At 57.9% G+C, this 176,576-nt stretch carries 159 protein-coding genes, 3 tRNA genes and 4 pseudogenes (2 of these 166 only partly in view); 100 read left to right on the forward strand and 66 right to left on the reverse strand.

Annotated elements, in window-relative coordinates; genetic code table 11:
- Positions 1–605, forward strand: partial view of a deoxyribodipyrimidine photo-lyase gene (locus ABDK74_RS09435; RefSeq protein ID WP_346003601.1) — the end only. It extends 871 nt beyond the left edge of the window; 605 of the gene's 1,476 nt are visible here — the last part of the coding sequence; its start codon lies off the left edge, out of view; it ends in the stop codon at positions 603–605.
- 44 nt (positions 606–649) lie between these two features.
- Here the strand turns inward: ABDK74_RS09435 and ABDK74_RS09440 are convergent, their stop codons facing one another.
- Both ABDK74_RS09440 and ABDK74_RS09445 read right to left on the reverse strand, forming a co-directional pair.
- On the reverse strand, positions 650–1,105 hold the full coding sequence (locus ABDK74_RS09440; protein ID WP_346003602.1) for a hypothetical protein: 456 nt from the start codon (positions 1,103–1,105) through the stop codon (positions 650–652).
- Positions 1,106–1,177: 72 nt separating this feature from the next.
- Positions 1,178–1,774: a helix-turn-helix domain-containing protein gene (locus ABDK74_RS09445; RefSeq protein WP_346004198.1), complete on the reverse strand. Its 597-nt coding sequence runs from the start codon at positions 1,772–1,774 to the stop codon at positions 1,178–1,180.
- Positions 1,775–2,045: 271 nt separating this feature from the next.
- Between ABDK74_RS09445 and ABDK74_RS09450 the strand changes: the two genes are divergently transcribed.
- From ABDK74_RS09450 to ABDK74_RS09465, 4 genes are all read left to right on the forward strand, one after another.
- Entirely contained in the window at positions 2,046–2,837 is a 792-nt protein-coding gene (locus ABDK74_RS09450) for an OmpW family outer membrane protein (RefSeq protein WP_346003603.1), read from the forward strand.
- A gap of 260 nt (positions 2,838–3,097) precedes the next feature.
- Positions 3,098–4,234 (forward strand): efflux RND transporter periplasmic adaptor subunit, encoded by a 1,137-nt coding sequence (locus ABDK74_RS09455; RefSeq protein WP_346003604.1) that lies wholly within the window; start codon positions 3,098–3,100, stop codon positions 4,232–4,234.
- An 18-nt stretch (positions 4,235–4,252) separates the two neighbouring features.
- The gene (locus ABDK74_RS09460) at positions 4,253–7,363 is read left to right on the forward strand and encodes a CusA/CzcA family heavy metal efflux RND transporter (protein WP_346003605.1); all 3,111 of its coding nucleotides are present in this window, start codon (positions 4,253–4,255) and stop codon (positions 7,361–7,363) included.
- Positions 7,360–8,880, forward strand: coding sequence for an efflux transporter outer membrane subunit (locus ABDK74_RS09465; protein ID WP_346003606.1), 1,521 nt, complete (start codon positions 7,360–7,362; stop codon positions 8,878–8,880). Before ABDK74_RS09460 ends, ABDK74_RS09465 begins: the two co-directional genes overlap by 4 nt.
- A gap of 130 nt (positions 8,881–9,010) precedes the next feature.
- On the opposite strand, the gene ABDK74_RS09470 is transcribed toward ABDK74_RS09465, so the two are convergent.
- Positions 9,011–10,951: a peptidase M61 gene (locus tag ABDK74_RS09470; RefSeq protein WP_346003607.1), complete on the reverse strand. Its 1,941-nt coding sequence runs from the start codon at positions 10,949–10,951 to the stop codon at positions 9,011–9,013.
- A 165-nt stretch (positions 10,952–11,116) separates the two neighbouring features.
- Here ABDK74_RS09470 and ABDK74_RS09475 point away from each other — a divergent pair.
- The 3 genes and pseudogenes from ABDK74_RS09475 to ABDK74_RS09485 all read left to right on the forward strand — a co-directional run.
- Positions 11,117–11,235 (forward strand): annotated as a pseudogene (locus ABDK74_RS09475) (IS5/IS1182 family transposase); the annotation flags it as partial.
- A gap of 137 nt (positions 11,236–11,372) precedes the next feature.
- A protein-coding gene (locus tag ABDK74_RS09480; protein ID WP_346002506.1) for an IS5 family transposase occupies positions 11,373–12,136 on the forward strand; the annotation gives its coding sequence in 2 pieces (ribosomal slippage) (positions 11,373–11,706 and positions 11,706–12,136; 765 coding nt in all).
- A gap of 30 nt (positions 12,137–12,166) precedes the next feature.
- Positions 12,167–12,685, forward strand: a pseudogene (locus tag ABDK74_RS09485) (IS5/IS1182 family transposase); the annotation flags it as partial.
- A 304-nt stretch (positions 12,686–12,989) separates the two neighbouring features.
- Here ABDK74_RS09485 and ABDK74_RS09490 read toward each other — a convergent pair.
- From ABDK74_RS09490 to ABDK74_RS09510, 5 genes are all read right to left on the reverse strand, one after another.
- A complete protein-coding gene (locus tag ABDK74_RS09490) occupies positions 12,990–13,577 on the reverse strand; it encodes a histidine phosphatase family protein (protein ID WP_346003608.1) in 588 nt (195 codons plus the stop codon).
- A gap of 50 nt (positions 13,578–13,627) precedes the next feature.
- Positions 13,628–14,560: a ribose-phosphate pyrophosphokinase gene (locus tag ABDK74_RS09495; RefSeq protein ID WP_062027866.1), complete on the reverse strand. Its 933-nt coding sequence runs from the start codon at positions 14,558–14,560 to the stop codon at positions 13,628–13,630.
- Between the two features lie 153 nt (positions 14,561–14,713).
- Positions 14,714–15,601, reverse strand: a complete 888-nt coding sequence (locus ABDK74_RS09500) for a hypothetical protein (protein ID WP_194255496.1) — start codon at positions 15,599–15,601, stop codon at positions 14,714–14,716.
- Positions 15,602–15,698: 97 nt separating this feature from the next.
- Positions 15,699–16,646, reverse strand: coding sequence for a hypothetical protein (locus ABDK74_RS09505; RefSeq protein ID WP_194255497.1), 948 nt, complete (start codon positions 16,644–16,646; stop codon positions 15,699–15,701).
- Positions 16,647–16,738: 92 nt separating this feature from the next.
- The gene (locus tag ABDK74_RS09510; RefSeq protein WP_346003609.1) at positions 16,739–17,857 is read right to left on the reverse strand and encodes a TonB family protein; all 1,119 of its coding nucleotides are present in this window, start codon (positions 17,855–17,857) and stop codon (positions 16,739–16,741) included.
- 237 nt (positions 17,858–18,094) lie between these two features.
- On the opposite strand from ABDK74_RS09510, the gene ABDK74_RS09515 reads away from it, so the two are divergent.
- Positions 18,095–18,742: a DNA-3-methyladenine glycosylase 2 family protein gene (locus ABDK74_RS09515; RefSeq protein WP_346003610.1), complete on the forward strand. Its 648-nt coding sequence runs from the start codon at positions 18,095–18,097 to the stop codon at positions 18,740–18,742.
- 6 nt (positions 18,743–18,748) lie between these two features.
- Here ABDK74_RS09515 and ABDK74_RS09520 read toward each other — a convergent pair whose 3' ends face one another.
- The 3 genes from ABDK74_RS09520 to ABDK74_RS09530 all read right to left on the reverse strand — a co-directional run bounded on the left by ABDK74_RS09520 (position 18,749) and on the right by ABDK74_RS09530 (position 23,040).
- On the reverse strand, positions 18,749–21,112 hold the full coding sequence (locus ABDK74_RS09520; RefSeq protein ID WP_346003611.1) for an EAL domain-containing protein: 2,364 nt from the start codon (positions 21,110–21,112) through the stop codon (positions 18,749–18,751).
- A 209-nt stretch (positions 21,113–21,321) separates the two neighbouring features.
- Complete coding sequence (locus ABDK74_RS09525; RefSeq protein WP_346003612.1) at positions 21,322–22,050, reverse strand: hypothetical protein; 729 nt, start codon at positions 22,048–22,050, stop codon at positions 21,322–21,324.
- Between the two features lie 222 nt (positions 22,051–22,272).
- A complete protein-coding gene (locus tag ABDK74_RS09530; protein ID WP_346003613.1) occupies positions 22,273–23,040 on the reverse strand; it encodes an alpha/beta fold hydrolase in 768 nt (255 codons plus the stop codon).
- A gap of 167 nt (positions 23,041–23,207) precedes the next feature.
- Between ABDK74_RS09530 and ABDK74_RS09535 the strand changes: the two genes are divergently transcribed.
- The 13 genes from ABDK74_RS09535 to aspT all read left to right on the forward strand — a co-directional run bounded on the left by ABDK74_RS09535 (position 23,208) and on the right by aspT (position 40,851).
- The gene (locus ABDK74_RS09535) at positions 23,208–24,986 is read left to right on the forward strand and encodes a chloride channel protein (protein WP_346004199.1); all 1,779 of its coding nucleotides are present in this window, start codon (positions 23,208–23,210) and stop codon (positions 24,984–24,986) included.
- Positions 24,987–25,085: 99 nt separating this feature from the next.
- On the forward strand, positions 25,086–25,553 hold the full coding sequence (locus tag ABDK74_RS09540) for a RidA family protein (RefSeq protein WP_346003614.1): 468 nt from the start codon (positions 25,086–25,088) through the stop codon (positions 25,551–25,553).
- Between the two features lie 15 nt (positions 25,554–25,568).
- Positions 25,569–26,750, forward strand: coding sequence for a GNAT family N-acetyltransferase (locus ABDK74_RS09545; protein WP_346003615.1), 1,182 nt, complete (start codon positions 25,569–25,571; stop codon positions 26,748–26,750).
- A gap of 82 nt (positions 26,751–26,832) precedes the next feature.
- Positions 26,833–27,573, forward strand: coding sequence for a flagellar basal-body rod protein FlgF (flgF, locus tag ABDK74_RS09550; RefSeq protein WP_194255505.1), 741 nt, complete (start codon positions 26,833–26,835; stop codon positions 27,571–27,573).
- Positions 27,574–27,606: 33 nt separating this feature from the next.
- The gene (flgG, locus tag ABDK74_RS09555) at positions 27,607–28,398 is read left to right on the forward strand and encodes a flagellar basal-body rod protein FlgG (RefSeq protein ID WP_099285993.1); all 792 of its coding nucleotides are present in this window, start codon (positions 27,607–27,609) and stop codon (positions 28,396–28,398) included.
- Between the two features lie 3 nt (positions 28,399–28,401).
- Complete coding sequence (flgA, locus tag ABDK74_RS09560) at positions 28,402–29,394, forward strand: flagellar basal body P-ring formation chaperone FlgA (RefSeq protein ID WP_346003616.1); 993 nt, start codon at positions 28,402–28,404, stop codon at positions 29,392–29,394.
- A 1,144-nt stretch (positions 29,395–30,538) separates the two neighbouring features.
- The gene (locus ABDK74_RS09565; RefSeq protein WP_346003617.1) at positions 30,539–31,090 is read left to right on the forward strand and encodes a sorbitol dehydrogenase family protein; all 552 of its coding nucleotides are present in this window, start codon (positions 30,539–30,541) and stop codon (positions 31,088–31,090) included.
- Between the two features lie 52 nt (positions 31,091–31,142).
- Positions 31,143–32,570, forward strand: coding sequence for a cytochrome c (locus ABDK74_RS09570; RefSeq protein WP_346003618.1), 1,428 nt, complete (start codon positions 31,143–31,145; stop codon positions 32,568–32,570).
- Positions 32,571–32,590: 20 nt separating this feature from the next.
- Positions 32,591–34,225 carry a GMC family oxidoreductase gene (locus ABDK74_RS09575; RefSeq protein WP_346004200.1) on the forward strand — a complete coding sequence of 545 codons (1,635 nt, stop codon included), beginning with the start codon at positions 32,591–32,593 and terminating at the stop codon, positions 34,223–34,225.
- Positions 34,226–34,242: 17 nt separating this feature from the next.
- Positions 34,243–34,740 carry a heme-binding protein gene (locus ABDK74_RS09580; RefSeq protein ID WP_346003619.1) on the forward strand — a complete coding sequence of 166 codons (498 nt, stop codon included), beginning with the start codon at positions 34,243–34,245 and terminating at the stop codon, positions 34,738–34,740.
- The gene (locus tag ABDK74_RS09585) at positions 34,737–36,194 is read left to right on the forward strand and encodes a carbohydrate porin (RefSeq protein WP_346003620.1); all 1,458 of its coding nucleotides are present in this window, start codon (positions 34,737–34,739) and stop codon (positions 36,192–36,194) included. The genes ABDK74_RS09580 and ABDK74_RS09585 overlap by 4 nt, the downstream gene beginning before the upstream one ends.
- Before the next feature lie 122 nt (positions 36,195–36,316).
- On the forward strand, positions 36,317–39,097 hold the full coding sequence (locus ABDK74_RS09590; RefSeq protein ID WP_346003621.1) for an ornithine decarboxylase: 2,781 nt from the start codon (positions 36,317–36,319) through the stop codon (positions 39,095–39,097).
- A 62-nt stretch (positions 39,098–39,159) separates the two neighbouring features.
- Positions 39,160–40,851: an aspartate-alanine antiporter gene (aspT, locus tag ABDK74_RS09595; protein WP_346003622.1), complete on the forward strand. Its 1,692-nt coding sequence runs from the start codon at positions 39,160–39,162 to the stop codon at positions 40,849–40,851.
- A 21-nt stretch (positions 40,852–40,872) separates the two neighbouring features.
- Here the strand turns inward: aspT and ABDK74_RS09600 are convergent.
- The 11 genes and pseudogenes from ABDK74_RS09600 to ABDK74_RS09650 form a co-directional block, all read right to left on the reverse strand.
- Positions 40,873–41,469 (reverse strand): annotated as a pseudogene (locus ABDK74_RS09600) (integrase core domain-containing protein); the annotation flags it as partial.
- Between the two features lie 54 nt (positions 41,470–41,523).
- Positions 41,524–41,744: pseudogene (locus ABDK74_RS09605) on the reverse strand (transposase); the annotation flags it as partial.
- A gap of 417 nt (positions 41,745–42,161) precedes the next feature.
- Entirely contained in the window at positions 42,162–43,112 is a 951-nt protein-coding gene (locus ABDK74_RS09610; protein WP_346003623.1) for a WcbI family polysaccharide biosynthesis putative acetyltransferase, read from the reverse strand.
- A 15-nt stretch (positions 43,113–43,127) separates the two neighbouring features.
- Entirely contained in the window at positions 43,128–44,309 is a 1,182-nt protein-coding gene (locus ABDK74_RS09615; protein WP_346003624.1) for a hypothetical protein, read from the reverse strand.
- 9 nt (positions 44,310–44,318) lie between these two features.
- The gene (locus ABDK74_RS09620; protein ID WP_346003625.1) at positions 44,319–45,539 is read right to left on the reverse strand and encodes a glycosyltransferase family 9 protein; all 1,221 of its coding nucleotides are present in this window, start codon (positions 45,537–45,539) and stop codon (positions 44,319–44,321) included.
- Between the two features lie 51 nt (positions 45,540–45,590).
- Complete coding sequence (gene rfaD / locus ABDK74_RS09625) at positions 45,591–46,574, reverse strand: ADP-glyceromanno-heptose 6-epimerase (RefSeq protein ID WP_346003626.1); 984 nt, start codon at positions 46,572–46,574, stop codon at positions 45,591–45,593.
- Between the two features lie 377 nt (positions 46,575–46,951).
- A complete protein-coding gene (locus tag ABDK74_RS09630) occupies positions 46,952–48,130 on the reverse strand; it encodes an AGE family epimerase/isomerase (protein ID WP_346003627.1) in 1,179 nt (392 codons plus the stop codon).
- Between the two features lie 8 nt (positions 48,131–48,138).
- Positions 48,139–49,608, reverse strand: coding sequence for a D-glycero-beta-D-manno-heptose-7-phosphate kinase (rfaE1, locus tag ABDK74_RS09635; protein WP_346003628.1), 1,470 nt, complete (start codon positions 49,606–49,608; stop codon positions 48,139–48,141).
- The gene (locus ABDK74_RS09640; RefSeq protein WP_346003629.1) at positions 49,605–50,156 is read right to left on the reverse strand and encodes an HAD family hydrolase; all 552 of its coding nucleotides are present in this window, start codon (positions 50,154–50,156) and stop codon (positions 49,605–49,607) included. Before ABDK74_RS09640 ends, rfaE1 begins: the two co-directional genes overlap by 4 nt.
- A 111-nt stretch (positions 50,157–50,267) precedes the next feature.
- A protein-coding gene (locus ABDK74_RS09645; RefSeq protein ID WP_346002506.1) for an IS5 family transposase occupies positions 50,268–51,031 on the reverse strand; the annotation gives its coding sequence in 2 pieces (ribosomal slippage) (positions 50,268–50,698 and positions 50,698–51,031; 765 coding nt in all).
- A 907-nt stretch (positions 51,032–51,938) separates the two neighbouring features.
- Complete coding sequence (locus ABDK74_RS09650) at positions 51,939–53,036, reverse strand: hypothetical protein (protein WP_346003630.1); 1,098 nt, start codon at positions 53,034–53,036, stop codon at positions 51,939–51,941.
- Positions 53,037–53,616: 580 nt separating this feature from the next.
- On the opposite strand from ABDK74_RS09650, the gene bfr reads away from it, so the two are divergent.
- A complete protein-coding gene (bfr, locus tag ABDK74_RS09655) occupies positions 53,617–54,105 on the forward strand; it encodes a bacterioferritin (protein WP_194255803.1) in 489 nt (162 codons plus the stop codon).
- A 45-nt stretch (positions 54,106–54,150) separates the two neighbouring features.
- Here the strand turns inward: bfr and ABDK74_RS09660 are convergent, their stop codons facing one another.
- Together ABDK74_RS09660 and ABDK74_RS09665 are read right to left on the reverse strand one after the other, a co-directional pair.
- The gene (locus ABDK74_RS09660; RefSeq protein WP_346003631.1) at positions 54,151–54,351 is read right to left on the reverse strand and encodes a (2Fe-2S)-binding protein; all 201 of its coding nucleotides are present in this window, start codon (positions 54,349–54,351) and stop codon (positions 54,151–54,153) included.
- Between the two features lie 90 nt (positions 54,352–54,441).
- The gene (locus ABDK74_RS09665) at positions 54,442–54,906 is read right to left on the reverse strand and encodes an Lrp/AsnC family transcriptional regulator (protein WP_194255787.1); all 465 of its coding nucleotides are present in this window, start codon (positions 54,904–54,906) and stop codon (positions 54,442–54,444) included.
- A 114-nt stretch (positions 54,907–55,020) separates the two neighbouring features.
- Here ABDK74_RS09665 and alr point away from each other — a divergent pair, with 114 nt between their 5' ends.
- The 5 genes from alr (at position 55,021) to ABDK74_RS09690 (ending at position 59,334) form a co-directional block, all read left to right on the forward strand.
- Entirely contained in the window at positions 55,021–56,172 is a 1,152-nt protein-coding gene (alr, locus tag ABDK74_RS09670; protein ID WP_346003632.1) for an alanine racemase, read from the forward strand.
- A gap of 85 nt (positions 56,173–56,257) precedes the next feature.
- Entirely contained in the window at positions 56,258–56,704 is a 447-nt protein-coding gene (locus ABDK74_RS09675; protein ID WP_194255785.1) for an Rrf2 family transcriptional regulator, read from the forward strand.
- Between the two features lie 209 nt (positions 56,705–56,913).
- Positions 56,914–57,231, forward strand: coding sequence for a DUF2849 domain-containing protein (locus ABDK74_RS09680; RefSeq protein ID WP_346003633.1), 318 nt, complete (start codon positions 56,914–56,916; stop codon positions 57,229–57,231).
- On the forward strand, positions 57,228–58,901 hold the full coding sequence (locus tag ABDK74_RS09685) for a nitrite/sulfite reductase (protein WP_346003634.1): 1,674 nt from the start codon (positions 57,228–57,230) through the stop codon (positions 58,899–58,901). Before ABDK74_RS09680 ends, ABDK74_RS09685 begins: the two co-directional genes overlap by 4 nt.
- The gene (locus ABDK74_RS09690) at positions 58,888–59,334 is read left to right on the forward strand and encodes a DUF934 domain-containing protein (protein WP_346003635.1); all 447 of its coding nucleotides are present in this window, start codon (positions 58,888–58,890) and stop codon (positions 59,332–59,334) included. The genes ABDK74_RS09685 and ABDK74_RS09690 overlap by 14 nt, the downstream gene beginning before the upstream one ends.
- On the opposite strand, the gene corA is transcribed toward ABDK74_RS09690, so the two are convergent.
- Positions 59,331–60,308 carry a magnesium/cobalt transporter CorA gene (gene corA, locus ABDK74_RS09695; RefSeq protein ID WP_346003636.1) on the reverse strand — a complete coding sequence of 326 codons (978 nt, stop codon included), beginning with the start codon at positions 60,306–60,308 and terminating at the stop codon, positions 59,331–59,333. The genes ABDK74_RS09690 and corA overlap by 4 nt on opposite strands.
- Before the next feature lie 182 nt (positions 60,309–60,490).
- Between corA and trpB the strand changes: the two genes are divergently transcribed.
- Together trpB and trpA are read left to right on the forward strand one after the other, a co-directional pair.
- Positions 60,491–61,729 carry a tryptophan synthase subunit beta gene (gene trpB, locus ABDK74_RS09700; protein WP_346003637.1) on the forward strand — a complete coding sequence of 413 codons (1,239 nt, stop codon included), beginning with the start codon at positions 60,491–60,493 and terminating at the stop codon, positions 61,727–61,729.
- Positions 61,726–62,538, forward strand: coding sequence for a tryptophan synthase subunit alpha (trpA, locus tag ABDK74_RS09705; protein ID WP_346003638.1), 813 nt, complete (start codon positions 61,726–61,728; stop codon positions 62,536–62,538). Before trpB ends, trpA begins: the two co-directional genes overlap by 4 nt.
- A gap of 43 nt (positions 62,539–62,581) precedes the next feature.
- On the opposite strand, the gene ABDK74_RS09710 is transcribed toward trpA, so the two are convergent.
- Complete coding sequence (locus ABDK74_RS09710) at positions 62,582–63,145, reverse strand: HdeD family acid-resistance protein (protein ID WP_346003639.1); 564 nt, start codon at positions 63,143–63,145, stop codon at positions 62,582–62,584.
- Positions 63,146–63,416: 271 nt separating this feature from the next.
- On the opposite strand from ABDK74_RS09710, the gene accD reads away from it, so the two are divergent.
- From accD to ABDK74_RS09725, 3 genes are read left to right on the forward strand one after another with little or no spacing between them, the layout of a single operon-like run.
- Positions 63,417–64,286, forward strand: a complete 870-nt coding sequence (accD, locus tag ABDK74_RS09715; protein WP_194255777.1) for an acetyl-CoA carboxylase, carboxyltransferase subunit beta — start codon at positions 63,417–63,419, stop codon at positions 64,284–64,286.
- Positions 64,286–65,608, forward strand: a complete 1,323-nt coding sequence (locus ABDK74_RS09720) for a folylpolyglutamate synthase/dihydrofolate synthase family protein (RefSeq protein WP_346003640.1) — start codon at positions 64,286–64,288, stop codon at positions 65,606–65,608. Before accD ends, ABDK74_RS09720 begins: the two co-directional genes overlap by 1 nt.
- Positions 65,609–65,652: 44 nt before the next feature.
- Positions 65,653–67,167, forward strand: a complete 1,515-nt coding sequence (locus tag ABDK74_RS09725; RefSeq protein ID WP_346003641.1) for a replicative DNA helicase — start codon at positions 65,653–65,655, stop codon at positions 67,165–67,167.
- Positions 67,168–67,718: 551 nt separating this feature from the next.
- Here the strand turns inward: ABDK74_RS09725 and ABDK74_RS09730 are convergent.
- Entirely contained in the window at positions 67,719–68,027 is a 309-nt protein-coding gene (locus ABDK74_RS09730; RefSeq protein ID WP_011252760.1) for a helix-turn-helix domain-containing protein, read from the reverse strand.
- Between the two features lie 72 nt (positions 68,028–68,099).
- On the opposite strand from ABDK74_RS09730, the gene ABDK74_RS09735 reads away from it, so the two are divergent.
- The 24 genes from ABDK74_RS09735 to ABDK74_RS09850 all read left to right on the forward strand — a co-directional run bounded on the left by ABDK74_RS09735 (position 68,100) and on the right by ABDK74_RS09850 (position 87,848).
- Positions 68,100–68,528, forward strand: coding sequence for a hypothetical protein (locus ABDK74_RS09735; protein ID WP_346003642.1), 429 nt, complete (start codon positions 68,100–68,102; stop codon positions 68,526–68,528).
- Positions 68,528–69,094 carry a hypothetical protein gene (locus tag ABDK74_RS09740; RefSeq protein ID WP_346003643.1) on the forward strand — a complete coding sequence of 189 codons (567 nt, stop codon included), beginning with the start codon at positions 68,528–68,530 and terminating at the stop codon, positions 69,092–69,094. Before ABDK74_RS09735 ends, ABDK74_RS09740 begins: the two co-directional genes overlap by 1 nt.
- A 192-nt stretch (positions 69,095–69,286) precedes the next feature.
- The gene (locus tag ABDK74_RS09745) at positions 69,287–69,634 is read left to right on the forward strand and encodes a hypothetical protein (RefSeq protein ID WP_322782932.1); all 348 of its coding nucleotides are present in this window, start codon (positions 69,287–69,289) and stop codon (positions 69,632–69,634) included.
- Between the two features lie 42 nt (positions 69,635–69,676).
- Positions 69,677–70,129 carry a hypothetical protein gene (locus ABDK74_RS09750; protein ID WP_346003644.1) on the forward strand — a complete coding sequence of 151 codons (453 nt, stop codon included), beginning with the start codon at positions 69,677–69,679 and terminating at the stop codon, positions 70,127–70,129.
- Entirely contained in the window at positions 70,113–71,426 is a 1,314-nt protein-coding gene (locus tag ABDK74_RS09755; RefSeq protein ID WP_346003645.1) for a phage terminase large subunit, read from the forward strand. Before ABDK74_RS09750 ends, ABDK74_RS09755 begins: the two co-directional genes overlap by 17 nt.
- A 46-nt stretch (positions 71,427–71,472) precedes the next feature.
- Positions 71,473–72,891 carry a portal protein gene (locus tag ABDK74_RS09760; RefSeq protein ID WP_346003646.1) on the forward strand — a complete coding sequence of 473 codons (1,419 nt, stop codon included), beginning with the start codon at positions 71,473–71,475 and terminating at the stop codon, positions 72,889–72,891.
- The gene (locus tag ABDK74_RS09765; protein ID WP_228121379.1) at positions 72,888–73,403 is read left to right on the forward strand and encodes a phage scaffolding protein; all 516 of its coding nucleotides are present in this window, start codon (positions 72,888–72,890) and stop codon (positions 73,401–73,403) included. The genes ABDK74_RS09760 and ABDK74_RS09765 overlap by 4 nt, the downstream gene beginning before the upstream one ends.
- A gap of 70 nt (positions 73,404–73,473) precedes the next feature.
- Complete coding sequence (locus ABDK74_RS09770; protein WP_346003647.1) at positions 73,474–74,853, forward strand: DUF4043 domain-containing protein; 1,380 nt, start codon at positions 73,474–73,476, stop codon at positions 74,851–74,853.
- A gap of 54 nt (positions 74,854–74,907) precedes the next feature.
- Complete coding sequence (locus tag ABDK74_RS09775) at positions 74,908–75,309, forward strand: hypothetical protein (RefSeq protein WP_194262753.1); 402 nt, start codon at positions 74,908–74,910, stop codon at positions 75,307–75,309.
- Positions 75,310–75,319: 10 nt separating this feature from the next.
- Positions 75,320–75,919 (forward strand): hypothetical protein, encoded by a 600-nt coding sequence (locus ABDK74_RS09780; RefSeq protein WP_211587975.1) that lies wholly within the window; start codon positions 75,320–75,322, stop codon positions 75,917–75,919.
- A gap of 12 nt (positions 75,920–75,931) precedes the next feature.
- On the forward strand, positions 75,932–76,918 hold the full coding sequence (locus ABDK74_RS09785; protein WP_346003648.1) for a hypothetical protein: 987 nt from the start codon (positions 75,932–75,934) through the stop codon (positions 76,916–76,918).
- Positions 76,919–77,013: 95 nt separating this feature from the next.
- Positions 77,014–78,501, forward strand: coding sequence for a phage tail protein (locus ABDK74_RS09790; RefSeq protein WP_346004201.1), 1,488 nt, complete (start codon positions 77,014–77,016; stop codon positions 78,499–78,501).
- Positions 78,502–78,927, forward strand: coding sequence for a hypothetical protein (locus ABDK74_RS09795; RefSeq protein WP_062108428.1), 426 nt, complete (start codon positions 78,502–78,504; stop codon positions 78,925–78,927).
- Positions 78,924–79,241 carry a hypothetical protein gene (locus tag ABDK74_RS09800; protein WP_194268676.1) on the forward strand — a complete coding sequence of 106 codons (318 nt, stop codon included), beginning with the start codon at positions 78,924–78,926 and terminating at the stop codon, positions 79,239–79,241. The genes ABDK74_RS09795 and ABDK74_RS09800 overlap by 4 nt, the downstream gene beginning before the upstream one ends.
- 454 nt (positions 79,242–79,695) lie before the next feature.
- Positions 79,696–80,253 (forward strand): hypothetical protein, encoded by a 558-nt coding sequence (locus tag ABDK74_RS09805; protein ID WP_346003649.1) that lies wholly within the window; start codon positions 79,696–79,698, stop codon positions 80,251–80,253.
- 18 nt (positions 80,254–80,271) lie between these two features.
- Entirely contained in the window at positions 80,272–81,186 is a 915-nt protein-coding gene (locus tag ABDK74_RS09810; RefSeq protein WP_346003650.1) for a hypothetical protein, read from the forward strand.
- A 4-nt stretch (positions 81,187–81,190) separates the two neighbouring features.
- Positions 81,191–81,403 (forward strand): hypothetical protein, encoded by a 213-nt coding sequence (locus tag ABDK74_RS09815; protein ID WP_346003651.1) that lies wholly within the window; start codon positions 81,191–81,193, stop codon positions 81,401–81,403.
- Entirely contained in the window at positions 81,400–82,461 is a 1,062-nt protein-coding gene (locus tag ABDK74_RS09820; protein ID WP_346003652.1) for a hypothetical protein, read from the forward strand. The genes ABDK74_RS09815 and ABDK74_RS09820 overlap by 4 nt, the downstream gene beginning before the upstream one ends.
- Positions 82,458–83,081: a baseplate assembly protein gene (locus tag ABDK74_RS09825; RefSeq protein ID WP_346003653.1), complete on the forward strand. Its 624-nt coding sequence runs from the start codon at positions 82,458–82,460 to the stop codon at positions 83,079–83,081. The genes ABDK74_RS09820 and ABDK74_RS09825 overlap by 4 nt, the downstream gene beginning before the upstream one ends.
- Complete coding sequence (locus ABDK74_RS09830) at positions 83,078–83,437, forward strand: phage tail protein (protein WP_346003654.1); 360 nt, start codon at positions 83,078–83,080, stop codon at positions 83,435–83,437. The genes ABDK74_RS09825 and ABDK74_RS09830 overlap by 4 nt, the downstream gene beginning before the upstream one ends.
- A 158-nt stretch (positions 83,438–83,595) precedes the next feature.
- Complete coding sequence (locus tag ABDK74_RS09835; protein WP_346004202.1) at positions 83,596–84,621, forward strand: baseplate J/gp47 family protein; 1,026 nt, start codon at positions 83,596–83,598, stop codon at positions 84,619–84,621.
- Positions 84,622–84,662: 41 nt separating this feature from the next.
- On the forward strand, positions 84,663–85,925 hold the full coding sequence (locus ABDK74_RS09840; protein ID WP_346003655.1) for a hypothetical protein: 1,263 nt from the start codon (positions 84,663–84,665) through the stop codon (positions 85,923–85,925).
- Entirely contained in the window at positions 85,906–86,592 is a 687-nt protein-coding gene (locus ABDK74_RS09845) for a hypothetical protein (RefSeq protein WP_346003656.1), read from the forward strand. The genes ABDK74_RS09840 and ABDK74_RS09845 overlap by 20 nt, the downstream gene beginning before the upstream one ends.
- Positions 86,592–87,848: a hypothetical protein gene (locus ABDK74_RS09850; protein WP_346003657.1), complete on the forward strand. Its 1,257-nt coding sequence runs from the start codon at positions 86,592–86,594 to the stop codon at positions 87,846–87,848. The genes ABDK74_RS09845 and ABDK74_RS09850 overlap by 1 nt, the downstream gene beginning before the upstream one ends.
- Before the next feature lie 5 nt (positions 87,849–87,853).
- On the opposite strand, the gene ABDK74_RS09855 is transcribed toward ABDK74_RS09850, so the two are convergent.
- The 9 genes from ABDK74_RS09855 to ABDK74_RS09895 all read right to left on the reverse strand — a co-directional run bounded on the left by ABDK74_RS09855 (position 87,854) and on the right by ABDK74_RS09895 (position 98,402).
- Positions 87,854–89,167, reverse strand: coding sequence for a cytochrome c (locus ABDK74_RS09855; protein ID WP_346003658.1), 1,314 nt, complete (start codon positions 89,165–89,167; stop codon positions 87,854–87,856).
- Entirely contained in the window at positions 89,164–90,939 is a 1,776-nt protein-coding gene (locus tag ABDK74_RS09860) for a GMC family oxidoreductase (RefSeq protein WP_408874478.1), read from the reverse strand. Before ABDK74_RS09860 ends, ABDK74_RS09855 begins: the two co-directional genes overlap by 4 nt.
- Positions 90,939–91,649 (reverse strand): gluconate 2-dehydrogenase subunit 3 family protein, encoded by a 711-nt coding sequence (locus tag ABDK74_RS09865; protein WP_346003659.1) that lies wholly within the window; start codon positions 91,647–91,649, stop codon positions 90,939–90,941. The genes ABDK74_RS09860 and ABDK74_RS09865 overlap by 1 nt, the downstream gene beginning before the upstream one ends.
- A 146-nt stretch (positions 91,650–91,795) precedes the next feature.
- Positions 91,796–92,614: a hypothetical protein gene (locus ABDK74_RS09870; RefSeq protein WP_346003660.1), complete on the reverse strand. Its 819-nt coding sequence runs from the start codon at positions 92,612–92,614 to the stop codon at positions 91,796–91,798.
- Between the two features lie 19 nt (positions 92,615–92,633).
- Positions 92,634–93,593, reverse strand: coding sequence for a hypothetical protein (locus ABDK74_RS09875; RefSeq protein WP_346003661.1), 960 nt, complete (start codon positions 93,591–93,593; stop codon positions 92,634–92,636).
- Positions 93,590–94,519, reverse strand: a complete 930-nt coding sequence (locus tag ABDK74_RS09880; protein WP_346003662.1) for an Hsp33 family molecular chaperone HslO — start codon at positions 94,517–94,519, stop codon at positions 93,590–93,592. The genes ABDK74_RS09875 and ABDK74_RS09880 overlap by 4 nt, the downstream gene beginning before the upstream one ends.
- Positions 94,519–95,463, reverse strand: a complete 945-nt coding sequence (argF, locus tag ABDK74_RS09885; protein WP_346003663.1) for an ornithine carbamoyltransferase — start codon at positions 95,461–95,463, stop codon at positions 94,519–94,521. The genes ABDK74_RS09880 and argF overlap by 1 nt, the downstream gene beginning before the upstream one ends.
- Positions 95,460–96,656 carry an aspartate aminotransferase family protein gene (locus tag ABDK74_RS09890; protein WP_346003664.1) on the reverse strand — a complete coding sequence of 399 codons (1,197 nt, stop codon included), beginning with the start codon at positions 96,654–96,656 and terminating at the stop codon, positions 95,460–95,462. The genes argF and ABDK74_RS09890 overlap by 4 nt, the downstream gene beginning before the upstream one ends.
- Positions 96,657–96,824: 168 nt before the next feature.
- Entirely contained in the window at positions 96,825–98,402 is a 1,578-nt protein-coding gene (locus ABDK74_RS09895; RefSeq protein WP_346003665.1) for a D-aminopeptidase, read from the reverse strand.
- Between the two features lie 65 nt (positions 98,403–98,467).
- Between ABDK74_RS09895 and ABDK74_RS09900 the strand changes: the two genes are divergently transcribed.
- From ABDK74_RS09900 to ABDK74_RS09935, 8 genes are all read left to right on the forward strand, one after another.
- Positions 98,468–99,082 (forward strand): RecX family transcriptional regulator, encoded by a 615-nt coding sequence (locus tag ABDK74_RS09900; protein WP_346003666.1) that lies wholly within the window; start codon positions 98,468–98,470, stop codon positions 99,080–99,082.
- Between the two features lie 2 nt (positions 99,083–99,084).
- A complete protein-coding gene (locus ABDK74_RS09905; protein WP_346003667.1) occupies positions 99,085–99,561 on the forward strand; it encodes a CHAP domain-containing protein in 477 nt (158 codons plus the stop codon).
- 81 nt (positions 99,562–99,642) lie between these two features.
- Entirely contained in the window at positions 99,643–99,897 is a 255-nt protein-coding gene (locus tag ABDK74_RS09910) for a twin-arginine translocase TatA/TatE family subunit (RefSeq protein ID WP_194255744.1), read from the forward strand.
- A complete protein-coding gene (locus ABDK74_RS09915; protein ID WP_346003668.1) occupies positions 99,897–100,523 on the forward strand; it encodes a methylthioribulose 1-phosphate dehydratase in 627 nt (208 codons plus the stop codon). The genes ABDK74_RS09910 and ABDK74_RS09915 overlap by 1 nt, the downstream gene beginning before the upstream one ends.
- Before the next feature lie 2 nt (positions 100,524–100,525).
- Entirely contained in the window at positions 100,526–101,071 is a 546-nt protein-coding gene (locus ABDK74_RS09920; protein WP_346003669.1) for a cupin domain-containing protein, read from the forward strand.
- A gap of 9 nt (positions 101,072–101,080) precedes the next feature.
- The gene (gene mtnC, locus ABDK74_RS09925) at positions 101,081–101,764 is read left to right on the forward strand and encodes an acireductone synthase (protein WP_346003670.1); all 684 of its coding nucleotides are present in this window, start codon (positions 101,081–101,083) and stop codon (positions 101,762–101,764) included.
- Positions 101,761–102,684, forward strand: a complete 924-nt coding sequence (locus ABDK74_RS09930; RefSeq protein ID WP_346003671.1) for a bifunctional riboflavin kinase/FAD synthetase — start codon at positions 101,761–101,763, stop codon at positions 102,682–102,684. The genes mtnC and ABDK74_RS09930 overlap by 4 nt, the downstream gene beginning before the upstream one ends.
- 215 nt (positions 102,685–102,899) lie before the next feature.
- Complete coding sequence (locus ABDK74_RS09935; protein ID WP_346003672.1) at positions 102,900–105,296, forward strand: TonB-dependent receptor domain-containing protein; 2,397 nt, start codon at positions 102,900–102,902, stop codon at positions 105,294–105,296.
- On the opposite strand, the gene ABDK74_RS09940 is transcribed toward ABDK74_RS09935, so the two are convergent.
- Together ABDK74_RS09940 and ABDK74_RS09945 are read right to left on the reverse strand one after the other, a co-directional pair.
- Positions 105,290–106,069: a tetratricopeptide repeat protein gene (locus tag ABDK74_RS09940; protein WP_346003673.1), complete on the reverse strand. Its 780-nt coding sequence runs from the start codon at positions 106,067–106,069 to the stop codon at positions 105,290–105,292. The two genes, ABDK74_RS09935 and ABDK74_RS09940, sit on opposite strands and share 7 nt — an antisense overlap.
- Complete coding sequence (locus ABDK74_RS09945) at positions 106,069–107,034, reverse strand: TraB/GumN family protein (RefSeq protein WP_346003674.1); 966 nt, start codon at positions 107,032–107,034, stop codon at positions 106,069–106,071. Before ABDK74_RS09945 ends, ABDK74_RS09940 begins: the two co-directional genes overlap by 1 nt.
- 182 nt (positions 107,035–107,216) lie before the next feature.
- Here ABDK74_RS09945 and ileS point away from each other — a divergent pair, with 182 nt between their 5' ends.
- The 5 genes from ileS to dld all read left to right on the forward strand — a co-directional run bounded on the left by ileS (position 107,217) and on the right by dld (position 115,026).
- Entirely contained in the window at positions 107,217–110,087 is a 2,871-nt protein-coding gene (ileS, locus tag ABDK74_RS09950) for an isoleucine--tRNA ligase (protein ID WP_346004204.1), read from the forward strand.
- Positions 110,087–110,611: a signal peptidase II gene (gene lspA / locus ABDK74_RS09955; protein ID WP_346003675.1), complete on the forward strand. Its 525-nt coding sequence runs from the start codon at positions 110,087–110,089 to the stop codon at positions 110,609–110,611. Before ileS ends, lspA begins: the two co-directional genes overlap by 1 nt.
- Positions 110,612–110,688: 77 nt before the next feature.
- Positions 110,689–111,261, forward strand: a complete 573-nt coding sequence (locus tag ABDK74_RS09960) for a DUF3035 domain-containing protein (protein WP_194255735.1) — start codon at positions 110,689–110,691, stop codon at positions 111,259–111,261.
- Positions 111,262–111,360: 99 nt separating this feature from the next.
- Positions 111,361–113,214 (forward strand): DNA mismatch repair endonuclease MutL, encoded by a 1,854-nt coding sequence (mutL, locus tag ABDK74_RS09965; RefSeq protein ID WP_346003676.1) that lies wholly within the window; start codon positions 111,361–111,363, stop codon positions 113,212–113,214.
- Between the two features lie 81 nt (positions 113,215–113,295).
- Complete coding sequence (dld, locus tag ABDK74_RS09970) at positions 113,296–115,026, forward strand: D-lactate dehydrogenase (protein ID WP_346003677.1); 1,731 nt, start codon at positions 113,296–113,298, stop codon at positions 115,024–115,026.
- A gap of 31 nt (positions 115,027–115,057) precedes the next feature.
- Here the strand turns inward: dld and ABDK74_RS09975 are convergent, their stop codons facing one another.
- The 5 genes from ABDK74_RS09975 to ABDK74_RS09995 all read right to left on the reverse strand — a co-directional run bounded on the left by ABDK74_RS09975 (position 115,058) and on the right by ABDK74_RS09995 (position 121,400).
- Entirely contained in the window at positions 115,058–117,196 is a 2,139-nt protein-coding gene (locus ABDK74_RS09975; RefSeq protein WP_346003678.1) for a TonB-dependent receptor domain-containing protein, read from the reverse strand.
- A 115-nt stretch (positions 117,197–117,311) separates the two neighbouring features.
- Positions 117,312–117,770 carry a DUF2946 family protein gene (locus ABDK74_RS09980; protein ID WP_346003679.1) on the reverse strand — a complete coding sequence of 153 codons (459 nt, stop codon included), beginning with the start codon at positions 117,768–117,770 and terminating at the stop codon, positions 117,312–117,314.
- An 80-nt stretch (positions 117,771–117,850) separates the two neighbouring features.
- Entirely contained in the window at positions 117,851–118,741 is an 891-nt protein-coding gene (locus tag ABDK74_RS09985) for a DMT family transporter (protein WP_194255731.1), read from the reverse strand.
- A 2-nt stretch (positions 118,742–118,743) separates the two neighbouring features.
- Positions 118,744–120,759, reverse strand: coding sequence for a DNA topoisomerase IV subunit B (gene parE / locus ABDK74_RS09990; RefSeq protein ID WP_346003680.1), 2,016 nt, complete (start codon positions 120,757–120,759; stop codon positions 118,744–118,746).
- 80 nt (positions 120,760–120,839) lie between these two features.
- Positions 120,840–121,400 carry a hypothetical protein gene (locus ABDK74_RS09995; protein ID WP_346003681.1) on the reverse strand — a complete coding sequence of 187 codons (561 nt, stop codon included), beginning with the start codon at positions 121,398–121,400 and terminating at the stop codon, positions 120,840–120,842.
- Positions 121,401–121,616: 216 nt separating this feature from the next.
- Between ABDK74_RS09995 and ABDK74_RS10000 the strand changes: the two genes are divergently transcribed.
- Entirely contained in the window at positions 121,617–122,258 is a 642-nt protein-coding gene (locus tag ABDK74_RS10000; RefSeq protein WP_346003682.1) for an Ig-like domain-containing protein, read from the forward strand.
- Positions 122,259–122,395: 137 nt separating this feature from the next.
- Here ABDK74_RS10000 and ABDK74_RS10005 read toward each other — a convergent pair whose 3' ends face one another.
- The 9 genes from ABDK74_RS10005 to gltX all read right to left on the reverse strand — a co-directional run bounded on the left by ABDK74_RS10005 (position 122,396) and on the right by gltX (position 134,228).
- Positions 122,396–123,544 carry an OmpA family protein gene (locus ABDK74_RS10005; RefSeq protein ID WP_346003683.1) on the reverse strand — a complete coding sequence of 383 codons (1,149 nt, stop codon included), beginning with the start codon at positions 123,542–123,544 and terminating at the stop codon, positions 122,396–122,398.
- Between the two features lie 155 nt (positions 123,545–123,699).
- The gene (locus tag ABDK74_RS10010) at positions 123,700–124,041 is read right to left on the reverse strand and encodes a DUF1491 family protein (RefSeq protein WP_194255727.1); all 342 of its coding nucleotides are present in this window, start codon (positions 124,039–124,041) and stop codon (positions 123,700–123,702) included.
- Positions 124,042–124,066: 25 nt separating this feature from the next.
- On the reverse strand, positions 124,067–125,866 hold the full coding sequence (locus tag ABDK74_RS10015) for a S41 family peptidase (protein ID WP_408874479.1): 1,800 nt from the start codon (positions 125,864–125,866) through the stop codon (positions 124,067–124,069).
- Between the two features lie 144 nt (positions 125,867–126,010).
- Positions 126,011–128,707 (reverse strand): type I DNA topoisomerase, encoded by a 2,697-nt coding sequence (topA, locus tag ABDK74_RS10020; RefSeq protein WP_346003684.1) that lies wholly within the window; start codon positions 128,705–128,707, stop codon positions 126,011–126,013.
- A 25-nt stretch (positions 128,708–128,732) separates the two neighbouring features.
- Positions 128,733–129,917: a DNA-processing protein DprA gene (dprA, locus tag ABDK74_RS10025; protein ID WP_346003685.1), complete on the reverse strand. Its 1,185-nt coding sequence runs from the start codon at positions 129,915–129,917 to the stop codon at positions 128,733–128,735.
- Positions 129,918–129,963: 46 nt separating this feature from the next.
- Positions 129,964–130,596, reverse strand: a complete 633-nt coding sequence (plsY, locus tag ABDK74_RS10030) for a glycerol-3-phosphate 1-O-acyltransferase PlsY (RefSeq protein ID WP_346003686.1) — start codon at positions 130,594–130,596, stop codon at positions 129,964–129,966.
- Positions 130,593–131,879: a dihydroorotase gene (locus ABDK74_RS10035; RefSeq protein WP_346003687.1), complete on the reverse strand. Its 1,287-nt coding sequence runs from the start codon at positions 131,877–131,879 to the stop codon at positions 130,593–130,595. The genes plsY and ABDK74_RS10035 overlap by 4 nt, the downstream gene beginning before the upstream one ends.
- Positions 131,876–132,817: an aspartate carbamoyltransferase catalytic subunit gene (locus tag ABDK74_RS10040; RefSeq protein WP_346003688.1), complete on the reverse strand. Its 942-nt coding sequence runs from the start codon at positions 132,815–132,817 to the stop codon at positions 131,876–131,878. Before ABDK74_RS10040 ends, ABDK74_RS10035 begins: the two co-directional genes overlap by 4 nt.
- Positions 132,810–134,228 carry a glutamate--tRNA ligase gene (gene gltX / locus ABDK74_RS10045; protein WP_194268707.1) on the reverse strand — a complete coding sequence of 473 codons (1,419 nt, stop codon included), beginning with the start codon at positions 134,226–134,228 and terminating at the stop codon, positions 132,810–132,812. The genes ABDK74_RS10040 and gltX overlap by 8 nt, the downstream gene beginning before the upstream one ends.
- A 178-nt stretch (positions 134,229–134,406) precedes the next feature.
- On the opposite strand from gltX, the gene ABDK74_RS10050 reads away from it, so the two are divergent.
- The 4 genes from ABDK74_RS10050 to ABDK74_RS10065 all read left to right on the forward strand — a co-directional run bounded on the left by ABDK74_RS10050 (position 134,407) and on the right by ABDK74_RS10065 (position 138,577).
- Positions 134,407–134,994 (forward strand): cupin, encoded by a 588-nt coding sequence (locus ABDK74_RS10050; RefSeq protein WP_346004206.1) that lies wholly within the window; start codon positions 134,407–134,409, stop codon positions 134,992–134,994.
- Positions 134,991–135,716 (forward strand): NADPH-dependent F420 reductase, encoded by a 726-nt coding sequence (locus ABDK74_RS10055; RefSeq protein WP_346003689.1) that lies wholly within the window; start codon positions 134,991–134,993, stop codon positions 135,714–135,716. The genes ABDK74_RS10050 and ABDK74_RS10055 overlap by 4 nt, the downstream gene beginning before the upstream one ends.
- Before the next feature lie 72 nt (positions 135,717–135,788).
- Positions 135,789–137,990, forward strand: coding sequence for a ComEC/Rec2 family competence protein (locus ABDK74_RS10060; protein ID WP_346003690.1), 2,202 nt, complete (start codon positions 135,789–135,791; stop codon positions 137,988–137,990).
- A 65-nt stretch (positions 137,991–138,055) separates the two neighbouring features.
- A complete protein-coding gene (locus tag ABDK74_RS10065; RefSeq protein ID WP_346003691.1) occupies positions 138,056–138,577 on the forward strand; it encodes a hypothetical protein in 522 nt (173 codons plus the stop codon).
- A gap of 8 nt (positions 138,578–138,585) precedes the next feature.
- Here the strand turns inward: ABDK74_RS10065 and nth are convergent, their stop codons facing one another.
- Positions 138,586–139,284: an endonuclease III gene (nth, locus tag ABDK74_RS10070; protein ID WP_346003692.1), complete on the reverse strand. Its 699-nt coding sequence runs from the start codon at positions 139,282–139,284 to the stop codon at positions 138,586–138,588.
- A 177-nt stretch (positions 139,285–139,461) separates the two neighbouring features.
- Here nth and ABDK74_RS10075 point away from each other — a divergent pair, with 177 nt between their 5' ends.
- Positions 139,462–141,300 (forward strand): ABC transporter ATP-binding protein, encoded by a 1,839-nt coding sequence (locus ABDK74_RS10075; protein WP_346004207.1) that lies wholly within the window; start codon positions 139,462–139,464, stop codon positions 141,298–141,300.
- 122 nt (positions 141,301–141,422) lie between these two features.
- Positions 141,423–142,802 carry an amidohydrolase family protein gene (locus tag ABDK74_RS10080; protein WP_346003693.1) on the forward strand — a complete coding sequence of 460 codons (1,380 nt, stop codon included), beginning with the start codon at positions 141,423–141,425 and terminating at the stop codon, positions 142,800–142,802.
- Here the strand turns inward: ABDK74_RS10080 and ABDK74_RS10085 are convergent, their stop codons facing one another.
- The 3 genes from ABDK74_RS10085 to rph all read right to left on the reverse strand — a co-directional run bounded on the left by ABDK74_RS10085 (position 142,803) and on the right by rph (position 145,517).
- Complete coding sequence (locus tag ABDK74_RS10085; RefSeq protein WP_346003694.1) at positions 142,803–144,026, reverse strand: cation:proton antiporter; 1,224 nt, start codon at positions 144,024–144,026, stop codon at positions 142,803–142,805.
- A gap of 172 nt (positions 144,027–144,198) precedes the next feature.
- Positions 144,199–144,795 carry an RdgB/HAM1 family non-canonical purine NTP pyrophosphatase gene (rdgB, locus tag ABDK74_RS10090; RefSeq protein ID WP_346004208.1) on the reverse strand — a complete coding sequence of 199 codons (597 nt, stop codon included), beginning with the start codon at positions 144,793–144,795 and terminating at the stop codon, positions 144,199–144,201.
- Positions 144,795–145,517, reverse strand: a complete 723-nt coding sequence (rph, locus tag ABDK74_RS10095) for a ribonuclease PH (RefSeq protein WP_346003695.1) — start codon at positions 145,515–145,517, stop codon at positions 144,795–144,797. The genes rdgB and rph overlap by 1 nt, the downstream gene beginning before the upstream one ends.
- A gap of 83 nt (positions 145,518–145,600) precedes the next feature.
- Here rph and hrcA point away from each other — a divergent pair, with 83 nt between their 5' ends.
- The 8 genes from hrcA (at position 145,601) to ABDK74_RS10135 (ending at position 155,088) form a co-directional block, all read left to right on the forward strand.
- The gene (gene hrcA / locus ABDK74_RS10100) at positions 145,601–146,671 is read left to right on the forward strand and encodes a heat-inducible transcriptional repressor HrcA (protein WP_346003696.1); all 1,071 of its coding nucleotides are present in this window, start codon (positions 145,601–145,603) and stop codon (positions 146,669–146,671) included.
- 107 nt (positions 146,672–146,778) lie between these two features.
- Positions 146,779–149,439 carry a PBP1A family penicillin-binding protein gene (locus tag ABDK74_RS10105; RefSeq protein ID WP_346003697.1) on the forward strand — a complete coding sequence of 887 codons (2,661 nt, stop codon included), beginning with the start codon at positions 146,779–146,781 and terminating at the stop codon, positions 149,437–149,439.
- Positions 149,440–149,479: 40 nt separating this feature from the next.
- Positions 149,480–150,611, forward strand: a protein-coding gene (gene prfB / locus ABDK74_RS10110) for a peptide chain release factor 2 (RefSeq protein WP_346003698.1) whose coding sequence is annotated in 2 segments (ribosomal slippage) — positions 149,480–149,548 and positions 149,550–150,611 — 1,131 coding nt in all. Because the reading frame shifts where the segments join, the coding sequence is not laid out codon by codon here.
- Between the two features lie 381 nt (positions 150,612–150,992).
- The gene (locus ABDK74_RS10115; protein WP_346003699.1) at positions 150,993–151,661 is read left to right on the forward strand and encodes an energy transducer TonB; all 669 of its coding nucleotides are present in this window, start codon (positions 150,993–150,995) and stop codon (positions 151,659–151,661) included.
- Positions 151,662–151,799: 138 nt separating this feature from the next.
- A complete protein-coding gene (locus ABDK74_RS10120; RefSeq protein ID WP_194255709.1) occupies positions 151,800–152,906 on the forward strand; it encodes a MotA/TolQ/ExbB proton channel family protein in 1,107 nt (368 codons plus the stop codon).
- A 4-nt stretch (positions 152,907–152,910) separates the two neighbouring features.
- A complete protein-coding gene (locus ABDK74_RS10125) occupies positions 152,911–153,336 on the forward strand; it encodes a biopolymer transporter ExbD (RefSeq protein ID WP_062028222.1) in 426 nt (141 codons plus the stop codon).
- Positions 153,337–153,408: 72 nt separating this feature from the next.
- Positions 153,409–153,843 (forward strand): biopolymer transporter ExbD, encoded by a 435-nt coding sequence (locus tag ABDK74_RS10130; RefSeq protein ID WP_194255708.1) that lies wholly within the window; start codon positions 153,409–153,411, stop codon positions 153,841–153,843.
- A 3-nt stretch (positions 153,844–153,846) separates the two neighbouring features.
- The gene (locus ABDK74_RS10135; RefSeq protein WP_346003700.1) at positions 153,847–155,088 is read left to right on the forward strand and encodes a hypothetical protein; all 1,242 of its coding nucleotides are present in this window, start codon (positions 153,847–153,849) and stop codon (positions 155,086–155,088) included.
- Positions 155,089–155,142: 54 nt separating this feature from the next.
- On the opposite strand, the gene flgH is transcribed toward ABDK74_RS10135, so the two are convergent.
- Together flgH and ABDK74_RS10145 are read right to left on the reverse strand one after the other, a co-directional pair.
- Entirely contained in the window at positions 155,143–155,889 is a 747-nt protein-coding gene (flgH, locus tag ABDK74_RS10140; RefSeq protein WP_194255706.1) for a flagellar basal body L-ring protein FlgH, read from the reverse strand.
- Between the two features lie 17 nt (positions 155,890–155,906).
- Complete coding sequence (locus ABDK74_RS10145; RefSeq protein WP_346003701.1) at positions 155,907–156,170, reverse strand: hypothetical protein; 264 nt, start codon at positions 156,168–156,170, stop codon at positions 155,907–155,909.
- 10 nt (positions 156,171–156,180) lie between these two features.
- Here ABDK74_RS10145 and ABDK74_RS10150 point away from each other — a divergent pair, with 10 nt between their 5' ends.
- The 3 genes from ABDK74_RS10150 to ABDK74_RS10160 are packed head-to-tail and all read left to right on the forward strand — an operon-like array spanning position 156,181 to position 158,662.
- Positions 156,181–157,095: an NAD-dependent epimerase/dehydratase family protein gene (locus ABDK74_RS10150; protein WP_346003702.1), complete on the forward strand. Its 915-nt coding sequence runs from the start codon at positions 156,181–156,183 to the stop codon at positions 157,093–157,095.
- 53 nt (positions 157,096–157,148) lie between these two features.
- Complete coding sequence (locus ABDK74_RS10155; protein WP_346003703.1) at positions 157,149–157,331, forward strand: AtzG-like protein; 183 nt, start codon at positions 157,149–157,151, stop codon at positions 157,329–157,331.
- A complete protein-coding gene (locus tag ABDK74_RS10160; RefSeq protein WP_346003704.1) occupies positions 157,328–158,662 on the forward strand; it encodes an AtzE family amidohydrolase in 1,335 nt (444 codons plus the stop codon). Before ABDK74_RS10155 ends, ABDK74_RS10160 begins: the two co-directional genes overlap by 4 nt.
- Position 158,663: 1 nt before the next feature.
- Here the strand turns inward: ABDK74_RS10160 and ABDK74_RS10165 are convergent, their stop codons facing one another.
- Genes ABDK74_RS10165 through ABDK74_RS10175 form a run of 3 tightly spaced genes read right to left on the reverse strand, consistent with a single transcriptional unit; the run spans position 158,664 to position 162,407 of the window.
- Positions 158,664–159,926 carry a cation:dicarboxylate symporter family transporter gene (locus tag ABDK74_RS10165; RefSeq protein ID WP_346003705.1) on the reverse strand — a complete coding sequence of 421 codons (1,263 nt, stop codon included), beginning with the start codon at positions 159,924–159,926 and terminating at the stop codon, positions 158,664–158,666.
- Positions 159,920–161,512, reverse strand: coding sequence for a gamma-glutamyltransferase family protein (locus ABDK74_RS10170; protein ID WP_346003706.1), 1,593 nt, complete (start codon positions 161,510–161,512; stop codon positions 159,920–159,922). Before ABDK74_RS10170 ends, ABDK74_RS10165 begins: the two co-directional genes overlap by 7 nt.
- 10 nt (positions 161,513–161,522) lie before the next feature.
- On the reverse strand, positions 161,523–162,407 hold the full coding sequence (locus tag ABDK74_RS10175) for a LysR family transcriptional regulator (RefSeq protein ID WP_346003707.1): 885 nt from the start codon (positions 162,405–162,407) through the stop codon (positions 161,523–161,525).
- A gap of 102 nt (positions 162,408–162,509) precedes the next feature.
- On the opposite strand from ABDK74_RS10175, the gene ABDK74_RS10180 reads away from it, so the two are divergent.
- Both ABDK74_RS10180 and ABDK74_RS10185 read left to right on the forward strand, forming a co-directional pair.
- Positions 162,510–163,745, forward strand: a complete 1,236-nt coding sequence (locus ABDK74_RS10180) for an allantoate amidohydrolase (protein WP_346003708.1) — start codon at positions 162,510–162,512, stop codon at positions 163,743–163,745.
- Positions 163,742–164,974: an alanine--glyoxylate aminotransferase family protein gene (locus ABDK74_RS10185; RefSeq protein ID WP_346003709.1), complete on the forward strand. Its 1,233-nt coding sequence runs from the start codon at positions 163,742–163,744 to the stop codon at positions 164,972–164,974. Before ABDK74_RS10180 ends, ABDK74_RS10185 begins: the two co-directional genes overlap by 4 nt.
- A gap of 34 nt (positions 164,975–165,008) precedes the next feature.
- Here the strand turns inward: ABDK74_RS10185 and ABDK74_RS10190 are convergent, their stop codons facing one another.
- On the reverse strand, positions 165,009–165,194 hold the full coding sequence (locus ABDK74_RS10190; protein WP_408874513.1) for a hypothetical protein: 186 nt from the start codon (positions 165,192–165,194) through the stop codon (positions 165,009–165,011).
- A gap of 170 nt (positions 165,195–165,364) precedes the next feature.
- Here ABDK74_RS10190 and ABDK74_RS10195 point away from each other — a divergent pair, with 170 nt between their 5' ends.
- The 5 genes from ABDK74_RS10195 to ABDK74_RS10215 all read left to right on the forward strand — a co-directional run bounded on the left by ABDK74_RS10195 (position 165,365) and on the right by ABDK74_RS10215 (position 170,465).
- Complete coding sequence (locus ABDK74_RS10195; protein ID WP_346003710.1) at positions 165,365–166,291, forward strand: glyoxylate/hydroxypyruvate reductase A; 927 nt, start codon at positions 165,365–165,367, stop codon at positions 166,289–166,291.
- Positions 166,292–166,370: 79 nt separating this feature from the next.
- Positions 166,371–166,446, forward strand: a tRNA-Thr gene (locus ABDK74_RS10200).
- A 237-nt stretch (positions 166,447–166,683) separates the two neighbouring features.
- Positions 166,684–168,168, forward strand: a complete 1,485-nt coding sequence (locus ABDK74_RS10205) for a paraquat-inducible protein A (RefSeq protein ID WP_346003711.1) — start codon at positions 166,684–166,686, stop codon at positions 168,166–168,168.
- Positions 168,165–169,847 (forward strand): MlaD family protein, encoded by a 1,683-nt coding sequence (locus ABDK74_RS10210; RefSeq protein WP_194255695.1) that lies wholly within the window; start codon positions 168,165–168,167, stop codon positions 169,845–169,847. The genes ABDK74_RS10205 and ABDK74_RS10210 overlap by 4 nt, the downstream gene beginning before the upstream one ends.
- A gap of 3 nt (positions 169,848–169,850) precedes the next feature.
- Positions 169,851–170,465 (forward strand): PqiC family protein, encoded by a 615-nt coding sequence (locus ABDK74_RS10215; protein WP_346003712.1) that lies wholly within the window; start codon positions 169,851–169,853, stop codon positions 170,463–170,465.
- Positions 170,466–170,551: 86 nt separating this feature from the next.
- On the opposite strand, the gene nusG is transcribed toward ABDK74_RS10215, so the two are convergent.
- The 3 genes from nusG to ABDK74_RS10230 all read right to left on the reverse strand — a co-directional run bounded on the left by nusG (position 170,552) and on the right by ABDK74_RS10230 (position 171,485).
- Complete coding sequence (nusG, locus tag ABDK74_RS10220; protein ID WP_099286087.1) at positions 170,552–171,082, reverse strand: transcription termination/antitermination protein NusG; 531 nt, start codon at positions 171,080–171,082, stop codon at positions 170,552–170,554.
- Between the two features lie 9 nt (positions 171,083–171,091).
- Positions 171,092–171,346 carry a preprotein translocase subunit SecE gene (gene secE / locus ABDK74_RS10225; protein WP_228121365.1) on the reverse strand — a complete coding sequence of 85 codons (255 nt, stop codon included), beginning with the start codon at positions 171,344–171,346 and terminating at the stop codon, positions 171,092–171,094.
- A 62-nt stretch (positions 171,347–171,408) separates the two neighbouring features.
- A tRNA-Trp gene (locus ABDK74_RS10230) sits at positions 171,409–171,485 on the reverse strand.
- Between the two features lie 170 nt (positions 171,486–171,655).
- Between ABDK74_RS10230 and ABDK74_RS10235 the strand changes: the two genes are divergently transcribed.
- Positions 171,656–171,729, forward strand: a tRNA-Gly gene (locus ABDK74_RS10235).
- Positions 171,730–171,756: 27 nt separating this feature from the next.
- Here ABDK74_RS10235 and ABDK74_RS10240 read toward each other — a convergent pair.
- Positions 171,757–172,293 carry a hypothetical protein gene (locus ABDK74_RS10240; protein WP_194255693.1) on the reverse strand — a complete coding sequence of 179 codons (537 nt, stop codon included), beginning with the start codon at positions 172,291–172,293 and terminating at the stop codon, positions 171,757–171,759.
- A 366-nt stretch (positions 172,294–172,659) separates the two neighbouring features.
- Here ABDK74_RS10240 and atpH point away from each other — a divergent pair, with 366 nt between their 5' ends.
- The 4 genes in view from atpH to atpD are tightly spaced (at most 22 nt apart) and all read left to right on the forward strand, a layout consistent with a single transcriptional unit that may run on beyond the window.
- On the forward strand, positions 172,660–173,232 hold the full coding sequence (atpH, locus tag ABDK74_RS10245) for an ATP synthase F1 subunit delta (protein ID WP_346003713.1): 573 nt from the start codon (positions 172,660–172,662) through the stop codon (positions 173,230–173,232).
- Positions 173,232–174,767, forward strand: coding sequence for a F0F1 ATP synthase subunit alpha (gene atpA, locus ABDK74_RS10250; protein ID WP_062028188.1), 1,536 nt, complete (start codon positions 173,232–173,234; stop codon positions 174,765–174,767). Before atpH ends, atpA begins: the two co-directional genes overlap by 1 nt.
- A gap of 9 nt (positions 174,768–174,776) precedes the next feature.
- Entirely contained in the window at positions 174,777–175,667 is an 891-nt protein-coding gene (locus tag ABDK74_RS10255) for a F0F1 ATP synthase subunit gamma (protein ID WP_346003714.1), read from the forward strand.
- Positions 175,668–175,689: 22 nt separating this feature from the next.
- Positions 175,690–176,576: the 5' portion of a F0F1 ATP synthase subunit beta gene (gene atpD / locus ABDK74_RS10260; RefSeq protein ID WP_346003715.1), read on the forward strand. It continues 577 nt past the right edge of the window; the window shows 887 of its 1,464 coding nt (coding positions 1–887); it begins with the start codon at positions 175,690–175,692; its stop codon lies off the right edge, out of view.

Here is a 176,576-nt window from a genome sequence, read left to right on the forward strand (position 1 = left end):
TGTCAGAACTCGGGTGGCGGGAATTTGCCCGCTACACGCTGTATCACCTGCCGCAATTGCCGTTTGAAAACCTCAGTCCGAAGTTTTCCGGGATGCACTGGCGGAACAGTGCCGCAGATCTAAAGGCGTGGCAGCGCGGGCAGACGGGGGTGCCGATCGTGGACGCGGGGATGCGCCAGCTCTGGCAGACCGGCTGGATGCATAACAGGGCGCGCATGATCGTGGGGTCATTTCTGACGAAGCATCTGCTGATCGACTGGAAAGAAGGGGAAGCGTGGTTCCGCGATACGCTGGTGGATGCGGATTTTGCGAGCAATGCCATGAACTGGCAGTGGGTCGCGGGAACGGGCATCGAAGCCACGCCGTTTTTCAGGATTTTCAACCCGACACGGCAGGCTGAAAAATTCGACCCGGAAGGCGATTATATCCGTCAGTGGGTGCCAGAACTGCGCCGTCTGTCAGGAAAGGCGCTGTTAGAGCCCTGGGCCGCGAAGGATGCCGATCTGCGGCAGGGGGGAGTCATTCTGGGCAGAACCTATCCATGCCCCATCGTGGATCTGAAGGAGGGACGTGATCGCGCCCTTCAAGCGTTCAGGGCGCTTTAAGTCCCTGATACTCCGGCCCCGCGGGCGGGGCCGGACTGATAGGATCAGAGACCGCCGTTCAGGAAGTTGCTGACATCACCGCGGGTCTTGTTACCCAGTGCGTTAAGGCGGTTGCGCTGTTCCTGCGGAGCATTCTTGAGGTGTTGCAGACGCTGGTTTTCCTGATCGCGCAGGTTGGTCAGCTTGGACTGTTCGCCAGCGATCTGCTTTTGCAGGCGTGCCTTCTCGTTGGCAGGCGCGTTTGTATATTTGTCCTTCAGGTCCTGAATCCGCTTTTCGCGTGCGGCCTGAGCTTCCTGAGACTGTTTCTGGTAGTTCTGGACCTTGCTGTTCAGGCAGTCTTCCCGCTGGGCCAAGCGTTCGATGACATCATTCTGGCCAGTCTGCTGGCAGGCGCTGGAAGGTGTGGTGTCTGCGGCGTAGGCCTGCGGCGCAAGGGAAACGGCTCCGGCAATCAGTCCGACAGCGAGCATCGTGCGGGGGAAAGGAATGAACGTCATGACATCTCCTGTAAACGATCAGTAAAACATAGAGCGTCCTGATGGCGGGAATGTGGCTTTTTGAAAAGGGGCCTATTCCATGCCTTCCGCAATCGTCGATATCCGTTCAGGCATCAGTAACGTGATGTGGGTAATGCTTCGGATACTGATGAGCTTTTCTTTTTTGAAGGCGCTGAGGATGCGACTGACCGTTTCAATAGTGAGTCCGAGATAATCTGCGATATCGGTACGCGGCATCGGAAGGTCGAGTTCGACGGGATGGGACAGATCGGGTTTTTCCAGATTCTGGCAGCGCTCGATCAGGAATGTGGCTACGCGCTCGCGGGCTGTTTTGCGGCCCAGCAGGGTCATGCGGGCCTGCATCAGGGCCAACTCGCGGGAGGCTTCCTCGCGCAGGCGGTGCTCAAGACTGGGAAAGCGTTCGGTCAGGCGTTGCATGCCGGCATGGGGGAAGCGGCAGAGCGTCGCCCCGCCGAGGGCTTCAGCGCCAAAGGCGTAGCTGGTGGACGCTGCGAGACCGAGAAAGTCTCCGCCTTCCGCAAAACCGGTGATCTGGCGCCGTCCATCAGGGAGAAGAGTGAAGAGCTTGACCCTGCCACCGGTTACGACAAAGAAATCGTTGGCGGGTGCACCCTCTTCTATAAAGGATCGACCGTCAGAAACGGTCATTCGTGAAGACTCGTTTGCAAGAATGGCAAGATCACAGTCGTCAATGCTGCTGCACACACTCAGACGTCGCCCTACGCAATGGGCGCATCGATCATGGACATCCTCTGGAGTATGTGACGCAGACATGATGAATCCTGTTCCCGTTGTGCTGAGCGCAGCCTGAAGACTTTCAGCCACACTACCACATAATTTACCAGACTTGATTCAGGTCAATGTGATGGAGGGGGAGGAGTGCTTTGTGAGGCTCAACGAATGGTGATGGAAATTCCAGATGAAATTTAACGCTTTCGCGCTGGCCGCCGCAGTCGGTACCGTTGCAACTCCCGCGTTTGCACAGGTCACTGCTCCGGCTCCCCAGGTTATGGTCAGTGCGCCCATGACGGCTGCTCCTGTGCCGTCCGTAAACATCCATGCGCCTGCCTCCGGCCATTGCGGCCTGTTCCAGACCTGCGCCAACACGCGCATCGGACTGGGCAAGGGCGACTTCATCGTTCGTTTGTCTGCGCTTGGCGTCATGCCGGAAGATCGTGACAGCAGCCTGAGACTGAACGGTGCGCATCTCGGGGGCCGCGTCAAGACGACGCGTCAGGTTATGCCGGAGCTGACGTTCGAATATTTCTTTACGGACAACGTCTCGGTCGATCTGATCGCCGCCAGTACGCGTCATGAGATCGCTGCTGAAGGCGTTCCGGGTCTGGGCAAGGTTGATGTGGGCAGCGCCTGGGTTCTGCCGCCGACCGTGACGTTTGCCTGGCATTTCCGTCCGCACAAGCGTTTCAACCCGTATGTGGGTGTTGGTGCGACGCTGGCATGGTTCCATAACGTCTCCCCTGCCGGTGGTCCGCTTACGCAGAAGCTCAATGTCGGCGTGACTGGTGGCCCGTCGGTCAATATCGGTTTCGACTATCAGGTCGTCGGCAACTGGTTCTTCAACTTCGACGTGAAGCAGATGTTCATGCGGGTCCATGCCTGGGCGCAGAACAATGCCGAAACCACGAAGATCACGGCACATGACTCCCTTGACCCGACCGTTGTTGGCGCGGGTATTGAATATCGTTTCTGAGCTTCGGGTCAGAAACCGGCTTATCAGGAAAGCGGCCTTTCTCCGAAGGGCCGCTTTTTTGCATTTTTGTGGCAATCACATAAAACTTTTGCAATCCGATCATTCGGTCAGTGCAAAAATCTTTTCGTTTCCGTATGTGACGTCTGGCGTCCTTCCATGGGATATGAAATCGTCCGGACCGTGGCCGATCGGTCATTGTCCAGACGTTTCAGTCAAAACGGGACGTCTGTCCTGACAGAGTTACGGGGTTTTCTATCAGCATGCGCGTTACCCGCGTCGGCGCGTGGGCCATTGGTCTGCTGTGCCTGGCCATCCTTCTCGTCGTCGTCCTGCGATTCCGATCCCCGCATTCGCCTGTTGCAGCGACCGAACCTCCTATGGTGACGCAGTCGAAGGACGGTCTTGTCGTTCGGGAAGGCAGTCCGCTTGAGAAACGTCTGACGGTCCAGGCTGCTGTCAGCGTGTCCCGTGGTCATGGTATTCTGCTTCCGGCGCAGGTCATGACGGAACCGGGTCGGCAGGTGAATGTGTATGCGCCTGTCGCGGGCCGGATTACGGATGTTCTGGTTCATCTGGGCCAGCATGTGCAGCGCGGACAGGTTCTGGCCACGATCGCCGCTGGTGATCTGGATCAGGCGTGGGCCGACGACACACGTGCCCGTGCCGCCCTTGATTTTGCACGCCGTGCCTATGCGCGCGCGCAGGGCGTTCAGGCGATCGGGGGGAATGCCGTCAAGGATATTGAAGCTGCCCGCAACGATCTGACGCAGGCGCAGGCGGAAGCCGAGCGCACGCAGCGCAGGCTTCAGGTTCTGGGGGCGCGACCCGGCTATTCCGCAAAGGGGCAGGCGCCGCTTGTGTCTCCCGTGGATGGTGTCGTTTCCACGACGATCATGGCGCCGGGGCAGAACATTACCGATCCGACCGCTATTCAGATGACGGTTCTGGACCTGTCGCAGGTCTGGATCGCCGCCGCCATTCCGCAGGAAAATCTGGCGCAGATCGCGGATGGTAACGTGCTGTCGGTCAGCTTTGAGGAATTTCCGGGGCGCACCTGTTCGGGTCAGGTCATCAGTTTTGATCCTGCACTCCATATCGATACACGCCGGATCAATGCCTATGTCGCCTGCCCCAACACCGATGGCGCCCTGCGTCCGGGCATGTATGTGAATGCGACACTGAATATCCCGCAGCCCAGCGAGATCATCATTCCCAAGGCCGCCCTTCTGATGAACAACGATCAGGTGTCGGTTTTCATTGAGACTGCGCCCCACACCTTCCAGCGGCGGGATATCGCCATCAGCTATGATGAAGGTGAAAATGTTCGTGTGCTCAAGGGCATTTCCGCAGGAGAACGCGTCGTGACGAGCGGTGCCATTCTTCTGAATGATGACTGATCCGGTGGCCCTGAGCTGATGATCGAGCGTTTCATTTCCTGGTGCTTCAATCACCGGAACATCGTTTTCTTCTCTGCCCTGATTCTGGCGCTTCTTGGCGGTCTTTCATGGAAGATCCTGCCGGTCGAGGCTTATCCGGATCTGGGCTCGGTCAGTGTGTCGATCACGACCCAGCAGGAAGGTCTGGCTGCCGAGGAAATGGAGCAGCAGGTCACGATCCCGCTTGAGCGGACGCTGGCCAGCGTCCCCGGCGTGACGGACAGTCGCTCCACCAGCACGTTCGGCCTGTCGTTGATTACGCTGATTTTCCGTGAAGGCACCAATGTTTATGCGGCGCGTCAGCTCGTCGAGACGCAGCTTGCCAACAACCCGCTGAACAATGGCGCCATGCCGTCGCTGGGGCCGATTTCAGGGCCGAGCGGCGAGATCTATCGCTATACTCTGGAATCCGACGACAAGAACCTGCTGGAGCTGTCTGATCTTCAGCGCTGGACCATCATTCCCGCGATCCAGCGTGTGCCCGGCGTCGTCAATGTAGACAATTTCGGTGGGCTGACGCGCGAATACCAGCTCGTTCTCGATCCTGACTCCCTGCAACGCTACCATGTCGGCCTCGAAGACGTGTTGACTGCCATCCGCACCAGCAACGCCAATGCCGGTGGTGGCCGTGTGAGCCGGGGCGAGCAGTCCTATATCATCCGCGGGATCGGGATGATCCATAATCTGGATGACATGGGGAACATCGTCGTCGCCAGTCATGGCGGCGTGCCGGTTTTTGTGAAAGATCTGGGACGCGTCCAGTTCGGGCATCAGGTCCGTCAGGGCATTCTCGGCAAGGACCGCAATCCCGATACGATTGAGGGTGTGGTGACGATGCTGAGTGGGGAGAACCCCTCGCTCGTACTCGACGGCCTTCACAGTACGGTGGCGAAGCTCCAGCAGCAGCTCGCGCCCAGCCATGTGCGCATTGTGCCGTATATGGACCGTGACCATCTTGTGCTCTCCACGACGCACAAGGTGACGGAAACGATGATCGAGGGCATCGTCCTCGTTTGTGTGATCCTGACGCTGTTTCTCGGCAGTCCGCGCAGTGCCATCGTCACGGCCGTGACGATCCCGCTCGCGCTGTCGGTTGTGTTCGTGCTGATGCACAGTTTTGGGATGTCGGCGAACCTGTTCTCGCTTGGCGCCATTGATTTCGGCGTGATCGTGGATGGTGCGATCGTTATTACCGAGACGATCCTCCGCATCCGCGAGGAACGCCCGACCGAGGCGCTCGATCCTGTCGAGGTCCTGCCGGTTGCGCAGCGTGCGGGGCGGGCAATCTTCTCGTCCACGCTCGTTATCATCGTGGCCTACAGCCCGCTTTTTGCCTTTGAAGGCAGCGAGGGCAAGCTTTTCCGCCCGATGGCCTATACCGTCAGTTTCGCGCTGCTGGGCGCGTTGCTCTGCGCCCTGACGCTCATTCCGGCTTTGACCTATCTGGCACTCCGCAAGCCCAAGCACATCTGGCACAATCGCCCGCTGGAATGGCTGCACGCCCGCTATACCTACTGGCTTGGCCATTTCATCGATCGTCCGCTGATTGCCTATGGTGCGGGTATCGCGGCGATGGTTGCGGTTGTGTTTCTCGGGGCGTCGATCGGGAGGGAGTTCCTGCCGGATCTGGATGAAGGGTCGCTCTGGCTTCAGGTGCAGATGCCCACTGGCATTTCGCTGGAAAAGGGCGAGTCCATCGCCAATGAGCTACGCCACGCGATCCGGGAGTTCCCTGAAACGTCCTATGCCATCACGCAGCTTGGGCGCTCGGACGACGGAACCGACCCATGGACGCCGTCGCATATTGAAATGCCGGTCGGCCTAAAGCCGTATGACCAGTGGCCATCCGGTGAGACCAAGGCGCAGTTCGTCGAGCGTCTGCGCCGACGTCTGTCGCAGATTCCGGGGATCGATTTCGGCATCAGCCAGCCGATTCAGGACAATATGAGCGATCTGGTCGGCGGGGCGCACAGCCCGCTGGTACTGCGCGTCTATGGGAATGATTTTCAGGAACTGCGCCGCATCGGTCAGCAGATCGTGGATATTCTCCATCAGGTTCCGGGGACGGCGGAAGCGTCGATCTTTCAGGAACCGCGTATTCCCCAGATCGAAGTCGAGGCCGATCGTCTGGCTGCTGCGCGCTATGGCATCAGCATTTCGGATATTTCCGACGTTGTGTCGAACGCCATTGGCGATGCGCCCATCACGACCGTCTATGTAGGGGATCGCTTCTATAACGCGACGCTCCATATCCGTCGCAAAGACCTGCAGGATATGCAGTCCCTGTCGCAGATCCCGCTTCTAGATGCGGAAGGTGCCTATATTCCGCTGTCTCAGGTTGCGCATGTCGGGTTGCATATGGGCGAAAGCAATATCGCTCATGAAATGAGCCATCGTCAGGTCACCATTCGCGTGGACAACGGCAAGCGTCCGCTATCGCAGTATCTGGCGGATGCGCAGGGTCGGATCGATCAGCAGCTGCATTTCGACAAGGAAAAATACACCCTCGAATGGGCTGGTTCCTTCCAGCAGGAAGAACGGGCCCAAAAGCGCCTGATGATCGCGCTGGGCGTAATGTTCGCGGTGATGCTGGTTCTGCTGTTTGCCGAATTCCGCAAGATCCGGCAGGCGCTTCTGATCCTCAGCGTCGTGCCGCTGGCGACTCTGGGCGGTCTGATCGCGTTGCATGTGCGGGGCGAGACGCTCAATATTGCGACCGCCGTGGGCTTCATCGCATTGTTCGGTGTGGCTGTGCAGAACGGCATTATCATGATCGCCAGCATCAACCGTCACCGGTTGGAAGGTCTGGGTGTTCGGGATGCCACCATCGCAGGCGCTGCCGAACGCTTCCGTCCGGTGCTCATGACCGCGACAGTGGCGACAGCAGGTATGTTGCCAGCAGCTCTTGCCACAGGTGTGGGCACGGACGTGCAGCGCGGACTGGCGACGGTCGTGGTGGGTGGTCTGGGGATTGCTACGCTGCTGACGCTGTTTGCGCTGCCAGTCTATTTCAGCGAGCTTGAAATGTGGGTTGAACGCCGGGATGCGAAGAAGCGTCCGCAATCTGCTGTCGAGGGAGCCGGATCATGAAGATGCGTTCCATGATGGTTCCTCGTACGTCGCTTCTGCTGTGTGTGACGGCGCTTTCCGCTTGCGCGGTAGGTCCGGATTTTCACCGCCCCGATCTGCCCAGGAATGCAGCTTATCAGGGCCGCCCCCTGACCGCGACCGCCGGGCACGGAGTAGCGGGTGCGACCGTACCGCAGCAGTTCCAGTCGGGCGTGGATATTCCGGGCCAGTGGTGGACGGTGTTCGGCAATCCGTCCCTGAATGCGCTTGTTGATCAGGCGCTGGTGAACAACCAGTCTCTGCGCGCTATGCAGCAGGGACTGAAATCTGCCTGGGAGCAGCGGCGGATTGAGGGTGCGGGTCTGTATCCGACGCTGTCGGCCTCGTTCAACCCGACCCGGAACAAGACGTCACGCGTCTATTCTCCGATTCCGAACTCGAATGTGTGGCTCTATAACGTTCATACCGCGCAGCTGAATATCGGTTATGTGCCGGATCTGTGGGGTGGAACGCGCCGCGCGATCGAGGCCGCCGGAGCACAGGCTGACTTGCAGAAGTTTCAGCTTGAAGCCACTGCGCTGACCATGATTTCCGATCTTGTAAATGCGACGATCGAGGAAGCCACGATCCGTGCCGAGATTGACGCTACGAACGAATTGATCCGTAGCCAGCGCGCCGTGCTGAAGACGGTGACGTCCGAGCAGGGCATCGGCAATGCGTCGCGGCAGGACATGGCGCAGCAGCTGGCGTCTGTGGCACAGCTTGAGGCGACGCTTCCGGGCCTGAGTCTGCAACTGGCCCAGACGCGGGACCAGATGGCGGTTCTGGTGGGGGTGACCCCCAACGCGCCGCTGCCAGAGTTCCGTCTGGAGCAGTTCACACTGCCGAAGGTGCTGCCGGTTTCGCTACCGTCTGACCTGCTGAACCAGCGTCCGGACATACGGGCTGCACAGGCGCAGATCCAGTCTGCCAGCGCGCAGATTGGCATAGCCATCGCCAACCGCCTGCCGAACGTGCAACTCAGCGCCACACCGGCGCAGGCTGTCGGGGTCATGAGTGATTTCTTCAAGCCGGGTTATGGCAACTGGACGATCGCCGCGACCCTTATGCAGCCTATTTTCCAGGGTGGTTCGCTGCTTCATGCCGAGCGTCAGGCGCGGGACAATCTGCTTCAGGCCAACGAGACCTACAAAGCCACCGTCCTGTCCGCCATTCAGGACGTGGCGGACAGTCTGCATGCCGTCACATTCGACGCCGACGCTCTGAAGGCCGACGAGGATCTGCTGAAGGCAACGACCCAGAATATGACGATTGCCCGCGGGCAGTTGCGGCTTGGAGATGTTAGTGAGCTTGTGCTGCTTCAGGCCCAGCAGACAGATGCGCAGGCGCGTCTGGCCTATGTTCAGGCCGAGGGTGCGCGTTTCTCTGACAGCGTGGGGCTGTTCCAGTCGCTTGGCGGTGGCTGGTGGAACCGTAATGACATGGGCATGACACCAGCGGCCCAGAAGGCGCTTGGGAAGTCGTTGCTGCCTTGGTGAGAGTGTTCAGGGCTCTGCCCTGAAACCCGCCAAAGGCCGGGGGCCTTTGGAAACCATTACGTTTGAATCGGGATCAAAGGGACTGGGTCCCTTTGCGGGGTTCCGGGGCAGCGCCCCGGAAGTGTCAGCCTTACTGACGCGCTGAGTAAATCGCGCTCAGACGATCCGGCGTGCCTGCGATACGCTCCAGATGCGGGTAACGCAGCCCGTCGTGATAGGGGATGGAGACCGTGGTGACATGGTCGCCGGACTTCACGATCAGACGGAGATCCTGCTTCGGATCCTTCTGCGCGTCCGTGACGGCGTGAAGCAGACGCTGAGGCGTGAAGCTCATGTCGTTGACGGCCACGATCGTCACACCCGGAACCAGACCTGCCTTGAAGGCCGGGCTCATCCAGTGCTCACGTCCCACACGTCCGGTCGCATTGACCGTCAGGCCGAGCGAGAAGGACAGGTCCGTGGTGTGGCGTGCGGCTTCGCTGGCCTTGATGAAGGAGGTCGGCTTGGACGTATAGACCAGCTTGTAACCACCATTGGTCAGGCCGTTGAGCGGCGCGTGCGGCTGGATCGTGTCCAGACGGTCGTGCAGGAATTTGGCCCAGTCATAAGGCTGCACGCTGTTGAGCGTGGCGACCACATCGTCGAACTGATAGGGGCTGACGACGAAGCTGCCGCTATTGGTGCCGAAGAAGGCTTTTGCGAAATCGTCCAGCGATTTGTGATCGTTGGAGAGCTTGCGGATCAGAGCATCTGCATCCAACCAGACGAGCTGCCCTTCAACGTAATAGTCCTCCGAACGCTGCCAGTCGCGCCATGACAGCGGTGCCCGTTGCGCAATCACCGGATCGTTCGTTGTGTCTTCCAGTGGGCGCCACTGACGGCCCGTCTGGTTGTCATAGGATGCCGCCATATAAGCCAGCGCTTCAAAACCCTGATCCTTCGTCACGAGCCCGGAGCGCGCGGCCAAGACATTGCCCCAGTACTGGGTCTGACCTTCATAGACCCACAGCATGGACCCGCGCTGCGGTGTGTTGAAGTTCGGTGCCCACAGATCGGCCGGACGGCGGTACTTTCCGTTCCAGGAATGGGTGTATTCATGAGCCAACAGGTCACGCTCGGGGAATGTCTTGTCCCATTCCGTGAAATAGCCGGGAGCGGCGCTGTTCTCGCTGGACTGATGATGTTCGAGGCCGATGCCCCCCAGTTCGTCCGTCAGGGCGAGAAGAAAATCGTAATGATCGTAGTGATGTGAGGCGAACAGCGTCGTGGCCTGCCGAATAAGGTTTTGATGGGCCGCGATTTGTGTTGGCGTTGCATCAAGCGAGTCCGGCTCGTCTGCCACAACATCCAGCGAGACCGGGACGTGATCGGGGCCGGTCAGGTCGAACTTTCGGAAATAGCGTCCGGCAAAGACCGGAGAGTCGACGAGGGTGTTGAAGGTTGTGGCGTTGAAATGCGTTTCGTCACCATAAACTCCGGCACGAAGGGCCGAGCCAAGCTGCCAGCCATGCGGAATGCGCAAAGAGGGCTGAACTGTAATACCGCGTGTGAAATATCCGGCCGGGTAGAGCGAAACCTGATCCCATTGCACATTGACGATAGATGGTGTCATGACCACGCGCCCCTGACCCGGGGCAATAGGCGTCAGAAGCTGGAAGTGAAGGTCCAGTGTTGGTGTGGTAGCGGAAACGGGAATGTGGAACGCTGCGACGTTAACCGTATCGCGTTTCCAGTCCAGTGTGCGACCATTGCTTTGCACATGCAGGCTCGCAAGTTGCTCGATCACGCCCGTAGGAGAATGGTCGCCTGGAATCCACATCGGATACAGAAGGATCATCTCTCCCTTTTGTTGTGCTTCTTTCGGTACCGGAACTGTTTCGTGAATCGACATAACGTGGTGAAGCGTATCTGTCGCATCGACTGAGACCGTCAGTGTGCCTGGAAAAGCCCGGTCCTGCGGTTCGGGGATGGCAGTGGGCATGGGCAATGGCATGGGTTGGGTCTGCGCGAGAGCAGGAGAGGTCAGCGCTGTGAACACGGTCAGTGCAAGCAGAGGGCGCAGAAGGGACATCGGTATTTCCGGTTAGCAATCGAGATCCTATCACACGTAACTGTGATGGAGCGGAGAGGCAAGGCGGAGTTACTTCACCACAAGAAGCTGGGGAGGCGAAAAACTCCTCTGGTTATCAGGCTCTGTCTATGATCCCATCGTTTATCTTACGATGAAGGATGGATGGTGAAACAATCCGGTTTCTTCGATGTTGAAGAGCGAATTGCTCGTCCGAGTGGTGTTGGTGACCAGCTTAAAGCCTTTTCCAGACTGTGGATTTTGAGGTGTTCTCCCCTGATCTGGAGTAGGCACTGGCGTATTCAGACAGGAGAAAAGGCGATCGTCCGTCTGTCCTTCATGCACTTCCTAGGCTCAGGACCTATTAAAATATTGAACTGAGCGAGACGTTGTGATTCACAGGCTTACCGATGGAGGTAAGGCTGTGAGTGACGTATTTTTGCTGTCTGAACGCCAGATGGAGCGGATTGAGCCGTTTTTTCCTCTGCCGCATGGAGTGCCCCGTGTGGATGACCGGCGTGTTTTGAGCGGAATCGTTTACGTGATCCGCAACGGGCTTCAGTGGAAAGACGCTCCGAAAGCGTATGGCCCGCACAAGACTTTATACAATCGTTTTATTCGCTGGAGCCGCCTGGGTGTCTTCGACCGGATCTTTGTCGCCCTGACAGAACAGGCTGGCCGTTCAAAGCGCCTGATGATCGATGCAACACACCTCAAGGCACACAGAACGGCGGCGTCTCTACTCAAAAAGGGGCTTTTCCCCGCCATATCGGACGGACAAAAGGCGGCCTGAACTCAAAACTCCATGCCGTGTGCGATAGTCAGGGCAGGCCTGTTCGCCTCTATCTGACAGCAGGACAAGTCAGTGACTTCAAAGGCGCAGACGTGCTGCTGGCAGATCTCCCCGAAGAGACAGAAGAAGTCATCGGGGACAGAGGCTATGACAGCAACCGGATCAGGTTATCGCTTGCAGAACGCAATATCACTGCCTGTATTCCCCCGAAAAAGAACCGGAAATCAAAGCTGCCTTACGACTGGCATCTGTATAAAAAGCGCCACCTCATCGAAAACATGTTCGCGAAACTCAAAGACTGGCGACGTATTGCGACCAGATACGACCGCTGCGCTCATATCTTCATGTCCGCAATCCATATCGCAGCAACCTTCATCTTCTATCTTAAAGAATGAGTCCTGAGCCTAGGTCTGGGGTTTTGAGAGCGCGTGCTTGATGCCACGCTGGTGGCAGCGGTTACTAGGCAGCGCAATAAGAACACGAAGAAGGTGGACCTGCGTGAAGGACGGATCTCGCAAGACTGATAGGAGAAGCCCTCAAAGCTGTCCCATAAAGATCGTCATGCGCGTTTGGACACTGAAGCTTTCCAAAGTGAAGCGGCAAGATGGCGGAACCATGCCGACCAGCGATCTCGTCATTACTTTCTTTGGCTACAAATCGCATATTTCCACAGACCGGAAATTCCGGTTGATCCGAACAGGAAAGACGCGGTTGCCAGTGATGGCGCACGATTGAGGGAGAGGTTGTTGGGCAAAACCAATACGGCCTCAGCAGTTCGGTCAGACCCAGCATACAGCTCAAAAACCTATGAAGACTTCATGGAAAATCAGGGCTTTGTCTTGAAGGTCCATCGTAAAAAGCCGCATCTTAAGCCCATGTTCCGGCATATCCAGAAATTGAATGCTGGAAAGTCGGTTATGCGATTACGTGCCGAGTCCTGTTTTGGGAGCGGATCAATGGATTAGCATGGCAGATCCATCGGATGATCTTCCCAAATCTACTTAAAACGCAGATCAGAAGCCACCACGGCAACCATTAATCAACACACCCAAACCCAGAAATCACAAGCTAATTACATCCATCAACGGTTCTTCGATCTCTCCATGTTGTGTCGCGGAATTGCTCCGAGATGATGCTTATCCCTTCAAAAGGGCAGGGAAGCGGCGCATATTCTAGATTTCGCCCCTTTGATAGTATTGAGAATATGATTTTACTTACATATTTTATTATTTAATGCGCATTTGATTCTCAAAATGTCTGTAAAATCCAGTTTTTACAATCTGGTTGAACTTTGATGGGTACGGCGTTTGCCAAGCGTTCGTTCACATTCAAATTCATACCAGCCCGCAATCCACGGAACAGGGCACCGTGTGCGACAAATAGCGGTGTTCCCTCAGATGCCAGGCCCTGGTTTACAGCTGCTACGGCGCGTTGTGTGAGGGTTTTGAAGCTTTCGCCGTTTTCAAGGGAGGTGCCGGCTTCAATCCAATCACGATACCAGTCACTCATTGCTTCTCCTTCGTGAATGCCAAAGCAGACTTCTGAAAGATCTTCTTCGATCCTTAGCGGTAAGGTGATTCCAGCAAGTCTGTCGATCTCGTCACGAACGTGAATGGCGGTGGCGGTGGCACGGCTGAGAGGCGATGAGATGATATGGTCAAAGGGGCGTTGGTTGTTCTGGAAAAGCACGGCCAGGGCCTGTCCGGCCCGTACGGCCTGTGCGATGCCTGTCTCATTGAGGGGAATGTCTGTTCTTCCCTGCGCCAGTCCTTGGACGTTCCAGTCGGTTTCACCATGACGGAGATACCAGTACGGCTTTGGGATAATCTGGGTCATGGACAAGTCCGTTCACGAAGAGAGTGGCGTGAGGGCGGGCCGGTGGACGCTCAGTCGAACAGTGAGGAAACCGAGCTTTCATCGGCCACGGCGCTCATAGCCCGGGCGAGGAGGTTGGCTGTCGTGATCTGACGGATATTCGGGGTCTCGAGGAGGGCCTCGGTTGCCGGAATGCTGTCCGTCAGCGTCAGCATGTTCAACGGACTGTCTTTCACGCGCTGGCAGGCATTGCCAGTCAGAACGCCGTGAGTGACGTAAGCTTCAACGCCTTCTGCGCCACGGGCCATGAGCGCGTTGGCGGCATTGCACAGCGATCCGCCACTATCGACGATGTCGTCCACCAGCACGCAGTAGCGGCCGGCGACGTCACCGATGACGTTCATGACTTCCGATACACCGGCGCGTTCGCGACGCTTGTCGATAATGGCGAGATCCACGTTCAGGCGTTGTGCGAGCTGACGCGCACGGACCACGCCGCCAACATCCGGAGAGACGATGATGAGTTCCCGATCCGGCAGGCGTGTCTTGAGGTCGCGCACGAACAGCGGCGCGGCGTAAAGGTTGTCGGTCGGGATATCGAAGAAGCCCTGGATCTGCATGGCGTGCAGGTCCATCGTCAGAATACGGTTTGCACCGGCTTCTGTTAGAAGGTTCGCCACGAGCTTGGCGCTGATGGGTGTGCGGGGGCCGGATTTACGGTCCTGCCGGGCATAGCCGAAATATGGCATCACAGCCGTGACACGCTTGGCCGATCCACGGCGCAGCGCATCCAGCATGACCAGCAGTTCCATGAGATGGTCGTTCGTCGGCATGCAGGTGCTCTGCACGACGAAGACATCCTCACCGCGGACGTTTTCCTGAATCTCGACAAAGACTTCGCCATCGGCAAAGCGCTTCACTACGGTCTTGCACAGAGGCATCCGGAGTTCATGGGCGACCGCACGGGCCAGCGGCAGGTTACTGTTGCAGGCTACGATCTTCATGAAAAACGGCCTCGTCCGGTGTCCGACAGGGAAGTTGCTGGCCTTCTAACAGCGCAGCGCCCCCCTGTCATCCGTCCTGTTTCATTCTTTCCGTGCACCAGTTGGCCGGTCACTGCATGCCGTGCCGACCGGATAAGGTCTTTTCAGGTGGGGTCAGAACTGCCAGGCCAGACCTGCATGCAGCTTCAGACCGTTGCTCAGGGCACTTGAAACGCCCGAATAGGAATAGGCTGTTCCAAATTCCGTGCTGGCTTCCACCTGCCGGTCATGGCCGTAGGAAATATAGGAGTAGTCTCCTCCGGCCGTCAGATGGAGGCGCCGGGTCATACGGTAATCCATGCCAAGGCCGCCTTCCCACAGGGGACGTGGCTGGTTGTTGTAGGAAATGCCGGAATTGAGAACTTCCGCCCATCCGAAGCGTCCACGCAGGACGAGGCGGGATGTGAGAGCGTAATCCGCCTTCAGGCCAGCGCCCGCGAAGTAACGGCCAGAGCCGTAGCCGAAATCTCCGTCACTGCCGCTCGTGACATACCCGCCCTGAATGAAAGGCGTCAGCAGCAAGGTATCGGAGAGCAGAAGAAAGCCCTTGCCGATTTCTCCGCGGTTGTCGGTACCGTTGGAGCTGTCGTTTCCGCCTGCGGAGAACCCGTATGGTGCAGAATTGCTGGAATAGCTGCGGTAGTGGGATTTGTAGTTTCTCTGGCCGTCTTCGAGTGAGAAATGGAGCGCGCCGTAAAGGTTCTCGATCCCGAAGGCGTTAAACATGACCGAAGCGTCTGCCTGAAAGCCGGGAGTCCAGCCAACGGTGCGGTAGCGGGAAGAGCTTGCGGAGTCTTCAGTGAAAGCATAGCGGCCGGAACCGCCAGTTTGCGTCATGTGGGAGCTGTTGCCGCTGACGGTGTTGCGGAACGTGCCTGTCATTGAAAGGCCGATCTCGCGGTTTACGGCGATGACCGGAGCCGGGTCTGCAAAAGCGGCGAGAGGGGCAAAGCCTGCACAGAAACTCAGGCTGGACAGCAGCAAACGGCAAGAAAGACGCATCGGACACTCCGGATGAAAGGGCCGGAGTCATGTAACAAAATATGTTACACAAAGATACTTAGAGTTACATTTCAAGGTGGAAATTCTATCTCCTGCATCAGGCCGCTTTTTTCGGACTGTCCTTTGTCTCCGGCAGCGGGGCGTTTTCGCGGCCTGAATAGTTGGTGACGATGGTCCGTACGCCTTGAGCGGCTTCTTCGGCAGCCATATCCGCCGTGTCACCCCATGCGCCATCCAGTGAATGAGGGGCGATGTCGTGCAACTGGGTGGCGGCGCCCGCTTCTTTCCCATCCGGCGTCAGGACATGCCAGACGATTTCGATATGATCGACCGGATGACCGGTGTTGCCGGGAGTGCCCGTCTTGAGATCGACCGTCCCGCGTACGATGAAGTCCGCGCCCTTTTCCGTTGTTGTGACCGTGTTGGTTTTGTCGGGAAAGGACGAATAGAAAGCACGGGCGAGAGATACATTTCCGTCTCCGGGTGCGCCGGTGACGCCTTTGAAACAGATTTTTGCCGCGCGGTTCATGAGGCTGTGCGGGTCCTGTTGCATCATGTTTGCCTGAATACCCGTCAGCAGGGTCGCAAGCTGGGGGGCTTCCTGTATGGCGGTGTTCTGTAGCGTCAACCTGTCTCCTGAACTCCATCCCGCCATATCTACGGCAGGACCGTCCGTTTCTGCGCGGACTTTTCCTTCCGGAGTCATGATGACGTAGTGGGGGACGACCGTATTGCCGTGAGTTGTCGCACTCAGTTTCACCCACCAGTCTCCTTTTTTGCGAGGCTGTGCGATGGCGGGGACGGACTGGTTGACCATGGCCTGCGCCACATCATGGGCCCAGAGCGCGGCGGCATCGTCGGACAGAAGGGCGTTTGGTGGGGTCGGGACGGCGAGGCGTGCGGGAGGAAGATTGGCTGCCGTGAGATATCTTGCCTGTTGGCCGGGGTCGGCGAAGGGCCGGGAAAGGCTGAAGCAGCCTCCCAAAGCCAAGGGGAGGGCCAGCGGAAGGCACAGAGACAGCAGGGGAGAACGGAAACGGCGCATCGGGGCTCCGGTAACAGGGCGGTGACCCGGTGGACTGTATGGGATTGCGGCTCCGATGTCGAAGCCGCGCCCTTTCGCCTCGATCGGCGCTTTTATCGGCGGATCAGGATGTAGTTGATCGTCACGTCGATATCGAAATGGTCGCCCTTCATGTCCGGCGGGACCGGCGGCAGATGCGCGCCTTGGAACATGCCGGTCGTTGCCGCATCCAGCGAATAGGAGCCGGACTGGCTCATGAGCCGGACGGATTTCACATGGCCCGAACGGTCCAGAACGACATGCACCGAGGATGGACCGTCCTCGCCCGCGCGGGCGGCCTCTTCCGGATAATACATATGTGCTCGGATCCAGCGGTCAATTTCTCCGCCGTAATCCTCGCTGACGCCTTTGACGCTTGTGCGGGTCTGATACGGCGCGTTGATGGCGCCGTTCATGCTGAGCGGTCCCAGAGACATGTCGATCGGGCCGCCGGACCCTGCCGCGCGGCCGTGACGGCGACGATAGGGAGATGGCTGTTCGCCAAATGACAGATCCATCGGGTGCGCGAAGGGGTTGTTTCGTTCAGAACGGACGGAACGCTGCGCGTGATGGGCACGTTGCGATGTTTGCTGACTGCGGTGGCTTGGTGCTGCTCCCGGTGTGATGGGAGCAGGCGTGGGCGCGGTTTTGGGCAGTTCGGCGGAGGGTTCCTCGGGCACTTCGGGTGCGGAAGGTGTTTCGGGCGTTGGGACGGCGGGTGTCGGGGCGGACTGCGCCTTCTCCGGTTGTTGCTGGTTTTCCTGTGTTTCCTGCGGACTTTGGGCTGAGGGGGGAGGCGGCTCGCCTCCCTGCTCATGTTCACGCGGGCCGCGCATGCTGCTTTTCGATGGCGGTGTATCGAAAACCATTTCCACCTGCGGTTGCTCCTGCCCGGCAGGCGAGCCATGCATGCCCTGATTCTGCATCAGCAGGAAGGCCAGAAGGGCTGCGTGGAGTCCGGCTGAAAAAATGAACGGAACTGTCGGTCCGTTTTCAACAATGGTCTGCGGCCGCATCATCGGTGTTAGCGCGGGACGGACCGGAAGTACTGGTGGGACGTAATCCCGCAGGCGCTCGCGTCTGCCAGTCGGCGCATGCTGCGCGCGCGCGGGAGCAGTCCGCGCCGAGGGGGCGAAGAGCTGGGGTTCGCGTTTCTGCGGCTTTCCCGACGTGGCGGTGGATGATCCGTTCATATGCGGCTCAGCCTGTCGGGAAAGGATCTGGCAGAAAACAGCCAGTCGGCGAGAAGAGGGTGGCGTCGCATCATCGCCAGACCTTTTGCACCAGGGCGGTCGGGGTTGTCATCCGGCAGGCTGGTTATCCGGGGCTGGGGGTGGGCGTCTGTCTTGGCATATCATGGCAGTAATGCGAGACCCACGAAAGACACAAAGAGTCACCCGAACCTTAACTTCCGGAAAGGCGCATGTCTGATGGCTGATTATGCCACACTTCTTGGGTCTGATCCCGATCTTGCGGCGGCCATGGCGCGTATCGGCCCCTGTACTCTGCGGGGGGACGACGGGCAGGAGCCTTATGATGCCCTTCTGCGCGCCATCGCGGGACAACAGCTTCATGGAGCGGCGGCGCGGAAAATTTTTGGGCGCCTCTGCGCTCTGGGGGAACAGGGCACGGTGGACGGACCGCCGCCAGCGCCCGGAAAGCTTCTGGAACTGTCTGAGGAGAGCCTACGTGCCTGCGGTCTTTCGGGAAACAAGCTTCTGGCCATGCGGGGCGTTGCGCAGGCCCGTCTGGACAGAACCGTTCCCAGCCGCGCCGATGCCCGGAGCATGACGGATGAAGAGCTGATCATGCGCCTTGTAACGCTGCGCGGGATCGGACGTTGGACCGTCGAGATGCTGTTGATGTTCACGCTAAACCGTCCGGACGTGATGCCCGTCGATGATTTTGGCGTTCGGGAAGGCTGGCGTCGTCTGCGGGGACGGGAGCTGCCCCCCAAGCCAAAAGCGTTGAAAGAGGAGACAGCCCGCTTCTCCCCCTATCGTTCGACGCTGGCTTGGTATTGCTGGCGTGTGGCGGAGGAAGGGAAGAAAACGGCTCCCAACCCCCTGACGGCCTGAGGCTGATCAGGACGCTTCCATCACAACCGGCGTTGTCGCCATGAACTGACGGGTATCTTCAGGGGAAAGGGGGCGTGATAGCAGATAGCCCTGAACCTCCGTGCAGCCTAAGCGCTTGAGGTAGGAGAGCTGTTCTTGACTTTCCACGCCCTCCGCTGTCACGGCCACGCCCAGATCGATCGACAGATCGACCACGGCGCGCACGATGGAGGCTGCCCGGGATTCGCGTAGCATGTCCCTGACGAACAGACCGTCCAGCTTGATCTTCGAGAACGGGAAGAAACGCAGATATCCAAGAGACGAGAAGCCCTTGCCGAAATCGTCTAGCGCAATGGAGATTCCGGAGCTCTGAAGGCGACTCAGGAGTGTGAAAGTTGCGGCGTCCGGTTCCATGAAGATGTTTTCGGTCATCTCGATCTGAAGGCAGCGGGCCGGGAAGCCGGTTTTTTCCAGAACCCGAAAGGTGTCTTTAAGGAAGGTCGGGGCTTCAAGCTGCCCGACCGAGACATTGATCGACAGGACCAGCCCGTCTTCCCACTCGCGGGCAAAGAGGCAGGCCCGCTCCATGACATAGATGCCGAGCTTCTGGATCAGCCCGGCTTCTTCGGCAAGCTGGATGATCCGTTCGGGGGGGACGCGGCCATATTCGGGATGGGACCAGCGGATCAGTGCCTCAAACCCGCAGAGTTTCTGGCTCTGGGTGTTGAAGAAAGGCTGATAGACAATCCCCAGATCGCCTTTCTCCAGCGCTTCAGGGAGCGCACGGATCAGATCCCGGTTCCGCTTGGCAACCGTCCGCAACTCCGGATTGTAGAAGCGATGCGTATGGCCTCCGAGGCTCTTGGCCTCGTAAAGCGCCAGGTCACTGGCTTCCAGAAGGCTTCCTACGCGTTCTGATCCGCCAATGGACAACACGATTCCCGCACTGAGACCGACCGCGCAGCGCACGCCTTCGCCAACCCGGATTGGTACGTTCGTCAGCGCATTGATGAGGCCTGAGGCTGTGGCGGAAGCCTGAGCCGGAGTCGTCTGACGTTCGAGCAGCATGAATTCGTCGCCGCCAAAACGGTAGAGTCTGTGGCGTTCGCTCAGGGTGCGGCTCAGGACAACCGTGACTTTGCGGAGCATCTCGTCACCGGCGGAATGGCCGTGTCGGTCGTTGATCTGTTTGAAGCCGTCCAGATCGAGGTTGAGCAGTGCGAATGCTTCTCCTGTGCGCGCGGCCTCGATGAGATAGGTTTCCATGTCGTCGAGGAAGGCGCCGCGGTTGGGCAGACCGGTCAGCAGATCGTGCCGTGCCCTGAAGGAAGCACTTTCCTGCGCCCAGTGCGTCTGGGTCACGTCCGTCCCGACGCCGCGATAGCCGACGAAGGTACGGTCTTGAAAGACCGGGCGACCACTAAGCGACCAGAAGCGCTGCTGGCCCTGCAAAGTGCCGGAGACCACGATGTCCCGGAAGAAAATCCGGTTGTCGAGGCATTGTCGCAGGCGTCCAAGGCCCGTCCGTTCATCGGCGTCAAAAGCGGCCGGACCTGCCAGATCCGAGAGGATGTCAAAGAAAACGCGGGTTTCAAGCCACTCGCGGCTATTGCCAAAGGCGGAGGCCAGGCTGGCTGATACATTGCGCAGACTTCCGGATGCGCAGGTCTCCCACAGCCAGTCTCCGGTATCATCATCAGCATTGCGGAGCAGGAGCTGGACGATGCTGTTACGCTGTTCGAGGGAGTACCGGCTGACCAGAAAAGCCGTGAACAGAGTCCGGACTGCCATAGTCAGGGACAGGACGAAAAACAGATAGATTGCCATTTCCATGGCGACGTAAAAATAGAAAATCCCGTGATCGATTAGCCATGCTTCGAAAAGAGCGCTGCAACAAGACAGGATCAATATGGACGCAATGACTTCTCCAATCCCCGTCAGGGGCAGGAGCGAGATGGTTGTCGCGGTCAGGCCAACCATAAGGCCTGCGACCAAAACCCGGTCATTGGCGTCGCCGTATGGGAACACGACGGGGGGGAGGGTGGCCCAGCAAAGGGCAAAGGCGAAATTAATGCCCTTGAGAATCCAGGCTTGTCTGCTGCCAACCAGTTTTTCGGTTGGGATCATGTAAAAGCAAATGTTGTAGAGCACGAGCAGCAGCAGGACTGCTCCACATAGCATGACGCCGTAAGTCGGATAATTTCTCATCAGGCAGAGGCAGGCGATTGGGCCGCCGCTAACCTGAGGAATGAAATGGAAGAAGTTCAGACCGCGCAGGACCCGGCAGCGCGAAAGGCGGATGTCTTCCTCTGCTCCTGCTGGGATTTCTGCCCGGAAGGGAAAAAGCCGGGCAAACTGCATGTGTTTCAGCAGGGTCAGGACAGCTGTCATTATGTCGCGCATTGCGGGGAGGCGACAACGGAAGCCGGTGAGACAGGCAAAAACATCATGGACCTTCCCAATAGCGGAGGAGGGTGCCACGATGACAGAAATTTATGAAGTTTTTCTTTGCAGAGAACGAATCTGTTGCAGACAATATCTCCGCGCCCCAGGTATGGCAGCCCGGGCACGGAGATAGCCGTTAAAAGGTTAAGGTTTCGTTAATGCGCCATTTCTGGTGTTGTGGCGTAAATCTCGTGACTGGCTTTTTCAAACATCTCAATACATTCGCGCATATTGGCCGTCAGGGCTGTGCGGGTGATGTCGGGGTCGTTGGATGGATAATATCCGCGGGCCAGATCTTCATCGATTTCCAGATGGGACGGGCCGTCATGCTCATGTTCATCATGCGCCAGACCCCAGGTCCAATGCTTCTTCGCGAACATGTCCGTGAATTTCGGAGCATGACAGAGATAGGCGGCCAGCTCTTCGGCGATGTATTCGACAGCAGCAAGCCAGGAGAAGAAGACGACGGGATCTTCGCTGTCGGCATTGGCGATCAGCTTCTGGACCGTGGGAAGCGTATCGTAATGGGTTCCATACAGGTCGAGGCCGAATTCTTTTGCGCCGTCAGCCCAGAGAATGGCGTGTGAGCCTTCTTCTTCCTTCATTTCCCGTACGGCCTCACGGGCTTCTGAAAAGAAGGTTTTGATACGGGCCTGTCCGAAACGCTGGACGAGCGGTTTGATGGGAAGGTGGCCGACGCGTACGTCAATAGCGCGCTCAAAAGCCTGAATAAAAGGCCACCAGCCGATCATCATGGCTTTAATAGTCTCTCTGTCGCCATGGGCTGCGCCCCGGGCCAGCGCGGAAGAATAGATTTTCTCGCGTGTAAAGACACGCATTTCGGCACGATTTACCAAAGGCTCGGAGAACAGTAGAGCGTACATCCGCGTAATCCTGAAGAAGTTTATTACATGCGCCGTTCTGGCAGGGATGTTGTAGGCGGTAATTTACCAGAAAAGTAAGTTTTTTACTTTAATTTTAATTGAGTTTTATTAAATTTGCAAAATATTAATATATTATAATCTGTGAATGTTGCTTTATCGTAATAATTTTTCCAGCACAAAACAGCCATCCCTGAGTCCTGTTTGATGTCGTAACGTCTTTCTTCAGGCCGGAACCTGAAGAAACGCCATCATTTCCTTAAGAAACGCCCGCGGCTGTTCTACGTGAATCCAGTGTCCGGCATCGGGCAAAGACTGAATCACCGCATGTGGGAAGAGCGCCAGGATGTGATCGTGATGTTCGGGCAGGACATAGGGCGAGGCTCCGCCACGCAGAAAAAGCACCGGCCCTTCGTAGGGGGCAATCTGAAGGTCGGGCCAGCTTTCGATGTCATGAATGTCGCGGGAAAGCGCGTCGAAACCGATGCTCCAGCCCGGAGAATCGCCCAGCCGGATGTTTTGCAGCAGGAGTTCGGCGACGGGACGGCTGCCTGTGATGGGCTCCAGAAGGGCCAGACCTTCCCGGCGTTCCAGCGATGGGGGAAATGTGAGGGTTTCGAGCTTCGAGATCATCTCGCGCTGCCCATGTCCCGTTCGCGCCGGGGCGATGTCTGCAACGAGCAGCTTCGTGACGCGCTCCGGGGCGGCGAGGGCGAGCATCATGCCGACCTTGCCGCCCATGGAGTGTCCGACGACTGCAAAGCGCTCGATTCCCAGATCGTCCAGCGTTTCCAGAACGTCCTGTGCCATGAGGGCATAGCTGGCGGGACCATGCGGGCTGTGGCCGTGATTGCGCAGATCCAGCGCCAGTGTCCGGAAGGTCGCGGACGCGCCGCGCTGGAGGAAGCCGAGATTCCGGGCCCGTCCGAACAGTCCGTGCAGGAAAACGACCGTCTCCGGGCCTTCGCCGCGTTCGATGGCATGCAGTTTCATCGGTGATCCTTCCATGACAGCTGTTGATCGGCAGCGCGCTTGCCGTCAAACAGGATCACACCTGCCGCCCGGGAGCCCGCTTGTCTACCAGTCCCGCCCCTTCGCCTGCTTCTCCTGAGGGTTCCGAAAACCGTTTTCAGGGGAGTGTCCGCCTGTTGCGACAGCGGATGAACCGCTTTCAGGCGCGTCTGTTTCCTCACGCTCCTTTGAATCTGCGAACACTGGTTCGTGGTAATGAAATCTGGCTGAGCGTATTGGCGGGATTTGTCGGCGTTCTGTCGGGGCTGTGCGTGGTCGTTATGACCCATCTCACCTTCTGGATGCACAGGCTGCTTTTTGGTGTTTCGGGCGGGGCCGGCGGTCATCTGTCCGGGCTGAGCGCCCTGCCACCTCTCCGGACAGTCGTAGTCCTGAGTAGCGGCGGCCTGGTAATCGGCCTGTTTGGGGTGCTGATCGCAAAAATCATGCCGCGCAGTCCGGTGGACCCCATCGAAGCGAATGCGCTGCATGGCGGGCGCATGTCGGTGTGGGACAGTCTGGTTATTGTCTGCCAGACGGTTCTGTCCAATGGCGTGGGTGGCTCCATCGGGCTTGAAGCCGGGTTTACCCAGATCGCGGCAGCATTTGGCTCCCGGATCGGGCGCTCCTTTCGGGTGCGTCGTGAGGATTTGCGTGTGCTGGTGGGAGCCGGGGCCGGGGCTGCAATCGGAGCCGCGTTCGATGCGCCGGTGGCTGGCGCGTTTTATGCGTTCGAACTGGTGATCGGGTCCTATTCTCTGGGCAGTCTGTCCCCTGTGGCCGTGGCCGCGCTGGCAGGTGTGGGCGTGACGCGCTTTCTCGGCAGTGTGCCGCCGGGCATCGTCATTCCGTCTCCCGGAGACCTGTCGTGGGAAGGAACGGCGGGCGCAGTCCTCATCAGTGTTCTGACGGCGCTGACGGCTATCGGGCTGATGTTCTGCGTCACCCAGACGGAGGGACTGTTCCGGCGCATGCCCGGCCCGGTCTGGCTTCGTCCGGCGGTGGGTGGGCTGATTGTCGGGGGGCTGGCAACACTCCATCCGTCTGTTCTGTCCGCAGGGCATGAAGCGATGCGGACTGTTTTCGCCGGGAATGTTACTGCGCGAATGGCTGTCGTGCTTTTGCTCCTGAAAGCGCTGGCATCGTGCCTGTGTATCGGGTCGGGGTTTCGCGGAGGGCTGTTTTTCGCGTCGCTGTATCTCGGGTCGCTGGCCGGGACGATCTACGGCGCGCTTCTAGCCCCCTTGGGCGTTGCGCCGGATTCCGTTACGGCGTGTGCCCTAATCGGCATGAGCGCGATGGCCGTGGCGGTTATTGGCAGTCCCATGACGATGGTGTGTCTGATGCTGGAACTGACCGGCAGCGTGTCCATGAGCGGTGCCACGCTGGTGGCTGCGGTTCTTTCCCTGCTCACGGTGCGGCGCCTGTTCGGCTACAGCTTTGCGACATGGCGCTTCCATCTACGGGGCGAATCCATCCGCTCCGCCGTCGATATCGGCTGGATGCGCTCTCTGAATGTGCGCCGGATGATGCGAGGACAGGTCCGGACGCTTCCGGCAGAGACGTCCGTGAGCCGGGCACAGACGCTGTTTCCCCTCGGCTCGGCCCAGCGGATCGTTCTGCTTGATGAAGCCGGTCATTATGACGGCATCGTCCACCTGGCGGAACTGCATGCCGCGCCTTCCGACCAGACGTCGATCAGAACGCTGGCTCTGTTCCGTAACGCCATGCTCACGCCGCTCATGAACGTTCGCGAGGCGATCGAACTGTTCGAAAAAGCCGAGGCCGATGCGCTTGTCGTCGTCGAAGATCCACAATCCCGGCAGGTGATCGGAACCTTGACCGAACAGCACGCCCTACGCCGCTATGCTGAGGAACTCGAACGCAGCCGCAGAAGCCTTGCGGGCGATGACAGTCTGCCAACCTGACCCGGTTCCGGCCTTTCCCCCTTGGCATCGGGCCGTTCCCGCTTCAACATATAGGCCTATCAGATGCCCGTTCCGGGCGCCCCAACCGGAGATTTTCCCATGACCGCGACCCCCGAATCCCGCCTCGCCGCCCTCGACATCACGCTGCCGGTCGCAGCTGCTCCGGTTGCGAACTACGTTACGACCGTACGGACGGGAAACCTGCTTGTCGTTTCCGGCCAGCTCCCGTTGGTGGACGGCAAGCTGCTCATCACCGGCAAGCTGGGTGACGAAGTTTCGGCCCATGCCGGTGTGGCCTGTGCTCGCGCCTGCCTCATCAATGTTCTGGCGCAGGCCAAGGCCGCACTGGACGGCGATCTTTCCCGCATCACGCGCGTTGTGCGTCTGGGCGGCTTCATCGCCTGCACGCCCGAATTCACCGACCACGCCACCGTCATGAACGGCGCGTCCGATCTGGCTGTCGAGGTGTTCGGTGACGCTGGCCGTCATGCACGCTCTACGATCGGCGTGCCGAGCCTGCCCGTGAATGCCCCGGTCGAGGTCGAGGCGATGTTCGAAATCGCCTGATACGGGAGAAACCGAATGGGAGAAACGGAGACCCTGCCGTCCCCTGACTGGAGCCTGAGCCTTCATGCCTCGATCCACGAGATCGGGGCCGAAGCTTGGGACGTCTGTGCGGGACCGGACAATCCGTTTGTCTCTTTCGGTTTTCTGTCCGCCCTTGAAGACAGCGGTTCCGTCGCGGACCGCTCCGGCTGGCTGGTTCGTCATGCCGCTTTGCGCGCGCCGGACGGCACCATCGCGGCCCTCGCTCCGCTTTATGGAAAATCCCATTCCTGGGGCGAGTATGTTTTCGATCAAAGCTGGGCCCGCGCCTATGAAGCTGCGGGCGGGCGCTACTATCCCAAATTCGTCTGTGCCGTTCCGTTTTCACCGGTTCCCGGACCCAGACTCCTGCTGCGTCCCGATCTGCCTGATCCGCAAGCCGTGGCGCAGGCCCTCGCGGCCGCACTTATTCAGGCGACGGCGCAGCTTGGCCTGTCGTCTTTACATGCCAATTTCTGCGACGTGGCTTCGCTGAATGCCTTTACCGATGCCGGATATCTGCCGCGCACAGGCCTTCAATATCATTGGCAGAATAACGGCTACACGACGTTCGATGACTTTCTGGCCGCGCTGTCTTCCCGCAAACGTAAGTCTATCCGTAAGGAACGCAATGCCGCCCAGTCCTGTGGTCTGACCTTCAGCACGCTCCGCGGAAGCGACATCACGCCGGAAGACTGGAAAGCGTTCTACGGATTCTATCAGTCCACGATCGACCGCAAATGGGGCAGCGCCTATCTAACGGAGCGTTTCTTTCCCATGCTGTCCGAGCGTCTCGGAGACCGCGTGGTTCTGATGATGGCCCATCATGACGGAAAAGCCGTTGCCGGTGCCCTGAATCTCATGGGGACGGATGCGCTGTTCGGGCGGAACTGGGGCTGTGAGGGAGACTGGCCCTTCCTGCATTTCGAGCTGTGTTATTACCGCGCGATTGTTTTCGCCATCGAACACGGCCTCTCCCGCGTCGAAGCGGGCGCGCAGGGTGAACACAAGATTCAGCGCGGGTATCTCCCGAGCTTCACCCATTCGGCCCATGCCCTTCTCGATCCCGGTCTGCGGCAGGCAGTCGCCGCCTTCGTGGAAGAGGAACGGACGGCCCTGCAGGCAGAGGCGGCGGAACTGCTGACTCTTTCACCATATCGTCATGGCGAGTCGGGTTAAGGGCGTTCGTTTAACGATTGGGAAAGCTTTGTACCGCTACGCTGTGCTCCGAAATCGGGATTGACCGGAGCCTGTAACGCCCATGGAGAACAGTACCTATATCGCGCTTTCGCGTATGGACGCCCAGCAGCGCGCAATGTCCGTGGTTGCGGACAACATGTCGAATGCATCGACCGTGGGCTACAAACGCGAAAATGTCCTCTTCAGTGATTTCCTGTCCCATCAGCATGGCTCTAAACAGGCCGAGGGTGCGGATACAGAATCCTATACGCAGGACCGTGCGACATACCGGGACTTTCAGCAGGGCGACATGCAGTCCACCGGCAATCCTCTGGATCTGGCGCTTGGAGGCGAGGGCTATTTCCAGGTCCGCACCGCCAATGGTGTGCGCCTGACACGGGCAGGACGCTTTGAGGAGCAGCAGGATGGGGCTGTCGTCGATGCAAGCGGGAATGCCCTGCTGGACCGTGACGGTCAGCCGATCGTACTCCCCCAGACCGACCATCGAATCACTATTTCCGCCGATGGTGTGATCTCGACCGAAACCGGCGAACAAGGCCAGATCGGCATCGTGACGGCGCAGGACGACAACAAACTTCAGGCAGAAGGCAGCAGGCTTCTGCGGACGGATCAGCCCACAACCGCTGTGGAGCGGCCCAATATCGTGCAGGGCATGGTGGAAGGCAGCAACGTTCAGATGATGACCGAAGTCACGAAAATGATGGAAATCCAGCGGAATTTCCAGTTCATGGCGCAGTTCGTGGATGCCGAAGCCACGCGTCAGAAAAACGCCATCGACAAGATCGTTCAGGTCTCGGCCTGATTATTTCCCCTGACGGGACAAGGATAATTTTCCATGCGCGCACTCGACATCGCCGGAACGGGCATGCAGGCCCAGCAGACCAATGTGGAAACCATTTCCAACAACATCGCGAATATGAGTACCACGGGATATAAACGCTCTCGTGCCGAGTTTCAGGATCTGATCTACCAGAACCTTCGTCGTGTGGGCGCAAGCTCGTCCGATACCGGGACGACCATTCCGGCTGGCGCACAGGTGGGCCTTGGTGTGAAGACGGCGGCGATTTATCGCATCAACGATCAGGGCAGCCTTGAGCAGACCAGCAACTCCCTGGATATGGCGGTTCAGGGGCGCGGTTATTTTCAGGTCCAGCTTCCCTCGGGGCAGCTTGCCTATACTCGCGACGGTACGTTCTCGATGGACAATAATGGTTCTCTTGTGACCGCAGACGGCTATCTCATCAGCCCGACGATCACGATCCCCAACAATGCACAGAGCATTTCGATCGATCAGTCCGGTCAGGTCAGTGTGCAGGTCGCCGGGCAGAATAATACGACGCTCGTCGGGCAGCTTCAGCTGGGCATTTTCACAAACGAAAACGGTTTGGCTGCGATGGGGCAGAACCTGTTTACGCAGACCACGGCCTCAGGCGATGCCATGATGGGTAACCCTGAAGCTGTTGGCTACGGCAGCATCATGCAGGGTTATGTCGAGAACTCGAACGTCAATGTCGTAACCGAAATCACCGATCTTATTACGGCACAACGTGCCTATGAGATGAACAGCAAGGTCATTACCGCGTCTGATGACATGTTGAAGACTGTTACCAATCTGGGTGGCGCTTAAAACATGAACCGTGCCCTACTGACGGGTAGCATTCTGCTGCTGGCGGGGTGTGGTGATTTTTCTTTCGCATTGGGCGCGACATTGCGCACGAATGTAAATGTCGACCACCCGCGTGTACGTCTGTCCGATCTGTTTGCCGATCTGGGTAAGGGGCAGGACACAGATATCGGCGATGCCCCGGCTCTGGGGACGAGTTATGTGGTTGGTGGCCCGCAGTTGACGGCTATTGCCGCTCAGTTTGGCGTGGACTGGCCTGATGCCTCACCATTGGTGTCCGCGACCGTGACGCATACGGCTCGCATGATTACAGCGGATGATGTCCTTCCTCTCGTCCGTGAAGGGCTGGAACTGCCGTCCGAGGCGCGGGTGGAAGTAGCATTGACCGGTTTCAAACCTGTACCGGTTCCGGTTTCGGATCAGGGCGCACCCGCTATCTTGCATATTGATCGACCACCTCATGGCAGCGAACATTTTACGGCACGGCTTGAGGTACCTTCTACCAAAGGCGGGCAGGGAACGGCTTTCAATGTCAGTGGAACGGCGACAATGGAAGTGCGTGCGGTGACGCTGCGCCATGCCATGCATCTGGGGCAGCCCATCCTGCCGGACGATGTTACCATGACGTTTGTTCGCGTCGGTTTGATTCCGGATGATGCGTTACAGAACCCTGAGGACGCGATTGGTCTGGAGGCACGTGGCGTGCTTGCAGCCGGTCAGGTTCTCAGTGTCTCGGAACTCGCACATCCCCAACTGGTGCATCGCGGATCGCCGGTTGTGGCGACGTTTTCCGGTCAGAGCCTTCATCTGACGGTATCTGGAACCGTTCTGGAAGCAGGAGGAAAAGGCGATACCGTGCATGTTTACAATGCCAGCAGCCATATGGTTCTGACGGGACGTGTTATGGACAGGACGGAAGTAGAAGTTATTCCGGGCATTATGCCGCTTTCTGCTGATAGCAGAATGCATCAACAGACAACGGCTCTCCCTTCTCTTTGACGGGGCAGTTTCTGGTTTTGGTTGATTGAATTTTACGTCCCCAGAAAGCCCTTCCACTAAGATTAGGTCTCCTAGCCAGAAGAGATAATTGCAGCAAAGCAGATGCTTGAGAAGAGGACAGTTGGGCATCTATCGTAGCGTATCGCGTACAAGCTTGTCGCCAGCCTTTGAACATCCCGAACATAATCTCGATCCGGTTATGGCGGTTGTATTTCTGGTTTTCGTATTTAAATGGGGTCCCTGCGGGATCTCTGTTCTTGAGGAGGGAAATCTGATCCCTTTCTTCTCTAACGTATCTCGGAACAAGTAAGCATCTTGGTCATGGCAGGCAGTTTTGTATTGATGCCATTTTTCGTGCGTTCGATCAGGCAACCAGAATTCTCTTTTTTAACCGTCAGCCCGAAGGCGTGTGGGGTGTTTTGGGATAGGTCATATCGATCATGGTGGTCTGGGGCTTTACGTGTCCGGTAACGAGGCTGTCAGTCAGTATAAGCTGTACGTCGTTGCCCTCATTATAGAGACTGGAAAAAGATCCTATTTAAAGATCGATGGATACTGTCGATAATATTCATACAAATTAAAAATAAGCGGGTGCTTCCTGTCCCGAATATCAAAGCCTTGAATTGAATGAACGCAGTTAGTGGACTCCAGAAAGAAGGAATCTGTCCGACACGGTAGGTCACTGGCAGATCAGGCCAATAGGTAGGCTCAGGGGTTCGAAAACTGCTTATGTCATTATTGAGAAATTTGAGGTTGTGCTGTTTTGAGGAATAAGAATGATAAAAATAGGGAATTCTAAATTCATTATTATAATGTAATGTTATTATAAAGCAATATAAAATATTTTATGATTTGCGATGGAATTTTATAATTATTGAAGATGAAATCTATTTATAAGATTAAAAACAGAATTTATAAATAATTAAATGGAAATACAAAAATAGTTTTATTTAATTATTGGAATATTACAAAATATTTATTGGAATTCTTTTTGCAATGATATTTATCTCAAAAACGTTACCAGTAATAAAAAACAAAATCAATATTGTGTTATTGTAAACAAAAAATAGTCATTTCTATTATTGTCGAAAATTCTAGAAGAGGAAGAAACGCATATCGAACTATGTCTCCTAGGAGAGCGCCATTGGAAAAAATATCTGATCCCAGTCCTACTGCAATCGCTCTTTCTCGCAGGCGACTCTTGGCTCTCTCTAGTGTCTGCGTGACGGCTGCTGTTGCCGGGAGGGTAAAAAAAGGATCTGCTCAGAGCATCGTGGCATCCAATCGTGATGGCATTTCAGACTTCATGCAGCTTTCAGTTTTTGCTACCGGACATAAAAATCTGGATCTTGGTATTGGCTCAGCACTCTTTCTGGCATTTGAGGCACAGATACGGGATTTCTCAACTCAGGTAACAGCGCTTCGCGAACGCATTATTAAAAGCGGTTATCAGGATGTTGAGGCATTAGATGCGGGCCTTGAAGGAGACCCTTTACGCCCTACGCTTCTTCGGATTATTCGCGGCTGGTATTCCGGTGTTATTGAAGGCGGAACAAACGCAAAAGTTTATGCCTTCGAAACTGCCCTGATGTATCAACCGTCCCGCGATGTCGTGGTTATTCCGACATATGCTCATAACGGACCAAATTACTGGGTTTCGGAACCCGTATCCGTCGATGTCATGCCGACATTCTAAGGAAATTATCCCAGTGATTATGCGATATTTTCGTCCTCTGTCCGGCACTGCCATGGCAATCGTTTCGCTTCTTGCGGGTACGTCCGTGCTGGCGCAACCGACAGATCCGACACCCGCTTCTGCTCATCGTCCCTCAATCAGTCGCGGTCACTATCTGGCAATTGCTGCCGATTGTGCGGCCTGTCATACCAATGGGAGGACTGGTCAGTTTCTTGCCGGCGGTTATGCAATATCTTCGCCAATGGGAAATATTTATTCGACCAATATTACTCCGTCGAAGACCTATGGTATTGGGAACTATACGCTGGAGCAATTTTCTCAGGCGCTCCGGCACGGCATTCGTGCAGATGGTGCTCAGCTTTATCCAGCTATGCCTTATGATGCTTATAATCGACTGACAGATGAAGACGTCAAATCGCTCTACGTGTACATCATGACTGAAGTAAAACCCGTGGATGCGCCTTCGCCAAGAACGCAACTCCCTTTTCCTTTTTCGGTCCGTGCATCACTTGGTATCTGGAAAATTGCGGCAAGAATTGAAGGCAAACCTTATGTCTTCGATCACACCCATAATGATGATTGGAATCGTGGTCGTTATCTGGTCGATGAGCTCGCGCATTGTGGTGAGTGCCATACTCCTCGTAACTTCCTGCTTGCTCCCAATCAGTCCGCTTATCTTGCTGGAGCGGACATAGGATCATGGCGTGCGCCAAATATTACCAATGATCCTCAAAGTGGCATTGGTGGTTGGTCGGATCGGGATCTTTTTCAGTATCTGAAGACTGGAAAAACCCTACACGCCCGTGCGGCGGGGCCAATGGCAGAGGCAATCGAACATAGTCTGCAATATCTGCCAGACTCTGATATTTCTGCCATGATTACGTATCTGCGCTCAGTCCCAGCAAAAACAGAAGCGGGTCAGACGATCGCTAATTTTGCACATACCGGCCGACCGTCCAGTTATAGCGTCAGTGACGCCAATGCCCGTCGTAGTAACAGTACACTTTCAAACACGGCAGATGGGGCGGTTCTTTACGAAGCTGTATGTTCCAGTTGCCACCAGTCTGATGGCAAAGGATCTTCAGACGGCTATTACCCCTCCCTTATCGGCAATACGACCACTGGGCAGCTCAATCCGAACGATCTGATCGCCAGTATTCTTTACGGCGTGGATCGCACAACGGGTGATCACGAAATTCTAATGCCGGCCTTTGGACCGGACTCTTTGGTGCAACCTCTAACAGATGAACAAATAGCGGCAGTGGCCGATTACGTACTGAGCCATTTTGGCAATGCGCAGGCCACAGTCTCTGTCGATGCCGTCAAGCAGGTGCGCGCAGGTGGAAAACAGGTTCCGATCGCCAAACTTGCCAATCCAGGAATGATGTTCCTTCTCGGGGCTTGTGGCGTCTTGGGAGTTGTTTTGGTGATAGGTGGTCTCTGGTGGTTGATCAGCCGTCGCCAAAAGCGTTCCGCTTAATAGAATTCAAGGATAAAGCCATGTCTAGTGAAACGCTTTCGGCTGATGTTGTCATCGTTGGGGCCGGCATTTGCGGATCTTTACTCGCTCACAAACTTGTTCGGAACGGGCTTTCTGTTCTTCTGCTGGATGCAGGTCCTCGTCGTGATCGCGCACAGATCTTAGAGAATTGGCGGAATATGCCGCCTGACAACAAGTCCCAGTATGATTATGCAACGCCTTATCCAAGCGTACCGTGGGCACCGCATACCAATTATTTTCCGGATAACAATTACCTGATTGTCAAAGGTCCTGATCGGACCGCTTATAAGCAGGGAATTATCAAGGGTGTCGGCGGTACGACCTGGCACTGGGCTGCTTCAAGCTGGCGGTATCTTCCGAACGATTTCAAGTTGCATTCCACTTATGGTGTCGGACGTGATTACGCCATGAGCTATGACGAGCTTGAGCCCTATTATTACGAAGCTGAGTGCGAAATGGGTGTGATGGGACCAAATGGCGAAGAGATTACGCCTTCTGCTCCTCGTAAAAATCCATGGCCGATGACTTCCATGCCTTACGGATACGGAGATCGCACTTTCACGAAGATTGTCAGCAAACTTGGCCTGTCGAATACTCCCGTCCCACAGGCGCGTAATAGTCGGCCTTATGATGGTCGGCCGCAATGCTGTGGGAATAACAACTGCATGCCAATTTGCCCGATTGGTGCAATGTACAACGGCGTATATGCAGCAATAAAAGCAGAGAAGCTGGGGACAAAAATTATCCCCAATGCTGTCGTCTATGCGATGGAAACGGATGCAAAAAACAGGATTACAGCCATCCGATTCTATGATCCTGACAAGCAATCTCACCGCGTTGTCGCAAAAACGTTCGTGATTGCTGCAAATGGGATTGAAACTCCAAAATTGCTGCTTCTTGCTGCCAACGACCGAAATCCTAACGGTATTGCCAACTCTTCCGATCTTGTTGGTAGAAACATGATGGACCATCCAGGTATTGGCATGAGTTTTCAGTCAGCAGAGCCTATCTGGGCTGGTGGAGGTTCAGTCCAGATGAGTTCTATTACCAACTTTCGTGATGGCGATTTTCGTTCGGATTATGCTGCCACACAGATCGGATATAATAATACGGCTCAGAATTCTCGTGCCGGAATGAAGGCGCTGTCCATGGGGTTGGTTGGTCGGAAACTGGACGAAGAAATCCGGCGACGCACAGCCCATGGCGTGGATATTTATGCCAACCATGAAGTCCTTCCAGATCCTAATAACCGTCTTGTGCTTTCCAAGGATCATAAAGATGCTCTCGGCATCCCTCATCCTGAAGTGACGTATGATGTGGGGGAATATGTTCGTAAATCGGCTGCTATTTCGCGGCAACGTCTCATGGATATTGCCAAAGCAATGGGCGGAACCGAGATCGAGATGACTCCCTACTTCACGCCGAATAACCATATTACGGGCGGTACGATCATGGGGAAGGACCCACGTGATTCAGTTGTCGACCAATGGTTGCGCACCCATGACCACGCCAATCTGTTCCTTGCAACAGGTGCCGCAATGGCTGCGTCTGGGACGGTCAACTCAACGTTAACAATGGCTGCGCTGTCATTGCGTGCGGCAGATGCCATCCTCAACGATCTGAAACAGGGATAAGTATTTTGATTAAAAGAATGGGACGCCAGAGCATTGGCGCAATCCTCAGTATTCTCATTGCATCAGCGGGGCTGACAGGATTTGCTTCAGCAAAGGATTTAGCCGTGAACTTAGAAACATCAAATATTCTTATTGAGCAGGCCAAAAAATTGGCTACGGCCAGTCATAACCGTGTCGCTATTGCTATCGTGGATGCGGGGGGAAATCTTGTGGCGTTTCAGAAGATGGACGGCACACAACTTGGAAGTATCGAACTGGCGATCCGTAAAGCCAAGACCTCTCTTTCGTTCGCGCGCCCGACGGTCGAGATGGAACATGCTCTGAACAGTGGGAATTATATGATCAGTACTCTTCCCAATGCTTTGCCTGCAGGGGGGGGATATCCGATTATGGTGAACAATGAGCTTGTAGGAGCCCTTGGGCTCAGTGGGGGTGAAGGCGATACCGATGCTCGCCTTGCCCAGGCCGCTGTCAGCACGTTCCTGAAGCCCTCTAAGGCAAAGAGCTCTGAATGAAAATTCGCCGTCATATTCACAGGAAAAAACTGACGGTCTTTTTCCTGTGTGCGGTTTTCGGGATTATTGGCCCCGGCCGTTATGCGTTCGCACAGAGCGAAACGTCTCAGAACCTGTCGACACCCGAATCCTATAAATCCCGTGCTTTTGCCATGGAAGGTGTCGGCACGTTTACGGTGGGACCATTGGTTCCGTCTCTCTATGGAAATCCTCATCTTTTCGGAGACTGGGGCGGTGCACAGACATGGCTTACCAAACGCGGGCTGTATCTGAATGTCGCTCTTAACGAAGAATATATGGGGAATGTTACTGGTGGGCGCACACGAGACAACGTTCTGGCTGGTCAGGTCGCTGCAGAATTGGATGTGGACTGGCAACAACTTGCGGGTATCAAGGGGCTCTGGACACATCTTCTCGTGATTAACGGTCATGGACGGAGTTTTAGTCATACATTAGGGGATTCTGTAACGAATCCGGAACAAATATATGGTGCGCGTGGTAATGTCGTTGCTCATCTTGTTTCAATGTACATGGATAAATCCTTTTTGAATGATCGTATCATCCTGTCACTTGGAGATATTCCAACAGGAAGTTTTTTTGCTTTTGATTATGTTGCCTGCTCTTTTATGAATGTCTCGGTTTGCAGTAATTTTGCTCCCGGGAAATATGTCCCAGGCGGCCGAGACTGGCCCTCAGGAAATCTGGGTGGCGTATTGCGTCTGCGCCCGACAGAAGAGACTTACATTATGGGGGGCGTTTTCGCGGTTTCTCCCCATAGTTATAATGGTGGAATTTCCGGGTGGGCTATGGCTCAAAGCGGTCTGGGTAAGATCTCGTCGCAAATTGAAATCGGCTGGATGCCGTCTTTTGGTAAAAACAAGCTCCGAGGAAATTACAAAATCGGTGCTTGGTATGACAATTCGCGTTATCCTAATCTCTACGAAGATATTAATGGAAATTCGTTTCAGGCTACGGGTCTAGAGCGTCGCTATGAAGCTGGAATGACATCTGCCTGGTTCATGTTTGATCAGATGATTGTGCGTAACGGACCGGGTATTACAGATGGTCTGATCCTGTTGGGAGGGGTCGGATATGCTCAGGGCAATCTTGTTGCCATGCGTGATCATGAGTGGATAGGCGTCGTTGAGAGTGGAACGCCGTGGCATCGAAGTGGCGATCAGGCAGGTGTCATGTTTCAACATATGGATATGAGCCATACAGTTATGCTTCAGCAGGAATCCTCACGAACTCTTGGTCTTCCTTATCTGGATAATCAGTGGGGCCCTGTTTATGGGGTACAGCACTGGGAAAATGTTTATGAGGCATTTTACAGCACCCACATTATGCGTGGCACGACTTTACAAGCCGATTTTCAGTATCTCCAACGCCCAGGGGCTACTACGACATTTAAAGATGCAGCGGTTATTGGAGGGCAGTTAACATCCAATTTTTAGAGATAATCAATTTCTATAATTTATTAGAAATCCGCATTTTGTACCGCTTTATTCCTATTTAAGAGTCTGCGATTCGATTTAGAAAACAATGAATTATTAATCTGAATTATTGAAAAACCTGAATGTTGATTGGATTTGGGTGGAACTTTTATGAGTCATTCAACGTTATGGGCAAAAAGGGAAATATTTTCATGGCTATTGATATGTCTGAACATCAGAATTCTCATTCAATGATTAGTAGCGCATTAGCTACTCCTGAATTGCGTGCCGATCGTTGGATGGCTGTTCTTTATCTAGCCAGAAAATGGGAAAAAACAAAAAATCCATTAATTAAAGAACAGCTGTTGGTTTCGTTAAAGAATCTTGAAGAGATAGATTTTTATTTTGCTTATCCTGGATCGGTTTCTTTAAGTCGCTTAAATGACTATCTGCAGGAAAATGATGCAAAAGCATTTTTGCGGCTTTCACAGCGAATTTCCACAAATATAATTTCAAAAAAATTCCATCGAGATATTTCTGTTTGGGATACTGAAAACTATGAAGACGAGCCTCTCAACAGGTTACCGCAAGCCATATCGCGTATAAAGACAAAGCCGTATTTTGAAGTTTTAAGTGTTGTCCCACATGCGCGTTCACGTTGGGAGCATATCAAAGAAGAGACACGGGGTGTGCGGCGTCCTGAAGATGAATTTATTTATGAAACTATAGTTGTTGGAACTGCTGCAGATGCTCTTAAGGGAATTTTGTTGAATTCTGATATTGGTTCAGTTGTTTTATATGAAGGGTTTGAAAAAGGTCACAACAATCAAGACGGTTTTTTAAAAGTATTTAAGGAAATAATAGATTTTTCTTATATAGAAGAAGATGAATGCTTGTCTCTGGGATTGGCTCAGGCGATAAAGAAGATTCGACCAGAACTGGATATTTTTCTATTAAGTGATCAAAATGTTGAGGATTTTTCTGGAAAAAAAGAAAGCCTTATTTTTAATCGTATTTTCTACCAGATGGAAGAACCTTTAGAAATTCATCTTTCTATTATGGAGGCAATTCACTGTCGGTATAAAACTCCTTTTTTCGATAATCTTAAGCGATACGCAGAAAGACCAATAGCAACTTTTCATGCGCTGCCGATTGCGCGCGGCAAGTCTGTTTTCACTTCCAATTGGATTAGTGATATGGGCGAATTCTACGGACCAAACCTATTTCTTGCGGAAAGCTCTGCGACAACTGGTGGTTTGGATAGCTTGTTAGAGCCTACGGGTAATATAAAAGATGCCCAAGATATGGCCGCTAAGGCCTTTGGAGCTGATCGAGCATTTTTCGTAACAAATGGAACATCTACAAGTAATAAAATGGTCCTGCAAGCACTTTTAGTGCCTGGGGATATCGTTATTTTAGATAGAAACTGTCATAAATCACACCATTATGGATGTGTTTTGTCTGGAGCTCAGCCTTATTATGTCGAGGCTTTTCCCCTTGTAGAATATTCTATGTATGGAGGTGTTCCTCTCAAGACGATTAAACAAAGCCTATTAAAATTAAGGGGCCAAGGCGAACTTGATCGTGTAAAAATGGTCGATTTGACGAACTGTACATTTGATGGGCATGTTTATGATGTACGTCGCGTTATGGAGGAGTGTCTGGCAATTAAACCAGATTTGATTTTCCTATGGGATGAGGCTTGGTTTGGTTTTGCCCATTGGTCGCCTCTACTACGCCAACGTACTGCTATGGGGGCCGCTGCGGCTATCAGCGAAGCTTTAACTCAACCCGAAGCGTTGGCCGCCTGGGAAGATCAGCAGAAGCTACTTGGTGGAAATCCAAGCGATGAGATACTGCTTGAAACGCGGCTGGTACCTGATCCACGTGCGGTGAGCATCCGCGTTTATCAAACTAACTCCTTACACAAATCCATGTCGGCTTTGCGCCAAGGGTCGATTGTTTTAGTGAAAGATGTCAAATTCCAGCATGTCGAAGCGCAGTTTCATGAAGCTATCTTTACTCATGCGTCAACTAGTCCGAATTTACAAATCATAGCTTCTTTGGATGTTGCACGACGTCAGATGCAGCTAGAGGGATATGGTCTTGTTGCTAATGCGATGAGGGTTTCACTCGAAATTCGGAAGCAGATAAACAATCATCCTGTAATTTCTAAATATTTTAGGGTGTTAAATAATTCAGAAATGATTCCTGAAGAATTTAGGGAATCAGGTCTTTCTGAGTATAATGATCCAAACGTTGATTGGCATAAAGCTATTGAAGCAATAAAAGATGACGAATTCATTATTGATCCTAGTCGTATGACGTTATTTTGTGGAAATGCTGGTTTTGATGGGACTACATTCAAAAATATACTGGCAAGCAAATTCAATATACAACTTAATAAAACCTCAAGAAATAGTGTACTTCTCCAGTCAAATATAAATAATAATAGAAGTGATATTGCGATTCTTTTAAGTGTTTTAAATGAAATTTCAATAGATATTGAGAATAAATATAATGATGGTGGAGAGGAATATCAGAAAAAATTTCAAAATTCTGTTAAAGAATTAATATTTGATCTTCCAGAATTGCCAAATTTCAGCAGATTTGATGATTGCTACCGTAATAATCCGAAATCCGACACACTTCACGGGGATATCCGCCGCGCATTTTACGATGCTTATAATGAAGCGGAGTGTGAATACCTCCTGTTGAATAGTGCTGAAATTGATGAACGACTAAAGTCAGGTCCTATTCTCGTATCAGCTAATTTTGTTATCCCGTATCCTCCAGGATTTCCAATAATGGTTCCTGGACAAGTTATAACTCAAGAAATTGTTGGGTTTATGAGAAAATTAGATGTGAAGGAAATACACGGATTTGATAGAGATTTAGGTTTAAAAATATTGAATAAAAAATAGATTTAATCGGACCTACATTTAATTTTCCTAAACGCATTTTATGAAAGAAGGTACATTTCAGAATGATTTTTCATTGGATTGCAGAAACTCTACGCTCATCACCCGAGCTGGCTATCTTTTTGGCTTTGGCTATTGGCTTCTGGGTCGGTTCCCGAAAATTTGGAAGTTTTAGCCTTGGAGCCGTAACGGGAACATTGCTTGCTGGGGTATTAATTGGACAACTAGGCATCACGATATCACCGCAAATAAAATCAGTATTTTTCATTATGTTCTTATTTGCTGTTGGTTTTGGTGTTGGTCCACAATTTGTTCGAGGAATCGCGAATAATGGCTTACCTCAAGCAATATTCGCAGTTGTTATTGCCTCTCTATGTTTGGTTTGTGTCTATATCGCGGCAGTTTTTTCCGGGTATGGGCCGGGTATGGCAGAAGGTTTGTTGGCAGGATCCCAGACAATTTCGGCATCCATAGGTCTGGCAACGGATGCAATTAATCGTAGCGCTCTTTCAGCCGAACAAATTCAAGAACAATTAAATGCTATACCTGTTGCATATGCTGTAACTTATTTGTTTGGGACTGTTGGTACAGGTTGGATATTAGCATTTCTAGGGCCTAAGATTCTTAGAATTAATTTGGAAGAAGAGTGTCAGCGATATGAACGTGAAATGAATATCAAGCCTGTTAATGAAAATTATGAGACGGGCTGGCATCAACATATTATGCGTGCGTATCGTTTGAAAACTATAGGAAAATTTGCTGGCAAAAGTGTTTTTGCTGCAGAAAAGTCGGCACAAGATAGAATTTTCTTAGAAAATATTCGCCGTGATGGAAAAATAATATCTTTCGATGAAAATACTGTATTAGAGGTGGGAGACTGCGTTGCGGTATCAGGGTCACATGATGCTTTGGTATATTGGTCAAATCATGCTGAAGAGGTTTCCGATAGGGAGTTAATAAATATCCCTATTGAAACAGTAAATGTTGTAATTACAAACAAAAAATTAAATGGTCAGCGTTTAGGAAACTTGGCTGAATCTGATTATTCTCACGGCATATATATAAATAGCATTCATAGGGGGTCTATGGGTGTTGAAGTGCCTTTGTTGTCGGAAACGGATATATTCCGAGGTGATATTGTAAATGTTACTGGAACCAGAAGGAATATAGATAAATTACTTAATGAGGTTGGATATGCGGATCGGCCAACGGAAATAACAAGTATAGTTTTAGTTGGTTGTGGGATATTTATTGGTGGATTATTTGGGTCAATTATTCTTCCTATAGCAGGAGTGCCCATTACGGTTTCTGCTTCTGGAGGAGCTTTGATTGCTGGCCTTGTCTTAGGATGGCTTCGGAGTGTTACACCTAAGATTGGGAATATACCAAACTCTACAGTATGGTTCATGAACACGGTAGGTCTTAATATATTTATTGCTGTGGTTGGAATTTCAGCCGGTCCAACCTTTATTAAAGGTCTTCATGAAGCAGGCGTAAGCGTATTTTTATGGGGGCTTTTTGCTAGCGCAGTACCAATGCTTCTTGCTCCTCTGATAGGGAAATATATTTTTCGATTTGATCCAGCTATAAATCTCGGTTGTTGTGGAGGAGCGAGGACAAGTACAGCGTCTGTTGCTATGGTGGCAGATGTAGCTAAAAGTAACGTTCCGATGTTGGGATATACTGTTCCTTATGCTGTAAGTAATACATTGCTAACTATGTGGGGGTTGGTTATTGTTATTTTACTTTCTAGATAGATTATAATTTAATTTTTCTTCTTAATTGTTTGGTCCCGGGGTTTGATGGTTTAGGTTTCTGATGAATCTTTCTGGCTCTGAAGTCCATATTTTGCAGACATATTCGTAAGGCGTGAGTCCACTCACCGTTTTGAGCCTTCTCCCGAAGATGTAGGCTGCCATGAAGTCGTTGAGGTGGATCTTCAACTGCTCATGGCTGTCATCATGGAAGCGTTTGACGGTTGCTTCCATGATTGTCCGGTTCATCCGCTCAATCTGACCGTTCGTCCATGGATGATTGGGTTTCGTCAGACGATGTTCGATCCCGTTCTCGTCACAGACCCGATCGAAGATGTGGTGAAAAGCGTATTGGTGACGCGCCTAGTTGGTAAACTGGATGCCGTTGTCGGTCAGAGTCGTATGGATGATATAAGGAACGGCTTCGATCAGATTGCGCAGGAATTGCGCGGCAATCATTTTGCCAGCCTCCCGATGCAGTGACGACCAGGTCAAATGCGGGATCGTCGCCTGCAATGCGTAAAGGCAATCGTCCAGTGACAGCAGTGTGTGCCCACGGAACACCACGATGACGGCTTCTTCCTCGATTGACAGCACGGGCGAGGACGGTGAACGTGGCCCATAGTGCTTCCTTCCATTCCGGCGAGAAGAATGCACCATCAAACTCAGGGACTAAACAACTAGGCGGCTCCAGCGAATGAAACGATTATATAAAGTTTTGTGAGGGGGGAGGGGCATACGCTTTCGGGACGTCTTCCCACTGAAGAGCGTTGCAGATCACGTAAACGATTCCGCTCAGAACACGTCGGTTGTCCACACGTGAACCCCATGCGCCAACGGGAAAACGGCTTGATCCGTTCCATCTGGCGTTCAGAAAGTAAAAATAACTCACTCACAGGCCTACCCTTTATCGGTAAATCTGTGAATCACAACACACCGCTTAACTCAACGAATCAACAGGTCCCGAGCCTCGATTTCATAGCGCCTATTATCTATCCATTGCCTCCTATCAAAAAAAATCGTGCAGACGATGAATGAAATTCATACGATCATAATCTGCCATTGACTAAGCCGCGTTGACAAATTTAGTAGTAAACTCGCGTATTCGTGTCGTGACCGGGTCACGACGTGCTGACTTCACCTGTTTAAGGTTAATCCCGAACCAAAGTGGCCAACAACAACGCCGTCAAAATAGTTGCATGAGAGCAACCTGATGTAACTTATCAAGCCTGAAAAACTGTCCGAACCATGGGGTCCACCTCTGTGAATTGTGCACAGAGTCATTCAACAATAAAGATACGGAATTATAAAAGTCACCGTCTCAGACTGGCCCTCATAGGAGGCTGGATAACCGGCGCATCTGGATCTATCAAGAAACGTAGATTACTTTCGGTAGAATAATATTGGGTCAAATCACTTGGGGAGTGGACAACAAGATTTTTGCGTGATGTATTTTTATACGTATCATAAAACTGCGAAATCAAATCAGCACGATTTACAAATCTACGCCCCAACGAATTGATGCGCCAGTAGCCCGACCCACGATAGGGGAGGTTCCGCATTTCGGCCATCAGATTATCGATCGGTGTTGTATCATGCTCTTCTAGGGGATCTTCAATAATAACAGGGTTGATACTTCTGTAGATCACACCAGCATGTAGAAAAACTTTCTCAAGATATTCTGACATTAAGGAGAGAGAAGGGTGATTCATTGTAATGAATGCTGGGTAGCGCAAACAGGCCTGCTCCATGAGGGCCGCACCTGGAACATCGACGCTATTGCTCCCTTCGCGGCGAAACATTTCCGCCATACTGTTCTCCCATGCTTGCACGAGACCAAGTCGATTATAGTTTTCCCTGTTAAAACAACGAGCAGCATTTTCTTCGCTTTCTCCCCGTAGGAAGGCATCCAAAATAACAATGCTGTTAATAGCCGTAGGTTTATCCAGACGATTTCCAAAGCTGCCTATCATACAGCTATCGGGAAAAAGCCCTCGGAAATAGAAATTTGCAATAGTTTTGACTTTCGAACCAAAACGTTCACGCAGAGTTGTTTCGTTTGTGATCGAAAAAGACGCTGTTTGGGTAAAAATATAATCACAGTCTTCCAACTGCTCAACAAACCGCTCACGAACAGCCTCTTCACGGGTTTCGGGTCGTGAATAATCCAGAGCTACAACTTCAGCCCCGGCGACCATAAGGGGCGTTAAAGCACTGTAGGATTGTACCTGACAGTTCCCTAAAAAACCTATGCGACATGTCATGGATACAATTTCCCGTCAGAATCTGAAACAGCCAAGATAGAAGTCTGCACGCCCTTTCTGATTAGGCATGTCGAGAACCTGCGGGAAAAGTTCATCAGTCTCTTCGGATGAATAAAGGTCTTTTCGAGCAAAACTGATCTCAAGAGATTCCGGCAGAATAATATTCTGCACATTTACGAGATTACCGCAGTTATTCCCATGGACATGAAAAACAAAAAACTTCTCTGACAGCTTCTTAAAAACCCTTTCTGCTCGCGCACGGAATTCCGGCTCTGCAAGGTGCTCGCAATGGTGGAATTCTACAACAATCTGAGTGAACCGTTCAAGGATATCCAAGGAGGTTGTATCAAAAACCGACCATTCATCTCCCTCGATATCCATTTTCAGAATGATCGGGGTATTTTGAGGAATAGCGTTATCCGAAATTACATCCTGAAGGAGAATTCCCTCCTCTTCTTCATGGGCTGTAATACGCTGGGAGTAGAAATGAAAACGTTCATGCGACTGCGGTAATGCGCTAATAGTATGGTCGTACTGAAAGACCTCACAACCGCGTTCTGCAACAGCGAGGTCCCAGGAAACATCATCATTGATGCCCAGGGAAATTGCCACGCTTCCCGATGGAAAACTGTCAAGCATGACATAGCCGCCGTCGTAATCACGTCCAACACGGCATTTTTTGGCGTCTTTTGCTTTCCTTGGGGCAAGGAAGCGGAGAACATGGCGTATCTTCTCCGACCCTTCGGGCGTCGCGTTCCAGCTTGGAAAGACTGTTTCTTGGGCGCGCGCCAGACTTTCCAAAACCTCCAGCTTCTGATTTTGAGTTTCAGAAAGACGCGCTAACCTGTCGATCTGTTCCTGAACGATGGACGGTATGCTCTGCTCCATTGCAGGTACAATGATTCTAGCCAAGGCTTCTGTATTGGTGCTTTGCTCCAACAGCTTTTTCTGGGTATTTAGCAAATTGGTAATATCGCGATGCTGCTCGATCAGAAATTGAGTTGTTTCATCGCAGAACTCGTTTACGGAAGACATACCCGAAGTCATTTCACGGATAAGAGACTGCGGTATGATGATTTTCTTTCTCTCAAGAACATCCACTCTGTTTGAGAGTATATCCAATCTATCAAGAATAATTTTAAGAACGCTGAAAACATCGCGTGGAAAACTACGAATATTTTTTGCCATCTGAAACATGTTGAATCCTTATGCCCCTATTACGCCGGTCGTTATGCGGCGTCGATAGGCCGCGATAATCTTGTTTCTAACAGCCGCTCGCACATCTTCCTGAGTGATATCGAGAATACAGCTATGATTGTGGTTACAGTCTTTTAGCTGCAAAATATGGCAACTTGAACAGGGTGTGTGAACTCTCAGAACGGTGACGTCTTCCCCGACAGGTGCCCACATAGCGGTAGGATCAATGCCGGAAAAAATACTGACTGATGAAACTCCCATTCTCGCCGCCATATGGGTTAGGCCCGTGTCGTTGCCGATATACAAGTCAGCGCGAGTCAGCAGGTCCATGGATTCTCTTAAAGTCGTTTGACCAATAAACGACGCAAGAAAAGGTGTTCGGCTGGTTTCCAGAAGATAATCCGAATCTTCTTTCTGATCCGGGCCTCCCAAAAGAAAAACCGCTACTTTCATTTTGTTGCAGAGCCACGAAATCAAAGACTGATAACGACTCAGAGGCCAATTTTTTACTAAACGCCCGGAAGAAGTATTTATAGCGACAAGGATACGCCCCTGAGCAAATCCCAAATCGACAGCAGCAGGTTGCGCAAGGCGTTCCCTCAAGAGTCGACCGATATCTGGAGAGGTCCGAAACAGCCCGATAACACTATCAGCCAGTCTTTTCATCAGAAGGGTCTGGTGCATGCCCAAGTTCATGTCTGTTCCTAGAGGCATGGCATGTGGGAGCCACATGGTCATCATCTGATTTAATTTATGCGAACCTGAATCAAAGCCACATTTATAAGTTGCCTGAAGATGAGGAAACATGACCCGTGTATCGATATCGATACGCACATCCACAATAAGATCGAAAAATTTCTTTTCGAGGCCATTAAGGAGCTTAACGGAGAAAGGCGGCCTAGGTGTGTCTGCACGGGATTCGAAGAAATTTACAACATGGATTTCGTCAAAGAAATCCAGTGCCCGTGCAATTTCTACATTCCAGGGTCCGCAAGCTAATGTCAGATGCGCGTTAGGAAACGCCTGACGCATAGCAAGCATAGCATCAAGCGATAAAATGAAGTCACCTATGGCATCTGCCTTGACCAGCAAGATGCGCTCAAGAGGCACTTTTTTGTTAAATGCCTGATAGGCGGCCAGATCAGACCAACGCTCTGCAATACCGAATAGAGAACGACTGCCATTGCCATACTGCCAGTCATAAAAGTGCAATATATCATCTGAACGCATGGCGAGACAATCCTATTCTGAATTCCGTAGTGAAAAAATAGACAATGTGGCTTAACGATAAGGGTCTTCAGAATTGAGGTACGTCTTGATACAATGACTTACCGCTGTCTCCAAAGAAGTGGACAGCACAGGATAACCTGCCGCTCGCAAACGCTTTTGATCAGCTTTCGTATAATACTGGTAACGCTCACGCATTGCTTCGGGCATTTCAACAAAACGGATCCGTCTTTCCAGCCCCAGCGTATCGAAAATGGCATACATAAGATCTAGAAAGCTCCGCGCTTCGCCGCTCCCAAGATTGTAAAGAGCGACGCCCTGAGCGTGCTGCAGTAGCCATTCGATGGTACGGGTTATATCTAATACATAGACGAAGTCACGAAGCTGCTCCCCATCTTTGTAGTCAGGTTTGTAACTTTTGAACAGATTTACGATTTCACCATTGCGGATCAGAGGAAAATATTTGGAGACCAGACTCATCATTCCACCCTTGAACTGCTCATTGGGTCCAAAGACATTGAAAAATTTCAGCCCGATGCAGACAGGAGGCAATTTTTCTCCGTTCTCAAGACGGGTAGCGATAACCTGATCGAAGAGATGCTTGCTCCAGCCATAAAGGTTGAGAGGGCGTAGTTGGCGCAAATATGAGAGAGAAATATCATCATCGAAGCCATGGCTTCCATCGCCGTAAGTAGCAGCAGATGAGGCATAAATAAGCTTGACTTGATGCTCCGTGCACCAGTCAAGAAGTTTCAAGGAAAACCGAAAATTACTTTTCATGACCTCATCCCCATCCTGAGCCAGGGTGGATGAATTGGCGCCCATGTGAACAATGGCTTCGATGTCTGTGCGGCCCTGCAGCCATGACATTAGTTCGTCCGGAGGAATGACGTCTTGCACGATTCGTCGTCCAAGGGTTTGCCATTTTCCTTCAGATCCAAGTGTATCGCAGACGACAATTTTATTCTGACCAGATTCATTAAGAGATGCAACGATATTAGACCCAATAAACCCTGCGCCTCCGGTAACAACGATCATTTTATATTTCCTGCCCTATTAGAAATTAATCTATGTATAATTTAAGGAACCAAAAGCGGTTTATATACTGAAACCACTATAGCTAACACTCCTTTGATGCACGAATTTTTCTCTATCTTTTAGTACTTTCTGGCTTTGTTGCGAGCGTGTGGTACGGGAATTCCGCGTTTGACCTGAGTTTTTTTAGTCGTGCGCGATAAAAAAACCAAGGGTCACGCGGTATCGAACAACAAACTGGTCCCCTTATTAACGCAGTGTTGAAGAAGCATGACTGTCTGATAAAGAGTCCTTTTCTCTAGAAAAGACTCATTTTTTTACTATTATTTTTAGGATCAATACTATTTCATATAATTTTGTCTTTAAAAAGAATATTATATTCATTCATCTGACTTGAAAAATTCTCTGGAAGCACCATAAATATGATAAAGAGAACTGGCAGGCATATGGTCCACAGCTGCTTTCCCCTGTGCGTTTCGGCGGTCAAGCCATCCCCCCTGTAGGGATTCAGGGGCATAAGATGTAAAAAATGTGTGTGTCATGGTATCGAGTAGGCAGTTTTCTGCTGTGTCTGGGGTATTTGTTGTCGCCAACTTACTACGGCAGGCCAGAAGACGAATTAGTTCCGTCTGTGGCCAGATGCGGGTGCTGATATGTGTGACGGTCCCGTTATCTGTTATGCTGTCGCAAACCACATCGTGTATAATCCCGTGCTGTATACCCACAGCAAACAGACGTTCTGCCGTAGTATGCAGATTCTTATTATAGAATGCTGTTGGGTTCAAACGTATAGCTTCATTTAGGAGCCAAGACCATTCAAATAAATGTCCTGGTTCTACAGTATTATATCCAAATTCTTCACACGGGGTCCAGTTCGAGGCCAAAAACTCCAGCAGCATACCCGAGCGTGGGCTGATAAATTTATCCTGCGCTAGAGTAATAAGCTGCTGTGCCTTATCCATGTAAAATTGGTCTTTGGTTACTTCGAACAAAGCAAGATAAGCTTCCAGCAAATGCATATGTGGATTTTGTCGACGGATATTATCTATTGTTGGGACTGTATCTAGAAACCCTCCATTAGGAGCCTGAAAAATACTTTCTATTTCTGTTATTGTTTCATTTACGGTCTTTAGAAGTTTTGGGTTCCCGCTTAGACGATAGCTCCAAGCATAGGCAAACAAGATAAAAGCATGTGCATATAAGTCTCGTGTTGTTATGGAGGGGTATCCATCTGACCCTAAGGCGAAGACCCATCCGGGTTGGTCGTCGCTACGCCAATAACGCGTTTCTACTTCAGCTAGGCAGGTCAGGGCATCCTGAGAGGCATTAAAAACTCCGTCTAGAGAAGCGCGGCAAAAGGTCGCAATTTGTCTAGCCTGAACCATTAGGCGCAAATCTGATACGGCGATGGGGGTTGCGTCAAACGCTAAACGTTCATGGTACAGTCGTTTGATGCGGTCGTATCCTGCGGTGCTCCAAAGTGGTAGGGCCTTTTGCACCATCCAGTCTGTCCATTGGGTACTCTGTGTGGTGTCAAGAAAATGCTGTTTTTCTACCATAAGGTGTCTCATTTATCGCTCATCATGGTTTTCAGCGAGGCTTGATGTGACTGGATCACTTTTTTGACCAAATTACTGGTTGAACAGTCTTTCACCAAAGCGACTAGTTCTACTCGTCCACCAGCAGCCTTGACTACGTCTCCACCGACCACGGCGTCTTCGGTATAATCTGCACCCTTGACGAGTATGTCGGGTTTGAGTGCTTTGATTAGCTCCAGAGGTGTATCTTCATCAAAGATTACCACCATGTCCACTTCGCGCAGAGCACCAATCACCATGGCCCGTGCCTGTTCGTTTTGAAGCGGGCGGGTTGCTCCTTTGAGACGCCGTACGGAGGCATCGCTATTGATACCAACAACCAGTTTGTCGCCTTTTTGAGCCGCTGCACGCAGGAGAGAGATATGGCCCGGATGCATTAAATCAAAACAGCCATTAGTGAACACCACAGACGCACCATGCTGGCGCCATTTCTGCATCATGCGTAGTGCGTGAGAGAGAGAGGCAACCATGCCGGTATCGGTAATGTCTCCCATTAATTCATTGCTGAGTTCGGTATTGGAGACGACAGCCGTGCCAAGCTTGCTTACAGCAATGGAGGCTGCAACAGTCGCAATGACAACGGCTGTATCAATATCCTGACCGGCAGATAGTACACCAGCAACCGTAGCCAGAACGGTGTCTCCCGCACCGGAAACATCATACACTTCAGATTTACGGGCAGTCTCATGGCGAACATGACCGTTCCGCTGCCACAGGGTCATACCTTCTTCCGAGCGAGTAACCAGAACATCGCCTCCAAATTGCTCTGAAGCGATCTGAGCGGCCTTTTCAACTTCAGCGTTGCTGGTTAGCGGGAGACCTGTCGCCTGTGCCATTTCTGAACGGTTGGGTGTGATCAGGGAGGCGCCGTGATAGGCAGAAAAATTTCTACGTTTTGGATCAACAATGATTGGCACATTTATGGTCCGTGCATAGTCGATAACCGCACGTAAGACAAAATCGGACAGCACACCTTTGGCGTAGTCTGAACAGATCAAGAGATCTGCTGTTGCCAATGCCTTTTTTGTGGCGGCGATAAGACGGTGATTGGTGATTTGGGAAAAATCGATGATCGTTTCTTCATCAATGCGTACAATTTGCTGTTGTCCGCTGAGCACACGCGTTTTAGAAATGGTAGGCCAGCCGGATTCCACCACTAGTCCTTGTACATCAATGCTTGGCCAACTATTTAAGGTCTGACGCAGGACATCAGCTTGTTCATCCTCTCCTACAACTCCGATCAGATTGACCGCACAGCCCAAAGCCGCAGCGTTGACAGCAACATTGGCGGCCCCGCCGGGCACAACATTCAGACGTGTTTTGCGTAGGATCGGTACCGGCGCCTCTGGGGAAATACGCTCAACAGAGCCGAACACATATCTGTCTAACAGAAGGTCACCGATAACGACGATGCGTCCGAATTCAAAGTTTTCAATCATGAAAAATCACACATGCTGATGGGACCGTTGGGAGTAATGCTTTTTAAGAAGGAGAAAAGATTATCTCCTTTGAATAGATACCCTATTATGCCAGCTGCAGCGGCCGCCTGAATATCTGTTTCACGATCTCCAATTAAAAAAGAACGTGTCAGATCAAGGTTAAGCTCGCGCGCAGCGCGTTCAATCATTCCCGGATGAGGTTTGCGCTCATGATGATCTGCACGGTAGCGCTCCACTACAGCATTAGGGTAATACGGACAAAAGTAAAAGGCATCAATTCGAGCCCCAAAAGGGGCAAGGCTCTGGGTAATATGCTGGTTGAACAGCCTAACTGCTTCCTCGGTAAAAAGACCTCTGGCCACGCCAGACTGGTTACTGACAACTATTACCTGATACCCTGCTATATTTAGCGCTTTAATGGCTTCTGGCGCGCCTGGTATGAATCTGAATGTTTTGATGAGATGTGGATAACCAACATCAACATTAATCACGCCATCTCGGTCCAGGAAGGCCGCAGGGCGCTTGAGGGCTAATATAGTCTCGGTCATGCTGCTCCTTATGCCGTCACTCATAACGGCCTGGGCGTGCCGTTCGTTTTATTTCTATAAGTAAGGCTGTATCAGCATTGATAACGCACATACAAATCCTAGGCTCAGGACTCATTCTTTAAGATAGAAGATGAAGGTTGCTGCGATATGGATTGCGGACATGAAGATATGAGCGCAGCGGTCGTATCTGGTCGCAATACGTCGCCAGTCTTTGAGTTTCGCGAACATGTTTTCGATGAGGTGGCGCTTTTTATACAGATGCCAGTCGTAAGGCAGCTTTGATTTCCGGTTCTTTTTCGGGGGAATACAGGCAGTGATATTGCGTTCTGCAAGCGATAACCTGATCCGGTTGCTGTCATAGCCTCTGTCCCCGATGACTTCTTCTGTCTCTTCGGGGAGATCTGCCAGCAGCACGTCTGCGCCTTTGAAGTCACTGACTTGTCCTGCTGTCAGATAGAGGCGAACAGGCCTGCCCTGACTATCGCACACGGCATGGAGTTTTGAGTTCAGGCCGCCTTTTGTCCGTCCGATATGGCGGGGAAAAGCCCCTTTTTGAGTAGAGACGCCGCCGTTCTGTGTGCCTTGAGGTGTGTTGCATCGATCATCAGGCGCTTTGAACGGCCAGCCTGTTCTGTCAGGGCGACAAAGATCCGGTCGAAGACACCCAGGCGGCTCCAGCGAATAAAACGATTGTATAAAGTCTTGTGCGGGCCATACGCTTTCGGAGCGTCTTTCCACTGAAGCCCGTTGCGGATCACGTAAACGATTCCGCTCAAAACACGCCGGTCATCCACACGGGGCACTCCATGCGGCAGAGGAAAAAACGGCTCAATCCGCTCCATCTGGCGTTCAGACAGCAAAAATACGTCACTCACAGCCTTACCTCCATCGGTAAGCCTGTGAATCACAACGTCTCGCTCAGTTCAATATTTTAATAGGTCCTGAGCCTAGATATAGCCGGAAAGACAATGTGTGATATCATTAAACGCAATATTCCAGCTAGACACGCAAAATTTATTTATATCGTTCTAGGTAAAAACTGGTGTTTTCCCAAATATTCTTCAGGAATAAAATACACCTAAGAGCGTACTGACTGATAATTTTAGTAATGGACAGGGAAGGAAGAATATTAATTATCCTAACACTGTTAACAACGCAGGTGAAATATTATTAAATGACGGACCCATTACTTTCCCAAACCAGGTCACGTTGACAAAGGGTTCATACGATCTGCTTGAAATTTGATTCACTTTATGGTTGTGGGATAATAACCGGCACAGAGAACAGGTATGGTACGAGGTGATGTGACGGATCAGGAATGGGCGATGATTGGTCCGCTTCTGGCCGCTTGAGCGCGACCGTTGGGCCCAACAGGGTGTGTGGGATGCCCCGCTGCAAACCCTTGTAAACTTGTTCCTGACTGATGACTAGCAACATATACTAAACAACACCTTGGTTCGTGTTCATTTACAGGCCGCTAGCGCAAAAAAAGGGGGGGGAGGGACTCATGCGGAGGCTTTCGGTCGGTCACGCAGTGGCTTCCGCCAGTTCCTGCTGATCCACGAGATCCTTTCTGGGTATTCCCTCATGAAAAGGTCGCAGCGTTCCACAGAAAACAGACTGGCAACATTATAGGAACCACAACCGCCTCAAGCAGATGCGTCCTATCGCGACCTGCTACGACAGGACCGTCTTGTTCCTCATTAGTTTTCTCAACCTCGCCACCGCAAAATTCTGATTCAGGTCTTTTGTCAACATGGCCTCGGGAGGTTTTTGAGCAGTTTATTTATTTACGGGAATGGTTACAATGGCGCTTGAGGGTTGAGTTGTTTTTGATAGCTCTAAAAGCATTTGAGCGATAGTAAAAGCCAATTTGCTCTTAAAATCTTTTTTATCAATCCAATAATAATAGTTATCGTATATGATTGACACGAATGGATTTTCCGGAATTTTCTTACTATATTTTACATTTATTATAGAATTTTCTGAATTTATAAAATTTTCGCTTTGTTTTTTTTCTGTTCCACCAGAGGACAATTCGTCTTCAGGAATATCTATTTGATAAGCAATTTGTCCCAATATTGATAACATGCTTCGAGATAAGATATTGATCTCACCTGGTTTTGGGTTACCTACACCATAGACTACTTCCATGCGCTTATATTCTGGAGAAAAGTTCAATAATTTTTTGGTTGTTTCTGTGATTTTTTCTAAATTTGGATTTTGTGTTGGATATATGCTTAAAAATACATGGCTTGTCTCGAAAGTTTTTCCTTTAATTTCCGGAGATTGCTGAAGCTGGATTCCGAGCAAACCTGAGGCTTGAAGTAATCTTAAATTGTGTATTAATTCAAAAAATTCTTCAGTATTGTAGTTAGTGCTACTATCCATATCGCCGGAGTTTTTTGAGAATGGTCTATTATTGCTCATAGAATTAATCGATTGAGCTGAAAGCTGTAGAAGGATATCAATAGGCAGCCCTCCCATTGCTAGAGGTAATAAACTCGCAGGAGGAAGGGGGCGCAGAAAGCTGTGAGCGTAAGCGTCTCCCGTTACAGGTTGAAAAGTAAAGGTTGGATTTTGTTGTAACTGCGCAGCTATTCCTCCATTGGGGCGGATAGGGAATGTATCTGAAGCAACTCCCAGAAAAGCGCTTTGCTGGAACTGATACCCTGAAATCAATTGTGTGGTGTCTAAAAGACCGGGAGTGTCAGCGTACCGGAGCCTGACGAGGTTTTGGAGGGTTTGTCTTTTGTTTGATTCTATAATTGATATGGAATATTCGTCCTGATCTTTACCAAGTCTCTGTGATCCTATACTGTAGCATCCACTAAGTATTAAGCTTGAAGAGAGGAAAATAATTTTTCTTATATTTTTCATGATATAATTCCGCAATATTATCAAAAGGTATATTTCATATAATATCATTCTTACTATGAAATACATATGAATATAATTTATTTGTCAAGTAGCGTTTTTTTTTGAATTCGATTGTAAATATTTCACGAGGTTTCTTTGATTTTCTCAGGTCGAAAACTGATAACGCGTGATAGAGAATATTGGTTGGGTTGGTTTTCAAGATTTCATGCTTTTTTCCCGCAATGAAGGCCGATAGTTTTATCCATGACGTCTGATTGAAAAAACATGCTCCGTATAAAATCGAATGATCGATGCTCGTCATTCGGTCGGACAGGGGGTTTTTGTTTTTATGATCCTCTGAATAAGATCCGAAATGTTGTAGGATTAGCAATCCTAGAGAAGGCATTGAAATGGTCTTAGAGCCTAATCAGATGAGAAAGATTTTTCTCAAAAATTCATTTCCTTATGTGAAATTCCCTCTCAATTAAGGCAAAAAAGGCCGATCCCAGAGAACCGTCCTAATTAAGGGGATGTGTGTGGATATGATTTTCTTTTATGCGTTTTCTTCGGTAATCTTCTTTTTTTCAGGAAGGTTTGGAAAATGGCTATTAAAGATCCCGTGGTCATCGAACATCTCAACACGCAGCTTACGAATGAACTGACGGCAATTAATCAATATTTTCTTCATGCCAGAACGCTAAGACATTGGGGCGTGACGCATTTGGGGAAAAAAGAGTATGACGAATCCATTGAAGAAATGCGTCATGCGGACTGGTTGATCGAACGAATTCTATTTTTGGGTGGGCTGCCGAATGTGCAGCGTCTGAACTCGATTCTGATTGGTCAGACGGTTCAGGAAATTCTGGAATGTGATCAGAAGCTTGAAGAAAAGGCCATCCAGGACCTGCGGGAAGGCATTGCTTATTGTGAGAGTGTTCGGGATTACGTCTCGCGTGACCTACTTCTGAAAATTCTCGTTAATGAAGAAGAGCATGAAGATTTCATTGATCGTCAGTTTGATCTGATCAAGCAAATCGGGATTGAACGCTACATCCAGAAAAATTCTGCTGCGGCACCTGACCAGGATTGAGTAAGCACTTTATTTAAAACAGCCCGGCATTGTCCGGGTTGTTTTTTATGCGGCGCTCAGATGTGCTTGTTCAGATTGAGCTTTCTGCATGGCAGATCTTAATAGACAGACAATGCCGGGGACACAGTTACCGCATTTTGCTGTGCACTTTCGTGCTGAGTAGATTTCTGCTGGCCGAGACGCTCCGTTGTGAATTGCGATTTCAATGTCTTGATGGGACAGCGCATTGCATGAGCAGACGATCATGGAAAAACAGACTTTCGTTCACGGAGATCGGTCTGCAAAATCTACCTTAAATGCAAATGGTTCGCAAATGCATTTTATTTTCATTTGATATCAGGGAGAATCCTGACTGATCCAGCGTTGAACGACAGGGCGGATTGCGAAATTACTCTGGATGCGGACGACGCCTGGAAGTCGTGAGAGTTCTTCCTTGTGAATGCGCTCATAGTCGGCAAGGTCCCGGGCCGCTACGTGGAGGAGGTAATCGGCTTCTCCTGTCATGAGATAGCATTCTCTTACATCCGGGCATTCCCGGATACGGGCTTCGAAGCGGCGAAGTGTTTCGTCTGTTAGTCGTTCGAGTGTGATCTGTACGATAACAGTTGTCAGCTTCTGGGCTGAACGTTCGTCGATGACGGCGCGGTAGCCTCGGATAATGCCGCGTTCTTCCAGCAGGCGCACGCGTCTTAGGCAGGCGGATGGAGAAAGTCCGACACGTTGTGCCAGATCGGCGTTGCTGAGGCGTCCATCGTGCTGGAGGATTCGGAGGATGGATTCGGTGGTGCGGTCGAAGATCATGATAGAATTATCGGTCTATTTTCGCATTTTTGATCATGTTTTTTTCGGTAATTGAAAGATTATACGATTATTCGGCAGGATATTCTAAGGTGGAATGGGATATTTTCGTCTCTCATGATGAATGCATGTCCTGATTCTTTGTGGCCTTCTTTTCGCGCCGGAGCCCGCCTGACGGTGGATCTGGGGGCGATCGCGTCCAATTATCGGTATCTTCAAACGCTGGCTTCGGGCGCTTCGTGTGCGGCTGTCGTCAAGGCCGATGCCTACGGACTGGGTATTGAGCGCGTAGCACCGGTTCTTGAGCAGGCGGGGGCACGAGAATTTTTCGTCGCGCATGTCGATGAAGGTATCAGATTGCGTTCTGTGGTTTCAGAAAAAGCCCGGATTACGGTGCTCCATGGCCCAAGACCGGATGCGGCGGCAGAGTGTGTGCAGTATGGGCTGAGGCCAGTTCTGAACAGTCTCGATCAGATTGCGGTATGGCGGTCTGAAGCGCTCAAGGCGGGGAGACCGTTGGAAGCAGCTCTTCAGGTCGACAGCGGGATGTCCCGGTTCGGGCTTTCCAGTGCCGATCTTGATGCACTGCATGAGGACGGAAGGCTTATGGATGGCCTGAAGGTCAGCCTCGTCATGAGTCATCTGGCTTGTGCAGACACACCGGAGAATTCTGCCAATAGCGCTCAGAAACAGCAGATGCTGAAGATGTCTGCGCGGTTGCCGTCTGCACCTTTGAGTCTGTCGGCGTCGTCGGGGATTTTTCTAGGACCAGACTTTCATCTGGATGTCGTTCGTCCGGGAGCAGCATTGTACGGAATTGCACCCAATCAGAACGGTCTGAACCCGTTGGCTCAGGTCGTCAGGCTTCAGGCGCATGTCTTGCAGATTCGTGAAATTTTTCCGGGCGAGGGGGTTGGTTACGGGATGACATATCGTCCTGATCAACCGCGGAAAATTGCGACTGTGGCTGTCGGATATGCGGATGGTTTTTCACGACATGGAGCCGGGCAGGGCTGTGCCTGGTTTGAAGATATCTGTCTGCCGATTCTGGGGCGCGTTTCGATGGATTCCCTGATCGTGGACATTTCGGATGTGCCGGAGGGAAAGCTGCGGGCGGATATGATGGTGGATCTGATTGGTCCCCGGCGCAGTGTGGACGATGTGGCGGAGGCAGCAGGAACAATCGGGTACGAGGTCCTGACGTCTCTCGGGCACCGTTTTTATCGGGAATATGTTGGAAATGGGGAAGCGTTCCAAAAGGACGATTGACATTCCAGCATGGAAAACAAGATAGACGAACTGAAATCGGACTATGTCATGACGGCATGGTCTGTCGTAACAAATCGGAATTCTCATGTATCTCCGCCGTGACAGAGCTTTGACTGCCGTATCCATTATGTTGGACGTCGCTTTCCATGCAGGGCGATCCGGGGTGGTCAGTGGTGCGGATATTGCCCGCCGTGGCGATATGCTGCGACGGGGGATTGAGCCTGTTTTGCAGGGGCTCTCCCGGGCCGGACTGCTGGCAAGTGTGCGTGGGCCGAAGGGTGGGTATCGTCTTGGCCGGCCGCCGCGGACCATTACGTTGAATGAGATTGTCCGGACTGTGACGGAAGATCCGGAAATGCAGGAGGAAGGTACCAATCTTCTGCGGGCCAAGGTGCTTGAGCCTTTCTGGCAACAGATGGATCAGGAGGTATCGGAAAAAATGGCATCCGTTACGTTGGAACATCTGCTTCAGAACGCGGAAGAGGCCGGGATGCAGCGTCCCAGCAGGGCGCCGATTTCCTTTTCCATATAACTCTATAAAAAAGTATTTTGAAAAAACCACAAAATAGGTTTTAGAGGAATGGATATCTTACCATGAGGGATCACGCTTTGATCTGTTATGATAAGTTCCATGTCCTTGATGTTGCCCCTGCTTGCCTTTTTGGAAGCGGGGAAGAGGACGCATTCATGACGGGGCCAGCCTCAGAGTAAGGTCCGGATTCGTCAGGAAGGTGAGCGCTGATGAAACGTCCTGTAAGACTTGAGCCCGGTCAAAAGCTGGTTCTGACGGCCAACCGGCTGCTGGACGGTCGTACCGTATGGTGGCGCGAGGACGGAACCTGGGATCTTCGGATCGGGCATGCGGTTCTGTTGGATGCGGATGTGGCTGAGGCGGCGCTTTCCCGGGCGCTGGAAGAGGCTCAGCGCGCGGGTGTTGTCGGGGTGTATGATACGGCTGTTCTGCCGGTAGTTCCCCCCGAGCCCGTGACTGTTCGTGAAAAAATCCGGGCGCATGGCCCGACCGTACATCCGGAATTTGCAGTGGAGACCGCACAGTGAGTGTTCCTGTTGGTCATTATCAGTATGACCGGATTGACCGGGATTTTCTTCAGGCGCGGATTGCCGAGTTTGAGGGGCAGGTGAAGCGTCGTCTGGATGGGACGCTAAGCGAAGACGAGTTCAAGCCTCTGCGGCTGATGAACGGGCTGTATCTTCAGCTTCACGCTTACATGCTGCGGGTGGCCATTCCTTATGGCATTCTGGACAGTCGGCAGTTGCGCAAGCTGGGTGAGATCGCCCAACGCTATGACCGCGACTATGGGCATTTCACCACGCGGCAGAACATCCAGTTCAACTGGATCCGTCTGGAAGATACGCCGGATATCCTGCGCGAACTGGCTGAAGTGGACATGCATGCCATCCAGACCAGCGGGAACTGCATTCGCAATGTGACGTCGGACGAGTATGCCGGGGCTGCGGCGGACGAACTGGTGGACCCGCGGGTTCATGCGGAAGTGCTGCGACAGTGGTCCACGCTGCATCCCGAGTTCACGTTCCTGCCGCGCAAGTTCAAGATTGCGATTTCGGGCAGTCCGAATGACCGGGTGGCGGCGCGTTTTCATGATATCGGGATTCTGGCGCGTCCGGGTGATGATGGGGCTCCGGTGTTCCGGATTTTCGTGGGCGGGGGACTGGGGCGGACGCCGGTAATCGGCGAAGAGCTGTTTGACAGTGTGCGGGAAGAGCATCTTCTGGCGACGCTTGAGGCGATCCTGCGCGTCTATAATGCGCATGGACGGCGGGACAATATTTACAAGGCTCGGATCAAGATTCTGGTTCAGGCAATCGGGGTTGAGGCCTATCGGGAGGCTGTGGAAGCCGAGCTAGGCCAGATGGAGTTGGACCGGTATCGGCTGACTCCGGAAGCGGTTGCGGCGATCCGGGCGCGTTTTGCCATACCATTGCTTGAGGCGCCGGACGATGCGGATGCCGTGCTGACGCAGCAGCGGCGGGACGATCCGCTGTTTGATCGCTGGGTGCGAAGCAATACGCATGTTCATCGCGATCCGGGACATATTATTGCGACCATTTCGCTGAAGCCTGCGGGAGGGATTCCGGGGGATGCGACGTCGGGACAGATCGGGCGTCTGGCGGATCTGGCGGACGCGTATTCGTTTGGGGAAATCCGGATCACGCATTTGCAGAATGTGGTTCTGGGGCATGTCCGTAAGGACCGGCTGCGGGATCTGTGGCTTGGGCTGTCGGAAGTCGGACTTGCGGAAGCAAATATCGGACTGATCGGCGATATCGTGGCGTGCCCGGGACTGGATTACTGTGCGCTGGCGAATGCGCGGTCCATTCCGATTGCGCAGAAGCTGGGTGCGCGCTTTGCGGATACGGCGCTCCAGGCGGAAATCGGGGCGTTACGGATCAATATTTCAGGCTGCATCAATGCCTGTGGACATCATCACGCCGGGCATATCGGACTTCTGGGCGTGGACAAGCGAGGAGAGGAGTTCTTCCAGTTGACGGTTGGTGGTCGGGCCGAGAATGGTGCGGCGCTTGGGACGATTCTGGGGGCAGCGCTTCCGGAAGACGAGACCGTTGATGCGATTGCGCGGCTTGTGGACTGCTATCTCGGGCTTCGCGAGAGTGGAGAGACGTTTCTTGAGACTTTGACGCGTCTGGGGCATGAGCCTTTCAGGGAGGCGGCATATGAAGCTGTTTGAACTCGGTGAGCGGACTGCGCAGGTTCATGATGTGCTGGTGACGGTTGCGGAACTGGCGGAGCGGGATGATGCGCGGGCTGTTCTGCTGGAAAGTGCTGACGATCCGGCGCTTCTGCGACCTTATCTGAACCGGCTGGATCTTGTGGTGCTGCGGTTTTCGATCTTCAGGGATGGGCGTGGGTTCACGCAGGCCCGGGAATTGCGGGAATATTTGCGGTTTTCTGGTGAAATCCGCGCTGAAGGGCATATTCTGCCGGATCAGGCGGCGTTTCTGCGTCGGTGTGGGGTGGATAGTGTCGTTCTGCCAAAGAATGGCAATGGCGATCCCGACCTGTGGGAGAAGCAGCTTCGGCAGTTTCCGGTGGCGTATCAGCGGTCGGTTCTGCCGGAGCGTGCCATAGGATCGGGGTTCAGGGTTGAAGAGGCGCCTTAACGGGCACCGAACCAGCCGCGTCTCCAGAACCAGAACAGCGGCAGGATAACGGACAGAACCATCAGGATCAGGCTGTAGGGATAGCCGTATTTCCATGCCAGTTCGGGCATGTCGTGGAAGTTCATGCCGTAGATGCCTGCGATCAGGGTTGGCAGGATGCCGATGGCGCTGACGACGGTCAGAACCTTCATGCCGTCATTCTGTTCGATGCTGATGAAGCCGAGTGTGGCGTCGAGGAGGAACTGGACCTTGTTGACCGTCTGGGCGTCGAAGTCGTTGAGGGACGCGATGTCTCGCCCGGCGACCTTGATGCGGGTTTTGAGGGCCTGTGGTTCTTTCTCGGTTCTGTCGCCGATATAGATCAGGACGCGGTCGAGGCCGAGCAGGCTGTCGCGGATCATGGAGGCGAGATCGCCGCTGTGGCCGAGGCGGCGGAGGGTTTCGCGCAGCATTTCGGCAGCTCTGGCTGGGTCGCGGGGGCTGCCGGTACTGAAAACGCGTTTGGAGATGGCGTCGAGGTCCCGACCCAGGCCTTCCAGGATGTCGGCAAGGCGGTTGATGACTTCTTCGATGATTTCTATGAGAATCTCGTTGGCGGAAGGGTTGCCTTTGGCCGGATCACGTTCAGCCTGACGGCGTCCAACGATATCGAAGCCATAATAATCGGTATAGCGGACGGTGATGAGGTGGTTGTCTGTCAGGACAAAGCCGATGGGCAGGGAGAAGGCTGTATTTTCCTCGCGCCGGACGAGCGGAGTCGAAAGATAGAGGACGCCATCCTGTTCATGATGGCGGGAGGAGCTTTCGATTTCCTCAAGTTCGTTCCGGCGTGGGATATGAGTGTTGAGGGCCTTTTCCGCACGGGCGACTTCGTCGAGAGTCGGATTGATGAGGTCGAGCCAGACCGCTTTGGAGATATCGACGTCCGGTCCGGTTTCCCGGGCCGGAGCGCCTGCGGGGCGCACGAGGAACATCAGGCGGATCCTTGAGGGCAATGGAAAGGCTGTAAGGCTCCCTCATGTCTTGCCTGACGCGGGATCGCAAGATGTATGGGGTGGGAATTGTTGCGGAAGATGCCTGAAAACGGCGAGACGGATGGACGGCAGGGGCTGCTCTTGGTATCGCATTGGGGTCCTGAAGTGGAATTGAGTGCGGTATGACGAACACATCCTCCCCCCTATCTTCCTCTCTGGCCAATTCGCTTCGTTCCGGCCCTGACGAACGGGGACGGTTCGGGATTTTTGGTGGTCGCTTCGTTGCGGAAACGCTGATGCCGCTGCTGTTCGAACTGGACGAAGCCTATCGCGCCGCGCAGGCCGATCCGGCGTTTCGCGAGGAGCTGGACTATTACCTGAAGGATTATGTTGGTCGTCCGAGCCCGTTGTGGTTTGCCCGGCATCTGACGGAAGAGCTCGGTGGCGCGAAAGTTTATTTCAAGCGTGAAGAGCTGAACCATACAGGGTCGCACAAGCTCAACAATGTTATGGGGCAGATTCTCGTGGCCCGGCGGATGGGCAAGACCCGGATTGTCGCGGAGACGGGGGCGGGGCAGCACGGTGTGGCGACGGCGACGGTCTGTGCGCTGTTCGGGCTGAAATGCACCATTTATATGGGCGCGACGGACGTTGAGCGGCAGAAGCCCAATGTGTTCCGCATGCATCTGCTGGGTGCGGAAGTGAAGCCCGTGACGGCCGGGGCGGGGACGCTCAAGGACGCGATGAACGAGGCCATGCGCGACTGGGTGGCCAATGTTGCGGATACGTATTTCCTTGTGGGCACGGTGGCCGGGCCGCATCCGTATCCGGAGATGGTTCGGGATTTCCAGTCTGTGATCGGGGTTGAAACCAAGGAGCAGATCACTCAGGCTGAGGGGCGTCTGCCGGATGTGATTGTCGCGGCCATTGGTGGTGGCTCGAACGCGATGGGGATTTTCCATCCGTTTCTGGATGATGCGGATGTGCGGCTGATCGGTGTTGAGGCGGCGGGGCATGGACTGGATTCCGGGAAGACGGCGGCGTCCATCTCCCGTGGTCGTCCGGGTGTGCTGCATGGCAACCGGACCTATCTGCTTCAGGACAAGCACGGTCAGATTGAGGAAGCGCATTCGATCAGCGCGGGGCTGGATTATCCGGGGATCGGGCCGGAGCATTCCTGGCTGAATGATATTGGCCGGGCCGAGTATGTCGGTGTGACGGATGAGGAGGCGCTTGAGGCGTTTCAGGTCTGTACGCGAACGGAAGGCATCATTCCGGCGCTCGAATGTGCGCATGGTCTGGCGCATGTCATGAAAATTGCGCCCACGATGGCGAAGGACCAGATCATCGTTCTGAATGTCTCCGGGCGTGGGGACAAGGATATCTTTACCGTGGCGCATCATCTGGGAGTGAATCTGTGAGTCGGATCCAGGCACGTTTTGCAGCTCTGAAAAAGGAAGGGCGCGGGGCGCTGATTCCGTACCTTCAGGCCTGTGATCCGGATTATGACACCTCGCTGGAACTGCTGCGGGCGATGCCGGCAGCGGGGGCGGATCTGATCGAGATCGGTGTTCCGTTTTCCGATCCGTCTGCGGATGGGCCGACGATTCAGGCGGCGGCCCTGCGTGGGCTGAAGGCCGGGGCGACGCTGGGGCTTGTGCTTCAGATGGTCCGGACATTCCGGGAGACGGACAGTGAGACGCCGATCGTACTGATGGGATATCTGAACCCGATCGACAGTTACGGTCCGGCGGAATTCTGTTTCGATGCGGCTCAGGCCGGGGTGGACGGGATTATTGTTGTCGACATGCCGACCGAAGAAGCGGACCTGCTGGATGCGCATGCGCGAGAGGCGGGGCTGGACATTATTTCGCTCGTGGCGCCGACGACGTCGAACTCCCGTCTGTTCCACGTGCTGCGGGATGCGAGCGGTTTTGTTTATTATGTGAGCATTACCGGGATTACCGGGACGAGCAGTGCGAGTGCTGCGGATCTGGAGAAGGCGCTGCCGCGTATCCGGGAAGCGACCAGTCTGCCTGTGGCGGTCGGGTTTGGGATTTCTACCCCGGAGCAGGCGCGGACGGCATCTCGGATTGGGGATGCGGCTGTTGTGGCCTCTGCCCTGATCAAGACCATGGCGGGTACGCTTGAAGACGGGCGGGCGACGGAGCGAACCGTTCCGACTGTTCTGGCGCAGCTTGAGGAATTGGCTGCGGCTGTTCGGGCTTGATCTTTGACGTTACGGCAGGTTCGACCTGCCGTAACGCGTTTGATCAGGTGTTGTTGCGCAGGGAAAATCCGAACATCATCGTTGCAAAGCCTGCCATTAGCAGTTCTACGGCGATGAACATGCCGATCAGCCAAAGGCCGGACCAGGGCAGTGTCATGTAAAGCAGGATGCCCACGACCAGCGTGATGAGGCCGCTGAGGGCCAGCATGATCCAGCTTTTGTTGGTGCGGTGACCACCGGCCCAGAAGGTTCGGGCAAGGCCGGCGAATATCAGGCAGCCTGCGAGAATGGCCGTGATGAAGATCGAGCCGGTTGCGGGCTCCTCGATCAGGAGGAGGCCGCCCAGGATGTAGAGGCCGCCGATCAGTCCGGAGAGCCACTGGTTCGGGACGGGCAAGCCGCGATGGGCGAAGCTCTGCATGACTTGTGCGACGCCGCCGATGATCATCAGGACGCCGAGGACCACCATGCTGGCGAGAGTGGTGGCGATGGTGTCGAGGGCGGCCAGAATGCCGAGGACGATCAGGACAGCGCCGAAGCCGATGAACCAGCCGGGCTTGAGACCTTGAGGGTTGGGAAAACGAAGCGTGTTGAAGCTGTCAGACATGGTTTTCTCCGTTTGGAAACGTGATCTGTTTTGGCGGGTCTCTGTCGGGAGGCCTGCCGGTTCCGTGACACAACGCGTGATCTTGTGGTTCGTATCAGGGAGGATGACATGTTTTGTGATGCGGGCGGGGGAGATAAGCTGGGGCTGCTGACGGTTGGGCTGGCATAATTGATGCCTCGGCGTTAAAACGCGCCAGAGAATGTAGCCCTTTGCCGGGCTTTACCCCACTCCGTCCTTTGTCCTGAAGGCGGGCAGAAAGTAATGAGACGACATGAGCTGGATGACTGACTACGTCCGACCCAAGCTGCGTGGCCTGCTTCAGCGGGACGTGCCGGACAATCTGTGGACCAACTGTGAATCCTGCGGGCAGATGATGCTCACCAAGGAGCTGGAGCGATCCGAGAAGGTCTGTCCGCATTGCGGTCATCATATGCGTGCGACGGCGAAGGAGCGTCTGGGCTGGACGTTTGATGGGGGAGAATACACCACTATCGAACTGCCGAAGATGCCGGTTGATCCGCTGGGGTTCAAGGATTCCAAGCGATATACGGATCGCCTGAAGGATGCGCGGAACAAGTCCCATCTCGATGAGGGGCTTGTGGTTGCACATGGTCTGATCAAGAGACAGAAGGCCGTGGTGGCGGTGATGGCACCTGAGTTCCTGTTGGGGACCATGGGGGCTGCGCTGGGTGAGGCATTTGTTGCGGCCTGTCGTCTGGCTGTTCTGCAGAAGGCACCGCTGGTGGTCTACACGGCCTCGGGTGGGGCGCGGATGCAGGAAGGCGTTGTCAGTCTGATGCAGATGCCGCGGACGACGATCGGTGTGCAGATGCTTCAGGAAGCGGGTCTGCCGTATGTTGTTGTCTTTACGAATCCGACGACGGGTGGTGTCTCGGCGTCCTTTGCGATGCTGGGAGATGTGCATATTGCCGAACCTAATGCGCTGATCGCATTTGCCGGGCCACGCGTCATTCAGGATACCGTTCGCGAGAAGCTGCCGGAAGGTTTCCAGCGGTCGGAGTATCTGCGTGAGCATGGGATGGTCGATATCGTGGCCAAACGCTCCGAGCTGCCGGAACTGCTGGGACGGATTTTGGGTATGATGACGCGCCAGAAAACCGTTTCTGACGCAGCGGCCTGATGACTGCGGAGCTTGGGGTGCCGGTTCGGCTGTCCGGTGAATATCAGGGGCGGCCTGGTGCCGTGCTTGCGCGCCTTCAGGAGCTTTATCCGGCGTTGATCGATCTTTCGCTGGGGCGGCTTGAAGTGCTGCTGGCGAAGTTGGATCACCCCGAGCGTCATCTGCCGCCTGTCATTCATGTGGCGGGAACGAACGGTAAGGGCAGTACCTGCGCTAATCTGCGGGCGATTGCCGAAGCAGCCGGGCTGCGGGTGCATGTCATGAGCAGTCCGCATCTGGTGAGCGTGACCGAGCGGTTCCGACTGGCGGGGCAGCTTGTGGACGAGGATGTGCTGGTTGCGGCGCTCGAGACGGTCGAGCGGATCAATGCTAGTGCCCCGATTACGGTTTTCGAGGTTCTGACGGCTGCGGGCTTCCTGCTGTTTTCGCAGGTGTCGGCGGATCTGGTGGTTCTGGAGGTCGGGCTTGGCGGACGGCTGGACGCGACCAATGTGGTGCCGAAGCCTGCTGTCTGCGTGATTACGCCGGTCAGTTTGGATCATGAAGCATTTCTGGGCAGCACTGTCGCGGCGATTGCCGGTGAAAAGGCCGGGATCATCAAGGCGGGAGTTCCGGTTGTTTCGGCGGCTCAGGCACCGGACGCTCTGAATGTCATTCGGCACCGGGCTGCGGAACTGGATGCGCCGCTTCGGGTGGTGGGACAGGATATTTTCGTCACTGAGCGGGTGGATGGTCTGGATTACCGGGATGCGGACGGGGTTCTTTCGTTGCCGCTGCCTGCGCTGAAAGGCCAGCATCAGGCCGGGAATGCGGCGTTGGCTGTGGCGGCTCTGCGTGTGTCTGGGTTGAAGCTGCCGCTTTCGGCCTATCAGGGGATTGCCCGGACGTTCTGGCCTGCACGTTTGCAGAAGTTGGATGGAACGCTGGCTCGGATGTTGCCTGAGGGGTGGGAGCTGTATCTCGATGGCGGGCATAATCCAGACGCCGGACAGGTTCTTGGGACGGTGCTGGAAGGTTGGAAAGACCGGCCGGTACACGTGATTGCGGGTGTGAAGCAGACGAAGGATGCCTCCGGGTTCCTGAGGCCGATTATCGAACGGGCTGCTTCGGTTCAGGCAGTTTCGGAGCCGGGGCAGCATCTGGCGATGCCGGTTGAGGAAATCGTTGCTGCGTCGGGCGGGCGGGCGATTGCTGGACCGACTGTCAGTGCTGCGCTGGAGCGACTTGTTTCTGAAGAGGGCGCTCCGGCTCGTGTGTTGATCTGTGGCAGTCTTTATCTGGCGGGTGTGGTGCTGGCAGAGGATGGCTGGATCGCCAGTTAATCCGTTTCTGGTGATGGAGCGGGATGTTAGAAGGACGCGTGAACATGATCGAATCGCATTCCTCTCCGTCCGCCTCTGAGGCTTCCTCGAACGATGGGGATCTGAGTCTCCTGTTGAGACGCAGTCCTCCGTCCAGTGTTGCTGCCGAACAGGCGCTGCTGGGCGCCATCCTGACGAATAACAAAGCTTATGAGCGGGTTTCGGACTTTCTGGAGCCGGCCCATTTTTCCGATCCGCTGAATGGGCGGATTTATGAAGCGATTGCCCGGCGGATTGAACGGGGGCAATTGGCTGATCCCGTGACCATGCGGGCCGAGTTCGAGCATACTGGTATTCTGGATGCGGCAGGCGGGCCTGCGTATCTGGCCAAGCTGTTGACGGCGATGGTGGGGATCGTCAATGCGGGTGATTATGGGCGGGTGATCCATGACGCCTGGGTTCGGCGGCAGCTGATCGATATTGGCGAGACGGTCGTCAATAATGCTTTTGGCGCGCGACCGGATCTGGATGGGTCGGATCAGATTGCTGCGTCCGAAGAGGCATTGTTCAAGCTGGCGACGGAGCGGGGCCAGGAAGGCGGCTTTGTTTCTTTCACCAATGCTCTGACGGAAGCTGTCAAGGTTGCGACAAAAGCCTATCAGCGGACGGGCGATGTGGTGGGTCTGACGTCGGGTCTGCGGGACTTCGACAAGCGGACCGGCGGTTTGCATCCTTCCGATCTGATTATCCTTGCTGGTCGTCCTGCAATGGGGAAGACAGCGCTTGCCACCAAGATTGCGTTCTCGGCGGCTCGGTCGATTCTGCGGGATGCTGAGGATATTGGGGAGAAGCCAAAGGGGTCGGTTGCTATCTTCTCGCTGGAAATGTCGTCTGAGCAGTTGGCGACCCGTATTCTGTCGGGTGAGGCTGAGGTTTCGGGTGAGAAGATCCGCCGGGGTGATATCGGGCAGAAGGAGTTCGACCGTTTTGTCCGTGTGGCACGGGAGCTTCAGAGGCTGCCGCTCTATATTGACGATACGCCAGCGATTTCCCTGTCGGCTATGCGAACGCGCTGCCGGCGGTTGGCTCGGACGCAAGGGTTGAGCCTTGTTGTTGTGGATTATCTTCAATTGATGCGGCCTGCTATCGGGACCAAGCCTGACAGCCGTGTTCTGGAAATTTCGATGATTACACAGGGCTTGAAGGCGATTGCGAAAGAGCTTTCTGTTCCGGTGATTGCGCTGTCCCAGTTGTCGCGTCAGGTCGAATCGCGTGAAGACAAACGACCGATGCTGTCGGATCTGCGCGAATCGGGCTCGATCGAGCAGGATGCGGATGCGGTCATGTTCGTTTATCGCGACGAATATTACCTACAACAGCGTCAACCCAAAGACAGCGCCTATGATAGCAACGACAAGTTTCAGGTTGCGACAGAAGAGTGGCAACGTAAGATGGCGTTGGTGCATAACAAGGCCGAGCTGATTCTTGAGAAACAGCGTCATGGGCCTACCGGGATGATTCAGCTATATTTCGAAGGTGAATATACCCGCTTTGGGGATCTGGATGTTATTCACGAGTGACTCTCCGCAAAGGATGAGTGACTTTGGAAGACGTTGCGTTTTGACAAACATGTTCCGTTGATGGAGCCTGTTTTTGGAGCAGAAAAAACGGCGCGCCTTTTTTTGCTCCCTTCAGTATAAAACAGATACAGAACGTCTTAATTTGTTAATTAATATTAAACAAATATAGATTCTGTAAAAAATCAGCATCTGAAAAAAGCTGAAATATGAAACTCTTCCCATCAGTTTCGTGAGGAAATGATGAAGGGAAGACTGTGTTTTCTTTCCCCGACTATGGCTGCAATGCAGGGAAAATAGGGCAGCTCAAACCCGTCATAATGGCTCAAAGCCATATTTGTTTCTTGACCCAGTGGCACAGTGCCATTAATTTATCGTTAATCGACGGCTGCCATGGGGGCAGTTGGCGGGGAAGGAAGGGAGCCGGTCATGAATTCAGAAAATCTGATGACCGGGGATGTTTCCGATTTGTTCATTCCATCGATAAAGCGGATTTATCGTGTTGTATCGAATGGGGGGCACCTGAATGCGTATGGAAACCAGTGAAACGGTCACTAATGGATCTCCTCATCTGGTCTCTTGGGCGGATCAGGTGTGTCGGAAGACGTGTTTCTGTCCGTGTTCGGAGCCATGTCTTGCCGCTGGAGCACCAACTCTGGGTGCAGGGCAGCCAGTCGCAGGGCCAGTTCTTCGTCGGTACGACCGTTCAGGACGCCTTTCAGAAGAAAATCGGTCGATACGCGCAGCCGGTTCGAGAGCGCCGCGATGAGAAAGACGCTGGGTGCACGGTCGCCGCGTTCGATCTTGTTTAGCGTGGAGGCATCCACGCCCAGCAGGCGGGCGCACTCGCTCTGGTTGGGCATGACGAGCTCACGGGCCCAGGAAATGCGAGTTCCTATGGCTCGTTGGAGTGTAGTCAGAGAGTCAGGGCGCTTGTGTTTGGCCATAAGGCCTTTTTAGCAATGGCTTTATGCCAAATCCAGAAGAAGTTTTTTTTATCATACGCTGTGGCATTTTGCCAAAAATATAACGGTTCCGTATTAAGAAAGGATGTTGAAATGAGGCAGGTCAAATCAGGTCCCGTACCGCGTCGTGTGTCTGCAAGTGCTCTTGCTGCCATGCTTGCTTCTGATGGTTGGCTACCGGAGCGTGGAAATGCACGCAAGGGGCGCCGCCGTTCCGTTCAAAAAACGTCCGGGACGTCTTTTCCGAAGGCTCGCATAGTGACGGATAGAGAAACTGCTGAGGCCCTTCCTGCGGGACATCCAGTCAGTTGGAATGCGTTGTGGGGGGCGGATCTGGTGCCGGTTTTTCCTGGATTGCAGCCGATGGGTGGCCGTGATGTTGATGTGGAGATCAACTGATGCTCGACAGAATACAGGAAGTATCTTCGTTGAGGGCGCATGGTGTGACTGAAATCGTGGTGAAGCCGACGGCGGAGCGATACCATCATTCGGAAATCCGTGAAGTCGGCAAGACGTTTCGGGTCGTGAACGCGGTGCAGTCGATGTACGACGCGGGTGACATTGGGGATGGAGAACTGGCTGCTGCGGATCGTTGGTATCGTGAATATGTCTTTGCGTCTTTGGGAGTAATGGAAAATCCATCGTCTGATGGGCGTCTCAGGGAACGGGGTGACATACACACCTGGATGATAGGGCGAGGCCAATGTTCTGCGCGGTTGACGCAGATTCGCGATATGCTTGGTCTGTGTGCTCATGTTCGACTGGAAATGCTTCTGGCGCGTGAGATGTCGTTTTCGGCCATGGCGCGACATCTTTACCCGGCTTTGTCGGAGGGGCGTGCGCGGATGAAGGTTTCGGCTCAGTGCGCGTTGCTTCTGGAACAGCTTGCGCATGTTTACGATGTAATTTCTCAAAAGAAGAATAAGAAAAAATCTGTTAACGATAAATTACCTATTGCTATGTGAGCGCGGTTTTGGTATAAAAAATGCATACTGAAGAATTATACATAAATATCCAAAGCCGGTCTTCTGAAAAGAAGGTCGGCTTTTATTTTGGAAGTTTCCTGATCGATGGAAAAATGTGACATTTCTTCTGGTAGTGTTGTATTGTCTGGTCGTCAGACTTTTATTGTCCTTCAAAGGAAATCAGCCTCACTCGTGGGATGTCCTCTTGTGTATGAGGGGGAGCCGGTTCATCGGGCTGATGTCGCTTTGGAATGGCATGAGCTGGTGGAGGCGGGTCTTTCACGCCTGGATGTGAGATGCAGGTCTATTCCTTGTCAGCGTTCGGTTCTGTCAGTTCGGCTGATCGGACAGGTTGCGCCGGAAACTCTGGCGCGCGTGGTTGTGCAGGCCGAGCGGGAGCAGGTGCGGCGTAATGTGGAAGCTCAGGCACGGACAGGAACGTGCCAGAACGTCGCGCGTCTGCGGCAGAAGCCGGTTCGGGCTGTCTGGCTGGAGGGGAGTATGATGAGCCGCAGGGAGGCTGCGCTGAGAGCAGGCTGATGGTTGGTTCTCAGGTCGATCTGAGGAAAAAGGTTGAAGCAGATGGGTGAAGAAATATCCGGCAAATGTTCCTTGCGGCGGGAGCAGTCAGAAGAACGGAAAAAAAGGTTTCTCGAGCATCTGTCTGTAAGTGGGAATATTTCGGAAGCCGGACGTGTTGCGGAGGTCCGTCGGAGTACGTTGTATCTCTGGAAAGAGACGGATAAGGATTTTTCGTCCCGTTGGGAGGATGCTCTGGAAGAAGCTGCAGATGCTCTGGAGGCGGAAGCGCGGCGGAGAGCTGTAGAGGGATATGATGAACCCGTTACGTATGCGGGACGTGTCGTCTGCGATCCGGATACGGGAAATCCGATTGTTCGGAAGCGTTACAGTGACGGTTTAATGGCGTTTCTGCTTCGGGCGCATCGTCCGTCCCGTTTCAGGGCTGGTATGGAGGCTGATGGACGTTCGGGGATAATCTCGATCAATATCAGCAGTGATGACAGCGCCCTTTAGACTGAATGACTCGCAGCGTGAGGCGGTGCGGCTGCTCGGTGGGCCGGCACGACATATTCTTCTGAGGGGTGGGTCGCGATCGGGGAAGACCTTTGTTCTGGTTCGGGCCGTTGTGATACGGGCGCTGAAGGCTCCGGAAAGTCGACATGGCATTTTTCGTCATCGTCTGACGGCGCTGAAGGCGTCGGTTTTGCGGGATACGTTTCCGAAAGTCATGCGGATGTGTTTTCCGCAGGTCGGGTGGAAGCTGGACCGGCAGGATTGTGTTGTGACGTTCCCGAATGGATCGACGATCTTTTTCGGGGGGCTGGATGACGAGCAGCGGACCGAGAAGATTCTGGGTCTGGAGTTTGCGACGGTTTATCTGAACGAGGCTAGTCAGATCAGTTATGGCGCGCGGAATATGCTTCTGACGCGTCTGGCGCAGAAAACGGATCTTGCGGTCAAGGAATATATCGATGCCAATCCGCCGGCGATGGGGCATTGGCTTTATGCGCTTTTCGAAAGCGGGATCGAGCCTAAGTCGGGGGAGCCAGTGGGAGATCGTTCGCTTTATGCGACGATGATCCTGAATCCGCAGGCGAACCGGGACAATCTGAGCGAGGATTATCTTGCCAGTCTGGAAGCGCTTCCCGAACGGGAAAAACGGCGGTTTCTGTATGGTGAATATCAATCGGTTGTCGAAGGTGCGTTGTGGCGGCTGGAGATGTTCCGGCGAGAGGCGGCGATTACGGCGCAGAGCCGGGCAGATGTGGCGGCACGGATGCAGCGTATTCTGGTGTCTGTTGATCCTTCTGGGGCGGCGGGGCCGGAGGATTATAGGTCCGACGAGATCGGGATTGTGGTCTGCGGCGTTGATGCGGCTGGTGTGGGGCATGTTCTGGAAGATCTGTCTGCCCGGGATAGCCCGGCGGGCTGGGCTGCCAGGGCCTTGCGGGCATTTGATGACTGGGGTGCTGAACGCATTGTTGCGGAGCGGAACTTCGGGGGGGCTCTGGTAGAGGGCACGATCCGGAGTGTGCGGGCGCATGCTTCCGTCAAGCTGGTAACGGCGGCGCGGGGTAAGGCGGCGCGCGCGGAACCGGTTGCGGCACTCTACGAGGTTGACAGAGTGGTTCATCATGGCCGGTTTACGGCTCTGGAAGATCAGCTCTGTCATTTCTCGGTCAGTGGATATCGCGGGCCACGGTCTCCGGATCGGGCGGATGCGATGGTCTGGGGGCTGAGTGAACTGATGCTTGCCGGAAACGGTGGCATGACGGGCTGGAGCTCGTCTGGATTTTCGCTGGCGCGCTGAGCCGACCGTTTCAGGTCGGCGAGTGGCCTGAAACAATGGAGAACACATGGACTGGTTGTCCCTGCAACAGCGTTATGCTGTTCCTGCGGGTGCGTCCGCGCGGACGGCGCGGCTGCTGGCGCTCAAGCGTGTTCTGGATGGGACGCAGTATGATGCGCTGCCGCATCCGTTCTCGATGGAGAAGTCGGGAGCGGGAGAATATATCCCGCTATCCAGCCGTCGTCCTTCGGTCCGGACCAATCTGTGTCGGACGGTTGTGGATGAGGCAGTTTCGCTCCTTTTTGGTGATACGCACTGGCCCGGTTTGGTGACGGACGAGGTGCGGGTGGCGCATGCCATGAGCACGTTTGCTTCGCAGACCAGACTGGCGTCGCTTCTGATGGAGGCGGCGCGGCTCGGGTCTGTCGGATCGGTTGCGATCCTGTTTGAAGTGTCGGCGGGGGTTCCGAAGCTGTCTGTTTTGGAAACGGCGTATCTGACGCCGTTCTGGGATGATGCGACGGGCGAACTGTTGCGGGTCGAAGAAAGGTTTCTGGTCCGGGGGCGGGATCTGGCGGCGCAGGGTTATCCGATTGCGGATGAGCTTCTGGGCGCGCAGTTCTGGTGGCAGCGGGTCTGGACGCCGGTGGACTGTGCGGTGTCCGTGCCCTGGCTGGTGGGAATGGATGGTGGCGTTCGGGATGAAAGCCGGTCCGTTCGGCATGGGCTAGGGTTTGTGCCGATTGTGTGGACGCGCAATCTGGGTGGGCCCTGTGGGCGTGATCCGGAAGGCGAGTGCACGTTCGAGCGCGCCATCGATACTGTGATCGAAGCGGATTATCTGCTGTCTCAGGCGGGGCGGGGGCTGAAATATGGCTCCGATCCGACGCTTGTCCTGAAAACGGGTGGTTTTTCCGATGGAGTGGCGCATCAGGGGGGCGCAGCTTCGGCGCTGACGCTTCCGCCTGAGGGCGATGCGAAGCTTCTGGAGATCAACGGAAATGCTGCGGGTGCGGTGCTCGATCATTATCGGGAACTGCGGCTGGTAGTGTTGGAGCAGCTTCACGGAAACCGTGCGCATGGTGACCGGGTTGGCGGGGCGCAGTCCGGCAAGGCCATGGAAATGATGTGTCAGCCGTTGATCTGGCTGGTGGATCGTTTGCGGCATTCCTACGGGGAAGGTGCGTTGCTGTCGATTTACCGGATGGCGTGCCGCTTTTCCTGTGTTCTGGAGAACGGGCTGCGGCTTGGGGGCGAGCTGGTCAAGGATCTGCCGTATTGCCGCATGAGTTTGCGGTGGCCGGCATGGTTTCCGTCCACGGACCCGGAGTTGCTGTCGCTGGTGCAGGGACTGGTGGTGGCGGTTTCAAATGGAATTCTGAGCCGTGAAACTGCGGTTCGGATGTTTGCAATGGCATCGGGAAATTCTGATCCGAATACGGAATGGAAAATGCTGGAGCAGTGGTGTGCTTCTGAACAAGCATGAGTGTTGACGGGGGAATGATGTCCGGAACTGATGACACCATTGAGGATGTGGATGCTCTGCGTCAGGCGCTGAATGAAGCGCGGAGCGAAGTTGAGGCGGTCCGTCAGGAAATGACGGATGTTGTGACGCGGCAGGAGACGCTTCAGCGCAGTCATGAAGAAGCGCTGGCACGGGTGCGGGAGGATAGTAACCGGGAGGTTATTGTGTCGGCACTTCGGGCAGAGGCAATCCGGAATGGTGCGCATAATCCTGATGATGTTGTGCGGTTGATCGATCTCAGCGGGATTGATCGGGGCGAAGATGGGTCGGTGATCGGTGTGTCCGAAGCTTTGCAGCAGGCCCGTCAGGAGCGGGCTTATCTGTTTGGCGAGGTGCTGCGGCCTGGATATTCGAGCGGGACGACGGTCGGGCAGGCAGCGCCTCGTCCGGGTGGGATCGAAGCGTTCAATGCGCGGGCCGTCAGCGAGGCGGATTACGAAACGCGCAAATGGCAGTTTCTGGCTCAGAAGTGAGCCTCGGGACGATATTTGACCGGGTCTGATGGCAGACCGGGTTCAGACAACACATTTACGGAAAAAATACATGAGCATTGATAATTTTCCTGTTCAGCTTCAGGCCGCCATTCAGCAGGGTTTTCTGGCCCGAGAATTCGAGAATGGTCTGAAATCCCGTCTGGGTTTCCGTCAGGTTGCTGATCGCGAAGTGTTCCCGAACGCCATCGGTGAGACGCTGACGAAAACACGCAAAAGCCTCAAGGCGCCTGTGACGACGCCGCTTAATCCGACGGGGAATACCAATTTCGATAATGGTCTGAGCCCGTCTGGGTGGGCCGTTGAACAGTACACGCTGTCGATCAACCAGTATGGCGATACGATCGACCTGAACATGGTGACCAGTGGCGTGGGGATTGCGTCGCAGTTTCTGGCTAATGCCAACACCAATGGTGTGCAGGCGATGCAGTCTCTGGATCGTCTGGCGCGCAATACGCTGTTTGGTGGTGCGCAGAATGGCGTGGGCGGCTATCTGGGCGGTAATACGCGCGTGACGGCGACGCTCGGGAGCGCTGGAAATACCATTTCGGTTGATGACATCCGGGGTTTCCAGTCCGTGATCGTTCATGGTCAGGTGATGGCGCTCAGTGCGACCAATGGTATGACGGTGACGGTGGGTAGCGATGTCTACACGCTTGTCAGCGTGGCAGCGGACGAGATGAATGTGTCTACAGCACCGGGCGGTGTTTCCGGGCAGATGACGTTCTCGGCATTCGTTTCTGTTGCGGATGGGACGGAAGGTCAGGCGGTTGTGGCGTCCACGGCGCCAATGGTAATCCGTCCGAATGGTCGTCTGACCACTGCAGCGTTGCAGACGGCGAGTGCGAACGGTCTGGCGGATACGCTGGGCATTCAGCAGGTTTTGGCGGGTGTGGCGACGCTGCGGCGCAACAACGTGCCGATGATTAATGGTGCGTATCACTGTTATCTGGATGATCTGCAGCTTCTGTCGCTCTTCCGTGATCCGGATTTCAAGCATCTGTATCGTGGCGCTTATGGTTCGGAAGAATATCGTTCCGGTCAGGTTATCGAGCTTCTGGGCGTGCGGTTTATTCCGACGACGGAAGCACCGCAGCAGGCGTCGCTTGGGGCGGGGTCCATTCATCGTGCGCTTCTTCTCGGTCAGGGCGCGCTGATCGAAGGTGACTGTGCGCTGACGGGTCATTCCGACATTCCGGATGCCGAGCGGGCGCTGATCGAGATGGTGGACAGCGTGGCGATGGTGACGCGTGAGCCGCTGGATCGACTGCGGCAGATCATTGCGCAGTCCTGGTACTGGATTGGTGGTTTTGCTCTACCGACCGACGTGACGGCGGACATGACGGTCATTCCGACGGCGACGAACAGCTACCTCAAGCGGGGTGTTGTGATCGAGAGCCTTGGTACGGATGCGCTTGGTCTGACGTTCTGACCTATTTCCGGCCCCCGTCTTTGAGACGGGGGCCTTTCTTGCGGGAGGAATGATATGTCCGGAACGGTTGGTTTATCGACGGATATTCTGTCGGAAGGAGAGAAAATGGATATCCGGCGGTTCTGTGGGTATCCCGCGATCGGATCGCGGGAAGGAAACCAGGAATCATGGCGTTTCTTTCAGGTTGAAGGCGCGCTGGAATGGCGGATGAATTATCTGTCTGCGGCAGAGTTGCAGCAGATCCGGCTTTATCTGTCGCAGCTTTATCCGCTCGAAACCGCAATTACGGCGTCGTCGGACAATCTGGATACGGCGCGGGCAGCCAGTTGGTATCACAACGGTCGCGAAGTGCAGGACCGGATGATGCTGTTTACGCTGTGGCGTCGTCGTTTGTGTGCGTTTCTGGGTGTGACGGGTGGACTGGAACTGCAGGACGGCCGGGCGATCGTGGTTTGAGGAGGGCGGTGTGCAGCAGGCAATGATCGCAGCCCGACTTTCCAGAGGATATGCCAAAGCGGCGCAGGTTCTGGGGGCTTCTGGCGAGCAGTATCGTCCTTCGAGCGGTCTGTCGCCGATGAGTGTGCTTTATGCGCAGCCGATGCTGGCTTTCGACGTAGATGCCGGGTTTTCGTTTGAGCGTCCGATCGGATGGGGGATCCCGACGGAATATGTTTTGACGGATCGCCGGGATGATACGCAGGTGGGCGATATTCTTGCTGCGAGTGGTCGGACGTATTTCGTAGCGTCCGTAGAGCCTCTGCGGCCGCCGCTGTGTGTGGTGTGCAGCCGCACGGTCTCGGTCAGTGGTGTTACGGGAGTGGTGCAGACGCTCGTATCGGACTGTCCGGCAGCTATTATCATGCGGGCGAAGGGGGAATCTTCGGGAAGTGGTGTTCCGGGGGCGACACGGCCAGGTCAGTCCGTGATGTATCTTCCGCTTCTGCCGGGAGTTGTGCTGACGCCGTATATGACTGTTACGACCGATCTTGGGACGACTTATACGGTCAATGCGGTGGAAATATCCGGGTTCGGTATCCGGTGTACCATGTCGTTTCAGCAGGTCTGAGGAGGGAGAAGAATGACGGATGCCTCCAAAGTCGGGCTGGCGCTTGCTTATAACTGTGCGCAGGTTCTTTATCCGCAGGGGCTGTCGGGCGTTTCGGTGACGGGGCGGCAGGTCGTGTTGCGTCGGGGATGGCTGTTGCCGAGCGATCTTTTTACGGCCCAGAATATTCGCAACAATATCGATTTCGTGACCGTTACGATGGCGCCGCGGAAAATGCCGGAATGGGCGGAACCACTGGGGCGGCCCTGGCGGGTGCAGCAGAAGGTTGAGCCTACGGTCGGAGTTGTTGTGACGGATGGGGCGGTTGAGATCGTTTTTTCCGGTACTGCGACGCCGGCGGGAGTGGTGGCGGTCTGGCTGGATGATATGCCGCGTGGAGGAGAACCTTCTGCGGTTTATGCAGTGACGGCACAGGATACGCCTGAGACGGTTGCTGCGGCTTTGGCGGTAGCGCTGACTGGCGGTGTGGCAAATGGTGCGGTTGTCAGTGTGCCGGGGCGGGTTCTGAATGGTCGTGCCGGTGGGTACGGCCAGTCGGTGCGGGTGACGCGGCGTCAGGCGCAGCTTTACCGGGTTTCGATCTGGACGGCAGATGCGACGGCGCGGGAAACGCTGGCATCTGTTCTGGATACCGCGCTGGCAGAGCAGAGCTGGATCAGTACTCTGGACGGGCGGGAGGCTCAGCTTCGCTTTCAGAGTGTGGAAGACGTCGACACGATGCAGAACGAGGCGTTGTATCGGCGGGATTATTTCTATGAGCTGGTATTCGACACCCTACAGGTGCAGTGGGCGTCCGAAATGCTGTGCGGGATCGGAAACCTGTTCGCAGGGGAGGGGCTTTCGGCACCGTTCGGAGTTCTGGCTCCTGGGGCGGCGAACCAGACGGTGACGGCGGCTCTGGAGGCCATGCAGGTTGTGGTTGCGGCGCAGGCAGCCGCTTCGGCCTATCCGGGCCTGAGTGTTGACCGTTTTGGAACGGTGGTTGCGCTCGGCGGCTGACGAAGAAGCTGAATCACAAGGCTGAAATTTCATCAGGAAAGCGGGTAACCTTCATGGAGGTGCCCGCTTTCTGCATTTTGGAGAGCGATCCGGGGATGTCTCTGGTCTATCAGGCGGGAACGCTGAACACCACGGCACTGACCGTGCCAAATCTTTATGTGCAGATTGCCCAGCCACAGACGCTGGCCCTCTCGGGTGCGTCGTCTTCGGTGTTGGGGATTGTGGGAACCGCTGGCTGGGGCCCGGTGGGGATGCCGCTGCCGATCGGTGGCATGAGCGACTATGTCGCGGCGTTTGGCGCCAAGCAGAACAAGACGACGGATGCGGGTCTGGCGGTCAATATCGCCGTGATGCAGGGAGCGTCGACGTTCGTGGTTGTTCGGGTGACGGACGGAACGGATGTGGCGGCTTCCGGTGTGCTTGACGGGGTGACAGTTCAGGCTGTCTGCACTGGAAGTGCGGGTAATGGCATTGTTGCCGCAGTCACGGCTACAGGGTCCGGCTATGCGCTTGCGGTGGCGCATGCCGAACTGGGTTCAAGGACTTATGCCGGTGCGGATTGGTCCGGGATTGCTGTTGCTGTGGCGCAGGATCTGAGTGCGCTCGTGAAGGTTGTGTTGCCGGAAACGGTTCCGGCTGTGGCGGCTGCAAGTGTGACGCTTTCAGGCGGTACGGATGGTGGCGTTCCGACCACGGCGCAGTTCTTGGGGCAGGATAGCACGGTTCGGACGGGCATGTATGCGCTGCGTGGGCAGGGATGTGCCGTCGGACTACTGCATGGTGTGTCGGACAGTACGTCCTATACGGCGCAGGCGGCTCTTGGGACGTCCGAGGGAGTCTATATGATCGCCGTGGGCCCTGCTGCGGATACGGTGACGAATGCGATTGCGGTCAAGGCATCGAGTGGTCTGGATGCGGCGTCGGTCAAGCTTATGTTCGGGGACTGGCTGTGGTGGGATGATGACAGCAACGGTGTGATTCTCGTGAGTCCGCAGGCATTTGCGGGTGGCAGACTGGCCGCGCTTTCACCGGAACAGTCCAGTCTGAACAAGGCGCTGTCGGGGGTTGTGGGAAGCCAGAAGGCTGGTCTGACGGGAAGCAGTGCGACATATTCCACGGCGGAACTGTCCGTGCTGTTTACGGCTGGAATTGATGTGATCTGTAATCCGGCGCCGGGCGGAAGTTACTGGGCGGTACGGTGTGGACATAATTCGTCCAGCAAGAGCACCATGAACGGTGACAATTACACGCGTCTGACAAACTATATTGCGTCTTCGCTTGCAGGCGGCATGGGCGGTTATGTCGGTGAAGTCATTAACGATACGCTGTTCAGCGATATTCGCTCGACGCTTCTGGGTTTTCTGTCATCTCTGCTGTCTCAGGGTATTCTGGGCGTTCAGAATGGTGAATTACCCTACAGTGTGGTCTGTGATTCGAGCAATAATCCGCAATCCCGCACGGCGCTCGGGTATGTGCAGGCGGATGTGGCTGTTCGATATCAGGGCATCAACGAGAAATTCATTGTCAATCTGCAAGGTGGCGCGTCTGTCACTGTATCGTCTGCGTCGGGGAGTGTCGGCTAAATGGCAAATCCATACAGCATTGGCCGGGATTGCCGGATTACGGTTCTGTGGAATGGTCAGCGGGTGGATCTGAGGGATGTGACGTCTTTCAGTGCCGCTCAGGAAACGCATGCTTTGCGTGCTAATCCGCTGAATGGTGTTCCGCTGGAATTCAATGTTCCGAATGGCTGGCGGGGAGCGTTTCAGATCGCCCGCGCCAATGCGGCGCTGGATAATCTGGTGGCGGCTGTGGAAGCAGCCTACTGGAATGCGGGGACGGTCGGAAGCGGGACGATCTACCAGTACGTTACGGAGCCGGATGGTTCGACGAGCACATGGGAGTTCAGCAATGTGTCCATGCAGTTGAAAAGTGATCCCTGGCAGGCGGATCATATGATCCATCAGACGGTTCAGTTCTTTGCTTCTACGAGGACGAAGATTTCGTGAGTAATTTTCCGCAGGAAATTGTTCTGTCAGATAAGCGCCGTCTGACGTTGCGCGAGATTGATCCGGCGGACATGCTGGATCTGATCGAAGCGGCGGGAAGTGCGATCAATGGGGCTTCGGCGTCTGCGTGGTTGGGCTATGCGGAAATGATCTGTTCCGTGACGGCGATTGATGGTGTGCCGGTTCAGATGCCGCAGAGCAAGGACGAGATCCGTGATCTCGCTCGTCGTGTGGGAAAGTCCGGGATTGCTGCGCTGACGCCACTGTTTGAACGTGATGCGGATGAGGATATCCGGGACGTCGCAAAAAACTGAGTCGGCACTCCGGGTTTCAGGAGATGCTTTATCTGCTGGATCACGGGGTGCCGTGGGATGTTTTGCGGGGGTGGTCAGGGGCGCGGCGTCTGGCTGCGTGTGTCATTACCGGTGAACGGGAAGGACACTGTTTTGACTGGGAAATGATGCGGTATCAGGGAGAGATATGATGCAGGAGGACATCTGGCGGAATATTCTCTTGGTCAGGACATTTTTCGGTCAGTCTGCCAGTGGGATGCTGCGAAGGGGGGCGCTGGTTTCGGCTGTGCCCCGTTTGCGGAAATCGGGATGGGCGACGACGCTTCGTGCCCGAAGACCTCCGGGGTTTGCGGTCAGGATGGCGCATTCCGGAAGTCGGGAAACGTCCAGTACTCGGAGCGTGCCCGGCGCAGGGAAGCCGACGGGGTCGCGGTATGGGGCGCTCTTTTCAAAGCGGAGAGAGCCTCAGGTTTCAATGCCGCGCTCTTTTTCTGTCCGATCTGTTGTTGCTCTTGTCGGGAATAAAGGGCGGATTAAGAGAGTATCTGCCCTTCCGGTTTCTTCGCGGCAGAGGTCTCAATTGCGTGTTGAAGAAGATCAGTACGTTTTTAAAAAGAAACGAATTGATCTTGATTTCGGACGAGGCCTGTCATCGGAAAGACGGGCGGGCATGCTCAAAAAAATATCCCATTCGAAGCCTGTGAGGCGTGTGGGGAGTGATGTGCATTCTGAGATTCGTGGGGTGGCGAGGGCGTCTGGAAAGTCGCTGTTTGTGCCGCCTCCTCGGTCTTTGCCTGTGACCGAGGAAGCGTATGGAACGACCGGGCGGGAACAGAATTCGCAGCATGTTTTTTCAGGGGCTCGACCATATCACGATACTGAAATTGTGAATGATCGTCTGGAGCATGAGGTGAGGAGCGGGGATTTTCTACTGGGTCATCGTGATGCCCGTTTGGCGGCGCGTCGTTCTGGCGGAGGTGTGGATGAGATCATGCAGCCTCAGTATCCCGGTCGCAGTATCGGATTTTTCTGACAGAGGAGATGTTCCCTGATGGGTATTGGCCTTTCTGACATAGAAAATGCCATTGGCGCTGTGGGGCGTTTGGGGGCGTCGTCGCCTGTCATACTGGGAAGTCTGGTTCTGACGGGAATTGAGGTTCCGGACACGCTGCAGGTTGGCGGTCGTCAGATGCTGGTTGTGCATCGTTTGCCAGGTGGTGGGCGGGTTGTGGACGCGCTGGGCAACGATCCGGGGCGGCTGGAATTGCGTGGGCGTTTTCTCGGTCCTGACGCGCAGATGCGCGCGCAGGCAGTCGAGCGTATGCGCATGGCGGGACAGCAGGTTGCGTTCTCGGCGGCGGGTCTTTCCGTACAGGTATGGATTGCGCAGTTTACTTACGTCTATCAGGCGAAGGGCGCGGTCTGTTCCTATAAACTGGTGCTTGAGAGGCCTCAGGAAACGACGTCCGTTCAGAGCCTGTCGACTCTGTCCGGTTTGCTGGGAGATGACGTCGGGAGTGCTCTCGATAGTTTTTCCGGGACCGTTTCGGGTATCTCCGAAGGTGTCTTTACGGCAGCGGGGCAGGTCTCTTCGGTTGTCGGGCAGGTGATGCCGCTGGCCAGTCTGGTTGGTGCAGGCGGTTTTGCTTCGAAAGTCACGGACGCACTGGGGACGATTAATGGCGTGGCGCAGAGTGGGATGAATCTCGCGACCGTTCCTTCTGCACTGGCGTCTGTTGCTGGAGGGCTGCAAAATGCGGGAAGTGGTTTGCAATCTATTATTGCCGGGACGGGACAGAATGTTGAGGCCATCCAGCCGGTCAACAGTGTTTCGCTAAAGACTCTGGGTCAGAATGCAGCGCTTCTGAGTGCGGCGGCGGATGCGGGGGGACTGGTCAATCGGTCTGCGGCGAATATTGCGGTGGCACAGGGGCAGGAGACGGCGTTGCCGTCAGTTTTCGCATGAGGGAATGATGCAGGATATTATTGTCAGTGCTGCGGATATTTCCCTGTTTCATGTGGCGGCGCGTGAACTTGGAGATGCATCCCAATGGTGGAGAATTGCGCAGGTTAACGGGATGATTGACCCGGATCTGGGCAGGATTTCTGAGACGGTTGTTCTGAAGGTTCCGTCGGTTGAACCTGATCTGGTGTCCGGCCGGCCTGATGGAGCATTGGAATGAATGTCAGAAACCTGGAGGTTCAGGTGCTTTTTGACGGGCGGGTCGATCCTGTTCTGGCGCTTGTGCAGTTTGAAATCGATGCCAGCCGTTATGAGGCATGCGATGTTGCTACTCTTCGTCTAGCTGTTAGAAAGCAGGGGACAGAAAAGCCGTGGTTCGAGGCGGAGCAGCCTGCGCGAAAATGGGTGACGCTTCAGATGCGGGATACCCAAAATATTGCGGCAGCCTGGACGACGCTGTTTCAGGGGCGTCTTGATCATATCGACTATGTGGCTGAGCATTCCATTCTGGAGATGGAATGTCGCGATGCGTTGGCTGCGTTAATGGATCTGCGTGTTCAGGATGCGTGGCTCAACCATACCCAGCAGGAACTGCTGGAAATCATGGCGCAGGCGGCGGGACTTGAGGCGCAGATTACGTTGCCTTCGGATCAGGCTACGTTGATGGCGGGTCAGTTTTGGCAGATTGAGCATAAACGGGGTGCTCTTATGGGGCAGCACCGTTTTCAGACGGCGGCGGATCTGGCGTTTACGATCGCAAGGGATGCGTTCTGCGATCTTTATGCCGAGGGAACCTCTCTTGTCTGTCAGCCGCTGTGGTCTGCTTCGGACAAAAGTGCGCAGGTGACGGATATGCGTCACGCGGTCCTTGAGACTGGAATTGCGCGCGATTTGCAGTTGCTGGCGGGTGTGGTTGTTCATATGGCATCGTGGGATTCCCGACAAAGAAGTACGACACACATCTATTACGATGGTGTTTCTTTTTCTCAGAACGTACCTTCGGAAAATTCCACCATCCATACATTCCGTGTTCCGGGGCGTCGACTGGAAGACCTCCAAAGGCTGGCGCGGGGTAAACATGCTCGCATTGCGGCTCATGCGTTGTCTGTCCGAATTAAAATCCCGGGAATTATCGGAGTTTCGCCACGGAATTTTATGACCGTGACGGTAGGACGGGGCGAAAAAACTCTAGGGATCGATCAAGTTATCTCACGCTTTTCCGTAGAGCAGGGATTTGTGCAGCATGTCGTTCTAAGAGATCGGGGAGGTGAGGCATGAATGATGCTCGTTTTGATGCGGCCGCTTTGCAAGGTCGAACGGCGCATACGATGTTTGGAATCGTCTCTGCCGTTGACCCGGTCAATCATGCCGTCAAAGTCCGCATTCAGCCTGAAAACATAGAAACAGGCTGGATTCCGGATTCGTGCGGTGTGCATGCAGGGGATTTGCGGATTGCACGTCCATCTTCTCCGGGAACCCACGTTGTGTTGCAACCGATTGAGGGAGACGGGGAGCATCTGGTCGTGACGGGAAGTGTGTACGACACGGTGGTTATGGCGCCTCTATCTCCTTTGACCGGCAAGGTGGCACAGCCTGGAGAACTTCTCGTCAAAGGCGGTTGTGGTCTTCCGCCGTTGTCTGCTTCCGGAAATGTTGGTGCATCGTCTTCCAGTGCGGGCTGGTTACATATTGGTCTGGATGGTGTTGCGGTGGGTGCGGGTAATGCGTCTTTTGTTATCAAAGACGGGACGATAACTCTTTCTGTTAACGGAACGGAAATAACGCTGACATCTGCCGGACTGACACTTTCCGGGGGGGATATTCGCACTGATCAGCATTCTCTGAATGAGCATATTCATCTGGCAGGAAGCCAGAAAACGGGAGGGCCGCTTGGATGATCGCTCTTTCGCATGTTTTCGGAAATGATCTGGTTCTGTCCGCCGGAGGGCTTCAGACAGTTTCGGGATCGGAGCTTACGAGGCAGGGATTGCTGAGGCGTCTGCTGACGGTTGCGGGGAATTATGTCTGGCAGCTCGATTATGGAGTGGGGCTTCCGCTCATGGTGGGGCAGGTCATTGCTCCGGAAGCCATGGAATCCGTCATCCGGGCGCAGGTCCAGGAAGATGCCAATGTGGACTCTTCACAGGCCGTGAGCGTGACCGTGAAGGATGAGGGGCTTGGCATCTGCAGATGTGATGTTTCCTATATCGACGCCGGGTCCGGCCAGCAGCAGAGCCTGTCTTTTTCCTACTGAAATTACGAGAGCGGCACGGTATTAAACCGCTCCAAGAGGATGCGATGTCTCTCTCCTTACGTTCCTTTTCCACGATTGTTTCTACAGCGGTGACAACGGCTCAGGCATCCTGTTCCCAGTTGCTGGACGTTTCCATCGGTTCTCCCGTTCGGGCTTTGATGGAGAGTGTAGGCGGTGTTGGTTTGTGGTTGCAGTATCTGGTGTTGCAGTCACTGTTAAGGACCCGATTGTCGACGTCTACTGGGTCGGACTGCGACAGTTTTGTCTATGACTTTGGCATGAGCCGACTGCCTGGTACGGCAGCGACGGGTGTTGTGACGTTTACCTCCTTCATGGCTAGCGAGCAGTCAGCGGTTGTTCCTCCCGGAGTGATCGTGCGGACAGTTGGAGGGATTTCCTTTGCGGTGACGCAGGACCGGACTTTGCCGACATGGTCTGCATCTGCGGGAGGTTATGTGCGTGCGGCCGGTGTTTCGACGCTATCGGTCCCTGTGTCGTGTCAGGTGATCGGATCGGTCGGAAATGTTTCTGTTGGTGCACTCTGCCTAATGGGAACGGCGGTTGCGGGCCTGGATACGGTGACGAACGGTGCACCTTTTCTGAATGGTTCCGATCAAGAAACGGACAGCCAGTTAAGATCACGCTTTCCGCTCTGGCTGGCGGCGAAAGCCTCCGCCAATCGGGCTGCGATCAGTAATGCCATTGTCAATGTCCAGACGAATCTGAGTTATTCACTGCGGGATGGTCTTGATACGGTAGGAAATGCGCGGAGCGGTTATTTTACGGCTGTGGTGAACGATGGAAGCGGCGTTCCTTCAGACCAGCTTTTATCGACTGTCTATGATGCCGTTGATTCTGTGCGGGCTCTTGGGATCGGCTTTGCTGTGCAGGCGCCACAGGATTTGACGGTGAATGTGTCCATGGATGTCGTGGTGCCTTCGTCTGTTCCGGCTCAGCAGGCCGCGAGCACCATTCAATCGGTTGTGTCCAAGGATATTGCTTCAATGACGGTGGGTGATGGTTATCCTTACAGCCGCCTGTCGTATCTGGCTTATGCCGGTGCGGGTGTTACCGTGACGTCTGTTCTGAATGTTCGATTGAATGGCGGGCAGGCTGATATTCCCGCAAATGGCAATCAGGCTCTCATGGTTGGAAGTATTCAGATCAATGTCACTCAGGGTTGAGGGGGTGAATTCTGAACTATTGGGGCGGATGAGGAATTTTCATGGCTGTATTTAACACATATCCCAAACTTGACTCCCTGACAGGGGAAGAAGTTGTTGTTCTCGCGGATTCCAGCGGCACACGAACCGTTACTGCGACGGTCTCGCAGATTATTGAGGCGCCTGTCAGTGTTACGGCAAGCGGTCAGTTTTATTCGGACAAAGGCGCACAGGTAAAGCGGTTTGCGGATCGGCTTCTGGTGGGTGTTGCAGCCGACAATCCCACTCTGAGCGACAGGGCCAGTTCGTCGCAGGATGACTGGCTTTCAGAAACCATGGGGGCAACGTCGATTGGTCCCTGGGCGCTGCAGGATGCCCAGTGTGCGTCCCTTGCCCAGTTTGGTAACAGTGCGTTTGTTGCAGGGTCGCGCACATCTGATGCTGTGACTGGTAAAGCGTTGCTGGGCTTTCAGCCGAGTTCCATCGGGGTGGCGTCATGGGGGGTTTCCGATGACACGTCCAGTCCGACAACCACGACCGCTTATGCTTATTATGGCGAAGCATGGCGTCTTGCTGGAGTGAATTATCAGCCGACTTTCGGAATGGAACTTGAGGCTGTTAATTTTGGTGGCCTCGCGGTGGGACAGTCGACGCCTTATGCGCCGAATGTTGGCGGTGGTGTGTACGGTATCCAGCTTGGTGCGGGTGGTGGTCAGACATCGGGGACTTCCGATGCCGCAGCGGGTATGGTGTTCGTTTCCAATCCGAATTCATGGCAGGTGGGTATTGTTTTCGGTGCCCAGTCTCTGACCGGAACGGATGGCAAGGATTCCGGATACGCATCGGCTGTTTCTCTTGCGCGCAACCAGGCTTTGGAGTGGCATACGCCGGAAACCGTTTCCGGTGTGGCCGGGTCCAATGTCGGCGCTTTTGTCCGCTCTACCGTGACGAAACGTACCAACGGTATGCGTCAGGAATTTACGGATAACGGAATCCTGTTTGGCAATATCGAAGGTGAGACGCTGTTCTCGGTTGCTAGTATGCCCAGCCCGACCAATGCGCTTCAGGTTCAGGCTGGCGCTGCAACACAGGCGGCGGGCCTGTATGTGCAGGAAGGCACGGGTGGATCCGGCAATCTGGGTCTTTTCCCAGCGAGCGGCGGAGAGTTGCAGATTACGTCTCCAGTGACGGGAACGGGTGGGACGATGCCGACTGTTGCCAATGGGGGTTTTCTGCATATCAACATCAATGGTGCTGATTATCGTATTCCGCTGATGGCTCCAGACCAGGTCGGGGGGGGATGGGATGGCGGTTCTCTACGATGAAGACAAGGACATCATCCGTGCTTCTGATGGGAGCGTTTTACTGGATACGGGGCCAGCTCCGGGGTCGGTAGAGGATTTTGCCGGGCGGTTCCGGCGTCTTTTGCCGACTGGGTGGTTTCCGCCGGAACCTCAGGGTCTGGAAGTAGAATCCGCACCCGTACTGGCGGCGATTTTGCGCGGTTTTGGTACTGTTCTGGCCGAAATCTGGCAGTTGATGCAGCAATGTTCCCTGCAGATGCGTTTTGCGACGATGAGCGGCGCTTTTCTGGATATGGCTGCCGAAGATTATTTCGGTGACGGTGGACTGGTCCGTCAGGCATCCGAGCCGGATGTCGTGTATCGCAAACGCATCCGTGCTGCGCTATTCGCCGAACGCAACACACGTCAGGCCGTAACGAATGCGCTTGTGGCGGCGACGGGTGTGCAGCCGGTTATTATCGAAACCCTGAACGCGTCCGACTGTCATGCTCTTGCCTGTGCGTCGCTTCCTGCCATGGGCGGGGGATACGGTTATGGTGCGCAGGCCCTGCGCTACGGCAGCCTTCAGGGCGGTCAGTTTTTTGTAGAAACGAAGTTGGGAAAAGCCGCAGATCTGGCAACAGTCTGCCGTGTCGTCGATCAGACGGCAGCCATGGGCGTTACCGGCTGGATCAAGGTGAAAAATTAATGGATCGGGCTATCGTTTATGCGGGATCAATCCCGCTTGATACGGATCTTCTGCGCGCAGGGCGGTATACCAAGGCGGCGTTTGGTAATCTGGCGTCCATGCTTTACGGACCGAATGTCATGGCGGCGTCGGGGCTGGGGTGTTCGGCGTCTTATAACAGCCTGAACCTGACGATTGAAGCAGGTTCGATTGTCGCGCCCGGTGTCATGGATGTTTCGACTATTGGTGGAAACGGTGGTGGCCTTGGAGCGGATACGACCGCTCTCACATGCCAGTATATCAGCACGGCACCGCAGACCATTACTCTGCCCGGCACAGGCAATACTTACACGATTTATGCTCGCTGCTCCGAGCAGGATGCTGATCCGACGGTGCTTCCGTTCTTCAATGCCAGCAATCCGTCCCAGACACAGGCTGGCATTCAAAACGGTGGCGGCGCGCTGCCTGTGCGCCGGACTGGCGTTATTTCCCTTGTCGCTGCGACCAACCCTCCCGTTCCTCCGGCGGGTGGGTGTGTGGTGGCGCTTTACACGATCACGGTGCCGCAGGGTGCATCTACTCTGGCGGGTGTAACGGCTCAGCCGGGGCAGGTATTCTGGCCAACCATTCCTGAATTGGCCACGCAGGCGCTTCTAAAGGCGTCCACCGAACCCATGACTCTCGTGACCGGGAATGGTTCGGTTTCCATTCCGGCCTGGGCGTCGAGGGTGGAGTTGCGGGTTATTGGTGCTGGTGGTGGTGGTGCTGCTTCGCAGGCGACAACCACCGTCAGTTCGTTTTCTGGTGCCGGCGGTGGCGGTGGCGGGGATGCTTGGGGCATTTATGCCGTCAGTCCGACGCAGGGTGCTGGACTGGCGATTACGGTTGGAAATGGCGGCGCGTCTGAGCAGACGGGTGGTACGTCTCTTGTCAGCTATCTCGGCCAGACACTCCTACAGGCCGAAGGCGGACAGGGCGGAACGTTCTATTCCACGACGGGATCTGCGGGTGGAGTTGGCGGGAACGCATCGGGCGGCACCGTTTGGAACCAGAGCGGAACGTCCGGTGGTGACGGGCAGTGTAACGCCTACACATTCTCAGGTTATGGAGGCGATGGCCCTTGGGGTGGTGCAGGGCGTTGCGGCAATCAGGGCGGCCGGAATGCCACCCGTTATGGTGCGGGCGGCGGCGGCTCCTATTCAGCGGCGACCGACGGCGTATCGTCCAGTGGGGGTGCAGGGTATCAGGGGTGTGTTCTCTACCGTTTCCTGCCGTGACGGGTTCAGTTCAGCGCAGGGGTGTCATCCGGCATATCAGACGGTGGCATGCTTTTGCTGAACTGTTTCACATCCTCCGCCGAAACAGCGGAGGCGTTGTTTCCCCATGAGTGGCGGATGAACGTCACGACATCGGCAATCTGCTGATCGGTCAGCTTGTGGTTGAACGCAGGCATCGTGAAGGAAGAGGGCGCGGCGGTCATGGAAGGAAGTGTCGCGCCAGCCTGAACAATATGAACGAGCGACACCGGGTCGGTCTGCATCACGACGGGATTGCCCGCCAGTGGCGGAAAGACGGCAGGATATCCCTTACCGTCCGTACGATGGCATGCGGCGCAGCGATCAATATAGAGGCGTGCACCCCGCGATGAGAGATCTGCTTTGTGAAGCTGGTCCGTAATGGTGGAGTCGTATGTCCAGGGTGTCTGGGACTGGTCGGCCGCCTGAAGACTTTTGAGGTAATGCGCAATGGACCGCAGGTCCTCATCCGTCAGTTTCTGTGTGCCATGCAGAACGGCAGACGTCATGGAGCCGAAGACACTGCCGGTTTCAGCGCGGCCTGTTTTGAGAAACGCCAGGATGTCCTCTTCGCGCCAGCGACCCAGTCCGGTCCGGTTCTCCTGACGAAGGGATGGCGGCGTCCAACCGTCCACCACGGCTCCCCCAGACAAATAGAGACTACCGCCATCAGCCGTCAGGGCTTTTTCCTGCATGGTGATGGCGCGTGGAGAATGACAGGCCCCACAATGGGCTGGTCCTTCCACGAGATAAGCCCCTCGCGCCAGCCGGGGATCAGTAAATTCTCTGGCGGTGCGGGTGATGGCCTTATGGGGCGTGGGCGCAAAAATCCAGCGCCAGAACGTGAGTGGCCAGCGCATGGATAGCGGCCACTTAATCTCGTTGTCCGGCGTCGGAACAGAAGCCGCTGGAACACCTTTCCTGAAATAGACAAACAATGCGTGAATATCGCTGTCTGTCATCCGGGCATATGAGGGAAATGGCATGGCGGGATAAAGGGTTGAGCCATCCCGGCGAATGCCTTCCCGCACTGCGCGGCTGAACTGTGCTTCCGTATAATGTCCGATGCCGTGTTCGGGATCGGGTGTGATATTGGTGGAGTAGATTTTCCCCATAGGGAGAGAAAATGATACTCCTCCGGAATATTCAGGTTTTCCATGAACGGAGTGGCAGGCCGCGCAGTCAGAGGCGGCTGCCAGGTAACGTCCTTTTTCCAGAGTGGCTGTGTCAGCATCTTGCGTGATCGCAGATCCCGTCAGCCCTGCTCCGAGAATGATGGCGACAAAGAGAGGTCCCTTCATGCTTTCACCAGCGGGCCAGGAGATTTGAGATATGTCGTCCGAATGTGGTGTGCAGACCAATATGCGAGCGCAGCTACCATTCCCGTCGGGTTGTATCCCATACCCTGCGGAAACGCATTCGATCCGATGACGAAGACGTTGGACACATCCCAGCTCTGAAGGTAGCGGTTGATCGCGCTGGTCTGAGGATTATCCCCCATGATGGCGCCCCCGCCCAGATGTGTGGTCTGATAGGTGCGCGTGTCGAATGGCTGACCCGCATTGAGATGGACCAGATTCATTTTTGTCGCCCCCATGGCGCGGGCGATGGGTTCGATCTTGCTCACGACATACTGGTTCATGCGGATGTCGTTGTCCTTCCATGTGAAGGTCATGCGGAGCAGCGGCTGTCCGTAAGCGTCCTTCCACGTTGGGTCGAGATCCAGATAGACATCCCGATACGCCATGTTGCTGCCATGAGCGTCGATACCGAGCGAATGCTTGTAAGTATTGACGAGGGAGTCCTTATAGGCGGAGCCCCAGCGTGGCGTGCCTCCCCCTCCGGCGCCGAGTGCGGCCGCAATGGGCTTTACGCCCGCCTGATTGACCCAGACAGGCGATCCCCCCACAAAACCGAGCGGCCCGTGATCGAAATTCATGCTGTTGAAATCATCAATGGCAACTCCGGCGCCACCGGCCCCTACAAACTGGTTGGTATAGGTCGAGGGCGGCAGCCAGACGCGTGAAGACGTGATCGTCTGATAGACGAAATTGCGTCCGACCGTTCCGGTATTGCTGACAGGGTCGTAGGGTTTTCCGATGCCCGAGACCAGCATCAGATGAACATTATTAAACTGGAAAGCTCCCAGAATGATCAGATCTGCCGAGAGCGAGTTTTCTTTTCGGGTTTTCGTGTCCAGATAGGTGACGCCGGTTGCTTTTGTTTTCGTGCTGTCGAGATCGACGCGTAGAACATGAGCGTTCGGGATAAGGGAAAATCTCGAATCCTGTCGCAGGACGGGCAGAATATTCACGTTGGGCGAGGCTTTTGAATACAGGTAGCAGTCATACCCGCTGCAATAACCACAGAAATTGCATGGCCCCATCTGGCAACCGTAAATATTGGTATATTGCCGCGACGCATTGGCCGCAGGAAGCGCATAGGGATGATACCCGGCATTTTCCGCAGCATCTCGGAAAACTGATGCCGAGAAAGTATCTTTCATCGCGGGAAGTGGAAAGTTATCGGAACGATCCGGAGAAAAAACATTCCCGTTTCCGACAATTTTCCCCTGAACCCTGTAAGCTTCTCCTGATGTTCCGAAAACCTTTTCAGCTTTGTCGAAAAAAGGCTCAAGCTCTTCATAGCTGATGCCATAATCCTGAAGGTTCATGCCTTCAGGAATGAATTTCTCGCCATACCGTTCGATCACGGCGCTTCGGAGCCTCAGGTCTTCGGGTGCAACGCGGAAATGGACACCAGACCAGTGAAGGCCCGCGCCGCCAACGCCTTCGCCGGGCAAAAACGCCGCGAGCTGTCGGTACGGCAGGGCCGTCTGGTCGATGGTATTGCGGATCGTCACGGTCGACTGGGACAGATTCTGGAAAAGCCGTTTGCGGATGGCTCCGCGCAATTCATCAATGGATTCCGGGTAAGCCCCTTCGACAGGCGTCGTTCTTTCTGATCCCCGCTCAAGCATGACGACCGATAGACCGGCTTCAGTCAGTTCCTTGGCCATGATCGAGCCAGCCCAGCCTGCCCCCACAATGATCGCATCAACATGTTTGACCATCAGGCAGTCTCCCCGGAAATGGAGACCGGACCGATGGGGTAGGACGCTCCTTCCTGATTGACCCAGTCCATGAAGTCTGCCCGTGCGCCGGGAAAGCCCAGCATGATCCAGCCCCCAAGGCCGCGATTGCCGCCGTAAAGCGGATCAGCAAAAGCCCCTTCAAGTGTGTTGGTCCAAAGCTGTTCGAAAAAGACGCGTCCCGGAATGTCGCCGAGCTGTACAGACCCACCCTCCAAGGCTGTCAGGATTTCATCCTGCTGCAAAGCGGACAGAGCCGCAAATCCCTTCCCGTATTGTTGGCGGGCATAGCGTTCCACGCCTGCGATCCCTTTGCGATACAGATCTTTGGGAACGAAAGGCAGCTGGTAACCCAGATTGGCTGGCCCCTGTTCGAACGGGCCGGACATGTACCAATTCTCGCCCCGTGCGTATGGGGTCTGCATCTGCCGGTCCAGAAATTCCGCGACACCGAGCGTCTTTGCGCCCGGGCCGTTATGGTCGGCGGGAAACAGACGTTCGCAGGCGGCTTCGAGGAACTGATATTCCGCAATGTCGAAAAAAACCGGTCGATAGGGTTGGGCCGCTTCATCCGCCAGAGCCTCGCTCCAGCGGGCATTTCCCGACGCCAACCAAAAAGACGTAGTTCCCAGAAGTCCTTTCACGACACTGCGGCGGCGTGGAGCGTTCAGTGTCGGTTCCATGGGGGGCACAGCTTTCTCCGGGGATAGAACCAAGGGGCACAGAAGAATCTGGAAATGGGCGATTTACAAAACCCATTTCCTAATGAAAACGGACGAAGCCCGCCAGCCGGTCGTTCATCACAACATGACGAGAGGTGTGAACCTGCTGGGAAATTTTAGTGGGTTCCGGAACTGGCCGTTGAAGGAAGTTGCAAGGTTCCGGGCTGGGGCGAGCGTTGAACGGTGGCGGGAGTGGTTGCCGTGTCGGTTTCCGCGCCTGTCGGGAAAATGGCGTCCGGAGCGCTGGAGGCCGCAACAGGCGTGGCGGTTTTCGCGGGAACAGGAGAAGCCGTGTCCGGTGTGGTCAACGCGGGCGTTGTGGGTGCAGCCACCGGCTGTGCGCCCGGAACGCCCAGTGCCTGCTGCTGTACGCCTCCATTGACGATCGGCGTTCCCGCAGCATCCGTCATCCAGGACAGGAGCTTTTTGCGGATCTGGAATTCCAGTTCCACATTCATGTCCTGCATCATCTGGTTGGTGAGGGTGTAGAGTTCCCTGCGGGATGTCGGATCGCGGTCTCCGGCGTCCAGCTTGCGCGTGATTCGTGCATGCACGAATCCGGTATGCTGGTTGCCGGCATCAGCAACATTCAACTGCACGTCCATGGCGCCCGTCACCGCATTGTCGCCTGCGCGGTTCAGATAAGCCTGCTTGATGATGAAGTCCGCCTTGCCCGAGGTTCCGCTTGCGACCAGACGTTGACCGGCCATGTTCTTAAGTGCCTGATCCGGCGCGATCGGCGCCTTGGCCGACAGCGAATCCGGTGCAGCGGGCGCTTCGTCCTGAACGTCGATCGAGGCTACGTTCAGATGGATCGGGGAAAGGTAGCTGTAATCAATCGGAGGAAATGCTTCGTCCGCAGTCCCGCCCGAGCACGCTGTCATGCCCAGAGACAGCATCAGAGCCCCCAGACCGGTCCAGTAGCGTATGCGCATATTCTGTCTCCTGAAGACGTTACCGACGACTGAAAAGGGACTTGATCCGGCTTTTCAGTCTCTGTCCAGATGCTGGAGGATGAGAAGTCGGGAGCGATTGCTCTGCCGGGATGAAAGAGGAAACCGATGTGGCGGAAGATGATTGTGAGGCTTCGTCCGGAATATTCGGGCGAAAACCAGAAGCCTGTCCGACACCGAAATCTTCTGCTCTGAAAGGGCGGGCGGCCCGGATCAGCGAGTCATGTTCGGGATGACGGGCATACCAGCCCAAAATCAGCCCCGGAATCATCGCGGCTGCGGGATCATCACTGACCAGTAGCGGAGCGTCAGGATAGTAAAAAGAAGGACGCAGAGCCGGAAGGGTTTCGTTCCAGATCAGATAAAAGACCGTATCGGCGTCCTGAAAGCGGCTTACGCCGAATGAGCCCATCTGAAAGGTGATCTGGGCCAGAAGCGGGAGCGCCGTGAAGGGGGATGAGACGATCAGCGGACCGTGACCCCGCTGGGCCGCCAGCAGGGCTGCGATCCGGTTCTCACCGATCTGTCGCCCGTTCGGGCAGGGGAGCGCCTCACCGCTATCGGCATGACCCGACGGCAGAAGAAGCGTATGCGGCGCAAAGCCTCCGAGCCAGGAGCCTGACAGTTCGTTGACCGCAATTTCAGGCAGTGCGTCGCAGGACGGCCCAACCTGCGGAGAGAGCGGAGCTCCCAGTACCCCGGTCGCCAGCGGCCAGAATACTCCGTCCATTGCCACCAGAAGACGCTGCCGGACGGATTCATTGAGCGTTAGAACATGGCTCGCGCGGTAGTCGTCCCCTTCAAGCCACCAGCAGGCCTGTTTGCCGGTCGCGTCCTCCTTAAAAACCACAACGCTAAAATCATCCGCTACAACATCCCGACTGCTCGGACTCCAGCCGGGATAAAGCTGCTCGACCGGAAAGCCATCGAGCTTCACGCCATCAAGCAGGGGGAGCGTCATGCAGTCCGTTCTCCAAGTTCACCGCGTGCAAAGCGGAAACCGACATTGCAGAATTCACAGTTCATCGTGATGGCGCCGTTTTCAACCATGTGATCAAGATCGTCCTCCGGGAATGTCTCCAGAACGGACGCCAGCCTTGCCCGGTTGCATCGGCAGCCATAAGCCAGCGCGCGTGGTGTCCCGACACGGACGTCCAGCGTGCCGAAAAGCCGCTGGATCAGGCGTTCGTTGGACAGGTCCGGGTCAAGGACTTCCTGCTCCGTCACTGTGGCAGCCAGCGTACAGGCGGTTTCCCAGGCGTCTTCATCCTGTTCGGAAGCCTCGATCCCGCCTTCTGCCGCGATCCGTTCCAGAACAAGCGCTCCGGCCTTCCATCCATCCGCCGATTTTGCACAAAACAGCCGGATCCAGCAGTCATGCTGCTCGCTGGTCTGGAAATAGTTCACGGCCATGTCTGCCAGCGTCGTGCCGGTCAGATCCACGATGCCCTGATGCCGGTCCATATCCGGCCCCTGATCGATGGTGAATGCCATATAGCCGTCCCCCAGAAGGCCCTTGGCCGTCTCAGGAAGGGCGTCGCGGTCCGTATCATCCCGTAGACGTGCGAAGAACCGCAGATCTCCGCTGTCCGTCGCGTCTGCTACGAGCATGGAAACCGGGCCATCGCCCTTGATCTGGAGGGAAAAAGCCCCCTTGAACTTCAGGGCTGACACCATGGCCGCCACGAGCGCCAGTGCCTCCCCCCCAAGCTGCGAGACCGCATCGGGATTATCATGCCGCGACAGGATGGCATCTGCCAGAGGCCCAAGCCGCACCAGACGCCCCCGCACCGGGGAGCGTTCCAGATAAAAGGGCGTGACGCCGCCTGAGACGACCATGTTCGGAACGTTAGGCCGGTTCATGTCCAGGAAGGGTGGCGTATCCATCAGTCGTTTTCTTTCCCAAGGGCCCAGAGCAGCAGGCCCTTCTGCGTGTGCAGGCGGTTTTCCGCCTCATCAAAGACAACAGACGCCGGGCCTTCAAAGACCTCCGACGTCACTTCTTCTCCGATATGGGCAGGCAGGCAGTGCAGGAACAGGGCATCAGGCGTGGCTTTTGCCATTAGCGCCGTATCGACCTGATAGGGCTGGAACACTTTGAGGCGTGTTTCACGATCCTTGTCGCCCATGCTGACCCAGGTATCGGTCAGGACGGCATCGGCTCCGGCTACGGCTTCCGCAGGGTCGTGGAAAACCTCGATCGTCGCACCATGAGCCTGTGCCCATGCTACGGCTTCCGGGTTGGGCGCAAACTGTTCCGGCGTTGCGAGGCGGACATTGAAGCCCAGCAGGGCCGCGCCTTCCATCAGGGACGTCGCGACATTGTTGCCGTCGCCGATCCAGGCCAGCGTTTTGCCGCGGATCGGGCCGCGGTGTTCCTCAAACGTCAGAACATCCGCCAGAATCTGGATCGGATGAGAAACAGGTGTCAGGCCGTTGATGACCGGCACCGAACTCCACTTCGCCAGTTCGCGCAGATTGGCGTCATTCCCGGTCCGCAGAACGATCACGTCCAGAAAACGCGACAGGACGCGGGCGGTGTCGGCCACCGTCTCGCCGCGGCCAAGCTGCATATCGCCCGGCGAAAGCACCGAAACGGACCCGCCAAGCTGCCCCATCCCGACCTCGAACGACACGCGGGTGCGGGTTGAAGGCTGGGCGAGGATCAGGCCGAGAGTACGACCTTCCAGAGGACGGTCCGGATGCAGGGGCTGACGGCGCCCGTTCTGCATGGCTTTGACCTTCGCGGAAAGGTCGATGATCTGACGAATGGTTTCGGGGCTGAAATCGCGCAGATCCAGAAAGTGCCGGGGGGCTGTTGTCGCGCTCACGATGCTTTCTCCTGCATGGCAGAGGCTTTCAGGGACAGGGCGGCCTTCACCAGTCGCTCGCAGGCTTCACGACACTCGGCTTCCGACACGACCAGCGGCGGAACGAGACGCAGCACATTGTCTCCCGCGCCTACGGTCAGAAGGCCCTGATCCAGAACGGCCTGCATGACATCAGCGACAGGCGGCACGCAGTGCAGTCCGCGCATCAGTCCAAGCCCGCGGACATTGTCGAAAACGCCTTCCGAACGGCTGACAACGTCTTCCAGCATTTTGCCGAACGCATCCCCAACCGTGCGGACATGCTCCAGAAAACCGGGGCTCAGGATTTCTTCAAGAACGGTCACACCGGCCGCGCAGGCCAGTGGATTGCCGCCAAAGGTCGTCCCGTGGGAGCCCGGTGTCAGATGTCGTGCCAGTTCTTCCGTCGCAAGCACGGCACCAAGAGGGAAGCCGCCGCCAATGCCCTTGGCCACGGAAATTACGTCCGGACGGATGCCATACCATTCATGCGCGAACAGCTTGCCTGTGCGTCCAACGCCGGTCTGGACTTCATCAAAGCCCAGATACAGTCCGTATTCGTCACAGACGGCGCGCAGTCCTTCCATGAACTCGCGGGTCGCAGGCTTGATGCCGCTCTCGCCCTGAATGGGCTCGACGATGATGCCCGCCGTGTGCGGCGTAATGGCCTCACGCAGCGTGTTGGTGTTGTTGAACGGCGCATGGTCGAACCCCTCCACCACAGGGCCAAAGCCCTTCTGATAGGCGGGGTTGCCCGTCGCCGAGATCATGGCGAGCGTCCGGCCATGGAAGGCCCCATCGAAGCACAGAATGCTGGTCCGCTCCGGGTGCCCGTTTTCGAACTGGGCGCGGCGGATCATCTTGACCATGCCCTCATTGGCTTCGGCGCCCGAATTACAGAACAGCACGGAGTCCGCGAACGTGTTCCGCACCAGCAGTTCCGCCAGCGCCTCCGCCTGCGGAATCCGGTACAGGTTCGAGACATGCATGACCTTCGCGGCCTGTTCCGCAATGGTCTTCACCAGTTTCGGATGGGCATGTCCCAGCGAGGTCACGGCAATCCCGGCCCCGAAATCCAGATATCGTCGCCCGTTCGTCGCCGTCAGCCAGACGCCTTCGCCCTGCTCGAAAGCGAGGTCGGCACGTTTGTAGTTCGGCATCAGCGCGGGGATCATGATGGATCTCTGAATATCTGGTTTAAAACGAAATGGTTCATGCGGAATCGCAAAACCCTGCCCCGGTTGCCCGGAGCAGGGCTTCAAATTCCGCCAGTGCATAGTGAAGGGCAGAACGGGGTTCCGTCAAACCCCGGCTTGCCGGAATGTGGCGGTCAACCCGGCAGATCAGACCCGCTGATACAGCAGATCCCGCGCCAGCCAGCACCCGACCCGCATTGCTGTCACGCTCCCGCCCTGCCGCTCGAACGCCAGGGTCCAGTCTCCGGGAGCCGTATGATCAAGCGCGCGCGGGCAGGGCAGAACCCACACATCCTTTGCCAGACGCTGGAGCATTTCCATCCGTCCATCGCCCAGAATTCCCGAGAAACCGCCATAAACCACGCCGCCCGCCAGTGTGATGGTCACTTCGGCTTCGTCGAGTTCTTCACAGCGATAGACGCCCGCCAGTTCAGCAATATCCTCGCCGGGCGTTTCGTCGCAGCGCGTGAGGATGCCTGTCCGGTTTTCTCCCGGACGCTCCACCACAACTTCGGGGCCTTCCGCTGTTTCCTGTGCCTTCACGACGACCGACCCCGCTTCGGCCCGCGTCGTCGAAACGCCTTCCAGAAGCTCCGGCACCATCAGATAGCGCAGCTTTGCTCCGCCCGGCGCGGGTTCGATTCGGGCCGACAGTCCCGTCTCTCGCTCCAGATAGGTCCCATACAGCGCGGTCGGAGGTTGCGTGCTGCGGTCCGGCTCGTATGGAACGCCCAGAGCCGCCGCCAGAATCTGCGCCGCTGCAACCTGTGCGGCGTTCATGTGATTGAACATCACCACGACTGACAGACGCTCGGACGCGACATGCAGCCGATGGGACCGCCAGCCCCGCAACGCGCCGCCATGCATCGTGACGTCCCGCCCGAACATCGTGCTGCGTTGCAGGCCGAATCCATAAGGCGCGGCTTGGCCGTCACTGAACGTCACCGGCGCGGTCAGACGCCGGTACAGACTGTCCGGCGCGTCGCGGGTTTCATCAATGAACCGCTCCCACGCAATCATATCGTCCAGAGACGCTCCAAGTCCGGCATCCCCCGTCCAGATGACATTGTTGACTGCCGGCCGGAAGCCGCTCTCCACGGTTCCTTCATAGCCGACTGTCCCATCCGGCATGGCGCGCGTATCGGCTGCCAGAATGGCGCGTTCCATGCCAACCGGATTGAAGATCGACGTCTGGAGCAGTTCTGCGAAGCTGCGCTCCGTGCGGTCCTGAAGAATGTCGGAAATCAGCCGAAAATTCTGGTTCACATAAGAATAGGACGTGCCGGGCTGGAACTGGAGCGTTCGCGTTCCTTCAATGACGCGCCGGGCCTCGCGGTCCCCGAAATCCCCTTCGATGGGCGCGCCATGCAGCATCGCTACAGCCCAGTAGTCCCGCAGGCCGGACTGGTTATGCGCCAGATGCAGCATTCCCGGCGAAGGCTCGTCGAGCTGCGGCAGGCGCGCATCCACATCCGCGTCCAGCTCCGACGGATCGTCATACAGGTCGAGCAGCGTGCCGCAGGTGAACTGCTTGGTGATGGAGCACATGCGAAACAGCGTGGAGGGCGCGAACGGAATGCGGCGCTCCACATTCGCATAGCCCCAGCCATGCCGGATCAGAACCTCGCCGTCCTTCAAAACGGCCACAGCGCCACCGGGGCCGGGAAAGCGGACAGGGATGGCGGAGGCGGCCGCTTCAAGACGGGTAAAAAGTGAATCGCTCATGGATGGAATGATGGCTCCAGACCGTCTTGCCGTAAATGCCTTTCACCCGGCATAATTGTCCCATCATGGAGGACAATCCCGCCCCGCCCCCCGTTCCGGATGCCGCGTCCCTGCGTGAGGCCGCGCTGGCGCATCTCGCCCGCTTCGCCACGACCGAGCAGGGCCTGCGTCAGATGCTGGACCGTCGCCTGCGCCGCTGGGGCGTACGTGCGTCGCATGCCGGTCTGCCGAACGAAGATATCGAATCCGCCGTTGCTGCCCTGCGCCCTGCCATAGACGGAATCGTCGCGTCCATGACCGATCTGGGCGCCGTGAATGACGCAGGGTTTGCCCGCAGCCGTGCCACCAGTCTGACCCGCACCGGCCGTTCCCGGCGCGCGGTGGAAGCACATCTCGCCAACAAGGGTGTCGATCAGGAGACTGTCCGCGACGCCCTCAACGACTCGCTGGGCGAACGCTCGGACAGCAGCGCACGGGAGGCGGAACTCGCTGCGGCTCTCGTTCTGGCCCGCAAACGCCGTCTCGGTCCGTTCCAGCGACCCGACCGCGAAGACGATGATCCCCTCAAGACCCTTGGAGTCTTTGCCCGGAACGGTTTTTCCCGCGATGTTGCGCAGAGCGTGCTCGACATGGACCCTGATGAGGCGGAAGACCGCATCATCGCTTTTCGGAGTCTGTGAGCATGACATCCCGCTTCCTGCCGCTCGGTCTTCTCGTGATGCTCGCAGCCTGTGGCAACCGCTACGAATACAGCCGCGCCAGCTTCAACGGTCCGCTGCAATGCGCGCCCTACGCCCGCGAACGCACTGGCCTGAAACTGAGCGGAAGTGCGGCTTCGTGGTGGGGGCAGTCCAGCGGACGCTATGCCCACACCCATACGCCCCGTCCCGGAGAAGTGCTGGTTTTCCGCGCCACGTCCCGTGTTCCGAGCGGCCATGTCTCCATCGTGCGCCGCCAGGTTTCGGACCGTACAATCCTCGTCGATCACGCCAACTGGGAACCGGGCCGCATCGACCATGCCGTGCCCATTACGGATGTGTCCGCCCGTAATGACTGGACGCTGGTGCGGGTCTGGTGGATGCCTATCCATGGTTTGGGAAAGCGCGCTTATCCGACTTACGGCTTCATATCATCTCGTGACAGTGACGATGCTTCCTGAGAGGAATGCTTGCACAATCGTTCAAGCCTTGCCACATGATGAGACCTCGGGTGGATCCCTCGCTTTTCGGAGTAACACACTATGGGTAGCATGAGCCCCGTTCACTGGCTGATTCTGGCGGTCGTCCTGCTCGTCGTGTTTGGCGGCGGCGGTAAGATCAGTGGCCTGATGGGAGACTTCGCGAAGGGCATCAAGTCCTTCAAGAAGAATATGGGTGAGGATGAATCCATGACCACGACGGATGCCCCGCAGGCTCCGGGTCATATTTCGCCGCCGAACCAGAATCCCGGCTACAGCCAGACGACCAGCAGCGAAACGCACCGCAATCAGGTCTGATGCAGACTCTCACGGTTGATGAAAGCTGGGGCAATGCCTGCCGCCAGATCGTAAGCGCCGGCCAGCGGATGGACCAACGCGGCTGGGTCCCGGCCACGGCAGGCAACCTGTCGTGCCGCCTGCCGGATGGCAGGATCGCCATTACGCGCTCGGGCGGCCATAAAGGCTTCCTGACGGACAGCGACGTCATCGAAATCACGCCGGACGGCGTGCCGGTCGATCCCGCCAACCGCGCCAGCGCGGAAACCCTCCTGCACACGCAGCTTTATGCCCATGATCCCGCGATTGGGGCCGTCCTGCATGGCCATTCTGTTGCCGCGACCATCCTGTCCATGGATGAGTCGTCTGATGCGATCACGCTGGCAGGCTACGAGGTCCTTAAGGTCTTCGAGGGCCAGACGACCCACGACACAAGCCTTGAACTGCCCCTGTTCCACAATGATCAGGACATCGCGCGTCTGGCCACCGTCGTTGCGCCCAAACTTGTGGACATGCGCCTTGGCTATCTGATCCGCGGTCATGGCGTTTATGTCTGGGGCAAGGACATGTTCACGGCTCTGGCGCGCCTCGAAGGACTTGAGTTCCTGCTGGCCTGCGAACTCGCCCGTCTGCAGAGAAAGGCCTGACCATGAGTCGCCTGACCGTCTATCGCGATGATGCTCCCGACACGATCCTGCTGGACGTCACCACACCCGGCGAGATCGCGGAGACCCTGCGCCCCCACAACATCCGCTTCGACCGCTGGTCGGCACCCGTCACACCGGCCCCTGACGCTCCGGCGGAAGAGGTTCTGGAGGCTTATCGCCCCTATCTCGACACGCTGATGGGCGAGACGGGCGCTGGCAGCGCAGATGTGGTGCGGATCAACACATCCACGCCGAATCTTGCGGAAGTTCGGAAAAAATTCCTCTCCGAACACACCCACAGCGAAGACGAAGTCCGCTTCTTCGTGCATGGGCAGGGCGCGTTCGTTCTGCATATCCGCGGGCGCGTCTATTCCGTCCTGTGCACCCAAGGAGACCTGATCTCCGTCCCAGCCGGAATCCCGCACTGGTTCGACGCCGGTCAGAACCCGGACGTGGTGGCCCTGCGTGTCTTCACCGACACGACCGGCTGGATCGCGCAATATACCGGCGATGACATTGCCAACCGCTTCCCCGCTGAAGTTCCCTGAAAGTCCCCCATGATCCGTCTCGTCCTGCTTGATATCGAGGGCACAACCCTGCCGATTTCTTTCGTGCGGGACGTCATGTTCCCCTATGCCGCCAAGGTCCTTCCGGCCCTGATGCAGGACCATACGAACCCGACGGTCGTGGCGGCGCGGGCGGATATCGTCATGGAATATCCGGGACAGGACCCGCTGAAAGTCTGTCAGAACTGGATGAAGGCGGACGTGAAGGCAGCCCCCCTCAAGACGCTGCAGGGCCTGACCTGGCGTCAGGGGTTCGAGGACGGCACCCTTCAGGCCGATCTGTACCCGGATGTCCCGCCCGCCCTGAAGGCATGGTCGAAAGGCGGCCTGCGTCTGGCCGTCTATTCCTCCGGCTCCATCCCGTCGCAGAAACTGCTCTACGGCTATACGGCACAGGGCGATCTGACGCCTCTGTTCGAAGACTTCTTCGATCTTTCGACCGGCGGGAAAAAAGACGCCGAATCCTACGAAAAGATCACCGCCGCTGTCGGTCTGCCTGCAGACGACATCCTGTTTCTGTCCGATATCGGTGCAGAACTGGACGCTGCCCGCACGGCGGGCATGAGCGTCTGCCAGCTCGTTCGCGAACAGGACGGCACTCTCCCGCATTCAGGTGTCGCACAAGCGCCAGACCTGAACTCGGTCTCCAGCCAGTTCGGCCTGCCCGTCGCATGATCCTGCACACGGATTGGCGCAATATCCCGGCCTCCGCCCGCAATACGGTGGCGGCACTCGGTAACTTCGATGGCGTGCATCGCGGCCATGTCCACCTTCTCGACACATTGCGGATGGCACGTCCCGATCATCCGCTGTCGGTCGTCACGTTTGACCCGCACCCCCGCACGCTGTTCCGCCCGCAGGACCCGCCGTTTCGCCTGATGCTGCCGGATGTCCGTGCCGCTGCCCTCGGTGAGCAGGGCGTGGAACATGTTTTCCAGATCCCGTTCGATGCCGAATTCTCCCGTCTGAGCGCCGACCGGTTTGTGAACGATGTTCTCGTGAAGGGCCTCGGCGTGACGCATGTGGCCTGTGGTGCGGATTTCGCATTCGGCCACCGTCGTCACGGCAATATCGATCGCCTCGAGGCTCTTCTCGTGCCTCATGGAATCGGTCTGACCATCGTGCCTCAGCTTGTCGATGACGGCGGCCCGATTTCCTCCAGCCGCATCCGTCGCCTGTTGCAGGAAGGCTATCCAGAGCGCGCCGCTGAAGAACTGGGCCGTCCCTGGAGCATCACCGGCCCCGTCATGCACGGAGACCAGCGCGGACGTCTTCTCGGCTTCCCGACCGCCAATATCCCTCTGACGCAGCATCTCGAACCCGCGCGCGGCGTCTATGCCGCCCGCGTTACGCTGCCTGATGGCCGAGTGATTCCTGGCGTTGCCAATATCGGTCGTCGTCCCACGATCAATGACGGTCGGGAAAGCCGCCTCGAAGTCCATCTCTTCGACTTCAACGAAGATTTGTACGGCCAGACCCTCAGCGTTGCCCTGATTGCGCTACTGCGTGAGGAAAAGCGTTTCTCCGGTCTGGACGAACTCAAGGCCCAGATTACCGCCGATGCCGCGCAGGCCCGTTCCATTCTGGCCAACTGAGCCTTCTTCTCAATCACCTGAACCTCGGCGGACTGCGGCCCTTCTTCGATTTTGGAGGAGGGCTTTTTTGTGCTGTATGACATTGTGTGTCATTTCGGTCACTTCTCCAAAGAGAGAATGAGAATCCTTCGCATTTTTGCAGAATGTGTATTGAGAATAATTCTCAATAAATCTTTAAGGGTAGCATCAGTTTTCGTTTGCAGGATCGTGATCCGATGTCGTCCAGAATACCTCGCCCTCCTCTGGGCTCGCTCTCTCTGGCCGCTGGTCTGACGCTCGTCTGTAGCGCAGCCCATGCCCAGCAGACTGATGCCCGGCATCATCACAAAGCCCGCCGTCAGTCCGTTTCCAAAAATACCGCACTCCCTCCGCAGGCCGCTAAATCCGCCGCCCCGAAGAGCGCAACCCCCGCTCCGAAAACAGCTGATAACAGCATCAGCGCCGCCCCCGGTGAGGACGAGCATCTTCAGGTGGTGGGCTCGCCCATGAACATCCTGCACGAGACCATGGGTCTGAGCCGGATGCCGGAAGATGCGCTGCATACGCCGCAGACGATCAACATCGTCCCCCAGCTTCTGATGCAGCAGCAGAACGTCAAATCCCTCGACGAAGCCCTGCGCAACGTGCCGGGCATCACAGCCTCTGTCGGTGAGGGCGAGGGTGGCATGGCGGGCGACCAGTTCCTCATCCGCGGCTTTCAGGCCCAGAACGACATCTACGAAAACGGCCTGCGCGATTTCGGCGTCTATACCCGCGACAGCTTCGATTACGACCATGTCTCGGTCATCAAGGGGCCGTCTTCCGAAGTCTTCGGTAACGGTACTACGGGCGGCGCCATCAACATCACCACCAAGGTCGCCCATCTCGGCGACAGCTATGGCGGCAGCTTCTCGGGAGGTTCGGCAGACTACTACCGGGGCACACTCGATTTCAACAAGCAGATCGGAGATTCTACGGCCATCCGCATTACCGGCATGGGTAACGAGAACAATACGGTCGGCCGCGATAACGTCTATTCGCACCGCTGGGGTCTCGCACCGTCGATCGCGTTCGGTCTGGGCAAGCGCACAACGTTTACGCTGGAATATTTCCATCAGACGGACAACCGCGTGCCGGATTATGGCGTACCGGTCGGGAAAAAGCCGGGCACCCGGATTGCAAAGCCTCTGACGGAATACGGCCTGAACCGCAACAACTGGTATGGTACGACCTACGATCAGGATGCCTCGAACGTGGACATGCTGACAGGCCGCCTGAAATTCGACCTGAACAAGCATATCACGCTGTATGACGACCTGCGTGGCGGCATGTACAGCCGGTATTTCTCCGCCTCACAGCCCGGCTGCGATACAACCTGCGTGGCCAATTATTTCAACAATCCCGAGGCCGCGACCGTAAACCGACGGGGCCATCTGGGCGGCCCCGAACCCTATCAGCAGGACGACTGGTCCGTGCAGAACGTCTTTTCGGGCGTTGCAAAGTTCTCCACAGGCAGTATCCGCCATCAGATTATCGCAGGCGTCGACGTTGCGCATATCTATGACCGGCGCACCAACTACGCCTATAATTTCAATGGTCAGAATGGCACACGTGCAGACAAAACAAGCCTGACCAATCCTTCCGCCACACAGCCCGGCCTGCTGCTCGGCACGCTCGGTCAGTATAGCGGCACACTCGTCAACATTCCCGGTGTCGGCCGTGCGCTCTACAAGACGGGCGATGCCACCGATGTCGGCGCGTTCTTCTCCGAACAGGTCTGGCTTCTGCCCGAGTTCTCGATCCGTGGCGGTTTCCGCTGGGATCACTGGAACAGCCATTATTCGGCCAATGGCGGGATGGTCGGCGCAGGCGTGGCCTACGGACAGCAGCAGGACACGTTCAATCCGACCGTCAGCCTGATGTACACGCCGACCAGCGATCTCATGGTCTATTTCAACTGGGCGCAGTCCACCACGCCGCTAGGCCTGTATGTGACGAACAGCTCCGAACCTCTGAAATCCTCAACGCAGGGTTTCAGCCCCGAGCGCAGCAGCCTGTACGAACTGGGTGCGAAGTATAACGCCTTCCACGGCCGGATGGGCTTTACGGCTTCCATGTTCCGTCTGGAGAAGGGCAACGCCCTCATGACCGATCCTTCGACAGGGGATGTGTCGTCCTCCAGCGATCGCCAAAGAAATCAGGGCGTCGAACTCAGCGTTTCGGGTGAGATCCTGAAGAACTGGACCATGATCGGAACCTACGCCTATTACGACGCCACGACCGTCTGGTCCCAGACGGCGGCCGATCTCGGCAAGCGCATCCAGTACGCCCCGAAAAACTCGGCCACCATCTGGTCCACCTACACGATCGCTCCTAACCGCCCTTGGAACGTCACGTTCGGCGGTGGCCTGACATGGCGTGATGGCGTCTATCTGAACGCTGCCAATACGGGCCGCGTGCCCGCGACAATGGAGTGGGATGCCGTTGTCTCTCATAATTTCGGCAAGCGCTGGCGCGTGGCCATGAACGGCTACAACCTCGACAACCGTCTGAATTACAGCAACCTGTTCAGCGACCGCGCCACCCCGTCCGTCGGCCGCTCTTTCCTCTTCAATCTTTCGGCAAATTACTGAGCCGAAACAGTCTTGCCTGAGGGGGCAATTCCCATCTCCTTCAGGCGTTCGCGGACCCGCTCCAGCAGGTCCGCGTCGCCTTGCGGCCCCAGCGCCGTGAGTTTCTGGTCCATCGCCAGCAGGATGTCGGACGTCGCATCCACAACAGCCTTGCGCCACCAGCCCAGCGCCTCTTGGGTGTTCCCGGCATCCACGAGAGCCGTCGCATAATTGTGCTGTCCCCGGTAATCGCCGCCCTCAGCCGATTTTCGGTACCAGTCCAGCGCCGCCGCCCGGTCCTGCGGCACAACCCAGCCTTCTTCCAGAAACCTTGCATAGAGGTTCATGGATTTCGCATGACCATGACCGGCGGCCGTGCGGAACAGGTCCAGCGCTTGCGCCAGATCCGCCTCCATGCCGATCCCGCGCATGGTGAGGATGCCCAGATTATACCGGCCCCATTCGTCGCCCGCAGCAGCGGCGGCGGCGTAACAGTGTGCCGCCTGTTGCAGATCCTTCTCGCAGCCCCAGCCGAACTGGAAGCAGCGTCCGCGCATGTTGTGCCCGGGTCCGAACCCGGCACTTGCCGCAATCGTAAACCACTCCAGCGCACCCGCCGGATCGCGCGGAACATGCACGCTGTCCAGAAGCACCTGTCCCCATTGCACGATCTGAAGATGCTGCCCCTTCAGTGCACCCTGCCGGATCTCTTCGATCTGCGGCGGCAGGGCCGGGGCCTCAGGACGACGGGGACGGGTTTTACGGCCCAGAAATTTCTGAACGATCCGCTTCATCAGAGTGCCGGCACGACCTGCTGGACCGTGAACCCGTCCTTCCGCAGAAGAGCGGGCAGTCCTTTCGGCCCCGCCATATGAAGGGAGCCTACCGCCACGAACAGCGAGGTTCCGCTTTCATGGATCTTCGCAATTTTTGCAGCCATGCCGACATTCCGATCGTCCAGAAGCCGCGACATGAAGCGCCGTTCCCGCGCGGTGTTCAGACAGTCGCACCACTCGTGGTACGCATCCAGCCGCTTCACGTCACTGGACGCCCACATTTCCGCAAGCCGTCGGTTTTCCGTCTGTGTCTTGCCCGATGACACGCCTTTGATGATGTCGTCGATGAACGCATCTTCATCCGCCTGTTCCGGCCCGATCAGCAGATCGCGCTGCATCTGCACCGTCTCCAGCCCGATCAGCGGTTTTTTCAGACTGCCCGCCATGCCCTGAAGCACGGCATCCACAGCATAATCCGGATAATATCCATCTCCGCGCGCTGAAAGCGCCTCGACGCCCGCTGCTTCGACGCCCACAGCCACATGCGCGAACGCCGCGCTGGGCACACATTGCTGATCCATGAGCGCATCCACCTTCGCCTTGCGTCCGGACTGCACGAGATGCGCCCAGCGCGCCGCATCTTCGGGTTGGCGCAGGCTGGTCGCGGTCTCGGGGGCGTTCAGATCAAGCTCCAGTGCGACCTCACTGCTGTGCAGGATCGCAGCCCGCGTCAGCGGACCGGGCATCAGCCAGTCCTGCTTCGCCACATGGAGCGTCCCGTACAGCCAGGATGAATGGCCGTCTTTCGTCACTTTCCACAAAAAGCCCCGGTCCGGTGCCGTCCTAAACATCTGCCCCATCAGGGTCTTGTCCGGCACGCTCGCTGCCGCCGGACAACGGGGCGCCTGCGCGAAGGCCCCGCTCGTCGCACAGAAACCCAGAACAAGCACGGCAACAGACTGAAAGAGATGGCGTTTACGCACGGATCTGCCTTCTGGAAAAAGCCTCATATTCCCCATCATCCGTTACTCCCGCCGCCCCCGCAACCCGTCCCGCTCACGCGCCTTGTGCAGGCCTGCTCCGCAACCCGGACTTGACCGGATTGGCCCGCGATCTCCATATGGTCCCTACTTTTGTGTGAATGACCGAAACTGGCCCGTCCCTGATGTCCAACAGCCCTTCCGACAAGACCCCCGATCCTTCTGCCGCCGCGTTCAAGGAACAGCAGGACCGCTATCGCGACACCGTGTTCCTCCCCCGCACCGGCTTTCCGATGCGCGGCGGCCTGCCCAAGCGCGAGCCCGAGACGCTCGCCCGCTGGGCTGAGACGGGACTGGACGATCGGATACGTGAAGCCGGGAAGGGACGTCCCGTCTTCACGCTGCATGACGGCCCGCCCTACGCCAACGGTCACATTCATATCGGACACGCCCTGAACAAGGTGATGAAGGACGTGGTTAACCGCGCCCATCGCATGTCAGGCTACGAGGTCCGATATCTTCCGGGCTGGGACTGTCACGGCCTGCCGATTGAATGGCGGATCGAGGAGCAGTATCGCAAGGCCGGCAAGGATAAGGATCAGGTGCCGCTGCTCCAGTTCCGTGCCGAGTGCCGCCAGTACGCTGCCGAATGGGTCCAGAAACAGGCTGAAGACTTCAAGCGCATCGGCGTGCAGGCCGAATGGGCCAATCGCTATGTGACGATGGACTTCAGCTCCGAAGCCAAGATCGTCGATGAAATCGGCAAGTTCCTGCTCAACGGCAGCCTCTATCGCGGCCTGCGCCCCGTCATGTGGAGCCCGGTCGAGAAGACCGCCCTGGCTGAAGCCGAAATCGAATATCACGACATCGACTCCACCACGATTTTTGTGGCCTTCCCGGTCATCAAGGACCCGACACCCGCCCATGCCCTGAGCGGCGTCTCCGCCGTCATCTGGACGACCACGCCCTGGACCATCCCGGCCAACCGCGCGCTCGCTTATGGCCCGGATATCACCTATGTCGTCTTGCGGATCGACGAGACGAACGAAAACAGCATCGTCCCCCAAGGCGCAAAGCTGCTGGTAGCCGAAGACCGTGTGGAAGCGTTCTGTACGGAAGCGGGCATCACCGCCCATCACACGCTCTACACCCTTCCGGGCACGGCCCTCGAAGGCGCGGTCTGCGCCCATCCGCTGCGTGGCCGTGGGTATGAATATGACGTGCCGATGCTGCCGGGTGAGTTCGTCACGACCGATGCCGGTACGGGCCTCGTCCACATGGCGCCGTCGCACGGTCAGGACGACTTTGCACTCTGCCGCCAGTACGGCATCGAAGTCCCCGAACTGGTGGAAGACGACGGTCGTTACGCGCCGTGGGTTCCGCATCTGGCTGGCATTCACGTCTTCAAGGCTGCCGATCCGGTCTGCGACCTGCTGACGGAAGCCCGCCAGTCCGCTGAACATGACGACGCACCCGCCACCGGCCTCATGGCCCGCGGCTCGGTCCGCCACTCCTATCCGCATTCCTGGCGCTCCAGAGCCCCGATCATTTTCCGCGCGACGCCGCAGTGGTTCATCGCGATGGATGGCGAGACGAAGCTGCGCGAAAAATCCCTCAGCGCGCTGGACAACGTCACCTTCGTCCCCGAAGCAGCCCGCCGCCGTCTCACGTCGATGATCGAACAGCGTCCGGACTGGTGCATCTCCCGCCAGCGCGCCTGGGGCGTTCCGATCGCGGTTTTCGTCGAGAAGCGCACCGGCGAGGTCCTGCGCGATGCCGCCGTCATGCAGCGTATCGTCGACGCCTTCCGCGAGAAGGGGGCCGATGTCTGGTATGAAGCCGACCCGGCCGTGTTCCTCGGCGCTGACCGCAATCCCGCCGATTATGAACAGGTCTTCGACATCGTGGATGTCTGGTTTGAAAGCGGCTCGTCCCATCGCTTCGATCTGGGGCAGGAGGGGCTGAACTTCCCCGCCGATGTCTATCTCGAAGGTTCCGACCAGCATCGCGGCTGGTTCCAGTCCTCCCTTCTGGAAAGCGTCGGCACGATGGGCGTCGCGCCCTACAAGGCGCTCGTGACCAACGGCTTCGTCATGGACGAGCAGGGCCGCAAGATGTCCAAGTCTCTGGGCAATGTCGTGGCCCCGTCTGACGTGACCGACAGCCTCGGCGCGGACATCCTGCGTCTGTGGGTCCTGAACTCCGACACGAACGAAGACCTTCGCATCGGGCAAGAAATCCTCAAGCAGCAGGGCGAGCTTTATCGTCGCCTGCGCAATACCCTGCGCTGGCTCCTCGGCGCGCTGGATGGCTTCACACCTGAAGAGGCCGTGCCCTATGCCGATCTGCCGCCGCTGGAGCAGTATATCCTGCACCGCCTGTCCGAACTGCGCGGCCTGATCTCCAGCGCGGTTGAGACGCATCAGTGGGTGGGCGTCTATCCGGCACTGCACGGGTTCTGCACCACCGACCTCTCGGCGTTCTATTTCGACATCCGCAAGGACGCGATCTATTGCGACGCCACATCCGATCCGACGCGCCGCGCGGCCCGCACGGTTCTGGATGTCCTGCACCGTGCGCTCTGCACCTGGCTGGCCCCTGTTCTCGTCTTCACGGCGGAAGAAGCCTGGCAGGCCCGTTTCGGCGAAAACGACAGCGTGCATCTCGCGCAGTTCTTCGAGCCGGATGCGGAGTGGAACGATCCCGAACTCGGCAACCGCTGGGAAGACATCCGCGCCTATCGTCGCCTTGTCACGACCGAGCTGGAAACAGCCCGCCGTGACGGCACGATCGGCTCCTCGCTCGAAGCCAGCGTCACGCTGCCGCTGTCGCAGGAAGAAGCCGGAATTCTGGGGGGTCTCGACTGGGCCGAACTTCTCATCACGTCCCATGCCGAAACAGAACTGCTGCCGGGCGACACGGCTCATGGCGGCCCGCAGGTCGAGCGTGCGCCGGGCCATAAATGCGCCCGTTGCTGGAAGGTGCTGCCGGAAGTCGGGGAAGACGCCGAACATCCTGCCCTGTGCCGCCGCTGCATTGACGTGGTGAGCGCCTGATGTCCCTGTGGCATGACGGTATGAGCCGCACGGGGCGCATGGTTCTGGGCTTCGCCCTGCTGGTTCTGGTTCTCGTTCTGGATCAGGCCAGCAAGGACTGGATTCTGTACACCTACCACCTGCCGGATCGTGGATCAGTCGAAATCCTGCCGTTCCTGAACTTCACGATGGTCTGGAACCATGCCGTGACCTTCGGCATGTTCGGCGGCCTCGGCAGCCGGGGGCCGTGGGTTTTCTGCGCGATTTCGCTGATCGCGGTGGGGCTTCTGGTCTGGACCCTGACCCGCACGAAACGTACGCTGGTTGCTGCGTCCTGTGGTGCGATTGCCGGTGGGGCCATCGGCAATGTCATCGACCGCCTGCGCTATGGCGCGGTCGTGGATTTCCTGCACGCCCATGCGTTCGGCTGGTCATGGTATGTCTTCAACGTCGCGGATTCCGGGATCGTCTGTGGCGTGGCCGTCTGGCTGATCGACTCCCTTCTTGCCGAACGTCAGGCCGCCAGAGCTTCGAACGCGAAGTGATGCACAGCCGGAACTTTTTCTCACGCCCCGCTCCGGCCTTGCTCCCGCGCCGCGTGAACTGTAGGAGTGTTCCAATCATGATCGCGTCCCAGGGGCCCTCCATGCGCCGTAACCGTCTTTTCGTTGCCCGTCTCAGTGTTCAGATGGGTGCCATGGCTTCCGTCGGCCTGCTGCTTTCGGGCTGCACGGGCGCCGATGTCTCCCGCGCGATCGGCCTCGAACGGGCCATGCCCGACGAGTACACCGTCACGACCCGCGCGCCCCTCTCCATGCCGCCTTCCGAGCAGATGCAGCTTCCCGGCGCCGCGGACGCCCATCGCCCGGATGAAAGCCCGCGCATGCAGGCGCTCGAAACCCTCTCGCCGGACACGGCCCTGCATCCGGATTCCGGCAAGGGCAGCACAGGCCAGACCGCACTGGTCGGGCAGGTGGACAAGTCCGCCAATGCGCCGAACAATGCCGAACTCGGTACGGCCGATGCCGGTTTTGTGGACAATCTGATGTTCTGGAAAGGCGGCAATGCCGGATCCGTCGTCGATGGTGACGGCGAAAACCGTCGCATCCGCGAGAACTCGGCTCTGGGCCGCAACCCTGCAACGGGCGCCACCCCGACGGTCCGCAAGAAGAAAGCCTTCCTAGGCGTTCTGTAATTCTGCCAGTCCCGACCGCTCCCACACCAGCCTGTTGATCGGCTGGAAGGGACGGTCCCGTCTGCCGCCCGGCTCCTGCCCGGACGATGAGGAGGCATCGTGACCGAGGCCCCGTCCTTTCCCCGCCCCCCAAGCCGTCCAACAATCCGTCGCCTGTCTGGCCACGTCATCGACCTGATCGCAGCGGGCGAGGTCATCGAACGTCCCGCCGCCGCGCTGAAGGAACTGGTCGAAAACGCCATTGATGCTGGTGCGACACGTATCGTGGTCGCGCTGCGTGCAGGCGGAACGGACCGGATTGACGTTACCGACAATGGCTGCGGCATGAACCCGGCCGAGCTGGAACTGGCGGTCGAGCGGCATTGCACGTCCAAACTTCAGGACGACCATCTCGTCCAGATCCGCACGCTCGGGTTCCGGGGCGAGGCGCTGCCCTCCATCGGCGCCAGCGCACGGCTTTCCATCACGTCCCGGGCGCCGGAGTCCGATACCGCCTGGTGCATCCGCGTGGATGGCGGCGTCATTACCCTGCCACAGCCCGCTTCCGGCCCAATCGGTACGCGCATCGTCGTAACAGACCTGTTCTTCGCCACTCCGGCGCGGCGCAAGTTTCTCAAGAGCGCACGCGTCGAGAGTGGTCATGCCGAATCCGTTATGCGGCGGCTGGCTTTGTCCGCGCCTCATTGCGCCATGCGTGTCCTGCTGGACGACAAGGTTCTGTTCGACCTGCCCGAACAGAGTCCGATCAGCCGTGCGGCCTCTATCCTCGATACCACGCCCGATACGCTGATCCCGCTCGACGAACAGCGCGGTGCGGTGCGCCTGTCGGGTTTTGCCTGTGGCCCGGCCCGCACCCGCGCCACCGGATCGGGCCAGTTCATTCTGGTCAACAACCGCCCTGTAACCGACCCGATGCTGCGGACAGCCATTCGTGTAGCCTATCGTCCTGTCATCGAGCGTGGCCGCTTCCCGGTCATGGCGTTGCATCTGAAAGTGCCCTTGGAACGGCTGGACGTGAACGTCCATCCCGCCAAGACGGAACTGCGTTTCGCCGACGAAGCCGACATCCGCTCCCTTGTCATTGGTGGTCTGGGCCGGGCGCTGGGGCATGGCTCGAAGGGCGGAGGTGGCATTCATGCGAGTTTCGCCCCGCGGCCTTCCATCGTCTATCCGCCGCGCCCGCCGGAACCCCGTGAGGCTGTGACGTCGCTTCCGTTACAGACCACTCTGCCCACGGCCTCAGCGCCCCAAACCCCGCAAGCCGCCTCCCGTCAGGGTTTTGCAGAAACAGACCCGGCTTTCGCCCCTGCGGCCCGGGCTCCGCAGCAGCCTGAGGCGCTCGATCCGGCGTTCCCGCTAGGCGCGTCCATCGCGCAGGTCTTTGACACATACATTCTCGCGCTCGCACCCGATGGCGACCTGATTCTCGTGGATCAGCATGCGGCCCATGAACGCCTGACCCATGAGCGCTTGCGCGAACAATATGCGAGCGGCGGCACTCTGCGTGCGCAGGCCCTGCTCCTGCCCGAAGTGGTGGACCTGCCCCGCCGTGAGGCCGAAGCCCTCATGTCGCGGGCGGAAGATCTTGCCAAACTCGGGATCGACCTTGAATCTTTCGGCCCCGGCAGCGTGCTACTGCGGTCGGTTCCGGCCCTTCTGGGCGCGCAGGATATTCAGGGTCTTCTGAAGGACGTTGCCGACGAACTGGCCAGTGATCCGGATCTGGACGCTGCCAGTACGGGAAGTTTCGCGCATCATCTGGACGCCATTCTGGCGCGGATGGCCTGTCATGGCAGTATCCGTGCAGGTCGTCGTCTCAAGCCCGAAGAAATGGACGCCCTGCTGCGAGAGATGGAACGCACTCCGCGTGCCAATACCTGTTCTCATGGGCGGCCCACATGGCTCAGACTGACGCGGCGTGAACTTGAACGTCTTTTTGGACGCGTTAAATAACACGCAGGGTTGAAGAGTGGTTTCTTGCAGCCCCATGTTAGGACCAGCGGCGATCACTTTGCCGGCAGGAAAGACAACAGAATGTCAGCGTCACTACAAGGCAGTTCCGAGGCAACTGATGCCTCGCTTATCCACTCCCTCCGCGCCATTCTTGGCGCGCGACATGTCCTGACGACACCCGCCGCGACCTATCGCTTCCGCAAGGGGTTCCGTTTCGGCATGGGAGACGTGGTGGCGGTGCTTCAGCCCGGCAGTCTTGTTGAACTGTGGCGTGCCGCGAAGCTCTGTGCTGAGTCCGGCCGGATCATCATCATGCAGGCCGCCAATACGGGCCTGACGGGCGGCTCCACTCCTGACGGCAATGACTATGACCGTGGCGTGGTCATCATCAGCACGAACCGTCTGGATGGCATCCACCTGATCGGCGAGGGCAGGCAGGTCGTGTGTCTGCCCGGCTCCACCCTGCACGATCTGGAAGACAAGCTTGCCGCCATCGGCCGCGAACCGCATTCCGTGATCGGATCGTCCTGTATCGGTGCGTCAGTTCTGGGTGGTGTCAGCAACAATTCCGGCGGTGCGCTGGTCCAGCGCGGCCCCGCCTTCACCGAAATGGCGCTGTTCGGGCAGATGGGTGCGGACGGCAAACTGCATCTCGTCAACCATCTGGGCATCCGTCTGGAGGGCAATCCCGAGCAGATCCTCGCCGCCGTGCAGGCCGGACAGCTTCCCGAAGCCGCCATCGACTGGAACGCCGGACGCGGCCACGACGAAAACTACGCTATTCATGTCCGGGACGTGGACGCAGACACCCCCGCCCGCTTCAATGCCGACCCCAACCGCTGGTATGAAGCCGCGGGATGTGCGGGCAAGCTGGTCGTGTTCGCCGTGCGTCTGGATACGTTCGAGGCGAACAAAAACCCGGCCGTCTTCTATATCGGGACGAACAGCACGTCCGACCTTGAAGACCTGCGCCGCCACGCCCTGACCCATTTCGACGAACTGCCGATTGCAGGTGAATATCTGCATCGCGATGCGTTCGATATCGCCGAGAAATACGGCAAGGATACGTTTGCGGTCATCCGCTATTTCGGCACGAAATACCTGCCGAAATTCTTCTCCATGAAGTCCCGCTTCGACGTTTTCGCGCAGAAACTGCCGTTCCTGTCCGATCATTTCAGCGATCTGGCGATGCAGTTCCTCAGCCGCTTCCTGCCCAAACAGCTCCCCAAGCGCATGTGCGAGTATCGTGACCGTTTCGAGCATCACCTGATGCTCAAGGTCTCGGCTCCCATGACCGCGCCTGTTCGGACCTATCTGGAACAGTGGGCCTCAAGCACGGGCGGGGCTTTCTTTGAATGTACGCCCGAAGAAGGCAAGCTCGCCTTCCTGCACCGCTTTGCCGCAGCCGGTGCTGCCGTGCGGTACCGCGCAATCCACACGAAAACCGCCGAAGACATTGTGGCGCTCGATGTCGCCCTGCGCCGCAATGATCGTGAATGGTTTGAGGTCCTGCCGAAGGAGATCGAAGACAAGATCATCGTCAAACTCTATTACGGCCATTTCTTCTGCCACGTGATGCACCAGGATTACGTGATCAAAAAGGGCTACAACGCCATGGAGGTGGAGCACGACATGCTCCCCGGACTGGACGCCCGTGGTGCGCGCTATCCGGCGGAACACAATGTCGGGCATCTCTACAAGGCGCCGGACGAGATGGTCGCCCATTACCGCAGCCTTGATCCGTGCAACTGCTTCAATCCGGGCATTGGCCTTGCGACAAAGACCCGCAACTGGGTTGCCGAGAGCGTCTGACGCTCCCGGTTCTGTTGCGGCCCGGTTCTTTTCAGAATGCGGCGGTCAGGTTCATGTTGAAAGACCGCCCCACTCCCGGCAACGGCCCCAGAACACCTGTAGCGTCGTAATCCCCGAGCGAGAGGCCGCCGAGCGGCAGGTAGTAGCGCTGGTTCAGCACGTTCGCGAGTTCGGCATTGAGCGTAAAATACCGCCAGCGATAGCTCCCCCCAAGCCCCAACAAGGCATATCCGGGCGTGCGGGGCTCGTTGCGCAGCCAGTCCACGGTGTCCTTGGATTTCACGAGCGTCACCTCGACGCGCCCTGTCCAGTCCTCATAGGTCTCGTGCAGCCCGATCAGGCCATTCGCAGGCATCTGGTGGTACAGCCCCGAATGCGTGACCAGATCCACACCGCGCACCCAGTTGATGTTCCCGACCAGCTCGCCCCGCCCATAAGCCATCCTGTCCCACAGGCGTACGGAGCCTGAGGCGTTGATGCCGTAGCTCTGGGCGTTGTGATTGACGAAACCCAGCATCGACAGGCCGTTGGAAAAGCTGCTCAACCGCCGGACGTTAATGTAGTTGTGCGTGTAGGTATAAAAGGGCTGGATCTTCAGATCCCAGCGCTGGGTCGGGTTCGGGTCATGCCAGTCCACCGTGACACTGGCCGTATTGGCGACCTCGGGCGACAGGTTCAGGTTCCCCACATAGCCATTGCCGTCGCCAAACCAGCCGATCATCCGCGTCGCCATGCTGCCCATGCCCCAGGCATAACGCTCATACAGGTTCGGCGAACGTGTCTTGCGGGCATAGCCGCCCTCGATGGACAGGCTGTCCATCGGCTTCCAGCGTCCTGTTGCGGTCACGTCGAAATTGACGTCCGTGCGCCCGCGTGACGCCTGATTGAACCGCTCCGCCGCCATCGCATCGGCCATGGACATCATGCCGGTCCAGGAATAGGGCGCGACCTTGCCCGTATTCATCATCACCAGATCGTTGCGAAATCCAAGCTGTGTGGAAAAGCGGGGTAGCCACTGCGCATCCCATTCCGCGAAATGACCCAGCCGGTCCCGATGACCGTTATTGATGTTGTGATAGGTGCCCGGCCCCATCATCATGCTGCCCTGAAGCGGCGGCCACCAGTCGTTCAGTCCATTATGGTCGAAGGAGCTGCCCAGTTTGAGCGTGTGCTTCAGCCCGAGCGGAATGGTCGCCTTGATCGCATAGGTCGCCGTCCGCGCATCCGTGTTCATCGGCATGCCCGTGGTCGCGCTGTGACCGCCCTTGTCCGAAAGCATGTCCATGACATGCGTCACCCGCTGCCACGAGCCACGGACATCCAGCGTGCCCCAGTTGAAGTCGCCCTTGTACTTGCCGTTCACGAAGGTGGAGCGGTTGTTCGTCATGTCCATGTACTGGTTGGGAAAGCCCTCATAGGGGATGTCCTGCTGACCGAAGGTCAGGGACAGAAGATGGTTGGCCTTCTTCACGCCCAGCGTCACAGCATGATTGAAGCTCAGATAGTCCGTGGACCGCACGCGCTGCCCGTTCCCGCCTGCCTGATAGTCGCTGGCATGGGAATAGGACGCGGTATAGCGCAGGCTGAACATATCATTGGCGACCGTCAAAGACCCCGAAGCTCCCGAACCGCCGCCATTGCTGCGATAATCGCCCCGCACATGCCCAGTCACGAGGATATCGCCCGTTTTGGCAAAGAGCGGGTCCTTGCGCTCGATCTCGACGGTCCCGCCGATACTGTCTCCGCCCAGACTGACGGGCGTGATCCCCGCAATCGCCACGGCGCGCGAGACGCTGTCCGGGTCGACATAGGACATGGCGGGATTCATATGATTCGGACAGGCGGCATCAATCCGCATCCCGTCCACGAGCGTCGCCACCCGGTCGTCGGCCATACCGTTCAGGACAGGCAGGGCGGAGACGCCGCCTGCGGAATAGGTGCTGTAACCGAGCGCATTGTCCAGAAGATGTGCCGTATCCGCGCTGGTCGTCTGCGGTTGGTGTACGCCGATGACACGCAACTGTTCGGCCTTGGCAGACTCGACGGAGTCTGGCTGAGACAGAACGTCCTGTGCGGACGCCCCTGAAAAGGCGGTCAGGGTAAAGAAAATCGCCGTCAGGCACGGGCGCGCATAACCTGCGCCCGCGCGGACACTGAAAAGGGGGAGCATGATCCACATCCTCGACTGATCTGAAATCCAGTCACGGCGGATCACGCCCCGCAGGCCTGTCCCGAAAGAGACAAACCGCGGGCAGTTACGTCCTCCGCCATGACTACGATGGGGTTCAGACGAGGCGAGGCGGCCCTCGGGACGGGGGAAGCAGACGCCAGACTACGGGCGGCGCGCGTGGCGCACCGGGTGTCTGTCGGATCTGACGCCCTCTGGTTCCACAGGCTGGCAGTACGGGCAGGCTGGCAAGGATGACTGCCAGAAGCTGCAACAGCGGACAGAGTGGGCAGGTGCCGTCATGCGAGTGGTGATGATGCTGATGTCCGGCAGTCATGCCGGGCATCGATCCGGACATGTGTTCCGTCATCATCATGGGGGACGGTGCAATGTCGATCCCCGTCAGGCGCTCGATCGTCGCCCGGGGGCTTTCTTCAGGATAGGAACACCCCTGAAGAACAAGCTGTCCCAGAAACCCCAGAAGAACCACGGCGATGACTGCAAATGCAGGCAGACCGGACCGTCGGTTCGAAGGGGGAAAGAGGCAGGACATAACGCCCGCATCTGGCGCCGACATCCCCTGCCGGTCAAGAGAGCGGAATACGTCCCGACCCTATATTTCTGTCTGTTTTCAGCCGATTATGGATCGGTGTTGCGTCAATGCAGGGACTTTTGCCGTCCGGTCAGCACATTCCCTGCCGAGGCGGCGGCAATACACAGCACCCCCATCCAGCGCATTGCGGACAGAGCCTCATGCAGGAATACGAATCCTGAAAGAGCACCCAGCATCGGCTCCATGCTCAGCAGGATGCCCAGATCGCGCGGACTCAGGCTCCGCATCGCCATCATGTCCAGAATATACGGCACTGCAGAAGACAGGACCGCCACGCTCAGCGCCGCACCACCCTGCCAGGGGTGGGTCAGAACCGCTGGAATCGTCGGGATCAGACAGGGGAGCAGCAGGATGGCCGCCGTGCTCATGCCCAGTGTCGTGGCTACGGGCGCGGGGAACATTTTCCCCATCCGTGTGCCGGTCAGAATATAGACCACCCAGCCGCAGCCGCTCAGCAGGGCCGCCGCCACGCCGAACAGATTGAGCGACGCCAGACCCACCGTCGGCCCCTCGGGCCGCAGAAGCAGGAACAGCCCCGCAACCACAAGCCCCGCCCAGCACAGATCCAGCCAGCGGCGGGAGCCGACCAGTGCCAGCGTCAGAGGGCCGGTGAACTCAAGGGCCACGACGACACCCAATGGCAGCCGGACCAGCGCCACGTAAAAGCAGAAATTCATGATCGCGACAGATGCACCATAAGGCAGCAGCAGCTTCAGCCGCTCAACCGTCAGCGTACCTGGGGTCGGTCGCCAGATGCACAGCAGGATCACAGCCGCTAGACAGACGCGTAGCCCCACCATGCCGGTCGGGCCGAACAGCGGAAACAGCCCCTTCGCAAGCGTTGCGCCGATCTGAAAGGAGGAAATCCCCCCGATCAGACAGCCGATGGCCTTAAGCTGGCTATCCGGTTCCGTGGCACTGGTCGGGGATGACACGCTCAGACGTCGAGTTCGTCAACGGAGCGGGCGTGTTCCTGAATGAAGCGGAAGCGTAGTTCCGGCTTGCGGCCCATCAGACTTTCCACACGCTCACTGGTTATCAGACGGTCCTCAGGCGGCGTGATGACGCGCAGAAGCGTCCGCCGGGCCGGGTCCATGGTCGTTTCCTTGAGATCCTTCACCGGCATCTCGCCCAGACCTTTGAACCGGGAAACCTCGACCTTCGCATTGGCTTTGAAATCGGTTTTGATCCGCCGCAGCCGGTCCTGATCGTTCATCGCATAGACCGTCTTGGGTCCGTGCGTGATGCGGTAGAGCGGCGGCTGCGCCAGATGCAGATGACCCTGACGGATCAGTTCCGGCATTTCGCGGTAGAAGAACGTCATCAGCAGCGAGGCGATATGCGCCCCGTCCACGTCGGCATCCGTCATGATGATGACGCGCCCATAACGCAGACGGCTGATATCGAACGACGTCCCGATACCGCAGCCCAGAGCTTCCGTCAGATCCTTAAGTTCCTGATTGGCCCGCATCTTGTCGTTGGTTGCGGAAGCCACATTCAGGATTTTGCCGCGCAACGGCAACACCGCCTGCGTTTCGCGGTCGCGCGCCTGACGGGCGGAGCCGCCAGCCGATTCGCCCTCCACGAGGAACAGTTCCGTCTCGGCGGCATTTTCACGCGTGCAGTCCGTCAGCTTGCCGGGAAGGCGCAGCTTGCGCGTGGCGCTCTTGCGGGCCGTGTCCTTGACTTCACGGCGGCGCAGACGCTCTTCCGCGCGCTCCACCATGAAAGCCAGCAGGCTGTCCGCCTGTTGTGGATTGCCACCCAGCCAGTGATCCACGCGGTCGCGTAGCGCGCCCTCGACCAGCCGCGACGCTTCCTGAGAGGTCAGCTTGTCCTTGGTCTGGCCCTGAAATTGCGGGTCCCGGACGAAAACAGACAGCTTGGCGGCGACAGACCCCAGAACATCTTCTGCCGAGATAGCCGCAGCCCGCTTGACCTTGCGCTGATCGCCCCAAGCGCGCAGCCCCTTGACCAGAGCAGAGCGGAATCCGGCTTCATGCGTGCCGCCTTGAGGGGTAGGAATCGTGTTGCAGAACGAGGAAAGGGATGCTGTTCCGCTCTCAAGGAACGCCACGGCCCATTCCACGCGTCCGCCCGTGCGGCCATCCGCCGCAACCGGCAGTTCCACATCCCCTGCCCAGAGTGGCGTCAGCAGATCCGGATCGGGTCCGAGTTCCGCCGAAAGAGCGTCTTCCAGACCGTTGGGGAACTGAATGGTGGCTTCAGCCGGCGTTTCGTCGCCCGCTTTGATCAGGGAAGGTTCGCATTTCCACTGGATCGTCACCCCCCGGAATAGCGCGGCCTTGGAGCAGCACATCCGGTAGAGGCGGGAAGGGGAGAAATGATGGTTGCCGAAAATTTCCGGATCTGGCGTAAACCGCACCGTTGTGCCGCGCCGATTGGGCGCGTTGCCAACTTCCGCCAGCGGCGCCAGTGAGACGCCGCGCACGAAGTCCTGTCGGTACAGCGTTCTGTCCCGTGCAACTTCGACTTCCAGCTTTTCGGATAGCGCATTGACGACCGAACTGCCCACGCCGTGCAGGCCGCCGGAGGTATCGTAGGCTTTACCCGAGAATTTTCCGCCCGCATGCAGCGTGGTGAAAATCACTTCAAGCGCGGATTTGTCTGGAAATTTCGGATGAGGGTCGGTCGGGATGCCGCGGCCGTTGTCGCGCACCATGAGCGTGCGCGGGCCTTCCAGCCGAACGTCGATGGTGGTGGCATGACCTGCCACCGCTTCGTCCATCGCGTTGTCGAGGATTTCGGAGGCGAGGTGATGATACGCGGTATCATCCGTGCCGCCGATATACATGCCCGGACGGCGCCGGACGGGCTCAAGCCCTTCCAGCACCTCGATGTCGTGGGCACCATATTCCGTATCGACCGGCCCCTTACGGGATGTGCCGGTCTTGGGTTTGCCTGTCTTGCCTGACTCGAACAGATCGCTCATGTCTGCGTTGTCGCCGCCCCGCTACGGAACGTCAAGCAAACGCTTCGAGGCAGGGCGACCGTCGGCTTCAGAGCAGGCTCTCAGGCGCGGTTCGTGCGGCGTGTGGCAGCCTTTTTCGTCACGCCCTTGCGGGAATGTCGGTCCACGGTCGCCGGGGCTTCGCAGCTCTCGTAGGAGGCTGGCTGGGCCACGTCCTTGGCTTCAGCGTAATGGGCCAGGTCTGCGGAGCTTTCGAGAGCATTGATCTCGTCGAACATCGCTTCGCGCTGCTGGCAGAAGACCGTGCCGGATTTCAGTCCGCCGAGCGACTGGATGTCGGCAAGCTGCGTGATGTAGTCGTCATGCTCGACCTGCGCGCGACGACCATAGGTCGTGCGGAAATAGCTGTTCAGACGCTCGTCCGCATTCAGCAGGGTGGGGCGGAACTTGTTGACGAAGGCGTTGTAGCGATCCTGAGCTTTGCAGGACAGCGCCGTCACCATCAGCTCGGACTTCAGTCCGGCCACATCGAAGGCTTCGTGAGCCGGCGAGTTGCCGCAGTCCGCAGCGCGGGCGGACAGGGGATGAATGGCAGCAAGCGTAGCGCAGGAAAGTCCCACAGCAAGCAGGCCCTTGACGGAACGACGGAAGATCGACGGCATTGACAGACTCCACAAGACCGGATCGACCGGCCACAACCACTGGAACAGACTACCCGCGGTCGACCCCTGGCGAAAGCTGATTCTGCATCTGAGGAACGTGCGGCAAGCCCTTCATCCGAAACATGATTTCATGGCAGAAAAGGGGCGCCATGCCACTTGGAGTCAATTTATCGGCCTTACGGCACAAAATACCGTCAAAATGGCTGGAGCATCCGGATGCAGCCTTTCGCCTCGTGCCGTCCTGCTCTACATGCGAACGTCTGTCTGCTGCGGAAACGCGGCCTGTCCTGTCACGATGCGTTGGAGTTGACCGTGCGTCTGCAAGGTTCTGCCATTACCCTGGGTTCGGCATTGGCCGTATCCCTGCTTCTCTCCGGCTGTGCTCAGCAGCCGATCGTTCAGCGTTCCGTGGCTCCGAATCCTTTCGGCTACCAGCGGACCTCTGCCGTCTGCCACGTCTCTGCCGTCAAGAAGGCTGCCGATGGCACGATGAGCGTGGACATGACGGTTCGTAGTGATGACGGTCTGTGCTCCATCGCCATTCAGAAACCGCTGGGCGGCAATTATGCCTCCTTCGGTGTCAATCCTCCGCCGTCGCACGGCAAGGCCTTCCTCTACAATTATGACGGCAAGACGTACGTGGACTATACGCCCGCGACGGCTTACGCCGGAACGGATTCGTTCACGGCTGAGCTGATCCCCGGTGGCGGTCAGAAGCGCGAGCATCTGACGATCCATGCCACGGTGGATGCAACCGGCGTGGTCGTCGCAAAGCCGCCTGCTGTCGTCGCCCCCGCGCCGACCAAGGCAGTGACCAAAAAGGCGCCTGTCCGTCATACGACGCGTCGCAAGAAATAAGATCCATTCCAATAACGGAGCGGGTTAGGGCGGAGAGGCTTCTCTCCGCCCTTTTTTGTGCCTGACAGATACAAAAAAACCGGCGGCTCCGAAAGAAGCCGCCGGTTAACCGGAAAGGCAGGGCCTGTTCGCAGGTCTTACTTGAAGTCGATTTCCACGCGCCGGTTCTGCGGCTCACGCGTATTGGCGGCCGTGACCACCAGCGGATGGCTCTCGCCAAAACCCTGTGTCGCGATCATCCCCGCAGCCACGCCATCACGCACCAGCTCTTCCTTGACGGCGCTCGCACGACGCTGCGACAGCACTATGTTGTAGGCCTCGCCACGATGTCCCGGATGGGCCGCCGAACTGTCGGTATAGCCGTTGACCTCGATATGCGTGACCTGAGCGGACGTGGAGTTGCGTGCCGCTGCGGCCACCACTGCCTTCGCCCGTGCGCTCAGCGTGGCTGAATCCCAGTCGAAGAATACCAGGTAGGTGCGGGTGGGCGCAGGTCCCGGAATCGGCATTGGAGCCTCAACCGGCTTTGGCGGCGGAGGAGCCGGATTGAACTCGTAGCGCAGGCCCAGCATCAGCGAATGGTTGAAGTCCGTCCGGGTGTCACGGTTGCCGCTGGACACACCGAATTCCTTCGTCTTGTCCCAGCCGCCATAGATTCCGGTGGCGGTGGCATGGTGTCCGTTCGGCCCCATCAGCGTGTAGAATCGGTATTCCGCCGTGGCCGACAGGCCCACGACCCAGGGAACAGGGAACGAGAGGCCGAAGATGCCCTGATAAGCGAAGTTCCCGGCTGTTCCGCCGACATGCTGGTCAAAAGCGCCGTTCGGGGCATGAACATAGGCGTTCATCGCCTGCCACCCATAGCCAATACCTGCGCCGAAATACGGGAAGACCCAGGACTTGCCGATGTCCATGTCGAACAGTGCGTTGGCCATGACGCCATAGCCCTGCTGACGGCCACCGACGGAGGACGGGAATGTGCCTGAACGGAACTGCTGCAAACGGTTGTTGCGGTAGTTGCCCTCGACCTCGACGCGGAAGCCGTTTCCGAGTCCGTAACCCAGACTGCCGATTCCGGTCACGCCCGCCTGATAGTGGTCACGCCCACTCGGGAAGACGGGCGAAAGCCGTACCGTCTGGTCCTGGTTGAAGCTCGCGCCGCCCTCACCTGCAACATACAGTCCTTTGACAGGCTGTGCGGTTGCGGCCCCCATGACGAGCATCGAAACGCCTGCAGTGAACCCGGCTCGGGTCAGCCAGGTCCTGACAACGGATCGGTGCGTCATGTCCATTTTTCTCCAACCAGCCAAATCTGCCAACCTTACCGTGTGTGTTCTTGCCGAAAGCTCGGACGATGGCAACGCATCACACAGCATAATGCCGCATCATGCGGTTTTCTTTATGGCAGGTTCGCCATGTGCTGTGTCTTCACTCCCACAGTTTACGCCTCTTCGTCCAGATCGAGCCTGCGTGATCCGAGAGTCCGCTCAATGGGCTGGGAGACGTCGCGCATCTCAAGCTCGACGATCCACAGATCGGGATCATACTGTTTCTGCCGCTCCAGATAGGCGTCCACACTGGCGGCATCGGTGGCATCCACGCGGGTCCAGCCAGAACCGTCCTCCCGCAGGACGCCCGTTCCACCTGAGCGGTCGGTCAGGACGATCAGGACCGCACCGGCATCCTCGTCTCCCTTTTTCAGAACCATGGCCGAGGTTCCGTCCGAGGAAATACGGCGCAGGACAGCCCGTACCCAAAGTCCCGTTTTCAATCGTGCGCCCATAACCGTTTCCGTTCGTCCTGCAAGGTTAGTGGAGAGGCGCGCTGTTCTCGTCGGGAACAGACTCCAGAGCCGCCTTGTAGGCGGCAGGGGAAGACAGCAGCGCCTTTGCTGCGTCCATGTCGGCATCCGAGCCAATGGCGGCCGGACAATGTTTACGGATCTCGAGGATTTTCGCCACCGGGACCGGATAGCGGGCAGCACGGGCGGTTTGCACCGCTTCGCCCTGAAGGCTGTTTCCCGCTTTCAGGGCGGAGAACTGCGCCTGAAGCGCGTCCGCTCCAAGCGATGTGCAGATCTGCGGCATGACGCCCAGTCCCTGAATCGGCCAGCCCAGAGGGGCCTGGTTGCGACTCCATGTCACGAACAGTTCGCCGCCATTCGGCATCTGTCCGATCACCTGAACCAGTCCCTTGCCCAGCGTTTCGCTCCCGATCACGACCGCGCGCCGGTGGTCGGCGAGTGCGGAGGCCAGAATTTCGGCAGCACTCGCCGTCCGTCCGTCCACGAGAACCACCACGGGGGTTCCGTTGGTCATGTCCCCGCCCTGAACGGCCCAGATGTGGTTGGCCAAGGGATTCCGGCCTTGCGTGGTTACGGCCACGCCATGATCCAGCAGAAGGGCCGCCGTCGTTACGGCCTGTTGCAGGACGCCTCCGCGATCGCCGCGAAGATCGAGAATGATGCCCGCAGCCTTGCCCTTTCCCGGAGGCGGGGCGGGGGCGTCCGGGGTTGGCTGCTCCACGACCTGATCAATATACTGGCTGATTTCCTCCGCCGTCTGGGTCGAAAAGGACGTGACGCGCAGAACGGTGAAAGGGCCATCGGTAGAGGCGAACACGGTTTCGGGCGGAACCTGCACCCGTTGCAGTTTGAAGGTCGTGGGCCGGTGTCCCTTTGCGGCGATTCCCAGCGTGACGGAGCTGTGTTCGTCGCCTTCCAGCCAGTCCTGAACGGTTGCGGCATCCTGACCATGCGTGGAGCGTCCGTTGACGGACACCAGATGCTCGCCCGTATCGACGCCTGCTTCCCAGGCGGGACCGTTGGCGTTGACGGCTGTAATCACAATGTTCCGTCCGCTCTGCCCGAGGCTCAGCCCAACTGTGCCTGTGCTGCCCGTGCGCCGCGTCCGGTCCGATGTGGCGGGAGAGGGGCCGAGGTAACGGGAATAGGGATCGAGATGATTGAACAGCTCGTCAAAGAATCCCTGCAACAGTGCATCTGACCCGGCATCCCGCAATGTGGAGGAATGCTGCCATGCCGCCTGCATGGCCGCCGTGACCAGATCCGCCCATGCGGAATGGCTGTTCCCCGCTGGCAGGGCGCGACTGAACAGCACCGTCTGCCCCTGAAGAACGCTCAACGTTGCCGGGAGCGAAGCGATGGCAGATTTTTCAGTCGCGACAGCTGTTCCTGGCGCGTGGACGACGGGAGAAGATGTGGCCGTAGGTGTTACCGTGACGGACAGTGTTGGGTCGATGGCGGTCAGACCATCCAGTCCCCAGACGCAGAAATCCCGTGCGGAATGGGCCTCCAGCGTTCGCGGCTCCAGAAAGCCGAGGGCTGCGACCAGAACATCCCGCGTGCTGGATGCTGAAAAGACGGGAGGTGAGGGCGGGGGCGGAACGGATGTTGCCGTGGCGGGCGCCTGAGCCGTTCCGGTAGGGCGGACAGCATCTGGCCCGGCGCCGGTTGGTGTCTGGGCGTCTGCGCCGCCGCTCTGAAGGGCAAGGACCAGAATGCAGAACGCCAGACACAGCGCTACACGACATGCCGCCTTGCGGCTGCGCGGCATGAAAAAGGTCACAGGGCGGGCGGCATGACGCAAGACGGGGTCCTTGGAGACGGGACGGCAAAAGACGGCTGCTCCCGTAACGCGACCACGCCACAAACTTCAGCCACGGTAAAGACTCGCCAGATCAAATCTGGGGTCGGCAGTGCCATCTGGCAACACTGCCGACCCGATCTGTTTTCAGTCTTCCGACGACGTGTCGGAAACAGTCTTACGCTTCCGCGGCGTTGTGGTTTTCGTCTTTGTGGCGGCTTTGGCCGGGATACGCTTCGTTACCGCCTTTGGAGCGGCCTCATCCCCTTCCGTAGATGCAACGGCTTTCTTGGCCTTTGTGGTCTTCGGAGCTGCTTTTTTCGTCGAAGTTTTTTTTGCGCCACCTTTCAGTGGTTTGCCCTTTTCCGCCAGAAGCGCCACGGCCTCATCGAGCGTGACGTCCTCCATGTCCTGCCCCTTCGGCAGGTTGGCGATCAGTTGACCATGCTGGGCGTAGGGGCCGAACCGTCCCTTGCGGATCATGACCGGTTCGCCGTCTTTCGGATGCGCTCCCAGATTGCGGATGGAAGCCAGCTTCTTGGCCAGCGAATCCACGGCCCGGTTTAGCCCGACGGTCAGAACGTCGTCGTCCTTGTCGAGCGTGCCATAGATGGCACCCATCTTCACATACGGCCCGAAACGCCCCAGACCGGCCTCGATCTTCTCGCCCGTTTCAGGATGCAGTCCAACCAGACGCGGGAGGGATAGCAGCCCCAGCGCCTGTTCCATGGTCATGGTGTTGCCGTCGATTCCCTTGGGAATGGTCGTCCGCTTGGGCTTGGCCTTTTTGTCTTCCGGGTCGGGTTCGCCGCGCTGGATATACAGCCCGTATGGGCCGCGACGGATCGAGATGTCCTCACCGGTATCCGGGTCCTGCCCCAGAATTTTCGGACCGTCGTTCAGCCCTTCGGTGTCGCCATCCTCGGCGACCAGACGGCGTGTGAACTGGCAGGTCGGATAGTTCGAGCAGCCGATGAAGGCGCCGAACTTGCCCAGCCGCAGGCCCAGTCGTCCGGTTCCGCAGGATGTGCAGACGCGCGGATCGCCACCATCAGGGCGGGGTGGGAAGAAATGCGGTCCGAGATCTTCGTCCAGAGCGTCGATGACGTCCGAGATTTTCAGATCTTTGGTCTGCGCCACAGCCGCCGAGAAATCATGCCAGAACGCGGCCATGACATCATGCCAGTCCGCGCGACCGCCTGAAATGTCGTCTAGCTGCTCTTCAAGCGAGGCCGTGAAGCCCGAATCCACATAGCGCTCGAAGAAGGAGGTCAGGAAGGCCGTGACCAGTCGTCCACGGTCCTCGGGGATGAAGCGTCGCGCATCCAGCCGCACGTAATTGCGGTCCCGCAACACGCCCAGAATGGAAGCGTAGGTCGAGGGACGGCCAATGCCGATCTCTTCCATTTTCTTGACGAGTGAGGCTTCCGAATAACGCGGCGGCGGCTGGGTGAAATGCTGTTCGGCATCCACGTCCCCGGTCGTCAGGCGGTCGCCTTCCTTCATCGGCGGCAGGAGCTTGCCGTCTTCATCCTCGACCTTGGTGTCGTCCCGGCCTTCGATATAGAGCTTCAGGAAGCCGTCGAATGCGATGGTTGAACCTGTGGCGCGCAGAAGCGTCTGGCCGCTGGCATCGGCCAGCGTGACCGCCACCTGATCCAGTTCCGCCGACTGCATCTGCGAGGCGACGGAGCGCTTCCAGATCAGTTCGTACAGTTTCTTCTGCTCAGGGCTTAGTGCATGGCCGACCTGCTGGGGTGTCAGGAAGACATCCGTCGGGCGGATGGCCTCATGAGCTTCCTGCGCGTTCTTGGCCTTGGTGGAGTAGGCGCGCGGGAAATCCGGCACATAATCGCCCCCGAACGCCTCGCCGATATGACCGCGGATGGCCCCGATGGCTTCTTTCGCCATCGTCACGCCGTCTGTTCGCATATAGGTGATCAGGCCGGTGGTTTCGCCGCGCAGATCCACGCCTTCATAAAGCTGCTGGGCCGTGCGCATCGTGGTCTGCGCGCTCATGCCGAGCTTGCGGGACGCCTCCTGCTGAAGGGTCGATGTCGTGAACGGCGGCGGAGGATTGCGCTTGGTGCGCTTGCGCTCGACGGAGCGGACCGTGAACTGCCCACCCAGAACCGTATCGCGCGCTCCGAATGCCAGCTCTTCGTTATTCAGATCGAACTGGTCGAGTTTTTCACCCTTCAGATGCGTCAGGCGGCCCTGGAATGCGGCCTTGCCGGGCGTCGTGAAGCCGCCGGTGACGGTCCAGTATTCTTTCGGGCGGAAAACCTCGATCTCGGCTTCGCGCTCACAGATCAGACGCAGCGAAACCGACTGCACACGCCCGGCGCTCTTGCTGCCGGGCAGCTTGCGCCACAGGACCGGGGAGAGCGTGAAGCCTACCAGATAGTCCAGCGCGCGACGGGCCAGATAGGCGTCGATCAGCGGACGATCCAGCTCACGCGGAGCGGCCATTGCCGCGGTAACGGCTGATTTGGTGATTTCGTTGAAGGTGACGCGATGGACGTCCACGTTCTTCAGAAGATTTTTTTCTTCCAGAACGCTGCGGACATGCCAGGAAATCGCCTCACCTTCGCGATCCGGGTCAGTGGCGAGGTAAAGGTTTTTCGCCCCCTTCAGCGCCTTGGTGATGGCAGAGATCTGCTTTGCGCCGCGCTCGTCCGTCTGCCAGCTCATGGCAAAGTTCTCGTCCGGGCGCACGCTCCCGTCCTTGGGCGGCAGATCCCGCACATGTCCGAATGAAGCGAGCACGGTATATCCGCTTCCCAGATACTTGTTGATCGTCTTAGCCTTTGCCGGGCTCTCGACCACCACAACGTCCGTCATCGCCACTCCGGTATTCCGCGTCACTTCAGTTCGGCAGCAACGCCACGCGTCCGCCGGGCACAAACTCCACGACCCCGCCAAGCTCCAGCTCAGCCAGCGTCGCAAGCACTGCCGACACGGAGAACTGGCAGCGGCGCACCACCTCGTCAACTGCTACGGGTGTCACGGAGAGAAGAGACCGCACGCTTTGCTGTACCAGATCGGGATCAATCCAGCCTGCTTCAGAGATGTCTCCCCATATGGTCGAGGGTTCGGAAAAGCCGGTCAAAGGCGGGGTGTGGCGTGCTGCACGCTGCCACGGCGCGGGTTCACGTTTGGGAAGTTCCGACGGTAGGACCTGAAGAATATCGGCAATATTTTCTGTCAGGGCTGCCTGACCCGTTTTTAGCAGATGGTTTCCGCCCCGTGACCGCGGATCGAGCGGCGAACCCGGCACGACCAGAAGCTCACGGTTGTAGGACTGGGCGAGATCGGCCGTGATCATCGTGCCGGAGTCCAGTGCTGCCTCGATGATCAGGCATGCTGACGAAATCCCGGCAATCAGGCGGTTGCGGCGCGGAAAATGGCGGGCCTGCGGTGCCGTTCCGAGCAGCGCTTCGGTCACCAGGCAGCCTCTTTCGGCAATCTGCTGTTGAAGGGATGCATTCTCCGGTGGATAGACATGATCCAGCCCTCCGGCGATCGCACCGACCGTCAGGCCGGGATGGAGTGCGGCGGCGTGTGCAGCCGAGTCGATACCCCGTGCCAGCCCGGAAACCACGCAGATCCCGGCGTGGGCCATTTCGGCTGCAAGACTCTCTGCAATCCGGATTCCTGCCGCCGAGGCATTGCGTGCGCCTACAACCCCGACAGACCGCATCGACAGCTTTTGGACGTCCCCAAGCGCGAACAGCACCGGCGGTGCATCGGGCACACGGGACAGGAGCAGCGGATAGTCCGCATCTCCCCGGAGCAGCATCTTTCCGCCCAGTTTTTCAAGGCGTTCCAGTTCGTTCGTCATGCGCGAAACGGAAGGAATGACAGGGGCCTCACGCCGCCCTGCTTTACGCATCCGTCCGGGCAGCGCTGCCAAAGCGGCTCCCGCGCTGCCATACTGCGTCATCAGTCGCGCAAAGTTGACCGGACCGACCCCCATTGTGTGCGACAGACGCAGCGTATCGATTCGGTTTGCAGTGGAGATGATGGGAGAGGCGGCTGCGGAATCTGTCATCAGGTCTTTCTTCTTAGGGCAGATTCCTTAATGGACGCTTAAAATTCTAGGAACGGGGCGCCTGATCCACGTTCACGCGCGGCTCCTGTCCCGTCAGAAGGCGTGCAATATTGCTCCAGTGCCGGGCCCAGATCAGCACCGAGACGAGGAGCGTCGCCACCGGGATGGGTGAGTGCAGCGCGCGTCCGGACAACAGCACCATCAGTACCGGTGCGAGCAGGAACGCTGCCAGCGCGCCTGCTGAGGAAATCCGGCTCAGACGTGCAACGAGCAACCACACCACGCAGCAGGCCAGCCCGACCGGCCAGGACAGCACCCAGATCGTCCCCAACCCCGTCGCAACGCCCTTGCCGCCCTTGAAGCCGAGCCAGACCGGAAAACAATGCCCGATAACGACGGCGACGGTCGCCACGGCCATGGTCATGTCGCTCGCGCCGGGGAAGAAAAACCGTGCGATCAGGACAGCGGCTGCGCCTTTGAGGGCATCCAGAAGCAGCGTGGCCGCAGCCAGCCCGCGCCGTCCCGTGCGCAGGACGTTGGTTGCGCCGATATTGCCCGAACCGATCTTGCGGATGTCTCCGCCGCCAGAAAGCGCCGTCAGCAGCAGCCCGAACGGAATGCTCCCGATGACGTAGGAAATGAGGGACAGCAGGATGAGCTGTGCCTGAAAGCCGCTCACGAGTGGGCCTCCGCCAGCCCGTCAGCCGTGAAGACTTCAACACCGCGCTTGAACGTCCGCAGGACACGGCCTTTCAGATCCCGACCGTCAAACGGTGTGTTCTGCGCGCGTCCCGGCAGGTCTCCGGCGACCACAGTCCACGAGCCTTCCGGATCGAACAGGCACAGATCGGCATCGTTCCCGACCGCCAGCGTTCCAGCCTCAAGACCCAGCAGAGCGGCCGGAGCGGAGGTCAGGAGACGCAGCGCGTCCACAAGCGGCAGCCCCGCGCCGAGCGTGACGCCCAGCAGCGTGACCAGTCCGGTGCCACCAGCGCGGGCCTGCGCGAAAGGCAGGCGCTTGTCATCCGGGTCTGCCGGAGCATGGTCGGAGGCCACGGCGTCGATCGTTCCATCCGCCAGCGCGGCACAGACGGCCTGTCGGTCCGCGTCGTTGCGCAGGGGCGGCGAGAGTTTCGCGTATGTGCGGAAGTCGCCGATATCGTCTTCGGTCATGGCGAAATAGGGCGGCGCCGTATCGCAGGTCACACGTACGCCCTGCTTTTTGGCCGCCCGGATCAGATCCAGCCCTTCTGCCGTCGAGACATGTGCGAAATGCAGCCGCGCACCGGTCATGGCCGCCAGACGCAGATCGCGGGCGATCATGATGGCTTCGGCTTCCGCCGGAACCTGCGGCAGTCCCATCCGGACCGCGCGTGCCCCTGCTGTGGCGCAGGCGCCTTTGGCCAGAGACGGATCTTCCGGATGCTGCACCACGATGGCGTCCAGAAAACGCGAATAGGACAGCAGGTTGCGCATCTGCTTGGCGTCTGAAATCGCGCGGGTTCCATCCGTGAACGCCACGGCTCCGGCGTTGCGCAGCAGCCCGAGTTCGGCCATTTCGCCGCCCTCGCAGCCGCGTGTCAGCGCGCCGTAAGGATGGATCGAGACCATGCCCGTCTCTTCGCCCCGGACCCGCAGCAGATGCACGAGCGCCGGGTTGTCGATCGGGGGTGAGGTGTTGGGTAGAACCGCCATGGTCGTGATGCCGCCTGCCACGGCTGCCCGCGCCCCGGACGACACACTCTCGCGGTATTCCGAACCCGGCTCTCCGAGTGCGACGCGCATGTCCACCAGACCGGGACACAGCACGGCTCCGGCGCCATCAACGACCCGCGCGCCTTCAGGAACCGGCCCGTCTTCGCAGGCGACGATCTTGCCCTGACGCACCACGAGGCGTCCGGTCTCATCGCGGCCCGAAGCGGGATCGATCAGTCGGACATTTTCAAAAACGATATCACTCATACCGGCATCCGTGCCCGGGACAGACGGTCCAGAACCGCCATCCGCACAGCCACGCCCATTTCAACCTGTTCGGAAATCACGCTCTGATCCGAATCCGCCACGTCCGAGGCGATTTCGACGCCACGGTTCATTGGCCCCGGATGCATGACGAGTGCGCCGGGTTTGGCCAGTCCCAGACGGCGGCGGTCCAGCCCGAAGAAATGGAAATATTCCCGCGCACTCGGCACCAGACCGGCCCCCATGCGCTCCTTCTGAAGCCGCAGGGACATGACGACATCTGCGCCGTCCAGCGCCTTGTCCATGTCCGAATACAGTTCGACATTGCCGAGGCTGGCCATGGCTCCCGGAAGCAGCGTCGGCGGTCCGACCAGCCTCACCCGGTTTCCGAATGCCGTCAGCAGATGGATGTTGGAACGTGCCACGCGGCTGTGCCCGACATCGCCGCAGATCGCGACCGTGAGGCCTTCCAGACGCCCGAAATGCCGCCGGATCGTCAGGGCATCCAGTAGCGCCTGCGTCGGATGTTCATGCGTGCCATCGCCCGCATTGACGACGCTGGCCTCGACTTTCTGTGACAGCAGGGCTGGCGCGCCGGACTGAGCGTGCCGGATGACCAACAGATCGCAGCGCATGGCGTTCAGCGTCGCGGCCGTGTCCAGAAGCGTTTCGCCCTTGTTCACTGAACTTGTGGCGACGGACATGTTGATGACGTCCGCCCCAAGCCGCTGGCCCGCGAGTTCGAAACTCGTGCGGGTGCGGGTGCTGTCTTCATAGAACAGATTGATGACCGTCCGTCCCCGCAGCGCATCACGCGGCGCGGAGCGCGAGCGGCTTAGCAGCGCGTAGCTCTCTGCCAGATCGAGGAACGGCACGAGCTGTTCTGCCGACAGCCCCTCGATTCCCAGGAGATGCCGGGGGACGGAGGGCCGCTCAGCCATCGTTGGATACGGAAGCGAGAACGGCGGCAATACGAGCCAGAACCTCGTCCTGTCCCAGAGCCGCGAGCGTCAGATCAATGCCCGGAGACGTCGTGGAGCCCGTCATGGCTGCGCGCAGTGGCTGGGCCACGGAGCCGAGCTTGATCTCGTGCTTTTCAGCATAGGCGCGCAGCGTCGCATCGACGGTTTCCGGCGTGAAGTCCGAAAGCGCGGCCAGATCCTTGCCGACGCCCTGCAGAACCGTGCGCCCGTCCTCGCCCAGCAGCTTCTCGGCTTTGGGGGTGAAGGTCAGGGGCAGTGTGAAGCCTGCGAAAGCGGCATTGTCCGCCAGTTCCACGAGCGTCTTGGCGCGCTCCTTGAGGCCGGGCATCATCGCAAGAATGCGCGCGCGGGTCTTGTCATCCGTCACAACGCCGTCGCGGCCTGCAAGCCGCTGCATGACGTCATCCGTCAGACGCGCATCATCGGCCACGCGCATCCAGATTCCGTTCAGATGTGCCAGCTTGACGTAATCCATGCGGGACGGGGAGCGGCCAACGCCATCCAGATCGAACAGCTTGATCTGCTCCTCGCGAGACAGGACTTCGGCATCGCCATGACCCCAGCCCAGACGCAGCAGGTAGTTGCACAGGGCTTCCGGCAGATAGCCCTCCTCGCGGAAATCCACGACCGACTGCGCGCCATGACGCTTGGACAGTTTGGCGCCATCCGGCCCGTGGATCAGCGGCAGATGCGCGAAATGCGGCAGGTTCCAGCCCATGGCGCGATAGATCATGGCCTGACGGAATGTGTTCGTCAGATGATCGTCACCGCGCATGACATGGGTGATGTCCATATCGTGATCGTCCACGACCACGGCATGCAGATAGGTCGGCGTGCCGTCCGAGCGTAGCAGGATCAGGTCGTCCATTTCGGAATTTGCGACCCGGACTTCGCCCTGCACCAGATCCTTGATGATCGTCTCGCCGTCACGCGGGGCTTTCAGGCGAACGACATAAGGTGCGCCAGCAGGCGCTTCGGATGGATCGCGGTCGCGCCATGTACCGTCGTAACGGGGCGGGCGCTTCTCGGCCATGGCCTTCTCGCGCATGGCGGTCAACTCTTCGGGGGTGCAGAAGCACTTGTAGGCCTGACCTTTTTCCAGAAGCTCAAGCGCCACTTCCGTATGGCGGTCCTGCCGGGCGGACTGGAAAACCGGTTCCGCATCCGCCTCGATTCCCATCCAGGCCAGACCGTCAAAAATCACGTCCACGGCTTTTTGAGTGGAGCGTTCCTTGTCGGTGTCTTCGATCCTCAGGAGGAATTCGCCGCCGTGATGACGGGCAAAGAGGAAATTGAACAGGGCGGCGCGGGCGTTGCCGACATGCAGCAGACCCGTCGGGGAGGGGGCAAATCGCGTACGGATGGTCATGCCGCCGTCATATCATGCTCTGACCCGCGCTTCCATCCGCCTGCGCCAGCGGGGCGGCACTGCTTCGTCACAGGCGGGTGCTTTACAAAAAGCTAAGGTTCTTCAAGCGCGTGTGATTTCCAGCGGCCTCCCGAAGCAGCCTATTGTGACGTTCAATAGTCCGGGTGGTGCCTTTTCCATGAACAGACGCGATTTCAATGCCCTGCTGGCAGGGCTGGGTCTGACCTTCGGAGAAGGTACGGTCCGTCACGCCAGCGCCACGACATCCCGCGTGGATGTCTTCACGCTGCGCGCCAATGACTGGGTTCCGAACAATCCGGATCTGCCCGTCATCGTCTATCGCAATGCGCTCGAAGCCGGGCCGGATCGCGAGGCGGTGTATGAAGACCTGTTCAGCCGGAACGGCTGGCCGCCGCAGTGGCGCAACGGTGTCTATCCGTTTCATCACTATCATAGCCTTGGTCATGAAGTTCTGGGCTTTTCCAACGGTTCTGCGCGCCTGATGCTGGGAGGGCCGAACGCCCGGACGGTCGAGGTGCGTGGTGGCGACATCGCCGTGCTTCCGGCTGGGACGGGGCACTGCAATCTGGGATCGGACACGGAGTTTACCGTTATCGGCGCTTATCCGCCCAACCAGTCTTTCGACATTCTGCGCGCCGCCCCTACGGCGGAGCAGAGTGCGCGCATTCACAGTCTGCCATTCCCGAAAACCGATCCGGTTCAGGGTGCAGCAGGCGTCCTCGCACGGGAGTGGCACCCATCATGACGGGTTTTCCTCTCAGGCGGCGTCCTTTCCTCGCAGCACTCGCAGGTCTGGCTACGGTCAGCAGCGCCAGTGCGGTCGAGGCGACGAGCCAGAAAATGCGGATCGGCATTATCGGCACAGGTCATGTCGGCACGACGCTGGCGGAACTCTGGGTCCATGCGGGTTATCCCGTCATGGTGTCGTCCCGCTCTCTGACCGAGGCGCAGTCGCTGGCGACGTCGCTGGGTCCGCTTGCCACGGCCGGAACTCCGGCGCAGGCGGCGGCCTATGGCGATGTGGTGGTCCTCGCTGTGCCCTATGGCGCCATTCCGCAGCTTGGCCCGCAGCTCAGCCGGACGTTGCTGGACAAGGTCGTGCTTGATCCGTCCAATCCCTATCCCTGGCGGGATGGTGCGATTGCGGATACGGCGCAGCGGGATGGGGCGGGGGTGACGACACAGCGTTACTTCCCTTCGGCGCATGTGGTGCGGGCGTTCAACTCCGTTGATATGACCACGCTGCGTTCCGAGGCGCATCGCGCTTCGCCACTTCTGGCGGTTCCGGTGGCGGGCGATGATGCGCAGGCCGTGTCGCAGGTGACGACGCTGGTGAGGGCGGCCGGATTCGACCCTGTCGTGACAGGCAATCTTGCGACCGCAAGGCTGTTTCAGCCGGGAAGTGCCGGGTTCGAGCTTGAGCGGGATGCTGCGGGTCTGAAACAGGTGCTGCATCTTCCGCAGTAGATTGGGCCACAGGAGGCGCTGACCTTAATCGGGGAGGCGCGAGCTGCGGAAAAATCCGTTACGCTTCTATGCGTGAAGACAGAGACCCTCTCCGTACCGGACCTTGATCCGCGCGAACTTCTGGACAGCGCAGAAGATTCCGACTTTGTGCCGAAGCTGCCTTCGCCCCTGATTCGGTCTGTTCTGGATCAGGGGCGTCAGATGATCTGCTGGCTTCCGGTGGCTGTTGGGCTTGGGGCCATGCTCTACCTTGCCCTGCCGTTCGAGCCCTCCATTGTGTCGGTCGTTCTTGCCACCCTTCTGGTCGGGCTGTCAGGAGGCGGGTGTCTTTGGCTGGGCTGGCAGCGGCTTTTTCCGCGCCTTCTGGGGTTTGCGCTGCTTGCTTTTGCAACCGGTTTCGGTGATCTGGCTTTTCAGGCCCGGATGCAGCCACCCATGCCGGTTTTGCCGACCCATGCCACCGTCCTGACGGGTCGCGTGCAGTCACTGGAAATTCTGCCGCCCCGGAATGATGACGAAGATGACGGCCATCGCATCACTCTGGCGGAGGCCGTGTTCGATACGCCTGTCGATGCTGGAATGGCGCCACTACGTCGCACGCTGCACATTCGTCTGCGGGACGATGACGACCTGTTGCCCGAGCCGGGAAGTACGATCAGCCTGCGCGCGATGCTGCGACCGCCACCTCCGCCGTCATGGCCCGGCGGCCGCGATCTTCAGCGCGAGGCATGGTTTTCGGGGCTGGCGGGAAGTGGTTATGCGCTGGGGGCGGTCAGTCTTTCAGGCGCAGCGGTTCGGGCTTCATGGATCGAGAGCTTGCGCGAGGCTGTTGCGTTCCGCACCGCGGCTGTGCTGCCCGACCAGACCGCCGCCATTGCGGCCACGCTTCTGGCTGGTGAAGCCGGGGGCATTGACCAACAGACTCGGGAGGCTTTCTCCGCATCGGGGCTGTCCCATCTTCTTGCCGTCGCGGGGCTGCATTTGGGGCTCGTGATGGCGGCCGTCATCGTGACGTTGCGCTGTGGTCTGGCGTCGATTGAGTATGTCGCCCTGCGCTGGCCCTGCCGGCAGATCGCAGCCGTTTGCGGGCTGCTGGCCGGGGCGGGTTATGTTCTGTTGACGGGCGCGCATTTGCCCAGCCTGCGGGCGCTGGGCATGGCGAGCCTCGTGACGCTGGCCATCGTGACCGGACGGCGCGCCCTGTCCATGCGGTCTCTGTCCATTGTGGCGCTGCTGATTCTGCTGGTTTCGCCGGTGTCGGTTGTGGATGTGTCGTTCCAGATGTCTTTTGCCGCCGTGATGGGGTTGATTGCGGGGTATGGCGCGCTGCGCGAGCCGCTTATGCGGCTGCGCGGGGAGGGGGAATGGTACAGGGTGGTTGCGTCGTATGGCGCGGCCCTGACGCTGACGAGTCTTCTCGCCGGGCTGGCGACGCTGCCGGTCAGTATGGCGCATTTCGGCGCGCTTCAGCCGTGGTTCGTGCTGGCCAATCTTGTGGCCGTGCCGCTGGCGGCTGTCTGGATCATGCCGGTTGGGCTTCTGGCGCTTATCGCCATGCCGTTCCATGCCGAAGCGCCGTTTCTAAAGTTCATGGGTGTGGGCATCCGCATCGTGCAGGTGCTTGCGGAGCGGGTGGCGGCGTTTCCGATGGCGCATCAGCCTGTTCCGGCCATGCCGGGCTGGGGGCTGCTGCTCGTGATGCTCGGGCTGTGTTTTCTGTGCCTGTGGAAAGGCCGGATTGCCCTTGCCGGTCTGTTGCCTGTGGCGATCGGGGTGGGGTCGATTTGGGTGGCTCCGAAACCGGATATTTTCGTGTCGGCGGATGCGGGGCTGATGGCAGTGCGTCGTCCGGATGTTCTGCTGGTTGGTCCGCATTCTGGTCTGGAGCGCCGCACGCTGGAAGACTGGCAGCAGGCTCTTGCGCTTCCGGTGGCGCCTTTGCCGCCGGATTGTCTGGCCGGTTTGTGCCGGGTCAGCATTGGCGCGCAGACCGTTCTGCTGCGTCCCCACGATTCTTCGGATGGCGCTCTCCTCCCGACGGCGCAGCAATGCGATGGGGTGAACCTGTTCATCAGCGCGTCTCCCGCTCGCAAAGGCTGTGCGGACGTGCCGTCCATCGACCGGTTTTCGGTTTGGCGCGACGGGGCTTATGCCGTGTTCGCCGGGCATACGCTCACGGTTGTTTCGGACAGGAGCTGGCGGGGCAACCGGCTCTGGGTTCCGCCAGTGGGCTGGCACGGCATGCCCAATCTGCCTCTGGCCCAATCGGAGTAAGACGCGTCTCAACTTTTTGGAAAGCAATCGACCTGTAGGATCGCCGCACAAGGAGATCCGTTATCGTGGCTCATAAAACCGCAAGGGTTGTTCTAGGGGCTGTTTTGTCTGGCCTGTCACTGATGGCCGCCAGCCCGCTCCATGCTGCTCCTGTTGCGATCTGGGAGGGGCTGACTCTGGGCATGAGCATCCCGGAAGCGCAGATCAGCCATCCGCAACTGACCGCGCTGCCTTCTCCGGTGCCGCGTCCGGGTTTTGCGCGCTACGTTATGCAGGGGCCGTTCATCGGCTCCTGTCTTTCAACGGTGGATGTGAATTTTCTGGGTGGGCGTCTGGCCTCTGTTGAGGTCCATGCCCTGACGGACACGGATTCCGGTGATGTCCGCATCTGTGCCGAGGAATGGGGCCTTGCCATCCGCCAGAAATACGGTCAGCCGCTGTTCGATGTTCGTGTGCCGATGATGGAAAACATCACCTGGAATGCCAACGGCTTTTCCGTGACGACCCATATGCGCGTTCTGAACAGCATTGTGCTCTATTCCGTGTCCTATCAGGCACCGCGCCGGACAGCCGCCCAGATTTTTTGAGGAGGCGTTCAGCTCGCGGCAGCTTTCCGCGTTGCTGGTGCTGTCATGCGTTTGTTCGGATACAGGCACCATGTCGTCGCCGGGCAGCGCCAGCATTCTGGCGCGCGGGCCTTGCAGACATAGCGCCCGTGCAGGATCAGCCAGTGATGCGCCGGGCGGAGCATGTCTTTCGGGATACGCGCGACCAGCCCGTCCTCGACCTGTCGCACGGTTTTGCCAGGGGCCAGACCGGTGCGGTTGCCGATGCGGAAGATGTGGGTATCGACCGCCATCGTATCCGCGCCGAATGCGACATTCATCACGACATTTGCCGTCTTGCGCCCCACACCGGCCAGCGCTTCGAGCGAGGCCCGGTCGGAGGGGACCTGTCCGCCGTGACGCTCCAGCAACTGATGGCAGAGCAGGTCCACGTTATGCGCTTTCGCCCGCCACAGGCCGATGGTGCGGATGTGCCGCGCAATGCCTTCTTCGCCGATGGCCACCATGGAGGCCGGGTCGGGGGCTTCCTCGAACAGGCCTTTCGTCGCCTTGTTGACGGATTTGTCCGTCGCTTGTGCTGAGAGCACGACGCTTACCAGAAGTTCGAACGGATTGCGGAACACCAGTTCGCTTTCTGCATCGGGATTGGCTTCGGCCAGTGCGGTGATGAAGGCTTTGGCGGCCGCCTTGCTCATGGCCCGCTTGGCGGTTGCGGGGGCATCGGTCATGACGGGCACTCCAAGAGGGTGTGTTGCCGGGGGTGTGTTGCGTCTGGTCCGGACACACAGCAAGATACGGCAAAGTTCTGAAAACTCCATGCCATCACACCCCATGCCATTACACCGTGGCCTGTTCTGCATGACATCGCAGACTGGCAGACGGCGGAGCGCCCTGTGTCTGATATTGTGTCCGATACCCCTCTTCCCCTGACCCGCCAGCAGCAGGAGGGCCGCAAGCAGGATGTTTCCTTCACGGACGTCCTGTCTTTCGTCTGTAGCCGTTGGTGCGACCATCCCTTTCTGCTTGCGAAGACGCTTGGCGGTGTTGGTCTTGCCACGCTGGCCGATGTCTGCACGCCCATTCTCGCAGGCCGTCTGGTGGAGGATATTTCCCGCCATGCCGCTGGCCCCGCTGTGGAGAAAACCTCGGAACTGCTGCATTTGCGCGATGATGCGTTCCTGATGGTCATGGGTTTGATCGTGCTGGGGCTGGTGGGGCTGTTCGGCCGCCGCTCCTCCTTCATCGGGATTTCGCATCTCACGCTTGCCATCATGCACCGCGTTGCCAATCAGGCGTTCGATCGGGTGCAGCGGTTCTCGACGGACTGGCATGCCAATAACTTTGCTGGCTCAACTGTCCGTAAACTGACGCGCGGGATCTGGGCGATTGATACGCTGGACGACACGCTTCTGCTTCTGATCGCGCCGGAAGTGCTGGTTCTGGGCGGGACGACGGCGGTGCTTATGGTCCGTTCGCCGCTGATGGGGTCGGTTCTGGCCGTTTCAGTGGTGCTGTTCGCTACGCTCTCCATCATGTTGACGCTGCGCTATGTCGCGCCGACGGCCCGCGCGTCCAATGAATGGGACACGAAAATGGGTGCAGCCATGGCGGATGCCGTGACCTGCAATCCGGTCGTCAAGGCGTTTGGTGCTGAAAAGCGGGAAGGCGCCCATCTCGATCGGATTATTCTCGGCTGGCGCGAGCGGACCCTGACAACCTGGGTGCGCGGGACCAACAGCGCCAATCTTCAGGCTCTGGCCTCGCTCGCCATGCGCATGCTGCTGATCGGGCTGGCCGTCTGGCTGTGGTGGGGAGGGAACGCTGGTCCGGGAGATGTGGCCTATGTTCTGACCATGATGTTCCTCGTGCAGGGGTATCTGCGCGATCTGGGGCAGCAGGTCAGTCAGGTACAGCGTTCGGTCAATGAGATGGAGGAACTCGTGGCGATTTTCCGTCGCGATCCCGCCATTCAGGATGCAGACGATGCCCAGACGGCGCGTTTCACGACAGGCGCGATCCACTTCGAGCATGTGGACTTCCAGTATCCGGGGCAGGTCAAACCGCTTTATCATGACTTGAGCGTCGACATCGCGCCGGGGTCTCGCGTGGCGCTTGTCGGGCCGAGCGGTTCGGGCAAGACGACCCTGACCAAGCTGCTCCAGCGTCTTTATGACGTGAACGGCGGGCGGATCGTGGTGGACGGGCAGGATATCGCGCATGTGACGCAGGACTCCCTGCGCGCGCATATCGCCATTGTTCCGCAGGAGCCGGTGCTGTTTCATCGCACGCTTGCGGAAAACATCGCCTATGCGCGCCCCGATGCGAGCCGCGCCGAGATCGAGGAGGCTGCCCGTCTGGCCAACGCAGCGCCGTTCATTGAGCGGCTGCCCGAGGGGTACGAAACCATGGTTGGCGAGCGTGGCGTGAAGCTCTCGGGCGGCGAGCGGCAGCGTGTTGCCATCGCCCGCGCCTTTCTGGCCGATGCGCCCATCCTGATTTTTGACGAAGCGACGTCCAGTCTTGATTCCGAGTCCGAATCCCTTGTGCAGGACGCGATGCGTCGCCTGATGCAGAACCGGACCGTCATTGTCGTGGCGCATCGTCTCTCGACCGTCATGGAACTGGACCGCATTCTCGTGTTCAGTCAGGGCGCGCTGAAAGAAGACGGCACGCACGCTGAACTGATTACGCGCGAGGGCGGGATCTATCGTCGCCTGTTCGAGCTTCAGTCGCTGGAGGGCTGAGGCCGGAAGGAAATCGGCATCTTTCCCGGTCTGGGGGCGTTGCGTCCTTCATGCACGTTTCCGCCCGGACCACAGGATGCCCGATAAAGAAGCTCGGCGGGAGCCAGACAGGAGACCGCCGCATGACCATCCGTTCCGCCTTCACTGCCCTGTTGCTCGCAACGCCTGCCGCTTTCAGTGTCGGAAATGCGCTGGCCGAACCGGTCGCGTTCGAGCATGCGCGGCTGATTGACGGAACCGGGGCATCGGCGCAGCCGGGCGCCACGGTGGTCATCGACAATGGTGTGATTCTTTCGGTCGGCATCCCGGCTCCCACCGATGCGCGGCATGTGGACCTGACGGGCAAGACGCTGATGCCCGCTCTCATCAGCGATCATAGTCATGTCGGCCTCGTGAAGGGCACGGGGGCTAGCCGCGATAACTATACCCGCGCCAATATTCTCGCGGCCATGAAGCAGTATTCCGATTATGGCGTCCTGACTGTCACGGCGCTGGGTCTGAACCGTTCTCCGCTGTTCGATACGCTGCGTCAGGAACAGCATGAGGGCCGCAATCCGGGGGCGGATCTGTATGGCGTGGATCAGGGGATCGGTGCGCCGGATGGTGTGCCCCCGGCCGCCATGGTCAAAGGCGTTGGTCCCGATCAGGTCTTCCGTCCGATGACGCCGGAAGAGGCGCGCAAGGACGTGGACCAGATGATTGCGGAACATACGGATCTGGTGAAGCTCTGGGTGGACGACTTCCGCAATGACGTCCCGGACGGCAAGACCTATCCCATGCTGCCGCCCGCCATCTATGAGGCCGTCATCGACGAAGCGCATCAGCACGACACGCGGGTTGCGGTGCATATCCACGATCTTGCGGTCGCCAAGGCCATCGTGGCGGCCAAAGCCGATATCCTCGCGCATGGCGTGCGGGATCAGCCGTTGGATCATGATCTGATCGCGGCGATGCTCCGTCAGGGCACATGGTATATTGCGACGCTGGATCTGGACGAGGCGAACTATCTCTATGCCGAACAGCCGGAGTTGCTTTCCAATCCGTTCGTTCTGGCGGGCATGGACCCGGCTCTGCGTCGTCAGTTTACAGACCCGAAATGGCGTGCGGAGATACTGGCCAAGCCTCTGACCAAGGCCTCGCATTACGCGCTGTCGGTGAATCAGAAGAACCTCGCCGTGCTGTATAGGGCGGGGGTGAAGGTCGGTTTTGGGACGGATTCCGGGGCCGCACCGACGCGCATTCCCGGCTTTGCCGAGCATCGTGAGCTGTATCTGACGGTGCAGGCCGGACTGTCCCCCGTGCAGGCCATCAGTCTGGCTACGGGCAATGCCGCGGCCCTGCTGTATCTGTCAGACCGGGGTGTGATTGCGCCCGGCCGCCGGGCGGATCTGCTGATCGTGGATGGCAATGCGGATGAAAACATCGCCGCCGTGGATCAGATCGATCAGGTCTGGCAGCGGGGCGCGCTTGTCAGCCACGGCCCTGTGCGTTCTAAGGACTGATTATGCCGCAGTCTCAGGGCGCGAATGCCCTGAGACGAGCCGGAACATTGGTCCGGTCAGCGTCGTGGAAATCACGGCCAGAACCATCAGCGAGGCAAAAGCGAATTCCGAAATCATGCCATGCGCGTGCAATATGGTCGCCGCCACGATTTCCATCAGCCCCTTACACTGCAATAGGGAACCGATACCCAGCGCCTGTCGGTTCGTCAGGCCCCGAGCGGGTGGGAAGATCCAGACGGCGAGGATTTTCGTGACGATCGCAATGACGACCAGCAGCAGGGATGCCAGAACGGACGGCCATGTCAGCGCATCGCCGTCGATCCTCAAGCCGCTATGGCCGAAGAACATCGGCGCCAGCCAGATCAGCGAGAACGTTCCCACAGCTTCGACCGGCAGACGACGGACCCAGCGTGGTGGCATGAGAGCGCCCGCGAAATAGGCGCCGATCAGTTCGTGCAGCCCGAGTTCGTGGCTTGCCCATGATCCTGCGGCCAGATAGGCCGGAACAGCGGCCCAGATGATCCAGATCGGCGGGTTTTTCAGGTTCCGCGTGGCCCAACTGCTCAGCAGCGCCATGCCGACCAGAAGCAGGACGGCCAATCCTTCAAACCCGGTCCAGCCATGCAGCGCCTCGGTTCCGCGCGCGGCAAACTGGAGAACGGCCAGCCCGATCCACAAGGCCGCGTCGTCCACGACCGCAAGTTTGAGGGCAAGCTGTCCGATAGGGCGATGTACAGGCTCCAGTTCGCGGACGATCCCGATCAGGACAGGTAGCGCACTGACGGAGATGCACAGCCCGATCGACATGGCGCCGATCCAGCTATTGCCGTGCGGGGCCTGCCAGCCATGCAGCGGCAGGAAGAACAGTTTGACCAGAAAGGTGCCGATGACGAACGGAATTCCGAGCGCCACGAGCGCTCCGCCCAGCAGGCGACCTAGCGTCGGGGAGGGGAGGCTTTCGGCTTCGGGAGAATGGGTCGGGTTCTGCCACATCTCCAGTCCGGCGGTGAACGCCAGCACCAGAACGGCCAACCAGCCGATATAATCGCCGTAAAGCGAGGGAATACCGACCTTTGACGCTGGAAAATGCAGGACTGCCAGAACAATGCCGACCAGAATGGGTAGGATGGCAATGGGAATGGAACGCCTGAGCAGTTGCCATAGTCCCCACGGAACGAGGACAAATATAAATGCATCCGCAAACAGTGCTGTTACATTTCCCATGATGATCCCTTTTTTGTTTCAGGTCCGATTAGGGTAACATGGATCACAATTCCGGGAGTAATTTTTTATTTCCATGTAATAAATAATTCTATGTTTCTCTTTTTGGAAAACTGTTTTTGTAAGGAATGAAAACCCGGAATTTTCTCTTGAAAAAACCGGGTATTTTCCAGATTTAAGCTATGAAATTCTTCAGGAATTGCTCCAGCGCCCGGCCGCGATGACTGATGGCATTTTTCTCGGCTTCGGTCATTTCCGCAAAGGTCAGGTTTCCGCCTTCCGGCACGAACATCGGATCATAACCATGTCCATGATCGCCTCGTGGGGGCCAGACAACCGTGCCATGGCATTCGCCCTGTACGGTCCGGGTTTCGCCATCCGGCCATGCCAGACACAGGGCTGCGACGAAAAAAGCCCGATGATCGGCGCTGTCGCCCATCTCCTGATTCACGCGGTCCATTGCGATCTGCATGTCTTTGGTCGGGCCGCCCCAGCGTGCGGAATAGACGCCCGGACGATTGTCCAGCGCCGCGACGCAGAAGCCGGAATCATCGGCCAGTGCGGGAAGCCCTGATGCTCGGGCAGCGGCCAGAGCTTTTATGGCGGCATTGCCAGTAAAGGTCTCTTCCGTCTCTTCAGGTTCCGGGAGATTCAGTTCGGCTGCCGAGATGACGGTGATTCCGCTCTCGGCCAGCAGGGTGGAGAATTCGCGCAGTTTGCCCGCATTATGGCTGGCCAGAACGATTTTTGAGCCTCGGGACAGTGTCCGCATCATGCAGTCTCCAGTATGTGATTCTGGGCGTCGAACAGTCGCGCCGTGCCGAGCTTTGCCAGTCGGAGGAGTTCGAAAAACTCGGTCTCCTGAAACGGTTTTTCCTCGGCGGTTCCCTGAATTTCGATGATGCCACCATCCGCAGTCAGGACGAAATTCGTATCGGCCTGCGCGTTGCTGTCTTCAATATAGTCCAGATCCAGCACGGCTCCGGCCTCTGTCAGCCCGCACGAGACCGCTGCGACCTGAGCCGTGAGGGCCTGCGAACGCTTGATGGTCTTCAGCGCGATCGCCAGTGCCACCCAGGCGCCCGTGATGGAGGCGCAGCGCGTGCCGCCATCCGCGTTCAGGACGTCGCAGTCGAGCGTGATGGTCCGCTCTCCCAGCTTTTTCAGGTCTACGCAGGCCCGGAGCGACCGGGCAATTAGTCGTTGGATTTCCTGCGTCCGGCCGGACTGCTTGCCTTTGGCCGCTTCGCGCTGGCCGCGCTGATGCGTCGCCCGGGGGAGCATTCCGTATTCGGCCGTGATCCAGCCCTGTCCCCTGTTGCGCAGAAACGCCGGAACACGCTCCTCGACCGTGGCCGTGCACAGGACTTCCGTACCGCCCACGCGGATGAGCGCGGAGCCTTCGGCATGGCGGGCAAAGCCCGTTTCGATTGAAATAATGCGGTTTTCGTCCGGCGCACGCCCGGAGGGACGCTTGCGTGCGGTGTCAGTCATGTCAAAAAAGATCCTGTGGAAGAATATGTCCCGCCTCTAGCGCGTTTGACGCAGACCCATCCAGCCCCGACAGTGGGTTTACCATGATGCGACCACAGCCTCCCCTGTTCCGCCCTTCCATCCCGATGCCGCACGGTCTGGGAGATCGTGAAGCCGCGATTTTGCGTGAAATCGTTGAGGAATATGTCGAAACGGGTGAGCCCATCGGCAGCCAGACCTTGGCCCAGCGCCTGCAACCGGCGCTGTCTCCGGCCACGATCCGCAATGTCATGGCAGATCTGGCGCGGGCCGGGTTGCTGTTCAGCCCGCATGTTTCAGCCGGACGTCTGCCGACCGAAAAGGGCGTGCGTCTGTTTGTGGATGGGCTACTCCAGTTTGGCGCGCTGACGGAAGAAGACCGCGCCAGCATCGACAGCCGGCTCGATATTCACGGGCGATCCTATCAGGACATTCTGTCCGAAGCGTCGTCCCTGCTGTCGGGTCTGTCTTCCGCTGCCGGACTGGTGCTCGCGCCGAAATCGGATGCCGCGCTCAAGCATATCGAGTTCGTAGCGCTTGGTCCGGGGCGGGTTCTGGTCATTCTGGTGGGTTCGGACGGGCAGGTTGAGAACCGCATCATCGAGACGCCGCCCGGCGTGCCGCCTTCCGCTCTCGTCGAGGCCGGGAACTACCTGAACGCCCGTCTTGGAGATCTGACGCTCGGTACGCTGCGCGAGCGGGTTCGCAGCGAAATGGACGCCAGCCGCCACGAACTCGATGCCCTGACGGCCAGCGTGATCGAGAGCGGTCTTGCGACATGGGACGCCGACGGGGGGACGCTGTTCGTGAAAGGGCAGGGGAAGCTGCTGGCCGACATCACCGAAATCGAGCGCCTGACGACGATCCGTATGTTGTTCGACCATCTGGAGACGCAGGAGACCATGCTTCAACTTTTGCAACTGGCCGATGCGTCCGAAGGGGTGCGGATCTATATCGGGCGTGAAAGCGGGATGTTCGGGATGTCAGGCGTGTCCATGATCGTGGCGCCTGCGCGCAACGAAGCTCAGAAAATCGTGGGGGCGATCGGCGTGATTGGTCCGACCCGTCTGAATTACGGGCGGATCGTGCCTGTTGTGGATTACACCGCGCGGATGGTTGGTCGTCTGCTTGGCTGAGGGCTTCTGAACGTTTCGGGATGATGGTCCCGGGGTTACGCCTCTTTCATGAAATGACCTTTTTAGACGGGGCGACGGAAGGGGCGGAATAATGCTATACAGGGGGCATGACGCGACGCTCTTTCCGCTCCCGTAGCCCCCAGGGTTCTCGTAACCCTCAAGGTCCGGGCGCCACGCCACCCCGCCCTCCCCGTTTTCGCCGCTACCGGCAGTCCTTGGCGATCATCGCCGGTGTGGGGCTTGTGGGTGTGGCCGGGGCGGGCGTTCTGGGCTGGACGACCTATGCCAAGCTGGTGGCGGATCTGCCCAGCGTGGACAGCCTGCGCGCCTATCAGCCGCCGACCGTCAGCCGCATCTATGCCGCCGATGACCGCCTGATGGCGGAACTGGCGAACGAGCGCCGGATCTTCGTGCCGATCAACGCGATCCCCGAGCGTGTGAAGAATGCTTTCATCGCTACGGAAGACCATAATTTTTACACGCATGGCGGCGTGGATTTCATGGCGATCGGCCGTGCGGGCCTGACGGATATTTTCGCGCGTCATGGCCGCCGTCCGCTGGGAGCCTCGACCATCACCCAGCAGGTGGCGAAGGTCATGCTGCTTAACAGCAACGTTCTGAGCCTTGATCGCAAGATTAAGGAAGCCCTGCTCGCCATGAAAATGGAGCAGGTGCTGTCCAAGGACAAGATTCTCGAAATCTACCTGAACGGCATCTATCTCGGGAACGGCGCCTATGGTGTCGCCGCGGCCGCGCAGAGCTATTTCAATAAGCCGCTTGATCAGCTTGATGATGCCGAAGCCGCCTCTCTGGCAGCACTTCCCAAATCCCCCACGAACTACAATCCATTCCTGCATCCGCAGGCCGCGATGGGCCGCCGCAATCTTGTGCTGGACCTGATGGTCGAGGCTGGCGTTCTGACCCGTGAGCAGGCCGATCAGGAAAAGCAGGAGCCGCTGGTTCCGCAGCAGAAGCAGCGTTTTGGGCCTTTGCCGGATTCCGAATGGTTCGGTGAGGAAGTCCGTCGTCAGCTCATCGCCCAGTATGGTCAGGACCGTGCGGCGCAGGGCGGTCTGGAGGTCCATACCAGTCTGGATCAGAATCTTCAGACCACCGAAACGCGTCTGCTGCATGAAGGACTGATGAATTACGACCGCGCCCATAGCGGTTGGCGCGGGCCTTTGCGCACCTTGTCGGATATTCAGGACGATGGCTGGGAGAGTGCGCTCGATCATGTCACGCCGCCCGGCGGGATGCTGCGCGAGTGGCGTCTGGCGGTTGTGTTGCCGGGTGGCACGCATGTTGGCTGGATCGAGGAAGGCAGCCCCCGCAAAGGCGCGCTCCTTGCGACCGATATCGGCTGGGCGCGCCGGGCGCATCCGCTGCGTACCGGGGACGTCATCATGATCGAGCCGCAGGAAGGCGGTTCGGCGGCATTGCGCCAGATCCCGCAGGTCGAAGGGGCGGCGGTGACACTGGATGTGCATACGGGCCGGGTTCTGGCGATGGTCGGCGGCTGGTCGTTCCATGAAAGCCAGTTCAACCGGGCCACACAGGCACTGCGTCAGCCGGGGTCGTCGTTCAAGCCTTTCGTCTATCTCGCAGCGATGGAGCAGGGGATTTCCCCGTCCGAGCGTTTCGACGATTCGCCCATTTCCTATGGCGACTGGCACCCGCAGAACTATGAGCACGACAACTGGGGTCCGACGACGCTGCATGACGCGCTGCGCGAAAGCCGCAACCTCGTTACGATCCGTGTTGCAGCCCATCTCGGCATGAAAGCGGTTGCCGATACTGCCATCCGGGCCGGGCTGGTGGCGCAGATGCCGCATGTTCTGCCTGCGGCGCTTGGGGCCGTCGAAACCACCGTCATGCGCGAGGCCGCGGCCTATGCCACGATCGCCAATGGTGGCCACATCGTCACGCCGACTCTTGTGGACGATATTCAGGACCGCTCCGGGAGCGTGTTGTGGCAGGCAGGAGGGCTGAAGCTCGGCACTACGATGCAGGCTCCGCCCAGCGAACAGGCCGCCCCTGCGGACGGTGCCCCTGCGGGCGGTGCTCCGACGGACGGAACGGCGCCTCCGGCCTCGATTCCAGCTCCGGCGACACCGGCACCGGGCAGCGTGTCCGTCCCGGCTCTGACTGACACGCGCCCAACTCTGGCTAGCGAACAGAGTGCGTTCCAGATCGTCAAGATGATGCAGGACGTGATCGCCCATGGTACCGGGCGCATGGCGGGAGTCGGCATTGATCGTCCTATCGCGGGCAAGACCGGTACCAGCCAGGACTTTCATGACGCGTGGTTTGCCGGTTTCTCGCCCGATATCGTCACGGTGGTCTGGGTCGGTTTCGACACGCCCCAGACGCTGGGCCGCAATTCGGATGGTGGCCGTGTCGCGGGGCCGATCTGGAACAAGATCATGAAGGTCGCTCTGGCCAGCCGTCCGAAGCTCGACTTCCGCGTGCCGGACGGCATTACGCTGGCCAGCTACGATACGGGACGTATTGCGGCAGTGGATGGCTTCAAGGCCGATCAGGTTCCGGGTGCGTCCGTTGAACTGCATGGCTTCGGCGCGGGCACCGAAGCCCTGACCGCTGCTGACACGGGTGCGGATAGCGTGATTTCGGATTCCGAAAGCGGTATGGCCCAGATGCCGGGCCAGACTGGAGGCGGGACATCTGGAGCCGGGCCTTCCGCAGTGCCGGGGCAGGCCCAGAAACCTGCTCCCTCCGATGGTGACATTGGCGTGGGCGGCCTATACTAAGACCCACCAGAACAGACCCCCCTTATGAGTGGAGGAAACTATGTCGGCCGAAACCGAGGCCCTTTCAGTGCAGATCAAGCAGTCGGTGGCACTGCTGAGGAGGCATCTTTGACTGGGATGTCGCAACAACACGCCTCGCGGAACTGAACCACCGCGCTGAAGACCCCGACCTGTGGAACGATGCGGAAGCCGCTCAGAAGCTGATGCGCGAGCGCACGACGCTCGCTAACCAGATTGAAGGCGTTCAACAGATCGAAGCCGAAGTTGAAGGCACGCTCGAACTGGTCGAGTTGGCGGAAATGGAAGGGGATGACAGCCTCGTTCAGGATGCTGTCCGGACCCTGCGCGCCATCGCCGAGGACGTTCGCAAGCGCGAAATTGAAAGCCTGCTCTCGGGCGAGGCGGACAGCAATGACTGTTACGTCGAGGTGAACGCGGGCGCTGGTGGCACGGAAGCTCAGGACTGGGCTGAAATGCTCCTGCGCATGTACACGCGCTGGGCCGAGCAGCATGGCTACAAGGTCGCGTTCATCGAAGGCAGCGAAGGCGAGCAGGCCGGCATCAAGTCCGCCACCATTCAGGTGAGCGGTGCGAATGCCTATGGCTGGCTCAAGACCGAAGCAGGCGTGCATCGTCTGGTCCGGATCTCGCCGTTCGATGCGGCAGCCCGCCGTCAGACGTCGTTTGCGTCTGTGTGGGTCTATCCGGTCGTGGATGATTCGATCGAGATCGACATCAATGATTCGGACCTGCGTGTCGATACCTTCCGGGCCTCGGGCGCAGGTGGACAGCACGTCAACAAGACGGATTCGGCCATCCGGATCACCCATATCCCGACCGGAATCGTGGTGGCCTGTCAGACTGACCGCTCGCAGCATCGCAACCGTGCCAAGGCGATGGAAATGCTGCGGGCCCGGATGTACGAAGCGGAGTTGCAGAAGCGCGAAGCCGCCGCGGCCCAGACCGAAGCCTCCAAAACCGATATCGGCTGGGGACATCAGATCCGGTCTTACGTTCTGGCGCCTTATCAGTTGGTCAAGGACCTGCGGACGGGCGTTGAGAAGGGAAATCCGGGTGCGGTGCTCGATGGCGCTCTGGACGACTTCATGTCGGCCTCGCTGGCGCAAAGCGTCGGGGCGACCCGGTCGGAAGCCAGCGCCTCGGCCCAATAAGACCTGTCGCTCTTCAGACGGATTCGCTCAGACGCCGGAACAGTCAGACTGTTCCGGCGTCTTTTTCTTGAATCTGTCATAACCTGGTGTGGCAAAGTTGCGTTAGCGGGATTCTGCGCGATATTTTTATTTGTCCCTGCTGGGGGCTGGCAGCAGAATATGTCGTTAATATGAAAAAATCGTTTCGATAGAGGCAATCACCGACTTGACAGCATGCGGGTTAGACTGCCCAATCAGCATATCGGGTATGTTCTCACGGCATATAACGTATTTGTTATGCGGTTGCAGTGGGAAAGCCTGATGGCAACACAGAAATCGGGACACCGCACCCGGCAGATGTGGATAAATGCCGGTGTCAGTGAGGGGTAAGAAGGTTTCGACATGAAGAGCTACGCCGCACAGCAGCGCAAGCCGACAGACTACATTGTCGCGATCGTCGTGGCCGTGCTGGCTATGGGCGCTGTGATCTATGCGCTTATGAGTGGTGCTGTGAGCAAGCTGGTCCAGGAAAAGCCGCCTATCAAGACGGAAGTCATCAAGGAGCAGCCCAAGCCACCGCCACCGCCACCGCCGCCGCCGCCGCCGCAGATGGAGCAGCCGCCGCCGCCGTATATTCCGCCGCCCAAGATCTCCGTGCCGCCGCCGCCCAAGGCGATCCAGCGTGTCACACACGCCAAGCCGCCACATCCGGTTCCGCCCAGCCCGACTCCCTCGCCAGAGCCCGTTCCGGCTCCGCCGAAAGGGGCGCCGGCTGATGCAGTCCCGGATCACTCGGCTGGTGCACGACCGATCAACGGCGCACAGGCAGTTTATCCGGATGAGGCTATGGAAGAAAACCGCGAGGGTCATGTGACCGCCTCGTGTGATATTCTTCCGACCGGCAAGACGGCAAACTGTACCATTGTAAGTTCAAGCGGTGGTCATGAGTTCGTGGAAAGTGCGCTCGACTTCCTCCGTCGTGCCCGTTACCAGCCCGCGATCGTCAATGGCGCTCCGGTAACAGAGCATCACCACGTTCTGCACATCGACTTTACGATGGGCGACGACTGATCTCTCGACTGCCGTCAAACAGAATTGCCCCGTCAGGTTTTTAAAGCCTGACGGGGCTCAGAAAAGGGCCGGTCTCCATATGGCCGACACCCCATTAAAGCTCCGAAAACGGGCATCGATAACGAGGATATGGAGTTCATGACCAGACTGTTCCGCCTTCCTGCCCTTGCCGTTCCGACGAAGGCGCGTGCCGTCCGGGCCAGCGCGCTGGCTCTGACGCTGGCCCTGGCTTCCGGTGCAGTCGCACCGGCCGTCGCTTTCGCCCAGCCGGCTCCTGCTGACCAGAGCGCTCCCGCAGCTGCTCCGGTTGACCCCTCTGCCAACCCGGCATCCCCGGCAACGTCCGCTGATCCGGCTGGTGCTCCGGCTGTTGCCGCTCCGAACGATCCGGGTGCTCCTGCTGCTCCTGCCGGGGCTCCGACCGACAGTGCTGCTCCGGCAACGGCTCCGGCCGACCAGTCTCCCGCAGCGGCCGCCACGCCGGGCGAGAGCGCAACCGCGACGCCGGAAGCTCCTGCTCCGCAGGGCAACCCGTACGGCCTCGGCGCTCTGTGGGCCAATGGTGATGCAATCGCCCGTGGCGTTCTGATCATCATGGTGATCATGTCCGCTGGCACCTGGATCATCATGGTCATGAAATTCCTGGAGCAGGGCCGTCTGTTCGCAGCCTCCAAGGAAGCTGCCCGCGAGTTCTGGACCAAGCCGTCCGTTCAGCAGGGTGCTGCATCCCTGAAGGCGTCTTCTCCGTTCCGCTACATCGCAGAGACGGGTATCGTTGCCGCGGAGCACCACGAAGGCTCCATGCGTGACTCGATCGACCTGCCGTCCTGGACCGAAATGTCCATCTCGCGCTCGGTCGACACCATCAACACCCGTATGCAGGGCGGTCTTGCCTTCCTCGGTACGGTGGGTTCCACGTCGCCGTTCGTTGGTCTGTTCGGTACAGTCTGGGGTATCTATCACGCCCTGACGGCCATCGGCATCTCCGGCCAGGCATCCATCGACAAGGTTGCAGGCCCGGTTGGTGAGTCGCTCATCATGACGGCTATCGGTCTTGCTACCGCTGTTCCGGCCGTGCTGGGTTACAACCTGCTCGTTCGCCGCAACAAGGGTGCCATGGATCGCGTTCGCAACTTCGCGGCCGACATCCAGTCCGTTCTGATCGGCGGCTTCCGTCACGGCGTCAGCCCGGAACAGGGCGGCATGGCCGTTCCGACCACAATCACCACCAGCGAGCGGATCTGATCCTATGGGAATGAACGTCGGAGGAGGCGGCGGTGACGACGAGGTGGTGTCGGCAATCAACACCACCCCCCTCGTCGACGTCATGCTGGTGCTGCTGATCATCTTTCTGATCACCATCCCGGTCGCCACACACTCAGTGAAGGTTAAGCTGCCGGTTGATGCGAATACGCCCACCCAGACCAGGAAGGGCAACATCGTTCTGGCAGTGAATTCGAACGGGCAGGTCTTCTGGGACACGACGCCGGTTGCGAACCATACTGATCTGCTGAACCGCCTCGTCGAGGTGGCAAAGCAGAAGCCCCAGCCGCAGATCCAGATCCGCGGTGATCAGGCTGCCAAGTATCTGGCAGTCGGCCAGGTGGTCGCGACCTGCCAGGAAGCTGGCATCGCCCACGTGGACTTCATTACCGAGCAGCCTCACTCGAACTGAGGTCGTGTCGGGCCGTTTCATACAGAACGGCCCGACAAAGCTTTCACGTCACCTTTTTGGAGAACCGCCGTCATGGGCATGAGCGTCGGATCTGACAGCACGCACGAAGACGAAGGCATTGTCGATATCAACACCACGCCGTTGATCGACGTGATGCTGGTGCTGCTGATCATGCTGATCATCACCATTCCGCTTCAGACACACTCGGTGGCGATCGATCTGCCTCAGGGCAATCCTCCCCCATCGACCGTACAACCCAAACTCGTGACCGTCAGCATCGGCTACGACAACAGCATTTCCTGGAACAACGAGCCGATTACGTCCGAGGCGTCGCTTCAGGCTCATTTTCAGGCCGCAGCAGCAATGCCGGACCAGCCTGAAATGCATATCCACCCGGATCGTCTTGCGGACTACAAGACCGTGGCGCATGTTATGGCAGACGCACAGCGTCTCGGCATGACCAAGCTGGGAATTGTTGGTCTGGATCAGTTCATGGAAGGACAGTAATTCGTGTCTTTGTCCCTTTACCGCCGTCTGAGCGCCCGTAATCTTCTGCTGGCCGGTGTCTTTGGTATCGCCGCACTTGCTGGCTCCGCCCATGCCGACGACGTTCTCGGCCAGGCCGTTGGCAAGGATCTGCAGCAGGCCCAGAGTGCTCTGGCATCCAAAAACTATGCCAAGGCCATGGAAGCCGTCGATGCCGCGGACGCGGTTAAGGGCAAGACCGATTACGAAGCCTACACCACGGCCCAGATGCGCGCGGCGATCGCTGCACAGTCCGGCAACACGGATGCGGCGATCAAGGCCTATGACGTTCTGATCAACAGCTCGCGTACGCCGAAGGCCGCGAAGGGCCAGATGCTGATGGCACAGGCTACCATGGCCTACGGTGCCAAGCAGTACGCCCGCGCCATTCCGGCGACCGAGCGTTATCTGAAGGAATACGGCGCCGACCCGCGCATGCAGACCATGCTGATCCAGTGCTACTATTTGCAGCAGGACTGGAAAGGTACGGCCAAGGCCGCGCAGGAGCAGGTGGATGCCACGATCAAGGCTGGCAAGGTACCGGCCGAAAATCAGCTTCAGATGCTGGCGACGGCCTATACGAACCTGAAGGATGCGGACGCCAAGACGCATGCCTATGTCCTTCTGGCCAAGTATTATTCGAAGCCTGATTACTGGTCGATGCTGATCCATGATCTGGTCGCGAACCCAAATCTTTCGCCGCCGCTCGTGTTTTATGTTGAGCGTCTGCGTCTTGCGACCGGCGTGTTGAAGGATCCGTCCGACTATCAGGACATGGCCGAGCGTGCCGTGCAGATGGGTCTGCCCCAGCTTGCGCTGAACCTGTTGAATCAGGGCTATGCCAACCACTCGCTTGGCAACGGCCCGACTGCTGCCGCTGATGCGAAGTTCCATGCGTTTGTCGCCCAGCAGGCAGCTACGAGCCGGAGCCAGCTTGCTGCTGCCGTCACGCAGGCCGCTTCTGCGCCGAATGCAGGTCCGGCTCTGACCGCGGGCTACAATCAGGTTCTGAATGGACAGGTTGATGCTGGTCTGGCGCTGATGAAGGCCGGTCTGGCGAAAAAACCGCGTTATCCCGATCTGGCACAGGTCGAATACGGAATGGCGCAGATGGATGGTGGTCAGAAGGCCGGAGCCATCAAGACCTTTGAAGCTGTTTCTGGAAACGGAGCTGCTCGTGATGTGGCGGAACTCTGGTCGCTGCTGCTGTCGCGTCCTGTGAAGTAAGACACGACTTTTCGACTAAAGAAAAAGCCGGGGTCTATCCCCGGCTTTTTTTGTTCAGAATGGCAGGACCGTGTCCATGAACTGCTGTCCGTAGCGCGGCGTCTGAAGTTGCGTGAGGGTCCCGCGCCCTCCGTAGGAAATCCGTGCTTCGGCCATTCGATCATGCGTGACCGTATTGTCGGCTGTGATATCCTGGGGGCGGACAATGCCGCTCACGCCCAGTTCGCGCAGTTCGCTGTTCACCCGGACTTCCTGTTTGCCCATCACGACAAAATTGCCATTGGGTAGGACCTGAGTGATGGTTCCGGCTAGGCGCAGCGTGATGGTTTCGTTGCGTGCGATTTTGCCTGTCGCGCTGGAATCGCTGCTGCTGGTGGTATTCAGGCTGTCTGCACCGGTGATTGCACTGATGATCTTGCCCTTGATACCGAACAGATTGGGAATACCAAACTTCTCGTCAGCGGCCCTATTGGCTGTTGTCCCATTGTTGAAGGCGGCGTTGTCGGTGATGTCCACGATGATCGTGACCAGATCTCCGACCTGCGAGGCGCGTTGATCCTTGAAGAACGCCTTGCTGCCGGATCGCCATAGACTTGCCGCCTCATCAGGGGGGGGCTGAAGGGATGGCATCGGCATACTGACAGGGCGATAAGCGGCCGCAAGCGTTGGATTGGTGATGGATGTCATGCGGGGTGGTCGTCCGATTTCGGACATTTGCGCAAGGGAGTTACAGGCTGACAGGATCGGCAAAAGGCCAAGCAGCCCCAGAGTACGCACAGAATATCGAAAGTGGTGCCGCATGGGAAAGTTGAGATCCATCAGTTCCGTATGGTCTCAAGCAAACACGTCAGCGGTAAAAAACCTGTTAAGACGGCCGGATTGTCACGCATTGGAAGACTTGGTGGATGCCGGTTTCCGATCATAAGGCCATCTGTTTTTGATGTTCTCTTGCCCTGTTCCCGGATGTGGCCGAAAACAGTCGGGTTCGGAATGACATTCAGCCAGTCCGGGCCATCCTGCAGGGAGAATGCCCCATGTTGATTATTTTCGCCCTTTCTGTTGCGAACAGCGTGTTCGCTCATGGGTCCTGACATGGGATTGCGGATTCTGCTGACGGGTGGACAGGGATTTGTTGGACAGCATCTCAAGGCGCGGCTTCAGGATCGTCTGCCCGGTCATGTCCTGCTGGAAGATCCGATGGATATCCGCGACCGGGCTGCCGTCGAACGTTTTGTCCGCAACGAAAAGCCCGATGCCTGTCTGCATCTGGCTGCCGTCTCTTCGGTTGCACGCGCCGAGGCCGGGGCTGACGACGCATGGACCGTCAATCTGGATGGGACGCTCATTCTGGCCGAGACTTTCGAGACTTACGCCTCGCAGGCCAGTTTTGTGTTCGTTTCGACGGCTGAGATCTATGGCGCGAGTTTTTCATCAGGGCAGCCGCTTGATGAGAGCGCCGTTATCGCGCCGGTCAATGCCTATGCGTCCAGCAAGGCAGCAGCGGATCTGGCGGTCGGCAATCTGAGTCGGGAAGGATTGCACGGCATACGCCTGCGCGCTTTTACGCAGGCCGGAACGGGGCAGGATGAAGGGGCCATTCTCCCGTTTCTTGCCGCACAGGTTGCGCGGATCGAGGCTGGCCAGCAGCCTCCCGTCATTAGCGTTGGCCAACTGGATGCCGGGTTTGACGTCACCGATGTGCGCGATGCCTGCGACGCCTATATTGCGGCGCTCGTTCCGCCCCGACCGCTTCCCAATGGGACGGCTCTGAACATCTGCTCCGGCGTGACGCGGACCGTTCGTTCGATGGCGGAGGATCTGCTGGACGTGGCCGGGATTTCGGCTTCGCTCAGGGTAGACCCGACTCTTGCCTCGCCGTCCGGTCTTGCGTCCATGCAGGGTAATCCGGCGGCGGCGCGTGAGGCATTGGACTGGTCCGTACGGATTCCGTGGAGCGAGACGCTGGTAACGGTTCTCAATGACTGGCGTTATCGCATCACGACCTGAGACCCTGCGGCGTAATCAGCAACTACCATTTTCTTCGCAAAACCGGAGTTCGTATGATGACAGATCCTCATGACACTGAAATCATGGTGCTCGCTAAAGCGAACGGGCTGGTTATTCCGGTCGAGTTCCATGCAGGTGTGCGGAGCAATCTGGATCTTTTGCGCAGTTATGGTGCGCTGATCGAAAGGCTGGAACTGCCTGATCGCCTTGAACCTGCATTCCGGTACGAGCCATGAGCGGCCTTCAGCAGCGCACCGTCGCGCTCGCCGCCAGCGTTCGCAAAGGCGAGATTTCCGCCCGTGAACTCGCGCTGAAGGTTCTGGCTGATATCGAAAGCCGGGATGGGGCCTATGGCTGCGTCACGCGTCTTCTGATGCAGCGCGCGCTGGAGGCCGCCGAACGCGTGGACCGTCTGGTGCTTCAGGGGCAGGACCCTGGACCGCTCGCGGGTGTGCCTTTTGGTATCAAGGATCTGTTCGATGTTCGTGGAGAGATCACGACGGCGGGGTCCAAGGTCCTCGCCAATGATCCGCCCGCCACGCAGGACGCGGTGCTCGTCGCGCATATGATCGCGGCCGGGGCCATCCCAGTTGCTCTGACGAACATGGACGAGTTCGCCTACGGGTTCGCCACGATCAACGCGCATTACGGCAATACCCGCAATCCGCATGCGCCGAACCGCCTGGCGGGAGGTTCCTCGGGTGGGTCTGCTGCGGGCGTAGCGGCGCGGCTGTTCTCCATCGGGCTGGGGTCCGATACGAATGGCTCGATCCGCGTTCCGTCCTCGCTCTGCGGTATCTGGGGCCTGCGGGCGACGCAAGGGCTCCTCTCGGCCGAAGGCAGCTACCCGTTCGTGCCGAGTCTCGATACGGTCGGCCCGTTTGCGGACAGTGCAGGCGGGCTGAAGGCTTGTTTTGAGGCTCTCAGCGCCAAGGCGCTTCCGGCTGTGGAGCCGGGCAGCCTGCGGATTGCCCGGCTTGGCGGTTGGTTCGGTGAAAACATGTCTCCTCCGATGCAGACGGCCATCGATAGGCTCTCGATGGCGCTCGGGGCGACGGATGTGGTTGAACTGCCGGACGTGGCGCGGGCGCGGGCAGCGGCCTTCGTTATCAGTGCGTCCGAAGGGGCGGGGCAGCATCTCGGGCGGCTGCGGACACGGGCTGCGGAATATGATCCCGCCGTGCGCGACCGTCTGCTGGCCGGTGCGCTTCTGCCCTCCACGCTCGTTTTTCAGGCCCATCGCCTGCGGCACTGGTTCCGGGACCAGATGCACGAGGCGTTCGCAAAGACCGACATGCTGCTGGCTCCCGCGCTTGTCGGGGAAGCGCCGCGCTTCGATCAGCCTGAAATCGAAATCGGGGGCAGGATGGTCTCCGCCCGCGCCAATCTCGGGCTGTATACGCAGCCGCTGACGTTGGCTGGTTTCCCGGTTCTGACGGTTCCGATGGCGGTTCCGGGCCTGCCGCTCGGCGCGCAGCTCATCGCGCGTCCGGGGCGCGAGGACCAGCTTTTCGCGCTGGCGGAGAAGCTGGAAACGGACGGGCTGGCTGAAGCCCGTCTAATCTGACTCAGGGTTGTTTCAGCGCCTCGGCCATGGCGGCATGGTCGAGGCGTTTTTCCCACGCGGCGATCAGGACCGGGGCCACGCAGTTTCCAGCGAAATTGCCGACAGCCCGGGCGATTCCCACAAACCAGTCCACGGCCAGCAGCATCACTAGGCTGCCGGGTGGAATGGAGGGAACGCTTGCCAGCGTTGCCGCCAGAACGACGATCGCAAAACCCGGAATGCCGTGGGCGCCTTTGGACGTGATCAGTGCCGTCACCAGCAGGGTTGCGATCTGCCAGAATGTCAGAGGCGTGCCGGTGGCATTGGCCAGAAAAATGACCGCCAGCCCCAGATAGATCGATAGCGCATCCAGATTGAGCGAATAGCCCGCAGGCACCACAATTCCGACGACCTGCCGCTCGACGCCCAGTTTTTCGAGCTTGGTCATGAGGCTGGGCAGAACCGCATCTGACGCCGTGGTGGTGGCGACGATCAGCAGCTCTTCACGGAAATATCGTGCAAATCGCAAAGGGTGTACGCCTGCGAGCCGAAGGCCCCCGCCCAGTGCGCAGACGACAAATGCGCCGACCAGCAGGAAATACAGGACTGTAAATCCGGCCAGATGCCCGATCGTTCCGAGGCCATATCGTGCCGTCGTCGTCACCATTGCTCCGAAGACGCCGAGTGGAGCCACGCGGATGATGAGGCCCATCATGCGTGAAAACAGGTCGGACACGCTTTCGATCAGTCGGACCAGCGGTAGGCCGCGGTCTCCCATGCCGCTCAGGCAGCATCCGACAAGAATCGCGAAGACAAGGATCTGAAGAACATTGCCCTGTGCAAAGGCTTCGGCCGGGGTGTGCGGGACGAGTGAGAGCAGGAAGCCGCTGAAGCCTTCCGCGCGCAGGTTCTGGGCGTGGCCACCATAGGAGGCGATCATCCGTGCGTCATTGGCTGTGGCGACGAAGTCCACGCCCTGTCCGATTCCCAGCCCCATCGCCACCACGACTGCCACGACAAGCGCGACTGTGGTCATGAGTTCGAAATAGAGCATCGCGCATCCGCCGAGCCGCCCCACCGTCTTGAGGGAGCCCGCACCCAGAATGCCGAGTGTTACGATACAGAACAGCAGCGGGCCAACCGCCATGATGATGAGGCGCATGAACAGTGCCGTCATCCAGCCCACGTCATCCGCAAGAAAAGGGCAGAACAGCCCCGCCCCAAGCCCCAGCACCGTCGCCAGCACGACCTGCGCGAACAGGCTTTCCGCAAAAGACTTCACCATGCTGCAACGGCTCCGTCGCTCCGGGGATCGGTCGCACCTTCGAGCCGCCCGTTTTCGTGACGGACCAGCGCACCGGCATGACCCATGATGATGGATTGCTCTTCAAGCGCCTCGACGACATGCCCGGCCTCTTCAAGCTGCGACATGACATCCGGGCTGAAGCCCGGCTCCACCTTGAGCGACAGGCTCTCTTCTCCCCATGTCCGCCCCAATAGCCAGCGCGGACGGCGGATGGCCTCCTGAAGTGGAACGCCGTGGCGGACGTGACGGCTGAAGACCGCGGCTTGTGTCTGGGGCTGGCCTTCGCCGCCCATGGTGCCGTAAACCATCGTGCGTCCGTCCCGCAGCCGGGCTGCGGCCGGATTGAGCGTATGAAACGGTTTGGCGCCGGGGCACAGGATGTTCCAGCCCGAATGGGCCAGACGGAAGGACGAGCCTCGGTTCTGCCAGAACAGCCCGCTCTGCGGAAGCATCACGCCGGAGCCGAACTCGAAATACAGGCTCTGGATCATGCTGACCGCCACGCCATTGCGGTCGATCGCGCCCATCCATGTCGTGTCGCCCCATTGCGTCTGTTCCGTCCAGGGCATGGCATGGGTCATTGAAATCCGCGCTGCCATCGCCTCCCGCCGTGCCGGATCGGCGAGCAGGCTCCGCGCCAGTGCTTCGGAATGCTCGCTGCCATCCGTGTGACGATTGCGATAGAGAAACGCCTGTTTGGTTGCCTCGACCAGCCCGTGCACGTGTGAAAAGCTCTCTGGCCCGTCGTCGCGGCTCAGATGATCCGATAGTGCAAGGATCAGCAGCGACGCTACGCCCTGTGTGGGAGGTGCGGTGTTGTAAAGGGTGCCATCGCTCGTCTGGGCCTGAAGGGGTTCCTTGACCTCCGCGCGATGCGCCAGCAGGTCCAGCGATCGGACCGGGCTGCCCGCTGCCGCCAGATCCGCTGCCAGACTACGCGCGAGCGGACCGTTATAGAAGCTCCGCAAGCCGTCCCGGTTCAGCATTCGCAGCGTCTGGGCCAGTTCTGGCGATTTGCGGATGCTTCCTGCTGTCCAGGGTTTGCCTTCGGGGAAGCAGATCCGCGCCAGTGTCGGGTCCGACATCAGTTCGTGCTGTTTCTGTGCGAGCAGGGCGCCCTCGCTTTCGGAAACCACGCGGCCATGTTCGGCGTAATGGATGGCGTCGCGAAGCAGACGGTCCAGCGGTAAGGGATCGCGCAGTTCGGCGCTTAGTTCCAGGGCGGTTTCCCAGCCCGAGACCGTGCCTGCAACCGTATTGGCCGCAAGGCCGCCGCGCCAGGGAATGACGCTGTGCCCGGCTTCGGTATAGATCGCGTGTTCGGCACCCATCGCCAGCGCTCCGCAGGCGTCAATCGCCACGGTGCGGCCGTCCGGATGGCAGATCAGCCAGAACGCATCGCCGCCCAGCCCCGTCATGTGTGGATACACCACGGCCAGTGTGGACGCCGTGGCGACGACGGCTTCAAGGGCCGTACCGCCTTCGCGCAGGACATCCAGCCCCGCCTGACTTGCCAGATGGTGTGGTGACGTCACCATTCCGCCAAGAGCGTTGGGTGTGAGCATGGTTTTGTCCTTAAAGAGACACAAGTTCGGGCTGAAGGCGCGGGACATGCGCGCACAGCGTCCGGATCAGCAGGTCTTCGGGGCCCTGCGCGGTCTGATGGCGGGTGGAAGCGATGAACTCCACCTGCGGCATGTCCGGCAGAAGGCCCGGCGTGCAATGCGGCAGATGTTCCACGTTTCGCAGAAACGCGGGCTGCGGGGTGACGCCATATCCCGCCCGGACAGCGGCCAGAAGTGCTCCGAGACTGCCACTGGTAAAGGCCAGATGCCACGCCCTTCCGCTCTTGTTGAGCGTTTCGATCGCCAGTCTGCGCGTTACACTGCCATCGGGGAATGTGACGAGAGGAATGGACTGTTCTGCCGGAAATTCCGTGCCTGCGGGCGCGTACCAGCGCATGTCTTCGGTCCAGAGTTTCTGTCCGCGTGTTTCGCTGGTGCGTCGCATTCCGCACCAGACATCCAGCTCCCCCTGTTCCAGTAGGTTGGCGAGATGCGCCGACAGCCCCACGGTCAGCGTGATCTGGAGGGACGGGTGGGAGGCGCGGAATGTGCCGAGAATTTCGGGAAAGCGTGTCAGGAGCAGGTCTTCCGTCACGCCCAGCCGGATCGTCCCGCGCGGTGCGTCCTGCCGGAAGCGGGACAGGATGCTGTCCTCGCATTGCAGAAGCTGCCGGGCCAGACCGATCAGAGCCATGCCGTCTCCGGTCAGACGCACGCTTTTGGTGCTTCGGGCCAGCAGGCGCGTGCCAAGCTGCTCCTCCAGCCGACTGACATGCTGGCTGATGGTGGACTGGCTTACCCCCTGACTCTGCGCGGCTGACGTGAAATGCAGCGTTTCCGCGACGGCGAGAAAGGATTGCAGATGGAACGGATCGAGATGCATCTGATCTTTCATGCCAATATGTGGGACCATATTTATTGGCAGGTCAACTTGATCTGATTCCGTTATGAGCGCAAAGTTTCCCCGCTTGACCCATCACCCCGGACAGGAGCCCCCATGACAGCCCACGGAGCCCGCGCCGTCGAGCGGTGCCGTATTCTCGCGGATGGTCCTTTCAGCGAGACGCCGGGCAGTCTGTTCCGATTCTGGCTCGGTCCTGCCTATCAGCGCACCCTCGCACAGGTCGCAGAATGGATGGAAGAGGCTGGTCTCAGCACCCGTCTGGACGCTGCCGGGAGCCTTGTTGGCCGTTACGAGGGTCTTGTGCCGGGTGCTCCGGCCCTGATGATCGGTTCGCATCTCGATACTGTCCGTAATGGCGGTGCGTTTGATGGCAATCTGGGCGTCATGCTGGGGATCGAGCTTGTCTCCGCCCTGAAGGAAGAGGGCACTCGCCTGCCATTCGCCATTGAGGTCATGGGGTTCGGGGATGAAGAGGGGTCCCGTTTTGCAGCCCCCATGATCTGCTCCCGCGCCATGGCCGGGCTGATTGAATCCATTCCCGAAGACATGACGGATGCGTCCGGCGTGACCATGGCCGAAGCCATGCTCCGCTCTGGTCTCGACCCGGCGCGCCTGACCGAAGCCGCTCGTCGGCCGGATGAGCTGATCGCTTATATTGAGCCTCATATCGAACAGGGTCCGGCGATCGAAAGCGTGGACGGAGAAATCGGTGTTGTCACCGCCATCGCCGCCCAGACCCGCCACCGGGTGACCGTCACCGGCCAGTCCGACCATGCGGGCACGACGCCCATGACCATGCGTCAGGATGCCTTGACGGCCGTGGCTGAAATGATCCTCGCTGTTGAACGCAATGGCCGGTCCGGAGGCGCTACGCAGGTTGCCACGGTCGGACAGGTTGAGGTTGTGCCCAATACTTCGAACGTTATTCCGGGCGAAGTCCGCTTCTCGCTGGACATGCGCGCCGAAAACGACGCGGCGCGAGATGCGATGGTGAACGCCATCCGCGCGGATCTGCGCGCCATCGCGGCCAGTCGGGCTGTCGGCATCACGTTCGACATGCCGCAGATTTTGCCTGCGGCCGCCTGCGCGCCTGAACTGGTGGAGCTTTTGTCCCGGGCCGTGACGACCGTGACCGGCCGTCCGGCCCAACGCGTTCTCAGCGGTGCGGGGCATGATGCCATGGCCATGGTCGATCTGTGTCCGATGGGCATGCTCTTCATCCGCAGCCCCGGTGGCCTCAGCCATCACCCCGATGAAACTGTTCGTGTGGGAGACGTCGCGCTCGCCCATCGCGCCCTGCTTGCCTTCGTCAAGGAGTTCCAGTCATGAGCCAGCTTTCAACTTACGCACAGCTTGACCTGCCGTCCCGTCTGCTGATGGGTGCAGGCCCGACCAATGTCCATCCGCGCATCCTGCGTGCCATGTCCTATGACGTGATCGGCCAGATGGACCCGGAAATGACCGCCTATATGGACGAGGTCATGGCCCTGTATCGCGAGGTCTTCCGTACGAAGAACCACTGGACGCTGCTGGTGAACGGTTCGGCCCGATCGGCTATTGAAGCCGCTCTGGTGTCTCTGGTCTCGCCGGGCATGAAGGTCGTCATTCCGCGTTTTGGTCGCTTCGGCCTGCTGCTGACGGAGATCGTCCATCGCTGTGGCGGTATTCCGTGCACGGTGGATGTGGAGTGGGGGGAGGTCGTTGACCCGGCCCGCGTCGAGGCCGCCATCATCGAACACAAGCCGGGTCTGGTCGCCTGCGTGCATGGTGACACATCCACCACGACCGCCCAGCCGCTCGAAGAAATCGGCCGGATATGCCGCAAGCATGACGTGCTGTTCTATGTGGACGCTACGGCGACCCTCGGGGGCATGACGTTCGAGACCGATGTCTGGAACATCGATGTCGCTACGGCAGGGCTTCAGAAATGCCTGAACGGTCCTCCGGGTTCCGCGCCGATCACGCTTTCGGATCGTGCCGTTGCCGCCATTCTCAAGCGCCGTCACGACGAAGCGGGGATTGCGACCGGTCAGGAACAGGGGAGTGGGCCTGTCATCCAGTCGAATTATTTCGATCTGGCGATGCTCATGAACTATTGGTCTCCGGCCCGGATGAACCATCATACCGAAGCGACCTCCATGCTTTATGCCGCGCGCGAGACGGCGCGTCTGGTCCTGGAAGAGGGCGTGGAGGCCCGTGTTGCGCGTCATGTCAGGGCAGGGCGCGCCATGGTCGCAGGTCTGCGGGCCATGGGGCTGAAGGTCTATGGCGACGACACCACCCGCATGAGCAATGTCACCGGCGTCTGGGTGCCAGATGGCGTGGACAATGCACGCATCCGCGAACTGATGCGAGACGATTTCGGGATCGAGATCGTCTCGTCCTTCGGTCCGCTGACCGGGAAAATCTGGCGCATCGGGGCAATGGGTCTCAACGCGCGCAAGGACAAGGTGCTCCTTACGCTGGCCGCGCTCGACTCCGTTCTGGCTGGCGAAGGCGTAGCGCTCAACCGTGGTGCGGGCATGGATGCCGCCCGTGTTGCCTGGGACGCAGCCTGAGTAATTTTCGGGCCGGAAACTCTATCCGGAAGCTCTATTTCGGATGATTCTTCCGGCCTGAACCACTTTTCTTTCCGCCGCCGTCTTCCTTGTTGACCGTGGCCCAGGCGCGGCGCTCCGCTTCCTTTTCGGAGACACCATGCTTTTCGTAGCTCTCTTCGATATGCTCTGCTTTGCGCTTCTGTTTGTCGGTATAGGCTGACTTGTCCCCACGAGGCATGATCCTGCCCTCCTGCATGAGATCCGGTCCTCTCTACGTCCGAACCCGGCACGCGTTCCCCGGGTCTTTGTCTCTACACAAACAGGTGTGAGGGCAGGGGGGCGGGCTTGATCCGAATCCCGCATGGCGCGACCATCTCCGGACATATTTCCGGCCGGAGAATACGCAGAATGTCGCTCGTCTTTCATCACACGCCCGAACGCGCTGCCATCTGGCGAGAGAAATTCGCCAGCGCCCGACCGGATATGCCGTTTCATGTCTGGCCCGAAACCGGCCTGAAAGAAGAAGTCCGCTATCTTGCAGCCTGGCAGACGCCGGACGATCTCGGCACGCTTTTTCCCAATCTGGAAGTCCTGTTCTCGCTGGGCGCAGGGATCGATCAGCTTAATCTCGCCAATATTCCTCCCGGCGTGCAGATCATTCGTATGGTGGAGAACAGTCTGGTTGAGGGCATGATCGAATATGTCCTGTGGGCGGTGTTTTCCTTCCACCGGGATATGTTCCGCTACGCCCGCCAGCAGCGGGAGCATGTCTGGAGCGGTTCGCACAACCGGCCTGCGCGGCTTTATCGCGTCGGCGTCATGGGGATGGGAGAACTGGGCAGCCCGGTTCTGGAGAAGCTCGTCTCTTTCGGATACGAATGCCGGGGCTGGAGCCGCAGCCGCCGGGAAGTTGCGGGTGTGACATCTTTTGCCGGAGAGGCGGAGCTGGACGATTTTCTGGCTCAGACCGACATTCTGGTCTGCCTCGTCCCGTTGACGGAGGCCACGCGGGGCATTCTCAACAGCGCCCTGTTTTCGAAACTGCCGAAAGGTGCGTGCGTCATCAACTGTGGCCGCGGTGGCCATCTGGTTCAGGATGATCTGATCCCGGCGCTCGATAGCGGTCAGCTTTCACAGGCGGTTCTCGATGTCGCGACGCCCGAACCGCTGCCGCCCGAGCATCCGTTCTGGGATCATCCCCGCATTTTTCTGACCCCCCATATCGCCAGTGCCGCTCAGTCGGATAGCGCTGCCGAGGTCGTTCTGGCCAATCTGCGGCGCTACGAAGCGGGTGAGTCCATGACCGGCGTTATCGATACAGGCCGCGGTTACTGAAGATGCAGAACGGTTTTTGCATTTTCCGGCTTGCCAACCCCGAAGGGCTCGGTTAGAACGCGGCCACCTTGATGGGTGCGCCGGTGTAGCTCAGCTGGTAGAGCACGTCATTCGTAATGATGGGGTCGGGAGTTCGAATCTCTTCACCGGCACCATCAAGGTCTTCTTAAAAATCAGAATCTGATGTTCCGTGTCCCGCCTGTCGGAGACACGGCAAGGGCTTTAAGCTCCGGATCTTCACGATTTTTCAAAATATTCCCGATAAAACCGGCATCCTCTGGGCAATTCGCCCGCAATGGGACTACGGTAAGTGTCGATATTCCGATGCAGAGGACTGTCCGAAGGAGGGCAGACTGTCAAAAGACGGCTCCCTGCGCTAGGTTAGGAGCCCGATGTCTGACCGTTTCCATAAACGACTGTGGCGCAACGCCGTCAGCTTTTCCCGCAGTCAGGAGCCTCACGCTTCCATCCACGCGGTGGAAGGGCTGCGTGAATGCCCGACCTGCGGCCTTTTCCAGCATGTTCCGCGCCTGAAGCCCGGTCATCTGGCGGAGTGCCTGCGCTGCGGCTGTCAGCTTGCCCGTCGTCGCAAGACATCCCTGATCGGCGCCCCTGCCGCCTTCTGCATTACGTCCGCCGCGCTTTACGCGACTCTCCTCATCAGTTCTCTCATGACGCTGAATGTTTATGGGCGCGAAAATACCGTCTCTCTTATGAGCGGTCCGATTGAACTGGGCCATCAGGGTTACGGCGCGATCGGCGTTCTCGTCGCGCTGGTAACGGTGCTTATGCCCGGCGTCATCATCGCCCTGATGGCGGCTATCCTGTACGGAGCCTCTCGCTCGCAGATGCCGGATTGGACCCCGCGTCTTCTCACCTGGTACGATCGCCTGCGCGGTTGGTCGATGGTAGAAGTCTATGTCCTCGGCGTGCTCGTGGCCTACACCAAGCTCGTTGACCTCGCACTCGTCATCCTTCAGCCTGGCGTTTATCTTCTGGGTGGTTTGATGCTCAGTATGGCCGCTGTGGATTCGACGTTCGATGCCGAGCGGATCTGGCGCAGCCGCGATATCCGTCCCACGATCGAAGGCCATCAGGGACATCTTCTGGATGTTGCGCATCTGGATGCTCGCAATGGCGTTATTCCGCCCGCGGAAAACATGCTCTCCTGCCATGCCTGCGATCTGGTTCTGGCGTTTGATCATGCCGTGCCGCAGGAACAGGATATGGGCGACTGCCCCCGCTGCGGCCAGATTCTGCGTCGTCGCAAACCGCAAAGCCTTATCTCGGGCACTTGCCTTCTGGTGGCTGGGGTCGTGTTCTATCTGCCAGCCAATATCCTGCCGGTCATGACGTACACCAAGGTGGGGCAGGGTGCGCCTAGCACCATCATCAGTGGTGTGATCGAGCTGTGGAAGGCGGGGATGGTGCCGCTTTCCCTGCTGGTGCTGTTCGCCAGCATCACGGTTCCGGTTCTCAAGATCGTCGCCCTGACCATCATGATCATCGGCACCCGGCTCCGCTCCCGCTGGCATCTGCGCAACCTTTCGAAGCTCTATCGGCTCGTCGTTATCATTGGCCGCTGGTCGATGATTGACGTCTTCATGATTTCCATCCTCGTCGCCGTTGTGCATTTCGGCTTTCTCGCCAATGTCACGGCTGATCCGGGGATGGTGTGCTTTGCTCTGGTCGTGATTCTGACCATTTTCGCGGCAGAGCTTTTCGATCCCCGCAGCATGTGGGATGCAGCCGGTCTTAACGGTGTGGTCGCACCGCCTCTGGCGAATGGGACGCCTCCGGAGACAGACTCTCCGACCGCGCCCGTTCCGCAGCTGCCTTCTTCTGACCAAAACGACATGGAGCCTGAACGCGCGTGAGCGATTCCCGAAACACCCGGGGGGAGCAGCCGGTCTCGCCCAAGGAAGCCCCGGTACGCCGTACCCGCTTCTCCCTTATTCTGCTGATCCCGGTGGTGGCCATCCTTATTGCCGGGTGGCTGGCGTGGGAGCATTTCGCCACGCGCGGTCCCGAAATCACCATCACGTTTGAAACAGCCGACGGTCTTACGCCCGGTCAGACGCAGGTGAAAAACAAGGCCGTGACGCTCGGCACTGTGCAGGACATCACCCTGAGTGACGATATGCAGCATGTCGATGTCACCGTGCAGATGAACGCCAACAGCGCCCATGTCCTCACCGATCACACCCGTTTCTGGGTCGTACGCCCGCGCATCAACGGCGCCAGCATTACGGGTCTCGATACGCTTTTCTCTGGCGCCTATATCGCTCTGGACCCCGGTACGGATGATGGCCACTACCAGAAGTTCTTCAAGGGACTGGAATCACCGCCGGGCGTCCGCTCGGACCAGCCAGGGGAGACGTTCTGGCTGGTGTCTCCATCGTTGGGCTCGCTCGGCCCGGGCTCGCCGGTTTTCTTCCGCGACCTTCAGGTGGGCGAAGTGCTCGGCTACACGATGCCGCCGGGGGGCAGAGGTCCGATCGTCATTCAGGCGTTCGTCAAGGCTCCCTATGACCACTATCTGCGTACGGACAGCCGTTTCTGGAACGTCTCGGGCGTTCAGGTCGGCCTTGGTGCGGGAGGGTTGAAGGTTCAGCTTAAATCGCTTCAGGCCCTGTTCTCTGGCGGTATTGCGTTCGGTCTGCCCGAGCAACGCCTTGCTATTGATCTGCCCAATGCTCCCGCCAATTCCGTCTTCAAGCTCTATGCCAGCGAAGCGGACGCCGATAACGCCCGTTATCACAAGCGCCTGCGGGTCGTGACCTACATCAACTCGTCCGTCAAAGGTCTGACGACCGGCAGTCAGGTCACGATGTTTGGTTTGCAGATCGGCACCGTTACGGACGTCCGACTCCTTCTCGAAGGTCCGACGAAATTGCCTCGTGTCCGCGTGGATATGGAGCTTGAGCCCGAGCGCATGCTGTCAAACTGGGATGACCGGATCGAGAACAGCAGGGATGCACCCGTCGAGAAATATCTTCAGGCCTTCGTTGCCGAAGGTCTGCGTGCCTCAGTTCAGAGCGCCAGTTTCCTGACCGGCGAATCGATGATCGCCCTGCAATTCGTCAAGGGCACATCCGCCACTACCCTGACTTATGAGGGCGATGTCGCTGTTCTCCCCAGCCAGGCTGGTGGCATGGACGGGATCATGGAGTCTGTTTCCACCATTACCGACAAGATCGCCGCAATGCCGCTGACGGAAATCGGTGGGCATGTGAACGATCTTCTGGCGCATGCGGATGGCCGTTTGAACAGTCCTGAGGTTACGCAGTCCCTCGCAGCCCTGCGTGATTCGCTCCAGAATTTGAACAAACTGACGAAAACCGCCAACCAGAACCTGCCAGAACTGATGAAGAGCCTTCAGACGACGATGAACAGTGCGCAATCAGTTCTGGGTTCTTATGGCGGAGATACGGATTTCCACCGCAGCCTTCAGGGCATGATCGTCCAGTTGACCCGGATGTCGCGTTCCCTGCGCTTCCTCACGGATTATTTGGACCACCACCCTTCCGCTCTCATTACCGGCCGCAGGAACTGAATCATGACACAGTCTTCGACGCCCCGCCTTCGTCTCCTGTCCCTGATGGGCGCTTTGGGGATGACAGGTCTTCTTGCGGCATGCAGCAGCGATCCGACGCTCTATACGCTGGCTCCTGTGCCCGGAGTGGCGCAGGCGGGCGGTCCTGTCGTTGTCGAGGTCCGGACACCCGTTGTTAGCGCACGGCTCGATCGTGATACGATCGTAAGGGCGAATGAGGATTATCAGACGCGCCTCGCCAAAGGCACTAGCTGGAGCGAGGCACTTCCGGACATGGTGGGTCATACGCTGGTGAGCGATCTGGCCCAGCGCCTGCCGGGCACGACTGTTTTTGCCGAGAACGACGCGGTGAGCACGACTCCGTCGGCCTATGTCGAACTGACCGTCCGGAATTTCGAAGGCGACTCGGCCGGGCATGCGCTCATGACGGGCACGCTGTCGGTTCATCCGGCGGGGAAGATGATTGGTCCCGTGCTGACATCGCCTGTCGTCTGGCAATCGCAGGATGCCGTGGCGTCCAATACGACAAAATTGACTGCAGCTCTGAGTCAAGGTGTTGCCGCGATCGCCGATCAGGCCGCTGAAAAGCTCCGTCTTCTTCCCCCCGTCACGAACTGACGGGAATCAGGAGAAGGCATCAACAACAAAAAAGGCTCCCGGAGAGGGAGCCTTTTTTGTTGGAAGAACCAGCAGAATGAGAAGCGTCAGAGCTTCTCAACCTGTGTGAAGTCGAGATCCACAGGTGTGGAGCGACCGAAGATGGAGACGCTGACCTTGAGGCGCTGACGCTCGTCGTCGACGTCTTCGATCATGCCGCTGAAGGACGTGAACGGGCCATCGGCCACGCGAATCTGTTCGCCAATTTCGAAAGACAGGCTGGAACGGGGGCGTTCGACGCCTTCCTGGGCCTGCTTCATGATGCGGTCGGCTTCAGCCGCTGTAATGGGGGTCGGACGGTTGCGGGTTCCGAGGAATCCGGTGACCTTGGGAGTGTCCTTGACGAGATGCCAAGCTTCGTCCGTCAGTTCCATCTTGACGAGAACATAGCCCGGGAAAAACTTGCGTTCCGCATTGACCTTACGGCCGCGGCGCATTTCCGTCACGTCCTCGGAAGGAACAAGGATCTGCTCGAAATGATCGGAGAGGCCCTTCTGTGCAGCCTGTTCCTGAATATGACTCGCGATTTTTTTCTCGAATCCAGAATAGACATGCACAACATACCAACGCTTCGCCATGGTGCGAACCTAGCCTCCAACGCCAAAAAGTCCGCGGACGCCGAGGCCGATCACCTGGTCCACGATGAAGAAGAAGATGCAGGTCACGGTTACCATGGCCAGCACGGCACCTGACGTGATCAGGGTGTTGCGACGGGTCGGCCACGTAACACGCTTGGCTTCGGCGCGGACGTCACGGACGTAAGCGACCAGATTGAAGCCGGATCCGCTCTTTTGAGGCGCTGGTTTGCGCGACTCGTCTTTCCGGGTACTGACCGACACCATCGTCCTCGAATCAAGTGAAAATCCCGTTCCCGGTGTCGGGGAGGACATCCGGCGAAAAGGAGTGGCAGGGGCGGAGGGTCTCGAACTCTCAACCTCCGGTTTTGGAGACCGGCGCTCTAGCCAATTGAGCTACACCCCTATCGTCGAGCAGGGCGTCTTGCAACGTCATGCCAGCGACAGTGGCCGCAAAAGAGAATGTTCAGGAATAAAAGTCAAGTGCCCTGAACATCTTTGTTGTGGAATTTCTATTTTGGATTTTCCCCTCTTGCGGGTTCGACAGGAGATGGAGTAAGCACACTCCCAATCCGAGCGGGCGTAGCATAGTGGTAATGCAGTAGCCTTCCAAGCTTCTTAGGAGGGTTCGATTCCCTTCGCCCGCTCCAGATTTCCAGAAAATTCAATCCCTGCATTCACTGCCACTGGCAGGGAATATGCGATGGTTTTGCGTCTCCAAACTGGAGAACCTGAAGTGCCACTGCTGTGTCACCAACATTTCCGGATAAATGTCCTTTGGGATCCGAACCGTGAGCGATTGGCGCCACGTCCTCGCTGAGCAGGATGTCTCCTGGATTGAGTTCGACGCTGGTTCCGTCCATGGCCTTGACGAAATAGATTCCCGAAAGCGGCACGATCCACTGGACCTGGTGGCTTTCGCTCCATCCGCTTTTCCAATGTGGGGGCTGAACGCGCAGTGTCACGGTCGTCGGTCCGTCATGAGAACTGCTGAGCATCACCTTCTCGCCATCTGGGGTGAGGGAATCCTCATGGAATGTCGACATCTTGCACTTGGTCAGATGTGTGGTCCCCTGCGGGTCGGTCCAGTTGTCCCAGTATGCAATGGTAGGGAAAGAGGGTTTGTCCTCGATGGATGCCGCATGAGCCGCTGCGCCCAGTACAGGAACGGACAGGGCGCCGAGTAGGGAAAAAAGGCGCTTGTGGATGGACATCGGATCTCCGTTGTTTGCGGTTATGGGGGCTTGATGAGTGTCCTGCGCGGAAGACCCTGCGGGAGCGTGCAGCGGGTCGGGAAAAAATCCGCCGGAAAGCCGCTGTGAAGCGCCCGTCATGCCAGTTTGGCAGCATAAAACGCAAACCCTCGTCATGATCCTTCTGTCTGACGGGTCTATTTGCGATCCTCTTGGTTGCGCAGGGCTGGGACAGCGTGCTAGAGGCGGCCCCAAGTGGAGGACCGGGTTTCAGACGAATCCTGCGCAGGGACGTCTATGCCCGGTCCGGACAGTTTTGATGCAAGGGACCGGATAAGCCGGTTCCGGCCGCACTCTGCGGCGGATTTAGTGAGACGGAACACGCGTGTGACGGTGACACAGGTGCCGCAGGTTGGACAGACAGGGGGCTTGGCCCAGCGCTACGCCCGTGCGCTCTATGATCTTGCTTCGGAACAGGGAAATCTTCCCGATGTTTTGGGTGAAGTGAAGGCGCTGCGTACCGCCATTTCTGAAAGCGATGACCTGCGGAAATTCCTGGCTGATGCCCGGATAGACATCCGCCAGGGCCAGACGGTTTCGAATGTCCTGATGTCGAAGCTCGGCTTTGGAGACGTCCTGCGCCGGTTTGTTGGCGTTATCGCTGACAATCGTCGTTTGCCTGATCTTGCATCCATTCTGGACGGTGTTCTGGCGCTCGATTCCGCCCTGCGTGGCGAAGTCGTGGCCGAAGTCCGCTCCGCACAGCCTCTTAACGACACGCAGCGCAGCCAGCTTCAGGCCCGACTGGCCGAAGCCGGCTACAGCCGCGTGTCCATGACCGAACATACGGACGCTGCTCTTCTTGGGGGCATGACCGTACGGATCGGTTCCACACTGTTTGACACTTCGATCGCCGGGCGCCTGACCCGCCTGCAGAACGCCATGAAGGGAGCCGCGTGATGGATATCCGTCCCGCCGAGATTTCGGACATCCTCAAGCAGCAGATCGCGTCGTTCGACCAGGTCGAGACCGTTTCCGAGACAGGTACGGTCCTGTCCATCGGCGACGGTATCGCCCGCGTCTACGGCCTGAACAACGTCATGGCCGGTGAAATGGTCGAGTTCGAAGGAACCGGCCTCAAGGGCATGGCCCTGAACCTCGAAGCCGATAATGTCGGTGTGGTTCTGTTCGGCGACGGCGACGGTATCCGCGAGGGCGACACCGTCCTGCGTACGAAGTCCGTGGTTGAAGTTCCGGTCGGCAAGGGCCTGCTCGGACGCGTGGTTGACGGTCTGGGCAACCCGATTGACGGTCGTGGCCCGCTGACGGATGTTGAATACCGCCGCGCCGAAGTGAAGGCACCGGGCATCATGCCGCGCCAGTCGGTCAGCGAGCCGATGCAGACGGGCATCAAGGCCATCGACGCCCTTGTCCCCATCGGACGTGGCCAGCGTGAGCTGATCATCGGTGACCGCCAGACGGGCAAGACCGCGATCCTGATCGACACCATTGTCGCCCAGAAGCCGGTCAATGCCGAAGGTGACCCGAAGAAGTCCCTGTACTGCATTTACGTCGCCATCGGCCAAAAGCGCTCCACGGTGGCAAACCTGGTCCGCACGCTGACCGAGCATGGCGCGATGGAATACTCCATCGTTGTTGCCGCTACAGCCTCCGATGCGGCTCCGATGCAGTATCTCGCACCGTACACGGCCTGCGCCATGGGCGAGTATTTCCGTGACAATGGCATGCATGCTCTCGTGTGCTACGACGATCTGTCCAAGCAGGCTGTGGCTTATCGCCAGATGTCCCTGCTGCTGCGTCGTCCGCCGGCTCGTGAAGCGTTCCCGGGCGACGTGTTCTACCTGCACTCCCGTCTGCTGGAGCGTGCGGCCAAGATGTCCGACGCCAATGGCGGCGGCTCCCTGACGGCCCTGCCGGTTATCGAGACGCAGGCTGGTGATACGGCAGCTTACATCCCGACCAACGTGATCTCCATCACCGACGGTCAGATCTTCCTTGAGACGGACCTGTTCTACAAGGGTATCCGTCCGGCCGTGAACGTCGGTGGCTCCGTGTCCCGTGTGGGCTCTGCTGCCCAGATCAAGGCGATGAAGCAGGTTGCCGGCAAGATCAAGCTGGAGCTGGCACAGTATCGTGAAATGGCTGCGTTCTCGCAGTTTGCTTCCGATCTGGATGCCGCAACGCGCAAGCAGCTTGATCGTGGCGCCCGTCTGGTCGAACTGCTGAAGCAGCCCGAGACGTCCCCGCTGCCCGTCGAAGAACAGGTTGTTGTTCTTTACGCCGGTACGCGTGGCTATGTTGATCCGATCGCCGTGGACAAGGTTGTGGCCTACGAAGCCGCTCTCCTGTCCGAGCTGCGCGGTGCGGGCTCTGATATCCTGACGGCCATTCGTAATGACCGCCAGATCAAGCCGGAGACGGAAGGCAAGCTCAAGGAGCTGCTCGAAGCATTCGGCAAGCGCTTTTCGGCCTGAGGATAGCCCATGGCTTCGCTGAAGGAACTGCGTGGACGGATCACGGGCGTCAAATCGACGCGCAAGATCACGAACGCGATGAAAATGGTCGCAGCCTCCAAGCTGCGACGCGCCCAGATGCAGGCCGAAGCGGCTCGCCCCTATGCCGACGCCATGCGTCGCATGATGGCTGAGCTGGCGACGGCAACCCGTGGGGAAGACGCGACAAGCCTGCCGCGCCTTCTCGCGGGAACGGGCAAGGACCAGACCCATCTTGTGGTGGTGCTGACCTCTGACCGTGGCCTTGCCGGCGGCTTCAACGCCAATATCGTCCGCAGTGCCCGTCAGCTGGTCGATACGCTGGTATCGGAAGGCAAGACGGTCCGCATTCTGCCGGTCGGCCGTAAGGGGGCAGATATCCTCGTGCGTCACTATCCGGACATGATCGTTGATCGTCTGGCCGGAACCGAAGGCAAGGATGTCGGGTTCGACAAGGCTACCGACATCGGAAGCCGGATCGCGGCAATGCTGGAAGCGGGCGACATCGACCGCTGCACGCTGGTCTATAACCGCTTCCTCAATGCCATGACGCAGGTTCCAGTGCAGGCGCCTCTGGTTCCGCTCGCGGTTCCAGAGAACGATAATGCCGTTCCCGATGCCGACACTGCCCAGTACGAATTCGAGCCGGACGAGACGACGCTTCTGACGCAGCTTCTGCCGCGCAATCTTCAGGTCCAGATTTTCTCGGCTCTGCTGGAAAGTGCTGCTGGCGAGCAAGGCGCGCGCATGACCGCAATGGACAATGCCAGCCGCAACGCCAGTAAGGCCATCGACCGTCTGTCGCAGAAGTATAACCGTACGCGTCAGGCCAACATCACCAACGATCTGATCGAAATCATCTCCGGCGCAGAAGCCGTTTGAGATCACGCAGGAGACGAATTTGATGTCTGAAACCCTTACCCCTTCTGCCGGAGCTGCCAACAACGTGGTTGGCCGCGTCACACAGGTGCGCGGCCCCGTCGTGGACGTGCAGTTCGAAGGCGATCTTCCCTTCATCCTGAACGCCCTGCATGTCCAGAATGGCGATCACACGCTGGTTCTGGAAGTTGCCCAGGAAATTGGCGAGCGTCAGGTTCGCTGCATTGCCATGGACACGACCGACGGCCTGGTTCGCGGCTCTGAAGTGCGTGACACCGGCACGCAGATCATGGTTCCGGTTGGTCCGGGCACGCTCGGTCGTATCCTGAACGTGGTTGGCGAGCCCATTGACGATCGTGGCCCGATCCACAGCGAACTGCGCTTCCCGATCCATCGTCCGGCTCCGTCTTTCGAAGAGCAGGCTGCTGCGTCCGAGATCCTCGTGACCGGCATTAAGGTCGTCGATCTGCTCTGCCCGTACCTCAAGGGTGGTAAGATCGGTCTGTTCGGTGGCGCCGGCGTCGGCAAGACGGTCATCATTCAGGAACTCATCAACAACATCGCGAAAGCTCATGGCGGCGTGTCCGTCTTCGCTGGTGTCGGTGAGCGTACGCGTGAAGGTAACGACCTGTATTTTGAAATGCAGGACGCAGGCGTCATCAAGATCGCCGAAGACGGCTCGACCGAGGGTTCCAAGGTTGCGCTGGTCTATGGCCAGATGAACGAGCCGCCGGGAGCCCGTTCGCGCGTCGCCCTGACGGGTCTGTCGCTTGCTGAGTACTTCCGTGACGAAGAAGGTCAGGACGTGCTGTTCTTCGTGGACAACATCTTCCGCTTTACGCAGGCCGGTTCTGAAGTCTCTGCACTTCTGGGTCGTATCCCCTCTGCAGTGGGTTACCAGCCGACGCTGGC

The sequence above is a fragment of the Gluconobacter sp. OJB genome (assembly GCF_039638275.1).
In the GTDB taxonomy this organism is placed as follows: Bacteria; Pseudomonadota; Alphaproteobacteria; order Acetobacterales; family Acetobacteraceae; genus Gluconobacter; species Gluconobacter cerevisiae.

Excerpts from the sequence above, each read along its gene's own strand:
- ABDK74_RS09845 (WP_346003656.1), top strand. The coding sequence starts at position 85,906 with ATGGCGGTTCTCTACGATGAAGACAAGGACATCATCCGTGCTTCTGAT.
- ABDK74_RS09890 (WP_346003664.1), bottom strand. The coding sequence starts at position 96,656 with ATGATCCCCGCGCTGATGCCGAACTACAAACGTGCCGACCTCGCTTTC.
- ABDK74_RS10085 (WP_346003694.1), bottom strand. The coding sequence starts at position 144,026 with ATGGGAAATGTAACAGCACTGTTTGCGGATGCATTTATATTTGTCCTC.
- atpA (WP_062028188.1), top strand. The coding sequence starts at position 173,232 with ATGGATATCCGTCCCGCCGAGATTTCGGACATCCTCAAGCAGCAGATC.
- ABDK74_RS09940 (WP_346003673.1), bottom strand. The coding sequence starts at position 106,069 with ATGAAGCGGATCGTTCAGAAATTTCTGGGCCGTAAAACCCGTCCCCGT.
- ABDK74_RS09900 (WP_346003666.1), top strand. The coding sequence starts at position 98,468 with ATGGAGGACAATCCCGCCCCGCCCCCCGTTCCGGATGCCGCGTCCCTG.
- ABDK74_RS10205 (WP_346003711.1), top strand. The coding sequence starts at position 166,684 with ATGTCTGACCGTTTCCATAAACGACTGTGGCGCAACGCCGTCAGCTTT.
- ABDK74_RS09905 (WP_346003667.1), top strand. The coding sequence starts at position 99,085 with ATGACATCCCGCTTCCTGCCGCTCGGTCTTCTCGTGATGCTCGCAGCC.
- ABDK74_RS09755 (WP_346003645.1), top strand. The coding sequence starts at position 70,113 with ATGACAGCGCCCTTTAGACTGAATGACTCGCAGCGTGAGGCGGTGCGG.
- ABDK74_RS09825 (WP_346003653.1), top strand. The coding sequence starts at position 82,458 with ATGAATGATGCTCGTTTTGATGCGGCCGCTTTGCAAGGTCGAACGGCG.
- ABDK74_RS09690 (WP_346003635.1), top strand. The coding sequence starts at position 58,888 with ATGAAGCTGTTTGAACTCGGTGAGCGGACTGCGCAGGTTCATGATGTG.
- ABDK74_RS09530 (WP_346003613.1), bottom strand. The coding sequence starts at position 23,040 with ATGAAACTGCATGCCATCGAACGCGGCGAAGGCCCGGAGACGGTCGTT.
- ABDK74_RS09665 (WP_194255787.1), bottom strand. The coding sequence starts at position 54,906 with ATGATCTTCGACCGCACCACCGAATCCATCCTCCGAATCCTCCAGCAC.
- ABDK74_RS10055 (WP_346003689.1), top strand. The coding sequence starts at position 134,991 with ATGACGGGTTTTCCTCTCAGGCGGCGTCCTTTCCTCGCAGCACTCGCA.
- ABDK74_RS09650 (WP_346003630.1), bottom strand. The coding sequence starts at position 53,036 with ATGAAAAATATAAGAAAAATTATTTTCCTCTCTTCAAGCTTAATACTT.
- ABDK74_RS10125 (WP_062028222.1), top strand. The coding sequence starts at position 152,911 with ATGGGAATGAACGTCGGAGGAGGCGGCGGTGACGACGAGGTGGTGTCG.
- ABDK74_RS09750 (WP_346003644.1), top strand. The coding sequence starts at position 69,677 with ATGGGTGAAGAAATATCCGGCAAATGTTCCTTGCGGCGGGAGCAGTCA.
- trpB (WP_346003637.1), top strand. The coding sequence starts at position 60,491 with ATGACGAACACATCCTCCCCCCTATCTTCCTCTCTGGCCAATTCGCTT.
- ABDK74_RS09765 (WP_228121379.1), top strand. The coding sequence starts at position 72,888 with ATGAGTGTTGACGGGGGAATGATGTCCGGAACTGATGACACCATTGAG.
- ABDK74_RS09450 (WP_346003603.1), top strand. The coding sequence starts at position 2,046 with ATGAAATTTAACGCTTTCGCGCTGGCCGCCGCAGTCGGTACCGTTGCA.
- ABDK74_RS10240 (WP_194255693.1), bottom strand. The coding sequence starts at position 172,293 with ATGTCCATCCACAAGCGCCTTTTTTCCCTACTCGGCGCCCTGTCCGTT.
- ABDK74_RS10000 (WP_346003682.1), top strand. The coding sequence starts at position 121,617 with ATGCAGCCTTTCGCCTCGTGCCGTCCTGCTCTACATGCGAACGTCTGT.
- ABDK74_RS09815 (WP_346003651.1), top strand. The coding sequence starts at position 81,191 with ATGATGCAGGATATTATTGTCAGTGCTGCGGATATTTCCCTGTTTCAT.
- ABDK74_RS09870 (WP_346003660.1), bottom strand. The coding sequence starts at position 92,614 with ATGCGCATACGCTACTGGACCGGTCTGGGGGCTCTGATGCTGTCTCTG.
- secE (WP_228121365.1), bottom strand. The coding sequence starts at position 171,346 with ATGGTGTCGGTCAGTACCCGGAAAGACGAGTCGCGCAAACCAGCGCCT.
- gltX (WP_194268707.1), bottom strand. The coding sequence starts at position 134,228 with ATGACCATCCGTACGCGATTTGCCCCCTCCCCGACGGGTCTGCTGCAT.
- ABDK74_RS10010 (WP_194255727.1), bottom strand. The coding sequence starts at position 124,041 with ATGGGCGCACGATTGAAAACGGGACTTTGGGTACGGGCTGTCCTGCGC.
- ABDK74_RS09570 (WP_346003618.1), top strand. The coding sequence starts at position 31,143 with ATGGCAATCGTTTCGCTTCTTGCGGGTACGTCCGTGCTGGCGCAACCG.
- ABDK74_RS09500 (WP_194255496.1), bottom strand. The coding sequence starts at position 15,601 with ATGCGTCTTTCTTGCCGTTTGCTGCTGTCCAGCCTGAGTTTCTGTGCA.
- ABDK74_RS09860 (WP_408874478.1), bottom strand. The coding sequence starts at position 90,939 with ATGGTCAAACATGTTGATGCGATCATTGTGGGGGCAGGCTGGGCTGGC.
- rdgB (WP_346004208.1), bottom strand. The coding sequence starts at position 144,795 with ATGCGGACACTGTCCCGAGGCTCAAAAATCGTTCTGGCCAGCCATAAT.
- ABDK74_RS09470 (WP_346003607.1), bottom strand. The coding sequence starts at position 10,951 with ATGTCCCTTCTGCGCCCTCTGCTTGCACTGACCGTGTTCACAGCGCTG.
- ABDK74_RS09640 (WP_346003629.1), bottom strand. The coding sequence starts at position 50,156 with ATGACCGAGACTATATTAGCCCTCAAGCGCCCTGCGGCCTTCCTGGAC.
- ABDK74_RS09850 (WP_346003657.1), top strand. The coding sequence starts at position 86,592 with ATGGATCGGGCTATCGTTTATGCGGGATCAATCCCGCTTGATACGGAT.
- ABDK74_RS09840 (WP_346003655.1), top strand. The coding sequence starts at position 84,663 with ATGGCTGTATTTAACACATATCCCAAACTTGACTCCCTGACAGGGGAA.
- ABDK74_RS09770 (WP_346003647.1), top strand. The coding sequence starts at position 73,474 with ATGAGCATTGATAATTTTCCTGTTCAGCTTCAGGCCGCCATTCAGCAG.
- ABDK74_RS09580 (WP_346003619.1), top strand. The coding sequence starts at position 34,243 with ATGGGACGCCAGAGCATTGGCGCAATCCTCAGTATTCTCATTGCATCA.
- ABDK74_RS09760 (WP_346003646.1), top strand. The coding sequence starts at position 71,473 with ATGGACTGGTTGTCCCTGCAACAGCGTTATGCTGTTCCTGCGGGTGCG.
- ABDK74_RS10145 (WP_346003701.1), bottom strand. The coding sequence starts at position 156,170 with ATGAGCGAACACGCTGTTCGCAACAGAAAGGGCGAAAATAATCAACAT.
- aspT (WP_346003622.1), top strand. The coding sequence starts at position 39,160 with ATGATTTTTCATTGGATTGCAGAAACTCTACGCTCATCACCCGAGCTG.
- ABDK74_RS09490 (WP_346003608.1), bottom strand. The coding sequence starts at position 13,577 with ATGACCCAGATTATCCCAAAGCCGTACTGGTATCTCCGTCATGGTGAA.
- ABDK74_RS09920 (WP_346003669.1), top strand. The coding sequence starts at position 100,526 with ATGAGTCGCCTGACCGTCTATCGCGATGATGCTCCCGACACGATCCTG.
- rph (WP_346003695.1), bottom strand. The coding sequence starts at position 145,517 with ATGACTGACACCGCACGCAAGCGTCCCTCCGGGCGTGCGCCGGACGAA.
- hrcA (WP_346003696.1), top strand. The coding sequence starts at position 145,601 with ATGATGCGACCACAGCCTCCCCTGTTCCGCCCTTCCATCCCGATGCCG.
- ABDK74_RS09545 (WP_346003615.1), top strand. The coding sequence starts at position 25,569 with ATGGGAGAAACGGAGACCCTGCCGTCCCCTGACTGGAGCCTGAGCCTT.
- flgF (WP_194255505.1), top strand. The coding sequence starts at position 26,833 with ATGGAGAACAGTACCTATATCGCGCTTTCGCGTATGGACGCCCAGCAG.
- ABDK74_RS10255 (WP_346003714.1), top strand. The coding sequence starts at position 174,777 with ATGGCTTCGCTGAAGGAACTGCGTGGACGGATCACGGGCGTCAAATCG.
- ABDK74_RS09805 (WP_346003649.1), top strand. The coding sequence starts at position 79,696 with ATGCCGCGCTCTTTTTCTGTCCGATCTGTTGTTGCTCTTGTCGGGAAT.
- ABDK74_RS10190 (WP_408874513.1), bottom strand. The coding sequence starts at position 165,194 with ATGCCTCGTGGGGACAAGTCAGCCTATACCGACAAACAGAAGCGCAAA.
- ABDK74_RS09785 (WP_346003648.1), top strand. The coding sequence starts at position 75,932 with ATGACGGATGCCTCCAAAGTCGGGCTGGCGCTTGCTTATAACTGTGCG.
- flgH (WP_194255706.1), bottom strand. The coding sequence starts at position 155,889 with ATGCGGCACCACTTTCGATATTCTGTGCGTACTCTGGGGCTGCTTGGC.
- ABDK74_RS10050 (WP_346004206.1), top strand. The coding sequence starts at position 134,407 with ATGAACAGACGCGATTTCAATGCCCTGCTGGCAGGGCTGGGTCTGACC.
- ABDK74_RS09465 (WP_346003606.1), top strand. The coding sequence starts at position 7,360 with ATGAAGATGCGTTCCATGATGGTTCCTCGTACGTCGCTTCTGCTGTGT.
- ABDK74_RS09520 (WP_346003611.1), bottom strand. The coding sequence starts at position 21,112 with ATGACAGCTGTCCTGACCCTGCTGAAACACATGCAGTTTGCCCGGCTT.
- ABDK74_RS09720 (WP_346003640.1), top strand. The coding sequence starts at position 64,286 with ATGACTGCGGAGCTTGGGGTGCCGGTTCGGCTGTCCGGTGAATATCAG.
- ABDK74_RS09725 (WP_346003641.1), top strand. The coding sequence starts at position 65,653 with ATGATCGAATCGCATTCCTCTCCGTCCGCCTCTGAGGCTTCCTCGAAC.
- ABDK74_RS10040 (WP_346003688.1), bottom strand. The coding sequence starts at position 132,817 with ATGGCTGAGCGGCCCTCCGTCCCCCGGCATCTCCTGGGAATCGAGGGG.
- nusG (WP_099286087.1), bottom strand. The coding sequence starts at position 171,082 with ATGGCGAAGCGTTGGTATGTTGTGCATGTCTATTCTGGATTCGAGAAA.
- ABDK74_RS09675 (WP_194255785.1), top strand. The coding sequence starts at position 56,258 with ATGTATCTCCGCCGTGACAGAGCTTTGACTGCCGTATCCATTATGTTG.
- ABDK74_RS09525 (WP_346003612.1), bottom strand. The coding sequence starts at position 22,050 with ATGTACGCTCTACTGTTCTCCGAGCCTTTGGTAAATCGTGCCGAAATG.
- ABDK74_RS09460 (WP_346003605.1), top strand. The coding sequence starts at position 4,253 with ATGATCGAGCGTTTCATTTCCTGGTGCTTCAATCACCGGAACATCGTT.
- ABDK74_RS09615 (WP_346003624.1), bottom strand. The coding sequence starts at position 44,309 with ATGTTTCAGATGGCAAAAAATATTCGTAGTTTTCCACGCGATGTTTTC.
- ABDK74_RS09535 (WP_346004199.1), top strand. The coding sequence starts at position 23,208 with ATGAACCGCTTTCAGGCGCGTCTGTTTCCTCACGCTCCTTTGAATCTG.
- flgG (WP_099285993.1), top strand. The coding sequence starts at position 27,607 with ATGCGCGCACTCGACATCGCCGGAACGGGCATGCAGGCCCAGCAGACC.
- ABDK74_RS09455 (WP_346003604.1), top strand. The coding sequence starts at position 3,098 with ATGCGCGTTACCCGCGTCGGCGCGTGGGCCATTGGTCTGCTGTGCCTG.
- ABDK74_RS09875 (WP_346003661.1), bottom strand. The coding sequence starts at position 93,593 with ATGACGCTCCCCCTGCTTGATGGCGTGAAGCTCGATGGCTTTCCGGTC.
- ABDK74_RS09620 (WP_346003625.1), bottom strand. The coding sequence starts at position 45,539 with ATGCGTTCAGATGATATATTGCACTTTTATGACTGGCAGTATGGCAAT.
- ABDK74_RS09810 (WP_346003650.1), top strand. The coding sequence starts at position 80,272 with ATGGGTATTGGCCTTTCTGACATAGAAAATGCCATTGGCGCTGTGGGG.
- ABDK74_RS10195 (WP_346003710.1), top strand. The coding sequence starts at position 165,365 with ATGTCGCTCGTCTTTCATCACACGCCCGAACGCGCTGCCATCTGGCGA.
- ABDK74_RS10035 (WP_346003687.1), bottom strand. The coding sequence starts at position 131,879 with ATGAGTGATATCGTTTTTGAAAATGTCCGACTGATCGATCCCGCTTCG.
- ABDK74_RS09510 (WP_346003609.1), bottom strand. The coding sequence starts at position 17,857 with ATGAACGGATCATCCACCGCCACGTCGGGAAAGCCGCAGAAACGCGAA.
- ABDK74_RS09445 (WP_346004198.1), bottom strand. The coding sequence starts at position 1,774 with ATGACCGTTTCTGACGGTCGATCCTTTATAGAAGAGGGTGCACCCGCC.
- ABDK74_RS10120 (WP_194255709.1), top strand. The coding sequence starts at position 151,800 with ATGACCAGACTGTTCCGCCTTCCTGCCCTTGCCGTTCCGACGAAGGCG.
- alr (WP_346003632.1), top strand. The coding sequence starts at position 55,021 with ATGATGAATGCATGTCCTGATTCTTTGTGGCCTTCTTTTCGCGCCGGA.
- ABDK74_RS09975 (WP_346003678.1), bottom strand. The coding sequence starts at position 117,196 with ATGCTCCCCCTTTTCAGTGTCCGCGCGGGCGCAGGTTATGCGCGCCCG.
- ABDK74_RS09710 (WP_346003639.1), bottom strand. The coding sequence starts at position 63,145 with ATGTCTGACAGCTTCAACACGCTTCGTTTTCCCAACCCTCAAGGTCTC.
- ABDK74_RS09740 (WP_346003643.1), top strand. The coding sequence starts at position 68,528 with ATGCTCGACAGAATACAGGAAGTATCTTCGTTGAGGGCGCATGGTGTG.
- ABDK74_RS10130 (WP_194255708.1), top strand. The coding sequence starts at position 153,409 with ATGGGCATGAGCGTCGGATCTGACAGCACGCACGAAGACGAAGGCATT.
- parE (WP_346003680.1), bottom strand. The coding sequence starts at position 120,759 with ATGAGCGATCTGTTCGAGTCAGGCAAGACAGGCAAACCCAAGACCGGC.
- ABDK74_RS10180 (WP_346003708.1), top strand. The coding sequence starts at position 162,510 with ATGACAGCCCACGGAGCCCGCGCCGTCGAGCGGTGCCGTATTCTCGCG.
- ABDK74_RS09775 (WP_194262753.1), top strand. The coding sequence starts at position 74,908 with ATGTCCGGAACGGTTGGTTTATCGACGGATATTCTGTCGGAAGGAGAG.
- rfaE1 (WP_346003628.1), bottom strand. The coding sequence starts at position 49,608 with ATGATTGAAAACTTTGAATTCGGACGCATCGTCGTTATCGGTGACCTT.
- ABDK74_RS10165 (WP_346003705.1), bottom strand. The coding sequence starts at position 159,926 with ATGGTGAAGTCTTTTGCGGAAAGCCTGTTCGCGCAGGTCGTGCTGGCG.
- ABDK74_RS09880 (WP_346003662.1), bottom strand. The coding sequence starts at position 94,519 with ATGGATACGCCACCCTTCCTGGACATGAACCGGCCTAACGTTCCGAAC.
- ABDK74_RS09930 (WP_346003671.1), top strand. The coding sequence starts at position 101,761 with ATGATCCTGCACACGGATTGGCGCAATATCCCGGCCTCCGCCCGCAAT.
- ABDK74_RS10175 (WP_346003707.1), bottom strand. The coding sequence starts at position 162,407 with ATGAAAGATCAGATGCATCTCGATCCGTTCCATCTGCAATCCTTTCTC.
- ABDK74_RS10160 (WP_346003704.1), top strand. The coding sequence starts at position 157,328 with ATGAGCGGCCTTCAGCAGCGCACCGTCGCGCTCGCCGCCAGCGTTCGC.
- accD (WP_194255777.1), top strand. The coding sequence starts at position 63,417 with ATGAGCTGGATGACTGACTACGTCCGACCCAAGCTGCGTGGCCTGCTT.
- ABDK74_RS09820 (WP_346003652.1), top strand. The coding sequence starts at position 81,400 with ATGAATGTCAGAAACCTGGAGGTTCAGGTGCTTTTTGACGGGCGGGTC.
- corA (WP_346003636.1), bottom strand. The coding sequence starts at position 60,308 with ATGTTCCTCGTGCGCCCCGCAGGCGCTCCGGCCCGGGAAACCGGACCG.
- ABDK74_RS09910 (WP_194255744.1), top strand. The coding sequence starts at position 99,643 with ATGGGTAGCATGAGCCCCGTTCACTGGCTGATTCTGGCGGTCGTCCTG.
- ABDK74_RS09505 (WP_194255497.1), bottom strand. The coding sequence starts at position 16,646 with ATGCGCCGTTTCCGTTCTCCCCTGCTGTCTCTGTGCCTTCCGCTGGCC.
- dprA (WP_346003685.1), bottom strand. The coding sequence starts at position 129,917 with ATGACAGATTCCGCAGCCGCCTCTCCCATCATCTCCACTGCAAACCGA.
- lspA (WP_346003675.1), top strand. The coding sequence starts at position 110,087 with ATGTCCCTGTGGCATGACGGTATGAGCCGCACGGGGCGCATGGTTCTG.
- ABDK74_RS09960 (WP_194255735.1), top strand. The coding sequence starts at position 110,689 with ATGATCGCGTCCCAGGGGCCCTCCATGCGCCGTAACCGTCTTTTCGTT.
- ABDK74_RS10155 (WP_346003703.1), top strand. The coding sequence starts at position 157,149 with ATGATGACAGATCCTCATGACACTGAAATCATGGTGCTCGCTAAAGCG.
- ileS (WP_346004204.1), top strand. The coding sequence starts at position 107,217 with ATGTCCAACAGCCCTTCCGACAAGACCCCCGATCCTTCTGCCGCCGCG.
- dld (WP_346003677.1), top strand. The coding sequence starts at position 113,296 with ATGTCAGCGTCACTACAAGGCAGTTCCGAGGCAACTGATGCCTCGCTT.
- ABDK74_RS09980 (WP_346003679.1), bottom strand. The coding sequence starts at position 117,770 with ATGTCGGCGCCAGATGCGGGCGTTATGTCCTGCCTCTTTCCCCCTTCG.
- ABDK74_RS10170 (WP_346003706.1), bottom strand. The coding sequence starts at position 161,512 with ATGCTCACACCCAACGCTCTTGGCGGAATGGTGACGTCACCACACCAT.
- ABDK74_RS09795 (WP_062108428.1), top strand. The coding sequence starts at position 78,502 with ATGGCAAATCCATACAGCATTGGCCGGGATTGCCGGATTACGGTTCTG.
- nth (WP_346003692.1), bottom strand. The coding sequence starts at position 139,284 with ATGACCGATGCCCCCGCAACCGCCAAGCGGGCCATGAGCAAGGCGGCC.
- ABDK74_RS09630 (WP_346003627.1), bottom strand. The coding sequence starts at position 48,130 with ATGGTAGAAAAACAGCATTTTCTTGACACCACACAGAGTACCCAATGG.
- ABDK74_RS09590 (WP_346003621.1), top strand. The coding sequence starts at position 36,317 with ATGTTGATTGGATTTGGGTGGAACTTTTATGAGTCATTCAACGTTATG.
- ABDK74_RS10115 (WP_346003699.1), top strand. The coding sequence starts at position 150,993 with ATGAAGAGCTACGCCGCACAGCAGCGCAAGCCGACAGACTACATTGTC.
- ABDK74_RS09440 (WP_346003602.1), bottom strand. The coding sequence starts at position 1,105 with ATGACGTTCATTCCTTTCCCCCGCACGATGCTCGCTGTCGGACTGATT.
- topA (WP_346003684.1), bottom strand. The coding sequence starts at position 128,707 with ATGACGGACGTTGTGGTGGTCGAGAGCCCGGCAAAGGCTAAGACGATC.
- ABDK74_RS10005 (WP_346003683.1), bottom strand. The coding sequence starts at position 123,544 with ATGACGCACCGATCCGTTGTCAGGACCTGGCTGACCCGAGCCGGGTTC.
- mtnC (WP_346003670.1), top strand. The coding sequence starts at position 101,081 with ATGATCCGTCTCGTCCTGCTTGATATCGAGGGCACAACCCTGCCGATT.
- ABDK74_RS09575 (WP_346004200.1), top strand. The coding sequence starts at position 32,591 with ATGTCTAGTGAAACGCTTTCGGCTGATGTTGTCATCGTTGGGGCCGGC.
- ABDK74_RS09495 (WP_062027866.1), bottom strand. The coding sequence starts at position 14,560 with ATGAAGATCGTAGCCTGCAACAGTAACCTGCCGCTGGCCCGTGCGGTC.
- ABDK74_RS09995 (WP_346003681.1), bottom strand. The coding sequence starts at position 121,400 with ATGCCGTCGATCTTCCGTCGTTCCGTCAAGGGCCTGCTTGCTGTGGGA.
- bfr (WP_194255803.1), top strand. The coding sequence starts at position 53,617 with ATGGCTATTAAAGATCCCGTGGTCATCGAACATCTCAACACGCAGCTT.
- ABDK74_RS09660 (WP_346003631.1), bottom strand. The coding sequence starts at position 54,351 with ATGATCGTCTGCTCATGCAATGCGCTGTCCCATCAAGACATTGAAATC.
- ABDK74_RS09540 (WP_346003614.1), top strand. The coding sequence starts at position 25,086 with ATGACCGCGACCCCCGAATCCCGCCTCGCCGCCCTCGACATCACGCTG.
- ABDK74_RS09830 (WP_346003654.1), top strand. The coding sequence starts at position 83,078 with ATGATCGCTCTTTCGCATGTTTTCGGAAATGATCTGGTTCTGTCCGCC.
- ABDK74_RS09935 (WP_346003672.1), top strand. The coding sequence starts at position 102,900 with ATGTCGTCCAGAATACCTCGCCCTCCTCTGGGCTCGCTCTCTCTGGCC.
- ABDK74_RS10080 (WP_346003693.1), top strand. The coding sequence starts at position 141,423 with ATGACCATCCGTTCCGCCTTCACTGCCCTGTTGCTCGCAACGCCTGCC.
- ABDK74_RS09895 (WP_346003665.1), bottom strand. The coding sequence starts at position 98,402 with ATGAGCGATTCACTTTTTACCCGTCTTGAAGCGGCCGCCTCCGCCATC.
- ABDK74_RS09730 (WP_011252760.1), bottom strand. The coding sequence starts at position 68,027 with ATGCCCAACCAGAGCGAGTGCGCCCGCCTGCTGGGCGTGGATGCCTCC.
- ABDK74_RS10185 (WP_346003709.1), top strand. The coding sequence starts at position 163,742 with ATGAGCCAGCTTTCAACTTACGCACAGCTTGACCTGCCGTCCCGTCTG.
- ABDK74_RS09610 (WP_346003623.1), bottom strand. The coding sequence starts at position 43,112 with ATGACATGTCGCATAGGTTTTTTAGGGAACTGTCAGGTACAATCCTAC.
- ABDK74_RS09835 (WP_346004202.1), top strand. The coding sequence starts at position 83,596 with ATGGAGAGTGTAGGCGGTGTTGGTTTGTGGTTGCAGTATCTGGTGTTG.
- ABDK74_RS09855 (WP_346003658.1), bottom strand. The coding sequence starts at position 89,167 with ATGAAGGGACCTCTCTTTGTCGCCATCATTCTCGGAGCAGGGCTGACG.
- ABDK74_RS09790 (WP_346004201.1), top strand. The coding sequence starts at position 77,014 with ATGTCTCTGGTCTATCAGGCGGGAACGCTGAACACCACGGCACTGACC.
- ABDK74_RS10150 (WP_346003702.1), top strand. The coding sequence starts at position 156,181 with ATGGGATTGCGGATTCTGCTGACGGGTGGACAGGGATTTGTTGGACAG.
- flgA (WP_346003616.1), top strand. The coding sequence starts at position 28,402 with ATGAACCGTGCCCTACTGACGGGTAGCATTCTGCTGCTGGCGGGGTGT.
- ABDK74_RS09515 (WP_346003610.1), top strand. The coding sequence starts at position 18,095 with ATGGCTGATTATGCCACACTTCTTGGGTCTGATCCCGATCTTGCGGCG.
- ABDK74_RS10215 (WP_346003712.1), top strand. The coding sequence starts at position 169,851 with ATGACACAGTCTTCGACGCCCCGCCTTCGTCTCCTGTCCCTGATGGGC.
- rfaD (WP_346003626.1), bottom strand. The coding sequence starts at position 46,574 with ATGATCGTTGTTACCGGAGGCGCAGGGTTTATTGGGTCTAATATCGTT.
- ABDK74_RS10105 (WP_346003697.1), top strand. The coding sequence starts at position 146,779 with ATGACGCGACGCTCTTTCCGCTCCCGTAGCCCCCAGGGTTCTCGTAAC.
- ABDK74_RS09915 (WP_346003668.1), top strand. The coding sequence starts at position 99,897 with ATGCAGACTCTCACGGTTGATGAAAGCTGGGGCAATGCCTGCCGCCAG.
- ABDK74_RS09680 (WP_346003633.1), top strand. The coding sequence starts at position 56,914 with ATGAAACGTCCTGTAAGACTTGAGCCCGGTCAAAAGCTGGTTCTGACG.
- ABDK74_RS09585 (WP_346003620.1), top strand. The coding sequence starts at position 34,737 with ATGAAAATTCGCCGTCATATTCACAGGAAAAAACTGACGGTCTTTTTC.